The sequence below is a fragment of the Buchnera aphidicola (Meitanaphis elongallis) genome (assembly GCA_039830015.1).
Classification (GTDB): domain Bacteria; phylum Pseudomonadota; class Gammaproteobacteria; order Enterobacterales; family Enterobacteriaceae; genus Buchnera_B; species Buchnera_B aphidicola_AU.
In genome coordinates this window covers 403,700-625,615 of sequence record CP140033.1, presented here as the reverse complement: position 1 = coordinate 625,615, position 221,916 = coordinate 403,700, and the positions used below count along the sequence as shown (strand labels likewise).

At 25.8% G+C, this 221,916-nt stretch carries 194 protein-coding genes, 17 tRNA genes, 2 rRNA genes, 1 other RNA gene and 4 pseudogenes (1 of these 218 running past the window's edge); 129 read left to right on the top strand and 89 right to left on the bottom strand.

The window, feature by feature from the left end; genetic code table 11:
• The first annotated feature begins 332 nt into the window (after positions 1–332).
• The 3 genes from U0T58_02835 (at position 333) to der (ending at position 2,353) form a co-directional block, all read left to right on the top strand.
• Entirely contained in the window at positions 333–818 is a 486-nt protein-coding gene (locus U0T58_02835; protein ID XBC42301.1) for a tetratricopeptide repeat protein, read from the top strand.
• A 162-nt stretch (positions 819–980) separates the two neighbouring features.
• Entirely contained in the window at positions 981–1,196 is a 216-nt protein-coding gene (locus U0T58_02830; GenBank protein XBC42300.1) for a GTPase, read from the top strand.
• Positions 1,178–2,353 (top strand): ribosome biogenesis GTPase Der, encoded by a 1,176-nt coding sequence (gene der / locus U0T58_02825; protein XBC42567.1) that lies wholly within the window; start codon positions 1,178–1,180, stop codon positions 2,351–2,353. The genes U0T58_02830 and der overlap by 19 nt, the downstream gene beginning before the upstream one ends.
• 127 nt (positions 2,354–2,480) lie before the next feature.
• Here der and fdx read toward each other — a convergent pair whose 3' ends face one another.
• From fdx to U0T58_02800, 5 genes are all read right to left on the bottom strand, one after another.
• Entirely contained in the window at positions 2,481–2,807 is a 327-nt protein-coding gene (fdx, locus tag U0T58_02820) for an ISC system 2Fe-2S type ferredoxin (protein ID XBC42299.1), read from the bottom strand.
• 214 nt (positions 2,808–3,021) lie between these two features.
• On the bottom strand, positions 3,022–4,533 hold the full coding sequence (locus tag U0T58_02815; GenBank protein ID XBC42298.1) for an Hsp70 family protein: 1,512 nt from the start codon (positions 4,531–4,533) through the stop codon (positions 3,022–3,024).
• A 20-nt stretch (positions 4,534–4,553) separates the two neighbouring features.
• Positions 4,554–5,063, bottom strand: a complete 510-nt coding sequence (hscB, locus tag U0T58_02810) for a Fe-S protein assembly co-chaperone HscB (protein XBC42297.1) — start codon at positions 5,061–5,063, stop codon at positions 4,554–4,556.
• 131 nt (positions 5,064–5,194) lie between these two features.
• Positions 5,195–5,578 carry a Fe-S cluster assembly scaffold IscU gene (gene iscU, locus U0T58_02805; protein ID XBC42296.1) on the bottom strand — a complete coding sequence of 128 codons (384 nt, stop codon included), beginning with the start codon at positions 5,576–5,578 and terminating at the stop codon, positions 5,195–5,197.
• A 22-nt stretch (positions 5,579–5,600) separates the two neighbouring features.
• A complete protein-coding gene (locus U0T58_02800; protein XBC42295.1) occupies positions 5,601–6,821 on the bottom strand; it encodes an IscS subfamily cysteine desulfurase in 1,221 nt (406 codons plus the stop codon).
• Positions 6,822–7,085: 264 nt separating this feature from the next.
• Between U0T58_02800 and U0T58_02795 the strand changes: the two genes are divergently transcribed.
• The 9 genes from U0T58_02795 to U0T58_02755 all read left to right on the top strand — a co-directional run bounded on the left by U0T58_02795 (position 7,086) and on the right by U0T58_02755 (position 15,541).
• Positions 7,086–7,158: transfer RNA gene (locus U0T58_02795), tRNA-Trp, on the top strand.
• Positions 7,159–7,514: 356 nt separating this feature from the next.
• Positions 7,515–9,350 (top strand): dihydroxy-acid dehydratase, encoded by a 1,836-nt coding sequence (gene ilvD / locus U0T58_02790; protein XBC42294.1) that lies wholly within the window; start codon positions 7,515–7,517, stop codon positions 9,348–9,350.
• Between the two features lie 109 nt (positions 9,351–9,459).
• Positions 9,460–10,929 carry a ketol-acid reductoisomerase gene (ilvC, locus tag U0T58_02785; protein ID XBC42293.1) on the top strand — a complete coding sequence of 490 codons (1,470 nt, stop codon included), beginning with the start codon at positions 9,460–9,462 and terminating at the stop codon, positions 10,927–10,929.
• Between the two features lie 107 nt (positions 10,930–11,036).
• A complete protein-coding gene (locus U0T58_02780; protein ID XBC42292.1) occupies positions 11,037–12,998 on the top strand; it encodes a UvrD-helicase domain-containing protein in 1,962 nt (653 codons plus the stop codon).
• A gap of 135 nt (positions 12,999–13,133) precedes the next feature.
• Entirely contained in the window at positions 13,134–13,463 is a 330-nt protein-coding gene (gene trxA, locus U0T58_02775) for a thioredoxin TrxA (protein XBC42291.1), read from the top strand.
• A gap of 207 nt (positions 13,464–13,670) precedes the next feature.
• Complete coding sequence (gene rho, locus U0T58_02770) at positions 13,671–14,930, top strand: transcription termination factor Rho (protein ID XBC42290.1); 1,260 nt, start codon at positions 13,671–13,673, stop codon at positions 14,928–14,930.
• Between the two features lie 309 nt (positions 14,931–15,239).
• A tRNA-Arg gene (locus tag U0T58_02765) sits at positions 15,240–15,313 on the top strand.
• Positions 15,314–15,348: 35 nt separating this feature from the next.
• Positions 15,349–15,421: transfer RNA gene (locus U0T58_02760), tRNA-His, on the top strand.
• 46 nt (positions 15,422–15,467) lie between these two features.
• Positions 15,468–15,541: transfer RNA gene (locus U0T58_02755), tRNA-Pro, on the top strand.
• Positions 15,542–15,896: 355 nt separating this feature from the next.
• Here the strand turns inward: U0T58_02755 and cyaY are convergent.
• Positions 15,897–16,223 carry an iron donor protein CyaY gene (gene cyaY / locus U0T58_02750; GenBank protein ID XBC42566.1) on the bottom strand — a complete coding sequence of 109 codons (327 nt, stop codon included), beginning with the start codon at positions 16,221–16,223 and terminating at the stop codon, positions 15,897–15,899.
• Between the two features lie 260 nt (positions 16,224–16,483).
• Between cyaY and dapF the strand changes: the two genes are divergently transcribed.
• From dapF to U0T58_02730, 4 genes are all read left to right on the top strand, one after another.
• Positions 16,484–17,308 (top strand): diaminopimelate epimerase, encoded by an 825-nt coding sequence (dapF, locus tag U0T58_02745; GenBank protein XBC42565.1) that lies wholly within the window; start codon positions 16,484–16,486, stop codon positions 17,306–17,308.
• 80 nt (positions 17,309–17,388) lie between these two features.
• A complete protein-coding gene (locus tag U0T58_02740) occupies positions 17,389–18,675 on the top strand; it encodes an MFS transporter (GenBank protein ID XBC42289.1) in 1,287 nt (428 codons plus the stop codon).
• 217 nt (positions 18,676–18,892) lie between these two features.
• Entirely contained in the window at positions 18,893–20,383 is a 1,491-nt protein-coding gene (locus U0T58_02735; GenBank protein ID XBC42288.1) for an inorganic phosphate transporter, read from the top strand.
• 853 nt (positions 20,384–21,236) lie between these two features.
• Positions 21,237–22,424, top strand: a complete 1,188-nt coding sequence (locus tag U0T58_02730; protein ID XBC42287.1) for a hypothetical protein — start codon at positions 21,237–21,239, stop codon at positions 22,422–22,424.
• A gap of 215 nt (positions 22,425–22,639) precedes the next feature.
• Here the strand turns inward: U0T58_02730 and coaD are convergent.
• Together coaD and U0T58_02720 are read right to left on the bottom strand one after the other, a co-directional pair.
• Positions 22,640–23,124: pseudogene (gene coaD / locus U0T58_02725) on the bottom strand (pantetheine-phosphate adenylyltransferase).
• Positions 23,125–23,487: 363 nt separating this feature from the next.
• The gene (locus tag U0T58_02720) at positions 23,488–24,237 is read right to left on the bottom strand and encodes an FAD-binding oxidoreductase (GenBank protein XBC42286.1); all 750 of its coding nucleotides are present in this window, start codon (positions 24,235–24,237) and stop codon (positions 23,488–23,490) included.
• 402 nt (positions 24,238–24,639) lie between these two features.
• Between U0T58_02720 and U0T58_02715 the strand changes: the two genes are divergently transcribed.
• From U0T58_02715 to zapB, 3 genes and pseudogenes are all read left to right on the top strand, one after another.
• Complete coding sequence (locus U0T58_02715; protein XBC42285.1) at positions 24,640–26,199, top strand: anthranilate synthase component 1; 1,560 nt, start codon at positions 24,640–24,642, stop codon at positions 26,197–26,199.
• Between the two features lie 2 nt (positions 26,200–26,201).
• Positions 26,202–26,768: pseudogene (locus tag U0T58_02710) on the top strand (gamma-glutamyl-gamma-aminobutyrate hydrolase family protein).
• 534 nt (positions 26,769–27,302) lie between these two features.
• Positions 27,303–27,542, top strand: coding sequence for a cell division protein ZapB (zapB, locus tag U0T58_02705; protein XBC42284.1), 240 nt, complete (start codon positions 27,303–27,305; stop codon positions 27,540–27,542).
• Positions 27,543–27,761: 219 nt separating this feature from the next.
• Here zapB and hslU read toward each other — a convergent pair whose 3' ends face one another.
• Positions 27,762–29,096, bottom strand: a complete 1,335-nt coding sequence (gene hslU, locus U0T58_02700) for an HslU--HslV peptidase ATPase subunit (protein XBC42283.1) — start codon at positions 29,094–29,096, stop codon at positions 27,762–27,764.
• A 13-nt stretch (positions 29,097–29,109) separates the two neighbouring features.
• A complete protein-coding gene (gene hslV, locus U0T58_02695; protein XBC42282.1) occupies positions 29,110–29,640 on the bottom strand; it encodes an ATP-dependent protease subunit HslV in 531 nt (176 codons plus the stop codon).
• An 855-nt stretch (positions 29,641–30,495) separates the two neighbouring features.
• On the opposite strand from hslV, the gene rpmE reads away from it, so the two are divergent.
• Complete coding sequence (gene rpmE / locus U0T58_02690; protein XBC42281.1) at positions 30,496–30,702, top strand: 50S ribosomal protein L31; 207 nt, start codon at positions 30,496–30,498, stop codon at positions 30,700–30,702.
• Positions 30,703–30,804: 102 nt separating this feature from the next.
• On the opposite strand, the gene U0T58_02685 is transcribed toward rpmE, so the two are convergent.
• From U0T58_02685 to orn, 3 genes and pseudogenes are all read right to left on the bottom strand, one after another.
• A complete protein-coding gene (locus tag U0T58_02685) occupies positions 30,805–31,458 on the bottom strand; it encodes an N-acetylmuramoyl-L-alanine amidase (protein ID XBC42564.1) in 654 nt (217 codons plus the stop codon).
• A 553-nt stretch (positions 31,459–32,011) separates the two neighbouring features.
• Positions 32,012–32,084: transfer RNA gene (locus U0T58_02680), tRNA-Gly, on the bottom strand.
• Between the two features lie 106 nt (positions 32,085–32,190).
• A pseudogene (gene orn / locus U0T58_02675) lies at positions 32,191–32,735 on the bottom strand (oligoribonuclease).
• Positions 32,736–33,489: 754 nt separating this feature from the next.
• Here orn and pgi point away from each other — a divergent pair.
• The 11 genes from pgi to dut all read left to right on the top strand — a co-directional run bounded on the left by pgi (position 33,490) and on the right by dut (position 47,716).
• Positions 33,490–35,139 carry a glucose-6-phosphate isomerase gene (gene pgi, locus U0T58_02670; protein ID XBC42280.1) on the top strand — a complete coding sequence of 550 codons (1,650 nt, stop codon included), beginning with the start codon at positions 33,490–33,492 and terminating at the stop codon, positions 35,137–35,139.
• Positions 35,140–35,480: 341 nt separating this feature from the next.
• Positions 35,481–37,406, top strand: coding sequence for a PTS mannitol transporter subunit IICBA (locus U0T58_02665; GenBank protein XBC42279.1), 1,926 nt, complete (start codon positions 35,481–35,483; stop codon positions 37,404–37,406).
• Positions 37,407–37,498: 92 nt separating this feature from the next.
• Positions 37,499–38,662: a mannitol-1-phosphate 5-dehydrogenase gene (locus U0T58_02660; GenBank protein ID XBC42278.1), complete on the top strand. Its 1,164-nt coding sequence runs from the start codon at positions 37,499–37,501 to the stop codon at positions 38,660–38,662.
• Positions 38,663–40,623: 1,961 nt separating this feature from the next.
• The gene (gene miaA, locus U0T58_02655; protein XBC42277.1) at positions 40,624–41,571 is read left to right on the top strand and encodes a tRNA (adenosine(37)-N6)-dimethylallyltransferase MiaA; all 948 of its coding nucleotides are present in this window, start codon (positions 40,624–40,626) and stop codon (positions 41,569–41,571) included.
• Positions 41,572–41,867: 296 nt separating this feature from the next.
• Positions 41,868–43,064: an FtsH protease activity modulator HflK gene (hflK, locus tag U0T58_02650; GenBank protein ID XBC42276.1), complete on the top strand. Its 1,197-nt coding sequence runs from the start codon at positions 41,868–41,870 to the stop codon at positions 43,062–43,064.
• A gap of 3 nt (positions 43,065–43,067) precedes the next feature.
• The gene (gene hflC / locus U0T58_02645) at positions 43,068–44,048 is read left to right on the top strand and encodes a protease modulator HflC (GenBank protein XBC42275.1); all 981 of its coding nucleotides are present in this window, start codon (positions 43,068–43,070) and stop codon (positions 44,046–44,048) included.
• A gap of 51 nt (positions 44,049–44,099) precedes the next feature.
• A complete protein-coding gene (locus tag U0T58_02640; protein XBC42274.1) occupies positions 44,100–45,392 on the top strand; it encodes an adenylosuccinate synthase in 1,293 nt (430 codons plus the stop codon).
• Positions 45,393–45,626: 234 nt separating this feature from the next.
• Positions 45,627–45,977: a 30S ribosomal protein S6 gene (rpsF, locus tag U0T58_02635; GenBank protein XBC42273.1), complete on the top strand. Its 351-nt coding sequence runs from the start codon at positions 45,627–45,629 to the stop codon at positions 45,975–45,977.
• Positions 45,978–46,051: 74 nt separating this feature from the next.
• Positions 46,052–46,279, top strand: coding sequence for a 30S ribosomal protein S18 (gene rpsR / locus U0T58_02630; GenBank protein XBC42272.1), 228 nt, complete (start codon positions 46,052–46,054; stop codon positions 46,277–46,279).
• A 29-nt stretch (positions 46,280–46,308) separates the two neighbouring features.
• Complete coding sequence (gene rplI / locus U0T58_02625) at positions 46,309–46,773, top strand: 50S ribosomal protein L9 (protein ID XBC42271.1); 465 nt, start codon at positions 46,309–46,311, stop codon at positions 46,771–46,773.
• A gap of 475 nt (positions 46,774–47,248) precedes the next feature.
• Positions 47,249–47,716: a dUTP diphosphatase gene (dut, locus tag U0T58_02620; protein ID XBC42270.1), complete on the top strand. Its 468-nt coding sequence runs from the start codon at positions 47,249–47,251 to the stop codon at positions 47,714–47,716.
• A gap of 62 nt (positions 47,717–47,778) precedes the next feature.
• Here dut and pyrE read toward each other — a convergent pair whose 3' ends face one another.
• Both pyrE and U0T58_02610 read right to left on the bottom strand, forming a co-directional pair.
• Positions 47,779–48,420, bottom strand: a complete 642-nt coding sequence (pyrE, locus tag U0T58_02615) for an orotate phosphoribosyltransferase (protein XBC42269.1) — start codon at positions 48,418–48,420, stop codon at positions 47,779–47,781.
• A 28-nt stretch (positions 48,421–48,448) separates the two neighbouring features.
• Positions 48,449–48,521: transfer RNA gene (locus tag U0T58_02610), tRNA-Ile, on the bottom strand.
• A gap of 183 nt (positions 48,522–48,704) precedes the next feature.
• On the opposite strand from U0T58_02610, the gene U0T58_02605 reads away from it, so the two are divergent.
• Positions 48,705–48,777: transfer RNA gene (locus U0T58_02605), tRNA-Asn, on the top strand.
• Positions 48,778–48,874: 97 nt separating this feature from the next.
• Complete coding sequence (gene sbcB / locus U0T58_02600) at positions 48,875–50,308, top strand: exodeoxyribonuclease I (protein XBC42268.1); 1,434 nt, start codon at positions 48,875–48,877, stop codon at positions 50,306–50,308.
• Between the two features lie 96 nt (positions 50,309–50,404).
• On the opposite strand, the gene murI is transcribed toward sbcB, so the two are convergent.
• From murI to mutY, 3 genes are all read right to left on the bottom strand, one after another.
• Complete coding sequence (gene murI / locus U0T58_02595; protein XBC42267.1) at positions 50,405–51,217, bottom strand: glutamate racemase; 813 nt, start codon at positions 51,215–51,217, stop codon at positions 50,405–50,407.
• A 94-nt stretch (positions 51,218–51,311) separates the two neighbouring features.
• Positions 51,312–51,557: an oxidative damage protection protein gene (locus U0T58_02590; GenBank protein ID XBC42266.1), complete on the bottom strand. Its 246-nt coding sequence runs from the start codon at positions 51,555–51,557 to the stop codon at positions 51,312–51,314.
• Positions 51,558–51,577: 20 nt separating this feature from the next.
• Positions 51,578–52,630, bottom strand: a complete 1,053-nt coding sequence (mutY, locus tag U0T58_02585) for an A/G-specific adenine glycosylase (protein ID XBC42265.1) — start codon at positions 52,628–52,630, stop codon at positions 51,578–51,580.
• 115 nt (positions 52,631–52,745) lie between these two features.
• On the opposite strand from mutY, the gene trmB reads away from it, so the two are divergent.
• A complete protein-coding gene (gene trmB, locus U0T58_02580; GenBank protein XBC42264.1) occupies positions 52,746–53,462 on the top strand; it encodes a tRNA (guanosine(46)-N7)-methyltransferase TrmB in 717 nt (238 codons plus the stop codon).
• A gap of 880 nt (positions 53,463–54,342) precedes the next feature.
• Here the strand turns inward: trmB and U0T58_02575 are convergent.
• Positions 54,343–55,011, bottom strand: coding sequence for a YggS family pyridoxal phosphate-dependent enzyme (locus U0T58_02575; GenBank protein XBC42263.1), 669 nt, complete (start codon positions 55,009–55,011; stop codon positions 54,343–54,345).
• A 342-nt stretch (positions 55,012–55,353) separates the two neighbouring features.
• Between U0T58_02575 and leuB the strand changes: the two genes are divergently transcribed.
• The 4 genes from leuB (at position 55,354) to leuA (ending at position 60,509) form a co-directional block, all read left to right on the top strand.
• Positions 55,354–56,454 carry a 3-isopropylmalate dehydrogenase gene (gene leuB, locus U0T58_02570; GenBank protein XBC42262.1) on the top strand — a complete coding sequence of 367 codons (1,101 nt, stop codon included), beginning with the start codon at positions 55,354–55,356 and terminating at the stop codon, positions 56,452–56,454.
• A complete protein-coding gene (leuC, locus tag U0T58_02565; GenBank protein ID XBC42261.1) occupies positions 56,451–57,854 on the top strand; it encodes a 3-isopropylmalate dehydratase large subunit in 1,404 nt (467 codons plus the stop codon). The genes leuB and leuC overlap by 4 nt, the downstream gene beginning before the upstream one ends.
• A 34-nt stretch (positions 57,855–57,888) precedes the next feature.
• Complete coding sequence (leuD, locus tag U0T58_02560) at positions 57,889–58,497, top strand: 3-isopropylmalate dehydratase small subunit (protein XBC42260.1); 609 nt, start codon at positions 57,889–57,891, stop codon at positions 58,495–58,497.
• Positions 58,498–58,967: 470 nt separating this feature from the next.
• Complete coding sequence (leuA, locus tag U0T58_02555; protein ID XBC42259.1) at positions 58,968–60,509, top strand: 2-isopropylmalate synthase; 1,542 nt, start codon at positions 58,968–58,970, stop codon at positions 60,507–60,509.
• A gap of 180 nt (positions 60,510–60,689) precedes the next feature.
• On the opposite strand, the gene ruvX is transcribed toward leuA, so the two are convergent.
• The 4 genes from ruvX to dnaB form a co-directional block, all read right to left on the bottom strand.
• Positions 60,690–61,106: a Holliday junction resolvase RuvX gene (gene ruvX / locus U0T58_02550; protein ID XBC42258.1), complete on the bottom strand. Its 417-nt coding sequence runs from the start codon at positions 61,104–61,106 to the stop codon at positions 60,690–60,692.
• Positions 61,107–61,108: 2 nt separating this feature from the next.
• Positions 61,109–61,672, bottom strand: coding sequence for a YqgE/AlgH family protein (locus U0T58_02545; protein ID XBC42563.1), 564 nt, complete (start codon positions 61,670–61,672; stop codon positions 61,109–61,111).
• Between the two features lie 72 nt (positions 61,673–61,744).
• Positions 61,745–62,713, bottom strand: coding sequence for a glutathione synthase (gshB, locus tag U0T58_02540; GenBank protein ID XBC42257.1), 969 nt, complete (start codon positions 62,711–62,713; stop codon positions 61,745–61,747).
• A gap of 441 nt (positions 62,714–63,154) precedes the next feature.
• Entirely contained in the window at positions 63,155–64,540 is a 1,386-nt protein-coding gene (gene dnaB, locus U0T58_02535) for a replicative DNA helicase (GenBank protein ID XBC42256.1), read from the bottom strand.
• A 1,254-nt stretch (positions 64,541–65,794) separates the two neighbouring features.
• Here dnaB and ssb point away from each other — a divergent pair.
• A complete protein-coding gene (gene ssb / locus U0T58_02530) occupies positions 65,795–66,307 on the top strand; it encodes a single-stranded DNA-binding protein (protein ID XBC42255.1) in 513 nt (170 codons plus the stop codon).
• Positions 66,308–66,390: 83 nt separating this feature from the next.
• On the opposite strand, the gene bioH is transcribed toward ssb, so the two are convergent.
• Positions 66,391–67,170, bottom strand: coding sequence for a pimeloyl-ACP methyl ester esterase BioH (gene bioH / locus U0T58_02525; protein ID XBC42254.1), 780 nt, complete (start codon positions 67,168–67,170; stop codon positions 66,391–66,393).
• 281 nt (positions 67,171–67,451) lie between these two features.
• On the opposite strand from bioH, the gene U0T58_02520 reads away from it, so the two are divergent.
• On the top strand, positions 67,452–68,027 hold the full coding sequence (locus U0T58_02520; GenBank protein ID XBC42253.1) for an NfuA family Fe-S biogenesis protein: 576 nt from the start codon (positions 67,452–67,454) through the stop codon (positions 68,025–68,027).
• Between the two features lie 35 nt (positions 68,028–68,062).
• Here U0T58_02520 and ansA read toward each other — a convergent pair whose 3' ends face one another.
• Entirely contained in the window at positions 68,063–69,082 is a 1,020-nt protein-coding gene (gene ansA / locus U0T58_02515; protein XBC42252.1) for an asparaginase, read from the bottom strand.
• A gap of 1,709 nt (positions 69,083–70,791) precedes the next feature.
• On the opposite strand from ansA, the gene U0T58_02510 reads away from it, so the two are divergent.
• Entirely contained in the window at positions 70,792–72,024 is a 1,233-nt protein-coding gene (locus U0T58_02510) for a phosphopentomutase (protein ID XBC42251.1), read from the top strand.
• 51 nt (positions 72,025–72,075) lie between these two features.
• On the top strand, positions 72,076–72,786 hold the full coding sequence (gene deoD / locus U0T58_02505) for a purine-nucleoside phosphorylase (protein ID XBC42250.1): 711 nt from the start codon (positions 72,076–72,078) through the stop codon (positions 72,784–72,786).
• An 84-nt stretch (positions 72,787–72,870) separates the two neighbouring features.
• Here the strand turns inward: deoD and U0T58_02500 are convergent.
• Positions 72,871–72,957, bottom strand: a tRNA-Ser gene (locus tag U0T58_02500).
• An 832-nt stretch (positions 72,958–73,789) separates the two neighbouring features.
• Between U0T58_02500 and aroK the strand changes: the two genes are divergently transcribed.
• The 4 genes from aroK (at position 73,790) to trpS (ending at position 77,362) form a co-directional block, all read left to right on the top strand.
• Entirely contained in the window at positions 73,790–74,314 is a 525-nt protein-coding gene (gene aroK / locus U0T58_02495; GenBank protein ID XBC42249.1) for a shikimate kinase AroK, read from the top strand.
• 43 nt (positions 74,315–74,357) lie between these two features.
• Positions 74,358–75,440, top strand: a complete 1,083-nt coding sequence (gene aroB / locus U0T58_02490; protein ID XBC42248.1) for a 3-dehydroquinate synthase — start codon at positions 74,358–74,360, stop codon at positions 75,438–75,440.
• Between the two features lie 191 nt (positions 75,441–75,631).
• The gene (gene rpe / locus U0T58_02485; GenBank protein ID XBC42247.1) at positions 75,632–76,294 is read left to right on the top strand and encodes a ribulose-phosphate 3-epimerase; all 663 of its coding nucleotides are present in this window, start codon (positions 75,632–75,634) and stop codon (positions 76,292–76,294) included.
• Positions 76,295–76,360: 66 nt separating this feature from the next.
• Positions 76,361–77,362: a tryptophan--tRNA ligase gene (gene trpS, locus U0T58_02480; protein ID XBC42246.1), complete on the top strand. Its 1,002-nt coding sequence runs from the start codon at positions 76,361–76,363 to the stop codon at positions 77,360–77,362.
• Positions 77,363–77,367: 5 nt separating this feature from the next.
• On the opposite strand, the gene tsgA is transcribed toward trpS, so the two are convergent.
• Positions 77,368–78,513, bottom strand: coding sequence for an MFS transporter TsgA (gene tsgA / locus U0T58_02475; protein XBC42562.1), 1,146 nt, complete (start codon positions 78,511–78,513; stop codon positions 77,368–77,370).
• Positions 78,514–79,051: 538 nt separating this feature from the next.
• Here tsgA and fkpA point away from each other — a divergent pair.
• The 36 genes from fkpA to rplQ all read left to right on the top strand — a co-directional run bounded on the left by fkpA (position 79,052) and on the right by rplQ (position 99,691).
• Positions 79,052–79,819 carry an FKBP-type peptidyl-prolyl cis-trans isomerase gene (fkpA, locus tag U0T58_02470; GenBank protein ID XBC42245.1) on the top strand — a complete coding sequence of 256 codons (768 nt, stop codon included), beginning with the start codon at positions 79,052–79,054 and terminating at the stop codon, positions 79,817–79,819.
• A gap of 68 nt (positions 79,820–79,887) precedes the next feature.
• Complete coding sequence (gene tusD / locus U0T58_02465) at positions 79,888–80,274, top strand: sulfurtransferase complex subunit TusD (protein XBC42244.1); 387 nt, start codon at positions 79,888–79,890, stop codon at positions 80,272–80,274.
• An 11-nt stretch (positions 80,275–80,285) separates the two neighbouring features.
• The gene (tusC, locus tag U0T58_02460; GenBank protein ID XBC42243.1) at positions 80,286–80,645 is read left to right on the top strand and encodes a sulfurtransferase complex subunit TusC; all 360 of its coding nucleotides are present in this window, start codon (positions 80,286–80,288) and stop codon (positions 80,643–80,645) included.
• Between the two features lie 10 nt (positions 80,646–80,655).
• Positions 80,656–80,943 (top strand): sulfurtransferase complex subunit TusB, encoded by a 288-nt coding sequence (gene tusB / locus U0T58_02455; protein XBC42242.1) that lies wholly within the window; start codon positions 80,656–80,658, stop codon positions 80,941–80,943.
• 110 nt (positions 80,944–81,053) lie between these two features.
• The gene (rpsL, locus tag U0T58_02450) at positions 81,054–81,428 is read left to right on the top strand and encodes a 30S ribosomal protein S12 (protein XBC42241.1); all 375 of its coding nucleotides are present in this window, start codon (positions 81,054–81,056) and stop codon (positions 81,426–81,428) included.
• 104 nt (positions 81,429–81,532) lie between these two features.
• Positions 81,533–82,003, top strand: a complete 471-nt coding sequence (rpsG, locus tag U0T58_02445) for a 30S ribosomal protein S7 (GenBank protein ID XBC42240.1) — start codon at positions 81,533–81,535, stop codon at positions 82,001–82,003.
• A 94-nt stretch (positions 82,004–82,097) separates the two neighbouring features.
• Entirely contained in the window at positions 82,098–84,209 is a 2,112-nt protein-coding gene (gene fusA / locus U0T58_02440) for an elongation factor G (protein ID XBC42561.1), read from the top strand.
• A 46-nt stretch (positions 84,210–84,255) separates the two neighbouring features.
• Positions 84,256–85,440: an elongation factor Tu gene (gene tuf, locus U0T58_02435; protein ID XBC42239.1), complete on the top strand. Its 1,185-nt coding sequence runs from the start codon at positions 84,256–84,258 to the stop codon at positions 85,438–85,440.
• Positions 85,441–85,956: 516 nt separating this feature from the next.
• Positions 85,957–86,271, top strand: coding sequence for a 30S ribosomal protein S10 (rpsJ, locus tag U0T58_02430; protein ID XBC42238.1), 315 nt, complete (start codon positions 85,957–85,959; stop codon positions 86,269–86,271).
• 40 nt (positions 86,272–86,311) lie between these two features.
• Entirely contained in the window at positions 86,312–86,980 is a 669-nt protein-coding gene (rplC, locus tag U0T58_02425; GenBank protein ID XBC42237.1) for a 50S ribosomal protein L3, read from the top strand.
• A complete protein-coding gene (rplD, locus tag U0T58_02420; GenBank protein ID XBC42236.1) occupies positions 86,958–87,563 on the top strand; it encodes a 50S ribosomal protein L4 in 606 nt (201 codons plus the stop codon). Before rplC ends, rplD begins: the two co-directional genes overlap by 23 nt.
• Positions 87,560–87,862 carry a 50S ribosomal protein L23 gene (rplW, locus tag U0T58_02415; protein XBC42235.1) on the top strand — a complete coding sequence of 101 codons (303 nt, stop codon included), beginning with the start codon at positions 87,560–87,562 and terminating at the stop codon, positions 87,860–87,862. Before rplD ends, rplW begins: the two co-directional genes overlap by 4 nt.
• Before the next feature lie 36 nt (positions 87,863–87,898).
• On the top strand, positions 87,899–88,720 hold the full coding sequence (gene rplB / locus U0T58_02410; protein XBC42234.1) for a 50S ribosomal protein L2: 822 nt from the start codon (positions 87,899–87,901) through the stop codon (positions 88,718–88,720).
• Between the two features lie 18 nt (positions 88,721–88,738).
• Complete coding sequence (rpsS, locus tag U0T58_02405; protein ID XBC42233.1) at positions 88,739–89,017, top strand: 30S ribosomal protein S19; 279 nt, start codon at positions 88,739–88,741, stop codon at positions 89,015–89,017.
• A gap of 14 nt (positions 89,018–89,031) precedes the next feature.
• Positions 89,032–89,367, top strand: a complete 336-nt coding sequence (gene rplV, locus U0T58_02400) for a 50S ribosomal protein L22 (protein ID XBC42232.1) — start codon at positions 89,032–89,034, stop codon at positions 89,365–89,367.
• A 20-nt stretch (positions 89,368–89,387) separates the two neighbouring features.
• Positions 89,388–90,089 carry a 30S ribosomal protein S3 gene (rpsC, locus tag U0T58_02395; protein ID XBC42231.1) on the top strand — a complete coding sequence of 234 codons (702 nt, stop codon included), beginning with the start codon at positions 89,388–89,390 and terminating at the stop codon, positions 90,087–90,089.
• A gap of 12 nt (positions 90,090–90,101) precedes the next feature.
• Positions 90,102–90,512 (top strand): 50S ribosomal protein L16, encoded by a 411-nt coding sequence (gene rplP / locus U0T58_02390; protein ID XBC42230.1) that lies wholly within the window; start codon positions 90,102–90,104, stop codon positions 90,510–90,512.
• Between the two features lie 28 nt (positions 90,513–90,540).
• Positions 90,541–90,708, top strand: coding sequence for a 50S ribosomal protein L29 (gene rpmC, locus U0T58_02385; GenBank protein ID XBC42560.1), 168 nt, complete (start codon positions 90,541–90,543; stop codon positions 90,706–90,708).
• Positions 90,701–90,955, top strand: coding sequence for a 30S ribosomal protein S17 (rpsQ, locus tag U0T58_02380; protein ID XBC42229.1), 255 nt, complete (start codon positions 90,701–90,703; stop codon positions 90,953–90,955). The genes rpmC and rpsQ overlap by 8 nt, the downstream gene beginning before the upstream one ends.
• Before the next feature lie 148 nt (positions 90,956–91,103).
• On the top strand, positions 91,104–91,472 hold the full coding sequence (gene rplN, locus U0T58_02375) for a 50S ribosomal protein L14 (protein XBC42228.1): 369 nt from the start codon (positions 91,104–91,106) through the stop codon (positions 91,470–91,472).
• A gap of 15 nt (positions 91,473–91,487) precedes the next feature.
• Positions 91,488–91,802 (top strand): 50S ribosomal protein L24, encoded by a 315-nt coding sequence (gene rplX / locus U0T58_02370; GenBank protein ID XBC42227.1) that lies wholly within the window; start codon positions 91,488–91,490, stop codon positions 91,800–91,802.
• Between the two features lie 15 nt (positions 91,803–91,817).
• Entirely contained in the window at positions 91,818–92,357 is a 540-nt protein-coding gene (gene rplE / locus U0T58_02365; GenBank protein XBC42226.1) for a 50S ribosomal protein L5, read from the top strand.
• Between the two features lie 14 nt (positions 92,358–92,371).
• Positions 92,372–92,677 carry a 30S ribosomal protein S14 gene (rpsN, locus tag U0T58_02360; protein XBC42225.1) on the top strand — a complete coding sequence of 102 codons (306 nt, stop codon included), beginning with the start codon at positions 92,372–92,374 and terminating at the stop codon, positions 92,675–92,677.
• A 31-nt stretch (positions 92,678–92,708) separates the two neighbouring features.
• A complete protein-coding gene (rpsH, locus tag U0T58_02355; GenBank protein XBC42224.1) occupies positions 92,709–93,110 on the top strand; it encodes a 30S ribosomal protein S8 in 402 nt (133 codons plus the stop codon).
• Positions 93,111–93,122: 12 nt separating this feature from the next.
• A complete protein-coding gene (gene rplF / locus U0T58_02350; protein XBC42223.1) occupies positions 93,123–93,659 on the top strand; it encodes a 50S ribosomal protein L6 in 537 nt (178 codons plus the stop codon).
• 13 nt (positions 93,660–93,672) lie between these two features.
• Positions 93,673–94,026 carry a 50S ribosomal protein L18 gene (gene rplR / locus U0T58_02345; GenBank protein ID XBC42559.1) on the top strand — a complete coding sequence of 118 codons (354 nt, stop codon included), beginning with the start codon at positions 93,673–93,675 and terminating at the stop codon, positions 94,024–94,026.
• A 17-nt stretch (positions 94,027–94,043) separates the two neighbouring features.
• On the top strand, positions 94,044–94,562 hold the full coding sequence (rpsE, locus tag U0T58_02340) for a 30S ribosomal protein S5 (GenBank protein XBC42222.1): 519 nt from the start codon (positions 94,044–94,046) through the stop codon (positions 94,560–94,562).
• Positions 94,555–94,746 carry a 50S ribosomal protein L30 gene (gene rpmD / locus U0T58_02335; protein XBC42221.1) on the top strand — a complete coding sequence of 64 codons (192 nt, stop codon included), beginning with the start codon at positions 94,555–94,557 and terminating at the stop codon, positions 94,744–94,746. The genes rpsE and rpmD overlap by 8 nt, the downstream gene beginning before the upstream one ends.
• 12 nt (positions 94,747–94,758) lie before the next feature.
• Positions 94,759–95,193 (top strand): 50S ribosomal protein L15, encoded by a 435-nt coding sequence (gene rplO, locus U0T58_02330; GenBank protein ID XBC42220.1) that lies wholly within the window; start codon positions 94,759–94,761, stop codon positions 95,191–95,193.
• A gap of 12 nt (positions 95,194–95,205) precedes the next feature.
• Positions 95,206–96,531 carry a preprotein translocase subunit SecY gene (gene secY, locus U0T58_02325; GenBank protein XBC42219.1) on the top strand — a complete coding sequence of 442 codons (1,326 nt, stop codon included), beginning with the start codon at positions 95,206–95,208 and terminating at the stop codon, positions 96,529–96,531.
• 41 nt (positions 96,532–96,572) lie between these two features.
• Complete coding sequence (rpmJ, locus tag U0T58_02320; GenBank protein XBC42558.1) at positions 96,573–96,689, top strand: 50S ribosomal protein L36; 117 nt, start codon at positions 96,573–96,575, stop codon at positions 96,687–96,689.
• Between the two features lie 136 nt (positions 96,690–96,825).
• On the top strand, positions 96,826–97,188 hold the full coding sequence (gene rpsM / locus U0T58_02315) for a 30S ribosomal protein S13 (GenBank protein XBC42218.1): 363 nt from the start codon (positions 96,826–96,828) through the stop codon (positions 97,186–97,188).
• Positions 97,189–97,198: 10 nt separating this feature from the next.
• Positions 97,199–97,588: a 30S ribosomal protein S11 gene (gene rpsK, locus U0T58_02310; protein ID XBC42217.1), complete on the top strand. Its 390-nt coding sequence runs from the start codon at positions 97,199–97,201 to the stop codon at positions 97,586–97,588.
• A 28-nt stretch (positions 97,589–97,616) separates the two neighbouring features.
• Positions 97,617–98,237, top strand: coding sequence for a 30S ribosomal protein S4 (gene rpsD, locus U0T58_02305; protein ID XBC42216.1), 621 nt, complete (start codon positions 97,617–97,619; stop codon positions 98,235–98,237).
• 27 nt (positions 98,238–98,264) lie between these two features.
• Positions 98,265–99,254 carry a DNA-directed RNA polymerase subunit alpha gene (gene rpoA / locus U0T58_02300; GenBank protein XBC42215.1) on the top strand — a complete coding sequence of 330 codons (990 nt, stop codon included), beginning with the start codon at positions 98,265–98,267 and terminating at the stop codon, positions 99,252–99,254.
• A gap of 47 nt (positions 99,255–99,301) precedes the next feature.
• A complete protein-coding gene (gene rplQ, locus U0T58_02295) occupies positions 99,302–99,691 on the top strand; it encodes a 50S ribosomal protein L17 (GenBank protein ID XBC42214.1) in 390 nt (129 codons plus the stop codon).
• Positions 99,692–99,921: 230 nt separating this feature from the next.
• Here rplQ and fmt read toward each other — a convergent pair whose 3' ends face one another.
• Positions 99,922–100,884, bottom strand: coding sequence for a methionyl-tRNA formyltransferase (gene fmt, locus U0T58_02290; protein ID XBC42213.1), 963 nt, complete (start codon positions 100,882–100,884; stop codon positions 99,922–99,924).
• 14 nt (positions 100,885–100,898) lie between these two features.
• On the bottom strand, positions 100,899–101,378 hold the full coding sequence (gene def, locus U0T58_02285) for a peptide deformylase (protein ID XBC42212.1): 480 nt from the start codon (positions 101,376–101,378) through the stop codon (positions 100,899–100,901).
• A gap of 191 nt (positions 101,379–101,569) precedes the next feature.
• On the opposite strand from def, the gene U0T58_02280 reads away from it, so the two are divergent.
• The 6 genes from U0T58_02280 (at position 101,570) to cspE (ending at position 107,023) form a co-directional block, all read left to right on the top strand.
• Complete coding sequence (locus U0T58_02280; protein XBC42211.1) at positions 101,570–102,133, top strand: Sua5/YciO/YrdC/YwlC family protein; 564 nt, start codon at positions 101,570–101,572, stop codon at positions 102,131–102,133.
• Entirely contained in the window at positions 102,126–102,953 is an 828-nt protein-coding gene (gene aroE / locus U0T58_02275; protein XBC42210.1) for a shikimate dehydrogenase, read from the top strand. Before U0T58_02280 ends, aroE begins: the two co-directional genes overlap by 8 nt.
• Positions 102,954–103,135: 182 nt before the next feature.
• Positions 103,136–103,208 (top strand) — tRNA-Glu (locus U0T58_02270).
• Between the two features lie 169 nt (positions 103,209–103,377).
• A 23S ribosomal RNA gene (locus tag U0T58_02265) occupies positions 103,378–106,311 on the top strand.
• A gap of 104 nt (positions 106,312–106,415) precedes the next feature.
• Positions 106,416–106,531, top strand: a 5S ribosomal RNA gene (gene rrf / locus U0T58_02260).
• Positions 106,532–106,813: 282 nt separating this feature from the next.
• The gene (gene cspE / locus U0T58_02255; GenBank protein ID XBC42209.1) at positions 106,814–107,023 is read left to right on the top strand and encodes a transcription antiterminator/RNA stability regulator CspE; all 210 of its coding nucleotides are present in this window, start codon (positions 106,814–106,816) and stop codon (positions 107,021–107,023) included.
• Positions 107,024–107,172: 149 nt separating this feature from the next.
• Here the strand turns inward: cspE and ybeD are convergent, their stop codons facing one another.
• Complete coding sequence (gene ybeD, locus U0T58_02250) at positions 107,173–107,436, bottom strand: DUF493 family protein YbeD (protein XBC42208.1); 264 nt, start codon at positions 107,434–107,436, stop codon at positions 107,173–107,175.
• Between the two features lie 578 nt (positions 107,437–108,014).
• Between ybeD and cysS the strand changes: the two genes are divergently transcribed.
• Positions 108,015–109,421: a cysteine--tRNA ligase gene (gene cysS, locus U0T58_02245; protein ID XBC42207.1), complete on the top strand. Its 1,407-nt coding sequence runs from the start codon at positions 108,015–108,017 to the stop codon at positions 109,419–109,421.
• Positions 109,422–109,473: 52 nt separating this feature from the next.
• On the opposite strand, the gene folD is transcribed toward cysS, so the two are convergent.
• On the bottom strand, positions 109,474–110,325 hold the full coding sequence (gene folD / locus U0T58_02240) for a bifunctional methylenetetrahydrofolate dehydrogenase/methenyltetrahydrofolate cyclohydrolase FolD (protein ID XBC42206.1): 852 nt from the start codon (positions 110,323–110,325) through the stop codon (positions 109,474–109,476).
• Between the two features lie 198 nt (positions 110,326–110,523).
• Here folD and U0T58_02235 point away from each other — a divergent pair.
• Positions 110,524–110,597, top strand: a tRNA-Arg gene (locus U0T58_02235).
• 39 nt (positions 110,598–110,636) lie between these two features.
• Here U0T58_02235 and U0T58_02230 read toward each other — a convergent pair.
• The 4 genes from U0T58_02230 to dnaX all read right to left on the bottom strand — a co-directional run bounded on the left by U0T58_02230 (position 110,637) and on the right by dnaX (position 115,157).
• Positions 110,637–111,272, bottom strand: a complete 636-nt coding sequence (locus tag U0T58_02230) for a nucleoside monophosphate kinase (GenBank protein ID XBC42205.1) — start codon at positions 111,270–111,272, stop codon at positions 110,637–110,639.
• Between the two features lie 96 nt (positions 111,273–111,368).
• The gene (htpG, locus tag U0T58_02225) at positions 111,369–113,246 is read right to left on the bottom strand and encodes a molecular chaperone HtpG (protein XBC42204.1); all 1,878 of its coding nucleotides are present in this window, start codon (positions 113,244–113,246) and stop codon (positions 111,369–111,371) included.
• Positions 113,247–113,496: 250 nt separating this feature from the next.
• Entirely contained in the window at positions 113,497–113,829 is a 333-nt protein-coding gene (locus tag U0T58_02220) for a YbaB/EbfC family nucleoid-associated protein (GenBank protein XBC42557.1), read from the bottom strand.
• A gap of 188 nt (positions 113,830–114,017) precedes the next feature.
• A complete protein-coding gene (dnaX, locus tag U0T58_02215; GenBank protein XBC42203.1) occupies positions 114,018–115,157 on the bottom strand; it encodes a DNA polymerase III subunit gamma/tau in 1,140 nt (379 codons plus the stop codon).
• 184 nt (positions 115,158–115,341) lie between these two features.
• Here dnaX and ffs point away from each other — a divergent pair.
• Positions 115,342–115,440, top strand: an RNA gene (gene ffs / locus U0T58_02210) — signal recognition particle sRNA small type.
• Positions 115,441–115,468: 28 nt separating this feature from the next.
• Here the strand turns inward: ffs and U0T58_02205 are convergent.
• The 8 genes from U0T58_02205 to U0T58_02170 all read right to left on the bottom strand — a co-directional run bounded on the left by U0T58_02205 (position 115,469) and on the right by U0T58_02170 (position 126,906).
• A complete protein-coding gene (locus U0T58_02205; GenBank protein ID XBC42202.1) occupies positions 115,469–117,211 on the bottom strand; it encodes a SmdB family multidrug efflux ABC transporter permease/ATP-binding protein in 1,743 nt (580 codons plus the stop codon).
• A 40-nt stretch (positions 117,212–117,251) separates the two neighbouring features.
• A complete protein-coding gene (locus tag U0T58_02200) occupies positions 117,252–118,925 on the bottom strand; it encodes an ABC transporter transmembrane domain-containing protein (GenBank protein XBC42201.1) in 1,674 nt (557 codons plus the stop codon).
• 244 nt (positions 118,926–119,169) lie between these two features.
• Positions 119,170–120,192, bottom strand: coding sequence for a SurA N-terminal domain-containing protein (locus U0T58_02195; protein ID XBC42200.1), 1,023 nt, complete (start codon positions 120,190–120,192; stop codon positions 119,170–119,172).
• Between the two features lie 136 nt (positions 120,193–120,328).
• Complete coding sequence (gene lon, locus U0T58_02190) at positions 120,329–122,662, bottom strand: endopeptidase La (GenBank protein XBC42199.1); 2,334 nt, start codon at positions 122,660–122,662, stop codon at positions 120,329–120,331.
• Positions 122,663–122,816: 154 nt separating this feature from the next.
• A complete protein-coding gene (gene clpX, locus U0T58_02185) occupies positions 122,817–124,097 on the bottom strand; it encodes an ATP-dependent Clp protease ATP-binding subunit ClpX (GenBank protein ID XBC42198.1) in 1,281 nt (426 codons plus the stop codon).
• Between the two features lie 102 nt (positions 124,098–124,199).
• Positions 124,200–124,823: an ATP-dependent Clp endopeptidase proteolytic subunit ClpP gene (gene clpP / locus U0T58_02180; GenBank protein XBC42197.1), complete on the bottom strand. Its 624-nt coding sequence runs from the start codon at positions 124,821–124,823 to the stop codon at positions 124,200–124,202.
• Positions 124,824–125,053: 230 nt separating this feature from the next.
• Positions 125,054–126,349 carry a trigger factor gene (gene tig, locus U0T58_02175; protein ID XBC42196.1) on the bottom strand — a complete coding sequence of 432 codons (1,296 nt, stop codon included), beginning with the start codon at positions 126,347–126,349 and terminating at the stop codon, positions 125,054–125,056.
• 248 nt (positions 126,350–126,597) lie between these two features.
• The gene (locus U0T58_02170; protein XBC42195.1) at positions 126,598–126,906 is read right to left on the bottom strand and encodes a BolA/IbaG family iron-sulfur metabolism protein; all 309 of its coding nucleotides are present in this window, start codon (positions 126,904–126,906) and stop codon (positions 126,598–126,600) included.
• A 387-nt stretch (positions 126,907–127,293) separates the two neighbouring features.
• Here U0T58_02170 and cyoA point away from each other — a divergent pair, with 387 nt between their 5' ends.
• Genes cyoA through cyoE form a run of 5 tightly spaced genes read left to right on the top strand, consistent with a single transcriptional unit; the run spans position 127,294 to position 131,992 of the window.
• On the top strand, positions 127,294–128,154 hold the full coding sequence (gene cyoA / locus U0T58_02165) for a ubiquinol oxidase subunit II (protein XBC42194.1): 861 nt from the start codon (positions 127,294–127,296) through the stop codon (positions 128,152–128,154).
• 47 nt (positions 128,155–128,201) lie between these two features.
• Entirely contained in the window at positions 128,202–130,178 is a 1,977-nt protein-coding gene (cyoB, locus tag U0T58_02160; protein XBC42193.1) for a cytochrome o ubiquinol oxidase subunit I, read from the top strand.
• 13 nt (positions 130,179–130,191) lie between these two features.
• Entirely contained in the window at positions 130,192–130,803 is a 612-nt protein-coding gene (gene cyoC / locus U0T58_02155) for a cytochrome o ubiquinol oxidase subunit III (GenBank protein XBC42192.1), read from the top strand.
• Positions 130,800–131,138, top strand: coding sequence for a cytochrome C oxidase subunit IV family protein (locus tag U0T58_02150; GenBank protein ID XBC42191.1), 339 nt, complete (start codon positions 130,800–130,802; stop codon positions 131,136–131,138). Before cyoC ends, U0T58_02150 begins: the two co-directional genes overlap by 4 nt.
• Positions 131,135–131,992: a heme o synthase gene (gene cyoE, locus U0T58_02145; GenBank protein ID XBC42190.1), complete on the top strand. Its 858-nt coding sequence runs from the start codon at positions 131,135–131,137 to the stop codon at positions 131,990–131,992. The genes U0T58_02150 and cyoE overlap by 4 nt, the downstream gene beginning before the upstream one ends.
• A gap of 33 nt (positions 131,993–132,025) precedes the next feature.
• Here cyoE and U0T58_02140 read toward each other — a convergent pair whose 3' ends face one another.
• Complete coding sequence (locus U0T58_02140; GenBank protein ID XBC42189.1) at positions 132,026–132,319, bottom strand: TusE/DsrC/DsvC family sulfur relay protein; 294 nt, start codon at positions 132,317–132,319, stop codon at positions 132,026–132,028.
• A 128-nt stretch (positions 132,320–132,447) separates the two neighbouring features.
• Here U0T58_02140 and U0T58_02135 point away from each other — a divergent pair, with 128 nt between their 5' ends.
• The 3 genes from U0T58_02135 (at position 132,448) to dxs (ending at position 136,833) form a co-directional block, all read left to right on the top strand.
• A complete protein-coding gene (locus tag U0T58_02135; GenBank protein ID XBC42188.1) occupies positions 132,448–133,617 on the top strand; it encodes an MFS transporter in 1,170 nt (389 codons plus the stop codon).
• Between the two features lie 431 nt (positions 133,618–134,048).
• Positions 134,049–134,948: a polyprenyl synthetase family protein gene (locus U0T58_02130; GenBank protein ID XBC42187.1), complete on the top strand. Its 900-nt coding sequence runs from the start codon at positions 134,049–134,051 to the stop codon at positions 134,946–134,948.
• 19 nt (positions 134,949–134,967) lie between these two features.
• Complete coding sequence (dxs, locus tag U0T58_02125; GenBank protein ID XBC42556.1) at positions 134,968–136,833, top strand: 1-deoxy-D-xylulose-5-phosphate synthase; 1,866 nt, start codon at positions 134,968–134,970, stop codon at positions 136,831–136,833.
• A gap of 2 nt (positions 136,834–136,835) precedes the next feature.
• Here dxs and nusB read toward each other — a convergent pair whose 3' ends face one another.
• The 5 genes from nusB to mltA form a co-directional block, all read right to left on the bottom strand.
• On the bottom strand, positions 136,836–137,273 hold the full coding sequence (nusB, locus tag U0T58_02120) for a transcription antitermination factor NusB (protein ID XBC42555.1): 438 nt from the start codon (positions 137,271–137,273) through the stop codon (positions 136,836–136,838).
• 47 nt (positions 137,274–137,320) lie between these two features.
• Complete coding sequence (gene ribD, locus U0T58_02115) at positions 137,321–138,427, bottom strand: bifunctional diaminohydroxyphosphoribosylaminopyrimidine deaminase/5-amino-6-(5-phosphoribosylamino)uracil reductase RibD (GenBank protein XBC42186.1); 1,107 nt, start codon at positions 138,425–138,427, stop codon at positions 137,321–137,323.
• A gap of 100 nt (positions 138,428–138,527) precedes the next feature.
• On the bottom strand, positions 138,528–139,517 hold the full coding sequence (gene thiL / locus U0T58_02110; protein XBC42185.1) for a thiamine-phosphate kinase: 990 nt from the start codon (positions 139,515–139,517) through the stop codon (positions 138,528–138,530).
• A gap of 96 nt (positions 139,518–139,613) precedes the next feature.
• Positions 139,614–140,087 carry a 6,7-dimethyl-8-ribityllumazine synthase gene (gene ribE / locus U0T58_02105; GenBank protein XBC42184.1) on the bottom strand — a complete coding sequence of 158 codons (474 nt, stop codon included), beginning with the start codon at positions 140,085–140,087 and terminating at the stop codon, positions 139,614–139,616.
• Positions 140,088–140,143: 56 nt separating this feature from the next.
• Entirely contained in the window at positions 140,144–141,217 is a 1,074-nt protein-coding gene (gene mltA / locus U0T58_02100; protein XBC42183.1) for a murein transglycosylase A, read from the bottom strand.
• 77 nt (positions 141,218–141,294) lie between these two features.
• Here mltA and U0T58_02095 point away from each other — a divergent pair.
• Positions 141,295–141,368 (top strand) — tRNA-Met (locus U0T58_02095).
• Positions 141,369–141,460: 92 nt separating this feature from the next.
• Here U0T58_02095 and recD read toward each other — a convergent pair.
• The 7 genes from recD to U0T58_02060 all read right to left on the bottom strand — a co-directional run bounded on the left by recD (position 141,461) and on the right by U0T58_02060 (position 154,506).
• Positions 141,461–143,311 (bottom strand): exodeoxyribonuclease V subunit alpha, encoded by a 1,851-nt coding sequence (recD, locus tag U0T58_02090; protein ID XBC42182.1) that lies wholly within the window; start codon positions 143,309–143,311, stop codon positions 141,461–141,463.
• Positions 143,312–143,327: 16 nt separating this feature from the next.
• On the bottom strand, positions 143,328–146,822 hold the full coding sequence (gene recB, locus U0T58_02085) for an exodeoxyribonuclease V subunit beta (GenBank protein XBC42181.1): 3,495 nt from the start codon (positions 146,820–146,822) through the stop codon (positions 143,328–143,330).
• 45 nt (positions 146,823–146,867) lie between these two features.
• Complete coding sequence (locus U0T58_02080) at positions 146,868–150,203, bottom strand: exodeoxyribonuclease V subunit gamma (GenBank protein ID XBC42180.1); 3,336 nt, start codon at positions 150,201–150,203, stop codon at positions 146,868–146,870.
• 32 nt (positions 150,204–150,235) lie between these two features.
• On the bottom strand, positions 150,236–151,087 hold the full coding sequence (gene mscS / locus U0T58_02075) for a small-conductance mechanosensitive channel MscS (protein ID XBC42179.1): 852 nt from the start codon (positions 151,085–151,087) through the stop codon (positions 150,236–150,238).
• Positions 151,088–151,233: 146 nt separating this feature from the next.
• Positions 151,234–152,313, bottom strand: coding sequence for a class II fructose-bisphosphate aldolase (gene fbaA, locus U0T58_02070; GenBank protein ID XBC42178.1), 1,080 nt, complete (start codon positions 152,311–152,313; stop codon positions 151,234–151,236).
• A 46-nt stretch (positions 152,314–152,359) separates the two neighbouring features.
• Positions 152,360–153,523: a phosphoglycerate kinase gene (locus U0T58_02065; protein ID XBC42177.1), complete on the bottom strand. Its 1,164-nt coding sequence runs from the start codon at positions 153,521–153,523 to the stop codon at positions 152,360–152,362.
• 386 nt (positions 153,524–153,909) lie between these two features.
• On the bottom strand, positions 153,910–154,506 hold the full coding sequence (locus tag U0T58_02060) for a YhgN family NAAT transporter (GenBank protein ID XBC42176.1): 597 nt from the start codon (positions 154,504–154,506) through the stop codon (positions 153,910–153,912).
• Positions 154,507–154,914: 408 nt separating this feature from the next.
• Between U0T58_02060 and asd the strand changes: the two genes are divergently transcribed.
• Positions 154,915–156,033 (top strand): aspartate-semialdehyde dehydrogenase, encoded by a 1,119-nt coding sequence (asd, locus tag U0T58_02055; GenBank protein ID XBC42175.1) that lies wholly within the window; start codon positions 154,915–154,917, stop codon positions 156,031–156,033.
• 185 nt (positions 156,034–156,218) lie between these two features.
• Here the strand turns inward: asd and tusA are convergent, their stop codons facing one another.
• The 9 genes from tusA to ygfZ all read right to left on the bottom strand — a co-directional run bounded on the left by tusA (position 156,219) and on the right by ygfZ (position 165,730).
• Complete coding sequence (gene tusA / locus U0T58_02050) at positions 156,219–156,494, bottom strand: sulfurtransferase TusA (protein XBC42174.1); 276 nt, start codon at positions 156,492–156,494, stop codon at positions 156,219–156,221.
• A gap of 50 nt (positions 156,495–156,544) precedes the next feature.
• Positions 156,545–156,871 carry a hypothetical protein gene (locus tag U0T58_02045; protein XBC42554.1) on the bottom strand — a complete coding sequence of 109 codons (327 nt, stop codon included), beginning with the start codon at positions 156,869–156,871 and terminating at the stop codon, positions 156,545–156,547.
• A gap of 56 nt (positions 156,872–156,927) precedes the next feature.
• Positions 156,928–157,179, bottom strand: a complete 252-nt coding sequence (locus U0T58_02040; protein XBC42173.1) for a hypothetical protein — start codon at positions 157,177–157,179, stop codon at positions 156,928–156,930.
• Between the two features lie 34 nt (positions 157,180–157,213).
• Positions 157,214–157,957 carry a DNA polymerase III subunit delta gene (gene holA / locus U0T58_02035; protein XBC42553.1) on the bottom strand — a complete coding sequence of 248 codons (744 nt, stop codon included), beginning with the start codon at positions 157,955–157,957 and terminating at the stop codon, positions 157,214–157,216.
• 321 nt (positions 157,958–158,278) lie between these two features.
• Positions 158,279–160,867 (bottom strand): leucine--tRNA ligase, encoded by a 2,589-nt coding sequence (gene leuS, locus U0T58_02030; GenBank protein ID XBC42172.1) that lies wholly within the window; start codon positions 160,865–160,867, stop codon positions 158,279–158,281.
• An 832-nt stretch (positions 160,868–161,699) separates the two neighbouring features.
• Positions 161,700–162,569, bottom strand: coding sequence for a CNNM family magnesium/cobalt transport protein CorC (gene corC, locus U0T58_02025; protein XBC42171.1), 870 nt, complete (start codon positions 162,567–162,569; stop codon positions 161,700–161,702).
• Between the two features lie 74 nt (positions 162,570–162,643).
• On the bottom strand, positions 162,644–163,102 hold the full coding sequence (gene ybeY, locus U0T58_02020) for an rRNA maturation RNase YbeY (protein XBC42170.1): 459 nt from the start codon (positions 163,100–163,102) through the stop codon (positions 162,644–162,646).
• Between the two features lie 180 nt (positions 163,103–163,282).
• Positions 163,283–164,620, bottom strand: a complete 1,338-nt coding sequence (gene miaB / locus U0T58_02015) for a tRNA (N6-isopentenyl adenosine(37)-C2)-methylthiotransferase MiaB (GenBank protein XBC42552.1) — start codon at positions 164,618–164,620, stop codon at positions 163,283–163,285.
• Positions 164,621–164,767: 147 nt separating this feature from the next.
• Positions 164,768–165,730 carry a tRNA-modifying protein YgfZ gene (gene ygfZ, locus U0T58_02010; protein XBC42169.1) on the bottom strand — a complete coding sequence of 321 codons (963 nt, stop codon included), beginning with the start codon at positions 165,728–165,730 and terminating at the stop codon, positions 164,768–164,770.
• A gap of 275 nt (positions 165,731–166,005) precedes the next feature.
• Here ygfZ and prfB point away from each other — a divergent pair.
• The 6 genes from prfB to gmk all read left to right on the top strand — a co-directional run bounded on the left by prfB (position 166,006) and on the right by gmk (position 172,692).
• Positions 166,006–167,104 (top strand): peptide chain release factor 2 gene (prfB, locus tag U0T58_02005; protein ID XBC42168.1). Its coding sequence is split into 2 segments (ribosomal slippage): positions 166,006–166,080 and positions 166,082–167,104, totalling 1,098 coding nucleotides; the frame shifts between segments, so codons are not numbered across the junction.
• A 43-nt stretch (positions 167,105–167,147) separates the two neighbouring features.
• Positions 167,148–168,644 carry a lysine--tRNA ligase gene (lysS, locus tag U0T58_02000; GenBank protein XBC42167.1) on the top strand — a complete coding sequence of 499 codons (1,497 nt, stop codon included), beginning with the start codon at positions 167,148–167,150 and terminating at the stop codon, positions 168,642–168,644.
• A 235-nt stretch (positions 168,645–168,879) separates the two neighbouring features.
• Positions 168,880–170,139, top strand: a complete 1,260-nt coding sequence (gene lysA, locus U0T58_01995; protein XBC42166.1) for a diaminopimelate decarboxylase — start codon at positions 168,880–168,882, stop codon at positions 170,137–170,139.
• 191 nt (positions 170,140–170,330) lie between these two features.
• On the top strand, positions 170,331–171,191 hold the full coding sequence (gene lgt / locus U0T58_01990) for a prolipoprotein diacylglyceryl transferase (protein XBC42165.1): 861 nt from the start codon (positions 170,331–170,333) through the stop codon (positions 171,189–171,191).
• A 10-nt stretch (positions 171,192–171,201) separates the two neighbouring features.
• Positions 171,202–171,996, top strand: a complete 795-nt coding sequence (gene thyA / locus U0T58_01985) for a thymidylate synthase (GenBank protein ID XBC42164.1) — start codon at positions 171,202–171,204, stop codon at positions 171,994–171,996.
• A gap of 75 nt (positions 171,997–172,071) precedes the next feature.
• Positions 172,072–172,692, top strand: a complete 621-nt coding sequence (gene gmk, locus U0T58_01980) for a guanylate kinase (protein XBC42163.1) — start codon at positions 172,072–172,074, stop codon at positions 172,690–172,692.
• Between the two features lie 117 nt (positions 172,693–172,809).
• On the opposite strand, the gene typA is transcribed toward gmk, so the two are convergent.
• Complete coding sequence (gene typA / locus U0T58_01975) at positions 172,810–174,639, bottom strand: translational GTPase TypA (protein ID XBC42162.1); 1,830 nt, start codon at positions 174,637–174,639, stop codon at positions 172,810–172,812.
• A gap of 283 nt (positions 174,640–174,922) precedes the next feature.
• On the opposite strand from typA, the gene yihA reads away from it, so the two are divergent.
• Positions 174,923–175,528: a ribosome biogenesis GTP-binding protein YihA/YsxC gene (gene yihA, locus U0T58_01970; protein XBC42161.1), complete on the top strand. Its 606-nt coding sequence runs from the start codon at positions 174,923–174,925 to the stop codon at positions 175,526–175,528.
• An 843-nt stretch (positions 175,529–176,371) separates the two neighbouring features.
• Here yihA and U0T58_01965 read toward each other — a convergent pair.
• Both U0T58_01965 and U0T58_01960 read right to left on the bottom strand, forming a co-directional pair.
• Positions 176,372–177,292: a 5'-3' exonuclease H3TH domain-containing protein gene (locus U0T58_01965; GenBank protein ID XBC42160.1), complete on the bottom strand. Its 921-nt coding sequence runs from the start codon at positions 177,290–177,292 to the stop codon at positions 176,372–176,374.
• A 134-nt stretch (positions 177,293–177,426) separates the two neighbouring features.
• Complete coding sequence (locus tag U0T58_01960) at positions 177,427–178,056, bottom strand: DsbA family protein (GenBank protein XBC42159.1); 630 nt, start codon at positions 178,054–178,056, stop codon at positions 177,427–177,429.
• A gap of 3,756 nt (positions 178,057–181,812) precedes the next feature.
• Between U0T58_01960 and U0T58_01955 the strand changes: the two genes are divergently transcribed.
• From U0T58_01955 to ispF, 3 genes are read left to right on the top strand one after another with little or no spacing between them, the layout of a single operon-like run.
• Positions 181,813–182,106 (top strand): septum formation initiator family protein, encoded by a 294-nt coding sequence (locus tag U0T58_01955; GenBank protein XBC42158.1) that lies wholly within the window; start codon positions 181,813–181,815, stop codon positions 182,104–182,106.
• 32 nt (positions 182,107–182,138) lie between these two features.
• On the top strand, positions 182,139–182,858 hold the full coding sequence (gene ispD, locus U0T58_01950; protein XBC42157.1) for a 2-C-methyl-D-erythritol 4-phosphate cytidylyltransferase: 720 nt from the start codon (positions 182,139–182,141) through the stop codon (positions 182,856–182,858).
• Positions 182,855–183,337, top strand: coding sequence for a 2-C-methyl-D-erythritol 2,4-cyclodiphosphate synthase (ispF, locus tag U0T58_01945; protein XBC42156.1), 483 nt, complete (start codon positions 182,855–182,857; stop codon positions 183,335–183,337). The genes ispD and ispF overlap by 4 nt, the downstream gene beginning before the upstream one ends.
• 301 nt (positions 183,338–183,638) lie before the next feature.
• Here ispF and eno read toward each other — a convergent pair whose 3' ends face one another.
• From eno to glnS, 3 genes are all read right to left on the bottom strand, one after another.
• The gene (eno, locus tag U0T58_01940) at positions 183,639–184,916 is read right to left on the bottom strand and encodes a phosphopyruvate hydratase (protein XBC42155.1); all 1,278 of its coding nucleotides are present in this window, start codon (positions 184,914–184,916) and stop codon (positions 183,639–183,641) included.
• Between the two features lie 50 nt (positions 184,917–184,966).
• Positions 184,967–186,610 carry a CTP synthase gene (locus U0T58_01935; GenBank protein ID XBC42154.1) on the bottom strand — a complete coding sequence of 548 codons (1,644 nt, stop codon included), beginning with the start codon at positions 186,608–186,610 and terminating at the stop codon, positions 184,967–184,969.
• Positions 186,611–186,984: 374 nt separating this feature from the next.
• Entirely contained in the window at positions 186,985–188,664 is a 1,680-nt protein-coding gene (gene glnS / locus U0T58_01930; GenBank protein ID XBC42153.1) for a glutamine--tRNA ligase, read from the bottom strand.
• Positions 188,665–188,878: 214 nt separating this feature from the next.
• Between glnS and U0T58_01925 the strand changes: the two genes are divergently transcribed.
• From U0T58_01925 to U0T58_01900, 6 genes are all read left to right on the top strand, one after another.
• Positions 188,879–188,952, top strand: a tRNA-Met gene (locus tag U0T58_01925).
• Between the two features lie 29 nt (positions 188,953–188,981).
• Positions 188,982–189,063 (top strand) — tRNA-Leu (locus U0T58_01920).
• Positions 189,064–189,092: 29 nt separating this feature from the next.
• Positions 189,093–189,163: transfer RNA gene (locus U0T58_01915), tRNA-Gln, on the top strand.
• Between the two features lie 175 nt (positions 189,164–189,338).
• Positions 189,339–190,010 carry a ribose-5-phosphate isomerase RpiA gene (rpiA, locus tag U0T58_01910; protein XBC42152.1) on the top strand — a complete coding sequence of 224 codons (672 nt, stop codon included), beginning with the start codon at positions 189,339–189,341 and terminating at the stop codon, positions 190,008–190,010.
• Between the two features lie 237 nt (positions 190,011–190,247).
• A complete protein-coding gene (zapA, locus tag U0T58_01905) occupies positions 190,248–190,535 on the top strand; it encodes a cell division protein ZapA (GenBank protein ID XBC42151.1) in 288 nt (95 codons plus the stop codon).
• Positions 190,536–190,600: 65 nt separating this feature from the next.
• Positions 190,601–191,179, top strand: a complete 579-nt coding sequence (locus U0T58_01900; protein XBC42150.1) for a 5-formyltetrahydrofolate cyclo-ligase — start codon at positions 190,601–190,603, stop codon at positions 191,177–191,179.
• Between the two features lie 313 nt (positions 191,180–191,492).
• Here the strand turns inward: U0T58_01900 and U0T58_01895 are convergent.
• The 6 genes and pseudogenes from U0T58_01895 to alaS form a co-directional block, all read right to left on the bottom strand.
• Positions 191,493–192,128, bottom strand: a pseudogene (locus U0T58_01895) (endonuclease).
• A 201-nt stretch (positions 192,129–192,329) separates the two neighbouring features.
• Positions 192,330–193,865: a glutamate--cysteine ligase gene (gene gshA / locus U0T58_01890; protein XBC42149.1), complete on the bottom strand. Its 1,536-nt coding sequence runs from the start codon at positions 193,863–193,865 to the stop codon at positions 192,330–192,332.
• 142 nt (positions 193,866–194,007) lie between these two features.
• A tRNA-Arg gene (locus tag U0T58_01885) sits at positions 194,008–194,081 on the bottom strand.
• 14 nt (positions 194,082–194,095) lie between these two features.
• A tRNA-Ser gene (locus tag U0T58_01880) sits at positions 194,096–194,182 on the bottom strand.
• Between the two features lie 240 nt (positions 194,183–194,422).
• Positions 194,423–194,608: a carbon storage regulator CsrA gene (gene csrA, locus U0T58_01875; protein ID XBC42148.1), complete on the bottom strand. Its 186-nt coding sequence runs from the start codon at positions 194,606–194,608 to the stop codon at positions 194,423–194,425.
• A 134-nt stretch (positions 194,609–194,742) separates the two neighbouring features.
• Positions 194,743–197,382: an alanine--tRNA ligase gene (alaS, locus tag U0T58_01870; protein ID XBC42147.1), complete on the bottom strand. Its 2,640-nt coding sequence runs from the start codon at positions 197,380–197,382 to the stop codon at positions 194,743–194,745.
• Positions 197,383–197,759: 377 nt separating this feature from the next.
• Here alaS and rluD point away from each other — a divergent pair, with 377 nt between their 5' ends.
• Entirely contained in the window at positions 197,760–198,713 is a 954-nt protein-coding gene (rluD, locus tag U0T58_01865; GenBank protein ID XBC42551.1) for a 23S rRNA pseudouridine(1911/1915/1917) synthase RluD, read from the top strand.
• A 310-nt stretch (positions 198,714–199,023) separates the two neighbouring features.
• On the opposite strand, the gene aroQ is transcribed toward rluD, so the two are convergent.
• Positions 199,024–199,476, bottom strand: a complete 453-nt coding sequence (gene aroQ, locus U0T58_01860; protein XBC42146.1) for a type II 3-dehydroquinate dehydratase — start codon at positions 199,474–199,476, stop codon at positions 199,024–199,026.
• 410 nt (positions 199,477–199,886) lie between these two features.
• On the opposite strand from aroQ, the gene tldD reads away from it, so the two are divergent.
• Complete coding sequence (gene tldD / locus U0T58_01855; GenBank protein XBC42145.1) at positions 199,887–201,335, top strand: metalloprotease TldD; 1,449 nt, start codon at positions 199,887–199,889, stop codon at positions 201,333–201,335.
• A gap of 165 nt (positions 201,336–201,500) precedes the next feature.
• Here the strand turns inward: tldD and rplS are convergent, their stop codons facing one another.
• From rplS to U0T58_01825, 6 genes are all read right to left on the bottom strand, one after another.
• The gene (rplS, locus tag U0T58_01850) at positions 201,501–201,854 is read right to left on the bottom strand and encodes a 50S ribosomal protein L19 (protein XBC42550.1); all 354 of its coding nucleotides are present in this window, start codon (positions 201,852–201,854) and stop codon (positions 201,501–201,503) included.
• Between the two features lie 30 nt (positions 201,855–201,884).
• Positions 201,885–202,649: a tRNA (guanosine(37)-N1)-methyltransferase TrmD gene (gene trmD / locus U0T58_01845; GenBank protein ID XBC42144.1), complete on the bottom strand. Its 765-nt coding sequence runs from the start codon at positions 202,647–202,649 to the stop codon at positions 201,885–201,887.
• A gap of 17 nt (positions 202,650–202,666) precedes the next feature.
• Positions 202,667–203,239: a ribosome maturation factor RimM gene (gene rimM, locus U0T58_01840; protein ID XBC42143.1), complete on the bottom strand. Its 573-nt coding sequence runs from the start codon at positions 203,237–203,239 to the stop codon at positions 202,667–202,669.
• Positions 203,214–203,474: a 30S ribosomal protein S16 gene (gene rpsP / locus U0T58_01835; protein XBC42142.1), complete on the bottom strand. Its 261-nt coding sequence runs from the start codon at positions 203,472–203,474 to the stop codon at positions 203,214–203,216. The genes rimM and rpsP overlap by 26 nt, the downstream gene beginning before the upstream one ends.
• A 77-nt stretch (positions 203,475–203,551) precedes the next feature.
• Positions 203,552–204,910, bottom strand: coding sequence for a signal recognition particle protein (ffh, locus tag U0T58_01830; GenBank protein XBC42141.1), 1,359 nt, complete (start codon positions 204,908–204,910; stop codon positions 203,552–203,554).
• Positions 204,911–205,453: 543 nt separating this feature from the next.
• Positions 205,454–206,596 (bottom strand): chorismate mutase, encoded by a 1,143-nt coding sequence (locus U0T58_01825; GenBank protein XBC42140.1) that lies wholly within the window; start codon positions 206,594–206,596, stop codon positions 205,454–205,456.
• 419 nt (positions 206,597–207,015) lie between these two features.
• Between U0T58_01825 and rplM the strand changes: the two genes are divergently transcribed.
• Together rplM and rpsI are read left to right on the top strand one after the other, a co-directional pair.
• Complete coding sequence (gene rplM, locus U0T58_01820) at positions 207,016–207,444, top strand: 50S ribosomal protein L13 (GenBank protein XBC42139.1); 429 nt, start codon at positions 207,016–207,018, stop codon at positions 207,442–207,444.
• Between the two features lie 16 nt (positions 207,445–207,460).
• Complete coding sequence (gene rpsI / locus U0T58_01815; protein XBC42138.1) at positions 207,461–207,853, top strand: 30S ribosomal protein S9; 393 nt, start codon at positions 207,461–207,463, stop codon at positions 207,851–207,853.
• A gap of 257 nt (positions 207,854–208,110) precedes the next feature.
• Here the strand turns inward: rpsI and cgtA are convergent, their stop codons facing one another.
• The 5 genes from cgtA to U0T58_01790 all read right to left on the bottom strand — a co-directional run bounded on the left by cgtA (position 208,111) and on the right by U0T58_01790 (position 211,703).
• Complete coding sequence (cgtA, locus tag U0T58_01810; protein XBC42137.1) at positions 208,111–209,136, bottom strand: Obg family GTPase CgtA; 1,026 nt, start codon at positions 209,134–209,136, stop codon at positions 208,111–208,113.
• 184 nt (positions 209,137–209,320) lie between these two features.
• Positions 209,321–209,578, bottom strand: coding sequence for a 50S ribosomal protein L27 (rpmA, locus tag U0T58_01805; protein XBC42136.1), 258 nt, complete (start codon positions 209,576–209,578; stop codon positions 209,321–209,323).
• 11 nt (positions 209,579–209,589) lie between these two features.
• Complete coding sequence (rplU, locus tag U0T58_01800; GenBank protein ID XBC42135.1) at positions 209,590–209,904, bottom strand: 50S ribosomal protein L21; 315 nt, start codon at positions 209,902–209,904, stop codon at positions 209,590–209,592.
• Positions 209,905–210,204: 300 nt separating this feature from the next.
• Positions 210,205–211,455 (bottom strand): UDP-N-acetylglucosamine 1-carboxyvinyltransferase, encoded by a 1,251-nt coding sequence (gene murA / locus U0T58_01795; protein ID XBC42134.1) that lies wholly within the window; start codon positions 211,453–211,455, stop codon positions 210,205–210,207.
• Positions 211,452–211,703, bottom strand: coding sequence for a BolA/IbaG family iron-sulfur metabolism protein (locus U0T58_01790; GenBank protein XBC42133.1), 252 nt, complete (start codon positions 211,701–211,703; stop codon positions 211,452–211,454). The genes murA and U0T58_01790 overlap by 4 nt, the downstream gene beginning before the upstream one ends.
• A 517-nt stretch (positions 211,704–212,220) precedes the next feature.
• On the opposite strand from U0T58_01790, the gene greA reads away from it, so the two are divergent.
• The 8 genes from greA to infB form a co-directional block, all read left to right on the top strand.
• Entirely contained in the window at positions 212,221–212,700 is a 480-nt protein-coding gene (greA, locus tag U0T58_01785; GenBank protein XBC42132.1) for a transcription elongation factor GreA, read from the top strand.
• A gap of 331 nt (positions 212,701–213,031) precedes the next feature.
• A complete protein-coding gene (locus tag U0T58_01780; GenBank protein ID XBC42131.1) occupies positions 213,032–213,658 on the top strand; it encodes an SAM-dependent methyltransferase in 627 nt (208 codons plus the stop codon).
• 57 nt (positions 213,659–213,715) lie between these two features.
• The gene (ftsH, locus tag U0T58_01775) at positions 213,716–215,545 is read left to right on the top strand and encodes an ATP-dependent zinc metalloprotease FtsH (GenBank protein ID XBC42549.1); all 1,830 of its coding nucleotides are present in this window, start codon (positions 213,716–213,718) and stop codon (positions 215,543–215,545) included.
• A gap of 367 nt (positions 215,546–215,912) precedes the next feature.
• The gene (glmM, locus tag U0T58_01770) at positions 215,913–217,268 is read left to right on the top strand and encodes a phosphoglucosamine mutase (GenBank protein XBC42130.1); all 1,356 of its coding nucleotides are present in this window, start codon (positions 215,913–215,915) and stop codon (positions 217,266–217,268) included.
• Between the two features lie 114 nt (positions 217,269–217,382).
• Positions 217,383–217,622, top strand: a complete 240-nt coding sequence (gene secG / locus U0T58_01765; protein ID XBC42129.1) for a preprotein translocase subunit SecG — start codon at positions 217,383–217,385, stop codon at positions 217,620–217,622.
• Between the two features lie 43 nt (positions 217,623–217,665).
• Positions 217,666–217,748: transfer RNA gene (locus U0T58_01760), tRNA-Leu, on the top strand.
• A 318-nt stretch (positions 217,749–218,066) separates the two neighbouring features.
• Positions 218,067–219,554: a transcription termination factor NusA gene (gene nusA, locus U0T58_01755; GenBank protein XBC42128.1), complete on the top strand. Its 1,488-nt coding sequence runs from the start codon at positions 218,067–218,069 to the stop codon at positions 219,552–219,554.
• Between the two features lie 20 nt (positions 219,555–219,574).
• Positions 219,575–221,916, top strand: the 5' portion of a protein-coding gene (infB, locus tag U0T58_01750; GenBank protein ID XBC42127.1) for a translation initiation factor IF-2. 274 nt of this gene lie beyond the right edge of the window; only the first 2,342 of its 2,616 coding nucleotides appear in the window; it begins with the start codon at positions 219,575–219,577; its stop codon lies beyond the right edge, outside the window.

Below are 221,916 nucleotides of genomic sequence, written 5' to 3'. Positions count from 1 at the left end.
TAATGACCTCTTAGTTGATATATTTAATATATATATTGTTTTTATTATTTAAAATATATATATTTAATATATAATATATATATTTAATATATATATTGTATATATTTAATATATATATTGTTTTTATTATTTTAATTATGCATTTATGGTAGATGCATATATATATATATAATATATATATTTAATATATATATTGTTTTTATTATTTTAATTATGCATTTATGGTAGATTTAACCTTGACAAAAAATGCTTGCATTTATTTAAACATATAATACTATTGTTAAGATCGCTAAAATTTTATTTTTAAAAACATTTTAATATGTTGTAAATATATGAATATAAACTTTACTTTTCAAGATAAAAAAATAAATAATATATTTTTTTCTTTTTTAGGATTTACATTTTTCTTATTTTTATTTTATTTTTATTCATCAAATATAAATAATTTTACTTATATAGAAGATTATGAAAAAATTATCCAAAAAAATAATTCTAAAAATGTAAAATCAGTGAATGAAATTGTTCAATTTATTGAGAATAATAAAAATAACATTTATAGTTCTTTAGCGTCTTTGCAATTAGCTAAAATATACATAGATAGTGGTAATTTAAATGATGCTTTATTAATACTAAAAAAAAACTTAAAACATACTCCTGATGTAAATATTTTTAATTTAATAACATTAAATATTGCTAAAATACAATTTCAATTAAACGATAATCTGCAAGCTATAAAGACTATTGATCATATTAAAGACAATGCTTGGAACAGTGTCAAATATAAATTCAAAGATAATGTTTTTGCTTCATTAAAATGAAAAATTAAGAGCTACAATCTTAATATAGAAAAATTTATATTTTCAAGATAAATTAGAATTAAAAAATAATAAATATTAAGCTAACTAACTTAAAAAATTAAAATTAATAAAATATATGATTTAATAAATAAATACATAAGAATATTGAGAGATAATAATTATATGGTTCCTTTAATTGTATTGATTGGAAGAACTAATGTTGGGAAATCTACTTTATTTAATAAACTTACTAATTCTCATAATGCATTAGTTTCTAATTGTTTAGAATTGACTCGAGATAGAAAATATGGATGTTTAAATATCAAAAATAATATATTTACTATCATTGATACAGCTGGGATTAACAATAAAAAAAAAACATTAATAAAAAGATCCTAGATCAAGTATTTTTATCTATAGAAGAATCTGATTTAATTTGTTTTTTAGTTAGTGCTAGAGATGGATTAGTACATGAAGATTGGAGTATTGCAAAAAAAATTAGAACATATAAGAAAAGTATATTAGTTGTGGTCAATAAAGTGGATGGATTAAACATTAATTCAATAAAATCAGAATTTTATGCATTAGGATTCTCAAACGTTCATGCTATTTCAGCTACTAATGGAATAGGAATAACAGCTTTAATACAGAAATATTTCATAAGTTTATTAAAAAATATTTCATATAGTAATAAAAATAAACTTTTAAATGTCTCTCTTTTAGAACAAGAAAAAAATAAAGTACGATGGCATTTAAATAATAATTTTGTAAAAATAGCTGTTGTTGGAAAACCTAATGTAGGAAAATCAACTTTAATAAATAGTATTCTTAATGAAAACAAAATGATTGTTGATGATCAACCAGGAACCACTAGAGATAGTATTTGGAATATTGTTATACATAAAAATAATAATTATATTTTTATTGATACAGCGGGTGTAAGAAAAAAAAATAAGATTACTAATTATACAGAAAAGTTTTCAGTTAGAAAAACATTAGAATCTATTAAATTAGCTAATATAGTTATATTAGTTTTAGATGTTACAGACATTATATCAAGTCAAGATATAACGTTGTTCAATCGTATTGTTGAAAATGGTTGTGGGATTATGATAGTATTTAATAAATGTGATAAATTGTTGAAACATGATAAAAGAAAAATTTTAAAATCAGAAAAATTGAAGTATATGAATGTTGGAGTGATTCATTTTATTTCTGCTGTTAACAAGTTAGGTGTAAATAAAATATTTACATTTATTGATAAAATTTTTGAACATTCTGTAAAAACATTAAGTACTTCAAAATTAACAGAAATTATGAAATTAGCAGTAAATATGCATCAACCGCCTATTATTAAAAATATTAGAATAAAATTAAAATATGCTCATTTAGGTAAAAAAAATCCTTTAACTATTATTATTCATGGAAATAAATTAAATTATCTTTCAGATACTTATAAAAAATATCTTTCTAATTATTTTATAAAAGCATTAAATATTATAGGAAATCCTATACATTTTTATTTTAAAAATAGTAATAATCCTTTTTTGAAATAAATTTTATGAAATAAATTTAATTGAATACTAATAATTTATCTTTAGCACATTTATTATCTAAACGTTTTTTATATATTTTGACAATAAAATATATATTTTGTGAAAATAAGTAGTGGATATAAAAAAATTAAAATTGATTTACAGTATATGTAGGAATTTCAACTTCTATATCCTGTTCCATAATTTTTGCCTGGCAACTAAGTCGACTATCTAATTGTACTCCCCATGCCTTGTCAAGAACGTCTTCTTCTTTTTCTTGACAAACAGATAAAGAAAAGTATCCCTTTTTTATAAAACAATGACATGTAGTGCATACACAGGATCTATCACAAGCATGTTCAATATTTATATTATTTTTTAGTGCAACATTTAAAATTGTTTCCCCTTTTTCAGCAAGGAATGTTCCACCCTTCGGCAATAATATTTTATGAGGTAGAAATGTAATTTTTGGCATAATATATTTTATGTCCTCAAGTAGTATTATTAGTTATATTTATATACATTTATTGAAATACATATAAGCTATAGAAAATCACTAAAATAACTTAATATTTTAATATTAGGATTGTAATGTTAAATATATTGAAACAATTATATATTTATTTTTTAAAGTAAATAGCAGAGTTTCTTTTTCAGTATATTCATTGTATCAGAAATTTATAATTTATTTAGTTTATGATTGGATTGACCGTAATATTTTTTTTGATTTTTGTTGATTTTATTTTGGCTGTAACAGATAATAATCCATTCACATCTATTTGAAATTTTACGATAACAATTATTTTTCCAGCAGGTCTTTCTGGAATATCTTTTAATATAAATTTTGATAAAGATTTACATTCATTTACTAAATTTTTTTCGCCTTGTAAAATATGAATTAATATAGATTTTTGTTTATCTTTAAAAGTCGTAAATTCTCTTGTTTGTGAAATGGGAATTTTAGTATTTTTAAAAATAATTTTTTCGACTATATTTCCCATTATTTCAATTCCTAATGATTGAGATACTACATCTAATAATATTATGTTATTAATTTTATTCTTTTTAGTTAACATATGCGCCTGAATAGCAGCTCCTATAACTACAACTTGATCTGGGTTAATTGAATATAAAGGAAGTTGTTTAAAAAATTTTTTAACATAATGTCTTACTATAGGAATATATGTAGATCCTCCTACTAAAATAACATGATTAATGTTATTTATAGAAATTTTAGCTATATTTAGTGCATCTTTACAAATATTCAATGTTTTTAAAATGATCGGTCTAATTACATTATTAAATTCCATTCGAGTAATACAAAAATTATGCGATTTAAATGTAGCAGTAACATAATGTCTATAACTCAATTCAATTTTAATAGATCGAGAAAGATTTAGTAATTTTTTATCTGATGACAAGTTGTATATATCGAATGGTATTATTTTATTTTTAATATAGTTATATAATAGATGATCAATATCATCCCCCCCTAAATTAGTACTTCCAGATGTAGATAATACTTCAAAAATTCTTTTATCTAAATTAAGTATGGAGATATCAAATGTCCCTCCTCCGAAATCATATATTGCGATAGTTCCTTGGTTTTTTAGATGTAATCCATAAGCAATTGCTGCTGCTGTTGGTTCATTTAATAAACGTAATACATTTAAATCTACTAATTGCGCTGATTTTTTAATTTCTTGTCTTTGCATATCGTTAAAATTTGCTGGAACAGTAATTACTACTCCACCTATTTTTGTATTAAACAAAGAAATTACACGATCTTTTAATATATTAAAAATTTGACTAGATATATCAACAGTATTTATAATTTCATTATTTGTAATGAATGAAACGTTATTATTTTCATTATTTTTAAAATTATATGGTAAATGAGGATATAATTTTTTTATTTCTTCTAAAGAAAGTCCAATTAAACGTTTTATTGAAGTTATTGTGTTAATTGGATCATTTATGATCATATTTTGAGCAGCCCATCCAATAATAGGTTTAGAAGAACTATAATTTACTACCGAAGGTAAAAGTACACGATTTTTATCATCTGAAATAATAATTATTTCATTTAATATAACAGTAGCTATTAATGAATAAGTAGTACCAAAATCAATACCAAAAAACATAGTTTCATGATGTGTAGTTATTTTTGAATATTTATTAAATGTTTTGATTGTAATCATAGAATTTCTCAAACTAACGTTTAGTTTTTTATATTTTTTAATGTGTCTAGTTTTCTTTTAAACTTTTTATAAAATAATAGTTTATGCAGTATTATTGCTGCTAATTTCCATTCCTTTTGATTAAGCATTGATTCTAACTCTGATAAATAGTACTGTTTTTTATGCACAATTTCATTAATAAAGTGAGATAATTCCAGTTCTTTTTTGATAGTGTATTTAAGTGTGTCTAATTTTTCATACAACTTTAATTGTTTGTATAAAAAATTACTTTGAGGTAAATATTTTTGTTCTTTTTTAAAGTTGTATGAATTTAATAGCAATAAATGTTCAGCACGTCTACATGAACTTTTAAGAACATAATAACCTAAATTCACGTTTATAGATTGTTTTAAATTATTATTTTTAGATTTAGAGTTATTATTTATAGCATCAGGGTGATACTTTTGTTGTAATTCATAAAACTTTAATACAAGTTTTTTTTTATCAATTTTAAATTTTTTAGGTAAATTGAATAATTGAAAATAATCCATACATTCATTCCATTTTTAAATTATTTTAATAATTAACTATTATAAACGTGTTAAAAATTTAAATTTTATTTCAACACGTTTATTCATACACTTAAATTTTTAGGATAATATCAATACATAATAAAGTTTTGTTAGCTTTTATTTTTATTTCTGTAATCAGTAATAGCTGCTTTAATTGCATCTTCAGCTAAAATAGAACAATGTATTTTAACTGGAGGTAGATCAAGCTCTTCTGCTATATTAGTATTTTTAATATTTTCAGCTTCTAATAGTGATTTTCCTATAATCCATTCTGTAACTAAAGAACTGGAAGCTATTGCTGATCCACATCCATAGGTTTTAAAGCAAGCATCTTTTATAATTTCATTATCATCTACTTTTATTTGTAACTTCATTACATCCCCACATGCTGGAGCGCCTACTAAACCGCTTCCAATGTTAGATTCAGAACTTGAAAATGAACCTACATTACGTGGATTTTCGTAATGATCTAATACCTTTTTACTATAAGTCATATTATTTTCTCTACAAAAACAATTAAAATGAATTATGTGTCCATTTTACAGTATCTAAATCAATTCCACATTTAAACATGTCCCAAAGTGGTGATAAATTTCTTAATCGATTGACAGCTATATGTACTATTTTAATAGTATAATCTATTTCTGATTTAGTAGTAAAACGTCCAATTGAAAAACGAATAGAACTATGAGCTAATTCATCTTTTATACCTAAGGCTCGAAGTACATATGAAGCTTCTAAACTAGCAGACGTACAGGCTGAACCTGAAGATATTGCTATATTTTTTAATGCCATAATTAAAGATTCACCTTCTACATAATTAAAGCTAACATTCAGTATGTGTGGTGCTCCATTTTTAAGATTACTATTTAAATATATTTCTTCAATATTTTTTAAACCATTCCATAAATAGTTTCTAAGATCAGTAAGATATTTATAATCGCTTTCAATATTATTTTTAGCAAGATGATAAGCCATTCCCATGCCTACAATTTGATGTACAGGTAAAGTACCTGATCTTATACCTCGTTCATGGCCTCCTCCATGGATTTGTGAAGACAATCGTACACGAGGTTTTCTTCGTACATATAATCCTCCAATACCTTTAGGTCCATATATTTTATGTGCAGAAAATGACATTAGATCTATTTTTGTATCTTTTAAATTAATATGTAATTTTCCTATACTTTGAGTAGCATCAACATGAAATAAAATTCCATGATGAGTACAAATTTTAGATATGCTATTTATATCTTGTATTACACCAGTTTCGTTATTTACATGCATAATAGATATCAATATAGTATTTTGACAAATATTTGCTTTTAGTTCTTCTAAATCAATTATTCCATTTTTTAATGGTGTGAGGTAAGTTACATAAAATCCTTTGTTTTCTAAATATTTACAAGGATCTAATACTGCTTTATGTTCTGTTTTACTAGTAATGATGTGATTTCCTTTTCTTTTATAAAAATCAGCCACCCCTTTAATTGCTAAATTATTAGATTCAGTAGCTCCAGAAGTAAAAATTATTTCTCGGAAATCTGCATTAATTAGTTCAGCGATTTGATTTCTTGCAATATCAACTGCTTCTTCTGCTTTCCATCCAAATTGATGTGAACGAGAAGCTGGATTTCCGAACGTACCATCTAATGTTAAAAACTGTATCATTTTGTCCATAACTTGATGTTCCACTGGAGTGGTTGCTGCATAGTCTAAATAAATAGGAAATTTCATAACATTTTATCCATAATCATAAACTGTAAATTATATTTAAGTACGATTAATAATTGAAGTTGTAATTAAATTTTATTAATAAAAAATGTTTTTTAAGATTTCTTGTAAGTTATTTCATAAAATGAATAGATAGTAGTTAATAAGTTTAGTAGTAATAAATGTCAATCTTATGAATAGTTCGGTACTAGACTTATATTGTTTTTAATAGTATACTAAAAGATAGTAAATTACTTTTAATTATTAAAGTAACTTAAAAAAGCTTTTAGGGGTGTAGTTCAATTGGTAGAGCATCGGTCTCCAAAACCGAATGTTAGGGGTTCAACTCCCTTCACCCCTGAATAATATTTAAAACAACAACATAAAACAATTAAAATTTATTATACATTAAAATGTAAATACAATAAAAATTGTAAAATACTGATATGTTCTGTTAAAATATTTTTTAAAAAATTTTTATTTTAATATAGTAAGTAATATCTTCATTGCGTTTTACAGATATAAAAGCATTATTTTGTTGCTTACAAATGTTCTTATTTGTTTTTAGTTGTTCTTTTTTAAAATAATCATTAAATTCATATTTACTTCATATTTTTTCTTTTCAGCAAAAACATCTTTTAACATGATTTATAATAAATTATATGATAATAACTTTAAAGTTAAATAATGATCTTTTATCTTATCATAGGGAAAATTATGCCAAAATATCGTTCTTCCACAACTACTCAGGGACGTAATATGGCAGGAGCAAGAGCATTATGGAAAGCTACAGGAATGACAGATCTGGATTTTGATAAACCAATAATTGCTGTTGTTAATTCTTTTACTGAATTTGTTCCTGGTCATATTCATTTAAGGAAACTAGGAAAACTTGTATCTGACGAAATTAAATTATCAGGAGGAGTTGCTAAAGAATTTAATACTATAGCTATAGATGATGGGATTGCTATGGGGCATTCTGGAATGTTATATTCTCTCCCGTCTCGTGAATTAATAGCAGATTCTATAGAATATATGATTAATGCTCATTGTGCAGATGCTATGATATGTATTTCAAACTGTGATAAAATTACACCAGGAATGTTAATGGCTGCTTTACGTTTAAACGTTCCGTGTGTATTTGTTTCTGGTGGTCCTATGGAATCGGGTAAAATTACTATAGATGGTAAACAAAAAAAATTAGATTTAGTAGATGCAATTATATATAGTGCTAATTTAAATTACTCTAATGATTTAGTAAAAAAAGTTGAAAATTCTGCATGTCCTACTTGCGGTTCTTGTTCTGGTTTATTTACTGCAAATTCTATGAATTGCCTTACTGAAGTATTAGGTTTATCTTTGCCTGGAAATGGAACATTACTAGCAACTCATATAGACAGAAAAAAATTATTTATTGAATCAGGAAAACTAATAGTTAAAATTACAAAAAATTATTATGAAAACAACAATGTGAGATTTTTACCTCGAAATATAGCTTCACGAGAAGCATTTTTAAATGCTATGTCTTTAGATATTGCTATGGGTGGATCGACTAATACTATATTGCATTTATTAGCAGCTGCTCAAGAAGGTAACATTAATTTTTCAATGTTGGATATTGATATTTTGTCTAAAAAAGTACCTCATTTATGTAAATTAGCTCCTAGTAGCAATATATATCATATGGAAGATTTTCACCGAGCTGGTGGAGTTATGGGTTTATTGGCAGAATTAAATCGTATTAGTTTGTTAAATAAAAATACTTATAATGTACTTGGATTAAATTTAGAAGAAACATTAAATAAATATGATATTTTAACTACAAAAGATGAAAATGTAATTAGCATGTTTCATGCAGGCCCTCTGGGGAAAAAGACAATAAAACCATTTATGCAATCTTATAAGTGGCATTCATTAGACAAAAATCGCCAAAAAGGATGTATTCGGTCTCATCAATTTGCTTTTAGCAATGATGGAGGATTAGCTATATTGTACGGTAATATTGCAAAAAATGGTTGCGTTGTTAAAACTGCTGGAGTTGAAAAAAATAATTTAACATTTAGAGGTAATGCTATAGTATTTGAAAGTCAAGAGGATGCAGTAGCGGCTATTTTAGCAGGAAAAATTAAAAAAGGTAATGTAGTTGTAATACGTTATGAAGGTCCAAAAGGAGGTCCTGGTATGCAAGAGATGTTGTATCCTACTACTTATTTAAAATCAATGGGATTAGATAAACATTGTGCACTAATTACTGATGGTCGATTTTCTGGAGGAACTTCTGGTTTATCTATAGGACATATTTCTCCAGAAGCAGCGAATAAAGGAAATATTGCTTTAATTAATAATGGTGATTTTATCAATATTAATATACCTGATCGTATAATAAATTTAGAAGTTAGTCAAAATGAACTATTATTGAGAACTAGAAATGAAAATAAAAGAGGAACTTCATCTTATACTCCTAAATTTCGAAAACGTTATATATCTCCTGCACTAAAAATGTATGCATTATTTGCTACAAGCGCTGATCAAGGTGCAGTGAGAATGATTTAATCATAGATTTTTATTAAAAACATATTATTTTGCACATAATTAGACGTTCATTTATTATGGCATATAATTATTTTATTTATCTTTATTTTATTTTAATGCAGAGATATTTATGAAAAATTATTTTAATTCACTTAATTTTCGTGAAAAATTAATCAATTTACAGTGTTGTACATTAATGGAACAATGTTCTTTTTTTGGAGAACATAACATTTTGAAAGGAAAGAACATTGTTATTATTGGATGTGGATCACAAGGTTTAAATCAAGGATTAAATATGCGTGATTCAGGTTTACAAATTTCTTATGCATTACGTTCAAGTTCTATTTTAGAGAAAAATTCTTCTTGGATTAATGCTACGAAACATGACTTTTTCGTGGGTACATATGAAGATCTTGTTCCTACAGCAGATCTAGTTATAAATTTAACTCCAGATAAACAACATGGATATGTAGTAACATCGTTACAAAAATTTATGAAAAAAAACTCAGTTCTTGGTTTTTCTCATGGATTCAATATTGTTGAAATGGGGCAGAAAATACGAAATGATATTACAGTGATTATGGTTGCTCCAAAATGTCCAGGGACAGAAGTAAGAAAAGAATACTTACGAGGTTTTGGTGTTCCTGCTTTAATTTCTGTGCATTCTGAAAATGATCCTAATACAATTGGATTAAAAATGGCAAAATCTTGGGCTATCGCACTTGGTAGTCATCATGCAGGTATTTTATATTCTTCTTTTATAGCAGAAGTTAAATCAGATTTAATGGGTGAACAAACTATTTTATGTGGAATGTTACAAGCAAGTTCATTAGTATGTTATGAACAACTTATTTTTCAAGGAAGTGATCCAAATTATGCTGCAAAATTAATACAATCAGGATGGGAAGCTATTACTGAATCACTAAAACATGGTGGAATTACTTTAATGTTAGATAGATTATCTAATACTGCAAAAATTAGAGCATGCATTCTTTCTAAAGAATTAAAGCAAGTGTTTTCTTCTTTATTCAAAAAACATATGGATGATATAATTTCAGGTGAATTTTCTAAAAATATGATGTGTGATTGGAAAAATAATGATATGAAATTAAAACAATGGAGATCAGAATTAAGAGATACTAATTTTGAAAAATGTGATATATATCATGGTAAAATATTAGAACAAGAATATTTTGATAATGGATTATTTATGGTTGCAATAGTGAAAGCTGGTATTGAGTTATCATTTGAAACTATGATTGAATCAGGAATAAAAGAAGAATCTGCATATTATGAATCCTTACATGAACTACCTTTGATAGCAAATACTATCTCTCGAAAACGTCTTCATGAAATGAATTTGGTTATATCTGATACTGCAGAATATGGAAGTTATCTTTTTTCACAAGCTGCTATTCCTTTATTAAAAAAATTTGTAAATAAATTAAAACCAGGTGATCTTGGTAGTAAAATTTCTGATATAACATTAGATAATATAACTTTAAATAATGTCAATAGAGAAATTGAAGATCATCCTATAGAAATCATTGGAAAGAGATTAAGAAAATATATGACTAACATGAAATCTATAAAAATATAGGATAATATTTTATTCAACATCATATTTTAGTATAATGTTTAGATACATTAATGATATTGATATTTTAATATTAGATAACAACAATATATAGTATTTTACATTTTATCATGGATTTAAACGTAAATCAAAATAAAGCTGTTCGCTGTATTTCAGGACCTTGTTTAATATTGGCTGGAGCAGGATCAGGAAAAACACAAGTAATTATTAACAAAATTATTTATTTGATTAAAAAATGTAATTTTAATCCAAGTAGTATTTTTGCTGTTACTTTTACAAATCGAGCTGCAAATGAAATGAAAAATAGAATTTCTAATCGGTTATCTATAAGTGTTATGGAAAAAATTACTATCTCTACTTTTCATACATTAGGATTAGAAATTATTAAATCAGAACTTAGTCAATTAAAAATTCAACCTAATTTTTCTATCTTTGATGAACAAGACCAAACAACTGTATTAAAAAATATTACACAAAAAAAAGATAAAATATTTTTAAAAAACGTTCGTTTAGCAATTTCTAACTGGAAAAATAAATTAATAAATTCACATAACGCAAAAATAAATGCTAAATCTGATTTAGAAAAGAATCATGCTTATTATTACGAATTATATGAAAGATATCTTAAATCATGCAATATATTGGATTTTGATGATTTAGTTTTTATTCCAACATTGTTGTTAAAAAATGATGAACTATTAAGAAAAAAGTGGGATGAAAAAGTTCGGTATTTTTTAGTTGATGAATATCAAGATACTAATAACATTCAATATGAATTAATAAAATTATTAAATAAGCATGTTTCAGATTTTACTTTGGTAGGAGATGATGATCAATCTATTTACTCTTGGAGAGGTGCTAGAGTACGTAATTTTTCATTATTACAATCGGATTATCCTACGTTAAACATAATAAAATTAGAACATAACTACCGTTCTTCTGGTAGAATTTTAAAAGCTGCTAATTTGCTAATAACGAATAATCCTCATTTTTTAAAAAAAAAGCTATTTTCTAACTTAGAATATGGACCTATTATAAATGTAATATCTGCTAAAAATGAAGAAGAAGAAGCTAAATTAGTATTAAAAAAAATACTAATTCATAAATCTCTTAATTTAACTAAATTTCAAGATTATGCTATATTATATAGAAGTAATTATCAAGTAAAAATATTTGAAAAAATATTAATGAATTTTAAGGTTCCTTACTATATTTCTGCTCGTTCTTCTTTTTTTTCTTGTTCTGAAGTCAAAGATTTACTAGCATATTTAAAATTAATACTTAATCCAAATGATGATGTAGCTTTTTTGAAAATAATAAATAGACCTTCTAGAGGAATAGGAAATATTACTTTAAAAAAGCTAAAAGAATGGAGCAAAAAGAGAAGACAAAGTTTATTTTTTTCTAGTAATGATATGGGTTTACGATTTATTTTACCATCTCGTAATTTCAATGCATTAAAAAGTTTTGTTATTCTAATAAATAATCTAATAAAAGATATCTATATTCGTCCTGCAACAGTGCTGAACAACTTGATTTCTATTATAGAATATGATGTATGGTTGTCAAAAACTATAAAAAATGCAAAAATTTATGAAATTAGTATAAACAACATACGTATATTATTAAGTTGGATTTCTGAATTAATAGAAAAATATAAATATACAAATAGACCCAATTTTTTTTCAGAAATTGTTGTTCAGTTTATTATTCAAAACGAACTAAAAAACGAAAATTTTAATGATAATAAAATTCAATTGATGACGTTGCATGCATCTAAAGGACTAGAATTTTCTTATGTATTTATGATAGGTATGGAAGAAGGAATTTTGCCTCATTATAATTCTATTAGTAATAATATAGATGAAGAACGACGATTAACTTATGTTGGAATTACTAGAGCTAAAAAAGAATTGTGTTTCAGTTATTCTGAAACACGTTATCAATATGGAGAAATAATTCATACTATTCCTAGTAGGTTTTTGTTAGAATTACCAAAAAATGATTTATCTTGGAACAAAGATAATATTAAAAAAAAAAGTAGTAATTTTAATAAAGACATTTTATATTAAAATATATAGATATTTGAAAGAAACATATAAAAATGTAAAAAATATATGTTTTTATAAACTTTATATGTGTTATTTGTTAAATATAAATTATATTTGTTTATAAAGATGATTGTTGCTGTTAAGGAGAGAATGAATATGAAAGGAAATATAATTAATCTAACTGATGATAGTTTTAATGAAAATGTTGTAATGTCAAATGGCGTGATATTAGTTGATTTTTGGGCAGATTGGTGTAATCCTTGTAAAATGTTAGCTCCTATTTTAGAAGAGATATCTATAGAATATCATGATCGTTTAATAGTTGCAAAAATAAATATTGATTCTAATCCAAATACTGCACCGCAATATTCTGTTAGAGGTATTCCTGCATTATTATTGTTTAAAAGAGGTCAATTAATAGCAACTAGGATTGGTTCTATTTCTAAAATTCAATTGAAAGATTTTTTAGATGCTAATCTAAAATAAATTAAAATTTACATTTTTTATTTTAAATGTTAAAATTTCTAGAGTTTATAGATTTAATACTACCAAAGTGGTAGTATTAAATGTTTGTTAATTTTAAACTATTTTAAAAATTAATTAATTAATTTCATTCAGATTATCTTAACTATTTTGTTCCGTCTATTAAATATCATTTCGAGATCGATTCTGATTTACTAAGAACCTATCATTATGAATCTTACTGCATTAAAAAATATACCAGTATCTGAATTAATTGTCCTTGGAGATCATGCGGGACTAGAAAATTTAGCACGTATGAGAAAACAAGATATCATTTTTTCTATATTAAAACAACATGCGAAAAGTGGGGAAGATATATTTGGAGATGGTGTATTAGAAATTTTACAAGATGGGTTTGGTTTTTTGCGTTCTTCTGATAGTTCGTACTTAGCTGGTCCTGACGATATTTATGTTTCTCCTAGTCAAATTCGAAGATTTAATTTACGTACTGGGGATACTATTTCTGGTAAAATTCGCCCTCCAAAAGAAGGAGAAAGATATTTCGCGTTGTTGAAAGTAAATAAAGTAAATTATGATAAACCTGAAGATGCTAGAAGTAAAATTTTATTTGAAAATTTAACTCCTTTACATGCTAATTCTCGTTTAAGAATGGAAAGAGGCAATGGTTCTACTGAAGATTTAACAGCACGTGTATTAGATTTAGCATCTCCAATTGGTAGAGGACAAAGAGGTTTAATTGTTGCACCTCCTAAAGCTGGAAAGACAATGCTTTTACAAAATATAGCACAAAGTATTGCTTATAATCATTCTGATTGTGTATTAATGGTTTTACTCATAGATGAAAGACCAGAAGAAGTCACTGAAATGTGTAGATTAGTAAAAGGGGAAGTAATAGCTTCTACATTTGATGAACCGGCTTCTAGACATGTACAAGTAGCCGAAATGGTTATTGAAAAAGCAAAAAGATTAGTAGAACACAAAAAAGATGTTATTATATTATTAGATTCAATTACAAGATTAGCTAGAGCTTACAATACAGTAGTACCAGCATCAGGAAAAGTGTTAACAGGTGGGGTAGATGCTAATGCTTTGCATAGGCCTAAGCGTTTTTTTGGTGCTGCTCGTAATGTAGAAGAAGGGGGTAGTTTGACCATTATAGCAACAGCGTTAATTGATACAGGTTCAAAAATGGATGAAGTAATTTATGAAGAATTTAAGGGTACAGGAAATATGGAATTACCTTTGTCAAGAAAAATAGCAGAAAAACGTGTATTTCCAGCTATTGATTATAATAGGTCAGGGACACGAAAGGAAGAACTATTAACTCAACCTGATGAATTACAAAAGATGTGGATCTTAAGAAAAATAATTCATCCTATGAGTGAAATTGATGCTATGGAATTTTTAATCAATAAGTTAGCAATGACTAAAACTAATAGTGAATTTTTTGATATGATGAAACGTTCTTAATTTTTTATGAAGGTTATTTATTTTGATTATCTTAAATAGAGCTATATTAAATGTTATTATGATGTATTTTTAAGTGATTTTTAGTAGATTTTTATTTTCATAATAAGATGATTTTTTTAAGAAATTTAATATAAAAAATATTATTTTTATAGATGTTTCTTATAGTAAATTTTTAATAATTTTTAATAATCTAAGTTATTTCAAGAGAAATATTTTATGAAATATAGTTATTTTAGTGTTAATAATTTAAAAAAAGCTGGACATTGTGAGGAAATGCTCATAGTATTAAATAGAATGTATTTTATATAGGCGTTCGTAGCTCAGTTGGATAGAGCGCTACCCTCCGAAGGTAGAAGTCACAGGTTCAATTCCTGTCGAACGCGAAAGATATTAAATATATAAAAAAATTAAAATGATGGTGGCCATAGCTCAGTTGGTAGAGTCCTGGATTGTGGTTCCAGATGTCATGGGTTCGAACCCCATTGGTCACCCTTTTATATATTTTTTTAGTTTCTTAAGAAATGCAAAAAACTTTATCGGTGAGTAGCGCAGTTTGGTAGCGCAACTGGTTTGGGACCAGTAGGTCAGAGGTTCAAATCCTCTCTCACCGAGTATATATTTTAAATTGAAATTTTTTACAAAAGTGTATTTTCTAGTAGTGTTTCTCGCATTTTAAGATTGCTTTAGCATATATAGATTTATTTTATTTGTTTTTAAATTTGTAAATATATTTTTTAGTATTTAAGTAAATTTTATCATAGGAGAACATTTTTGTATTTTAAGAAATAGTTTTATTTTTATTTTTTAATATACATATTGACTAAAAATAAAATTTTTAACATTATTTATTCATTTATACAATATATAAATATTGTTGTATAACATCAATATTATATTTGTTTATGTAATATTGTTATATCTTAATTGTTTTATATTCAATCATCTTTTTAATAATAAAATTATGTTTTATATATGATAAAATGTTATTTTTTCGTTAGCTTGATTTGAACATGATTCTTCTAATACATTCCAAAAATTTTTATGAGTACGATTACATATCCATTGTTTTTTTATATATTTAAAGTGATATCCTAAATTTTTAGTAGCTAACCAAATTTGATGCAATGGTTCTTGTCTATTAATAATAATTTTACTTTTATTTTCAAAAGTTATTACTATCATATTAGTGTTTATTTCAAAGTCAATATCTGATTTTCCACAATAGTCATCGATGTTTTTTTCAACATTTTTGAATAATATATCAGCTAATTTATGAAAAATATGATTATTTATTGTAATTACTGCTTTTTTTTTCATTTTAATAGCTTAAAGTTTTTGTTGAAGTATAACAATAATACTGTTATGTAAAATATACAAGCGGTATTTTTAATATTAATGTTTTAGTATATATAATATTCGTTAAGATGATGTTTGAGTAATGAAAAATGAAGTAATTTCAAGTGCAATATAATTGAATTGTAATTTTAGAATAGTGCAATTATTATACTAATAATTTAAGTTAAGTATATAAAATGTTAATTAAAAAAAGAAAAATAAGTTTTTCTAAAATGCATGGTTTAGAAAATGATTTTATAGTTTTAAATAATATAAAAGGTGATTTTTTCCTTAAACCTGAAATGATACAAAAATTATCTCATCGGCATACAGGCATTGGTTTTGATCAGTTGTTATTATTAGAATCAACGAAAAAAGAAGATATTGATTTCAACTATCGTATTTTTAATGCGAGTGGTACTGAAGTATCACAATGTGGAAATGGTGCTCGATGTTTAGCTTTATTTTTAATGTTAAAAAAACTTACTAAAAAGAAAGTCATTTGTATTAGTACTAGAAATAGAACAATAGTATTGCACATATTAAGTGATAAAGAAGTTTGTGTAAATATGGGTGTTCCTTGTTTTGACCCACAATATGTTCCTTATTTAGATTATAGCATTCAAAGGTATTATTCTATGCTCATATCAGGAAAAGTTATAAAATATCATATTGTTTCAATGGGTAATCCTCATTGTATTGTAATAGAAAATAATATTAAATGTTATCCAGTAAAGGAAATAGGATCTATTTTAAGTATTCATAAATTATTTCCTGAAGGAGTTAATGTTGGATTTATGGAAATTATATCTACTACGCGTATTTTTCTTCGAGTTTATGAAAGAGGAGTGGGAGAGACTCGATCATGTGGAAGTGGTGCTTGTGCTGCTGTTGCAGTAGGTATTAAAGAAAATATATTATCTAATGAAGTTCAGGTTGATTTGTTAGGTGGACAATTAACAGTTCATTGGAATGGAAATGCAGAAAATTTGTATATGATAGGTTCAGCTACGCATATTTATGATGGATATTTTTATGTATAGTGTTTTAAAATATTTATAATGTTGAACATATTTTAATATTTTAATTAAAGATTGTTTCATTTTTGTAACAGGAGTATATTTTGAATTTTCTGAATAAAAAATTAGTTTTAAAAAATCAATGTCATATCCATTATCATAAAAATTTGTTAAAAGAAAAAAATAAAAATTGTAGTAAGTATATAGAAAAAGGTACAAGACAGTTCATAGCAGTAACAATTGCTTTATTTTTAGCAGGTTTTGCAACATTTTCTATTTTGTATTGTGTTCAACCTATTTTGTTATTATTATCAAAACATTTCTCTTTAAGTCCTGCAGAAAGTAGTTTATCTTTATCTTCTTCAACTGCTATGATGGCAATAGGAATGTTATTTACAGGTCCTTTGTCGGATAGAATAGGGAGAAAAAAAGTTATGTCTATTTCTTTAATATTAGCAGCTTTTTTTACTTTCTTTTGTTCAAAAATGAGTAGTTGGGAAAGTGTTATATTTATGAGAGCGCTTACAGGGTTAGCGTTAAGTGGTGTTGCAGCAGTAGCCATGACGTATCTTAGCGAAGAAATACATCCTGATACTCTATCATTTTCTATGGGATTATATATTAGTGGAAATACTATTGGTGGATTCTTTGGTAGATTTCTTAGCAGTATATTAGCAGAAAATTTTTCATGGCAATGGGCATTAGAATGGATTAGTATTTTAGCACTTATTTTTTCAATATTGTTTGTATTTTTGTTACCTCATTCAAGAAATTTTCGTTCTGTTTCTTTGCATCCTCGGAAGAATTTTGTTTATTTTTTGTCACAGTGGAAACATCCTGTTTTGTCTAAATTATTTGTAATGGGATTTTTATTAATGGGTAGTTTTGTTACGTTGTTTAATTATATTGGATATAGATTATTATTAGATCCATTTTTTTTGAGTCAAAAAATTATAGGTATATTGTCAATCGTTTATTTGATTGGTGTATATAGTTCTCCTAAAGCAGGTATGCTTATTGAGAAATATGGAAAAAGCATTATGCTAATATCGTCTTTAACTATAATGATTTTTGGTCTTTTCATTTCTCAATGTAATGAAATAGTTTTAATTTTTTTAGGTTTACTTTTATTTGCAGCTGGTTTTTTTGCAGCGCATTCAGTCACTAGTACATGGGTAGGTCAACAAGTTAAGAACAATCGAGGTTATACTTCATCTATCTATTTATTTTCATATTACTTAGGATCTAGTATTTTAGGTACAATAGGTGGTGTTGTTTGGACAGTGGGAAAATGGATGGGTATCTCTATTTTTGTTACTTTTATTTTATTTATTGGGATGATATTAGCATTACAATTAAACAATATGCATTATAAAACGAAAGTTAAATAAACTTCTAAAATTTATTTAATTTTCGTTTTATTTTATTTATAATTTTTACAATTCATTTTATAGAATTTTATGACGATTTGAATTAAATTGCTAATTAATAATTGAACTATCATAATAAATATGAATATTTATTATAATTTTATGTATTATATCTTTCTCTATCTAATTTTATCGCAGATAATAAATTAAATTTATATCTTTAAATGGTTTAAAGATTATGTCATATCTGTTTTCTTATTTTAGCTATAATAGTGTTTTATTAATTGTTCTTGCTTTTTCGATAGTTTTGTCATATGAAATAATCAATGGTTTTCATGATTCTGCAAATTCTATAGCTACTGTAATTTATACTCATGCTTTGAGTTCAGAATTAGCCGTTGTAACTTCTGGAATATTTAATTTTTTAGGAGTAGTATTTGGAGGATTAAGTGTAGCTTATGCAATTGTACATCTTATTTCAATTGATTTATTACTTAATATTAATTCGATTTATGGTCTAAAAGCTATTTTTTCTATATTATTTTCTGCTATATTATGGAATTTATGTACGTGGTTTTTTTATCTTCCTACTTCTAGTTCTCATACGTTAATTGGTGCTATTGTTGGAATTGATATTGCATATGCTATATGCAATCATTGTTCTATAATTGATGCGTTAAATTTTAATAAGCTATTGAACGTACTATTGTCTTTGATTATTTCTCCAATATTAGGTTTAATTATTGCAGGTATTTTGGTTTATGTATTAAAATGTTTTTGGAAAGTTAGTAAAGAAGGTTATTGTATTAATACCACTCCGAAGATTTATGAAAAATATAGTGAAAACATTTATCCTCCATATTTAGTAAGAATTATATTAATTTTGTCTTCTATAGGGGTTAGTTATTCACATGGTGCAAATGATGGTCAAAAAGGAATTGGATTGATTATGTTAGTTTTAGTGTGTATTTTCCCATCTGAATACTTTGTAAATTTAAATGCATCACAATATGACATTAATCAAACTAAACAGTCTATTTCTCATTTAGAAAAATATTATAAAAATAATAAATCAAATTTAAAAGATAGTATAAATATATTTGCAACTCATACAGTTAATACAAAATTAATGTTTTCTCCTAAATTTTTTGATAAAAGATTATTAAATATTTTTCATAGTATACAAGAATTATTAAAAAATGTATTTAGTTACAAAGATTTGAATGTTCATCAACGTTGTGAATTGCGTAGATCGTTATTGTATGTTACTGAATTTATAGAAATTATTAATCAGCATTCTATGATTACATCTAATGAAAAGCATTTTTTAAATAATTTAAAAAAGAACTTGTCATGTACTATTGAATATGCACCTATATGGATTATAATGTTGGTAGCATTGTCATTGTCTATTGGTTCTATGATAGGATGGAGAAGGATAGCAATAACGTTTGGAGAAAAGATTGGAAATAAAGATATAACGTATGCACAAGCTATATCTTCTCAATTAACAGCAGCTGCTTCTATAGGTACAGCTAGTTATACTGGAATTCCTGTATCAACAACTCATATTGTTTCCTCTTCTATTGCTGGTGCTATTTTAGTTAATGGAGATGGAATACAAACGCGTACTATAAAGAATATAGTTATTGCTTGGATATTAACTTTTCCTGTTTCTATTATATTGTCAGGTAGTTTATACTGGATTAGTTTGAAATTGATTTATTGATTTTTTAGTGAATTAGAAAGTTTTTAAGAACATATGTTGTTATTTAATGTTAAATGATTTTTTAAATTGTGTTCATATAAGAATGTATAATTATTAAACTTTAAAAAACACATATATATTATTTGATTACTATGATATTGTATAATAATGTATTATAAAATGTTTTATATTTTAAGAATTGATTTTTTAAAATTTTTAATTTAATGAAATCTATTTTTTAAATATTTATTTCATAGTATAAATAGCATTAATGATTTTATTTACATTACAACAATTACTTTGAGATAAAAGTTTAATAAATGTAATTAACAAAAATTTTTAAAATTATTATATCTTTTAATATTGCTATAAGCATAATAATATTAAATACATTATATTAAAGTAAATGTTTATATTATAAAATATTCTTAAATAAAATTAGATATTTTATGAATTAATGAAATGTTATTTTAATATAATCAATAAATGTTATGAATATTAATGTTATAGGTAAAGTTTTTAAAAATTTTTGTAAAAATGTTTAGATTAACATACAACTTATTATTTTGATAAAGTGTTATAAGTATTACTTAAGATAATTTTGTTCTTGATTAATAGTGTAAAAAGTTATTAATTAGGTTAATATAGATGTAGATGTAAAGCGTATTCATTATTTGAAAATGTAATTTTTAAATAATGATTAACTAGGTTAATTTAATTTTTTATTTTAAGTATATTTTTAAAAAGTGAGTATTTGTAAAGTAGTTGATTTATTCATATTTTTAAATATTTTAAATAAAATGTAATACAAAACTTGACTAAAAAATTAAATTGAAGTAAAAAGAACTAATAGAAAAATAGAGGACGTAATATTATGTCATCAATGTCAGTTGTAGATAATATACAACCTATAGATGTGAATAAAAACATAAACCCTCAAGATGTTTCAAAAAGTACAAACAAAAACACTATTGAAGTTTTTCCTAAATTAAATGATATGGTGCAGTTATCTTCTTACCAAGATCATCCAAGTGTTGCATATTCTGATTTTTCTAATGGTCAAATTATAGAGTTCCCAATGGATGCTTCTATGATAAATGATTATTCGTCAACAGAAGAAGATTCGAATAAAACAGATCGATTAAAAGGTTTTTCTACATATTTTATTCCTATGTACAGTTTTATAAAAGATATAACACCGGATTTTACTGTTCCAGAAATGTTGCAATTTAATTTTACTCCTATTGCGAACTTTTTTGATTCAATTTTATATACAACATCAGATACTTGTGCATCGATATATGATACTGGGGAACAAGCTTTTAATACAACGGTTAAATTTGTAAAAGATGTAGGGGGATCTATATTTGATTCTTCTATTGATGTTGGAAAAAGTGTAGTATCTACTGTGACTGATTGTTATAACAATTGGTTTGGTTCGAGTTCAAATAATAATGCTGAAATTCAATCTAATAGTATACCAGTAGTAGATAATTCTGTTCATACTGATGAACAAGTTCAAAATAAGGATTTAAAAAAACCTTATTGGTACGCTTTAAGTAAAATAGATACAGATAGTTCTAAAGTTCCTTCAGGTAAAAAATTTCAAGATCACTTTAATGAATTAAGACAAAGTTTAAAATTAGATAATAATTTTCTTTTTGAAGGTGAACATTCTGTATTGCAAGTTAATGGGGAACGAATTTCTAAAAATTCTCCAGAAGATATGTTAAATGATTTTGAACATGTATTACCAAATTTAGAATCACGACAATTAATTTCTTCATATTCGAATCAGAATTTGTTCGCTCAACCATATGTTGAATTATTTTCTAAACGTCCAGAATTAGCTAATTTAAAGTTGAAAGATGTTAATGCTTCTTATGTAGTAGATGAGTTAAATGATGGTAGATTTCAGCTTATTGCTACTAGTAAATCAAGATTAGATTCAAGTTATAAAGCAACAGATGGTAATACATACGATTTATTTGGAATACAAGCATCAATGATTTTATCTAAAGATAAAAATCCAACTATAGAATATGCATATTTTTTAATGTAAAATTAACGAATTTATTAAATAGTTTATAATAATTATTGTTAATATATATGGTTTGATGTTTTATTAATATGTTATGAAATATGTGAAGTATATAAATATTTTGTTTATATACTTCATTATTTATCTAGCTGATGTAATTGTTGTGTATTAATTTTGAACAATTAATGTAATGAGATGATTAACATAATAGAAATAAATTGCGTTCATAATAGTTTTTATTTTTTATATTTTTTTAGTAAAGTAAGTTGTACTAATTTTGGGACGTAATTATCTATATTTCCTCCATATTTTACTATTTCTTTTATTAAAGATGATGAAATATAAGAATATTTTGGAGATGAAAAAAATATAACATGTTCTAATATCGGGTATAACTTATTATTTATGTTAAACATATTCAATTCATATTGGCAATCTAAAGATGTTCTTATACCTCTAATTATATAGCTTATATTTTCGGATTTAGCGACATGAATTAATAAATCGTTAAAATGAATAATTTTTTTAATAGTTTTGAATGATTTAGTTGTTTCTTGTACTAATTTTATGCGTTCTTTAATATTTAATAATGGTTTTTTTTTTGGTTGTCAAAAATTGCAATTACAATAAAATTAAACACTTTTGTTGCTTTAGATATAACGCTTAAGTGACCATATGTAATAGGATCAAACGTTCCTGGATATATTGCTTTCACTATCATTTTTGTATGTACTCAATAAGTTAATTTAATAAAATTGATATATTACAATATTTTTGCATGAGATAAATACTATTATTATATAATATTTAACTATTGTAAGATGTTTATAAGTCAAGTACGATGAGATAATGTTTTTATAAAAAGTGTGTTAGTTTATTAAAATAATAAACTTTAAAAAAATAAATATATATAACAAATACAAACAGTATTAATTTTAAAAATTTAAAATAAAGTTTTTAATAAGAAAAATTTTCTTTCTTAAAATATTATTGAATTAAATTTTTTCTAAAATACTGATTGTATATAAAACAATATTGATAGAAATTTTATTTCATAGAACGTATTTTAAATTTTAAGTATATTTTACCAGTAATTTTCGCTAGTAATATGACCAGGTTTATTTCGAAAGTGTTTTTTCATGTTTTTATTATTTATAAGAAAGTATTTTGTATCTTTTATCATTTCTGGGTTTCCACATAGCATGATATGACATGTATCTTTATGAATATTAAAACCTAATTTTTTTTCTAATATATTGTTTTCTAATAATTTAGGAATTCTACCGTGTATAGAAGAATTAGTTATTTCTCTACTAACAATTGTTTGTATATGTAATTTTCCATTATATTGTTCTTGTAAATCTTTCATTAAAGGTAAATATGTCAGATCATTATAATATCGAACGGCATGTACAAGTATAATATTTTCGAATTTTTCAGTATGATCTTTGCTTTGTAATATGGAAAGATAAGGACCAATTCCTGTTCCAGTAGCAAACATCCATAGATTTTTGCAACATGGAATTTCATTTAAAGTAAAAAATCCTGATGCTGTTTTTTTGATCATAATTTTGTTTATATGTGATAAGTTATATAGTTTTGGAGTTAATTTTCCTTGTGGTATAAGTATTATGTAGAATTCTAAATTTTTGTTGTTTGGAGCATTAACATATGAGTATGCTCTTTGAATTGTTTTCCCGTTTTTTTTAGTATAGGATAATTTAGAAAATTGTCCTGGAATAAAAGAATTTATAGATGCATGCATGATTATACTAAATAAATTGTTTTTCCATTTTTTAATTTTTATTATTTTTGCTATGGTCCAATCGTTCATATTAGATGTCCTTTTAGTATTTTAATATGTTATTCTCAATAATTAGTATATTAATTTTAAAAATTATTATATTTTGAAGGAAAAATAAATATTATATAGTTTTTAATAAAGTAACATACTTTTTAGTTTTTTGATAATGTATTGACATTTGTATGTTTCATACTGGTTTAACGTTGTTATATAAATAATTAATTTTTTTAGTTTATAATTAAAGCATAAAATACATAGATTTTGAAGTTGGTACAATATTAAATTTATTGAATTTATTGTATGCAAATAATATGTATGATAATTTGTTATATGAATAACAAAAAACTACTATGTTAATACAATATAATCAAAATGTAATATTTTTATTTTTTGAATTTAATATGAATATAGTAAAATTTGGAATAAGATAAAATGAATGAATGTTTTAAAAAAATGGATATTTTGAAAGTTAACGCTTTCTATCAACCTAATCCAACAGTCATTTTTCATCATATTTGTCGTAATAAAAATAATACATTACTTTTAGAAACAGCCGAGATAGATAAAAGACGTAATTTAGAAAGTATGATGATTATAGATTCTGCATTACGAATTTCAGCACTAAATCGAACTGTTGTATTAGAAGCATTGACAAAAAATGGAAAAAGTTTATTGCCTATCTTTAAGTCTTTATTACCAAAAAACATAAAAATATTTTCTTATGAAAATTGTTTGAAAATTGAATTTCCTCCTATTCCTGTAAATATAGATGAAGATAAAAAATTGTACGTATTATCTATATTTGATTCAATACGATTACTAATAAAGAGTGTTAAAAATAATACTACTTCTAAATCTATGTTTTTTGGAGGTTTATTTGCATATGATTTAGTGTCTAGTTTCGAAAACTTGCCAAAACTTAAGACGACTCAATCTTGTCCTGATTTTTGTTTTTATTTAGCTGAAATATTATTGGTGTTAGATCATAAAAAACAATCTTGCTACATACAAGCTAGTTTATTTTCTTCAGATATATTTGAAAAAAATAGATTACAATCTAGATTATTAGATTTAAAGAAACAGTTATCTCGGTCTTTGAGTTCGCTAAATCCAATTATATTTGAGAAAATGATATTAACTTGTAATAAAACAGATCAAGAATATAGTAAAATTATTAAAAATATGCAGAAATTGATATTAATGGGAGAAATTTTTCAAGTTGTTCCTTCTAGACGATTTTATTTACCTTGTATTGATTCATTAGCAGCCTATGATGTTTTAAAAAAAAATAATCCTAGTCCTTATATGTTTTTTATGCAAGATGCATATTTTACTTTATTTGGAGCTTCTCCAGAAAGCGCTTTAAAATATGATGTTTCATCTAGACAAATTGAAATTTATCCTATTGCAGGAACAAGACCTAGAGGAAGAAGTATGGATGGATCATTAGATTTAGATTTAGATAGTAGAATAGAATTGGAAATGAGAATGAACCATAAAGAACTTGCTGAACATTTAATGTTAGTAGATTTAGCTCGTAATGATTTAGCAAAAATTTGCGATCCTGGCACTCGTTATGTAGCTGATTTGACGCGAGTAGATCGATATTCTCATGTTATGCATTTAGTTTCTAGAGTAGTAGGAAAATTAAAATCTAATTTAGATGTGTTTCATGCATATCAAGCATGTATGAACATGGGAACATTAAGTGGTGCTCCAAAAGTTCGAGCTATGGAGTTAATTGCTGATGTAGAAAAAGAAAAGAGAGGTAGTTATGGAGGATCCATAGGATATTTTACCGCTTCAGGTTTATTGGATATGTGTATTGTAATTCGATCTGCATATGTTGAACGTAATATTGCTACTATTCAAGTAGGAGCTGGAATAGTGTTAGATTCTGTACCACAATCAGAAGTAGATGAAAGTAAAAATAAAGCTAGAGCTGTATTACAAGCAATCGCTGAGTCACATTCTTGTAAAATAGAGTACTAATAATGAATGATATACTTTTGTTAGATAATGTTGATTCGTTTACTTATAATTTGGTTGATCAACTTCGCACTAATGATCATAACGTTTGTATTTATCGTAATACAACTTCAGTTGAAGTTATTTTAAAGAAAATTTTTCGAATGTATAATCCTATTTTAATATTATCTCCTGGTCCAGGAAATCCTGATTATGCAGGTTGTATGCCAAAATTGTTAAAAATAATGCGTGGTAAGATACCTATTATTGGTATTTGTTTGGGGCATCAAGCTATTGTAAAAATGTATGGTGGAGATGTAATATATGCTGAAGAAATATTGCACGGGAAATCTTCTTTGATTAAGCATGATGGAAAAGCCATGTTCTCTGGTGTTTCAAATCCTTTTTCTGTAGCACGGTATCATTCTCTTGTTTGTAGTAATATTCCTAATGTATTGACTGTAAATGCTTACTACAATGATATGGTTATGGCTGTACGTAATAATAATGAAAAAATTTGTGGTTTTCAGTTTCATCCTGAATCTATATTAACGACTCGAGGTACAGAACTTTTAAAAAAAACTATAGCGTGGATTTCAGAATAAATTTATTAAAATTTTTTTAAAAAATTTTAATACCAGTTAATTATAAAAAACTACATGTTTTAAATTTAATATTATGATTGATAATTAGTAATGTATCAAATTTTTTGTTCTTAAAGTTTTTATATGTGTTATGTATTTTAACATAAGTGAATTGATTTTATATCAAAAAATTTGAGTTTTGTGTAGTTAGAATACACTTATATAGAACTTTTAAACGATTGGTACAATATATATGTTAAATATTATTTAATTACATAGATTATTAACAATTATTTTTATTTTTTATGCAATAGTAATTTTTAATAGTTTTAGTAATAAAAATTTATAATTTTTTATATTTATGATTTTTATTTTGTTATATAATTTTTAATTTAGATAATTTTGAAGGTTATAGATATTTATAGCAATAATATTATATTGAAATGTAAAATATCTAGTGTTGTCATGTAATATTATAAAATGTAATAAAGTTTTCAATATAAGAAGTAAGTATTATAGAATTATCGATAAGGAAATAAGTAGATGATTTTTGAAACGTTTTCCAAGTTAGAGGAAAAGATACAACAAGCTATTGATACAATTTTATTATTACAAATAGAGCTAAAAGAGTTAAAAGAAAAATATGATGATCAAAAAAAGGAAATAGATTTAATTTTATCAAGTAAAATACAAATAGAAGAAGAAAATAAAAAACTAAAAGAAGAAAAAGATATATGGAAAGATATGTTAAATGGACTATTAATTAAAATAAACAATATATAGTTTGTTTTTATAATTTTAAAAATTATTTAAAGATGATATTTCTTATATGATTTATTATATACAAATGTTATGTTAAGTATTTTAGTACTTAGAACGAGTGGATTATTATAGTAATGTTTTAAATAAATTTTTTTATTTCTAGTTCAATATCTTTCCTATCTTTGTTTTGAAGATAGGAAAGTAATTAATTTTATATATAAAAATAATTTATTTAAGTTATTATAGAATAAATCGATTAAGATCATTGTTTGAAACTAAATTGTCTAAATGTTTGCTTACATATTCTTCGTCTATATTAACAACTTGTTCATCTTGGTTGTTGCTAGCATTAAATGAAATATCTTCCATTAAATGTTCTAATACAGTGTACAATCGACGAGCTCCAATATTTTCTATTGATTCGTTAACTTTCCATGCTGCTTCAGCAATATGACGAATACCTTCTTTAGTAAAATTAATTTGAACTTTTTCTGTTTGCATTAAAGCTTTATATTGTACAGTTATTGATGCTTTGGGTTCTGTTAAGATTAATTCAAAGTCGTCAATCGTTAATGCTTGTAATTCTACTTTTATAGGAAGACGTCCTTGTAGTTCTGGTATTAAGTCCGAAGGAGTAGAAATTTGAAATGCTCCTGATGCAATAAATAAAATATGATCTGTTCTCACCATTCCATGTTTAGTAGAAATTGTACAACCTTCAATTAATGGTAATAAGTCTCTTTGTACTCCTTCTCGTGATACATCAGGCCCAGTTGATCCTCTATTTCTGCATATTTTGTCAATTTCATCAATAAATACGATTCCATGTTGTTCTACTGCATAAATAGCTTCTTTTTTAAGTGCTTCTAAGTTAACTAATTTAGTTGATTCTTCTTCTATTAATAATTTCATTGCATCTTTAATTTTTAACTTTTTTATATTTTTTTTGCGTCCTCCTAAATTTTGAAATAGTGATTGTAATTGATTAGTTAGTTCTTCCATTCCTGGAGGAGCCATAATTTCTACTCCCATAGGTGTCGCAGAAACATTGATTTCAATTTCTTTTTCATCTAGTTGCCCTTCTCGTAATTTTTTTCTAAATAATTGAATAGCTGCAATGGGTTTATTGGAAATATCTGATTCTTTCCATTTTTTTTCTATAGTAGGAACTAAAACATTTAGGATTCTTTCTTCGGCCATTTCTTTTGCTTTGTTTTTATTTTTTTTAAAAGCCTGATTACGTATCATTTTTATAGCTAGGTCTGTTAAATCTCTAATGATTGAATCTACTTCTTTTCCTACATATCCTATTTCTGTAAATTTTGTTGCTTCTACTTTAATGAAAGGAGCATTAGCTAATGTAGCTAAGCGTCTAGCGATTTCTGTTTTTCCTACTCCTGTTGGACCTATCATAAGAATATTTTTTGGTGTTATTTCGGACCTTAGTTCTTTATTTAATTTCATACGACGCCAGCGATTTCGTAAAGCAATAGCTACAGCGCGTTTTGCTTTTTCTTGGCCGATTATAAATCGATTGAGCTCTTTGACTATTTCGCGAGGAGTCATGTCTGACATAAAGGTTAGTTCCTTACTTTTCTGAGTTTAGCTCTTTAATAGTGAAAATATTATTGGTGTATATACAAATACCAGCAGTAATTTTAAGTGCTATTTTTACAATTTGTATTGCAGTAAGAGACGTATTTTCTAACATTGCTTGTGCTGCTGCTTGTGCATAGGGTCCACCTGAACCAATGGCCATAAGATCATTTTCTGGTTGAATTACGTCCCCATTGCCTGTAATAATAAGTGATTTTTCTTTATCTGCTACTGCTAATAATGCTTCAAGTTTACGTAATATTTTATCGGTTCTCCAATCTTTCGCTAATTCAATTGCTGCTCTTTGTAGGTGTCCTTGATACATTAATAATTTTTTTTCAAATAATTCAAATAGTGTAAATGCATCTGCTGTTCCTCCAGCAAATCCTGCAATTACTTTGTTATGGTATAGTGTTCTTACTTTTCTAACGTTACTTTTAATAATAGTATTTCCGAATGTTGCTTGCCCATCTCCTCCAATAACTACTGTTTTTTTAAGACGTACACTAAGAATTGTCGTCATAAAATATAATTCCTTATGTGAATTTTAAAATATTTAAAATTTGAACAACTAATTTTGTTTTACATAGCGTACAAATAATTAATTTTTTAGTAGTTTGTTGTTTTTATAATTATATGTAGTAGAATATTTTTTGATTTTTAATATTTTAATCGATTATGTCCAAATTTATTAAATAATTTTTAAACATTAATAAATAGTTAACGTTTGATATAATGTTTCAGAAATATGTTGTGTTATACAAAAGAGCGTTACATATGAAAGTATTTCTATTATATTTTAAAAGAGATGGCATATTTATATTTCATTTTTTAGTTCATGTATATATTTCCATTTTTCTTTTGGTATTCTTAGAATTTTATTAATTGGTTCTGTTTTTAATGTCATAGATTTTAAACAATTAGTACGATCATAAGATTTTTTTTTTAGATAACGTGTTAATCGATATTGTAAGTGATAGTATTATAATAAATGTTAACATAACAATTATGATGATATTATTATATTTAGTATGTTTATTCCTACCAAGGGTATATTTGAAATTTTTGTAGAACAGAAAATTTTTATTAATCATGTGTAAATGTTCTTGTATGTAGTTTTAATTTTTTTATTTTTGATAATAATAGATATAAAATGAATCATATGTATAAAACAATGTTTTTCTGATTTTTTAGTGCAAAATATTATTAATTATTTTAATAATTTTAACATGTAGACAGTATATTTATTTGTTTAAAAAAAAACAATTTTTTACTTTCTATTTTTAATGTTATTGTAATGTTATTATAATTCTTAATTATTTTTAAAACGTTTATATAATTTTAATTATTAGTTAATATATTATGTTAGAAGGGACATATGAAAAAAAATATTCATCCTAATTATTCTGAAATATCGGTTATTTGTTCTTGTGGGAATTTAGTTAAAATTTTTTCTACTTTATGTAAAGATATAAGTATTGATGTGTGTTCTAAATGTCACCCCTTTTATACTGGAAAGCAGAGAATAGCGGATACAGGTGGTCGTATCGAAAAATTTAATAAAAAATTTGAAATGAAATTGTAAAGAGAAAATAAAATAGAGGTTATTTTATTTTAAATATAAACTTTATGTTAGAATGTTTTCATTTCTTTATTGATAATTTTTATATTGTGTGTTTTAAAATTATTATTTAGTTTTAGTATGGTGTTTAAAATAATATTTCTTTAATCCAAGATATATAGAGTTTACTAATTTTTTTTGATAAAGTGCATTATTTAATTTTTTTTCTTCTAATTTGTTACTAATAAATCCAGTTTCTATTAATATGGATGGAAAATAAGGTGATTTTAGTATTCCAAAGTTAGCACATTTAGGATTAATTTGATATATAGAGTTAGTATTTTTTAGTTCTTTTATGATGTTTTTTGCTAGTATGTATCCTGTTTTTTGAACACGTTTGAATCTTAATTTTAAAGTATCTAACTTTAGGTATAAATCAATCTTTTTTTTAAGTACATGTTTTTTGTTATTTTTTAATGCTTTTATATTATAGATGATATTATTACTTTTCGATAGATTATTGATTTCAGAATTAATTCTTTTTTTTGATATTACCCATGTGGATAATCCAAATATTTTTGAATTTTTTGACGAGTTAGCATGAATAGAAATTAGTACGTTTACATTATTTTTTTTTGCTATTTTAGTTCGTTTTGAAATAGATAAATAGTAGTTTCCATTTCTTATCATTATAACTTTAAATAATGTTGATTTATTTAATTTATGTTTTAGTCTTTTAGAAATTGAAAAAGTGATATTTTTTTCTTGGGTGTGACTAATTCCAATAGCTCCTGGATCTTTACCTCCATGTCCAGCATCTATGGCTACAACAATTTTTCTTACTTTTGTAATAGTATGTTTTGTGGGGACATTATTTTTTTTGTAATATTTATGGTTTAGATATGGATGAGTGAATATTAAATTTTTAAATTGAAAATAATTTTTTATGGTATTGTGTTTATTTTGGAAAGGTTTTTTGAAACATTTTAAAAAAGTTATAATTGTATAGTTTATTTTTGTTAATTTTTTTAAATTTATATATGTGACTATTATGTTTTATATGATTCGTTAATGCATTATTTGATGAAGCTAGTAAAACATTTGAATATATAAAGTTAGATAACAAAAATACTGTAAAAAAAATATAATTTAGCATATATTTTCCTAAATTTTAGTTAGAATTAAAAATTATAAAGTAACATAAATGAAATATGTATTTTAATAACGTAAATGATTAATAAGTAAAATGATATGTAAGGTTAAATAATTTATGGTTTTATTTTTTAATTATTTTTCCTATAAGTTAGAAGTCATTATATTTTATTTTAAAAAAAGCGGGAAACGAGATTCGAACTCGCGACTTCAACCTTGGCAAGGTTGCACTCTACCAACTGAGCTACTCCCGCATTAAACTGAATTATATTATATAGTTTAAGAAATTTCAAGTTTTAATTGAGAAGTTGTAATGTTTTTAATAATAAGAATTTTAAAAAATACTATTTTATATAGTAATTAAAATTTAAAGAAAAATTTTCGATAATATTTTAGTTCATATACTGATTCGTATAAATCGTTTAATGCTTGATGACAATTTTTTTTTTTAGTTTTTGATATAATTTGTAGTTCCAACGTATAGCTAGTTCTTTTATTGTACTAACATCTATTTGTCTATAGTGAAAGTATCTTTCTAAGGATGGCATGTATTTAAATAGGAATTGTCTATCTTTACTAATAGTATTTCCGCACATGGGGGATACATTTTTTGGAACCCAATGTTTTAAGAAAGAAATAGTTTCAGCTTCGGCTAGTTGTTCATTATATAGACTTTTTTTGATCCGTTGAATGAGTCCGTTTTTATTGTGAGTATTGTAATTCCATTTGTTCATCAAATTCAGTTGAGCATATTTTTGGTTAATAGCTATTACTGGCCCAGTAGACAGAATTTCTAAGTTAGTGTTAGTTATTAGTGTAGCAATTTCGATAATTTTATGTTTGTTTGGATTTAGTCCTGTCATTTCTAAATCGATCCATATTAAACGATTTTTGTTGGTATTCATTGTGCTTGCGTATGATAAGTAATAATTTATTTTAAACTTTTTAATATAATTTTGTTAACTAATTTAAAATATAAATATTTACTAATTGTGTTAGTTTTTTAGTTAAAATGATTTTAGTTATTTTTTACATGCTGTATAGAAAATAGTAGTTCTTTATTTGTAATAAACATAAATTTATAATTTGTGTTAGATTAAATATCGTAGTTAAGACTTGAGCTTTTTTTGAGCATTAAATTATATTTATTGGTATTTTATTTAATTTGTTAATATTTTATGGATTAGTAATTAGTTTTTTAACTTTATTTAAAATATTTTAGTGTTTTTTCAATAAAAGTAGGCAACTGCTATATATATTAGCTTAATATGTTTTAAAATAAACTTTTTAGTTTGAGTATTCGAATAATTTAAATTTAATGTAGTTATGTGTGATATGTGTTTGATGATATTTAATATTTTTATAATTAATATTTAAAAAGATTAATATATAATCATTTAAAGAGAACAGATAATGATATTACATATTTATATAGGATTATCACTTAGTGTATTTTAGTCAAAAATGAACTATTGACTCATTATAAATAAATAACGTTTATAATTATATAACTTATAAACATGATTTAAAAACTAATATGCAATATAAAATAATATATTGGGTTAATAAAAATTTTATAGTTTTCGTTAAAAATGTTTTTAATATAATACTATTTATAATATAAAAATATTTTTTAGTCTTAATATTATGGGAGTTTTTATGAAAAATATTAATCCTATTAATACAAATGCATGGAAAGATTTGGAACAACATTTTCGTGAAATAAAAGATGTGCATATGAGAGATTTATTTCATCAAGATGAAAATAGATTTAGTAAATTTTCTATAAATTTTAATAATAAAATATTAGTAGACTTTTCTAAAAATAGAATTACTAGCAATACTATTGCAAAGCTATTGATGTTAGCAAAAGAAGTTAACTTAATTGATGCAATTCAATCCATGTTTGATGGGAAAAATATTAATTGTACTGAAGATCGTCCTGTACTGCATACAGCATTAAGAAATATTAGTAATGTTCCCATTTTTTATAATAAAAAAAATATAATGGTTGACATAAGTTATATGTTGAATAAAATGAAGTTTTTTTCAACGTTAATTATTGATGGAACTTGGAAAGGATGTACAGGTAAGTCTATCACTGATGTAGTAAACATTGGTATTGGAGGATCGGATTTAGGTCCTTCTATGGTAGTTCAAGCATTAAGTGCCTATAAAAATCATTTAAAAGTACATTTTGTGTCTAACATGGATGGTTCACATATTACTAGTGTATTAAAAAAAGTTTGTCCAGAAACTACTCTATTTTTGATTGTATCCAAGACGTTTAGCACACAAGAAACAATTATGAATGCTAATACTGCCAAATTATGGATGAGTAAACATTTTAATACAAACAAATTTTTGGAACAACATTTTATTGCAATATCTACAAATTTAACGAATGTTATTAATTTTGGTATTAAATTGGATAATGTATTTACGTTTTGGGATTGGGTAGGTGGTCGTTATTCATTGTGGTCTTCTGTAGGATTTTCTATAGTGTTATCTATCGGTTTTGATAATTTTTTACTTCTTTTGAATGGCGCTTATGCTATGGATCAGCATTATTTAAATACAGATTTGGATAAAAATATACCTGTTATGTTAGCTTTAATTGGTATTTGGTATAATAATTTTTTTTTGTCAGAGACGGAAGCAATTTTGCCATATGATCAAAATATGTATCGTTTTCCCGCTTTTTTACAACAAACTAATATGGAGTCTAATGGAAAAAATATTGATAGAAATGGTCATCCTGTTCGTTGGCAAACAGGACCAATTGTTTGGGGAGAACCAGGAACTAATGGACAGCATGCGTTTTATCAGTTGTTACATCAGGGTACTAAGTTGATTCCTTGTGATTTTATCGCTTCTATACATCCTAATAATCATGTGTTAATAGATCATCACGTTCAATTGCTTTCTCATTTTTTTTCACAAACTCAAGCTTTAGCTTTTGGAAAACTTCGCCACAATTCAGAAAGAGAACTGAACGATGTTATTGTAAAATCGTGTAAATCATTCCGTATTTTTCCTTATAAAACATTTGAAGGTAATAGACCTAGTAATTCTATTTTGTTACATAAAATTGATCCTTATAATTTAGGTGCATTAATTGCGTTGTACGAACATAAAGTATTCACGCAAGGTGTAATATTTAATATTTTTTCTTTTGATCAATGGGGTGTTGAGTTAGGAAAAAATCTTGTCAAGTTTATTTCTTCTAGTTTAAATAATAATTTAAGAGAAACAAAGTATGATTCATCTACTAATGGTTTAATTAATTTTTATAAATCTTTTTTTTAATTATATACTTTTTTTATTTCATAAAAACTTGTAATTGTTTTCTATAGTTTGCTATTAATAGAAGAAATGGAAGTATTTTGGATATAAATATTTTATATATTTTTTTATAATAGTGTTTTTAGTGTAACATTTTAAAAGTTGTAGGATATTAAAATAATATATTAGAGATATTTGAAAATCATATTTAGCTTTTTAGTTTTTATATTTTAGTAGTTAGTATTTTGGTATTGTATTAAAGCAGTATAAATATATTATTTTTAATATTTTGTGTTTTATTTTTATTTTAAAAAAAGAAAAGAATAGTTATTGCGTGAATTTAATTGATAAAGTAAGGAAAAAGCATGTCAATGTTAATAAAAGTTAAAATTCAAAATATTGGTCGATTTTTAAGCAAAATGATCATGCCAAATATTAGTGCTTTTATTGCATGGGGGTTAATTAGTGGGTTGTTTTTTCGTTTTGGATGGATACCAAATACAAATTTAGAAAAAATAATAAATCCAATGATAATTTATTTGTTTCCTATTTTAATTGCTGGTACTGGTGGAGGATTAATAAGTGGGAAAAGAGGAGCAATTGTTGGAAGTATAGCTATTATGGGAGCTATAGTTAATACTACTTTACCGATGTTATTAGGAGCTATGATAATTGGTCCGTTGGGAGGGTGGTTTATTTATCAATTTGATAGTGTGTTTAAGCATAAGATTTCTAGCAGCTTTGAGATGTTAGTGAATAATTTTTCAGCTGGAATCATTGGAATATTATTGTCAGTGGTGTCGTTCTCTATTATAGGACCAATTATTGAAGCGTTCTCTAATATTTTAGAGTATGGTGTTAACGTAATAATTAAACATAATTTTTTGCCATTAATATCAATTTTTATTGAACCTGCAAAAATATTGTTCTTAAATAATGCTATTAATCATGGTATTTTTTCTTCTTTAGGTATGCAAGAAGTAGATGTGTCTAATAAATCTATCTTTTTTTTGATTGAATCTAATCCAGGACCTGGTGTTGGTGCACTCATGGCTTTATTTTTTTTAGAATATAAGAATAGAGATGCTAGATTTTCTTTAAGAAATGCTGCTATTATTCAGTTTTTTGGTGGAATACATGAAATATATTTTCCTTATATATTACTTAATCCAAAATTGATTATAGCTTTAATTTTAGGTGGTATGTCTAACATATTTATGTTGATGTTGTTCAATGGTGGATTAATGTCAACTGCTTCTCCAGGTTCTATTATATCAATTTTAGCTATGACTCCGAAAGGTTTGTATCTTGTTAATATTACTGCAGTTATATTTTCTTTTTTAGTTTCTTTTTTAGTTTCTTTAATAATATTAAAAATTTCTAATAAAAAATGTCAAAAGAATGTAGCAACAGTACCAATAGAATGTGAATATAAAAACTTAGAATTGAATGATAGTTTGCACGGGATTAATGATAATCATTTTAATTTTTCTACAGAAATAAAAAAAATTGTTGTTGCTTGTGACGCAGGTATGGGTTCTAGTGCAGTAGGAGCAGGAATGTTGAGAAATGTTTTAAAAAATTTAAATGCTAGTATAGTTGTTGTTAATTCTTCTATTGATTCTATTCCTGATAACGCTGATTTAGTTATTACTCATAAAAATCTTACTGAAAGAGCAAAAATGCAATGTCCTAAACTTAAACATTTATCTTTAAACAATTTTTTAGATAATAGTTTTTATGAAAAATTAGTAAAATATTTCATTAGACATGGTGTTAATAATAATTTTAAGATATCACGTAATGATGAAATGATACACGAAAAAGAAACTAAAACAATAAATAATTTATTTAGTTTTACTGAAAGAAATATATTTTTAAATCAAACTGCTGAAAATAAGGAAGAAGCTATTAAATTTATAGGTATGCAATTAGTTAAACAAGGTTATGTAAAAAAAGAATACATTAAAGCGATGTTAGAACGAGAAGAAATTATGTCTACGTGGTTAGGAGAATCTGTAGCTTTGCCTCATGGTACTATAACAGCGAAAGATTCTATATTAAAAACTGGAGCTATTTTTTGTCAGTTTCCAAAAGGCGTACATTTTGGAAATGATCCGAAAGACATTGCATTTTTAGTAATTGGTATTGCAGCTCGAAATAATGAACATGTTATGGTGGTAAGTAATATTACAAGAATTTTAGATGATAATAAAGTTATTAAAAATTTATCTAATACTAGTAACGTAAATGATGTTTTAAGATTATTTTCTTCAGATATTTCAAAATAGTAATTTAGATTATTTGTATAAATCTATAATATGGGAAATATTTTAATATTAACAGGTCGTGATTTATTTTAATATTAGCATTGGAAACAATAATGAAAGCGTTACATTTTGGTGCTGGAAATATAGGTCGTGGATTTATTGGACAAATATTAGTGCATTCTGGGTTTAACTTAACTTTTTCAGATATCAATAAAGAGATTATCGATTCTATTAATTTGTATCATGAATATGATATTGAATTGTTAGGTGAAAATTCTTATGTAGATAAGATTCAAGGAGTAAAAGCTATACATGTTAATCATCCTAATATTTTATCGGTTATAGCAGAAGCAGATATAATTACAACATCAGTAGGAGTAAATATCGTTAATTCTTTGGCTAGCTTAATTGTGCAAGGAATAAAACATAAAATAAAAATTAAAAGACACAATTTTTTAAACATTATTGCATGTGAAAATTTTTTTCGTTGTAGTTCGGTATTAAAAAAACATGTTATGAACTTATTACCTACTAAATATCATGAATATTTAGAAAATAATATTGGATTTGTAGACGCGGTAGTAGATAGAATTGTATCATTTAATAATAAAGAAAGTAGCAATATATTATTTGTAAAAGTGGAACAGTTTAAAGAATTGATATGTGATGTAAATCAATTTAAAGGTGATATTCCTAATATTATTGGTATGCAACTAAGTAATAATTTGAACGCTTATAGTGAAAGAAAATTGTTTACTTTAAATACTGGACACGCAATTACTGCATATTTGGGTTTATTGTATGGATACACGGATATATATAGTGCTATTTTAGATAAAAATATATACGATATTGTTCGTGGTGCAATGAATGAAAGTGGTAATGTATTGATATCGCGATATAATTTTGATAAATCAGTTCATGATTGTTACATTGATTCGGTGTTATCAAGATTTAAAAATTCTTATTTAGTTGATGATTTAATACGAGTAGGTCGTAATCCTTTAAGAAAGTTACATAAAAATGATCGTTTAATTAAACCTATTTTAGGTACTTTAGAATATCGATGCTCTAATGTTAATTTAATAAAGGGTGTTTCAGCTGCATTATGTTATGAAAATATCAATGATAGTGAAGCAGTGCAGTTAAATTGCTTAATTAAAGATAAAGGAATTAACTACATTTTGTCTAATATTAGTGGATTAGATTTAAAATTGTCTATTATTAATTCAATTAATGAGTATTTTAATTTTTTTAAAAAAGAATTATATAAATAGAAAAATGTTATACAGGTATATTAATTTTGTTTTAAATATATTGGATGTATTTACAATGTTGTCATAATTTTTTAAGTTTTAAGAAGCATAAATGTGTTCAAATTATCAATAGTACTTTTATTTGGTAAAAATATTACGATATATTAAATTTATAATGATAAGAATAAATTATTATTTAGAAAATATAGTTTATGTATGTTTATATATTTTTAAAATAGTAGTATTTTGATCATATTTGTTTTTAAAGAAATTCGTTGTCTTATTTTAGTATTTTTTTACAGAGATTAATTAAAATTATGGTATAGATTTTGGAATTATCTGTATGCGTATTGATATCGATATTAAGAATAGCAAACGAAATTTAATTAATATTAGAAATAATAAAAAAAGTTGTTCATAAATAAAATTTATTTTTTAGTTTATTATTCTGTGGGTAGATTTTTTTGTTTAAGATTAAAAAAATGTTATTATTTAGGTATTTTAGAAAAGGTATTAGTTTATATAGCTTTTTTGGTTTTATTTTTTTATTATTGTTTAGAACAGTGAGAATTTAAATATTTCTGTTGATAGAATATTTTAATAAGTTCTTTATATTTAGATGACATATTTTTAGGAATTATATTAATAATTTTAAATTTATTTTTTTTAGTAAGCTTTTTATTGAAAGTGTAGAATATTTGAATATGTTTTAAGTTAATGAAGTGCGATGAAATTGTTTCGTTATTTGTGGTTGTCTAATTATATAATTAGCTTGTATTTAAAATATAATAAGTTTACCGGAATAATTATTATATAGATTTGAATTACTATAAAATAGAATTAATATTTTTAGTAGACTTTTTTATGAATGATGTGATGTTTATTAATAATAATAGTTGTGATGATGTGCATGTTTTTGGATTGGGTTATTATGTTTATATGAAAGGTTGTATGATAAATAAGCTTAATACTGTTATATTAACATATGAGTATATTGCTGATAATAATATTTTTAGATGTATTATTTTTCAGTAGTTAGAGAAATAGCGTTATAAGAGTTGTATTTTACATAAAGTTTCTGTATGACATTATATTTTTAACTAATTTTTATGAATTAGATGTTAATATATTTTTTAAAAAAAGTAAGCGTTTTGTGTTTGAGTAGGATTAGTTCATAGTTTTGTATGTTAATTTATTTTATATTTCATAAAAAGAAATATATTTTTATTTGTTTTATTTTTTAAGTAAAATATTTGTTTGGATTGTATGCAAAACAAGATAGGTGTTGTAAAATATTTTTTCAAATGGAAATAATCAGTTGATACATTAATATCTATAACATTATAACATATTAAATAACAATTTAGTTAGTACATTAATATTAAATTGTTGTGATGGAATAAATTGTTGTAATATATTTTTTGTTAGTAAATATTGTATTTTATTAGATAGTTTTCTTAAAATTGTTAATTTTTACTATTAATCGTTAAAAGAACAGAACACTGTTTTCTACAGTTTTTTATGGAAGATATTTTTGTATAAGTCAAGATTAAAATTAAAAACAAAAGATTATAAAATCCATTTAATTGAAGTATTGTAATATGTTTTATTTTATTATTTTTTGATTAGGAAGTAGTGTAAGATTTTTTTATATAGAAAGTTGTCATTTTAGATCAAATTAAATGATTTTATTTTAGTATATTTAAATTTTGTTTTATGCTTTTTACATTTTTTTAAAATTTTAATAACATTATTTTATTTATGTTAAGTTTTAATTTTTAGAAATGGCACGAAGATATTTAAGTTGATTACAAACATTTTCAACAATATTAAAATTAATATTTTATATCAAGATTGATTATTTACAAATTATAAAATTATTATCAGAACGTAAAATATGTTTAATCAAACCTTTTTAAATTATCTTATTTTAAAGTTTTTACGGAAAATTGGTATTGGTTTTAAATTAAGTATATTAAAATATGATTATTAAGCGTGTAATATCAGATAATCCGTTAGTAATATTTTTAATGGGTCCTACTGCTTGTGGTAAAAGTGAACTTGCAATGCAATTGAGGAAATTAATTCCAGTGGAATTAATTAGTGTTGATTCGGCATTAATTTATCGAGAAATGAACATTGGAACAGCAAAACCTACAGATTTAGAGTTATTACATCACCCGCATTATTTAATCAATATTAAAGATCCTACAGAAAAATATTCAGTAGGTGAATTTCAAAAAGATGCTTTAGAAAAAATAGCATATATATTTTCTGTAGGGAAAATACCTTTATTAGTTGGAGGCACAATGTTTTATTTTAGAACATTGTTAGAAGGATTGCCACAATTACCTCCTGCTCATCGTAATATACGTTTATTTTTGTATTCGATGCATAAAAGAAATAAAAAGGTTTTATATAATATATTAAAAAAAATTGATTTTGAATCAGCTAAACGTGTTCATCCTAACGATTTACAGAGAATCTTAAGAGTACTAGAAGTTTTTTTGGTATCTGGAACTACTTTAACTGAGTTAACTAAACTTAAAAATTATAATTTTCCATATAAAGTTATACAATTTTCTATTATGCCAAAGAACCAAGAGTGGTTGATGAACAGTATACGTGCACGTTTTGAAAAGATGTTGTCGCTTGGTTTTCAAAATGAAGTTGAATATTTGTTGAATCGTGGAGATTTGAACATTAATTTATCTTCTATGCATTGTGTAGGATATCAACAGATGTGGAATTATCTTGTAAGAAATTTAAGTTATGATGATATGATACATCAATCTATAGTTGCTACTAAAAGATTAGCTAAAAATCAATTAACGTGGTTAAAACGTTGGAAAAATTTGCATAAATTTGTAAACAATAATAATTTAGATGATTTGTGTGAACAGATCATTAAGAGACTTGAATCTTTATAGTATGAATATTTTAACGTATATTGTATTTTATTATGCCTATATATAAATGTGTTTAAATATTTATTTAATTTTTATAAGTTATTTCTAATAACTTAGAGTTATCATATCGATAATGTTATTTTAAAAAAAATTATATACTTTTGATTTGCATTTCATTTACAAATAGAAATTTTAATAGTAGTCGAATATTATAAAATAAAATGAAGTTAACAATTAACTTTAAAAATTTGGTATTGTATATAATTTTATATAAAAGTTTTTAGATGTAAAATTAAAATAATAAGATGGAGATAAATATGGTCTGGAATCAGCCAAGTGATAACAAACCTGAATTAGATCCTTGGAGTGATAAAAATCGAACTTCAGATAATATTAAAAATAAAAATAATGGATTTTTTACTTTAACTGAATTAAGAAAGTTATTTTGTTCATTAAAAATGAAAACAAGATCGTTTTATCATAGCTCAGGACCATTAAAATATGTTAATAATCCTATAGTATCAATGATTTTAATGATTGCATTTATTTTGATAGCTAATGGTTTTTATACCATTAAAGAAGCAGAACGTGGTGTAATTACACATTTTGGAAAGTTTAGTCATTTAGTAGAACCTGGATTAAATTGGAGACCTGTGTTTATTGACCAAGTGATTCCTGTTAATATTAAATCGGTAAAAGAATTAGCAACATCTGGAATTATGTTAACGTCCGATGAAAACGTTGTTCGAGTAGAAATGAATGTACAATATCGTATTATTAATCCATCACAATATTTGTTTTCTACAATTAATCCTGATGATAGCTTAAGAGAAGCTACTGATAGTGCACTGCGTGGTGTTATAGGTCATTCTACTATGGATAGAGTGTTGACTGAAGGTCGAACAGTAGTTAGAAGTGATACGCAAAAAGAAATAGAGAAAACAATAAAGCCTTATAATATGGGTATAACTATATTAGATGTAAATTTTCAAGCAGCTCGCCCTCCCGAGGAAGTAAAATCTGCTTTTGATGATGCAATTGCTGCTAGAGAAAATAGGGAGCAATATATAAGAGAAGCAGAAGCTTACGTAAATGAAGTGCAGCCTAAAGCTAATGGTAAAGCACAACGTATTTTAGAAGAAGCAAGAGCTTATAAATCTCGTATAATATCAGAAGCACGAGGAGAAGTAGTTAGGTTTTCTAAAATATTACCTGCTTATAGAGCATCAAAATTAATTACTATAGAGAGATTGTATATTGAATCTATGGAAAAAATATTTAGTAACGTTAAAAAAATATTTGTTAGTAAAAATGTGTCATTATTGTCTTTAGATAATTTACTTTTAAAAAGATATTCTTTACCAGAGAATTCTAAACATCGTTTTATTCATAAAAATATTTTTAGTCAACAAAATCGTAATAATGTTATTTCTAATGTACCTCGTAAAAATATAGTTGATCAGAAAAAAGAACATTCTTGTAGAGTTGATATTTTAAGAAAAGGACGAGAATAAAATATGAATAAAGTTTTTGTAGTAGTTGGTAGTATGATATTTATTTTTTTATTTTTATGCTTGTTTATTGTTCAGGAAGGACAGAGAGGTATTATATTACGATTTGGTAAAGTATTACGTAATAGTCAAAGTCAACCTATAGTATATAATCCTGGTTTGTACGTTAAATTCCCTTTAATTGATACTGTAAAAATGTTGGATTCTAGAATTCAAACTATGGATAATCAAGCGGATCGTTTTGTTACAAGAGAAAAAAAAGATTTAATTGTAGATTCTTATATAAAATGGAATATTAGTGATTTTAGTCGTTATTATTTAGCAACTGGAGGAGGTGATATTGCTCAAGCAGAAATATTATTAAAACGTAAATTTAGTGATCGTTTGCGTTCGGAAATGGGGCGTCTTAATGTTAAAGAAATTGTTACTGATTCTAGAGGAAGATTAACTACTGATGTGAGAGATGCGTTAAATACTGGAAGTGTAGATTATGCTTCTGATAATACGAAGAAGCAAAATGAATATATGATGTTAGATATTAAAAAAAATAAATATAATAAAGTATTGATAAATACTAATAGTATGACTGAATTAGGTATTAAGGTTATTGATGTGCGCATTAAGCAAATTAGTTTGCCAATTGAAGTATCTGATGCAATATATAATAGAATGCGAGCAGAGCGTGAAGCTGTTGCTAGAAGTCAACGATCTAAAGGTCAAGAAGAAGCTGAAAAATTAAGGGCCTCTGCTGATTATGAAGTAACTAAAGTATTGTCAGAAGCGCAGAGACAAGCATTAATTATAAGAGGTGAAGGAGAAGCTACAGTTGCTCAATTGTTTTCTAGTTCTTTTAGTCAAGAACCGAGTTTTTATAGTTTTATTCGTAGTCTTCGTGCCTATGAAAATAGTTTTAAGAGTGGACGAGATATTTTAATAATAAATCCAGATAATAATTATTTTTTTAAATATATGAAAAAGTTTCGATAATGTTAGCATATTGTTTATGTTAAATGAGTGTGTAAAATAGGTGATTATTGAATGACAAAAGATAGCATTGTTATTTTGGGTACTCAGTGGGGAGATGAAGGAAAAGGAAAAATTGTAGATTTTTTAACTGAAACAGCAGATTATGTTGTTCGATATCAAGGAGGACATAACGCTGGACATACATTAGTTGTGGATGAAAAAAAAATTGTTTTGCATATTTTGCCTTCTGGAATTTTGCATAATAGTACTGTAGCTATAATAGCTAATGGTATGGTTTTATCACCTGTTCATTTTTTAAATGAAATTAATATGTTAAAACAGCATAATTATAATGTACAAGATCGTATTATTATATCAGAATCATGTCATTTAATTTTCAATTATCATATTGCTATGGATATAGCTAGAGAAAAAAAGCGCGGAAAATATTCTATTGGAACAACTCAATGTGGCATTGGACCTGCTTATGAAGATAAAGTAGCTAGAAGAGGGTTGCGTGTAGGTGATTTACAAGATTGGTCTTTTTTTTCTCGTCAGTTAAGAGATAATGTGGATTATTATAATCATCAATTAGTAAGTTTTTACCATGCTGATGGTATTGTTTATCAAGATATTGTTAATGACATATTTAAAATAAAGAATTTTCTTATAAAAATGACTGATGATGTTTCGAGAGTTTTAGAAAGTGCTAGGCTTAATAATAAATTAGTTGTGTTTGAGGGAGCTCAAGGAACCTTGTTAGATATAGATCATGGCATGTATCCATATGTTACTTCTTCAAATAGCATTTCTGGTGGTGTATGTATAGGTTCTGGAATAGGACCATCTAATATAAGAAATGTTTTGGGAGTTGTCAAATCATATTCTACTAGAGTTGGAAACGGTCCTTTTCCAACAGAAGTTTATGGTGATTTAGATACTCATTTTTGTATTAATGGAAATGAATTCGGTTCTACTACAGGTAGAAGACGTCGTACTGGTTGGTTAGATACCGTATTACTTCAAAGATCTATAAGTATTAATTCTATATCTAAATTGTGTTTAACTAAGTTGGATGTACTAGATAATTTAAAAAAAATTAAAATTTGTGTAGGTTATGAAGATAAAGAAAGTGGTTTTAAATATAGGAAAATTCCTTGTTGTTATAAAGATTGGAAAATGGTGAATCCTATATATGAAGTAATGGAAGGTTGGGATAATAAAACGTTGGGAATTACTAATTTTTATGATTTGCCTATTTTAGCTAAACAATTTATTTTTAGAATTGAAGAAATATTAGGTATTTCTATTGATATAATATCTACTGGTCCGAATAGACGTGATACTATTGTCAGAAATATATAATATTTAAAGCTAGAATTTGTATATTTTGATTCTAGCTTTAAATGCTGTTTAATATTTATTTTTATAATTGATTTTGTATATAATATTGCACTTATATTGACTGTTTATCTTTATATTGAATGTTTTTAATTATTAATGTATATTATAAATTTAGTTTTTGTGGTTTATTTAGTTCTTTATGACGATAATATTATTTTTCTCATAAGAATTAAACAAATTATGAGGGATCTTTCTGTGAGACATTATGAAATAATATTTCTTCTTCATCCTGATCATAGTGAACAACTTCCAAACATAATTGAACAATATAAGAAATTAATTTTTGATGATCAAGGTAAAGTTCATAGACTAGAAGATTGGGGAAGACGTCAGTTGGCATATGCTATTGGAAAATTACATAAAGCACATTATGTATTAATGAATATTGAAGTATCTCCACATTTAATTAAAGAGTTATCAGATAAATTTCGATTCAGTGATATTATAATACGAAACATTATCATATGTTTAAAAAAACCAATAACGGAAGCATCTCCAATGGTTCGTTGTAGAGATGATAAAAAGTTAAATAGTGAAGTTCATTAATTTTTCAATTATAATACGTTTTATAGTAATGTAAGTTTTATTTTTAATTTTATGATTACATAGGATATTTTATTATGGTACGTTATTTTCGTCGTCGTAAATTTTGTCGGTTTACTGCTGATGGAATTAAAGAAATAGATTATAAAGATATTTCTATATTAAAGAATTATATTACAGAAAGTGGAAAGATAGTTCCTAGTAGGATTACAGGTACTAAAGCAAAATATCAGCGTCAGTTGGCTCGTGCGATTAAGCGAGCGCGTTATCTTTCTTTAATTCCTTATACAGATCAACATCAATAACATTAAAATAATTAGAGGTTATTTCGTTAATGCAAGTTATTCTTCTTACTAAAGTAGAAAATTTAGGAAATTTAGGTGATATAGTGCGTGCAAAGCCTGGTTATGTGCGAAATTTTTTAGTTCCATTTGGAAAAGCGATGGTGGCTACTAAAATCAACATTGCACTAGTTTTAAAGAAAAAGGAAAAATTAGAACAAAAAATATTGGAGAAATTATCTTTAGCTAAGCTTCGTGCTGAAAAAGTTAAAATGGTAACTCAACCAGTTGTCATATTTTCTAAATCTAGAAAAGAAGGTAAACTATTTGGTTCTGTAGGATCTCGTGATATTGCTGAATTGTTATCTAGTTTGAGCGGAGTAGAGATAAAAAAAAGAGAAATTTTTCTTTTAAATGGAGTGTTTCGAAAAATTGGTGAGTATAATATAGTGTTTAAACCTCATCATGATGTTGCGGTAACTATTATGATTAATATTGTTTCTAAGGAGGAAACATAATTGTTTTAAATAAAACATAGATATATTATAAATATGTGTAATGGGTTGAGTAAATGATATTCTTTGTTTCACAAAATATTTAAGCTTGGAATATGTTTGCTAAAAGATTAAATAATATTATTGCTAATGTGTATGAAATAAGTACAATTAAACACAATTAGTAGTTTTTATGAAATAATTTTAATTATTTATTTTTTATTTGAATAATGAATTTTTATATGAAAAAAGAACTTAATTTTGTTTTGACCTTCATATTAGATAGGTTTTATATATTTTTGTAATTACGTAATGAATGAGACATTTATAGTTATATGGTTTATTTTGTGAATTTTATCTTTTATAGTTTTTTGATTTTGTAAAGAAAAATCAATTAAATTAAATATTATTAAAGGAAACTATTAACATTTTTTATTTCTATATTTTATAGATAAATGTTTATTTTATTAAAAAATTCAATGTACTAAAGTGTTGTAATATGAAAATTAATATTGATATTAAGATTTTAGATTCTCGTATAGGTGCTAAATTTTCCTTTCCAGATTATGTTACTACGGGATCGTCAGGTTTAGATTTAAGAGCATGTATTGTATCTCAAGAAGAACATGTATTACCTAATACTACTGTTTTATTACCTACTGGAATAGCTATACACATAAAAGATCCATTTATTGCTGCTTTAATCTTGCCAAGATCAGGTTTAGGACATAAAAATGGTATTGTATTGGGTAATTTGGTAGGGTTAATTGATTCTGATTATACAGGTCAGATTATGGTATCTATGTGGAATAGAAGTACTCAACCATTTGTAATAACTTCTGGTATGAGAATAGCTCAGATGGTTTTTGTGCCTATTATTAGACCTATTTTCAATATTGTAAACACATTTTCTATTGGAAATAATACTAGAAAGAGTAAAGGATTTGGTCATTCGGGATTAAAGTAATTTATAATTTTGTTATAAAAAATTGTATTTAAATAAGGTATGTTATTAACGATTTATTGTAATCATTTAGTGGGTAAAATAAGTATATCTTTTTTATTATCTATATAAGAACATAAGTTTTTATTGTTTTTTATGTAGTAAATGATATCTTGAATATTTATTATAGAAGTAATTTTTATATTGTGTTTTTTTTTCGTAGTTTTAAAATTAATGTTTTTATTTTTCCTTCTGTCTAAAGCAACTATAACATTTAATGTTAGATTGTTATCAGTTGAATAAGATTCAAGAATATTTGCTATGTTTTGTATAGATGATCCAGAAGTGATAACGTCATCTAATATAAGCATGTTTTTTTCTAGGAACTTTCCAACAAACATTCCTTGTTCTCCGTGATTTTTGATTTCTTTTCTATTAAAACAATATTTAACGTTAATATTAAAGTACTTATTTAATGCTATTACTGTAGATATAACAATGGGAATACCTTTGTATGCTATTCCAAATAGTGCGTCATAGTTAGTTTTGTTTTTAATGATAGTTTTAGCATAAAAAAAACCTAGTTTTTCAAGGTCATTTCCTGAATTGAATAAACTAAAGTTAAAGAAAAATGAACTTTTTTGCCCTGATTTAAGTACAAAATTGCCGAATTGCAATATTTTTTTTTCAAAACAAAATTGAATAAATTTTTGTTTCCAATTATTCATTCTGTTATTCCATTTTTTAAAGATTTTTTGGCCCTTGCCGGATTTGAACCAGCGACCAAGCGATTATGAGTCGCCTGCTCTTACCACTGAGCTAAAGGGCCTTATAAGGTTTTACGGACATTATTAAGTTATATATTTATATGTTTTACTCATATTTTTCAAACAAATTTTAGAAAAAATTTGTTTGAAAAATATGAGTATACATTATTTTTAGTTAAAAATATATGTTTTCTAAAATTTTAATTTTATTGACAAAAAAATTTTTTTTTGTTAAGATTTTGTTTTCCTCTGTAGTTCAGTTGGTAGAACGGCGGACTGTTAATCCGTATGTCACTGGTTCGAATCCAGTCGGGGGAGTTTTTAATTTTTTTATTTTAATTTTCTAAGTTTATGTTAATAATATTGTCATTTAGTATGTTGGACTTTTATTTTACATATATTAATATTATAAGATATGAGTAAAATTTTAAAATCAAATAATTGTACTTTCTTATTTTATGATTATGAAACTTTTGGGATTAGCCCTGCTTTAGACAAACCTGCTCAATTTGCGTGTATTCGTACCGATTTAAATTTTAATATTATTGAAGTTCCTATTGAATTTTTTTGTTATTCTTCTATAGATTATTTGCCAAATCCTCAATCTGTTTTAATTACTGGTATTTCTCCTTGTCACGTAAAACAATATGGCTTAAATGAATTTGAATTTGCATGTAAAGTTCATGAACAATTTAAGATTCCTAATACTTGTATTATTGGTTATAACAATATTTATTTTGACGACGAGATTACAAGAAATATTTTTTATCGTAATTTTATAGATCCTTATGAATGGAGTTGGAAAAATGGTAACTCTAGATGGGATATTTTAGATGTATTACGTGCTTGTTATGTATTACGCCCAGAAGGAATCAATTGGCCTGTTAACGTTTATAATAATTATCCAAGTTTTAAATTATCTGACATATCACAATCTAATAAAATTAATCATGATCATGCTCATAATGCTATTAGTGATGTATATGCTACTCTTCAAGTGACACAATTATTAAAAGAAAAACAACCTAAGTTATTTAGTTATTTTTTTAAACATCGAAAAAAAGCGCAGTTGTTAAAGATTATTGATATATGTAATATTAAACCTATGATTTATATATCTCGATTTTTTGGTTCATCAAAAAAAAATTTTGGTTTAATTGCTCCGCTTTTATGGTGTTCAGATAATTTAAATATATTAATTAGTTTTGATTTAACAAAAAATGTCGAGAGCTTTTTAACATATTTTTCTAATGTTACTGCTAAAACAGTAAAATATAGCGAAATGTTTGATAAAGGAATTATATTAGTTCATATTAATCGTTGTCCTATATTAGCTCCTGTTGACGTCGTTAATTCTGAAAATATGATATATTTAGGAATAGATTATGTAATGTGTAAAGAAAATTTGTTATTGATACGTAATAGTACTTTTTTAAAAAAGAAATTAGAAATAATTAATAGTGATATTTCAAAATCAAATTTTGAGAACGTTGATCTGCAAATGTATGATGCTTTTTTTGATAGTTCAGAGAAGAGATTAATACGAGTAATACATCAATTGTTAAAAAGACGTGTTTTTGATAGGAATTTATTTATTTCGAGCAAAAGAATTAGATCATTGCTAATACGTTGTATAGCTCGAAATTATCCTTGTATGTTAAATGAAAAAGAGAAATGTATATGGAAAAAACATTGTAATGCGATTATAAATAAGGAGAGTATATATGAATATACAAAAAATATTCTAAATTTATTAGAGTTACATAAAAATAATTTTAAAAATGTATTGTTGTTGAAGGATTTATTAAAATATGCATTTAGTATTGAAAAAAAAGTTTATAATATTTAAAGTTGTTAGATTTTTGGAAGCATATTAAATAACTTATTTTATTATTCATTTAAGTAAATAGTTTTTATGTATAACTTTTCATATTAAAATTTTTGTTTATATACAAAGTGTTTTGAACTTTAAAAAGTCATATTTATTGAATAAGCATGATAAAGGTATATGATGCGTAATAGGTTTTGAAAAAAAGGCAATATGTTGTTTTTTAATAGTGTTTGTTTTTAAAACATTATAAATGTTTTTTGGTATAATAGGACTGGAATCTACTATGTTAATTTTTTTTGAAAATAAACGCTTTATTTCTTTTTTTAAGAAATTAAAATGTGTACATCCTAATATAATCGTATCCGGAGTGCTGGATTCATAATGCCATGGTTTTAATATACTATTAATTGTTTCTATTTTTATAGAGTTATATTTCAATTTTTTTTCTACTATTCTCACTAATTTTTCATCATGTAATGTTTTTATAGTAAAATTTTCAGACATCGACAAAATTTTTTTTTGTATGTCATGATTATGAATAGTGATTTTAGTTGCGAGAAGACCAATAACTTTATTTTTAGTAATTTTAGTAGCTTCTGCTATATTTGGAATGATACCGATAATGGGAAAATTAAAATTATTTTTTAAAATTAATAAGCTTGTAACACTAATTGTATTACATGCGAGTATTACCATGGTAACGTTTATTCTGTTAGATATTAAATCAATTATTTTTAAGCATCTTTCAATAATGAAATGTTCTTCTTTTTCTCCATATGGAAAAGCTGCATTGTCACATGCATAAATATAATTTGCATTTGGGAAGTTTTTTTTCATTTTTTTATAAATAGATAACCCCCCTAAACCTGAATCAAATATTAACATGTTGCATGCTGCGTTTTTTTGAAATTTGATTTTAAAATTCATAATTTTTCACAATACTATTTTGATAAAAATTTATATATTTTGATGGATAAAAATTATTTGTATGTGTTTTAAAGAACGTTAGTATAATATTTTATTATACATTTTTTTTTTGATGAAAAAGGAAATCTATCATGTGTAATTCTAATGTTTTTCGATCGTTTACGTCAATCATATTTAATTTTTTTTCATTGATTATTTTTGTTTGTTGAGACATCCATTGTTTCCATGCTAATTCTGAAATATTTTTATAAATCTTTTCTCCTAATTTACCTGGATATGGTGGTTTTTTTAAACTAATAGCATATTTTTTTAAAAAATAGCAAAATACGTTTTTATTCATAAAAAGTTAGGTCCTTAAAATTAAGTATTAAAAAAGAAATGTGTTTTAAAAATTTTTTGTATAGGTGATGGAAATCCTATACATGAAGGTTTTAAAATGTTTAACCAAATATTACATTGAGATTTGGTATCAACTAAGAATGGTGTTTTTACTTCAATGCGTATAGGTATACACAATAGTTGAAGATGTAAAAGTTTGTGTAAAAATGATGGAAATATTTCTTGATTTTTAATTGTAATTTTTTTTCTTTTTATCCATCTTAAAACGTCTTTTTGACTATGAAATATTGGAAAACAATATAATCCTTTCCATATGTTATTAAATTTGTGTTTATTTAAGAAAATGAAATGTTGATGCTGAATGATTAAGAAAAATATGTTTCTTTTTGTTGTAACTATTTTTCTCTTAATTATTGGATATGTGGACCAATCGTTTTTTATATAAGATGTACATTTTTTATTTATAGGACATATATTACATTTTGGTTTGTGTTTTGAACAAATTAGAGATCCTATGTCTATCATAGCTTGATTAAATTTATTTGTATTATATATTGGTGTTATCAGTTCCACTTTAGACCATAACTTTTTTTCAATTTTTATTGATGTATTTGCATGTATACTAAAATATCTTAACAACACTCTTTTTATGTTTCCATCAAGAATACAAGCGTAAAAGTTGAATCCAAACGACAAAATAGCACCTGCTGTAGTTCGACCTATTCCTGGTAATCTAATGATATCAAAAAAATTATTTGGAAATTTTCCGTTATAATTTTTTATAACAATTTTAGCAGCACTATATAGGTTATGTGCTCTAGTATAGTATCCTAACCCGCTCCATATTTTTAGTATATCATTTATAGAAGAATTTGCCAAAACATGAATATTTGGAAAAGTTTTTACAAATTTTTTATAGTAAGGGATTACCGTTTTTATTTGTGTTTGTTGTAACATAATTTCAGATATCCAGGTATGATAAGGACTGTTTTCTATTTTCCAAGGTAAATCTTTTCTTCCATTTTTATGGTACCAATTTAATACTAATTGTGGAAAAGAAAGTAGTGAGTTCATAGTATATCCATATATTTTATACAACATTAAATGGTTATATTTAATGTTGTATAAAATAGTAGTGTATTATAATAATATTAAAATAAATTAAAAATGTTCTTTTGAATATTACGATATGATAGCAGATAATATAGTTACATCAAAATACAATGAAAATGGTACTTATTTACGAGGCGTACATAGTTTTGTATCTAGAAGTAGAAAATTGAGTGGTAGTAAATATAACTTTTTGAATAAATATTGGCCTAAATTTGGAGTGAATTTTCAATCAACATATTTGAAGATAAATAATATTTTTTACGCTAATTCTCCAATAGTTTTAGAAATTGGATTTGGAATGGGTGAGTCTTTATCAAATACTGCTTTAAAAAATTTATCTAAAAATTTTTTAGGTATTGAAGTTTATTTACCAGGTATTATATCATGTTTAAAACATATTCGTGCGTATCGTTTAAAAAATGTTCGGATTGTTTATCATGATGCAGTAGAAGTATTAACTAGTATGATTTATGATAAAAGCATATCTAAAATTCAAATGTTTTTTCCTGATCCGTGGCCTAAAAGACGTCATTGTAAAAGAAGAATTTTTACAAAAAATTTTGCTAAACTTATATTTAGAAAGTTAGTTCATAATGGAATATTACATATATCTACTGATTGTCAATCGTATGCAGAAGAAATTGTTTCTATAGTGCGTAGTTTGAATACATGCAACAATTTATTCAATAGAAATGATTATAATGTTGGGTATAATTTTCGTCCTATTACTAAATTTGAAAGAAGAGGGATGGATTTAGGACATACTATATTTGATTTAATATTTAAATTTTGAAATGTTTTAAATAATATTGATACTTATGTAAATATTTTATTTAAAAATATTTTTAAAAATAAATAAAACAATTTTTTAATGTTCTTGATTTTAAGTATTTATGTAAAACAAATTACAGTTATATAATATAATTATATATTGTAATTAATACATTCTTTGAGATTATATTATATTATTTTATTAATTTATATAATTTAAATAAATTTTTTAAGGATATTATATATCTTGATATGAGATGGTTGAATATTTATATGCTTGTATTTATAAAATTGTAATAATTTTATTTGTTGTTATATTTTATTTCTATTATGGTGTTTAGTATATATTCTAAAATATACATAGTGATGTTTTCAGAACATAAGTAGTGTTTTCATATTTAATTTTCAAAATAAAACAAGTTTTAATTTTGATATTAAATTAAGTATTTTAATATGTATTTGAATATTAAAGTGGTGATAAATATTTTAGTTTGATAAGTTCTATTCTAAGTATTTTAGATAATTAAGAATTAAATTAAAATTTATGTTGTGTATATTTTGTTGTACTGTGAATGATTGCAAATTTATTGTATTTGTTAGTGCATTTTGAATTGAAAACATGTGTTTATAGCGGGTAAATTTATGAAATTCAAAAATTTAAAAATATTTTAATGTTGCTTAATATTATTTTATAACAATTTTGTATGATTTTTTGAAACAAATATTATTTGTTTTGTAGTGTTTATTAAGATATTTGTATCAACATTTTATTTAAATGCATGTAACATATATATGTATGAATTTTAAAAACAATATATGTAGTTAATTATTACAATTAGGTTAAAATTAGTACATGATGGGTTTTATATAATTCATAAATGTACAATGTTAGAGAAGTCATATTAGTCAAAGATGTATGATCCTATTCTTATCAAAGTACTTCCAGATATTATAGCAGCTTGCATATCGTGACTGGTTCCTATGGATATAGTGTCTACGTCAGGATGTATATCTTTCATGATGGAAAAATATAATGGTACGTTTTGGTATGATTTTACTTGATCATTGTAATGAATAAATTTATAAGGCATACCCATTACACCACGTAAATTTAAATTTTTTAATAGTATTATTTTCTTTATTAAATTTTTAAAATTATTTATATTTATTTTTGATATAGAAAAGTTATCTCTAATGTCTATTTGTATTAAAATATTTAATTTTGGAGCAATGTTATATCGATGTTTATTTAATTTTTTAGCTATTTTTTCGTTTTTTACAGTATGACACCAATCGAAATTAGTAGAAATTATACGTGTTTTGTTGGATTGAATATGACCAATAAAGTGCCATTTAATGTTTTTAAAGGTTTTAATTTTAAATAAACTTTCTTGTATGTAATTTTCTCCAAATTCATATTGTTTGCATAAAATTGCTGTTTTTATTTCTTGAATAGATCGTGATTTGCTGACTACTAATAGTTTTATTTTTTTTTGAGGAACATAATATTTTTTTCTTATAGTAAGAATTTTTTCGTGTATTTTTTTTAGATTTTCTTGTATTTTTAACATAAATATTGTTACGTTGTGATGTTTTGTTTATGAATGTAGTATTTTAAAAATGTGTAAAATATTATATGTTAAATGTTAGTTATTTAACAATATTTGTTAGTAGGAATTGTATAAATTAATTATAAAAATATTTTTACTACAACTTTTAATATATTAGTATCATTTCATAGTAAATTTAAATACTAAAACGTAAAATAATATGATGGATTTCAATTTTTACATTTAAATACATTGAGAATGTATATATTTAATTCAATTTTTTAAATCTACTCTATAAAATATTTATGTACTAATTGTCATTAGTGTTAAAAACGTATTTAACATAAGGAATTATGATTATATATGACTCGAAAATATAAAATTGCTATTTTACCAGGTGATGGAATTGGACCTGAAATAATGAAGGAAGGATATAAAGTATTAAAAGTTATTAAGAACAATTTTTGCATGGATATTCAAACAAAAGAGTATGATGTTGGAGGGATCGCAATAGATAAATATGGTATTGCACTACCTAAAAGTACATTAGATGGATGTATATGTTCTGATGCTATTTTGTTTGGTGCCGTTGGAGGTCCAAAATGGAATGATTTACCGTCTCATTTACAACCGGAAAGAGGAGCTCTATTACCTTTGCGAAAACATTTTAATTTGTTTGCAAATTTGAGACCTGCTCAGTTATATCATGGATTGGAAGAATTATCTCCTCTTCGTTTTGATATAACTTCGAAAGGATTTAATGTTATATGTGTACGTGAATTAATAGGAGGTATTTATTTTGGAACTCCTAAAGGTGTGAAGCACATAAATTCTAAAAAGTATGCGTTTGATACAGAGATATATTATCAGTATGAAATTGAAAGAATTGCTCATATTGCATTTAAATTAGCTTTAACTAGAAAATGTGTTTTGACTTCTATTGATAAAGCTAATGTATTGGAAACCTCTGTGTTGTGGAGACAAGTAGTTAATAAAGTATCTTTAGAGTATCCTACAGTAAAATTATCTCATTTATATGTTGATAATGCTGCTATGAGGATAATTAGTCATCCTGAACAATTTGATATAATTTTATGCTCTAATTTATTTGGTGATATACTTTCAGATGAGTGTGCGATTATTACTGGTTCTATAGGATTATTACCTTCAGCTAGTTTGAATGAAAAGAATTTTGGTTTATATGAGCCAGCTGGTGGTTCAGCACCTGATATTCAAGGAAAAAATATAGCTAATCCTATCGCGTTAATTCTTTCAATAGGTATGTTGTTTAGATATAGTTTTCAATTAGATGCAATAGCAGATATTATTAACGAAGTAGTACATGAAGCTTTAAGTTTAGGTTATCGAACAAAAGATATATCGAATAGTAACAATTATTTTTCTAGTACTAGTGAAATGGGCGATATTATCTCTAATTTGTTATCTTGCAGAAGAATAAAATGAAAAGAACACTTTATCAAAAATTATATGATTCTCATATAGTGTGTGAAGAAAAAGGTCAATCTCCGATTTTATATATAGATTTGCATTTAATACATGAAGTTACTTCTCCACAAGCGTTTTATGAGATGCGCGTTAAGAATAGAACATTAAGACAACCTAAAAAAACATTTGCTATTATGGATCATAATGTTCCTACAATTAGCAGAGACATGGATTGTGCAACTAATTTAGCTAAAATACAGATGAATGCGTTAACAGAGAATTGTAAAGAATTCAATATTAAATTATTTGATTTAAATCATCCAAATCAAGGTATTGTCCATGTTGTTGGTCCCGAGCAAGGTATGACTTTACCTGGAATGACTATAGTATGTGGAGATTCACATACATCAACACATGGAGCTTTTGGTACATTGTCTTTTGGTATTGGAACATCTGAAGTGGAACATGTATTAGCTACACAGACATTGAAACAAAATCGTTCAAAAAATATGAATATAGAAATACGCGGGAATATTGGTTATGGAGTAACAGCAAAAGATATAATTTTGTTTATAATTAAAAGATTAGGTACATCTGGTGGATCTGGATATGTAATAGAATTTTCTGGAGATTTAATTCCACGTTTAAGCATGGAAAGTAGAATGACTATATGTAATATGGTTATAGAAATGGGTGCAAAATCTGGAATTATTGCTCCAGATAAGATTACTTTTAAATATTTAAAAAATTGTAGATATGCTCCAAAAGGTAAATATTGGGAAAATGCATTGTTATATTGGCGTTCTTTGTATTCTGATATAGGAGCAGTGTTTGATAAAACAATAGTATTAGATATTTCTGCTCTTTCTCCTCAAATTACTTGGGGGACTAATCCAAGTCAAGTTATTTCTATTCATGAAAAAATTCCATGTCTTGATTCTTATAATGATGTTCTTGAAAGAGATACTGCAGAACAATCATTGAAATATATGGGGTTAGAACCAGGAATGCATTTGATAGGTTTACCTGTTGATAAGGTTTTTATTGGATCATGTACTAATTCTAGAATAGAAGATTTACGTTGTATAGCAGAGATTATTCGATATAAACGCGTTTCTAAAACTGTTCATGCTATTATTGTTCCTGGATCTGGTATGGTAAAAAGACAAGCAGAAAAAGAAGGATTAGACAAAATTTTTATTCGTTCTGGATTTGAATGGCGTCATCCTGGATGTTCTATGTGTTTGGCTATGAATGGTGATTATTTGAATAATCAAGAGCGTTGTGCTTCAACTAGTAATAGAAATTTTGAAGGACGTCAGGGTAGAGGTGGAAGAACTCATTTGGTTAGTCCAATAATGGCTGCTGTTGCAGCAATCTCTGGCTGTTTTGTAGATGTTAGAAACTTTTCATATTAAAAATTTTTAAATTATTATTTTATAGGAAGTTAAAATGTCTAAATTTGTTTCTCATATTGGAACTGTAGTTCCTCTAGATATGTCTAATGTAGATACTGATGCAATTATTCCTAAACAGTTTTTACAAAAGATTACTAAGTTGGGATTTGGAAAACATTTATTTAACGATTGGAGATATTTAGATGATTTTGGTCGTACGTTAAATAAAGATTTTGTTTTAAATAGATCTTGTTATCAAGACGCAACTATTTTGCTTTCGAGAGAAAATTTTGGATGCGGTTCATCAAGAGAACATGCTGTGTGGGCTTTATTAGATTATGGATTTAAAGTAATTTTAGCATCTAGTTTTGCGGATATTTTTTATAGTAACAGTATTAAAAATGGTTTGTTACCTGTTGTATTGTCTAAAAGCATAGTAAATTATTTGTTTAATATGATATTAAAGTATTCTAAAACATCTGTAACAATAAATTTGATGAGTAATACAGTCTTAGTAAACGATCAATGTTATCAATTTGAGATTAATTATTTTTATAAGTACTGTATGTTAAATGGATTAGATGACATAGATTTGACAATAAAGAATGTCGAGCAAATAAAAAATTATGAAAATGGTATTCCTAAATTTTTTACATCTATTTAGTAAACCATGTTTTAGAACATTAACATTGTTAATATTTATAATAATTTATAAAAATTTTTATTTTTTATATTGTTAATACAATTTTTGTAAATCATATTTATTTTAGAATAAATTGTTTAAAAGCATATTATTAGCTTTATAAAAAGTATTTTATAACAGAAATAATAAAATTTTTTATTTTATATAACGTGGAATGATTAATAGTAATATTAAATTGTTAATAGTTGATTTGAAAAGTATTTATTTTCATGAATTATATATAGGTTAATATGTATTTTTAAAATTAATATTTAAAATGATTTAGATTATTTCTAAAAATAAATTTTTAGCAGTTTTCGTAAACATTTCATATCAATTGTTGTATATAAATAAGAATATAATTTTTTGTAAAAATTATAAATGATTATTTTTTTGTATTTATACACGTTCTAAACGAAATATTATTAGTATATTTAATTTTAGGAAAATAGATGACTCAACAATTAATTATTTTTGATACGACATTGCGTGATGGTGAACAGTCTTTGAAAGCTAGTTTAAGTTCGAAAAAAAAATTAGAAATAGCTTTTGCTCTGGAGCGATTAGGAGTTGATGTTATAGAAGTAGGGTTTCCTGTATCATCGCCTGGTGATTTTAAGTCTACTCTTCTTATATCTAAAAATATTAAAGATTCTAAAATTTGTGGTTTGGCTAGATGTGTATATAAAGATATAGATATAGCTGCTGAAGCTATGAAAGGCGCTAGTGCATTTCGTATTCATATATTTTTAGGTACATCTAATTTACATGTTAAATCTAAATTAAGGAAGACATTTGATGAAATTATAGAAATGGCAGTTTGTTCTATTAAGAGAGCGCGAAAATATACAGATGATGTTGAATTTTCTTGCGAAGATGCAGGAAGAACAAGTTTAGATAATTTATGTCGTATTGTAGAAATAGCAATCCAGTCTGGTGCTACAACTGTTAATATTCCGGATACAGTAGGTTATACTATTCCTAGTCAATTTGAAAATATTATTACTTCTTTGTATCATAGAGTGCCTAACATCGATAATGCTATTATATCTATACATTGTCATAATGACTTAGGTATGGCTGTTGCTAATTCAATTTCAGCTATACAAGCTGGGGCTAGACAAGTAGAAGGTACAATTAATGGGATAGGAGAACGTGCTGGGAATACAGCTTTAGAAGAAGTGATTATGGCTATTAAAATTAGAAAAGATATTTTTCATTTACATACTAACATTAAATATGAAGAAATTTATAATACTAGCAAAATAGTTAGCACAATATGTGGTATGATGATTTCTGCAAACAAAGCGATAGTAGGAAGTAATGCTTTTTCACATTCATCTGGTATTCATCAAGATGGAGTATTAAAAAATAGAAAAAATTATGAAATAATTATTCCTGAAACTATAGGTTTAAAACAAGTTACTTTAAATTTAACATCTCGATCGGGTAGAGCGGCTATTAAGCATTATATGTCTAAAATGGGATATAAGGAAGATATTGATTATGACCTTGGTAATTTGTATAGTTCTTTTCTAAAACTAGCTGATAAAAAAGGACAGGTATTTGATTATGATTTAGAAATATTGGCTTTTTCTAAGTCGTACGGTAAGTTATTTGAACATTTTCAGTTAAAAGATTTTACTATTATTTCAAATTTAGATGGTGTATCTCATTTTTCGATAAAATTGATGTGTGGGGTAAATTTATATACTGAGAGTATAATGACTAAAAATGGATTTATGTACGCAATACAAGAGGTGTTAAACAAAGTTACATCCTTTAACGTAAAAGTAAAGAACTTTTATTGTACAATGAAATATGAAACCTTTAGTACTGTTAGACAAGTTAATATTGAAGTACAACATGAATGTCGTAAATTTTATGGAGTAGGTTTAACTTCTGATATTATCAGATCTTTTTTACAGGCTATGATTGATATACTGAACAATATTTGGCATATAAAACAAATTAATAAAATGAGATTGAAATAAAAATTTGTATGGATTTAGTTATGATTTCTAGTAGTTGTTTTCAAATGTGTTAAAATATGGATGTAAAAATTTATTTCATTTTTACGTTCATACATTGTGCTTAGATGATTGAATCACGCTTTTAAATAATTCATTTTTAATATTATTTTATATTTAAAATGAACATTTTATTTAAATCTTTTAAACATGTGTATTATTTATTAACCAACTTTCTAGAATAATGGCAGCAGCAGTTGAGTCGGTTTTGTTTTTTATTAAAGATTTAAATCCGTTTTTTTCAAATAGTGTTGTTTTTGCTTCTATTGTTGTTAGTCTTTCATCATGTAAAAAAATAGGTATTTTGAAATTTTTAAATAATTTTTTTGAAAATTGTTTTGATTTTTTTGTAATATTTTGTTGAGTACCGTTCATATTTAGTGGTAGACCAATAATTATAGAGTGCGGTTTCCATTCTAAGAATAACGTTTTGAATTGGTTTAAGTTTATTTTTTCATTTTTTACTTTTATAAGAGGTAAAGTTTGTGCAGTATTGGTTATCTTCTGCCCTACTGCTACTCCAATTCTTTTGATTCCAAAATCAAATGCTAAAAAAATCATTGTTATGCATGTCCAAAATTTGTAGTTAACCTATTTATATCTATTCCGATATTACGAACTGATTTCATCCAACGTTCAGATAAGGGAGTATGAAAGAGAATGTTAGTGTTTGCTAATGATGTTAGCCAAATATTGTTTAGTATTTCTTTTTCTAGTTGGTTGTTTTTCCATACACAATGACCTAATATCATCAATATATTATCAATGTTTTGACAGTTAGCAACATATTCTAAGACATCTTGAGATGATGTAATAAAAATATTGTTTGATATAAGAATACTAGAAACAAATTTTTCTTTTAAAGAATGTAGAATAACACCACGATTTTCAGATATGGGTCCTCCTATTATTACAGATTTATTTAAATGATTAGGAAGATTTTTGAATGGTATTTGAATTTTAAGCTTATTTAATATTGTTTTTATTGTTAGGTTTGCAATAGGTTTATTTATCATAATTCCCATTGCTCCATCTTTATTATGTTTCCATATATATATGACAGATTTTTTAAAAAAAGGATGGTTTAAATTAGGCATAGCAATTAAGAAATGGTTTTGTAAGTTAATTTTCATTTTTAATTCCTATGATTATGTGGATTATGGCGTAGTTAGTAAGAGAATAATAGCTTTTATTTAGAATCAGTTATTTAAAACATTTCTACTAATTAAGTTATTTTCTATAGCATTTAAAATAATATTGCTGATGGATATTTTACATTTGAATTCAATTTCTTGTATGCATGTTGGACTAGTAATATTGATTTCTGTTAGTTTTGTTCCGATAATATCTAGTCCCACAAAACATAATCCTTTTCTTTTTAATACATTAGCTATGGAATTAGCTATATTCCAATCATATGAAGTAAGTTTTTGTACTTTTCCTGTCCCTCCTGCAGCTAAGTTGCCTCTATTCTCACCAGTTTTAGGAATTCTAGCTAAACACCATGGAAAAGGTTTACCATCAATAATTAATATTCTCTTATCTCCATGTTGGATGTCTGTTAAATATTTTTGAGATATACATAATTTTTTTCCATGATTAGTCATAGTTTCGATTATAACCATGGTATTAGAATCATGTTTTTTTACTCGAAAAATAGATAATCCACCCATCCCGTTTAAAGGTTTAATTATAATATCTTTATGTTGATGCAAAAAATTATAAATTTTGGATATGTCATTGGTAATTAGAGTACACGGTATAAATTCTGGAAACCATATAGTAAATAATTTTTCATTAAAATCTCTAAGGCTTTGAGGTTTGTTAATTACAAGTACACCTTGATGTTCAGCTTGTTCAAGAATATAGGTAATATATATGTATTGATCATTGATAGGAGGATCTTTTCGCATTAAAATTATATCTAAGTTTAATAATAAAATATCATTTGATTTTTTGAAAGAATACCATTTTTTTGGATTATTTTTAAGATACAATAATTTAGTTTTGGAGAAAGGTTGATTATTTCTTAGATATAGATCTGATATTTCCATATAATATATTGTATATTTTCTTTTCTGTGCTTCTAGTAGTATAGAAAAGCTAGAGTCTTTTTTTATATTAATAGAAGAAATAGGATCCATTATGATTCCTAATTTTATTTTCATGCTTTGTGTTTTGGGTTTCATTTATATTTATTAAAATTTATTAGATAATATTTAATTTTGTTGTTATTACTTTGAAACGAATGTTTTTAAATCTTAACAAATTTTTTTTGAATCCAATATCAATAAACAATATTGGATTGTAATGATATAGACATTTTTTGTCAACTTCATTTTAATGTTTGCATTTGGTAAACTATAATTACATTATGTTTGAATAGATAGAATGAATAATATTATGATTGATTTTAAATTTTGTTTTTAAGTGTTTGTTATAGAAACACAGGTTGCTCAAAATATTTAATAACAAATTAATATTCAACGTTCTATTAGTAATAAATAAAGTTATATGTTTATGTTTAATTTTTTAGAGATTGGTTTTATTTCTTTAAAGTTTAGAAGTTGTAAATATTATGTTGACTGATTTTATCATATTAAAAATGTTTATTCGTTGTTAAATTGTGATTCAGAGTAATTATCGAATCGTGACCAATGTCCGTTAAATGTCAATTTAATCGTTCCAATTGGCCCGTTTCTTTGTTTTCCTATAATTATTTCGGCAATACCTTTTAAATCTGTGTTTTTATGATATAATTCATCTCGATATATGAACATAATTAAGTCTGCATCTTGTTCTAAAGAACCCGATTCTCGTAAATCAGAATTAATTGGCCTTTTGTCTCCTCTTTGTTCTAGTAATCGATTTAATTGTGATAGTGCTATGATGGGAACTTGTAGTTCTTTTGCTAGTGCTTTTAATGTTCTAGAAACTTCAGCTATTTCCAATGTTCGGTTTCCTATTAGTGATGGTACTTTTATCAATTGTAAATAATCAACCATAATTAAACTTAACCCATTATTTTCTCGATAAATTTTACGCGATCTAGATCGCATTTCAGTAGGTGTTAGTGTTGATGAATCGTCAATATACATATTTTTTTTCTTTAGTAAAATATTTATAGTACTTGAGACGCGAGACCAATCTTCATCGTTTAGCTTTCCTGTTCTTAGCTGTTCTTGATTTACTCGAGATAGAGATGATAACATTCTCATCATTATTTGTTCTCCTGACATTTCTAAACTAAAAATCAAAACTGGTTTTTCATAGGTCATAGCAATATTTTCACAAATGTTCATGGCAAGCGTTGTTTTCCCCATAGAAGGACGAGCAGCAATAATGATTAAGTTGGATGGTTGTAATCCTGACGTTTTTTTATTGAGATCTTGGTATCCTGTGCTAATTCCTGTAATTCCTTTGTGGGATGTATTGAATAATATTTCTATATTTTTTAAAGTAGAATCTAGCATTTGTTCTATATTTTTAGGTCCATTCTTTTGTTTTAATCTATTTTCTGTAATATTGAATATTTTTGATTCAGCTAAATTTAATAGTTCTTTGCTAGTTTGACCTTTTAAGTTACAGCCAATTTTGATAATTTTACGTGCGATTTGAATAATTTCACGGACAATAGAGTGATCTCGAACTATTTCAGCATAAGTTAAAATGTTAGCGGTACTAGGAATGTTTTTAGATAATTCTGCTAAATAAGAAAATCTTCCTATGTTTTCTAACTCTCTTTTTTGTTCTAAAGATTCTGATAACGTAATAAGATCGATAGGACATCCGCGATCTAATAAATATTGCATTTCTTTAAAAATTAATCGATGAGGAAAACTAAAAAAATCATCTTCTGTAATTATTTCTGTTATACAATCCCATTGTTCGTTATCCAGCATTAAACCTCCTAAAATAGATTGTTCTGCTTCTAAGGAATATGGAAGTGTAATACGTTCTTCAATTTGATTATGAAACATTTTTTTTTCTGACATTTTTAATATGACACCAAAATTTAACTATAACATTTTTAAACTATATTCACGTTTTAAGATGAGAGATTGAACAGTAGCAATTGTGTTATTAAACCAATTATTTATATTATATTTTAAATGAATTTTTTGATAATACCGATTAATTTTAATAGTATAGTAAATAATAAAATATATATGAATTTTTTATTTTATATATTAATAATAAATTATACTTATTTATATTTTTAATAATAAATCGTAGTATTTTAATATTTTTATATTAGAAGTTTTATATGTTTTTAATTATATATTTTAAATTTATATGAATAGAGAAATTTTAAATTAATTTTAATACATAGATATAACATTTAGTTAGTATAATTTTTTAAATGTTTTAAGTTTTAACTATGAAGGTATGTTTTTCAATTTTATTTATATAAATCATTTTTGATATTATAATTCAACATTTATTTGATATGTACGAAGTGAATGTAATAAAATTTTTATGTGTAGAATATCAAGTTATTATTTTTCAATGTATTTATTGTTGTAAATATATTTAAATTTTTTATGAATTTAATATTACATTAGGTAATTAGTTTTAGTAAATGATGTGCATTACTATTTAATATAAGAATATTTTATTAAGATCTATTAATAAAAATTATTTTTAAGTAAAATAGAATGCGTTAGTATTTGATATGATAAAATATTTTTTGTATTTTTTAAAAGCAGTAGTTATTTTTGCATTGATTTTATGTTATATGACAATTGTTAAAATAGTAGAATAAAATTATTCTTATAATAACATTTATTTATGAGAAAATGTTATATTAGATATATAGTGATTTACTTTAGAAAATTATCTCGTTTGAAATTAGGTGTTGTTACGATTCTTCAACGTATATTTCAGTATACAACAATAATTTTGATGATCTTTTTTTTAATGTGTTATGATTTAGATTGAGATCAAGAATTTAGAAATTTCACGCATTTATTAACATGAATATAGTGTTAGAGTGGTGTTGAACTTGTATATTTTACGTAACTAAATAAAATTCTTTATATTATTGATAGAAAATGTATTTTATATTATTTTCATATCACAATATTATCATTAAAATGATATTCATGTTTTTGTTATTTTTAAGAGTTTGTTTAAAACTTTTTAATTCAGACGTTTTACTTGTTAATTAAACTATTATTTTTTCGAGTTATATATATATTTTAATATTACAAAGTTTATGGAAATTTTTTATAGTTGAGGATAATGTTATGGCTAGTAGAGGAGTAAATAAAGTTATTCTTATAGGATATTTAGGGCAAGATCCAGAAGTTAGGTATATGCAAAATGGAGGAGCAGTTGCTAATGTGACATTAGCTACATCTGATACTTGGAAAGATAAGAATACTGGAGAAATAAGAGAAAAAACAGAATGGCATAAAATTGTTTTTTTTAATAGATTGGCTGAAATTGCAGGAGAATATTTAAAAAAAGGTTCTCAAGTATATATTGAAGGATCATTACAGACTAAAAAATGGCAAGATCAAAATGGAATAGATCGTTATGTTACAGAGATTATTGTTAGCGTTGGTGGAACAATGCAAATGTTGAGTAATAATCGTAATATTAATAATCGTTCTTCTTCAATAGAACATTCGAAGAGTACTGTGAATGAAGTAAATAAAGAAACATCTAAGAATAGTCAAGAAAATTATGATTCTAATAAGATTATAGATAACAATTCTAGTAGTTTAGATTTTGATGATGAAGATATTCCTTTCTAAGTAATTTTTAATATCATTCATGTTTTATACTTTTTATCATATTTATGATATGGTGGATAATAAAAGCATATAATTTTTTATTTTTATAAAGTGTTTAAGTATTTAGAAAACTTTAATATTATGGAGCAAAATTTATATTTATCAGAAATAAACGGAGCGTGAGTACATCTGTTTATTATTACAGATTGACTATTAGGTAACTTTTTATCTAATATTTTAGCTATTGTTTTGGGGACCAATGCATCTAAAGAACCGTATATTCTCAAAAAAGGTATTTTTATCTTGGTTATTTCTTTTCTTAAGTCTGATGAATAAAGTAGTTCTAATCCTTTTTTTAATGTTGACATTCTAGGTTTAGGTTGAGATAGTACAATTTTTTTTAAAATATTAGTATCTTTATGTAGATATTTAGAATTTATTGTTTGTATTCTTATAAAATTTTCAATAGTTTTTTCGTAATTTTTAACTAGTTGACAGTAAAATTTAAGTAATGTATTTTTAGAGATTCCTGGCCAATTGGGGCGAATTAAAAAACATGGTGAAGAGGAAACACTAATGAGTCCTTTAATTTTTTCTGGATAAGATAACGCCATTTTACTAATAATTAAACCTCCCATTGACCACCCTAATAATATAGCATTTTGGGGTATATATTGCGCTAACAATTTAGCTGTATTTTTTAAATTCATAAATTGCAGTGCATTATTTTTTCCAAATCCAGGAAGATCTACTAGGTGAATGGTAAAGTTGGTATTTAATTCAGATAACAACGTATTCCAAATTTTTGAATTAAATCCCCATCCATGTATTAAAACTAGATGGACTTTTCCAGTACCTATAGTGTTCCAAAAAAATTTTTTCATAAAGTGTATAGTCGTTTTGCTTGTAATATAAATGTTTTAAGAAAATTAAAGTAATTTCTTAGCGGATGTAATAAACGATGTGTTAAAAAATATGTTATATATTTAATTTATAAATGTAAATAACTACATTTTTCATTAGTATTTAAAAGATTATATAGTTTTTATTGAAATAGTATTGTATATTTTATATAATGTATAGAAGCATGGTTTTTCTTAGTTATATAAGATAGTGTATTTTTGTTAAAGAACATCGATAAAATTAAATAATTGAGTTTGTTAATATGATTAATATATCTAAGTTGGCACAAGATCATTTTTTAAATTTACTTTTAAAACAAAAAAATAATACTCACATTAGAGTGTTTGTAAGTTATCCTGGAACGCCCATTGCAAAATGCGGAGTATCTTTTTGTTATTTAGAAGATGTAACAAAAAAAGACATAAAATTTAAATATGATAGTTTTAATGTGTACATTGATAAATTTAGTCTTCCATATTTGAAAGATGCAATAATAGATATTGTAATAGAAAATTGTAATTCTCAGTTAACTTTAATGGCACCTTACGCTAAAAAATATAATTTAAATGAAGACACTGTATTACAAGATAAAGTAAAATTTTTTTTAAATTCAAGAATTAATCCTCAATTATCTTCTCATGGAGGAAACGTACATTTAATAAATATTACTCAATCAGGATATGTTACTCTTAAATTTTTTGGAGGTTGTAATGGGTGTTCTATGATAGAACATACTCTTAAAGAAGGAATAGAAAAACAATTATTAATTGAATTTCCTGAGTTGAAAGGAGTTTATGATATCACTGATCATAATAGAAATAGTGCATCATATTATTAGTTTTTGATACATTTCAAGAATTGTAAATAATTTTTTTAACAATCAGGATTTGTGAGTTCACCTCTTAAGTTTTTTTGCATGTTTTTTCGGACTTCGGCACTGGTTAGATTTTTACTTAAAAGAAAATGTAATTTTGTTAATGCTGCTTCTATTGTTAAATCGTATCCACTGATTACGCCCACTTTAGCAAGAGAATTTCCTGTTGCATATCCATTCATATTTACAGTACCTGACATACATTGAGTTAAATTAACTACTATTACGTTTTTTTTGTAAGCATCATGAAGAGCTTGTAGAAATTCTTTATTTTGCGGTGCATTACCTATTCCATATGAACATAAGATGAGAGATTTAATAGGTTGTCTAAGAAAATTATATATAATATTTGCTGAAATACCTGGATATATAATTATTATTCCAATTGATTGTTGTATTATAGGGTTAATTTTAAGGTCTTTGTTTTTTTTTGTTTTCCAAGATTTTTTTACGTATTTAATAGATATTTCTATTTCTAATAATGTACTGAAATTAGGTGATGAAAAAGCATTTAGTCCATTTGCATGAGATTTCGTTGTTCTATTGCCTCGATAAAGTTTATTATTAAACAATAAAGTGACTTCAGGAATAGGATAATGTGCAGCTATGAATAGTGAATTTAATAAATTTTGTTGCCCGTCAGATCGCAATTCGGATAATGGAATTTGTGAACCAGTTACAATCACTGGTTTTCTTAAATTTTCTAGTATAAACGATAATGCTGATGCAGTATAGGCCATAGTATCTGTACCATGTAGAATAATGAACCCATCATATTTTTTATAATTTTTGTAGATATCTTCTGCTATTGTTCTCCATTCTATAGGAGTCATGTTTGAAGAATCAATTAATGGTTTATATTCATTAATAGTAAATAATGGCATTTCAGGTCTGTGAAAATCTGGAATATCAATTAATTGTTTTTGTAGATATCCTGAAACTGGAATATATCCGTAACGTGATTTTTTCATACCAATAGTCCCGCCGGTATAAGATATATATATAGATTTTTTACGCATTTAGTACCTCTTTTAACATGTTTTTAATTATAAAAATTTTTACAATAGTAAAGTTTTTATGTGAGTTTAAGTATATTTAAATTATGTTGAGGATAAGTTAATTTTTAAAGCATGTAACGTGTATATTGAAGTATATGTTTTTTATATTTTAATGTGTTTCTTGGAATTATGTAGTTTCTATTACTTATATATATAACTTATAGTACAAAATAATTTTTTATTATATAAATAATGTTGGTATTAATAATTTTAATATTAAAATGATATATTTTTAAAATTTTAATGAAGTATGATAAAAATGTTGATTATTTTTGAGTTAATGTCAAGTGTGTTTTCTTTTTTGGTTTGTTATGGTACGACAAGAATTTGCTTTTACTAAAATATTTCTATTAATTTGAGACGTGACTAGGACAATTGAAAAGTAATAAAGTAGGAAATTAAGTAAGTATGCTTAAATTAAATTAGATTCATGTTGAATAAAAAAATTTTATAAAAATTTATTATATGAAGTTTATATAATGTATATTTTGATGTGTTGATTAGATAAAATATTTTAGAATATAAATATATTATAAAATATATGATTTTATTTTTATAGTAGTAGTTTTTTGGATCATTATTGATTTAACAAAAAATACAGAATAAACGACAAAATAGTTAACTAACTTTTATAAAACATTATGATATTTTATTATAACATTTTATGAATTAAATAAAAATTATGAGATTTCATAGTTTTTAAAATGAATTTAAGTGAACATTAAATATATGTTGTTTATTGATGTTTAGAGGTATTGCTATTAATAATATGTATTACTTGGATCTGTATTAATATATGTTAGAAGGTATTTTTATTTTTTTTATTTCAACAATTTTAGCATTGTGTTCAAATTGAACGACATGTTATTAGGTAATGTTGTTAGTATAGTGGTATAAATTAAATAATTTTTATAAATAGAATTAATTCATATAATTTTAGTTATATTTTTTTAAAGATTGTTTTATTGTTTGTCTTTTTTAATACATTATAAGATGGTTGCAATTAGTAGAATTGATTTTAAATATATTATTGATTTTTTATAGTTATAAAAGCTTAGAAATTTATAATATATTTATTAAATTAAAAGAATATTTTTTTGTTCTTAAGTATTTCAACACTCTTTAATTGTACATTTATTGATTATTTTAAAGGCTAAGTTATCAATAGAATTTGATTTGACTATCGTAAAAAATTGTTTAAATTTTTACGTTTGTTTTAAATAGTAACTTTAATATTTAGAGACATTGGTGAATTATGATTGAATATTACAGCAAGATGATTGAAGTTAAATATGATATGCTTATTATTTTCGATAGAATTAGCACTTACACAAATTGTTCAAATAAATAGATTACAAGTTAAAATAAAGAAATGTTGTAGTTTATTTTTAAAAGGATGAATTTTATTTAATTTTTTTATCTTAATAATTATTTTAGTGTGTTTATTTCCTATTAGTGTTAGTTTGCATTTAATTTAAGTTGTTAAGTTATCCTAATTTTGTTTTAGTACTTGTGAACGTTAATTTTTTAAGAATAGGAAACGAACATATAGATATATAAATTAGAGTAGTATATAAGAACGTTTGTTATTAAATATATATATATTAAATTTTTTAATTTGGTATATATTTAATTTATAAAATTTGATTTAATATTAATACGAGAATTATATGAAACGCGCATTTATTATAGTTTTGGATTCTTTTGGAATTGGTTCAACAAGTGATGCGCATAAATTTAATGATGTTGGTGCTAATACTTTTGGGAATATAGTAAAATATTGTTATTTGGGAAAAGCTAATCATGGTAGATCTGGTCCATTGTGTGTACCTAATTTAGTTTCTCTTGGATTGTTACGTGCTGCCGAGAAATCAATAGGAAAAAATTTGTTTGGCATTGATAAGAATATAACTATTAAAGGAAGTTATGCTTATGCAAGTGAAATTTCATCAGGAAAAGATACATCTTCGGGTCATTGGGAAATAGCTGGAGTCCCAGTGTTGTACGACTGGGATTACTTTAGTAATGTACGTAATAGTTTTCCACAATACATATTAGATAAAATTGTTGATATGTGTGATTTGCCCGGATTTTTAGGAAATTGTCATTCTTCTGGTACTGTTATATTAAACGATTTTGGAGAAGAACATATAAATACAAAGAAACCTATTTTTTATACTTCTATTGATTCAGTATTTCAAGTAGCTTGTCATGAAACCATTTTTGGTTTAAAAAAATTATATGCATTGTGTAGAATTATTCGGAAAATATTAGACGAAGAAAAAATTAATATTGGTAGGGTTATTGCTAGACCTTTTGTTGGTAATAAAAGATTTTTTTTTAAAAGAACAGGTAATCGGAGGGATTTTTCAGTTAAACCTCATGATATGACTGTTATGAAAAAATTGATTAACGAAAAACTTGGACAGGTAGTTTCAATAGGTAAAATTTCGGATATTTATGCAGGAGAAGGAATTACAAAACAAGTTCATGCGACAGGATTATTAGAATTATTTAATTCCACTATATATGAGATAGAAAAATCACAACACAATACCATTGTTTTTGTTAACTTTGTAGATTTTGATGCTTTATGGGGACATAGACGTGATGTTTCGGGTTATGCTAAAGGATTAGAGTGGTTTGATAGTCGTATACCAAAATTATTACATTTAATAAAAAAAGATGATATTTTAATTATTACAGCTGATCATGGATGTGATCCTACTTGGATAGGTACTGATCATACAAGAGAAAATGTTCCAATATTAATTTATTGGCCAACTATTGAACCAAAATTTTTAGGTCATCGTAAAACATTTTCAGATATAGCTCAAACTTTAGCTAAATATTTTGGTTTATCTTCAATGAAGTTTGGAAAAGAAATGTTTTGTAAATTATAAGATTTTCATAATTATTATTATTATAACTTCATTAGAAAAGTAGGAAAAGTAATGACAACTCCTCATATTAATGCAAAAAAAGGGGATTTTTCTGATTTTGTTCTTATGCCTGGCGACCCTATTCGAGCAAAGTATATTGCAAAAAATTATTTAGATAACGTGATAGAAGTAACTAATGTTCGTTCTATGTTGGGATTTACTGGAAATTATAGGGGTAAACGAATTTCTGTAATGGGGCATGGTATTGGAATACCTTCATGTTTGATTTATGTACAAGAGTTAATTACAAAATATCATGTTCAAAAAATTATTCGTATTGGTACTTGTGGAACTGTTTGCAAAGATATAAATCTTAGTGATCTTATTGTTTGTTTAGGTGCTTCTACTGATTCTAAAACAAATAGGTTAAAGTTTAAAGATAATGATTTTGCAGCTGTTGCAAGTTTTGATTTAGTGTGTAATTTAGTTTTAGCTTCTAAAAATTTGGGTTTTCATATAAATGTAGGAAACTTATTTACGACAGATTTGTTTTATCATAATGACGACGATATTTTAAAAATTGTTAAACGATTTAATATTCTTGGGATAGATATGGAAACTGCAGGATTATATAGTATATCTGCAGAATTTGGAATAAAATCTGCATCAATTTGTACAGTATCTGATCATATTTTAAAAAAAAGTAGAATCAGTTCTAAAGATAGAGAGTCTAGTTTAGATAATATGATACGTATTTCCTTAGATTCAACTATGTTAGATTGACACTGAGATATGATCTTAGTTAGATATTAAAATATATATTATTGTTTTTAATTTAAATTCATTACTGTTATAGAGTAATCTTTGTGGTGAGAAAGGGATTCGAACCCTTGATACATGTTTTTGTATACACGCTTTCCAAGCGTGCTCCTTAATCCTCTCGGACATCTCACCAAAATATATAATTTTATACTATTTTAAAGTTATATATGAATTTTTTATAAATTGGTATAAGTATACGATAAATGTTATAAAAATAAAACGTTTTAAGTTGATTTTTTCATGCAATAACTTATAAAATTAGAGTATATATGTATGACATTTGTTAATTTATAAGATTTTAGAATGTGTGAATAAGTGTGATTAATGATGTTAATATTGTTATATATGTATTTACATATTTTTTATTTTTGTAATAAATATCGAAGTATAAAAGTAAGTATAAATTTTTTATATTATGTTAGTTTAAAAGTATTAAGTAAGAGTTTCAAATTTTTTATTAAAACAAAATTTTTTGTTTTATATTTAGGATATAATTACTTTAGTAGTATAATATTTAGGTTAAAATATCGTTGTCTTAGATATTTTTAAACTTTAGAATCATTAAATTATGTGTTATGTTTTACATATATAATGGATATAGCTTAATTTATGTAGTTAATATTTAAGTAGTATAAAGATTTTTAGTTTTATAAAAGTTTTCATGTAAATAATTGTTGATATCTATTTTGATAGACATTTATTTTATACGCTTAATTTGTGTAACTTTATATTATGTATAATGAATTACTTATTTTTTAGCATTATTTAAAGATAACTAGTAGAAATTTTATGAAGCATTAAGTTTAATTTGAATTAGTACTATTTTTCAAATAAATAGTATGTTTAGAATTTAATTTTAAGTTTTTTTAACTGTCAATTTATCTTAATGATTTTATCTCCTGCCAGTTTATGTGAAAACTGTGTATGATTATCGCTAACATATTAATTTTAATGATATAAAAAAATGGCAGAAAAACGAAACATCTTTTTAATTGGACCGATGGGTGCTGGAAAAAGTACTATTGGTCGTCAGTTAGCTCAACAATTAAACATGGAATTTTATGATTCTGATCAAGAAATTGAAAAAAGAACTGGTGTTGATATCAGCTGGGTGTTTGATGTAGAAGGTGAAGTAAAATTTAGAGAGCGCGAACAAAAAATAATTAGTGAGTTGACTAGTAGACATGGAATTGTATTAGCTACGGGTGGTGGTTCTATTAAGTTAAAAGAAACTAGAAATAAGTTGTCGTCTCGTGGAATTGTAGTATATTTAGAAACCACTATAGAAAAACAATTAATTAGGACTAAAAAGGATAAAAAAAGACCTTTATTACAAGTTAAAGATAAACCAACACAAGCTGTTTTAGAATCGTTAGCTATTGAAAGGAATCCTTTATATAGAGAAATAGCAGATATCGTTGTTTCAATGAATGAAAAAAGTATTAAGGCAGTAGTATTTCATATCATTCATTTATTGAATAAAAATTAGTTCTTAAATTTCATTATTTAAAATACTTTGGGATGTATTAATTTTGGATAAATTAGAAGTCTTTTTAGGAAGTAGAACGTATTGCATTAATATTGGATCGGCTATATTTGATACAGAAAATATTTTTTCTCCACTGCGTTCTGGTGATCAAGTTATGTTAGTTACTAATAATATAGTAGCTAATATTTGGAAGAATAGTGTTTATTTTCATTTAAAGAAACTTGGTATTAAAATAGATTGTGTTGTCTTACCTGATGGAGAAGCTACTAAAAATGTAGGTTCAATGGAATATATTATATCAGAATTGCTTAAAAATTTGCATGGAAGAGATACTACTGTAATAGCATTAGGTGGTGGAGTTATTGGTGATATATCAGGTTTTGTAGCTTCAATATATCAACGTGGAGTTAGATTTATACAAGTTCCTACTACATTGTTATCTCAAGTAGATGCTTCTATTGGTGGTAAAACGTCTATTAATCATGTTCTTGGAAAAAATATGATTGGTTCATTTTGGCAACCTACTTCGGTGATTATAAATTTAGATTGTTTATCTACATTGCCTAAAAATCAATTAATATCTGGTATGGCGGAAGTGATAAAGTATGCTATTATTTTTGATCATGCTTTTTTTGATTGGTTAGATGAAAATATTAATTATGTTTTAAAGTTAGATCCAATAGCAATGTCTTATTGTGTTCGAAAATGTTGTGAAATTAAAAAAATAATTGTAGAACAGGATGAGAGAGAAAATGGTTTCAGAGCTCTATTAAATCTTGGGCATACATATGGTCATGCAATTGAAGCTCATTTAGGATATGGGACATGGTTACATGGAGAAGCGGTATCAGTTGGAATAGTTATGGCTTCTGAAACTTCTGTATTATTAGGTTTGTTAAGTGTGTTTGAAAGAGATAGAATTATCAATTTGTTAAATAAGGTAGGTTTGCCTACGAAATGTCCTAAAAGTATGGTTGTTAGTTCTTATTACGAAAAATTTTTAAGAGATAAAAAAGTTATTTCGGGGATTATAAGGTTGGTATTACCTACGGCTATAGGAAAGGCCATGATTTATTCTAATGTAGAAAAAGATGTACTAATGTCTGTGATTAGTAGTTGTTTATAGGGTAGCAATGTTAGATCTAGTTATTTCATGTTAATGTACATAATAGATATATTTAAAAAAATTGTATGTATATCAATATAATTTTGAAATAGTATTTTGTTCTTTTATATTATTATTTTAGTTTTGTATGTTAAATTTAATGATATAACGATTATTTTGATCAGGTATGATAAGAACTAGTAGGAAAAATAATGAAATCTTTTTGGTTAGCACCTTCTATTTTATCTGCAAATTTTGCACGATTAGGAGAGGATATTAAAAATGTATTAGAAGCAGGAGGAGATATTATCCATTTTGATGTTATGGATAATCATTATGTTCCTAACTTAACTTTTGGACCTATGGTACTAAAATCTATTAGAAACTATGGTATTACTTCAGTGATTGATGTCCATCTTATGGTTGCTCCAGTAGATGATTTAATAGTTAAATTTTCTGAAGCAGGAGCTAATTTTATTACTATTCATCCTGAGTCAACTAATCATTTAGATCGTTCTTTAAATCTAATTAAAAATTGTGGTTGTAAAGTTGGATTAGGTATTAATCCTGCAACTACTTTAAACATTTTAGAACATGTAATGGACAAATTAGATATAATTTTATTAATGTCTGTTAATCCTGGATTTTCAGGACAGCAATTTATACCTACTATGTATAAAAAATTATTACAAGCACGAAAATTGATAGATGATAGTCGCTTAAATATTTTATTAGAAGTGGATGGAGGAATAAATTTAAAGAACTTTAAAAAAGTAGCATCTTGTGGAGTGGATATTTTTGTAATAGGTTCATCTATTTTTTTATCAAAAAACTATAAAAAGACTATTGAAGATATGCGTCGTATACTTAATTGAAAACAATATAAAATTAAAATATTTGGATTTATAAATTTCTAATGTTTTTATTTATGGAACGAAATAGTGAACAATATTAAAAAGATTTTGTTTAGCGCTATACAACCTTCTGGGCAGTTAACTATTGGAAATTATATTGGTGTAATACGTCAATGGAAAAAAATGCAAGATAGTTATGTATGTTTTTATTGTATTGCTGACTTGCATTCTATTACTGTGCGTCATTCATCTGTAGAACTGAAAAGGAATATATTAGATACAGTAGCTTTATATTTAGCTTGTGGTATTGATCCATATAAAAGTATTGTTTTTCTTCAATCACATGTTCATCATCATTCTCAGTTGTATTGGTTACTTACGTGTCATACTTATTATGGAGAATTGTCTAGAATGACACAATTTAAGAGTAAGTCTTTACAAAATGTTAAAAACATAAACGCTGGATTATTAAACTATCCTGTTTTAATGGCATCTGACATTTTGCTATATAATACTAATATTGTTCCTATTGGATGTGATCAAATTCAACATTTGGAATTGGTTTGTAAAATTGCATATCGATTTAATTCATGTTATGGTGATATATTTACTATTCCTGCTAAATATATAGTAAAAAATGGTTCTAACATTTTATCATTATTAGATCCAAATAGAAAAATGTCTAAATCTGATCTTAATAGTAATAATGTCATTTTTTTATTAGAAAATATTAAAAGTGTATCTAAAAAAATTAAGTTAGCTATTACTGATTCGAATAATCCTCCTAGTATTCATTATGACATAGTTAATAAAAAAGGAATATCAAATTTGTTAAACATTTTTTCTAGTTTGACAGACAAAAAAATTTCCGATTTAGAGAAAGAATTTTATGGAAAGTCATATATGTGTTTTAAATCAGATATAATTGAAGTTATATCTGATGTAATGAGTAAAATACAGTCTTCTTATTTTTATTATAGAAAACATGAAGATTATTTGAAAAAAATATTATATTATGGTGCATCTAGAGCGCGTACTAAAGCAAATAAATTGTTAAAAAAAGTAAAAGAGGTAATAGGATTTATTTAGTATTTTTATTTTTTAATATTGAGTAATATAGATATTATACATACTAGTCCATATAATATGTTAGATGTAATCAAAGCTGAGATAGATCCATAATTTTTAACGATGGGGCCAGTAACTATAAAGGTTAGTAATGTGCCTATTGTTCCGCTAGTTAAAATGAAATTAATTACTTTTGGAGAAGGTACTTTAGTTTGTTGAGATGCTAACGTAATTATAATAGTATAAATAGCACTAGAAAAGAAACCTATTAAGATTATAATTAGTCGTAATAATGTATAATTGTAAACATTGTTAAATATGTATATTAATAATGTGGATATTCCTGTTAGATATATAATTATATTTTTTGTATTAAAATATTTTAATACAAAACTGAAGATCCACATTCCTATCATATATGACATCCAAAAATTGCTTACTAATCTTCCAGCTTGGGTGATATTTAAGTTAATAGATTTTGTAACGTATTCTGGAATCCATGAAATAAAGCTTAGTTGTCCTAATATGTATAATAATGCCGACATTGATAAGTAAAAAATAGACATGTTCCATGGTTCTATTTTTTTATTTTTTATAGTTTGTAAATTTAAGATGGGAAACTTTAGGTTTAAAGTCAATACAAATATAATTAGGTAAAATATGCTTATTAAAGGATAGATCCAGTACCATGTAATATGATTGGAAAGTAGATATGTTGCAATTATTGGAAAAATAATACCTGACATGCTAAAACATGAATCGGTTAGTAATAATATAGAAGCTCTGTTGTTCTCTTTGTATAAATGAGTAATTAGAAAAGTACCTATAGACATAGTAACTCCGCTAACTATACCAAACATAAATATTCCTATGGAGAATGATGTAAGCGTATGATGGAATATTAGTATCCATATGGCTGTTATTGTGAGTATAAATCCGGCTATTAATTGTTTTTTTAATGTAATGACATTTATTAACCATGAATTTAAAAAAATAGAAATTAAAATTCCGGCATTTAGGAAAGTAAAAGTATTACTCATATTAGTGATAGGTACATCAAAATATTCAGATACATTGCCTAAAATTATGCCAGTAACAATGATTAATGCTCCTGTTAAGGCGTAGGAACAAAAACTAATACAAGTAAGTCCAATAAGATTTTTTTCCATTATTTTAGACCTTGTATAATGTAAAATTTATTAATAAGTTTTATATATAATTTAATGATAACAATGTTTGTTTTTGCACGTTAACAAGTATAGTAGCATGTATACATTTTTGACAACTTTTCATGTTGATTTATATCACTTAGTTGTTAATGAATAATGTTCTTAATATGAGTGTGTAATTTTCTTAAATATATTTATTAGGATAAGTTACTAAAATCAAATGTTAGATAAGTATTGAGTAGAATTTTAGTATTTTAAAACATATGTTATTACAAATATTTTATTTATTGTTTATAATTATTAGTTTTAATAAATTAATATTAATTTTATTATTGAAATTTTTTAAAAATTTAGATTATATATTTAGCTATTTAGGGATCACATAGCAATGATTTATCTATTAGTATTTAATATGTTATATTTTTGGAATATTAGTTCGTGATAAGTTGTGTTTTAAATTTTTTGTAGTAATTTTGTAAAATTGATTTTTAAAATAGTAATAAATTATTATTGAAACGACATTTTTTATTTTGGAGATATAATGCCCCTGTTTTTATTAAGAGGAATAGCAATAGTAATAATTATTTTTTGTTTACCTTCTATAGTGTTTTCAAAATCAGTAGATTCTAACTTAGTTTCGCCCCGCTCCAGTATATCTATTGATAAAAATTTTAAAAATGATAATGATCAGTCATCTTATGCATTAGGAGCGTCTTTAGGAAAGTATATAAATAATTTTTTTATAGATCAGAAAAGATTAGGAGTATTCTTGAATAAAAATATTTTATTGTTAGGTATTAAGGATGTAATTTTTTTTAATTCTAAATTGTCTACTAGTAAAATTTCTCAAATATTGAATCAATTAGAAAAAAGATTGTTAAAATTAGAAAAAGATATGGCAATTAAGGAAGTAAAAATAAATGCTATTCAGGGAGAAAAATATATTGAAAAAGTTTTAATGAAAAAAAACGTAAAGCGTTCGAGTACAGGTTTGGTTTTTTTTATAGAGAAAGAAGGTAAAGGATCATATCCAAAAAAAGATGATATTGTTACTGTAAATTATATTGGATCATTGGTTAATGGTAGTGAATTTGATAATTCTTATAAAAATAGAAAACCTTTATCGTTTCCTTTAAACAGTGTAATATTGGGTTGGCAAGAAGGATTAACATATATAAAAAAGGGAGGGAGAATTAGATTAGTAATTCCTCCGTCTTTGGCATATGGAGAGAAAGGAGTACCTGGAATACCAGGAAATTCTACTTTAATATTTGACATAGAATTAATTAATATAAAGCCTAATTTATAATAGAAAATAAGATGTTATATTGGTATATATAAGTTATTGTATTTTAAATTTTATAAATAAGAGATAGTATGAATTATACATTATTAGTAACTGGTCCTCCTTATGGTACTCAGAATGCTACTACTGCTTTTTTATTTTCTTGCGCTATTATAGCTAGTAAAAATAAGTTATTAAGTATTTTTTTTCATTTTGATGGGGTATTGAATGCTAACAAATTGATTTCATTTCCTTCTGGTGAATGTAATTTAACTGAAAAATGGGTAAGCTTACATTGTACATATTCTGTAAAGTTAAACGTATGTATCAGTGCGGCATTTAGAAGAGGTATTATTAAAAAAAATATAAACGATAAATTTTTTAAGGATATTGATAGTTTGAAATCATCTTTTTATTTAACTGGATTTAGTGAATTAGCAAGATATATAGAAAAAAGCGATCGTGTTATACAATTTTAATAATAAATTTTATGAAAAGTATAGCTTTTATTTTTTCTCATGTACCTTATGGAACTAGTTTAAGTCGTGAAGGATTAGATTCTGTTTTGTCGATTTCTATGATTAATCAAAATATTGCTATTTTTTTTATTGGTGATGGTGTGTTGCAATTAGTAAAAAACCAAAAACCGAATTATATTCTATCACACGACCATGTTTCTTCATTTGGAATATTGCCATTTTTTGGAATTAATAAGTTTTATTATTGTGAAGATTCATTGAAAGAAAGAGGTCTTTTTTGTAAACGTGATTTTTTTTTAGATATTTTTATTATTAATAGAATATGTATACGAAAAGAGTTAGAACAATATAATTTAATCATTAGTTTTTGAGGAATAGAATATGTTACATATTTTAATGCGTTCTCCTTTTGAAATTAATATGATACTATTAATAGATCTGTTAAAATCTAATGATGATATTGTTGCTTTGCAAGATGGTGTAATAATTTCGATAGATAATAATATTTTTCTTAATAGGTTGTTATCTGTTCCAATAGTTTTACATGTTTTAAAGCAAGATATTTGTGCACGTGGTATCCAAAATAAAATTTCTAATAAAGTGGTTGTTATAGATTATTTAAAGTTTGTATGTTTGACAATAAAACATGAAAAACAAATATCCTGGTAGATTTAAGCATTGTTATATTTTATTTATTAAAGCAAAATAGTTTTATTTAAGTTATATAAGATTTATTTTGTATAAATTTTTATTTTAATACGAAATAATTAGGATTTATAATGACTACGGTTAATCAATTAGTTAATAAACCTCGTTTAAGAAAAATTGTAAAAAGTAATGTTCCAGCTTTGAACAAGTGCCCTCAAAAAAGAGGCGTATGCATTAGAGTATATACTACTACTCCAAAAAAACCTAATTCTGCGTTACGAAAAGTTTGTAGAGTTCGTTTAACTAATGGATTTGAAGTTACTTCTTACATTGGAGGTGAAGGTCATAATTTGCAGGAGCATTCAGTGATTTTGATTAGAGGTGGTCGTGTGAAGGATTTGCCTGGAGTTCGTTATCATGTAGTAAGAGGAGCATTAGATTGTTCTGGTGTAAAAGATAGAAAGAAAAGTCGTTCTAAATATGGTGTTAAAAAACAAAAATCATAATGATGTTTATTTTTAATTACAGTAGACATTTAAAGTATATATTTATATTTCAAAAAAAATAAAAAATGAGTTCTGATTAGTATTTATGTGAATCGGAGAACGTTATGCCAAGACGTCGTATTATTGGACATCGAAAAATTTTATCAGATCCAAAGTTTTCTTCTGAAATTGTTGCAAAATTTATCAATATAATAATGGTAAATGGAAAAAAATCTATTGCTGAAGAGATAGTTTATAATGCGTTAAAAATTCTATCTAAACGTACGAAAAAGAATGAATTGGAGTCATTTGATTTAGCTTTAGATAATGTTCGTCCTACTGTTGAAGTCAAATCTCGTCGTGTTGGAGGTTCAACATATCAAGTACCGGTAGAAGTTCGTGCAGTTCGAAGACATGCTTTAGCTATGAGATGGATAGTAGATGCTGCTAGAAAACGCACTGATAAGTCTATGTTTTTAAGGTTAGCTAGTGAATTATCGGATGCAGTAGAAAATAAAGGATCTGCTGTAAAGAAACGTGAAGAAGTTCATCGAATGGCAGAAGCTAACAAAGCTTTTGCACATTATCGTTGGTAATTAAAAAATGTGTAAATTTTAATTTATTTATGGTTAATTTTAATTTATATATAAGGATTTTATTTATATAGAAATTCAAAATTAGAGGAACATGATGGGACGTACTACACCAATAATACGATATAGAAATATAGGAATTAGTGCTCATATAGATGCTGGAAAAACCACCACTACTGAGCGTATTTTATTTTATACTGGTGTGAATCATAAAATTGGTGAAGTGCATGATGGTGCAGCTACTATGGATTGGATGGAACAAGAACAGGAAAGAGGAATTACTATAACTTCAGCTGCAACTACTACATTTTGGTCTGGAATGGCTAAGCAATTTTTGTCACATAGAATTAATATTATCGATACTCCTGGACATGTAGATTTTACTATAGAAGTAGAAAGGTCTATGAGAGTATTAGATGGTGTTGTTATGGTTTATTGTGCTGTAGGTGGAGTTCAACCTCAGTCAGAAACAGTATGGAGGCAGGCAAACAAATATAATGTTCCTAGAATTGCTTTTGTGAATAAAATGGATCGTATGGGTGCAAACTTTTTTAATGTGATTAAACAAATAAGAGCCAAGCTTGGTGCTAATCCTGTTCCTATTCAATTAGCTATTGGATCGGAAGATAATTTCATTGGTGTTGTAGATTTGATAAAAATGAAGGCAATTCATTGGAATGAATTAGATCAAGGAATTACGTTTACTTATGAAGATATTCCTGATCATTTGAGAGAGTTATCTAAAGAGTGGAATCAAAATCTTATTGAAGCTGCAGTAGAAAATGATGAACGTTTAATGGATAAATATTTAACAGGACAAGCAATATCTGAACAAGAAATTAAAACGTCTCTTCGCGAACGTGCGTTAAATAATGAAATTATTCCTGTTACTTGTGGATCTGCGTTTAAAAATAAAGGCGTACAAGCATTGTTAGATGCAATAGTGGAATTTTTACCATCTCCTAATGATGTCGTTTCTATTAAAGGAGCATTAAAAGATGCAAATAATACTTCAGTCTTACGTTGTTTTAATGATCAAGAACCTTTTTCTGCATTAGCTTTTAAAATCGCTACAGATCCATTTGTAGGTAATTTAACTTTTTTTAGAGTTTATTCTGGTGTTGTCAGATCGGGAGATATGGTTTTTAATTCTGTAAAACATCAAAAAGAACGTTTTGGACGTATTGTTCAAATGCATGCAAATAAGAGAGAAGAAATAAAAGAAGTTCGAGCAGGTGATATAGCTGCTGCTATTGGTTTAAAGAGTGTAACTACAGGTGATACTTTATGTGATCCTAATCATGTAATTGTGTTAGAGAAAATGGATTTTCCAGATCCAGTTATCTCTATAGCAGTTGAACCAAAAACTAAGATAGATCAAGAAAAAATGGGTATTTCTTTAAGTAGATTAGCAAAAGAAGATCCTTCTTTTCGAGTGTGGACTGATAAAGAATCAAATCAAACAATTATTTCTGGTATGGGAGAATTGCATTTAGAAATAGTTGTCGAGAGAATGAAAAGAGAGTTTAGTGTCAGTGCTAATGTAGGAAAACCTCAAGTAGCTTATCGAGAAACTATTCGGAATAATGTAAGCAACGTGGAAGGTAAATACATAAAACAATCTGGTGGAAGAGGTCAATATGGACATGTTGTAATTGATTTGTTCCCTTTAGAATCCAGTCAAGAAAATTATAAATTTATAAATGATATTAAGGGAGGAGTTATTCCGGGAGAATATATTTCAGCTATTGATAAGGGAATACAAGAACAATTACATAGTGGACCCTTAGCTGGTTATCCTGTAGTTAACATTGGTGTTCGTTTACATTTTGGCTCTTATCATGACGTTGACTCTTCTGAAATTGCATTTAAGTTAGCTGCTTCACTAGCGTTTAAAGATGCTTTTAAGCATGCGCAACCAATACTCTTGGAACCTATTATGCAAGTTGAAGTAGAAACTCCAGAAGAATATATGGGTGATGTAATAGGCGATTTGAATAGAAGAAGAGGAATGATTGAAGGAATAAGAGATTTATTAATTGGAAAAATAATTTCTGCTCAGGTCCCATTGTCCGAAATGTTTGGTTATGCAACTGATTTGCGTTCGCAAACGCAAGGAAGAGCATCTTATTCAATGGAATTTTTAAGATATGTAGAAGCTCCGAATACTATAGCAGCTTGTATTATTGAAAAAAGAGAAAGTAGATAGTTTGAATTTTATATTATTTTTAATGTTTTTAAAAAGGGAAATTGTTGTGTCTAAAGAAAAATTTAAACGTTTAAAACCTCATATAAATGTAGGTACTATTGGTCATGTTGATCATGGAAAAACTACTTTAACAGCAGCTATAACTACTGTTTTAGCAAAAAAATACGGGGGATCTGCACGGGCTTTTGATCAAATAGATAATGCTCCAGAAGAGAAAGAACGAGGAATTACAATTAACACATCTCATGTAGAATATGATACTAGCACAAGACATTATGCACATGTAGATTGTCCTGGACATGCCGATTATATAAAAAATATGATCACTGGGGCAGCTCAAATGGATGGTGCAATTTTGGTAGTAGCAGCTACTGATGGTCCTATGCCCCAAACTCGTGAACATATCTTACTAGGTAGACAAGTAGGAGTACCTTATATTGTTGTTTTTTTAAATAAATGTGATATGGTTAATGACGAAGAATTGTTAGAACTGGTAGAAATGGAAGTACGTGATTTATTAACTCAATATGATTTTCCTGGTGAGAAAACTCCAATTATACGAGGTTCTGCTTTAAAGGCATTAGAAGGTGATCTTACATGGGAAGAGAAGATTTTGGATTTATCTAATGTATTAGATACATATATTCCTGAACCTAAAAGATCTATTGATCAACCTTTTTTGCTTCCTATTGAAGATGTTTTCTCTATATCAGGTCGTGGAACGGTAGTTACTGGTCGGGTAGAGAGAGGAATAATTAAAGTAGGGGAAGAAGTAGAAATTGTAGGTATTAAACCTACTTCGAAGACAATATGTACTGGTGTAGAAATGTTTCGTAAATTATTAGACGAAGGTCGAGCAGGAGAAAATATTGGAGTATTACTACGAGGTACTAAACGTGACGATATTGAAAGAGGTCAAGTATTGTCGAAACCAGGAACGATTACTCCTCATATAAAATTTGAATCTGAAGTGTATGTATTATCTAAAGAAGAAGGAGGACGTCATACACCTTTTTTTAAAGGATATCGACCTCAATTTTATTTTCGTACTACGGATGTTACTGGTTATGTTGAGCTTCCAGATGGAGTAGAGATGGTTATGCCAGGAGATAATATTAAAATGCTTGTTACGCTTATTCATCCTATTGCTATGGCCGATGGATTAAGATTTGCAATTCGTGAAGGTGGAAAAACTGTTGGTGCTGGGATTGTAGTTAAGGTTATTGATTAAAATGTAATGTGTATTTTATATATAGTAGATATTAAGTCAAGAAAAGAAATTGGAGTTTTAGCTCTTTTCTTGATTTTTTTATTTTTATGTTTTTAAATTAAAATTATATCATGTATTAATGAATATAAACTTTTAAGATAAATTATAAAAAGATAATGAATTTTATTACTTCATGCTTTATAATGATCTTAGGGAGAAGTTGTTTCATATATAATAGTATCTAAAATGTGTTAAAAATTTATGCACCATGTGCAGTAAATGTTAGTATAGTAATACTTATAGCTATAGAATTACTATTAATTTTAATTACATTTCATAATTTGTTCACATCTGAACGTTATATATGTTTCTGACTATTATATATCTTTTTTAATAGTTTACACTGTTTTTGGCGACGCTTATTAAATTTTTTAAGTATGTTCTTTTTACGAACTAGAAGTTTAATATTAACATATTCTTTTTAGAATTGAAAAGAAGAATGTTTTGTGATCTTTATATTAAGGGAGTTTTTGTTTTATGCAGCAGAACCAGAGAATACGTATTCGTCTTAAAGCTTTTGATCACAGATTGATTGATCAATCAACTTCAGAAATCGTGGAAACAGCAAAAAGAACTGGAGCACAGGTTCGTGGTCCTATTCCTCTTCCTACACATAAAGAACGATTCACTGTACTCATTTCTCCTCATGTAAATAAAGATGCTCGCGATCAATATGAGATTCGAACACATAAGCGGCTTATTGATATTGTTGAACCTACTGAAAAAACAGTTGATGCCTTGATGCGGTTGGATCTTGCTGCTGGTGTAGATGTACAAATCAGTTTAGGTTAATCGTATGAATAAATGATTAATTAAAGGGATTGAAGCAAACATGATTGGTTTAATTGGTAAAAAAATGGGAATGACTTGTATCTTTACAAAAGAAGGTACATCACTTTCAGTGACTGTGATTGAAGTTCGAAAAAATTGTATTATTCAAATTAAAACTACAGATATTGACAATTATGATGCTATTCAAGTGACTACTGGAGTTAAAAAGATTAAAAAATTAGTTAAACCGGAAATTGGTCATTTTTTAAAATCTGGAGTAAAGGTTGGTCGTGGTTTATGGGAATTTCGTATTAAAGAAAACATTATGGATTTCAAAGTAGGACAAATTTTAGATTTAAATTTGTTTTTAAATTTAAAGAAAGTTGATGTAGTAGGAACGTCTAAAGGAAAAGGATTTTGTGGTACAGTGAAACGATGGCATTTTCGTACTCAAGATGCTAGTCATGGAAATTCGTTATCTCATAGAGCTCCTGGTTCTATTGGGCAAAATCAGACACCTGGTAAAGTTTTTAAAGGTAAAAGTATGGCAGGTCGTTTAGGAAATAATCGAGTAACGGTGCAGAGTTTAGATATAATTAGAATTGATTTGAATCGAAATTTACTTTTAGTGAAAGGTTCAGTCCCTGGATCAAAAGGAAGTGATCTTATTATTAAACCTGCAATTAAAGTAAAAGGAGTAAAAAATAATGGAATTGGAACTCAGAGATAAACAAGATATTATAAATGTGTCTGATGCAATTTTTAATTGTAACTTTAACGAAGCATTAGTACATCAGGTTGTTGTTTCTTACTCATCTGGTACTCGACAGGGAACTAAAGCCCAAAAAAATCGTTCAGAGGTGTCTGGATCGGGGAAAAAACCATGGCGTCAAAAAGGAACGGGGCGTGCAAGAGCAGGTTCCTTAAGAAGTCCTATATGGAGATCTGGAGGTGTAACTTTTGCAGCTAAACCTAAAGATTTTTATCAAAAAATTAATAGAAAAATGTATCGAGGGGCTTTAAGAAGTATTTTTTCTGAATTGATTCGTAAAAATCGTCTTTTTATTTTTGAAAACTTTTCTATAGATATGCCTAAGACTAAGTTTTTGGTAAATAAATTAAAATCTATAGAAATTTTTGATGTGTTAATTATAACAATGGTTAGAGATAACAATTTGTTTTTAGCTTCACGAAATTTATATAAAGTTAATATTAAAACTGTTAGGATCATTGATCCGATTAGTCTGATTACTTTTAAAAACGTTATTATTACTTCTGAAGCTATTAAAAAAGTGGAGAAATTATTGCTGTGATTAATAAAAACAAATTTTTAAAGATGTTTTTTTCCCCATATGTTTCTGAAAAGTCTTCTATTTCTTCAGAAAAATTTAATACTATAGTGGTAAAAGTACCTATTTGTACAACTAAAGTTGAAATTAAGCAAGCTGTACAAACACTTTTTAAGGTAAAAGTGAATCGTGTTAATACATTAATAATTCAAGGTAAAAAAAAACGTAAGAATGGTCATATAGGTTGTTTAAGTAATTGGAAAAAAGCTTATATTTCTTTAGAAAAAGGACAAGATATTAACGTTATTGGACAGGTAGAATAAGATAAAATAGAAAAATGAGGGTAGTGTTAATACAAAATGACTATTGTTAAATGTAAACCAACATCTCCAGGGCGTCGTCATGTTGTAAAATTAGTTAATTATAATTTGTATAAAGGAAAACCTCGTTCTTCTTTAATAGAAAAAAAAGTAAAGAGTGGAGGTAGGAATAATCATGGACGTATCACGACTCGTCATATTGGAGGGGGCCATAAGAAATCTTATAGAATTATTGATTTCAAACGAAATAAAGACAATATCCCTGCTATTGTTGAACGCTTAGAGTATGATCCAAATCGATCTGCAAATCTTGCTTTAATTTTGTATAAAGATGGAGAAAGGGCATATATTTTATCTCCTAAAGGTTTAAAAATAGGTTCAAAAATAGTTTCAGGAACATCATCTGATATAAAGATAGGTAATGTATTACCTATGAAGAATATTCCTGTTGGAACAATAATACATAATATAGAGATGAAACCTGGAAAAGGTGCGCAAATAGCTAGATCTGCAGGAGTAGGTGTACAATTGGTATCTAAAGAAGATCAATATGTCACTTTGCGTTTACGTTCTGGTGAAATAAGACGACTAGAATCAAAATGTAGAGCTACTATTGGTGAAGTAGGCAATGAAGAACATATGTTAATAGTGTTAGGAAAAGCTGGCGCTTCTCGTTGGCGTGGAATTCGTCCTACTGTTAGAGGTACTGCAATGAATCCAGTAGATCATCCTCATGGAGGGGGTGAAGGAAGAAATTTTGGGAAGCACCCAGTTAGTCCATGGGGATTGCAAACTAAAGGAAAAAAAACTAGAAAAAATAAACGAACTGATAAGTTTATTATTAAGAGTCGTAGTAAATAATTTGAGGAGTAGCGCATAGTGCCCCGTTCTCTTAAAAAAGGTCCTTTTATTGACGTTTCATTATTAAGAAAAGTTGAAAAAGCTATTAAACATCGTGATAGAAAACCTGTGCGTACTTGGTCTCGTCGTTCAACTATTTTCCCAAATATGATTGGTTTAACGATATCGGTACATAATGGGCGTCAACATATTCCAATATTTATTACCGAGGATATGGTTGGACATAAATTAGGTGAATTTTCTGTAACTCGCATGTATCGTGGTCATGTTTCTGATAAAAAGATTAAAAAACGTTAGAGGGAATATTTGATATGGAAACTTTTGCTAAACATCTTCAAGCTAGATCTTCTGCTCAAAAAGTGCGATTAGTAGCTAATTTGATTAGAGGCCAAAAAGTTTCACATGCTTTAAATATTTTGATTCATAATAATAAAAAAGCATCAATATTAATTAAAAAGGTTTTAAAATCTGCTATCGCTAATGCGGAACATAATAATAATGTTGATGCAAATAATTTGATAATAACTAGAATTTTTGTTAATGAAGGTCCAACTATGAAGAGAATGATGCCGCGTGCTAAAGGTCGTGCAGATCGTATTTTAAAACGTACTAGTCATATCACTATAGTTGTTTCTGATCATTTATAATAAGTTAGGGATGAGTAAATATGGGTCAAAAAGTACATCCTAATGGTATGCGATTAGGTATTATTAAACATTGGAATTCTGTGTGGTTTTCTAGCACTAAGCATTTTGCAGATACTTTAAATAGTGATTTTAAAGTACGTGAATTTTTAAAAAAAAAGTTATGTAAAGCTTCTATTTCTCGTATTGTTATTGAGCGTCCTTCAAAAAGTGTTAGAATAACAATATATAGTGCACGTCCTGGAATTGTTATAGGAAAGAAAGGTGAAGATGTAGAAAAATTAAGATTAGCTATTACAAATATTACAGGAGTTCCTGCTCAAATTAATATTTCTGAAGTTAGAAAACCAGAATTGGACGCAAAATTAGTAGCAGACAATATTACCTCTCAGTTAGAACGAAGAGTTATGTTTAGACGTGCTATGAAGCGTTCCGTACAAAATGCAATGAGACAGGGAGCAAAAGGTATTAAAATAGAAATTAGTGGTCGTTTAGGTGGAGTAGAAATAGCTCGAAGAGAATGGTATCGAGAGGGTAGGGTACCTTTACATACTTTAAGAGCTGATATTGATTACAACTTGTCTGAAGCTTACACTACTTATGGAGTTATTGGTGTAAAAGTATGGATATTTAAGGGAGAAATTTTAGGTGGTATTATGTCTGTTCCAAAATTAGAAAAACCTCTTACTAAGTTTAAAAAACATCTGAGAAAGTATAAAAAGTAAGGAGATGTTCTAATGTTACAGCCGAAACGAACAAAATTTAGAAAAATGCATAAAGGTCGTAATCGAGGTTTAGCTATTGGTACAGATATTAGTTTTGGATCTTATGGTTTAAAAGCTATTGAAAGAGGGCGATTAAAGTCCAGTCAAATTGAAGCAGCTAGACGAGCTATTTCTAGATTTGTTAAAAGACAAGGTAAAATTTGGATTCGTATTTTTCCAGATAAGCCAATCACTCAAAAACCTTTAGAAGTGAGAATGGGAAAAGGGAAAGGTAATGTAGAATATTGGGTAGCATTAGTTCAACCAGGAAAAATGTTGTATGAAATTGATGGTGTATCTGAAGAACTTTCTAGAGAAGCGTTTAGATTAGCAGCTTCAAAATTACCTGTAAAAACTATATTTGTAGTTAAAAGGATAATATAATGATTTCAAGAGAAATAAAAAAAAAACTATTCAAGAATTGCACATCGAGTTAGTCAATTTATTACAAGAACAGTTTGGTCTTCGTTTACAGCTTTCTTCTAAAAAGTTACAGAAACCTCATTTATTACGATTGGTTCGGCGTAACATAGCTAGAGTTAATTTTTTATTAAGTAGAAAGGAAAAATACAGTGAGTGATAAGATTCGAACATTATTAGGTTGTGTTGTTAGCAATAGGATGCAAAAATCTTTAGTTGTTTCTATTGAACGTGTAATTAAGCATCCGTTATATAAAAAATTTATTAAGCGTACAACTAAATTGCATGTTCATGACGAAAAGAATGAATGTTCTTTAGGAGATGTAATAGAGGTTCGAGAATGTCGTCCAATATCTAAAACAAAATCTTGGACTTTAGTGCGTATAGTTAAGAAAGCTATTGTTTGATTATAAATAGTGTTAAATATCAACATGAATAGTGTCTTAATATTTTTGCTATTCATGTTTCATTTATAAAGTTTATTTTTTATGACATTGTTTAATAAAATAATTTTGTGTATTTATGCTGAACATTTTCATTTTATAGGAAAGTAACATGATTCAAGAACAAAGTGTGTTAAATGTAGCTGATAACTCTGGAGCACGTTTTGCTATGTGTATCAAAGTTCTTGGTGGTTCGCGTCGAAGATATGCAAACATAGGAGATATTATTAAAGTTGCGATTAAAGAAGCTATACCTAGGGGCAAGGTGAAAAAAGGAGAAGTTTATAGGGCAGTTGTAGTACGAACCAAGAAAGGAATAAAACGTATTGATGGTTCTGCTATTAGATTTGATTCTAATTCTTGTATTATATTAAATAATAATGATCAACCTGTGGGAACAAGAATTTTTGGTCCTGTTACTCGAGAACTGAGAAATGAAAAATTTATGAAAGTCATTTCATTAGCTCCAGAAGTCTTGTAAGGAGAATAAATAATTATGGCAGCAAAAATTAGAAAAGATGATAAAGTTATACTTATAACGGGGAAAGAAAAAGGAAAAATTGGAGTAGTTAAAAAAGTATTATCTAATGGAAAAGTTATTGTAGAAGGTATTAATGTAGTGAAAAAACATCAAAAATCTATTCCAGATCAAAATATAGTAGGAGGAATTATAACAAAAGAAGCTGGTATTGATATTTCTAATATAGCTATTTTAAATCCTATTACAGATAAATCAGATCGTATTGGCTTTAGAATAGAAAACAATAAAAAAGTAAGATTTTTTAAGTCGAATAATATTACTGTTAAGTGAAATGGGGTAATTCTGGTGTCATTTTTTTATAACTATTATACAACTGAAATATCAAAGAAGTTAATGTGTAAATTTAATTATTCTTCTGTTATGCAAGTACCAACAATAGATAAAATTACTTTAAATATTGGTGTAGGATTGGCTTCAATAGATAAAAAATATCTTGATAATGCTATTTCTGATTTGACAAAGATATCTGGTCAAAAGCCGTTAGTTACTAAAGCACGCAAATCAGTTTCTAGTTTTAAAATTCGTAAAGGATATCCTATTGGTTGTAAGGTTACTTTGCGAGGAAAAAGAAAGTGGGATTTTTTAGAACGATTAATTGTTGTAGCGATACCTAGAATTCGTGACTTTAGGGGATTTTCTGATAAAGCTTTTGATGGACGAGGAAACTATAGTATTGGAATTAGAGAGCAGATAATTTTTCCTGAAATTGATTATGATAAAATAGATCGCATTAGAGGTTTAAATATTACCATCACTACTACTGCTATGTCTGATCGAGAAGGCTATGCATTATTATCGTTTTTCAATTTTCCATTTTGTAAATAAGGTATAATAATAAAATGGCTAAACAATCAATGAAAGCACGCGAAGTAAAGCGCGTTAAGCTAGCTAATAAATTTTTTTTAAAGAGAGATCGTCTCAAAACTATTATATCTGATATAACGGTTTCTAAAGAAGATCGTTGGAACGCTGTATTGAAATTACAAGTGTTTCCTAGAGATTCTAGCCCTATTCGTCAACGTAATCGTTGTCGTCAAACCGGTCGTCCACATGCTTTTTTAAGAAAGTTTGGATTAAGTCGAATTAAAGTTCGAGAAGCGGCTATGAAGGGTGAGATTCCTGGATTAAAAAAGGCTAGCTGGTAAAATTGTTAATATTCTTCTCGGAGTTATACGTATGACTATGCAAGATCCTATAGCGGATATGTTGACTAGAATTCGAAATAGTCAATTAGCTAATAAAATATCAGTAATCATGCCTTCTTCAAAATTGAAAATAGCAATTAGTATTGTTTTGAAAGAGGAAGGATATATAAGAAATTATGTTATAGAACATCAAAAATATATTACTAAACCTCAATTAAAATTAGTTTTAAAGTATTTTAATGGAAAGCCTGTTATTGAAAATATACAAAGAATTAGTTCTCCTGGTCTACGAATATATAGTAGAAGAAATAAGTTACCGAAAATTATGTCTGGATTAGGTATAGCTATAATTTCTACTTCAAAAGGAGTTATGACTGATAAATCAGCACGTCGGATCGGTCTTGGTGGTGAAATTATTTGTCATGTAACTTAATTGGAGAAGAATATGTCTCGTATAGCAAAAAAGTTAATTTTTATTCCTTCTGATGTTATGATTTCAATAGTAGGGCAAAACGTTCAAGTTACGAGAGCAAGCAATACTCTTAGTTGTGTTGTAAATAATAGTGTTTCAGTAGTTTATATTAATAATAATTTAATATTTAAAAGTAGAGTTAATTCTTCTAAAGGTTGGGCGCAAGCTGGAACTTCTAGATCATTGGTTAATTCTATGATTATTGGAGTAACAACTGGATTTTTAAAGAAATTGCAGTTATTAGGTGTTGGTTATAGAGCATCGATAGTTGATACTAATGTTGTTCATATGTCTTTAGGTTATTCTCATATAATCAAATATTTAGTTCCGAATGGTATTACTGTAGAATGTCCATCTCAAATAGAAATTATTGTTAAAGGTACTGATAAGCAATTAGTTGGTCAGGTAGCAGCTAATATAAGGTCTTATAGAACTCCAGAATCATATAAAGGAAAAGGTATTCGTTATAATGATGAAGTAATACGCACGAAGGAGGCTAAAAAGAAATAATATGATGGCATTAATTAGTAAAAAAAAGGCTCGAATGCGTAGAGCAACTAAAATAAGATGTAAATTAAAGTCGTTACAATCTACTCGTTTAGTAGTGCATCGTACTTCTAAACATATTTATGCACAAATTATTTCTTCCAATAATTCTTCAGTTTTAGTAGTTGCTTCGACTCTTGAAAGAAGGTTATCACAATTAATTAAATATACGGGTAATATAGAAGCTGCTATTACTATTGGAAAAATTATTGCGGAAAGAGCTTTAAAGATAGGAATTATAAATGTTTCTTTCGATCGTTCTGGTTTTCAATATCACGGCAGAGTTAAAGCGTTAGCTGAATCAGCAAGACAGGTAGGATTAAAATTTTAGGATGGATGAAAAATTCAATGGTAATATATATAGATAAAAAAAATAATTTAGATTTAAAGGAAAAGTTGATTTCTGTTAATCGTGTTTCAAAGACGGTAAAGGGTGGCCGAATTTTTTCGTTCACTGCGTTAACGGTAGTAGGTAATGGTAATGGAAGGGTTGGCTTTGGATATGGAAAAGCTCGTGAAGTTCCTGCTGCTATTCAAAAAGCTATGGAAAAGGCGCGTCGAAATATGATTAGTATTACTTTAAACAAAAATACGTTACAACATGCTATTATTGGAACTTATACTAGTTCAAATGTATTTATGAAACCAGCTTCAGAAGGGACTGGTATTATTGCTGGTGGTGCTATGAGATCAGTATTAGAAGTGGCAGGTGTCCACAACGTATTAGCAAAAACTTATGGATCTACCAATCCTATAAATGTAGTACGAGCAACTATGTCTGGTTTAAAAAGTATGAAATCTCCAAAAATGATAGCAGCTAAGCGTAACAAATTAATTAGAGATATTATGGTAAATAGACATGGTTAAATATCTTATTATTACTCAAATTAAAAGTTCGATAGGACGTTTACCTAAACATAAAGCTACTTTAATTGGATTAGGGTTACGTTATATAGGTCATACTGTTAAACGTCAAGATACATCTTCTGTTCAGGGGATGATAAGAAAGTTATCTTACATGTTACAAGTTACTTCAAAGATTGTTGATTAGGAAACGATTAAGATGCATTTGAATAATATATCTCCAGCGATAGGTTCTCATAAAGCATGCAAAAGAAAAGGTCGAGGTATTGGGTCTTGTTTAGGAAAAACTGCAGGAAGGGGACATAAAGGACAAAAATCTCGTTCTGGCGGAAAAGTTAATAGGGGATTTGAAGGAGGTCAAACTCCTTTATATAGAAGGATTCCAAAATATGGATTTGTTTCTTTAAAAAAGAAAAATAAATGTGAGGTTAGGTCATCAGAATTGTTACAATTTTCAGACGAAATTATTAATTTAAAATTGTTAAAAAAATATAATATAATTAATAAAAATGCTAAATTTGTTAAAATAATGTTATCTGGAGTTATTACTACTCCGTTGAAAATTCATGGACTGCATATTACGAAAGGAGTGCGCAGTATGATTGAAGCTTCCGGTGGAAAAATTCAAAAATAATTAGTAGGTATTATGATAGACAAGAATTTTGGTAAGAATCCTAAAGTTGTTAATAATAAATTTAGTGAATTGAAAAGAAGAATTTTTTTTGTTTTAATCTCACTAATAGTTTTTAGAATAGGATCTTTTATTCCTGTTCCTGGGATTGATACTGCAGTTTTGTCGCAATTGTTGCAGTATCAGAAAGGTACTTTGATAGAAATGTTTAATATGTTTTCTGGTGGGTCTTTGAATCGAGCATCTATTTTTGCATTGGGTATTATGCCTTTTATATCAGCATCAATTGTTATTCAAATACTTACGTTAGTGTATCCAAAATTTATAGACATGAAAAAAAATGGAGAAGTTGGTCGAAAAAAGATTAATTTATATATAAGATATGCTACTTTAATATTAGCTGGACTGCAATCTTTTGGTGCTGCGATGAGTTTGACAAACATATCAGGATTTCACCATTTGGTTGTTAATCCCAATATTTATTTTTATTTTACAACTATTATAAGTTTAGTAACAGGTACTATGTTTTTAATGTGGTTGGGTGAACTTATTACTGAGAAAGGCATTGGGAATGGTATCTCCATAATAATATTTTCAGGAATTGTATCTAATTTACCTGTTGCTATTAAGCATACGTTGGAAACAGTTAAGCAAGGAAGTTTGCATGTGTTTTCAGTTTTTTTAATTGTAGTAGTTATTTTCTTAGTAGTATTTTTTGTTGTATTTGTTGAGAAAAGTTATAGAAAGATTAATGTAAATTATGCGAGAAATTATCAAAATCGTCGTATTTGTTTCGAACATAGTACACATCTTCCATTAAAGTTAAATATGGCAGGTGTTATTCCAGCAATTTTCGCGTCTAGTGTTATATTATTTCCTATTTCTGTAGCTTCTTGGTTTGGTGGTGGAGAGAATTGGAGATGGTTAATAAATATTTCTTTTTATTTGCAACCTACTCAACCGCTATATATATTTTTATATGCAATAACTATTACTTTTTTTTGTTTTTTTTATACTGGATTGATATTTAATCCTCGTGAAACAGCAGATAATTTAAAAAAGTCTGGAGCATTTATTCCTGGTATTCGACCTGGAATACAAACAGCTAAATATGTTAATAAAGTAACATTACGATTAACATTAATTGGTTCTATTTATATGATATTGATTTGTTTAGTACCGGAGTTCATGCGAATATCTATAGGAGTTCCATTTTATTTTGGAGGTACTTCATTATTAATTGTAGTAGTGGTGATTATAGATTTTATTTCTCAAATACAAACACATATTATGTCTGCTCAATATGAATCTGTGTTAAAAAAAGCTAATTTAAATTTTTAAAATAGAGTTTATAAAGATTTTTCTATTTATGGGTGTATATGATGAAAGTTCGTACTTCAGTAAAAAAGTTATGTAGAAATTGCAAGATTGTTCGTAGGAATAGGACTGTTCGTGTTATTTGTAGTACAGATCCTAAACATAAACAACGTCAAGGTTGAATATCATAAATAATTATTTATTAACATTATGTAGAAATATTTCATAAAAATTTATTTTCGAGAATATTTTTACATTTTAAATTAATAAAGTTTGTTAATTGATAACAACTAATTTGTAGAAGAGGTATATATCGTAGTGGCTCGCATAGCTGGTATTAATATTCCTGATAATAAACATATTATTATCGCATTAATGAGTATATATGGAATCGGTAAAAAACGATCTAAATTAATTTGTATTTCATCGGGTGTATCTGAAAATATTACTATACGAAGTTTAACTGAAAATCAGGTAGAATTACTAAGAAATGAAGTATCTAAATTTATTGTTGAAGGTGATCTTCGCAGAGAAGTAAATCTAAATATAAAACGTTTAGTAGATCTTAATTGTTATCGTGGTTTACGTCATCGTAAAAATCTTCCAGTTCGCGGTCAAAGAACTAAAACTAATGCTCGTACTAGGAAAGGTTCTCGAAAATTTGTAAAAAGAATAATATGAGGTTTATATTGTGGTAAAAGAATTAGTTCGCATTAAAAAGCGTGTTAGGCAGCAAATATTAGATGGTGTAGCGCATATTCACGCTTCTTTCAATAATACTATTGTATCTATTAGTGATAGACAGGGAAATGTTTTAGGATGGGCTACTTCAGGTGGATCTGGTTTTAGGGGATCTAGGAAATCTACTCCTTTTGCTGCTCAAGTTGCTGCTGAACGTTGTTCAGAAATGGTAAAAGATTATGGTATTAAAAATTTGGAAGTAATGGTTAAAGGTCCGGGACCAGGTAGAGAATCTACTATTAGAGCTTTAAATTCTGCTGGTTTTCGTATTACTAATATTACTGATATCACTCCTATCCCTCATAATGGTTGTCGTCCTTCCAAAAAACGGCGAGTTTAGGTTATTTTTTATATTGGGGCATGAAAAAATGGCAAAATATTTAGGACCAAAATTAAAATTATCTAGAAGAGAGGGAACGGATTTGTTTTTAAAATCTGGTATGCGGTCCATTGATTTTAAATGTAAATTAGAACAACTTCCAGGTCAACATGGTTCTAAAAAATCACGTTTGTCTGATTATGGTATTCAATTGCGAGAAAAACAAAAAGTACGTCGTTTATATGGTGTATTAGAGTCACAATTTCGTAACTATTATAAACGTGCTGTAAGACTTAAAGGAAATACAGGAGATAATTTATTAATTTTATTGGAGAGTCGTTTAGACAATGTGATTTATAGAATGGGATTTGGTGCTACGCGATCCGAAGCTCGTCAGTTAGTAAGTCATAAATCAGTTTTAGTAAATAACAACACAGTAAATATTCCTTCTTATCAGGTGTCTCCTGGTGATATTATTGGTATTTGTGAAAAATCGAAAAAGCAGGTTCGTATAAAAGCAGCTCTAGAGTTGTCTGAACAACGTGAAAAACCGTCTTGGATAGAAGTAAATACGTCTCATATGAAAGGTATATTTAAGCAAGTTCCTGAACGTTCTGATTTATCTTCAGAAATTAATGAACATTTGATTGTTGAACTTTATTCTAAATAAAAGATGTAGATTGGAAAAGGAGAGATAATGCAGGGTTCTGTAAATGAGTTTTTAAAACCAAGATTAGTAGATATCGAACATATTAGTATAACACATGCTAAAATTGTTCTTGAACCTTTAGAACGTGGTTTTGGTCATACTCTTGGAAATGCTTTGCGCCGAATTTTGTTATCTTCTATGCCTGGTTGTGCAGTAACAGAAGTAGAAATTGAAGGAGTACTTCATGAATATAGTACTAAAGAAGGAATAAAAGAAGATACTATTGAAATGTTGTTAAATTTAAAGGGATTAGCAGTAAAATTATATGGCAAGGATCAAGTGATTCTTACGTTGAACAAATTTGGTGTAGGTGTAGTAAAAGCATCTGATATTAATCATAATAGTGATGTAGAAATTGTTAACCCTGAACATGTAATTTGCAATTTAACGTATGACAATGCGTCGATAGTGATGAGAATTAAAATAGAAAGAGGTAGAGGTTACGTTACTGCTGCTTCTAGAATGAATTTAATAGATAGGGAACATGCTATAGGGAGGTTATTGATAGATGCATGCTATAGTCCTATAGAACGAATTGTATATAATGTAGAAGCAGCTCGAGTGGCTCAGAGAACTGATTTAGATAAATTAGTAATTGAAATGGAAACTAATGGTACTATTGATCCTGAAGAGGCTATTCGTCGTGCGGCTACAATTTTATCAGATCAATTAGAGGCATTTGTGGATCTAAAAGATATTCGTGAACCAGAGACGAAAGAAGAAAAACCAGAATTTGAACCTGTTTTACTTCGTTCGGTTGACGACTTAGAATTAACAGTTAGATCTGCTAATTGTTTAAAAGCAGAAACGATACATTATATTGGAGATCTAGTTCAAAAAACTGAGGTGGATTTACTAAAAACTCCTAATTTAGGTAAAAAATCTTTAACTGAGATTAAGGACGTATTAGCAGCAAGAGGTTTATCATTAGGTATGCGTTTAGAGAATTGGCCTCCGATAAGTATTATAGATGATTAAATTAACATTGTATTTTTGTAATGTTGTTATGTAAGGATTGCATATTTATGAGACATAGAAAAATTGGTCGTAAATTTAATAGAAATAGTTCCCATGTACGAGCTATGTTGAAAAACATGGCATGTGCATTACTACATTATGAAGTGATAAAAACTACGGTCTCTAAGGCTAAAGAGTTGCGTCGTATAGTAGAACCGTTAATAACTCGGTCTAAAATAAATTCAATTGCTAATAGACGTTTAGTTTTTTCTGAAATTCGGAGTAACAGCATAGTGTTTAAATTATTTAATGATTTAGGTCCGTATTTTTTGAGTACATCAGGTGGATATACTCGAGTATTAAAATGTGGTTATCGTTTAGGTGATAAAGCTCCTATGGCATATATTCAATTGACTAATAGATTAAAAGATAAAAGTAAAAGTTTGTCTAAAAGATAAAATAAATACATTTTATATGATTTTTTAATTTTGTGTTGGAACAAAGATTTTTTGTCTTTTTTACAACAAACGGCATTATATGCCGTTCTGTTTTTGTGATTAAAATAATATGAAAATGTTTTTATATATTAAACGTGTTAACACAAATATATGTTGTAGAGGGTATATTTATTTATTATATTTCATAATTAATATTTAAATTATATTGAAACTTATGTTTTAGTTTAATTTTATTTTTGGTATGAACTAATAATTTTTGAATTAATTAGATTGTATGCGTGCATTATTTTTTTTCCGGGAAGTTGAACTTTTGTAATATTAAGTATATTGTTTTTAGTTTGTATTTGTAGTCCATGTTTATTTATTAATATTATTTTTCCTAATTCATGTTTATTTTGGTTACATTGCATAATAACGGTAGCAGCCCAAACTTTAATTTGTACGTTTTGTATTTTAAAAAAACTAACTGGCCATGGATTAAATGCTCGTATGCATTTTTCTAGTTTTGTTGCATCTTGAGACCAATTTAGTTGTGCATCTTGTTTGTTTATCTTTTTAGAATATGTTGTTAATTTACTTTGAATTATAGAATTATATTTGTTGAATTTAAGATTATGTAGTACTAATAATATTGCTTTGCATCCTATTTTACTTAATTTTGTGTGTAGACTTTGGCTTGTATCAGTTTTTTCTATGTTACATGATATTGAGTACAGTATTTTTCCGGTATCAATACCTTCGTCCATTTGTATAATAGTTACTCCGGTGATCGAATCTCCATATAGAATTGCAGATTGTATTGGTGTAGCTCCTCTCCATCTAGGTAATAAAGAAGCATGCACATTGATACATCCCATTGAAAACATGTTTAGTATTTTTTTGGGAATAATGAGACCATATGCAACTACTATCATTATGTCAGCATTGAGTTCATACAATTGAGTATATATTTTTTTGTCTTCTAATGTTTTTGGTTGAAAAACAGGAATTATATGTTCTTTAGCAATTTTTTTGACTGGAGATTCAACTATTAATTTACCTCTTCCAGAAGGTAGATCTGGTTTAGTAAGTACTCCGACGATATTGTGTTTAGTATAAATTAATTGTTTTAAATGTTGTGCTGAAAAATTTTGTGTTCCTGAAAAGATGATTTTTAAAGATTTTTTTTTGATATTAATATGATTAGAAATCATAATGTTTAGTATTTTTAAAGTTGACTTTCAAATTTATTTTTTTCAGAATCAGATAAATAATCTATAAATAGTTTTCCTATTAAATGATCTATTTCGTGCTGAATACAAATTGCTAATAGTGAAGATGCATTTATTGTAATTTTTTTTCCAAAATAATTTATAGCAGTTACAACAATATCAGATGATCTAGGTGTTATAGCTTGATAATTTGGAATAGATAAACATCCTTCTTTTATACTTATGTTTCCATTTTTTTTAACAATTTTTGGATTAATTAGTGCCAATGGTTTTTTAAGTTCTGAAATTTTATCGACTACTATAATTTGTAGAGGAATATTTACTTGAGTAGCGGCCAGTCCAATACCATTTTTAATGTACATAGTTTCAAACATATCGTCAATGATTTTTTTAATTGATCTGTTTATTTTTTTGATTGGTTTTGCTATTATTCGAAGTTGGTTATTTGGATATTGTAAGATTTTAAGAATAGACATAGTTATTATTTTGAATATTTATATTATAATTGAGTAATAATGTTTTATTATAGATCATTTTTTTAATTAAATATTTTTAAGATAACATATTTGTTTAGAACTTTTTTTGACGAAATATGTTAAGAAAATATATTAACAAGAATATGCTTTGTAACATTGATGAGACATTTTTAATTTTGGAATATGAGATAATGATAAATAGTATACCATTATTTAAGTGTATTAATAAATTAAAAAATAATGATGTTATTGCTTACCCGACAGAATCTGTATTTGGTCTTGGATGTAATCCGAATAATAAATGTGCAGTTATAAAACTTCTTAAATTAAAAAATAGAAAATGGAATAAAGGATTAATATTAGTAGCATCTCATTATAGTCAAGTTAAGTCGTATGTTTCTGAATATAAATTGTCTTTTCGACACAAAATTATTATGTTAAAAAATTGGCCTGGACATGTTACTTTTTTGCTTCCAGCAAAGTCCTCAGTACCGTATTGGTTAACTGGAGGGTCTGAGTTTATAGCTGTTCGTGTTAGTTCTCATGTTCCTATTCAACAGCTATGTAATACATTTGGACATCCGATAACATCTACTAGTGCTAATCGTTCCGGTTTAGAACCATGTAAGACATATAGAGACGTTATAAATCAGTTTGGTAAACATTTTCCAATTTTTCGTGGGAAATTAGGTAAAAGTAAGCGTCCTTCTAAGATCATAAATCTTGTTAGCGGAGCATTAATACGTCGTGCTTAAAAAACATTCAAGTGAGTTTTCAGTTTTTGGTAATCCTATTAATCATACTAAATCTCCTTATATTCATTTATTGTTTGCTCAACAAACTAATATAGTTCATAAATATGATTATACTTTAGTGCCATTTAATCAATTCCGTAAATTTATAACTAATTTTTTTGCATATAAGGGAATCGGAGCTAATATAACTATTCCTTTTAAGGAAGAGGCATTTTTAATATCAGATGAATTAACTGATCATGCGAAGGCTTCGAGATCAGTGAATACTTTTAAAAAATTAAAAAATGGAAAAATTTTAGGAGATAACACTGATGGAAAAGGTATTTTATATGATTTAAAACGTTTAAAGTTTATAAAAAAATATGACGATGTTTTAGTGATAGGTGCTGGGGGTGCTGCTCGAGGAATAATTTTTTCATTATTGTCTTATGGTTGTAATATATTGATTTTAAATAGAACCATAGATCGAGCAATAAAATTAGTAAGCGATTTTAAAAGATTCGGATCTATTTCTATTTTATCGGAAAAAGAACTAGAACATAGTTCGTTTAACGTAATTATTAATGCTGCTGCAAACGTAGAAATAAATCGTTATTGGAGTTCTATTTCTTTTTCAAAAAATAAAACAGCTTATTTTTATGATATTAATTATTCTAATAATATGCACACTCCTTTTCTTTCTTGGTGTATTAGTTGCGGTGCGTTAATGTTTTCTGATGGAATAGGTATGTTAGTTAGTCAGGCAGCGTGTTCTTTTTATTTATGGCATGGTATATTACCTAATATTGAGCCAGTTATTTTTCAGTTACGACAGAACTAATTGAGAAAAGCTTTATTGTCTATAGTCTCGTTTGCTATCATCAAAAATTTTTAAAAAACTCTTGACTCTTTTTATTCATTATGTAACATAGATAAAAGATGTATAATTTAAAGCATTATAATACTTTAATATTATCTCTTATATATAAGAGATTTTATTAATTTTTTAAATAGTTATTTTAAGTCTCCTTCGTCTAGAGGATTAGGACACTGCCCTTTCACGGCAGTAACAGGGGTTCGAATCCCCTAGGGGACAGATATTAAAATATTGAAATTATTTGTATACTATATTATTTTAATGTGTTATTCTTTATTTTGTTTGAAAGATACTTATAAATTTTGGTAACAAATTAAGAGCTCTTTAAAAATTCGGAAACAAGAAAATTTTATATTAAATTACAAAGTTAGACATCTGTGGGTTGTAAGGTTAAGCATAAAAGCGTATATGGTGGATGCCTTGGCAGTCAGAGGCGAAGAAGGACGTGCTAATCTGCGAAAAGTATCGGTGAGTTGATATGACGCGTTATAATCCGATAATGTCCGAATGGGGAAACCCGGTGCTTTTTAAAATAAGCATCATTATCAATTGAATTCATAGATTGATAAAGCTAACCGAGGGAACTGAAACATCTAAGTACCTCGAGGAAAAGAAATCAAACGAGATTCCCTAAGTAGTGGCGAGCGAAAGGGGAACAGCCTAGAACATTGTTATATTTTAGTTTTTAGTAGAATGATTTGGAAAAATTTACAATATAAGGTGATAGTCCTGTATACGAAAATTACTAAAATTATAAGTTCAAAAAGTAGGGCGGAACACGAGAAATTCTGTCTGAATATGGGGGGACCATCCTCTAAGGCTAAATACTCCTGACTGACCGATAGTGAACTAGTACCGTGAGGGAAAGGCGAAAAGAACCCCGGTTAGGGGAGTGAAATAGAACCTGAAACCGTATACGTACAAGCAGTAGGAGCCTATTTTTTAGGGGTGACTGCGTACCTTTTGTATAATGGGTCAGCGACTTGTATTCTGTAGCAAGGTTAACCGATTTTGAAATAAGGGGAGCCGTAGGGAAACCGAGTCCTAAATAGGCGATTTAGTTTCAGGATACAGACCCGAAACCCGGTGATCTAGCCACGGGCAGGTTGAAGGTTAGGTAAAACTAACTGGAGGACCGAACCGACTGATGTTGAAAAATCAGCGGATGACCTATGGCTAGGGGTGAAAGGCCAATCAAACCGGGAGATAGCTGGTTCTCCCCGAAAGCTATTTAGGTAGCGCCTCGTGAATTCATCTTCGGGGGTAGAGCACTGTTTCGGTTAGGGGGTCATCCCGACTTACCAATCCGATGCAAACTCCGAATACCGTAGAATGTTATCACGGGAGACACACAGCGGGTGCTAACGTTCGTTGTGGAGAGGGAAACAACCCAGATCGCCAGCTAAGGTCCCAAAATCATAATTAAGTGGGAAACGATGTGGGAAGGCATAAACAGCCAGGATGTTGGCTTAGAAGCAGCCATCATTTAAAGAAAGCGTAATAGCTCACTGGTCGAGTCTGCCTGCGCGGAAGATGTAACGGGGCTAAAATTATGTACCGAAGCTGCGACAATAAAGTTTTTAAAGTTATTGGGTAGGGGAGCGTTCTGTAAGCCAATGAAGATATATTGTAAGGTATATTGGAGGTATCAGAAGTGCGAATGCTGACATGAGTAACGATAAAATAGGTGAAAAACCTATTCGCCGAAATACCAAGGTTTCCTGTCCAACGGTAATCGAGGCAGGGTAAGCCGATCCCTAAGGTGAGGCCGATAGGCGTAATCGATGGATAACAGGTTAATATTCCTGTGCTTAATATTATTGCGAAGGGGGGACGAAGTAGGTTAAGTTAACCAGGCGACGGTTGTCCTGGCTTAAGCGTGTAGGTATAAAAGCTAGGAAAATCCGGTTTTTTTTAATCTGAGGCGTGATGACGAGCTGCTATGTGTAGTGAAGTAACTAATACCAAACTTCCAAGAAAAGCCTCTAAGCGATAGATAATATTAAATCGTACCCAAAACCGACACAGGTGGTTAAGTAGAGCATACTAAGGCGCTTGAGAGAACTCGGGTGAAGGAACTAGGCAAAATGGTGCCGTAACTTCGGGAAAAGGCACACTGATATTAAGTACATAGGATTTACTTCTGTGAGCTGAAATCAGTCTAAGATAATAGCTGGCTGCAACTGTTTATTAAAAACACAGCACTGTGCAAACACGAAAGTGGACGTATACGGTGTGACGCCTGCCCGGTGCCGGAAGGTTAATCGAAGGAGTAAAAAGGGAAACCTATAGCTCTAGACTGAAGCCCCGGTAAACGGCGGCCGTAACTATAACGGTCCTAAGGTAGCGAAATTCCTTGTCGGGTAAGTTCCGACCTGCACGAATGGCGTAATGATGGCCAGACTGTCTCCACCCGAGACTCAGTGAAATTGAAATTGCTGTGAAGATGCAGTATACCCGCGGCAAGACGGAAAGACCCCGTGAACCTTTACTATAGCTTGACACTGGATATTGATTGTTGATGTGTAGGATAGGTGGGAGACTATGAATCTTATATGCTAATATAAGTGGAGTCGACCTTGAAATACCACCCTTTAATAGTTAATTTTCTAATCTAGTACCGTAATCCGGTATGGAGACACTGTCTGGTGGGTAGTTTGACTGGGGCGGTCTCCTCCCAAAGAGTAACGGAGGAGTACAAAGATTGGCTAATTACGGTTGGACATCGTAAGGTTAGTGCAAAGGCATAAGCCAGTTTAACTGCGAGCGTGATAACGCGAGCAGATGCGAAAGCAGGTCTTAGTGATCCGGTGGTTTCTGTATGGAAAGGCCATCGCTCAACAAATAAAAGGTACTCCGGGGATAACAGGCTGATACCGCCCAAGAGTTCATATCGACGGCGGTGTTTGGCACCTCGATGTCGGCTCATCACATCCTGGGGCTGAAGCAGGTCCCAAGGGTATGGCTGTTCGCCATTTAAAGTGGTACGCGAGCTGGGTTTAGAACGTCGTGAGACAGTTCGGTCCCTATCTGCCGTGGGCGTAGGAAGATTGAGGAGGTCTACTTCTAGTACGAGAGGACCGAGGTGGACGCATCACTGGTGTTCGGGTTGTCATGCCAATGGCATTGCCCGGTAGCTACATGCGGAAAAGATAAGTGCTGAAAGCATATAAGCACGAAACTTGCTCCAAGATGAGTCTTCCCTGAAACATGTTAATGTTTACTGAAGGGACGTTGAAGATTACGACGTTGATAGGCTAGATGTGTAAGCATAGCAATATGTTGAGCTAACTAGTACTAATGACCCGAGAGGCTTAATCTTACAACACCAGAGATGTTTAAGTAATTTTAATGTGAGATAGATATAGTTTTCTTGTAATCCGATTTTAGTTATTTAAATATTAATATATTCAAATGTTTAAGCAACCTGGTAAAAATAGTGTTATGGTACCACCTGAAACCATGTCGAACTCAGAAGTGAAACATTTCAACGCCAATGGTAGTACGGGGTTTCCCCGTGTGAGAGTAGGACATTGCCAGGTTGTAAAAAATCCGAATTGATTCGGATTTTTTTTTATATATGTAATGTTAGAAATGTAGATAATATAAATGTTAATTTTTAATTGATTAACATATCGTATTATAGTATGGAATAATATTTTATTTAAAATAATAAATTATGTTTATTTATACATTTTAATTTAATTGTTTATTTTTTATTAATGATGTTTTATTGAAGTTAAAAGATAAAATATTTAATAATCGTTGTACTAGCTTGTTAGTTAAGTTTAGTGTATATATTTTTTCATTTAAAGGTAATATAGATGTCTAAGATTAAAGGTAATGTGAAATGGTTTAATGAATCTAAAGGGTTTGGGTTTATTACTCCTGAAGATGGAAGCAAAGATGTTTTTGTTCATTTTTCAGCTATCCAAAGCAACGGGTTTAAAACTTTGTCAGAAGGTCAAAGTGTTGAATTCGAAATTACCGAAGGAGCAAAAGGACCGTCAGCAGCTAATGTTATTAGTTTGTAATATGTATTAAAGCAATTATAGATATTTTAAATTTTGTAATGCAGCTTATTGCTGCATTACAGGTTATTTCAAGTGGATATTAAAATTTGCGTGCATATTTTTTAAAATAGATTTTATTTTAGATGAGATATATTGTATTTTAGTAGTCTTTATAGTACCATTCGCACTATGTTGATATCGCTAAGTTCATGATATAAGCTTTCTATTTGCTCAAAATTATTGGCAACAATTGTAATAGAAATAGATAGATAATTACCTTTGTTGCTAGATTTTATTTGTGGAATATAATCTCCTGGTAATTTACATTGAATTACTCTTATTATTTGATCAATTAATTCAGGTTGTGCTAATCCAATAACTTTATAGGTAAATGAGCAAGGAAATTTTAACATTTTTTCAAGTTTGCTTTTCATATCCGTTCCTATTTATGTAGATTGTTCAAAATTAAATTTTTTACTAATATCTAGTAAACAATTTCTATTTTTAGAAACAGTTATGTTTACGTTTTATTGTTATGTTAAAAATTTTTTATTTATGTAGATAAAATATATGTTTTAATGCTTTAATGAATAATTAGATATATTTTAAAGTAGTAAAATTAAATATTTTATAGAAAATTAATATTAAAGTTGATTTTTTAATGTTTTTTATTTTCATAGTTAAAATTATTACATAAATATTACTATTTAAATAATTAATACTTTTATGAAATATAGATAAAAAATTTTATGTGTTTATGTATTTTAAAAACTTTACGAGATTTTATTCTAAAAATTTTTAAAATATATATTTCATATTGTAGATTACTATTTTGTTTCTTAATTTTAAAGTTTTTGGATTTTTAAGTATTGGATGTGTTGTAAGGTTATAACGTTAAAGTATTGATTTGTATTACTTATGGGTATTGTAGCATGGATATTATAATATAAGAACATTAATTATATGATTACAATTTTAATGTGTGTTATTTCAATTTTAGAAGACAATTGTTATGTTAAGTATATTTAATTCTTTTACACAACAACGCGAAACATTTAGAGCAAGTTTAGATAAAGTAATTAAAATGTATGTATGCGGAGTGACTTCTTATGATTTGTGCCATATTGGACATGGAAGAACTTTTGTTTTTTTTGATATAGTGTTACGTTATTTGCGTTATTGTGGTTATAATTTACAATATGTGCGTAATATTACAGATGTTGATGACAAAATTATTTCCAGATCTATTGAAAATAATGAAACTATTTTTAATTTATCTAATCGTATGATTAATCAAATGAACAAAGATTTTTTTGCTTTAAATATTTTGTGTCCAGATTATGAACCTCGCGCTACAGAAAACATAGATATTATTGTTAAATTTATTTTGAAATTATTAAATAGTCAACATGCGTATATATCAAATAATGGAGATGTAATGTTTTCTATTGAAAAATATTCAAATTATGGATTGTTGTCAAAACAGCTTATATCAAAATTAAAAATAGGAGTACGTATATCTGAGAATGTTAGTAAACGTCATCCATTAGATTTTATTTTATGGAAGCTTACAAAAGAAAATGAAAAATATGTTTGGAGTTCTCCTTGGGGTAAGGGGCGTCCAGGATGGCATATTGAATGTTCTGCTATGAGTATGTCTATTTTAAAAGATAGAATAGATATTCATGGTGGAGGAAAAGATTTGTTGTTTCCTCATCATGAGAATGAGTTAGCACAATCTTGTTGTATTAATAGTAATTTTTCAGTAGGCCATTGGATGCATACTGAGTTGGTAATTATTAAGAACAAAAAAATGTCTAAATCTTTTGGAAATGCTTTATTATTAAAGGATCTTTTGATGCGTTATGATTCAGAAGGTATTCGATTTTTTTTGTTGTCTACTCATTATCGCCATCCGTTGTATTTTTGCGAAGAAAATTTAAAGAGATCTGAAATATTATTGCAAAAGTTGTATTTGTCTTTGAGAGACGTTAATTTTACTGTGTTATGTGATAAGGATAATTGTTCTTCTTTTAAAATGCGTTTTTATGAAGCGTTGGATAATGATTTTAATACTCCTAAGGCTTTATCTATTTTAGTAAATATTTCTCATAAAATAAATGTTTTGAAATTAAAATATGATAGCAATAATTATGAAATAGTAGTGCTAGCTAATGCATTGAGAGAATTAGGTGGCATTTTAGGTATTTTATTACGAGATCCAGAATATTTTTTACAAAAAACTGATCGATTTTGTCTTGATGAGATAAGTAATATTAATTATTTGATACAAAAGAGAAACAATGCGCGTAAAATACAGGATTGGATTAAGGCGGACAAAATACGAAGCAATTTGTTAAATTTAGGAATTATTTTAGAAGATTCGAAATCCAATACTTTTTGGAGACGATTAAAATAATTTTTAAGATCATAAATATTTTATGCGTAAGTTATTTTAAGAACGTTTAAGTTTAATTATGTTCTATATATGCTTTTAAAGTATTTTGTAACAGCATAATTACGGTCATAGGGCCAACTCCTCCTGGAACAGGAGTTATATATGAGGCGTTTAAAATTGCTGATTTGAAATCTACGTCTCCTACTATTGTTCCATTTTTTAGTCTGTTAATTCCTACATCAATTATTATTGCTCCTGGTTTAATCCATTTTCCTTTTAAAAAATTTGCCTTTCCTATTGCGACTATTACTAAATCTGCTTGCTTGATGAAATATTCAACATTTTTAGTAAATCTATGAGTTGTTGTGGTAGTACAACCAGACAACAATAATTCTAGATTCATGGGTCTTCCAACTGTGTTAGAAGCTCCTATTATTACAGCATGTAATCCTTTTATATTAATATTATAATGTTCTAATATTGTAATAATTCCTAATGGAGTACAAGGGCGTAATTTAGGATTTTTTTGACATAAGCAACCTATATTATATGGATGAAATCCATCTACGTCTTTTGTAGGGATAATACTGTTAAATATGTTTATAATATTAATATGTTTAGGAATAGGCAACTGCACTAGTATTCCGTCAATTTTAGGATCTTTGTTTAATATTTTTATAAGATTTATTATTTTTTGTTCTTGAACATTTTCAGAAAAATGCCATACTTTTGAAATAATTCCAGATTTTTTACAAGCTATTCGTTTTTTTTTAACATAAATTTGTGATGCTAAATTATATCCAATTAATATTACTGCTAATCCTGGAGGACGTTTTCCTTCTATTAGCATTTTATGTATTTGTTTTTTTATTTTTATCTGTATTTTATCAGAAATTTTTTTTCCATTTAAAATTTTTTTAAACATTGAATTAGCTCAGTTAACTTGTTTTATGTCATCATATATTTATATTCTTAGGGAATAATAAAAAACATTTTTTTTAATGAAAGAATGATATATAATATATATATTATTTGTAAAGATATATATTTGAATATAAATATATATGTTTATTAATAATTTGTATTTGATGTTAATAAAATTTAAATTTTTAATAATAATCTTGCGCTCTTAGCTCAGTTGGATAGAGCAACGGCCTTCTAAGCCGTAGGTCATAGGTTCAAATCCTATAGAGCGCATAAAAATTTTTTAAATAATAAAACAGAAAATAATGCATGTTAATCTAAAATATTTTTAATTTCGTTGTTAATATTTAATATTGTTTTTGTTCCATCTATAGTATAAAATTTTATTTTTTCAGTAGTGGTACATGTATGAAAATAATTTATAAGTGGTATTGTGAATTTTTTATGTTCTTCTAATCTTTTTTTAATTATTTTTTTATTGTCATCATTTCTTTGAATTAGGTTCATGTGATCTTTATTTTTAAAATATTTATTGTCATCTAAATTATAAATTTTTCCTGAAATGGGATCGATTCTTCTACCTTGAGTACGTTTTAAAATTATTTTAGTGGGTATTTTAAATTCAAAAACATAATCGATGTGGATTTTATTTTTTTTTATTATTTTAGCTTGAGTAATTGTTCTTGGAAATCCATCGAGTACAAATCCTACATTGCAATCTGTTTTAGAAATGCGATTTTCTACTATTTTTGTAACGATAGTGTCTGAAATTAATTTTCCATTATGTATAGCATTTTTAATTCTTTTATGTAGTAGGGAATCGTCATTTTTTATAAATTGTCTTAATATATCTCCAGTAGATATTTTTGGAAGACAGTATCGTTGTGAAATGAATTGAGCTTGTGTTCCTTTTCCTGATCCAGGAACACCAAGTAGAATAATACGCATATTTTTCATGCCTTTTAAATATAAGCAAATAATATTTAATTGTTTAATTTATAAAAGTGTTATTCACTACAAATGTTTTGTTTTAATTTTTATGTATTATTTACAATTTATTAAGAAGTTATTTATTCTAGTTATAAATTCATTAGGATTTTCTAAAGTATTTTTTTCTGCGAGAAGTGATTGATCAAACAATATTTTTACCCAATTTTTAATTTTTTCTTCATTTGTTTCTTTACATATTTTTTTAATTAGTTCGTGATTTGGATTGATTTCAAAGATATATTTTATTTCAGGTATAGATTGTCCTGCTGCAGAAAATAATTTTGCCATTTGAGTGGTCATATCGTTGGAATCTGTAATAACCATAGCAGGAGTGTGTGTCAATTTATAAGTGAAACGAACATCTTTTATTTTGGTTTTTAATATATTTTTTATTTTACTTAACAAAGAATCCATATTAGAACTTATTTCTTTTGATGAGTTATTTAAATTTACATTTAATTTTTCAATAGATTCATCGTGTTTGCTAATTGATTGAAATAATTTTCCATCAAATTCAGTTAAATAATTCATCATCCATTCGTCTATTTTGTCAGTTAGTAGTAGTACGTCTATATCATTTTTTCTAAAGAATTCTAAATGAGGACTATTTATAGCAGAAGTATGATTATCTGATGTAATAAAATAAATTTTTTCTTGTTTATTTTTCATATTATTAACATAATCACGTAAAGATATCATATTTTCTTGTGAGTTATATTTCATTGAATAGAATCGTAGAAGATCGGCAATAACATTTTTATTTATTGGATCTTCTGCAGGGCCTTCTTTTAATACTGATCCGAATTGAGACCAAAATTGTTTATAAGAATCAATATTTTTAGAAAGATGATGTAACAATTTTAGTACTCGTGTAGTAAGTTTTGTTTTTAAATTTTTTATAATGTGATTATTTTGCAATATTTCTCTAGAAACATTTAATGGAAGGCTGTTTGAATCAATAATTCCTTTTACAAAACGCAGATAACTTGGCAAAAATTGTTCTGCATCATCCATAATATATACACGATTTACGTATAATTTTAAACCGTGTTTATTTTCTCTATTCCAAATATCCCAAGTAGATTTAGAAGGAATAAATAGTAAGATTATATATTCTTGAGTACCTTCTATTTTATTGTGAGTCCATATAATTGGATCATTGGAATCGTTAGTGAGTTGTTTATAAAAATTTTTATATTCTTCGTCTGTTATTTGAGATTTTTGTAGAGTCCATAATGCTTTAGCTTGATTAATTTGTTCCCATGTATTGATTTTTTTTTGTTCGTCGTATACGTTCATTTCTATCGGAACAGAAATATGATTAGAATATTTGCTAATAATATTTCTTATATTCCATGGTTCTAAAAAATTTGTTTCTTCTGGTTTTAAATATAAAGTTATTTTTGTTCCTCTGTTTTTTTTATTAATTTTACTTACTTCATATTGACCTTTTCCTTCAGATTCCCAGAGTACTCCTTCATTTTCATTTAAACCTCCAAATCTACTTTTTACTATTATTTTTTTGGACACAATAAATGCTGAATAAAATCCAACTCCAAATTGTCCAATTAAATTATTTTGTTTTTGCATAGATTTTTTATAAGATTTTAAAATTTCTTTTGTTCCAGATTTTGCTATTGTACCTAAATTATTAATTATTTCTTCATGTGTCATTCCTATTCCATTGTCACTAATAGTTAAACTATTATTTTTTTTATCTATATAAATTCTAATATGCATATTAGTATCTGCTTCATATAGTTCTGGGGAAGATATCGATTGAAATTTTAATTTGTCAATAGCATCTGAAGCATTAGAAATTAGTTCTCTTAAAAATATCTCTTTATTAGAATATAAAGAATGAATCATTAGATGTAATATTTTATTTGTTTCTGATTGAAATTCGTATGTTTTTTTGTTATTAGAATTCATAAGACATATTCTCGTGCATAATAAGTATGTTTGGCAATAACGTTTAAATACAAAAATGTATTTTGTATAAACTTGTGTATAAGTATTTACTAAATGTTAATACAAAATTATTTATATTATATAATAATAACATTTTTGATAAATTTGTGAAATCTTATATATATAAATATGTATTTTATATTATATAGTTTGTTTTAAATTCATACATGTTTTGAATAAAATAGAGAATTTTGGAATTAATGTAACACATTTACGATGGAATGTTTAACTCGTTAGAAAATGGAATATCTGGAGAAATAGAAGACATTTTTTGTTTTTGTAGTTCTAAAATACGTCGCGCTGCATCGTTGAATGCAGCTACTATTAAATCTTCTAATATTTCTTTATCATATTTTGTTATTAAAATGGGATCTATTTCTATTTTTTTACAATTATTTGTTCCAATTAATGTAACTTTTACAATTCCTGCTCCAGATTCTCCAATCACTTCTATAGAAGATACTTCTTTTTGTATTTTAGTCATTTTTTTTTGTATTTCTTGTGCTTGTTTCATTAAGGTATTTAAATTATTTTTAGAAAACATTTTCATTTCCTATTTTAGTGTAACTAGAAAAGTATACTATTGTTAATAGTGAATATTAAATAATGTGTATATATTCTCATTCGATAAGTTATTTAAAGTTAAATTAATAAAATATATTATTTCTCTAGCATGATATTATTTAGTTATATATTTTATTGTATCAATTTATAATGTGATTATTTTGTATTTTAATTATTTTTATTGTCATGAATGATATTAATTTTTATTGGAGTTGTATTGAGGTTTAATGCACGTAATAAAGTCATTTCTACTCCAATCTGATAATTAGGAGCAACTTTTAATTCTTTTCTTCCTATTAGTATAGTTTTATAGTATAACTGAATGTCTGAATGTTTAGAAATTTTTGAAATTTCATATATTATTTCATTTTCTTTTTGATCTTCATAAAATAAACAACTTGTTTGTATTTTTGAAAATTTTTTAAACATAGCTATTTTATATAATAATTTTAGAATTTCTATTAATATGTGTTCCCAATTGATGTTAACTTTATTTATATATTCTAATAAAGATAACATTTCTTTTTGATCTTTTTTTAATAATGCTAGAATTATTTTTAATATTTGATTGCTATCCAATCGTCCTAACATATTTTTTACGACTTTAGTTAAAACTTGTTCATTTCCCATAGAGATGGCTTGTTCTGTTAAATTTAATGCATTTCTTAGACTACCGTTAGATTCTATAGACAACAATTTTATTGCTTCATGTTCAAATAATATATTTTCTTTAGATAATATATGTTTGATTTGTGTGAATATTTCTATTGTATTAATTGGTTTTAATTGAAATTGCAAACAACGTGATAAAATTGTAGATGGTACTTTGTCTAAGTTGGTAGTTGCTAAAATAAATTTAACATGTTCTGGTGGTTCTTCAATTATTTTTAAGAGAGAATTAAAACTATGTTTCGAAAGCATGTGGATTTCGTCTATTAGATAAATTTTAAATCTTCCTTTAACCGGTAAATAGTTAATATTGCTTAATAGTTCTTTCATGTCTTCTATTTTAGTACGTGAAGCGGCATCAACTTCAAGTAAATCAATGAACTTTCCGTTTTCTATTTCTTTGCAATTTGGACATATTCTGCACGGAATATGCGTAATTCCTTTTTTGCAACTTAATCCTTTAGCTAGTATCCTGGAAATGGTTGTCTTTCCAGTACCTTGAGTACCATGAAATAACCATGTGTGGTGTATTCTTCCTAATTGCAATCCATTGCATATCGCAGTAATAATATATTTTTGTCCAATTATATTATTGAATTCTTTAGGTCTCCATTTGTTAGCTAGAATTTGATAATTCATTGTTATAAAATGAGTGCACTTAACAGTTTAATTAATAATTTTAGCATAAGTTATGCTTATAAAAAAGATGTTTGAATAAATAGTGTTTGTTAGATCATGAAAATAATAACATTTGTGCTAAATTATGTTAAAAAAGTTTGTAATTAGAAGGAGTTTTATGTATAATGAAAAAATTAGAATTCTCTGTTAGTATTCTAGTACTGTAATCTTAAAAAATTTGGTCAGGATTGGAAGATAGCAGCCATATTAAGCAATTCAGGTACTACGAGCATAGCTGGCAGAGATTCTAAATTTTTTAAAATTTTTTAAAATTACATTTTTTCGTTTTGATGTCTATACATTTCCCAGTAGTATTGTTTATTTTTTATTAGGTGATCGTGTTTTCCTTGTTCTACTATTTTCCCTTGATGAAAAACAATAATATTATCCGCGTTTTTTATTGTTGATAATTTATGAGTAATTACTATTAACGTAGTGTAAATTTTGATAGAAGATAATATAATTTGAATTTTTTTATCAGTTTCTGAATCTATATTAGCGGTAGCTTCATCTAGTATTAATATTTTTGGGTTTGATATTAATATTCTAGCAATTGATAGTAATTGTTTTTGACCTATAGATAGTATTTTACCGTTCTCTCCTAAAAACGAATGTAACCCATTTGGCATAGATTTTACTAATTTATATAAATGTACTTTTTTTAAAATATTCCAAATTTTGGATTCAGAAATTTTTGTCCCAAAAGTAATATTTTCTAGAATAGAGTCATCTAATATGATTGGATCTTGTTGTACAATAGATATTCCATGACGTAACACATCTTTATTTAACGATTGTATGTCTCTTTTGTCTAAATAAATATTACCGTTTTTGACTGGGTAGTGTCCCATTAATAATTGTGATAGGGTACTTTTTCCACTTCCTGTATGCCCTACTAGTGCTATAAATGTTTTTGAAGCGATATGTAAATTAATGTTATTTAGTATATTTTTACAATTTTTTTTGTAAGAAAAATTTACATTTTTAATGTATATTTCTCCTGTTTTTAGTTTTTTAGCATCGATTCCATATTTTTGTTTAGAAATGTTTATTAATTTAAATATTCTTTCTCCTGCTACGATTGATTGTTGTAAAATAGATTGTTGAGAAGCAATAGTGATTAATGGTTCATTAAGACGTCCTAGATAGGTAATGAAGGCATATAAAGTTCCAATTTTAAAAAATCCTTTAGGATATAGTCCAAATAGTAAGATTAGTCCGCATAATATGATAGATGAAAAAAGATTAAGTAATGGTCTTAGTAAAAATCCATCTAATTTTAATATTTTCATACGAGTTAAGTAGTGTAGATTACTAGTTTTTTCTATAGAATTTCTAAACTTTTTTTCTAATCCGAACTGTTGTATTACGTTAATTCCATTGATTATTTCGTTGAAAATATTGTATATCTTAGTCACATATGTTCGAATTCTTTTTAACATTGGTTTACTGTAATATTGGTATAACAATGTTATAATTAGTACTAATGGGAAAATAGTTATTGCTATACTAGCCATTCTCCATTCTAAAGAAAACATAGTTATTAACGTTACGATAATTAATACAGTACTACGGAATAATGTAGTAATAAAAGTATCGTATAGTTCTTTAACTGTTTCTGTATCATTAGTTACACATGATACTAATTTTCCGATTGGTTGTTGGTTGAATACGCTTATAGGTAACGCTAATATTGATGACATTAGATTAAAGCGTAATTTTTCAATAATTTTTATTGATATTTTGTTGAAAATTACATCTTGGAAATAATTTAACATAGTTGATATAGTTTGAAGCAACACATAGGCAATTATTGTTATGAGTAGTGTGCGAAAATGTATGTAATGTTGTATTAAACTAGTTTGTATGAAATGACTAACAAGTACAGGACCCAACACTTCAAATATAGAAGCTAATAATAAAAAAGTAAATCCTAACATTAAGTTCTTTTTATAGTTTGTTCCATAACGTAATAAATTTTTTAATATAGGCCAAAAATCTTTAAAATTTTTCATTTCATAACATTTCCTTATTATTTCTTTTGTTGTATTAATTTTATTTATTTTTTATTTTTTTTGTTATAGTTCCATTGTTTAAAGCTATAATTTGATCAAAATTAATTGATGAAGGTAATTTATGAGTGCAAATAATTATTATACGTTTTTGTTTTTTTAATATGTTTAAATTATTTAATATTTTTGAAGCAGTATTTCCATCTATTGCAGATAAAGCGTTATCAAATATTAATATTTTTGATTGTTTTAATAATGCGCGAGCAATGGATATACGTTGTTTTTGTCCGCCTGATAACATTATTCCCTTTTCTCCTACTTGAGTGTTATATCCGTGTGGAAAATTAATAATGTCATGGTGCAAATGTGCAAAGTAAATTACTTTTTTAATTTCTTTTTGAGAGGAATTTATTTTTCCTATTGCGATATTATTGTAAATTGTATCTGAAAATAAACAAGTTGTTTGGTCAACTATTGACACTATTGTTCTCCATTCTTGCAGTTTGAAATGAGAAATTGGAATAGAATTGTACAATATTTTTCCGTCAGATACTAAAAATTGTTGTTGAATAAGTTTTAATAGAGTACTTTTTCCTGATCCGGTTGGACCATAAATTCCTATTATTTGTCCTGGGTATAGTGAAAAATTTATATTTTTTAATGTTTTTATTTTACATTTACTATAATAGAAACTTTTTATATTAATATGTAATTTTTTGAAGCACATTGGAATTTTCTTATATTTCTTTTCTTTTAATGTATTTTTAGTAAGTATAGATTGTATTCTGTTCCATGCTGCACTTCCTCTTTCGACTATGTTGAACATCCATGCTAGAGCAAGCATGGGCCAAATCATTAATCCAAGATACATAATAAAACTAGTTAATTGCCCGATACTAATTGTTTTGTTCCAAAATAACCACCCCCCAATTATAATTGCTAACAAGTTAGACAAAGAAATGGATAGATGTATAATAGGATCGAACATAGCATCATTTTTAGCAACTTTGGTATTTTTGTTTCCTAGACATGTTAAGATTTTGCAAAACTTTTTTATTTGATATTCTTCTAATCCAAAAGATTTGATTAAATGAATACTATTTAAACTTTCTTGTGTATGGTTGCTTAGATATGAGAATGCTATTTGTGATTTTTGAAAACTGTGGTATATTTTTTTACCTATTTTATTTATCATTATAGCCATGATTGGCATGGGAAGTAGAGAGAATATAGTGAGTTTCCAATTAATTTGTATAATCATAGTAATTAGAACAGATAATCCCATTACTAAAGAATCGATTAATGTTAGTACTCCTTCTCCTGCTGCAAATACAACTTTGTCTACATCGTTGGTTATTCGCGTCATTAAATCGCCAGTTTTATATTTTAGGTAAAATTCTTGGTTTTCTTTGCTAATATAATCATAAATTTTTATTCTTAGTTCGATGGCAAGTTTATAAGCAGCTCCGAATAAGAAAATTCTCCACATATATCGAAGAATATAGACTACTATAGCAATGAACAAAATTATTGCAATCCAATATAGTAGTGTTCGAGTGTTATTAATTTTTTCTTTTATAATAGAATCTATTAAAAATCCTACTAGTTTTGGTGGAAATAATTGCAAAATAGAAATAAAAATTAATAGAAAAATAGCTATTAAGTATCGTTTCCATTCTCTTATGAAGTACCAACCTAGTTGTTTAAATAGATTCACAGAACAACCTTATTAGTTAAATAAATAGAATATTATTGTATATATACAATCATGAATATAGTTTATTTAGTGTTTCAAATCAATTTTTTGAATGCAGTGTAAAAGAGATGAAAAGACACATTTTTGTATCTGTTCTATTGTATGTTGTATTAAATATTCATATATGGTATTGAAGCAGTATTTATAATATTAGTTTTTAAAATATTGATATAAAATTTTAATATAAAATGCATTATTTGTAACATTAAAGATATTTTTTAAAGTTAATTAATTTTCCATATGAAATATTAGCTTGTGTGTATAGATTATGGAGGATAGAGTTTAATATCATTTTTGTATTGTGTTTAAGTAATTGTGATAGAAGAACTTTCTTTTGTTGTTTCGATATATTTATATGCATTATTTTATAAAATTGAACTAAAAATAAATCGTTATTGTTTTTGATGATATTAAAACAAATATTATTCTTTTTAAGACTTGGAAGACTAAATATTAGTTGTCCTAATTTATTAGTACTAAATTTATAAAAAAATTGAGGTTTTTCAAATTTTAGATTCATTTTTTTAAATAATGTTTCGGATCCATTATTGCATTCATTGGTTATTTCTTTAATCATTGCAAATGAATTAGTTTTTTGAACACGTACTAGAGAATAATAATTTTTTTTGTTTATGGGAGCTATTCTAATTACTCTAATTTGTGATAGTAATTTAATGAAATTGTTACTATCTTTTTTTAGAATAAATGTTGAGTTAGTGATAGAAGAAATAAATTTTTTTATTGCTAAGTTTGTTTTAATTGTTTCAATATATTCTTTAGTATTAATATTATGTGAATTGAGGAAAAAATAATATTTCTGGATATCAAAAACGTTGTTTTTTCTAAAAATTTGTTGATTATATACGTAATTTTGAATACTAGTGTTACTTACAAATACATTTAATTTTTTTAAATATTGTTTTAAAAGAGTTTCATAAATTATGTTTGATATTGTTTGTTTATATAATTTTTTTATATAACTGCGATTATATAATGTATTTAAACTACTTGTATTGAGACTTTTTTTATTTTGTAATAATACAGCTGTGTATGCTCTAGTAAATGTTTCTAAGCTAATTGTATCTTCATTAATTTTTATAACGTAATTTTTTTTGTATTTTAATGAATGATAGTTCATTTTTGTAATAATTAATGATAAAACAATTATTATTAAAAATGTTAATAGGATTATGTTAGAAAATATGAATTTTATTTTTTTCAGGATCATTATGAGTAATTTCGTATAATTATTGATATAGTATTATCTTTTATGATGTTTTTATGGACTGACAATAACTTTTTTTTTGTTTTGTCAGTCTATTTTTAAGTTTTAAAGATTTTTATGAACATGAAGTTTTGTGTTATCAATTATAAGGCATGCGTTCTAACGATAGATTTAATACCTCTTCGATGTATTTTACTGGATGAATATAGAGACCAGAAAGAATGTTTTTTGGTATTTCTTCTAGGTCTCGTTTATTTTCATGAGGAATTAATACTGTTTTGATACCTCCTCTATGAGCAGCTAGTAATTTTTCTTTTAATCCTCCTATTATTAGAATTTTTCCTCTTAGAGTAATTTCTCCAGTCATAGCAATGTCTGATCGCACTGGATTGTTTGTTAAGCAAGAAACTATTGCTGTACACATAGCAATCCCAGCACTTGGTCCGTCTTTTGGTGTAGCTCCTTCTGGAACATGAACGTGAATGTCGTGTTTTTCATGAAAATCGTGTTTTATTCCTAGTTTATGTGCTTGAGATCTCACTACAGTTAATGCAGCTTGAATAGATTCTTGCATAACTTCTCCTAAAGATCCTGTATAAATTAACTTTCCTTTTCCTGATATGCAAGCAGTTTCTATTGTTAATAATTCACCACCTACTTCAGTCCAAGCTAAACCTATTACTTGCCCGATTTGGTTTTTATCGATTATCTTTCCGTAGTCAAATTTTTGGATTCCAAGATAATAATGTAAATTTTTGTTATTTATTTGTATTTTTTTGAGAGTTTTGTCTAAAATTAAAGTTTTAACACATTTTCTACATATTTTTGATAGTTCTCTTTCAAGATTTCTTACTCCTGCTTCACGTGTGTAATATCGAATAATGTTAACAATAGCAGAATCATCTATTATTAGTTCATTTTTTTTTAAAGCGTTTCTTTCAATTTGTTTAGGTTTTAAATAAGATCTTGCTATATTTAATTTTTCATTTTCAGTATAACCAGAAATTCTGATAATTTCCATTCGATCAAGTAAAGGTGCGGGAATATTTGTAGAATTAGAAGTAGCAATAAACATTACTTCAGAAAGGTCATAATCTACTTCTAAATAATGATCATTAAAAGTAACGTTTTGTTCGGGATCAAGTACTTCTAATAAAGCAGATGCTGGATCAACCCGAACGTCATAAGACATTTTATCTATTTCGTCTAATAGGAAAAGTGGATTTTTTACTCCTGTTTTAGTAATTTTTTGAATTAATTTTCCAGGCATAGAACCGATGTATGTTCTTCTATGTCCGCGAATTTCTGCTTCGTCTCTAATTCCTCCTAAAGCCATTCTAATGTATTTTCTTCCAGTAGCTTTTGCTATAGATTGCCCTAGAGATGTTTTTCCTACCCCGGGTGGTCCTACTAAACACAATATTGGTCCTTTCATTTTGTTAATTCTACTTTGAACGGCTAAATACTCTAAAATTCGTTCTTTTACTTTTTCTAAACCAAAGTGATCTAAATCAAGGATAGTTTTTGCTTCTTGAAGATCTTTTTTTATTTTGCTTCTTTTATTCCAAGGAATTTGTATCATCCAATCTATATAACTTCGTACTACTGTTGCCTCGGCAGACATAGGTGACATCATTTTTAATTTATTAAATTCTAATTTTATTTTTTCTTTGGCTTCTTTTGGCATCTTTGATGAATAAATTTTTCTTTTTAATAGTTCGTTATCATCTAGAGTATCATCTATTTCTCCTAGTTCTCTTTGAATGGCTTTCATTTGTTCATTCAAATAATATTCTCTTTGGCTTTTTTCCATTTGTTTTTTGACTCGGTTTCGAATTCGTTTTTCTACATTTAATAAATCTATTTCAGATTCCATTATCTTCATTAAATGTTCTATTCTATCATTAACACGGTATATTTCTAAAATAGATTGTTTTTCGGATAATTTTAATGGCATGTGTGTAGCAATTGTATCTGATAATTGTTCTGCGTTATCTATACTTGATAAAGAATTTAACGTTTCTAATGGAATTTTTTTATTTAATTTAACATATGTTTCAAATTGATGTAATGCTGCTCTAATAAGTACAGTTTGTTCTTTTTTTGAAATATTAGGAGTAATAATTAGTTCAATTTGTGCAGTAAAGTAATCTCCATTATTTTTGAGTGTTTTTATATTGGCACGTTGTAGTCCTTCTACTAATACTTTTACTGTTCCATCAGGTAATTTTAACATCTGTAATATAGAAGCTGTCGTTCCAATAGTAAATAGATCACTATTAACAGGATCATCTATTTCTGCTTTTTTTTGTGCAACTAACATAATTTTTTTATCATTTATCATGGAAGCTTCAATGCATTTTATAGATTTTTCTCGTCCAACAAATAATGGAATAACCATGTATGGATAAACTACTACATCTCTTAATGGTAAAACAGGAATTTCAACATGTTCGGAACGTTTTAGATTCATAAAGTTCTCTCTTAGTTTCAATAGTATTTTAAAATTTTTCAATCGCTTTGAATGATCGATGTATAATTTAAAACTATGGATAAGCTTGAGTATTTTAGAATGAAAATTCGATATTCAATTCTAATAAGTTAAGATAATAAAATTAAACAATATTTTAAAATTTATTAGATATTTCTTTAGAATCGTATGTTGTATAAATTATTTTTGGTTTCGATTTTCCATTAACTACTAATTTATTAATCAGTATTTTTTTAACGTTTTTCATAGAAGGTAAGTTGTACATTGTGTCTAACAACATGGTTTCTATGATTGAACGCAATCCACGTGCACCTGTTTTTATAGATATAGCTTTTTTTGCTATGCATTTAATTGCTTCGTCGTAGAATTGTAATTTTACTCCTTCAATGTTAAATAGTTCTTGGTATTGTTTTATTAATGCGTTTTTAGGTTTACATAATATTTCTACTAATGCAGTTTCATCTAATTCATGTAACGTGGTAAGTATGGGTAATCTTCCAACAAATTCTGGAATCAATCCAAATTTTATTAAATCTTCGGGTTTTACGTGTTTTAATATTTTATATTGGTCGTATTGTTTTTTGTTTTTTTTAACTTTAGCATTAAATCCGATTCCTATTCCTATTTTTGTTCTTTTGGAAATAATTTTTTCTAATCCAGAAAATGTTCCTCCACATATGAATAAAATTTTAGAAGTATTTACCTTAAGAAATTCTTGTTGCGGATGTTTTCTTCCACCGTGAATTGGAACTGAAGCTATTGTCCCTTCTATTAATTTTAATAAAGCTTGTTGTACTCCTTCTCCAGAAACATCACGAGTTATAGATGGATTATCGGATTTTCGAGAGATTTTGTCTATTTCATCTATATAAATTATTCCCTTTTCTGCTTTTTGTATATTGTAGTCACATGTTCTTAACAATTTTTGAATAACGTTTTCTACATCTTCTCCTACATATCCTGCTTCTGTTAAAGTAGTAGCGTCAGTTATTGTAAATGGAACTTCAAGTAGTTTAGCTAATGTTTCTGCAAGCAAGGTTTTTCCACTTCCTGTTGGCCCAATAAGTAAAATGTTACTTTTTCCTAGTTCGATGTCACGTTTTAAGTTTATATGTTGAATACGTTTGTAATGATTGTATACCGCTACTGATAAAGTTTTTTTAGTTTTATTTTGTCCTATTATGTAGTCATCAAGATATGTTTTTATATTATTAGGAGTGGGTATATTATATTTTTCATTTTTTATATGTTCTTCATACTGGACTTCTTTATGAACAATGTTATTACACAATGTTATACATTCGTCACAAATATACACTGATGGTCCAGCTATTAATTTTTTAATTTCTTTTTGATTTTTACCACAAAAAGAACAATATAATGATTTTTTATTATTATCTTGAATATTGTCTGTCATTAATTTTCCTAATATAAATTTGTGATATACAATGAAAATATTTTAGATTTCTTATTTATAGCTTTAGTAATATAATAATATTATTGTTAGAATTGTTAAAAATTATTTTCGATGATGTAATATGCAATCTATTAATCCATATTCAATTGCTTCTAAGGCAGATAAAAAGTAGTCACGTTCAGTATCTTTTTCTATGACATGTACATCTTTTCCAGTATGCATAGACATTATTTTGTTGATCATTTTTTTTATCTTAATAATTTCTTGAGCATGAATTTCTATATCTGATGCTTGCCCATTACAACCTCCTAATGGTTGGTGTATCATCATTCTCGAATGCGGTAAACAAAATCGCTTACCCTTCTTTCCTGAAGCAAGAATTAAAGCAGCCATAGAGCATGCTTGTCCTATACAAATTGTGTTAATGTTTGGTTGCACGAACTGCATAGTGTCGTAGATGGACATGCCCGATGAAATTGTTCCTCCTGTGGAATTAATGTATATAAAAATGTCTTTTTCTGGATTTTCAGATTCTAGAAATAAAATTTGAGCTACTATAGAGTTAGCAATAGAGTCTTCAATCGTTCCAGTTAAGAAAATTATTCTTTCTTTTAATAATCTTGAATATATGTCATATGATTTTTCGCCATAAGGTGTCTTTTCTACTACTGTTGGAATTAATAAAATATCGCTTCTGTTTTTATTGTTAATTTTTTTATATAACACTATTATCTCCGATGTATATGAAAAATGTTGAAAGCGTTGTTTTGTTCGTATTAAAATAATACATTTTTATATTTTTTATAGTATTAATGGTATAACTCTATAGATATATGTACTTTATGATTGAGATATTTTTAGTATAGTTTTACTTTAAAAAATGCTTAAAATGACAACGTTTAAGTATATATTTTAATATAATTTTGTTGTTTAAAATAAATGATTATGAAATATCACTAGTTTATATGGTTTAGTTCATTTATTGCTTCATAAAAATTATATTTTTTTTCATTTTTTATAGATTTTTCCAAAATTTTATCAATAGCTTGTTTTTCTAAATTTGTGTTATTAAAATAATGTTTAATACTTTCATTATTATTATATAGTTGAATCAAATTGTTAGTATTATTGTGTAATGTTGCGCTTTTTTTTATTAGTGATTGTATTTCTTTTATGTTGGGTTTTAAAAAATTATCTTGGATATATTTTTGTAATATAATAGTAATAGCAACTTGGTTATGTGCTTTTATGGTTAAATTTTCTTGATAAATAGTTTTGAAAATGTTTTCATTATCTTTTATATACATGTTTTTTATTTTTTGTTGTAATATCAAGAAAACGTTTTGTATTAAGATAGATGGGACGTTTATAGGATTAGATTTTATTAGATTGTTTATTATTTGTGATTTTATATAATTTTTAGTTATTTTTTTTGCTTGAGCTTTCAACATAGTTTTGATAGTTTCATTTTCTTGTTTATTTAAATGTAATTTATTGTTGTTTTGTTCTTTTAATAATTTTTTTTCTAGTTCTTTAACTTTTTTTATAGTTATCTTTATTTCTAATGTTTTTCCTGCTATATGTTTGTCACAATGATGTTGTGAAAACGTAATATTAGTAAAGAAGGATTCGTTTACTTTGTGAATCAATAATTTTTTTTCAATTTCTGGTAGTATTTCATTATTTCCTATAATGAATTGAAAATCATATAATTTTTTTTTATATAAATTATTTTCTGAATTATTTGTTATATAACAAGAAATAGCTACTTTATCATGTAATTTAATAGTATGATTTGATTCTACCCAATTATGTTGCTGGAAGTAATTATGGATTGTTTTTAAAATGTCATTTTCAGTAACATCAATGACTGGTATATGTACAGTAAACGGTTTCGTATTAAGTATAAATTCTGGATATATTTCAAATTTTATCGAATAGCTGAGATCTTGATTTTTTTCATATTTATTTAAAATGAATGTGGGAGTTCCAGCTATACGAAGTTTTTCTTTATGTATTTTCTCTAGAAAATATTGTTTTGTTAGTTTTTTTAATGTATTTTCTAGGATTTTATCTTCATAGTTTTTTTTCAAAATATTTAATGGTATCTTCCCTTTTCTAAAGCCGTTAATTTGTATGGTGTTGTTTAGTTTAATGATTTCTGTTGTTATAGATTTTTGTATTATGTTATGAGGAATAGTAATATTAATACTTCGAAATAAATTCTTATTTTTTTTAATTTCTAGGTTCATTTTGCTGCCTTAAATAATTCTTAAAGTAGAATTTATAAATATTTCATTATTTTTAGGTATCTTCTTAATATATATATTAATTTTATTATTTTTATAATTATAAAATTGTATTGTATGGGCATGAGAAATAGTTAAAATGAATTATTAAAAACATAATAATTCTATATTATCATTAATGTGATCGCACAATTATGGAATAATTTGTGGTATTAGATATTTTATTTAACATTTCAATTATGATTTCAGCATTATTTATTGTTCATACATATAGGAGAAGTTAAGTTTTTTTGAAATTTTGAATTCCATTCATTGATAGTGTATGTATGTAATGCCAATCCATGAATGTTGTATTTCAAAATACATGTAGATAATAAATTATATATTTTTTGATGTCTGGTTAATAAATTGTATTTAGTAAAATCGTCACTTACTATAATAATTTTAAAATGTGAATGATTTGTCATAGATTTTTTATGTTTTTTACTTTCGTTATAAATTTCAAAAATTTTTGTATCAAACACTGATGTTAATATATTTTTTATTATTTTTGTAATCATTTTTTATATTTTATTTAATTTTTAGTTTTATATATATTAAATATATTAACTTAATGAATATATAGAGCAACTGTTTTAAATTTCTGGTATTACAAATTTTTTGTTTGAAATCGTAAAATTTTTGATACTTTTTTTAAATTAAAATAAGTGATGTTTTACGGTCATAATAATTAAATAGAGTTAGAGTTAAGGTACTATTTTGATTAAAGGCTTTAGCTAAATTTAAATATGATAGATTGTTTTGGTGTATTGTATTGAATAATATAATTGAAGATTATGGCATAGATTAGTGTATATTTTGTTTTTTTAAATTGTATTTGTATGATCAAACAGTTATTTAAATAGATATAATTTTTATGATTTAAGGTTGAATATTGAGGTCACTAAATGCAATTTTTAAAATGTCCTATATATATTTTAAAATTTTTTTTGATAATTTTTGTTATGTGTTTATGTGGATGCGATAGTGGAATTTTATTTCCAAAGGGTAATATTGCTTTAGAACAGCGATCTTTGATATTAACTTCATTTTTAGTAATGTTATTGATTATAATTCCGGTATTTTTTATGACATTTTTTTTTGCAATAAGATATAGAGAAACTAATATTAATGCTAATTATAGACCGAACTGGTCTCAGTCTAATATAGTTGAAATGTTTATATGGGGACTTCCAATTATTATTATTATTTTTCTCTCTACATTGTCTTGGAAATCTGCTCATGATTTGGATCCACATAGGAAAATTATTTCTAATGTTGAGCCTATAAAAATCAATGTTATATCGTTAGATTGGAAATGGTTGTTTATTTATCCAGGCGAAAAAATTGCTACTATTAATGAATTGGTATTCCCAGTTAATACTCCAATAGTTTTTGAACTTACATCTAGTTCTGTTATGAACTCTTTTTTCATTCCTTCTCTTGGTAGTCAGATATATACTATGGCGGGTATGAAGACTCATTTAAATTTAATAGCTAATACATCTGGGACTTATTCAGGTATATCTGCTAATTATAGTGGAGTAGGATTTTCTGATATGAAATTTAGAACAGTAGTTACTCCTAATTTTTTATTGTTTAAAGAGTGGATAAACAAAGTAAAACGTTCTCCATATCAGTTGAGTTCTATGTCTAGTTTTAAAAGAATAGCACATCCTAGTCAAAGAAATGCTATTGAATATTATTCCAACGTAAAAGATCATCTATTTAGTATAGTGATTAAGAAGAATAGAGACGTAAAGAAATAATTTTATTACATAATTATGTACAGTTAAAATGTAAGGAACTATATAACATGTTTGGTAAATTGAATTGGAATTCTATTCCATACAATGATTCTATTATAATGACTGTGTGCTTTATGATTATTTTGTGTATCATATCTGTTTTTATAATAATTATTTATTTAGGAAAATGGAATTATATATGGAATGAATGGTGTTGTTCTGTAGATCATAAAAAGATTGCTGTGATGTATATTTTTCTTGCTATTGTTATGTTATTGCGCGGTTTTTCTGATGCTATTATGATGCGAATTCAACAAGTTTTAGCTTCTTCTGAATCAGGAATAGGGTTTTTACCATCTTATCATTATGATCAAATATTTACTGCTCATGGTGTTATTATGATTTTTTTTGTAGCTATGCCTTTAGTAGTTGGATTGATGAATTTTGTGATACCTTTGCAAATTGGTGCTCGAGATGTTGCATTTCCATTTCTTAATAACTTGAGTCTTTGGTTGACTATTAGTGGAGCTATATTGATAAATCTTTCTCTTGGAATCGGTGAATTTTCGAAAGCTGGATGGTTAGGATATCCACCTTTATCAGAAATGGAATTTAGTCCTGGAGTTGGGGTTGATTATTGGATTTGGAGTCTACAATTATCTGGTATAGGAGCTACTTTAACAGCTATTAATTTTTTAGTTACTATCTTAAAGATGAGAGCTCCGGGAATGTCTTTATTTAAGATGCCTGTATTTACATGGACTACATTATGTACAAATGTTTTGATACTCGCTGCTTTTCCTGTTTTAACCGTTAGTTTGCTACTACTTACATTAGATAGATATATTGGGTTTCATTTTTTCACTAATGATTTTGGTGGAAATGTAATGATGTACGTTAACTTAATTTGGATTTGGGGCCATCCAGAGGTATATATTTTAGTTTTACCTGTTTTTGGAGTTTTTTCTGAAGTAGTAGCTACTTTTTCTAGAAAAGAGTTGTTTGGATACACGTCTTTAATTTGGGCAACAATTTCAATTACTATTTTATCTTTTGTAGTATGGTTACATCATTTTTTTACTATGGGTGCTGGGGCTGATGTTAATGCATTTTTTGGAATAGCAACTATGATTATAGCTATACCAACAGGAGTAAAAATTTTTAATTGGTTATTTACTATGTATCATGGACGTATTTATATGCATTCTTCTATGTTGTGGACAATGGGATTTTTAATTACTTTTTCAATAGGTGGTATGTCAGGTGTATTGTTGTCTTTACCTGCTGCTGATTTTGTATTACATAATAGTTTGTTTTTAGTAGCACATTTTCATAATGTAATTATAGGAGGTGTGGTGTTTGGATGTTTTGCTGGAATCACTTATTGGTTTCCTAAAATGTTTGGATTTACTTTGTCTGAAACATGGGGGAAACGTGCATTCTGGTTTTGGATTTCTGGTTTTTTCTGTGCTTTCATGCCACTGTATGTTTTGGGATTTATGGGAATGACTCGTCGTTTAAGTCAACATATAGATCATCAGTTTCATTTTATGTTATTGTTGGCTTCTTTTGGTACATTTTTGATTATTATAGGAATTTTATGTCAAATTATTCAGGTTTTAATATCTATTCGGGATCGAAATACTAATCGAGATTATACGGGTGATCCATGGAACGGTAGGACATTAGAGTGGTCAACTGTTTCTCCGCCGCCATTATATAATTTTGCTGTTGTACCTAAGATTTGTTCTCGCGATTATTTTTGGAAATTAAAAGAAAATACGAAAAAAGATAATATAGAATGTATTGTATATTCTGATATTCATATGCCAAAAAATACTAATTTAGGTATTTTTATTAGTTTTTTCTCTGTTATTTTCAGTTTTTCTTTAATTTGGCATATTTTTTGGTTATGTATTTTGTCATTTTTAGTAATCTTATTTTTGTTTATTCAGAATAGTTTTTCTAATGATAATGGTTATATAATTTCTAAAGAACAGATTTATAAAATTGAAAACAAACATATTAATAATCTTAAAAATTAGGATTGAAATAATAGTGAATAATGTAATAGAAAAAAAAATAAATGTATCTAAATTGAATGTTAGTATTGCACGTTCTAATAAGTTGTTTGGATTTTGGTTATATTTGATGAGTGATTGTATTGTTTTTGCTACATTGTTTTCTGTTTACATGGTTATGAAAAATAATATAGCTAATGGTCCATCTGGGCGAGAAATTTTTAATTTTTCTATAGTTGTTATGGAAAGTTTATTACTATTGTTTAGTTCTTTTTCTTATAGTTTTGTGCTTTTAGAGATAAAAAGATATAATAAAAATAGAGTTATATTTTGGTTTTTGATGACTTTTTTATTAGGTACAATGTTTTTGATGTTAGAAACATTTGAATTGGTTAATCTGATACAAAGAGGATATGGTCCAACTTGTAGTGGTTTTTTATCTGCTTTTTTTGTTTTGTTATCTACTCATGGCATACATGTTGTTTTTGCTCTTCTTTGGATTTTAGTAATAATAAAGCAAGTAGTAATGTTTGAAATTACTCATAAAACTTATACAAGAATTCTTTGTTTAAGTCTATTTTGGCATTTTTTAGATATAGTATGGATTTTTATTTTTTCTATAGTTTATTTGATTGGAGTAATACTATGAATTTTTCTTATCTAAAAAATATTTTAACTTTTAGGAATAAATATTTTTTTTATATTTTAAATCTTATAATATTGACTACGTTAACTATATTACCGTTTGTAGTAGTTATTCAAAAAATATATTCTAAAAAAATAATTAGTTTTATAGTAGTATTATGCTTAATTATTCAAGTTTGTATTCATATTAGATTATTTTTACATTTAAACGTTTCTGATAACTATAAATGGAATGTTGTATCGATGTTATTTTCTTTTTCGGTTATTTTAACTATTTTATTGGGTTCATATTGGGTAATGAACAATTTAAATCATAACATATATTATTCTACAATATGATGGTACTTTTTTTAGAACTTTTAAAACCAAAAATAATTTTTGGTAACTTGATATCTTGTTTAGGTGGATTTTTATTAGCTTCAAAGGGTAACATTCACTATAATTTTCTATTTTTAAATTTAATAGGCATATCATTAATTGTTGGATCTTCTTGTATATTAAATAATGTTATTGATTATAAATTAGATAAACAAATGAGTAGAACAAAAAATAGAATTTTAGTTACTAATGTTTGTTATTATAATTTAGCAATATATTTTGCAATATTTTTAGGAATATTAGGATTATTTACTTATGGATATTTCATAAATATATTATGCATGTTGTTCGCTTTATTAGGATTCATTATATATGTAATATTTTATAGTTTATATTTAAAGAAAAGATCAATATATTCAACAGTAATTGGTAGCATTTCTGGTGCTATTCCTCCTGTTTTGGGATATTGTTCTGTAACTAATTATATCGATTTGTGTGCTATTAATTTATTCATAGTTTTGATGTTTTGGCAAATTCCTCATTCTTATGCGATATTTTTAATGCATTTAAATGATTATAAGCATGCAAATATACCTATATTTCCTATTGTTAAATCATTTTTAGTCACTCAATATCATATCAAAATATGTATATTATTGTTTCTTATATTTTCTTGCTTTTTTACAGTAATGCATTTTACAGGATATAAATTTTTTTTTAGTATATTGGTTTTATCTATAGTATGGTTTTATCTTGCATTTAAAACGTATGATGATGACAAAAATCATATCATTTGGTCAAAAAATATTTTTTATCATTCTATTATAATTATGTTAGTAATGAATATTATGATGGCGATTGATTGTGTTAGTTAGAAGATTTTTTGTTGTTTATTTTAATTGAATTTTTTAAATGCAATGAGATGGTTCAGGTATTCCTGCTATTTTACTAGCTTGCTTAATTGGCCCGAGCGGAAATAATTTAAATAAATAACAGCTTGTTATTTTTTTTAGTTGTGTTTTTTCTAGTAGTTTTATTAACATTCTTATAGATGGAGTCAAGTTGAATTTTAAATAGAATGTGCGAATAGTATATATAATTTCCCAATGATCTCGAGTCATTTCTATAGATTCTTTTTTTGCAATTTTTTGTGCTATCTTTTTGTTCCAACTTATGTTTTGTTTTAAATTTTTGTTTTTCATATTTTTGTTGTTGATGTATTAAAATATATTATTATTTTATGTTTAAGATATAGAAGTATTGTGTTTACAGAAATAAATTGATAGTAATAGAAATCATTAATATTATAACAAAAAGTTTCAGTGAGTAAATGAATAAAATTAATATTGAAATAAAAGAATGGAAAGCTATTTTTGGAATATGTATTATTTTTTCTTCCCGTGTATTAGGAATGTTTATAGTTTTACCTGTTTTTAGCACTTATGGGATGTATTTAAAAGATAGTACTATTTTTCTCATAGGTATTGCTATTGGAGCATATGGTTTTTTTCAAGCTTTATTTCAAATTCCTTATGGGTGGTTATCAGACAAGATTGGAAGAAAATTTGTTATTATTTTAGGATTATTATTTTTTTTAGTAGGGAGTTGTATATGTTTTAGTAGTAGTTCTATTTGGGGAATTATATTAGGTCGTAGTTTACAAGGATCTGGAGCGATATCTTCGGTATGTATGGCGTTGTTATCTGATATAGTATTAGAAAAAAATAAGACCAAGGCCATGGGAATTTTAGGCATTAGTTTTGGAGCGAGTTTCATTATTTCTATGGTAATTAGTCCTATTATAGTACGTTTTTTTGGTTTTTATGGTTTATTTTTTATTAGTATTTTATTGTCGATAATATGTATTTTAGTAACTTTGTATGTTATTCCATTTCCAATTTGTAGTTATGGTTCTATTTTTGAAAAAAATGAGTATAGAAATTTTATAAGTGTATTCAAAAATTTTGATTTATTGCAGTTAAATTTAAATATTTTTTTTCTACATTTATTATTAATATTAAATTTTATTCAAATACCGGTACAGTTATATATATATGAAAATCTTTTAATTTCATCTTGGATGATATATTTAATTACTATTATTATTTCTTTTTTTGTTGTATTTCCAATTAGTAAGTATGTTGAATACAAGAAATGCGAAAAGTATATAATTGTATTATCAATTATTGTATTAATGCTTTCCGATTTTATTTTTTTATTATTAAGAAACAATTGTTTGCTTCTTATTTTAGGATTGCAAATGTTTTTTATAGTTTTTAGCTTTTTGGAAATGGTTCTTCCTGTTTTGGTTAGTAGAATTGCTCCTAAATGTTATAAAGGTACTGCTATGGCTATATATTCTATTAGTCAATTCTTAGGCTCTTCTATTGGAAGTGTAGCAGGAGGACTAATTTTAAATTGTTATGGTATTAATTTCTTATTTTTATTTGAGTTATTTATAACTTTTTTATGGTTTATTATCAATGTTCGTAATTTATAAACATAAATTTATTGTTCTAATTTTTGATATTACTTAAAAAAATAAATATTGGTTAGATTATTTTATGTTCTATTTTTATTAACTGTTTTGTATATTTATGTGTTTTGATGTGCATAATGTTATTAAGTTAATGACAATTTTAATAAAATTATTTTTAAGTTTAATAAGTATAGTATTAAATATAAATATATTGCAATAAAATAATGATGTATTAATTATATATGTAAATATAATGATTTTATGTATTTTATTAATTAATGTATAAATATGTTATGATATATTTTTTAGATTTTATTTTGGTTTGGCTTAACAAGAATTATAGTAATTTTGTTAATATCAAACAAATATTTTAAGTATTATTAATATGATAAGAAGATTTTAATGAGTATTATTGAAAATATTATTTTTAGTTAACTTTATAGGTATTCAAAATGGATTTGTCTAATTTTTTTAGTTCAAGACAAAAACGAATTGATTGCTATATGTCTGAATTATTAGAAGAGCTACCTTTTCAAAGTTCATCTCTTTTATCTGCGATGAAATATGGAGTATTGTTAGGTGGAAAAAGAATTCGTCCTATTTTAATGTATATCATAGGAGAAATTTTTAAGGTAGATCTCCATATTATAGATGTTCTTGCTTCATCTGTTGAATTTATTCATGCATATTCTTTAATTCATGATGATTTGCCTTCATTAGATGGTGATTTATTAAGAAGAGGTAAGGATGCTTGTCATGTAAAATTTGGAGAATCTACTGCTATATTAGCTGGTAATTCATTGCAGTGTTTAGCTTTTAATATTTTATCTAATTTAAATGTTACTGAAGTATCTGATAGTAAGAAAATAAGAATCATTTCAGAATTGTCTAAGGCGTCTGGAGTGACAGGTATGTGTATTGGTCAATTTCTTGACTTAGAGTCTAAAAATAAGACTATTAAATTACATGAATTAGAAAAAATATATTGGTATAAAACTGGATTTCTAATCAATTCTGCTATTCGATTAGTTTTAATTGTTAGTTGTAAATGTAAGAAAAGAATTTTTTTTGCTTTAGAAGAGTATTCTAAAAATATTAGTTTTGCTTTTCAGATTAAAGATGATATTCTTGACTTCAAAAGTGATATATGTCGCGTTCAACCTTGTTTAAGTTCTAATCAGTGCTTTAAAGGTAATACATTTCCATTGATAATAGGTTTAGAACACTCTAAAAAAAAGTTAATAAAATTGTATGAAGAAGCTTTGATGTATTTAAAAATTTTGTCTGATGAATGTGTAGATATAAAATTGTTAGAACAATTAGCATTCTACATAATTACACGTAATAAATAATTGCTGTAATGAGTTTATGATGAGTTTTAATTATAAAAAATATCCAATATTATATTTAGCTAATTCAGTCAAACAATTGAAATTGTTACCTTTTGATAAACTACCTCAGTTATGTTGTGAATTACGTCAATATTTATTAGAAACTATTAGTCAATCTAGTGGACATTTATCTTCTAGTTTGGGAGTAGTTGAAATAACTGTTGCTTTGCATTATGTTCTTGATACTCCTTTTGACAATTTGATATGGGATGTGGGTCATCAAACATATTCTCATAAAATTTTAACTGGAAGACGAGATGATTTTATAGATATTAGAAAAAAGAATAGAATACGTTCTTTTCCTTGCAGAGCAGAAAGCGAGTATGATACTTTAGGTGTAGGTCATGCATCTACTTCGATTAGTGCTGGAGTAGGTATGGCAATTGCTTCTAAAAAAGAAAGAAAGAATAGAAAAACTGTATGTGTAATTGGAGATGGTGCAATAACTTCTGGAATGGCATTTGAGGCAATAAATCATGCTGGTTTTAGTAGTATACACTTATTAGTAATATTAAATCATAATGATATGTCTATTTCTAGAAATGTTGGTGCGTTACATACATCCTTGTCTAAAATGGTGTTAAATCATGAGCTAATAAAAAAATATAAAGGTAAGAGTAATTTTTGTGTGAAATTTGATTTTTCAAATAATGATTCAGTATATCAAAAAAAATATTTAGAAGATATTAGATTATCTAATACTTTTTTCGAAAATTTAGGATTTCGTTATTTTGGTCCTGTAGATGGGCATGATGTATTTTTGTTGATTGATATTATAAGTAGATTAAATACTCAAAAATATACTAACTTATTACACATAATAACGAAAAAAGGAAAAGGATATTTACCTTCTGAATTGAATCCTACAGAATGGCATTCTGCTTCTAAATTTGATGTTGTTACTGGAAAAAGGTTTATATCGACTAAAAGTATTCCTACATATTCTGAAGTATTTGGGTTGTGGTTATGCACTATGGCGAAAATCGATGAAAAATTAATAGGAATTACACCTGCTATGATAGAAGGTTCAGGTATGATAAATTTTTCGAAACGTTTTCCCGATCGATGTTTTGATGTTGCGATAGCAGAACAACATGCTGTAACTTTTTCTGCTGGATTAGCTATTAGTGGTTATAAACCTGTTCTTTCAATGTATTCTACTTTTCTTCAGAGAGCTTATGATCAAGTTATACATGATGTAGCACTTCAAAAGCTACCAGTATTATTTGCAATTGATAGAGGAGGAATAGTTGGACAAGATGGAGAAACACATCAAGGAGTGTTTGATTTAACTTATTTGAGATGTATCCCGAATATAATAATAATGACTCCCAGCAATGAAAATGAATGTTTTCAAATGCTTTATACTGGATATTGTTATGAACAAGGACCTAGTGTAGTAAGATATCCAAGAGGTAGTGGAATTGGTGTAACTTTGCAATCTATGAGATTGATTCCAATAGGAAAAGGTGTCTTAAAACGATTAGGAAAAAAAATTGCTATTTTAAATTTTGGTTCGTTATATATTTTTGCTGAACAAGTGGCAAAAAAATTAGATTTTACTTTAGTGGATATGCGTTTTGTAAAACCATTAGATGTTAGTTTAATTTTAAATTTAACTAAACATCATGATTTTTTTGTTACTGTTGAAGAAGGTATGATTTCAGGTGGTGCTGGTAGTAGTATTAATGAATTATTTATGAAAAACAAAATTACTATTCCTATTCTAAATATTGGAATTCCAGATAAATTTATTCCTCAAGGAGATCAAGATGAAATGCGCAGTGAATATAAATTAGATACTGATGGTATTTTAAAAACGATTTTATTATGGTTAGATGCATAAATTTATTCTTTTTTAATATTTGAATTAATATAACTTCTTATTTTTAGTGCTGCTTTATCTAAAACTCCGTTTATAAACTTGTGACTTTCTTCTGCTCCAAACAATTTTGCTAGTTCAATGCCTTCATTTATTGTTACTTTATAAGGAATATCATGTCTTTTTTCTAGTTCATAAAATGAAATTCTTAGGATAGCTTTTTCAATTTGTCCTAACTCGTTAATTGTTCTAGATAGATAAGGCATCATTAAAGAATCTAAATGTTGTGGATCATTGGTTATTTCCATGATTAATTCGTGAAAATAAATGTAATCAATTTCTTTTAGATTATTTTTTTCATAAAATTGGTTTTCTATTTCATGAATGTTATTGTTTGATAACTGCCATGAATATAGTACTTGTACAGCACATTCTCGTGCTTTTCTTCTGGCTAGAGGTTTTATAAACATCATTTTATTTCCTTATTTTAAAATAGTTATTTTACGAGAATTTATTTTTTTACTAAAGTTAGTTTTATGTCTTTTCCTATTTTTATTATGTTTTTAAAATGAAATTTAGGTACTAAAGATAGTTTTTGATAGTTTTTTAGTATAAATAGCGGTTTTGCATAATGACCTAGTAGTTTTGGGGCTATATAAATTATGATTTCATTAATAACATTTAATTTTAAGAAAGCTCCAGATAATGATGCACCTGATTCCACTAGCACTGTGTTAATTTCACGTTTTCCTAAAAATTTTAAAAGTTCGATTAAGTTGATCTTTGATTGTGTATTGTTTAATACTATTTGTTCAACATTTTTTGGCCAATCTTTGTTATCATTTTGTAATCTTATTAGTAATGTTTTTCCAGGTTCTTTAATACATTTATGTGATGGTGTTATACGATTTTTACTATCAATAATGACACGTAAAGGTTGTTTAATATCATTTTGACTATGTAAAATCTTTTTTGAAAGTTTTTGTATTGGTTGTTTTCTCACAGTTAATAACGAATTGTCTGTAATAATAGAACTACTACTACTTATAATGGCGTCAGATTTTTTTCTATATGTTTGAACGTCTTGACGAGATTCATATGAAGTTATCCATTTGCTTAGTCCGTTGTTTAGAGCGGTTCTTCCATCAATTGAACTAGCTAATTTTAGTCGAATCCATGGAATGCCCGTTCGCATTCTTTGAAAAAATCCTTTATTTATATTTTCGGATTTTTTGGAGATTACTCCTACTGTTACTACAATTCCTTCTTTTTTTAGCCATTTTATTCCTTTTCCAGACACTCTAGGATTTGGATCTATTGTTGATATTACTACTCTAGAAACACCAGATTTTATTAGTTCGATACAGCAAGGAGGAGTTTTTCCAATATGACTGCACGGTTCTAAAGTGATATATGCTGTAGCTCCTTTTGCCTTTTTTCCTGCTTGTTTCAGAGCATATATTTCTGCGTGTGGTTTTCCAGATTTTTTGTGCCATCCAGTACCTATAATAGTATTGTTTTTAACTATAATACATCCTACATTGGGATTTGGTGATGTAGTTAGAATGCCTTGTCTTGCTATTTTTATTGCTTTTTTCATGTAAAAGATGTCTTTCATAATAATATATCTTTATAAATATTTTAAAACATATGTAATTTTTATTGCATCTATAATAACTTTTGCATATACAACTTGAATTTATGATATGTTTACAAATTTAATAGTTGTTGATTTTTTGATAAAAATGATCATAGCCTTTGTATAAAAAACGTGTTTTTCTTCCATAATGGAGTACGTTATATCCGTCTTTAATGTGATTGATTTCTCCAATACAATTGTAAGGTATGCCAAGATGATTAATAGTACTGTTTAAGATTTTTACATTTTTTTTTGGTATAGTAAAACAAAGTTCATAATCTTCTCCTGAACTTGTAGCAAAATTCAACCATTTCTTTTTTGTAAAGTTTGTTTTTAGTATTTTAGAAACAGGTAATTTTTCTAAATAAATATTCGCTCCGCATTGACTAGATTTTAAAATTTGTTTTAAATCAGTTAATAATCCATCTGATATATCGATAGCAGAATTGGCAATATCTCTTAATAATTGTCCATGTGTAATTCTTGGAATTGGATGCAAGTGTTTTTTGATCAAAAACTTGAAATCTTTTTTAATATTTTTTAATTTATTTTTTAATAAAAATAGTCCAGCTGCGCTATCTCCTAAAGTACCAGTGACATATATTAAATCTCCAATTTTTGCCCCTTTTCTTAACAAAGCTCGATTTTTTGGAACGAGTCCATAAACGCTTACTGTGATGCTTAATGGGCCTTTAGCAACATTTCCACCAATTAATTTCATATCATAAGTACGTAATGTGTTAAATAAGCTTTGACTAAAGTATTTTATCCAACGTATATTAATTTGGGGAAGGTTAAGTGATAATGTGATCCATTTTGGTTTTGATCCCATAGCTGCAAGATCACTAAGATTTATCGCAATAATTTTATATCCTAGATCAGTAGGATGAGTATTTTTATAGAAATGAATTCCTTCTATTAACGTATCAGTACTAATTGCAAGAGTATCATTTTTAGGTATTGTTATTAGTGCACAATCGTCACCAATATCTTGGATAACGTTTGCATCAATTTTTTTAAGCGTGTTACAAAAATAATTTTGTATTATTTGGAATTCATTTAAGTTCATATAGATTTTTTATTTTATAATATACTTATATTATTTGAGGACATGTATTTTAATTATTTAAGTATATTGAAAATTTTAGTAATTAAGAATTATATTTTAATTACTGTTAATTGCATGAATGATATTGATCATTTCTAATATTACTAGGGCTGATTCTGATCCTTTATTTCCTATTTTTGTACCTGAACGCTCTATAGCTTGTTCTATGTTATCAGCTACAATAACTCCAAAAGAAATAGGAATTTTATATTGAATACTAATTTCAGAAATTCTCGCATTAATTTCGTTTGATAAAAGCGAAAAGTGAGTAGTACTACCTTTAATAATTGTTCCTAATGTAATAATAGCATCATATTGTTTTTTGTTAGCTATAATATTGGTCACAATAGGTATTTCAAATGCTCCAGGGACATATATAACTGTTATATTTTCATTTTTTACTTGCCCAATGCGTTGAAGAATATCTAATGCTCCATTTAATAAGTGTTGATTAATAAAATAATTAAATCTACTTATAATTATAGCGATTTTTGCAGTTTTTGCTAAAGTGATTTCTTTTATAATTTTCATATTTTGATTTTGTATGTAATAGTTATATTATTTTGTAGTTTTAATTATAGAATTGTTTATTTTAAGATCCAGATGTATCCATAGTGGTTGTAAAATCCAGCCATAATTCCGGATTTTTCTCCAATTCCTTGGTAAAGATCTAGTTTTTGTCCTTTAATTGATCCACCTACGTCTAGTGCTACTAAAAGTCTAGTTTCATATGCATTAGTAAATTTTCCAATTTTATTTAGTATAGGAATTTTCGCCAATACAATGCTTCCTGGTTTAATTATATTTTTATCTGCAGCTATAGATGTTTTTGCAATTAAGGGAATAGAATTTGCTCCACAAATTAATTTATACTTCATTGGCTTAAAAAATACAAATGAATTATTATTTTCCAGTAATTTTTTGACTTCTAGTTGTGTATGTCGTTTGCTCCAATTTTTAATAGCTTGCATAGACATGTTTTCTTTTTTTATATCTCCATGGTTGATTAAGATTTTTCCGATGCTTGTATAGGGCCATCCATTTTCTCCTGCGTATTTAAATACAACTAAAGGTTTATGTGTGCCATAATTGATAATTCCACTACCTTGGATATCCATAATGAAATTATCAATAAGAGAATTACTATATGCTATGATATATTTTTTTTGTAACATGCCATTGTATATTTCTTTCCTACTAGGCAAACGTTTGCGTTTACTTAAATAGTCAGGAACAGTATAAATTGGATATCGAAATTCTTTTTCTAATTTTTTTCTAGCATGTATTATTGGTGTGTAGTAACTTGTAATTTTTATATTTCCATAATGGTTTAAATTTTTTAATCTATGTAAATGTATTCCAAACAATTTTAGTTTTGTAATGTTTCCGTCAGATTTTAACCAAACGTTAATTGATTGATATAATTTTTTATTTTTTTTATATAATTTTGGAGAAAATTGTTTTATTTTTTTTATTTGTATTAGCAGATCTTTTTTATTGACAATTTTATTATTGATATTAAGGAGTGAATACTTATTTAATAATTCATTGTTACTATTGTTTTTAGTATCTACATCATATGAAATTTCAAAATTATTTTTTTTAGACGAGCAGAAACTTAATATAGCAAGTAGTAATATTGTTACAAGTTTATTATTCATATCTTATTTTATTTAAAATTTAATTTGAAAAAAAGGTTGCATCTTTGTTATAATGGAGTATAGTTTTAAATATAAGACGCGGGATGGAGCAGTTCGGTAGCTCGTCGGGCTCATAACCCGAAGGTCGTCGGTTCAAATCCGGCTCCCGCAAGTTTATACTATTTAAATTTTTATTTATTGCGTTAAATTTTTTATTTTTCAGTTCATATTTTATCACATAAATTTTCAAAAAGTGTATATATTTTAACGTGTGTAGGTACATGTACGTTGTGATAAACCACTATATCTTATAGTTTTGTTTTTCGTTGCTTTTATAAACGTTTTTTTATTGCTATATATAGTTATTTTGGTTGTTGCTCTAGTAACTGCTGTGTAAATGAGTTCTTTAGTCAAAGCTCTTGAATAAATATTAGGTAATACTAAAATAGTATGAGAGAATTCTGATCCTTGAGATTTATGTATAGTCATAGCCCAATTTGTTTGAAATTTTGGTAGTAAATTAATTGGTATGGATTTTGTCTTTTTTTTGTTTTTTTCAAGAAAGAACGCTTTTAATTTTTTTTTATCGTCATACATAATAATTCCTGCATCTCCATTGTATAGTTTTATATTATAGTCGTTTTTTAAAATTAGTATGGGTTGTCCAAAATATATGGTTTGTTTATTAACGACTACTAAGTTGATTAATCCTTGTTTTTTCATTTCGTTTTCTAATGTTGAGTTTAGTTCTTTTACTCCAAACTTCCCATTTTTTAATGCGCATATGATTCTGTGATTGTTAAAAATTGACATTATATTTAGAGGAATTGTTTTTTTTAAATTTATCCAATAGTTTGTGTAATTTTTAATTAGATTTGAAATCATTTGTTTGTAGTCTCGATTTGTTTTCAAAGAAAAAAATTTGATGTTTTTATAACTATTACGAAATAGTTTTTTAAAATCGTTAAATTTATTTTTTTTGATTTCGATAGATAGTTTAGAAATACTAGATTGAGTTGTATAGCGATAATTTTTTTTTAGGATACATATCTTGTCATTGATATTAGAAAATTTATAATTTTTTATATTTTTAATATTGAAAATATTGAAGAAATTAATTTTTTTTATTATAGATTGACTGTATCCTTTACGATGATAACTATATACATCTTTTAAAATACATCCACAATGTATTGAAGGTAATTGATTGTGATCACCTAAAAATATAATTTTTGTTTTATCTGATATATTATCAATTAGTTTTTCCATAATAAAAATATCAATCATAGATGATTCGTCTATAATTAGTAAATCTATATCTACAAGGTGATCTATTGTTTTAAAATTTATATTGTTGTTTAGATTAATTTTTAAAAGACGATGCAAAGTAACTGCTGGTTTTATTACTATGTTATATTTTTCATACAAATGTTTGAAATTTGATATAGATTGTTGGATAGACTTGGTTAAATTATTAGCAGCTTTTCCTGTAGGAGCTGATAACTGAATGTTTAACCTTTTATTAGATAAAATAGAAATAGCAAGTAGTATTTTAGATACTATTGTAGTTTTTCCTGTTCCTGGACTTCCTAATACAAATGTTACTTTATTAATGATTGATAAAATTATTGCAACTTTTTGTAGATTTTCAGTATTTCTACATAGTAAAGGAGAAATTTTTTGTTTAATTTTAGTTATATCGTATGTGTCATAATTTTGCGGTTGTGATATAAAATAGAATATTTTTTTTTCTGCTTTCCACGCTCTATTAAGATATATCTTTTTATTTATTAAAATTAAAGGAGTAGAATAAGATTCTGTATTAATTATTTTTTTTACTAACAACTTTGACCTTAAGCATTTTGACAGTTCTGTTATTTTCCACATTTTATCAATTAATTTTTTATTTTCTTTAGAATAAAATATTTTTTTGTGTTCTAAAATTGAAATAGGAAGACATGTGTGTCCCATTCGGGTGGCATAACTAATGCATACGGCTAGCAGCATCATTGTTTTTGGTGATTGATTTTGGGTAATAGAAATAGAAAAGTAGAAATCTGATAAAGTGATGATTTTTTTTACGATAGCTTGTTCTAATAAAAGTATAATATTCATTTTTCTCTCATACAATTTATTTAAAGATGTTATTTAATTTCTTTATTGCATGTAATGTAGGCAATGTAAAAAATAATCCTTGTTTCGGGTAGTTAGTGTCTCTAGCTCTTAAAAATAGAATGTAAATTCCTCCAAAATGTTTATGAAAAGAATAATCTTTAATGCGTTGTTTTAGATATCTATGTAGTGCAATACAATATAATTGATATTGTATGTTGTAGTGATGCATAGTTATTGCATTATATATTGCTTGTGTTGAGTAGTTAGAACTTAAATTACCTAACCAATCAGACTTATAATCTACTAAATAGTATTTTTTGTTCCATTTAAATACTAGATCTATTGATCCTGTAAGTATTCCTTTTATAGGGTTAAAGAATATTTTGCATAATGACGTTACAGTTGGATTGAATATATGAAGAGTTTCATTTAATTTTTTATCTGTTAGTTGATTTTTTATAGGTAAAAAAAATTCTAGTTCTTTTATATAATTTTTTGGATTTAGTTGAGATAGTATAAGATCATATTGATTGAGTGGTGTGTTTAAAATCATGTAAATCCATTTTTCTAGTTCTTTGGTCCAATTTTTGTCGAAATTATTTTTGACAAGTTGATTGGATATCCAGTTTATATTTATATTTTTGTGAAAATTAATATTTTTTAAAACATTGTGGATAAATATTCCAAAAGTTTTTCCTCTTGGAAAGGTGTATGGAGTTATAAGTTTAATGGGGTATGTACAATATGTATTTTTATTTTCATTAATTGAAGTATTATAATGTTTTTGTAATGATTTTAATGAATTACAGTTTTTTTTTATTTTGGAGTAGCTAGTTATTTCGTAGTTATATTCTAATTTTCTTGTTAATTTATGACTTTCTAATTTTATGTGTTTTTTATTATTTTGTTCATTTTTAATATTTGTTTTAGGTATTTCAGAAGATACTTTTATACTGTTTTCATTACTCATATTTGAGAGTATTGCATGTAATTGTTGATAATTACATTTTTTTCCTGATTGGATAATGTATCCTAGAGCATTTTTATGAATATTAGAACAGTTATTTGTTTTTTTTCTTACGTTGTTGTATATAGATGCGATTCCTATACAACAATGAATAACTGCTCTGGTTAGTGCTACATATAAAAGTCGTATATTTTCTGATAATTTATTTTTTTCTATAATATTTAATTTGGAATTATTATTCGTATTTACGTTGTAATACATATTATGAGAAGCTATAAAATAAGGAATCCATACTATTGGATATTCAAGTCCTTTTGATTTGTGAATGGTAGCGATTGTTATATGGTTGTCATCTCGTTTTGATCGTATATAATCCGTATGAGGAATATCATGTTGTTGCATTATTTTATTTTCTAGCCATAATATTAGGATATGCTTTTTTTTGATTTTATTGTATTTTTTTTCTAGTAATTCTCCAAGATGTAAAATGTTTGATACATCAGGAATATATTTTGAAAAGTTGTTTTTTTTATCTTCTGTTTTGTGTTTTGTTAATATTTTGTGAATAACATTTGTAATACTAAAATTTTCCCAGATGGATAGATACTCATAAAATTCGTTTACTAAATTAGACCACAGCGCGTGTTTTTTTGTAAGTAGATCTATATTTTTACTTTTTTTAGCTATAATCGTAGTTGATATAGCACGTTTTAGCGTAAATTCATTCTTAGGATTTAAAATAGCTTGAAAAATCCATAATAGTTCTAATGCTTCTGGACTATGAAATACGCTATTTTTTTGAGAAAGATATGTTGTTTTAATATTTTTTTTATGTAAAGCTTGTTGTATAATGGATGCTTCTTTTTTGTTGTTTACTAATATACATATATCTTTTGGGGTGATATATTGAGTTTGTTTATTATATATAATGACAGCTTGCTCTTTTTTTCCTTTATTTAGCCAGAATAAAATAAAATTTACACAAGAACTAGTAATCCAGTGGTTATAATCATGTTGTTTGATTACTGGTTTTTTACATAATAAAAAACGTATCGCCGGTTGAAATATTTCATCTATTTTAAATGCTATTTGTTTCTTTTTATAAACAGTTTGTATTGGAATGAAATTAATATTAGGGATTAAAAAAGTATTTTTTTTTCTTGAAAATAATAAGTTTATACTTTTTATCATTTCTTTAGAAGATCGCCAATTGATATTTAGCTGATATTTATTTTTTATGTTTTTTTTTGCTTTTATATAAGATGAAATGTTAGCTCCTCTAAAATTGTAAATAGCTTGTTTAGGATCTCCAGCGAAAATGCATAAGTTTTTCTTTGATGTATAAATTTTTTTAAATATTTTATATTGCTGAAAATTTGTATCTTGAAATTCATCAATTAATAATACTGGATATTTTTTCCTGATAATATTTGAAACATTTTCATTTTTTTTAGTTAAAATTTTATATAGAAATGTTACTAAATCATCAAATTCAAATGTTCCTTGTTTTTTTTTTTCTTCTTCAAATTTTTTTTTTATTTTTTTAGTAGCTTCTGTTAGAAATAGAGTTTTTAATGAAAAGTTTGTATTTAAAAATTTTTCTATTATTTTAAAGATTTCATTTTTTGGAATATCTTCGATGGAAACATTTTTAGTTAAATAATTTGTTTTGAAATATTTTAGTTCTTTAGGAATATTAAAGTTTTTTGTATATTTATAAGACCATTCTGTGATGATCTTTATCCACCGAGACAAATTTGATTTGTTATAAGTTCTTTTATTTACTTTAGATTTGTTAATTAATATAGATATTTTTTTATAGTTATTTTTCCATTGATTTTTGAACGTTTCTATTTTTTGGATTAGCTCATTATATAGTTGAATTACATGTAACTTTTTTTTAGAAGATGTACTTTTTCTTATATTAGGTTGTGACATTAGTAATAATACATTATCCAATAAAATATTAGGATTGGGAAAATATTTTACAATAATTTCAGCAATATTTTTTGGTAAACAAGATAAGTATTGATCCCAAAACATACTACTTAGTTGGAGATATAAGTAATGTTTCTTTTTTATTATTTTGTTTTGAAAAAGTATGTTAGAACAAAATTTGTTAATTTGAAGGGATTGATAACAAAATTCGTGTATAGTATAAATTGCTAGTTCATTTATTGTATTTTCTGCTTTGTATAATAGTTGAATTGCTTCGTCTAAATTGTCGATTTGGTTTAATAAATGTTGCAATGTAAGGTTATCTGTTCTTTTTTTTTGACATGCTATTCTAAATTCATAAATATATTTTTGTATTCTATTTTTTAATTCTTCTTTTGAGTGTTTTGTAAATGTTACTACTAAAATTTCTTTTATTGATAACGTTTGGTGAATGTGATTTATTTTTCCAACTCCTAAGATCAATCTAAGATAAAAAATAATTATAGAAAACGTTTTTCCTGTTCCTGCTGATGCTTCAAGTAGTATTTTTCCTGACAAAGGTAAGTTGATTGTATCGTAAGTAGATATTGATGTTATATTTTTCATAAGTATATATCTCTTTTAATTAGATTGCTTTATTATATTAGCTTTTTATCTATTGTTTTGTATGTGTTTTAATATAGGTAGTATCCACTTTTCAGCTATTTTACACATTTTAGATATTTCTTCTTTACTCAAAATAGTAATGATTTTCTTGATGTATAAATCGTTTTTTTCTCCTTTTTTCCAATTGTTTCCTTCCCATGTTGTTAACATATTTTTAATTGATTTCTTAAAACATGTTTTATCTGTAGAAATAGTTTTATTTTTTTTGTCATATATAGTGTTTATCCAGTCAATACCTGAATTTGTAAGTAGTAGAAGCTTGTTCATTCCTTTTGAATACCCGTCTATATATTTTTTTAAGAAGTATATTGCTCTTTTTTTATGTAGTCTCATAAAATTTAAATGTTTATTATTTAATCCAAGTATTGTACTGTTTCCAGTTTTATATATAGAACAATATATCAAATGTTCTAGCCACAAAGAAATGATATCTTTATTTTTTATAATAGTGGGTGTCCAACGTAATAATCCTGTATGATTAATATTTTTTAATGTTCCTCGTAATATATATTCATTAATTTTTAAATAAAACATTTCATCTTTTAGTTTTGTTTTTATTAAATTAATTTTGTTATATAAAGGTTTTATAATAGAAAGTTGATTTTTCCAATATATTTCTCCTAAATTTCCATGTGGTATAATTCCTTTGTATTGATAATATGAAAATAATTGACTAATATTTTTTTGTTTTAATAAAACGTTAATTATATTGTTATTAATTATATAATTGTCAAGTTTTGTAATTAAGAAGTTTTCTTGGTTTAAATTTTTGGTTTTTATCGCATTTAATTTAATATGTAGTCGTTTGTTAAAAAAATATTGAATTGGGTTTTTCCAAAAAGAAATCAATTCAGATATATTAATATCTTTGTATTCAATTTTTTGGAGTGTATTTGTAAAGTGGTTTTTATATATTTTTTTTAACTTAAAGATTTTTGACCATGTTGTATTAAAGTTGTAATAATTAGATTTTTTAATAAAATTGTTGACATTATAGGACTCATTTTCATGAAAATAATATAAATGCGAAAATAATTCATGTTTGTTATTTTTTTGTTCTTTTTTATTTTTGTTAAATATATAAAAATTTTTATAAATGTATGAAAACAATTGATTGATGAGCGAGGATGGTTCATTGATTTTGTTATATTTTTCAGATTCTTTTTGATAACTAATTAACAATATTTTTTGTGCAGATAATAATGTTTCTAAAAATAAATATTCGTACTTATTTTTTTTATGTGGATCACATATTCTAGGATTTTTATATATTAGATTAAAATTGTCAGTATTTTTTTTTTGAAGAGTAAATGTTTCATTCATCCCAAGTATGCAAATTGTTTTAAATGGTATACTTCTTAATATAAATCCATTGCAAAACGTGACTTTTCCAGAAAAAAGATTATATACATTTATTTTTTTTGAAACGTTTTTTAATAGTTCATTTTTTAACAATTTTATAGGAATTTTTTTTTTATAATTTTCTTTTATTCCAGGATCGATTATTTTGTTCCATTGATTTTGAATAAATGTTATTTCTTTCTCCTCTACTGTATTTTTTTCAAAAAAATCGTTTAGTATGTGTTTAAACATTGATTTCCAAGATTTTAATGTTTTGGATATAGATAATTTTTGCTTCCATTTGTGTAATAAAAGTACAAATGTTGTCAATTTACTAAACATTTCATAATGTTTTTCATCTAAATGAGCACAAGGAACGATTTTGTTCCATATTGTGTAATTTTCGTCGTTTATTGCCTTTCCTAGAAATATTCTTTTTTCTCCATGACTTAAAATATATTTTTTATTACTTTTTGGCAAAGTATGTTTTATTGCAGTTCTTTCGGTTCCGAGTTCAATATGAAATTGTTGTATTATTTTAAACAAAACAATTATTTCTTTTTCTTGTATATTAAATTTTTTTAATATGTAAGAACTTTCTAAAAAATTGAAAATATTTTTATTGTTTAGTAGATTGTTAGGAAGATTTAATATTTTTTCAATTATTTTTAGAATGTTTTTTTGATTTTCATAGGATTTAGATACAATATAAAAAGGGATACGATGTTTAACATTAATTGGATTAAATATAGAATGAATAAATGGAATATATAGATTAATATTTTTACTAATTATAAGGATGTCATGAAATAGTATATCGTGATCATTGTTAAGTATATTTAATATGTTATTATGTAACACTTCTATTTCTCTTTTTAATGTAGTACATACATGTATAGAAATAGATTTATCATTGGCATATATTATATTTTTGTTATTTTTTTTTATATCTTTTTTATTATTTGAGTTTATATTAGCATATATTATATTTTTTTGTATTTTTTGCAACAAATATGTTGGTTTCATTATATTAAATAAATTTATTTCTTTTATATTAATCAGGTTTAGTAGTAAAGTGTGTTCAAATCCATATTTTCCCCATAGTAAGACATTTTCAGCATGTTTTTGTTTATCTAGAAAGCGTTCTATAGGTTCTTTGTAGTATGTCGTTGCTTTAAAAAAACATGATATCCTATTTTTAATAATGGTGAGTATACGTTTTTTTAATTTTATTTCATTTAATAGTATTTCTTTTCCATTTCTATATGGTGTTACATAAAAAACATATATTTTACATAATTTGCTTATTTTTTTTAAAATGATTACGTTAGATGGCGTCAAATAATTGTTTCCAAATAAAAAAATTCTAGATGGAAACTTATTTATGTTAATTTTGCTTTTTTTTATATTTTTATATATGAAAAAGAGCAAATCTGCATAGTTCCATATTGATTTATTTTTAGTTTTTATATATTTTATGAGTGTTTTCCATAACAATGCGTATTCATTATGATATAAGGAATGTATTCCAGTTAGACTTTGTGAAGGTTTTTCCCATTTTTTAATTAGATCTGGACGATATAATAAGTATTCTTTAAAATTTTTTGATAAGTAAGATACTATTTCAAATAATTGTGTTTGTGAACTACTTGTATGTATGAAACTAGTTAAACTTTTAATATTTTTAATATTCATCATTGTCCACATTAAATGATATTTTTTAAGTTCTAGTTTAGAATTATAATTAGTGTTCATATGTTTAAATATTTTCCATATGAATTTATTAAATCTTAAAAATGTAATATTGGACATTATTGAATGTTTTTGAGATATAAAGATCTTTATCCAGTGATCTATTACTTCATTTGGAGTAATAAATATTTCGCTTTGTAATGGATTAGATAATGGAATCGTAGTAAAAATAGAGCATGCTTTTTCTATAAGTGCATGAAAATTATGAGATTTATATAATGTAAGCATAATTTTTAATAGGTTGTTATAGTTTAAAGATTTTATTTATTTTTTTTATTTGAATAATGTATTTCAAGTTGAGGATAAGGAATATTAATATTATTTAAGTCTAAGGATTTTTTGAATTGTGCCATTAAATCCCAATATACTATGTTTAATTCATCAGTATTGCTCCAACAACGTACGATAAAATTTAAAGAAGATGGTGCTAATTCGCTTAATCCGATGATAATATCTTGGTCTTTTAATACTCTTGTTTCATTTTCTAAAACATTTTTCAATATTTTTATTACTAAATCAATATCAGAGTTATATGCAACACTAATAATAAATTCATTTCTTCTTATTTTTTCTCTAGAATAGTTAATTATGTTATCTGATATTATTTTTCCGTTAGGCATAACAACAATTTTTCCATCTAGAGTTCGAAGTGTAGTATAAAATATATGAATATTTAAGACTGTTCCAGATATATTTCCTATATTTACATATTCTCCAGTTCTTAGTGGACGTAATATTACTAATAGTACTCCTGCAGCAAAATTAGATAGTGATCCTTGTAAAGCTAATCCAATTGCCATTCCTGCTGCACCTAGTATAGCAATAACTGAAGTAGTTTGAATACCGATGCATCCTAGAGAAGCTATTAATGCGAATGTAATAACTATATATTTTACTAGTGCAGCTAGAAATCCGGAAATAGTAGAATCGATATTTCTAGTAATTAAAACTTTGTTAATGATGTTTGATACTATTTTTGCTGTAAAAAGTCCTACTATAAAAATTATAATAGCAGATATAAGATTAATAGTATAACTTAGTAGGAGTTCTTGATTAAGTATTAACCAACTTCCCGCATGATTAATGTCGTTAACTACGTTCAATTTTTTCATTGTTATGTTCTTTAAAGTATTTTGTTTGATATCAATATAACACTTGTATAATAATGAATATATTTTAAAATATGTGAACAAATTTAGGGAGAATAATGTTATTCTCCTCTAATTTACTTAAAAGATGTATTTGAATAAAATGATTGTTATAAGGTGTTGCAAGAATTTAATGTTTTGAATATTTTTTTTAGGTAACATGATGTTGATAGTTGAGAATAACGTATCCAAGCTCTTGGATCGTAGTACTTTTTATTTGGGTTATCTGTTCCATTAGGATTTCCTAATTGAGATTTTAAATAAATTTTATTTTTTTTATAATATTTTAATATTCCTTTCCAAGTAGCCCATTGAACATCAGTATCAATATTCATTTTTATCACTCCATATTTTATAGATTTTTTAATATCTTTTAGTAAAGATCCTGATCCTCCATGAAAAACAAAATTTAATGGATTAATAGATAAATTGTGTTTTTCTTTAACATAATGTTGTGATTTTTTTAAAATAATAGGTTTCAAATGAATGTTACCTGATTTATATACACCGTGAACGTTTCCAAAGGATGCTGCGATAATAAAACAAGGACTAATCACAGATAACCTTTCATATGCTGTGTTAACATCAATAGGTTTAGTATATAACAAAGAATTGTTCATTTTGGTGTTATCTATTCCATCTTCTTCTCCTCCTGTACATCCTAATTCTATTTCTAACATCATATTGATGCTATTTATTTTTTTTAAATATTTTTCACAGATGTCCAAATTCAGTTTTAATGGTTCATGAGACAAATCTATCATATGAGAAGTAAAAAGAGGTTGGTTGTTTTCCTTAAAATATTGTTTTCCTTTTTTTATTAGTTTATCAATCCATGGTAACATTTCTTTATTACAATGATCGGTGTGTAGAATAACTGGTATTTTATAATATTTTGCCATTAAATGTACATGTTGAGCTCCTGATATAGCACCTAATATTGCTTTTTGATGAAGAACACTAGTTTTTAATCCTTGTCCTGAAATAAATGTTGATCCTCCATAAGAAAATTGTATTATTACTGGACTATTAACTTTTCGTGCTGTTTCTAAAACGATGTTTATAGAGTCAGTTCCTATGCAATTTATTGCAGGAAGTGCAAAACAATTTTTTTTAGCTATATGGAATATTTTTAATGCGTCGTATCCGTTTACTACACCTGGTTTAACAAAATTTAAAATGTTACACATGATTGATGTCCTGTTTAAAAAATTTTAATATAGCTAAAATTATTTTTTATTTGTTGACAAAGCGTTTTAACAATTTTATTATGGGAAACTCTTTGTTTTCTAAAAATTTTAGAAAAGAACCTCCTCCAGTAGATATGTATGAAATTTTATTTTTTATTTTTAACATTTCTATTACGGATAAAGTATCTCCTCCTCCTGCTATAGAAAAAGAATTGCTATCTGCAATAGTTTCTGCTAATATTTTTGTTCCTCTTCTAAAATTTTTGAATTCAAATACTCCTATTGGTCCGTTCCACAAAATTGTTTTAGCTTTTTTCAATATTGGTATCATTCTTTCTATAGTTTTGTCTCCGAAATCCATAATTTCTTCATTTGCATGAATTTTAGAAATTTTTTTAGTAATTCCTATACTATTTTCATTAAATGTAGTACTTACGCGAGAGTCTATTGGTATAAAAATGTTATGATTATCACGTAATAATTTAGCTTGATTAACAAAATTTGGTTCATAAAGAGATTTTCCTACATTATTGTCAATAGCTATAAATGTATTAGCAATACCTCCTCCAACTATTAAAGTTTCTGATATTTTGGACAGTGATTTTAATAAATTAAATTTAGTAGATACTTTTGCGCCTCCAACAATAGTAACTAGAGGTTGAACAGGATTTTCTAGAAGTTTTTTTAACGTAGTTAGTTCATGTTCTAAAAGTAAACCTGAACATGCTATTTTTGAATATTTTGATAGACCATAAGTAGATGATTCATTTCTGTGTAATGAACCGAAAGCATCCATAACGAATATATCACATAAGTTAGCGTATGCTTTAGATAGAGAAACGCTGTTTGTTTTTTCTCCTTGATTGAATCGTACATTTTCTAATAAAGTTAATTCTCCTGGTTTAGTATCTAAACCATTTAAATAATTTTTACAAAAATGTACTTTAATAGTTTTTAACTTTTTTTCTAAGTATTTAAAAATTGGAAATAGTGATAGTTCTTCAGTATATTTTCCTTCTGTTGGGCGACCTAAATGAGAAGCAACAATGACTTTTGCATTTTTTTTTAATGCTAATTCGATTGTTGGTAGTGATGCATCAATTCTAGCGTAAGAAACAATTTTTTTATTTTTAATTGGCACGTTTAAATCTGATCTTATGAGTACTTTTTTGTTTGCAAGATTTAAATTATTGACTTGGATAATTGGCATTTTTTTTCCATAAATAACATTAAGTAAAATTCTAAAAATTAAATTAATCAAAAAGTTATTTTTAGAATTTGAGGTATTATTATGTAATGTAAATTTTGTTTATTATGAATTAATATATATTATTTATATTTTAGATATAAATGAAAAATAAATTTTAACGCATATCTTTTAATTTTATCGAACATTTTAATTATTTATAATAAGTACTGTGGATACAATTAAAAAGTATAGGTTATTTATTTTAATTGTGAACATGTTATAAAATTATAGTTTTAAATATTATTAATGTTTTAGAATTATTAAATATTTCAAAGCATATAATTTTTATTGTTAATATAAAATTAAAAATTATGTTTTATGTCTAATTTTTTTGTTTGTACTATTGTTTAAATTTGGAACCAAGATTTTATACCATCTAGAAACATTTGAGTAGATAACATAATTAGAATGAGTCCCATTAATCTTTCTAATGCATCAACTCCTTTAGAACCAAACAAACGTAGAAATACATTTGATAATAACAGAATTATTACTGTAAAAGTCCATGCTATTAAAAGCGATCCAGTTAGATACATTATTTTGTTTAAATATTCATGTGATAATAGTATTAGTGTAGCTAAAAGAGATGGACCTGCTACTAAAGGAATTGCTAAAGGTACTAAAAAAGGTTCTCCATTAATGCATGGTGGTATACTGTTGTCATAGTGATGAGATGGAAAAATCATTTTAATTGCTATCAAAAATAAAATTATTCCACCTGATATAGAAACTGTTTCAGTTTTTAGATTTAAAAAAGTAAGAATGTTTTCTCCTGCAAAGAGAAATAATAACATTATTAATAAAGCTACTATCATTTCTCGTAATAGTACAATACGTCGACGTTTTGGTTCTAAATTTTTTAATATAGACATGAATATAGGAAGATTTCCCAATGGATCCATAATTAAAATTAATAAAATAGTTGAAGAAATCATTTCGTTCATAATTCACTCTTATTAAAAATATTTTAATAGATTAAATAGTGTAAATAAGTTGTATTAGTAAGAAATATTAATTATACATGTTTTTGTGTAATTTTAAAAAGATATAATACAATGTTAAAATAAAATATTTGAATTAAAACATATATCTTGGTAGGAGTTGAGTTTTCTCTGAAAAAATAAATTTGTTTATAATGAAATAGGAATATTAAAATATTAATTGTAGTATGAGAAAAGAATATATGTATCTGATTTTTATGTTATTTAAATCAGATAATGTTGTGTTTTATAAAGCGTTAAAGTAGGATTTTATCTTTGTATAGTAAATAATGTTACTAGTTTTGTAATTAATTAGTTTTAAATTTTGACAAGTTGTTATTTGCAATGTTGTATCATTGAGTGAAATAAATAATGAAAAAATCTGTAGGTTTCATTGGATGGAGAGGTATGGTTGGATCGGTGTTAATGCAACGTATGAAAGAAGAAAATGATTTATGTTGTTTTCGTCCGATTTTTTTTTCTACCTCTCAGATTAATCATAAAGGTCCTATTATTGATGGAAAATATTATGGTAATTTGCAAAACGCTTATGATTTAGATGTATTAAAAGAATTAGACATTATTGTTACGTGTCAAGGTAGTGAATACACTAACAATATGTATTATAAATTAAGAAAAAGTGGTTGGAAGGGATATTGGATAGATGCTGCTTCGTGTCTTAGAATGGAAAATGAAGCAGTCATTGTATTAGATCCAGTAAATTTATCAATTATTAATAAATCTATTGATAATAATGTTAAGACCTTTGTAGGTGGAAATTGTACTGTTAGTTTAATGTTAATGTCTTTAGGAGGATTGTTTTTTCATAGTTTAGTAGATTGGATGACTGTTTCTACTTATCAAGCGGCTTCTGGAAGTGGGGCATCGCACATGATTGAATTGTTAAAACAAATGAATTTTATTTGTAAAGGAGTAAGAAACGATATAGAAAATCCTGCTAAATCTATTTTAAGCATAGAAAAGAAAATTAACGAAATTAGTTTATGTGAAGATTTTCCAGTTAATAATTTTCGTGTTCCATTAGCTGGTAGTCTTATTCCTTGGATTGACGTTAAAGCTAAATATGGGCAAAGTAAAGAAGAATGGAAAATTCAAGCTGAAGCCAATAAAATATTATCGTCTAAAAAAGATATTTTGATGGATGGTTTATGTGTTCGAATAGGATCTTTGAGATGTCATAGTCAGTCGTTCATGATTAAGTTGAAGAAGGATATTTCTTTATCAGAAATCGAATGTATTATATCTCAACATAATAGTTGGGTAAAAGTAATTCCAAATGAGATTGATACTACTATTAAGCATTTAACGCCATGTGCAGTAACTGGAACTTTGAGTACTCCTGTAGGAAGAATAAGAAAATTAAATATTGGACGAAAATATATATCTGCATTTACTGTGGGAGACCAACTATTGTGGGGTGCTTCAGAACCATTACGACGTATGTTAAAATTGTTAATTACATATAATTAAAGTGTTATTTTTTTATTTTTTAGTTAAATTTATAAATTTTAATATTTTCTATGGTCATGCTAACAATTATTAAGTATATAATTAATAATTGTTAGTTTTATCTTGATATTTAATCGTAAATTTTTGTTAAGTCATTTTAAATATTTTTTAATGCTTTTATAAAGGTTTATCATTATATGAATATATTATAATTTGTTTTTATAAATATATGAGGAAACATTTCCTTTTTTGATTAAAAATTGGTAAGGTAATTTATTGATGATCAGTTTTAATAATATATGTTTCATGAATCGACAAAAATTTGGAATGTCTCTTATGGTGGATGGATCATCTGCGAGTATTAATAAGATATTTCCAGTTTTAATTTCTCTGATTTTTTTTCGTAACAGCATAATAGGATCAGGACAACGTAAAGTTCTTAAATCTAACAATTGATAGTTTTTGTCTTGTTTAATGCTCATTGTTTGTGACATATTATTATATTTTAATATAATTGTTTTAAACGAATGTATTAAATGTATAACTTATATTTTTTAATATATTTGATTACAGAAGTAGGTAATAAATTTAAACAGGAAAAGTTATTTTTTAAAAATGTTCTAATTTTTGTAGAAGAAACATTAATGTGAGGTGTATTGGAAAAAAAAATGTATCCGGAAGGATGATTATGTAAAAAAAAATAATGTTTTGTAATATTTTCTTCAATCCAATTTTTTAATATTTTGTTGTTTATATATAATTTATACATAGAACGTTGTAATATTATTAAGTGACACCATTTTAGTAATTCTTTCCATTTATACCATTTATCCAAATGTATCAGATTATCTAATCCTATAATAAATCCTAATGATCTCTTATTTCCTATTTCTTTTCTTAGTTGTTTTAATGTGTTTATAGTATAAGGTATTTTTTTTTTATTTCAAGGTAATTTATTTGAAATAATGGTTTATCTTTTATTGCTAATTTTATCATATTAATTTTATGTTTTATTAAAATATTCGATGGTCTATATAGGTTGGTGTAATTAGGTAATAGTATAATTTTTTCTAAAAAGATTTTTTTTGCTAGTGCTTCTGACGTAATAATATGACCATAATGAATAGGATTAAATGTACCACCTAGAACAGCATATAATGAATTCATTGTTTTTTCCATTGAATTATAATTTTTTGATTTTTTAATTTATGATGTAAGGTAAAATTTTTAGTTGATTCCACATAGATTTTTCATGTCTTTTTTTTATATTAATTTCTATTTTTTTTAATAATTTAATTGATTTGTATATTTTTTCAAAACTGATACGATTTGAAAAGCTTACTAGTAATGATGTTCTATTTTTATGAACTTTTTGTTTTTCGAAGATGTAATTTATGTTATTTGATTTTTTGCGTTGTATCATTAATATTGTTATTAAATTGTGTTGTAAGCATCTCATTAATGCTATTTGATTATAATTGTTTATGCAAAAAGTATTTAGTATTCTCTGAGTTTTGTTGAAGTTACCAGAGAACATTGCATCAATCCAGTTTTCTGGTGTAAAAATAGCTTTATCGCTAATAATTTTTTGGATTTTTTTAACTGTTATTAAATTTTTTGGCCAAATCAGCGTTAGAATATTTAATATGTTGTATAAAGACAACGTATTTTTTTCATAGAATTGAAGAAGCAAGTTTTTTGCATGTTCGTGAATGTTTATTTTTAGATAGTTTATTCTGTTTTTTACCCAAACATTTAACGTTTTCGTATTAAGTGTGTAACAATATACGATTGTGCCATGTAATTTAAATATGTTAAGCCATATAGTTTGTTCTGTTTTTTCTTGCGTTTTTTTATAAATAATTAGGAGTAAATTAGGATTGATAAAAGTAGATAGATAAGACAATTGTTTTTGAGTTGCTTTAGTAAGTGTTTGTCTAGACAGATTTAGTATAACAATTTTTTTTTTGAAAAAAAATTGTTTAGCATAAAAATCGAAGATAATTTTTTAATGTCAATATCATATTTTATTGTTTTGATTAAACATTGAGAAAATCCATATTTTTTGGCTTTAGAAAATATAATTTTTTTGCTTTCTTGAATAAAAAAATTGTTGTTTCCAATAAGAATGTAATAAGGGCTTAAGTCCTTAAAAAAAATAGGGAATAATTGTTCTGTACGGATAATGTTCATAAATATAGTTTTAAATATTAATATAATAACATAATTTATAGGGAATCATTAATTTAAATCTTTAATTTTTTTGTTAACTAATAACTAAATTTATCAATTTATTTGGGATATATATTATTTTTTCAATTGTGCGTTTATTAGTATATTTAAATATTTTTGGTTCTATTAATATTTTTTTCAATATATCTTTTTTAGAACATGGTCGAGATATTTTAATTTTATGGCGAAGTTTTCCATTTATTTGAATTAATATTAAGTATAAAGTTTCGTTTACTTCAAAGTTGTTTTCAATCGTTGGCCATGAAATATTATTTATATCGTTCTTATTTTTTAATAAGTTTTGTAGTAAGACGTGACTAAAATGCGGTGTGAAAGGGTATAGGATTTTTAAAATAGATACTAAAGAATCTTGAATCAATTTTGAATCGTTGTTTTCATTTACAGAAAATTTAAAAAGTTCATTAGTGAGTTTCATTGTTGTAGCAATAGCTGTGTTAAATGATTGTTTGATTTTAATATCTTGTTCTACTATTTTTATGGTTTTACACAATAACAAGTACAACTTTTTTTGGTGATCATTGAGATTGTTGTAGTTTAATGGTACGTCTGAATGTTTATATTGTTTAATATGATTGTAACAAAATGTCCATAGTTTTTTTAAAAACCGATGCATTCCTTTTACTCCAGGTTCTTTCCATGCTAATGACATTTCTATTGGAGCTGCAAACATAATAAATAATCTTACTGTGTCTGCACCATATTTACTGATCATTATTTCTGGTTCTACCCCGTTTTTTTTTGATTTAGACATTTTAATCATACCTTCATGAAATATTTTTTTTTCGTTATATATAAAATTTTTTCTAATTTTTCCATGAGTATCGTATTTAATATTAGTAGACGGAACATTAATCCATTGTTGATGTCCATTATGATCGAAATAATAAAAAGCATCTGATAACACCATGCCTTGGCACAGTAGTTTTTTTACCGGTTCGTCTGATTTAACTAGTCCAAAATCTCTTAATAGTTTGTGAAAAAACCTAAAGTATATTAAGTGCATTGTGGCATGTTCTATTCCTCCAATGTACAAATCTATAGGCAACCAATAGTCAGCAGAATGTTTGTCTATCATTCCTTGATCAAATTGCGCACAAGTATATCTAGCGTAATACCATGATGATTCTACAAACGTATCTAATGTGTCAGATTCACATTTTGCTAGTTTTCCATTAATATATATTATTTTTTCTTTAACTGAATGCATAATATTTTTTTTAGTATGTATATTATGAGTTTTATGAGATAATGTTAGTGGGAGATGTGTTTCTGGTATGGGAACAATACTATTGTCTTCTAGAGTTGCCATCGGGATAGGGACTCCCCAACTACGTTGCCTTGATACTCCCCAATCTTGTAATTTATAATATGTTTTTTTTTTGCCTATTTTTTTGTTTTCTAACTCTGATATTATAGTTACATTTGCTTCTGTAGTGTGTAAATTGTTGTATTTTCCAGAATTATATAGTTTTCCTGGTTGTGTCATAGCAATATTTTTTATTTTTGGAATTTTATCGTCTTTTTGGAGTATTACTGGTATAACTTTTAAATTTTGAATTAGAGAAAAATTAAGATCATCTTGATTATGCGCGGGTATACCGAATATTGCTTTAGTTGTATGTTCTGATAGTACATAATTAGCTATCCATATAGGTATTTTTTTTTTAGTTAATGGATGGAAAGCGAATTTTCCGGTGTTAATACCTTTGTATTTATCGCAATTGTTATTGTTTGGATTAAAATAAGATATATTTTTAATAAATAAATAAATGTTTTTATTAGTATGTGACATTTTTTGGGCAAGTTTATGCAAAGGAGAAATGGCAATGTATGTTGCTCCCATTAACATTTCAGGTTTAGATATAAAGATACTTAACATTTCTGATGTATGAAATAGCTTTAGGTATATCTTGATTCCATATAAGCGCCCAATCCAATTTGATTGCATTTTTTTAACTTGGTTTGGCCATTCAGATAATTTTTTTAATCCATTCAATAATTCTTCAGCATAATTAGTGATTTTAATAAACCATTGAGAAATATTTTTTTTAATAATTTTAGTATTGCAACGCCAACATAAACCGTTAATAGTTTGTTCGTTTGCTAGAACTGTTTGATCGGTTTCACACCAATTTACCCAAGATTTTTTTTTATAAACTAATTTTTTTTTATACAACTCTATAAAAAACCATTGTTCCCATTTATAGTATTTAGGTTCACAAGTTGTAATTTCCCTTGCCCAATCATAACTAAACCCTAATGATTGTAATTGTTTTTTCATATATTTTATATTTTTATTAGTCCATTTGGAAGGATCTATATTGTTTTGTATAGCAGCTATTTCTGCAGGTAATCCAAATGCATCCCATCCTATGGGGTGTAGTACATTTTTTCCAATCATACGTTGGTATCGTGCTATAACATCGCCAATAGTGTAATTTCTAACATGACCCATATGTAGTTTTCCAGAAGGATATGGAATCATGGAGAGACAATAATATTTTTTTTTATTTACATTTTTAGTTACTGAAAATGAGTTTTTTTCTTTCCATATTTTTTGAACATTTTGTTCTATTTCTTGAGGTATGTATTGTTTTTTCATTTTTTTATTTTTAATTCAAACTATGGAGTGAGTAATATGGTATCGTTTTTTGATACAGATCGACTTTTATCTTGGTATAAAATATAATGTTTATAACAAGTGCATTGTGCTTTTCAAAATGGTTTAGATTATAAATTATAAAATGTTACATTGTTTGTTGTTCATGGTTAATTATCATATTATTATTGCAATGAAATACATGAACAAATAATTTTTTTATTTACTAAAAGTTTTTCTATTTGATATACTTAAAGCTTTGTTTTGATTTGATAAAATTTTCATGTTTAGACATGATTTAAAATACATGATAAATAAATAAGCGTATTTCAATGTAACTAATTATTTTTTATTAAAGAAGAGTTTTGTAATAAATTAATATAAATAAAAGTAAAATTTTTTAATTTTTGGTTTAATATTAACATCAAGATATTTAGTATATACTTCTAATATTATAGTTTAATGTTTGAAGAATGTAAATTGACATTATAGTAATTTTGTTATTTTAAATTTATTTTAGTACGTAAATTTTTTAGGTAGAAACTTGATAGGAAGTTAATATTATAAAATAGTCAAAATAAGCATAAACGTTTGTATAGTGGAAATTTTTGTATATATTTAGTAAAATAGTTATATTTTAATAATTAATATTTTTATAATATGATTTTAGATAGGTAATATTAACTTTCAATAACTTTTAATTTAATAAATATGATGTTTTCCAAGATAATATTCAGTTTTAATACAATATAAAACTAAATAATTTTATAAAGATTAAAAAGTATTTTAAGATGAAATTTAATACTTGTTATTTTATATAAAATTTATTAGTTATTTATGATATTGTTGGTAACTTTTCCAGTTTAGGGATAGTAACTTGTAATTGTATAATTCTCCTATTGTCAGCGATATTTACTTTAAATATATATTTATCCAGATTTACTAATTCACCTTGCGCAGGAAGATGTCCAATTTGTTTCATAATTAGTCCCCCGATAGTATCTACTTCTTCATCACTAAAATTAGTTTTAAAAATATCATTAAATTCTTTTATAGAAGTAAAAGATTTCACTATAAAAGTATGTTTATTTAGTTGTCGAATATTTAGTTCGCTTTCATCATATTCGTCATCAATGTTTCCTACAATTAATTCTAATATGTCTTCAATGGTTACCAATCCAGAAACAGCTCCAAACTCGTCTATTACAATTGCCATGTGGTTTTTTTTTAATTGAAATTCTTTTAACATGCAATCTACGTGTTTGCTTTCAGGAACAACAACAGCTGGACGCAATATATTATGTATGCAAAAAGTATTTGATTTGCTTGTTATGAAAGGTAAAAGATCCTTTGCCATTAAAAATCCTTCAACATAATTTTCATTATAGTTCATGACAGGAAATCGTGAATGAGCAGATTTAATAATTATATCTAAACATTTTTGTAGTGAATAAGCTGATTTTAGAGTTATCATTTGTGTACGAGGAATCATGATATCACGAATTTTTTGTTGTGTTATGTCAATAACTCCTTCTAGCATGTCACAAGTTTCTTGATCTATTAGTTTATTATTTTTTGAATATCGTATTAATTTCAATAATTCTTCTTTACTTTTTGGTTCTTCATGAAATATTTGGTTTAGTAAAATAGAAAAGAAGTTTTTTTTATTATTTTTAGTATTGCATTGTGAATGATTATCACTCATGGTTTATTAATATAAATCGTATATGTTAATTTAAGTTAGTATGTTGATGAATTTTTAAAATTTTTATGGGAAATTTATATTGTATATGGATTATTATGTCCTAAAGCCAACATGATTTTTATTTCCATTTCTTTCATTTTTTTAAAATCATAATAATTTTTATGATCATATCCCAACAAATGTAATGTACCATGTATTACTATATGTGCCCAATGTGATTCTATTTTTTTTTTATTTTTTTTTGCCTCTTCTTTTATGATATCACCGCAAATAACTAAATCTCCAATAAAAGAGGATTTAATTATTTTATGTATAGTAGACGGAAAAGATAATATGTTTGTAGTTTTATTTTTATATCTATATTTTTTATTTAAGAATTTTATTTCTGATTTTTTTACAATTCTTATTGTGATCTCAAAATTGGATTGTGTTTTTTTAAAACAAGCTTTTATCCATTTAAGATATTGTAATTTTTTTGGAAAATATGATTTTTTAGAACATGCTATTTGTAGATTAATAATAATTGACGTCATTAAAGTATGTAATATACGTTTTAAAAGTATATTATGTTTGATTTAGAATAAGATCAATGTTTTGTTTTTTATTTTACCAAATTTTGTTAATATCTACTATTTATTTAAGATCTTTTTATAATTATTTTTAAAATATATCATATTTTCTAATGTTATTATAATTAAGATTTTATTTCATATTTATTCGTTAAATTTTTTAGAATAATGACCTCTAAGAGAATTAGAGTTAATTTTTATAATTTTTAAATTTACGAATTGTCCTATCATATTAGGATTTCCTTCAAAATTAACAACGCGATTGTTTTCTGTGCGTCCTGACAATTCCATAGGATTTTTGCGAGATGGTCCTTCTACTAGTACTGATTGTATGCTGTCTAGCATTTTTTTATTCCATGATTGTGTATTTTTTCTAATAAGTTTTTGAAGTGTATAAAGTCTTTGTTTCTTTGTTTCTAAAGAAAGACAATCTAATAATTTTGATGCTGGTGTTCCTGGACGAGAAGAATAAATAAAACTGAAACTCATATCAAAATTTATTTCTTTAATTAATTTTAATGTTTGTTCAAAATCTTCTTGTGTTTCTCCTGGAAAACCAACAATAAAATCTGAGCTAATTTGAATATTTGGTCGATTTTTGACTATTTTAGCAATAATATTTTTATACTTTTTAATGTTATAGGTTCTTTTCATTAGCTTTAAAATACGATCAGATCCACTTTGTACAGGTAGATGTAGAAAACTAACTACTTTTTTTGTATCTAAATAAACATCTATAATATCGTCATTAAATTCAATAGGATGACTTGTTGTAAATCTAATTCTATCAATTCCATCTATTGATGCAACCAATCTTAACAATTCTGAAAACGTACAGATTTCCCCATTAAATTTTTTTCCTCTATATGCATTGACATTTTGTCCTAATAAGTTAACTTCTCGTACTCCTTTGTGAGCTAACATAGAAATTTCTAGTAAAATATCATCAACTGGACGACTAACTTCATGACCTCTAGTATAAGGTACAATACAAAACGAACAAAATTTATTGCATCCTTCTATTATAGTTATATATGCTGTTACTCCTGGAAATTTAGGATATTCAATGAAATCGAATTTTTCAATTAAAGTAAATTCGATGTCAATTATAAATCGATTAAATTTTTTTACTTCTTCTATCATATTTGGTAATCTGTGCAATGTTTGTGTTCCAAATATAATATCGATATAATTTGCACGTTTATAAATTTCTTTTCCTTCTTGTGTTGCTACACAACCACCTACCGCAATAATTATTTTGGGGTTTTTTGCTTTTAATTTTTTCCATCTTCCTAGTTGATGAAAAAGCTTCTCTTGTGCTTTTTCTCTGATAGAACAGGTGTTTAGAATTAAAATATCAGCTAATTCTGGTTTATGAATTTCTGTACATTGATATTTTTTTTGCAATAATTGAGTTATCATAGATGAGTCGTATTCGTTCATCTGGCAACCCCAGGTTTTTATGTATATGTTATATTTGATCATAATATTTTTATTTTATAGCAGTGAGTGTATGGAATAGATATCATATAAATGATTGTATGATATTAGTAATAATCAAAATTAATAAGTACAACTGTTATTAGTTAATGTGCATTAAAGTATTTTTCATAGAGAGAATGACATATTTTATGACTGTATATATAAATTACTATTGATATTATTTTTAATACGTATTTTATTATGTTTTTTGGTTTCTATTTTTAATACTGCTTGTATCCATTTTATTTTTTTATTGATTTTTGCGACAGCTAAAACATGTCCAATTCGGTACCATTTATTTTTATTTTCAGATTCTATGATTTCTCCTATATGTATAGTTTGGTCAGATGTCGCGATTAACCAATACAGATTGTATTGATTGAGTTTTTTAAAATGTATTTTGGCGATTGTTTCTTGACCATAATAACATCCTTTTTTGAAATCTAAACCATCAAGATTTTCTAAATTTAGCGACTGTGGAAAAAATTTTCCACTCATTTTTTTATCAATAATAGGATGCTTAGAAGAAATATCTAAAGCTAACCACATATTACTGTTATTTATTGTTTTTGTTAATGTCAGTAATTTTTGTAAAGTAAAATCAACATTTTTTATGATAAGCAGGAATCTTTCACATGGATCATTAAACCATAATATAATTGTATTATTTTGGCGATATATAGGAAAATTTTTGTTAGGAATAATACTAAAATATTGTTTTAGTTTTTCTTTTGCTCTTTTTCCAGTAATTCCCAATAGTTTTATTTTGGTTTCATTAAATATGTTTATGTTAGAGAAAATAGAATATTTTTTTAGTTCCTTAATTTGATGGTGAGCAACACTTTTTCTTTGAAGATACATATAATTATTTTCTTTGAATTTAAAGAGTCTTAAACTACTCCATACTTTTCCATTAACATTACAATGTGCGCATAGTCTATGATTGTCTTCTTTTAGTTCATTTATGTTAATAGTTATCTGATTTTGTAGGTAATTTTTACTGTCACTTCCTATTATTGTTGTTAATTTCCAATCATCTAAAGTCATAAGTATTATGTCTTTTTTAAATAAATATAATAGATCTTCATGTGTTGTTTTTAACGTTATCATACAATTTTCTTAATATTATAATTGGTGATAGTGTGTTTTATAAGTTTAAGATTAATATATTTTGTATTATCTCATTTTGTAGGGAAGTAATATAATATATTAGATTTAATAAATATTTGAGGTATATTTTAGTTTTTGGATTAGTTTTAATTTAAATATTATATATACGAATATTTTTTATTTTAAATAATTCACGAAATAGTTTTTATAAATGAATATAGTTTGTTTGTTAAAGCATAAAGATTTAAAAAACATAATCAGGAGATAATTAGATAATGTGTGAAATTATTTTAATACAACGTCGTTGTCAAACATATACTGATAAGATTAGTAGTTTAAAGGAGTTTCTTTGACTATGATAATAAGAAGGATAGATTACTAAAAATTAGTTCTTCTTTAGAATTATCCGAAACATGGAAAGATTCTAACTTGATGTCTAATTTAAATCAAGAAAAATGTATGTTGATTTCTTTTATTAATTCTATAGACAATATAGAATCAAATTTAAATACAATAATAGATATTTTAACATTATCAATTCAAGAAAATAACAAAAATTTGTTGCGTGATATTGTAAATGAATTGGATGTATTAGAAAAAATTATTAACGAGATAGAATTAAATTCTATTTTTTTAAAAAAATATGATCATCTAAATTGTTATTTAGACATACAATCTGGTTCTGGAGGAATAGAAGCACAAGATTGGGCTAATATACTTTTTAGGATGTATTTAAGATGGGCTGATAGTAAAGGTTTTAAAATAGATATTATTGAAAGAACATATGGTGAGTTAGTTGGAATAAAATCTACTACAGTAAAAATATTAGGAAAATATGCTTTTGGTTGGTTGCGTACTGAGACAGGCATTCATCGTTTGGTAAGAAAAAGTCCATTTAATTCTAATCATAGACGTCATACTTCTTTTTCTTCTGTTTTTATTTATCCTGATATTTATGATCCTGTAAAGATTAAAATAAATTCTTGTGATTTGAGAATTGATGTATACCGAGCATCTGGCGCTGGAGGTCAACATGTAAATAAAACTGAATCAGCTGTTAGAATTACGCATATTCCTTCTGGATTAGTAACTCAATCTCAAAGTAGTCGATCTCAGCATAAAAATAAAGAAAAAGCGTTAAATCAACTAAAAGCAAAATTATATGAGCTAACCTTAAACAGAAAAAAAAATGAAAAACAAATACTGGAAGATAAGAAATTGGATATAAGATGGGGTAATCAGATACGTTCGTATATATTAGATGATTCTAGAATTAAAGATTTGAGGACAGGAGTAGAAACAAGTAATGTACAATCTGTTTTAGATGGAAATTTAGATATTTTTATTAGATCTAATTTAATTCATGGTTTGTAACATACATGTAAATTTTTTATTTATGAGTTATTGAGAGATTAATATGAAAAAATTTAATAATGAAGAGAAACAAAGACGGAAGAAGTTACATATTTTAAAAAAAAATGGTTTTGATTTTCCTAATGATTTTAAACCTGATAAGTATTCTTTAGATATTAATAATAATTATAAATGTTATAGTAATAGCCAACTGAAAATTTTAAACATTTTTGTTAAGGTAGCGGGTAGAATTTTACAAAAACGAGTTATGGGGAAAAGTTCTTTTTTTGTATTGAAAGATTATAAAGGACAAATTCAATTATATACTATGCTTCAAAATTTTGAAGACAACTTTTATATAGATGTTATTAAAAAATTAGATTTAGGAGACATTATAGGAGTAAGAGGTAGTTTGTTTAGAACAAAAACAGGGGAATTATCTATTTGTTGTACAGAATTAAAATTATTAACTAAATCTTTGAGGCCTTTACCAAACAAATTTCATGGATTATACGATAAAGAAATGAGATATAGACAAAGATATTTAGATCTTATCAGTAATAAAGATTTGTATTCTATTTTCAAAGTTAGATCGAATATTTTTGTCAAAATTCGACAATTTATGTTAAAACATGAATTTTTAGAAGTTGAAACTCCTATGATACAAAATATTCCTGGTGGAGCTTCTGCACGACCCTTTATTACTTATCATAATTCTTTAAATTTGAATTTATATTTAAGAGTTTCTCCTGAATTATATTTAAAAAGATTAATTGTTGGAGGATTTGATCGAATTTTTGAAATTAATAAGAGTTTTCGTAATGAAGGAATCTCTACGCGTCATAATCCAGAATTTACAATGATGGAAGTATATATGGCGTATTCGGATTATAAAGATATGATGATTTTTACTGAAAATTTGTTAAAAAATGTAGTTTTGAATATAGTTGGTAATCTAAAATTTAAACATGGGGAACATGAATTAGATTTTGAACAAAGTTTTTGCAAATTAACTATGAAACAAGCAATATTAAATTTTAATCCAGACATTTCGTTGACTGATCTAGATAATTTGGAAATAACTAGAAATATAGTTAGTAATCTCGGAGCGAAAATAGAAAATGATTGGGGAATAGGCAGATTAACATTAGAAATATTTAATAAAACGGTAGAAAAAAAATTAATTCAACCGACGTTTGTTACTGACTATCCTGTAGAAATTTCCCCCCTATCTAGAAGAAATAGTATTGATTGTAATATTGCTGATCGATTCGAGTTATTTATTTCTGGTTATGAATTAGCAAATGGTTTTTCTGAACTAAATGATTCTGAAGATCAAAAAAATCGATTTTTAAATCAAAAACAAGAAAAATATTTAGGATCAGAACAAGATTTAACATATTACGATGAAGATTATATAACTTCTCTTGAACATGGATTACCTCCTACTTCTGGATTAGGAATAGGCATTGATCGACTAACTATGATTTTAACTAATCAGAAGAGTATTCGTGATGTTATTTTTTTTCCATTACTTAAACCTATTAGTTCTTTGACATAAGTTGACATATTTATTATTTAAATATTATGACTATTTATGCAGTATTTGTTTCATTGCGTGTTTTATTTTATATTTTATGAGTACTATCATTTGCTTTTTATTTTAAGTTACGTGTACACAATTTTATTATATGTTTTTTAAGATTTTGATTTTACTAAATTGTTTTAGTGTTATTATTGATTTTTTATGAAATATTTTCATATAAATATAATTTATTAATTTTGAGAAAACAATTATGCTTGGTTATTTAAATAAAAAATATACAGTTTTTAGTAATGACAACATATTAAGATTAATAAAAAAATATCATTCTCCTTTATGGGTATACGACGCTAATGTTATTTTAAAGAAAATTAAGGAATTACATCAATTTGATGTAATTAGATTTGCTCAAAAATCATGTTCTAACATTCATATTCTAAATTTGTTTTATAAACATGGAGTAAAGATTGATGCTGTATCATTAGGAGAAATTGAAAGAGGTTTAATTTCTGGATACGATTCTACTGATCAAGGAATGATATTTACAGCAGATGTTGTTGATCAGTTTACCTTGAAAAAAATAAAGGAATATAACATTCCAGTGAATGTAGGATCGCTTGATATGCTTGAGCAAATTGGAGCGGTGTCTCCAGGGCATTGTATTTGGTTGAGAATTAATCCTAAATTTGGTTATGGACATAGTAAAAAGACAAATACCGGAGGGGAAAACAGCAAACATGGTATCTGGGATATTAGTTTGGCTATACCATTTATTAAGAAATATAATTTTAAATTAATAGGTTTACACATACATATTGGATCTGGTGTCAACTATGAATATTTGGAACGTACATGTCAGGAAATGGTTAAACAGGTTTTAAGATTTAATCATGATATAAAAATGATATCAGCAGGAGGAGGTTTAACAGTTCCCTATAAATCTAACGAAAGTACTTTTAATATTAGTAAATATTTTACATCGTGGAATATAGCGCGAAAAAAAATTTCTAATTATTTAAATCATTCTATTCAGTTAGAAATAGAACCTGGAAGATTTTTAGTAGCAGAATCTGGAATATTAGTAGCTGAAGTAAGATCGGTGAAGCAAACTAGTTCTAAGTTATTTGTACTTGTTGATGCTGGATTTAATGATTTGATTAGGCCTGCTATGTACGGAAGCTATCATCATATTTCTGTTATTTCGGGTGATGGACGTTTAATAGATGAAAATGATGTACAGGAGACTACAGTAGGTGGCCCATTGTGTGAGTCAGGAGACATATTTACTCAAAATGAGCAAGGAGATATAGAAACTAGAATGCTCCCTAAAGTACAACCGGGTGATTATTTGGTTTTTCATGATACTGGAGCATATGGAGCTTCTATGTCTTCTAATTATAATAGTCGTTTTTTGATTCCAGAAATTTTATTTGAAGACGGAAATTTTCGTATGATTCGAAGACGTCAAACTATAAAAGAATTGCTGGAGCTGGAGATAAATTGTATTTCATGAACTAAAGAAGTGTTTGATTTATAAACTTTTTTGGTATTAATATTTATCAAGTGTTTAGTGTTGTATTTTTTAACAATAGCTATATTAATATAATGTTATAATTAATATAATTATCATTATTGTATTGAAATAAACTTACTTTTATCTATAATGAAATAAATAATAGTTCTAAAGTGGGGTAAGTAATATTCATGAATAATACTTATATATCGTTTCCTAATTTTGATCCTGTTATTTTTTCTATATCTAATGTTCCTATATATTGGTATGGGATAATGTATTTGTTGGGATTTATATTTGTGTTGCATAGAGGAAAAGTTTGTATAAAACAAATAGGATTAAAGACAGAAGAAATAGAAGACATGTTATATTTCATTTTTCTTAGTTTACTTATTGGAGGAAGAGTAGGATATATATTTTTTTATTATCCATCGTTTTTTTTTAATAATTATTTACATATATTTAAAATATGGGAAGGAGGAATGTCTTTTCATGGAGGATTATTAGGAGTTATTATAGCGATCTTTTATTTTTCAAAAAAATTAAAAAAGAATTTTTTTTTGATTTCCGATTTGATTGTTCCTTTAGTACCTGTTGGACTAGGAGCTGGAAGAATAGGAAATTTTATTAATGGAGAGTTATGGGGGCGTGTTGCTCCAAATTTTCCTTTTTCTGTTTTGTTCCCAACTTCTAAAATGATAGATTTAGAAATATCTAAAAATAATTTGCAATTACAATTATTAATGAGCAAATTTGGAGTTTTGCCTAGACATCCATCTCAAGTATATGAATTTCTTTTAGAAGGAATCGCTTTGTTTTTTTTATTACGTTTTTTTTCAAAAAAAGTAAAGATTTCTGGAATTGTTTCTAGTGTTTTTTTAATTTTTTATGGACTTTTTAGAATTATAGTTGAATTTTTTCGAGAACCAGATTATCAAATAGGATTATTTAAGAATTTTTTAACTATGGGGCAAATATTATCAATACCTATGACAATAGGTGGTTGTTTAATGATGATAACTATATGTTATCAAGTTAGAAAAACTAAATAAATAGGTTTATATGCAAATTTATTTATCTTTATTAAAAAAAATATTAAACGAAGGAAAAAGTAAAAATGATCGTACTGGAGTAGGAACGTTATCTATTTTTGGTCATCATATAAAGTTTAACTTGAGAATAGGATTTCCATTAGTTACTACTAAGAGATGTCATTTTTCTTCCATTCTTCATGAATTGTTATGGTTTCTTAAAGGTGATACAAATGTTAAATATTTAAATGATAATCAAGTTTCTATTTGGAATTCGTGGGCAGATAAGTTTGGAAATCTCGGTCCTATTTATGGACAACAATGGAGAAGGTGGAAAGCTATAGATGGTAAAGAAATTGATCAAATTAGTAATATTATTGAACAAATCAAAAAGAACCCAGATTCTAGAAGAATATTGGTTTCTAGTTGGAATGTAGGAGATTTGGAAAAAATGGCATTGTTTCCATGTCATGTGTTATTTCAATTTTATGTTATAGATAATACTTTAAGTTGTCATTTATATCAACGTTCTTGTGATGTATTTTTGGGTTTCCCGTTTAATATTGCTAGTTATGCTTTATTAACTCACATGATAGCTCAACAATGTTGTTTAAAAATTGGCAATTTTTTATGGACAGGAGGTGATGTACATTTGTATAAAAATCATATTAAACAAGCAAAAATACAATTATTACGTAAACCTTATTATCTTCCTATGTTGACGATTAAAAATAAACCTAAAACAATATTTGATTATTGTTTTCAAGACTTTAATTTATCAGGATATCGTTCTTATTCTTCTATTAAAGCAAAAATAGCAGTATGAGTTGCTTTGAGTAATTTTTGATTTATACTTGTTTTTAAGTTCTCATGAATATTTAAACTTTTAACTTTCAAAATTATGGTAAAAGGCATATTATTTATAATCTCTGCTCCAAGTGGGACAGGAAAATCTAGTTTAATTAGAGAAATATTAAATACTAATTTTTTATTTAGAGTACAAGTATCTATATCTCATACTACTCGTATGATTAGACCAGGAGAATATGATAGAAAGCATTATCATTTTATTTCTTTTCATCAATTTAAAGTAATGATTAAACAAGAACAATTTTTAGAATATGCACAAGTTTTTAATAATTATTATGGAACGTCTCGAAAAGAGGTTTATAGTAAGTTGCATACCGGAGTAGATATTTTTTTAGATATTGATTGGCAAGGGGCAAGACAAGTGCGTCGTAAAATTCCAAGTTCTAAAAGTATCTTTGTATTGCCTCCATCTAGATATGAACTTTATAGAAGATTACGAAAAAGAGCTCAAGATAGTGATTATGTTATACAAAAAAGAATGAAACAAGCTATATCTGAAATGAAGCATTATGTTGAATATGATTATTTAATTATAAATGATGACTTTAAGCTTGCTGTATCAAATCTAAACAAAATTATTCAAGTAGAGCATTTTTCAAGACAGTATCAAATGAAAAAAAATAGAGCGTTAATTCAAGAACTATTAAAATAACAATATTTTTTAGGAAAATTTTTTTTAGTTTTAAAAAGAAGTTGGTGGTGTTATTTCAGTTTTTAAAAATAAATATTATTTCTTATTGCTTTAAATATTAAATTTTTATATGAGATTTTATGGTGATAGTTTTTTGTTTCTTGCGATTATTTTTCTTTCGTTTTCTTTTAAAATTGCTTTTCTTAATCTAATGGATGATGGTGTTATTTCTACTAGTTCGTCGTTATTAATAAAACTAATAGCATATTCTAAACTAATTTTTATAGGTGTAATTAATGCTATTGCTTCGTCAGATCCTGATGCTCTCATATTTGTTAATTTTTTTCCTGATAGGCAATTTACAGTTAAATCGTTCATTTTATTGTGAATTCCAATAATTTGTCCTTCATACACTTTTGTTTTATGTCCTATAAATAACTTTCCTCGATTTTGTAAATTAAATAAAGAAAATCCTACTGAATTTCCTGTTTTATTTGAAATTAATACTCCATTTTTTCTTGGCCCAATACTATTGGACTGTATTTTTCCATAATGACTAAAAGAGGAGTAAAATGTTCCAGATCCTGAAGTAGTAGTTATGAATTCTGATTTAAACCCAATTAATGCATTGCTACTTAAAATACAATCTATTCTAGTTCTATTTACTTTATCTGAAGTAATATTAGTAATTTCTCCTTTGCGCTCACCTATTAGTTTTATAATCGCCCCTTGACTTTTTTTATCGACATCTAGTATGACAATTTCAAATGGCTCATGTTTTATGCCTTCGAAGTTTCGGATAATAACTTTTGGACGAGATACTTCTAATTCAAATCCTTCTCTTCTCATATTTTCGATTAGTATTGATAAATGTAATTCACCACGTCCAGATACTGAGAAAGTGTTAGAATTTTTTGTTTCTTGGACTTTTAAGGCAATATTATAAGTTGTTTCTTTTTGTAATCGATTTAATATTTGTCTTGATGTAATATATTTCCCTTCTGTGCCTGAAAAGGGAGAAGTATTAACAGAAAACATCATTTTTACTGTTGGTTCATCAATTTGCAATGCAGGTAATGGATTTATGTGATTAGGATCGCATATAGTGTCAGAAATATTTAGTTTTTCTATTCCTGTAATGGCTACTATATCTCCTGATTGTGCTAGATCTGTACTTATTTTTTCTAATCCAAAATAGTTTAATACTTTTCCTATTTTACCATTGATCTTTAATCCCTGATTATTAACGACTATCACGTTTTGATTAGGTTTTATAGATCCTTTGTTAATTCGTCCAATTCCAATTGTTCCTAAATAATTATCGTAATCTAATTGTGAAATTTGCATTTGTAGTGTATGACTATGATTAATTGTAGGTGGCGATGGTGCATATTTTATGATCATGTTATATAGTGATGACATGTCATTACCCATATTATTGTAGTCTATTCCAGATGTTCCAAGTAGTGCAGAAGTATATATAATAGGGAAGTCAAGTTGTTCATCAGTGGCATTAAGATTAACAAATAGATCAAAAATTTGGTCAACTACCCAATCTGGTCTAGCATATTTTCGATCAATTTTATTTACTACCACAATAGGTTTTATTCCATAATTAAATGATTTTTGAGTAACAAATTTTGTTTGTGGCATGGGTCCATCTAATGCATCTACTACTAATAATACAGAATCTACCATTGATAGTACACGTTCTACTTCTCCGCCAAAATCGGAATGTCCAGGGGTATCAATGATGTTAATACGATGGTTTTTCCATATAATTGCGGCGTTTTTTGCTAGAATGGTAATGCCTCTTTCTTTTTCTAAGTCGTTTGAGTCCATAATCCGTTCTGAATGTTTTTTATGACCTTCAAAATTTTCTGATTGTTGTAATAATTTGTCAACTAAAGTAGTTTTCCCATGATCTACATGAGCAATAATAGCTATGTTGCGTAGGTTTTTTTTCATTTTTTATTTATATTCATAAAAATAGAGAATAGTTATAAGTCGAGAATTATTAGATTGTATCTTTGAATTTTTATTTTAACATGTTTATGTTAAAATAGTAATGATTTTACTACATAATTTTTAATAAAAGTTTTTAAATAAAATGTAAATTTTGGTATAAATATAGAACTATTAATATTTATGTAAATTATTTTTCAATTTATTGTGATATAAAAAGATAATATTTTATATAGTCATTGATAAAGTAGTAAACATATTTGTGATATATTGTTGGGAATTTATTTTGAACAAAAATAATTATAATCTTGCTATTTTTGAAAAAAGTATAATTGATATAAAAAAAGAAAAATCTGATTTCGGATCTGAAATTGCTTTTGTAGGGTATTCTAATTCTGGAAAATCTACATTAATTAATGTTTTAACTAATCAAAAAAAATTAGCTAGAATTAGTAAGGTTCCAGGAAGAACACAATCAATTAATATTTTTAAAGTTTCCTCTAAAGTTCGATTAGTAGATTTACCTGGTTACGGTTATGCACGAGTTCCTGAAAGTATTAGGTTGCAGTTAAAGCACATAGTATTTCAATATTTAAAGCTTCGAAAATGTTTAAAAGGGTTAGTTATGCTAATAGACATTCGATGTTCTATTAAGAATTTAGATGAAACAGTAATTAATTTAGCAAAGTTACGTCACATCCCAATGTTCATTTTGTTGAATAAATCTGATAAAGTAAGTTTTGAAAAACGAAAAGAGCAATTGCATATTATGAAAAATAATCAATTAGTTTTATCTCATAATATACAGGTAGAATTATTTTCTTCATTAAAATCGATAGAAATGAATAGTTTAAGAGATAAAATAGGGAATTGGATATGTAAAATAGTATAATTATTTAGAGTTCTAATTCAATTTATTTCAATTAATTTTTAAATGGTATTTTTAGAAAAATTTCAAATTTTTTGATATTTTTTCATATATTTTTATTTTTAAGCGTAAATTTTATTGATTTATTTTTTATTTTAATATTATTTTTTATAAGTTTGAAAAATTTTTTGAATTTACATTAAAATTTTAATTGAAATATTAATTTATATTATAATTTTGTATAATATTTGAATACTTTTTGAAGCTTGTCTATAGATTTTTTTGTATTTTTTAACATATGTGTAAAACTTAGTATGGACACTACATGTTTGATATGAATTAGTGTTTATGAACATTTTATGTTTATCTTGTATGTTTATCACAATGTTATCTTTTTATATAAGTAAAATTTTTAATTTGTTTGTTCTTGATATTTTATAATAACATCAATTTTTTAACATATTATTTAAAATATAATATACAAACATATAATTATATTTTTATTTTAATAAGTAATATTATTGCATGTATCTAAAAAGAAATTGTGTAATTAGTTTTAAGTACTAAAATAGTTTTTATTAATATTGTTATTTTTCAAAATCTTTTAAATAAAATAATGTTATAGTATTAATAGAAGTTGTATTAATTATTTTATTGTATATATTGTATAATCTTAATGATAATTAAATAGAATATTATTGGAGTTTTTTAGAAGGCTTATTTCTGAGATCGACATAGAATTTTTTAAATTATTTTATTTATAGAGTAAAAGAAATAAATGGATATTGGATGTGTATTTTGAATACATTTTTTTTATTTACTTTCAACAATTTTGTTTATACTATATGAGCAAAATATATATGAAATTTATACTTTAGAATGATTTGTATTTATTAGCCATGTTCCTGATTTTAGTAATTCAAGCCAGTGATAAAATCCATAGTATTTAAAAAAACATGATAATTTTTTTATGGATGGTTTAGACATTGTTAAATCATTTATAGATTTTTCCATTGGAATATTAGTTATTATTGTAGCAAGATCTTTTGAAAGAAACGCTAAATCTTGGTTGATTAACAGTGTTTTAGCTATATTTTTAGCATTTCTAAATGAACACTTAGATATTTTATCAATATTTTTATATATTTTTTTTAGAGATCCAAAATTTTCTAATAACAGTAGTGCCGTTTTTTTTCCTATTTTTGGTACGCCTGGAATATTGTCTGATGTGTCTCCCATTAATCCAAATAGATCAGGAATTAGTTTTGGTATTACTCCATATTTTTTTTTTATTTCCATTTTTCCTAAGATTTTGTGAGATTTTTTTTCTAATATATTAGTATTGATGTTAACTAATTGTGCTAGATCTTTATCATTAGTACAAATTAATGTAAATTTGTTATTTTTATGAGCTTCGTATGCTAATGTTCCTATAACATCATCTGCTTCAAAGAGGGGTATTGTTACGATTGGAAAACCCATCATATTTATAGCTTTGTATAATGGTTTGATTTGCATTTGTAAATTTTTTGGCATAATTGGTCTATTAGCTTTATAGGATTGAAACAACGTATGTCTAAAAGTTTTGTTTGGAGTATCAAATATAATAATTATTTGTGTATTAGGATATTTTAAAAACAACATTTTTAGCATGTTTATTACACCATATATAGCTCCTGATGGTATACCATCTTTATTACTGAATGATGAAAAAGAATAATATGATTGATAGAGGTATGATGTTCCATCGATTAACAGGTAATTGATAGTTTTTTTATTAAAATTCATATAAGAGTGGAAATAAATTATAAAGTATATTTTTATAAGATACATTATGGTTCTTTTAATATCAACGTAATATGTTAAATTAAGTTTAAGTAATAAAAAATTTGTGATTAACTATTTAATTTAAAGTTGTTATGTTAATTTTTTTTCAGTAAGAATTTTATGATACATATGTATTCTTTAATGAGAATTTCTGGTGATTTATGATTCATATTTTCACTATTTATAGAATATTTTCCATTAATAAATATAGAAGGTACATATTTTAGATTTATAGTATTTTGAACAATATTTTGATTATATAACATAGATTTTGTGACGAAGGAATTCCAAAGAAAATTAAATTCTTTTCTGTTCATTTTTGTTAGTTTTAAAAATTCATTTTTTAAAGTATAAAAGTTAGTAATAGATTTCGTTTGTTGTACTTTTTCAAAGATTGGCATTAAAATTTTTTTTTCCAATTTTACTATTTTTGACATTTCCCATATATGGGTTAACAAACTTCCTAGTTCTCCCCCTAAAAAATTGACGTGATATTTTATAATTTTAATAGAACTAGATATTTGTTTTTTTATATGCTTGTCAAGATTATATTTTTTTTCTAATGCATAACAGTGTGGACATAAGAAAGAAAAAAATTCTATTATTTGAGGAGCGTTGGTGATTTTTTTATTTAGAATGCTATATTTTTTTTCTTGTATCATTTGTGCATCGACATTATGAAATCCAAATAATATCAGCATAAAAATGATTAAAATTTTTTTCATATTTTTATTTAATTTTTGCTATTTAGTACATCTTACATGATTCTATCATAACGTATTCTTTAGAAAAAATGATATGTTTTTGGAAATTTTGTAATAATGAGAAATTATTATGTATTATTAAGAATAAATGAATAATACAATATGTTTTATGTATAAATGATTTTTTTATTGTATGGATCTATTTTTTAACTAAATAGATTGTTTAGATTAAAAAAGTTAATATTGAGTGATACTTAAAACAATAAAATAGTATTTTATCAATATAGTCAAATTATTTTAAAATATTTTTTTTATAGTATAAATGATTTTTATGGACTTTTTTATGACAATGCTAAATGAATTTCTAAGTTTTCAAATATTATTGTTGCTAAAATAGAATAGTTTTTGAATTAGGTATTCTAATAGTTATGGTATTTCATAATAGCTTTTAAATGATTGTTTAAAAAAGATGATAAATTTTATGGGATCTACAATAACATGTGAACAAATAGATATAAAAATGTGTTACTATAAATTAATTAATTTAGCAATTAAGAACGTTTTTCACAGCAATTGTCTTAGATAAAATACATTGAATTTGTATCAGAAAAAAGTAGAAAATAGTATATTAGAATTGATTTATTATATAAATAGAAGATCTAGATATGTTATTTTAAATTTTTATTTTAGAAAGATAGTAATTAGATGTAGAGTATGCTGGAATTCAATTTTTAAAATTTTATTTATAATTTACAATATAGTTTATATGTATGGGTAAATGATGTTATATTGTGAATTAAATTTGTGTGATTATAACATAGTACAAGCTATGTAAGGTTCTTTTATTACATTAAGATACTGGTTTTTTGGTTTCTTAGGAAAATAATTAAAAAAAGATTTTAATAGAATATGGTTCTAAATTAAGTTTAATAGATTTTAAAATTTTAGTGTATTGTAAATAACGTGTAGTAGTAGTAATCTTAAAAAAATGAACAGGACATATCGTTTAAACGTGTTAAAGATTAGTTAGATTTAATTATCAATTCATATAAAATAATTGAATTTTTATTCCTATTAAGTGATAGAATAGTCATTATGTAGACTTGTATGTGAGTAATGGTTTTAATTTTTTAAAATTTTCATATTTTATTTTAAGTATTTTAGTTCATTATGAATTATTTTAAAGTTAGTTTAATTAGAACAAATTTACATGTAAATATATGATGTTTATATAATTTTATTTAAATTTAAATGATTTGCATAAAGTTTATGCGTTTTAAAATTTGAAAAGCATTTATTTTAAATGGTTTTGATATAGTGTACATTAAATTAATAAAGATAAAATTAATAAAATATTAGTAATATTTTATTAATGAAAAAATTTTTTATTAAATTTATTTAATTAAAATAATGCATAAGGTGATTTATTTAGTTTTTCATTAAAATTAGATGATATAACATTGAAGTATTATCATTATGGTATATATGATAAAGATACAGTAATTTGGTGTTTTCTTGTTTTGTTAAGTTTTATACTTTATTTTAGTAAAAATGAAAATTGATGTAATTATTTTAGTGTGCACATAACATGTTCAGAGATTGTTTTAGTACAAATTACAATTAATAATTAATGTACAATAGTTATATAAATAATGAGTTTTTGAGCTTTAATGCAACATTTGTTAGTTTTTAAAAATTTGATAAAATATGGATATTTTTTACTTTTAACTAATGTACGAGTACAAAAATTTTGTTGTTATCGTTTTTAATACTAAACAATATTTTTATAAAATTGTTATAGCAATGTTTAAATGTTTTATAGTAACAAATTTTATATAGTTGATTCATTAATAAAGAACAAGTAGAAAATATTTTATTAATTTTAGATATTGTGGTTCTATTAAGAAAACATTTTAATATTACTGTATACTATCTTACAATTTGAAATGTATTAAAAAATGATAGTAATATGTTTCATAGAAATAGTTAAATTTTAAATTTATTTTTTCTATATTTTAGAGTTATCTAATATGCAATGAGATTAGAGTTTTTAATTGATTTTTAATTTATAAGAGGTTATTTTTAGAGATATCTTATGAATTATTTTTAAAAAAGACATGTAAACTTATAAAAATAAAAACATTATTATTGAAAAATATTTTTTATAATTTATGTATCAAGATTTATAAGCGTTTTAAAGAATACTATATGTATTTTAAAGGTAATTTTTGGTTATTTTACATGTATTATTTTCTTGGAAGACACCATGTTTTTCTTTCAATAAAAAAATATTTTGTTTTTAAAAAAATGATGAATTTATATAATTAATTTTAAATGAACAAATAATAACATGATTTTAAAAAATTAAAATAGTTAGTTAAATAATATTTTTAAAGATATAATCATATATTTTTAATAGAAAGAAGTGGAAACGTTATATTGAGATAATGTTTTGTGTTTAGTATCATTAGTTTAGATAGCAAAACATATATATGGAGAGACATCGTAGGATATATGAGAAAAATATATAGAGACTAATTGTTTTATTTGATATTTAATATTGTTAATTATAGTTAACGTAGATTTTTAAGATTAATGCATAAGTTTTTACGATTTGTTAACAGTAAAAGGTTTTGTTTTTTTAATTTAACAATGACAATATTTTTGATAAAATGAATACAAATCATGTTATTTAAGGTATTTATTGTTTTAATGTAGTGATTTGAAGAATATTTTAAAATTTTAATAAAAAATGTAGTATTAAATAAAAGTAATGTAATCAATATAATTTGAAAATATTAGTGTCATTTAAATTTGTTTTATATTTATGTAACGTTTCGAGCTTTATAAATTAAAAATAGTTGTTAATATAAAAATAAATATCTAAAAATTGTTATAATAAATTCTTATATTGTAAGATTTAGTGATGGTATAGCAAGATTTCATATTTAAAATATTATTTAAAATTAGCATTTATTTAAATATGTTTTACTTGTTAAGTGTTATAAAATAGTTGTACATATTAATTAAAATTTTATAAAATTTAAAGTAACATGTAAACATTTTGCAATTAAATTAGTAGTTTTAAATTTCTCAAGCTATTGATTTTAATTATTATATGTTTAAATATTATACAAATGATAAAATATTTTATCATTTGTATAATATTTAGTGTTAATTAAATAATAAATTAGTATGAAATTAGTAACGTTTTAATTTTGGATTATTGAAAAATATAAATGATTTAGTTTATATATCGTGTATTAACATCACTTTTGTTATCTTTATACTATGATATTAATCATATATAGCAAATAAATTGTATGCTATAATATTTTATAGCTGGCTTTATACTTTTTTTTATTGTATTGATATGGGTGAATATCATAGATAATTTTATAAAGTCTATTTTTAATGAACACGTATCAAACACGCGCTTATTGCATATTTTCAAAAAGTTTTTATGGATATGATAAATGTTTTATAATTTAACTAGTATTTTAAGCATTTAGTTTGTATATTAAAATGCGTATGAAATGACAAGAAAAAATAATTTTAATGTTTTATTTTATTAACATATTAGTTGAAGAATTTAAAATTTCGTTTATTCATTTAGCTATATAAAACTGTTTTAATAATTTTAACCTATGATAATTAATAAAATAGATTTTAATAGTTTATAGGATGTATTATTTATTTTTAATATAAGTTGTAAAGTAGATAATTTAGTAAAAATAATTTATGTTTTTTGTTTTTAATAATATGTTTAGAACATATATGATATTTGTTAAAATAGGATTATTAGTATTATTACTCTTACTACAAGTTAATTTGTTTTTAGGAAGAGATGGTTTATTTAAGTATATAACATTGCATAAGAGAGTGTCTCAGATAAAATTGGATATTTTTTATCTTACAGAGCGTAATATAAAACTATCATCAGAAATTAAACTTTGGAATACTAGTAATGAATTAATAGAAGAATACGCAAGAAGTAATTTAGGAATGATTAAAACAAACGAAATTTTTTATAGAATTATAATTAATCATGACTTTAATAATATTAAATAAATATATTAGGAATGATTTATAAGTGATATTTTATGAATACTTTTAGTTGTGTATATTCTAAAATTGTTGCTATTGTTCCTGCTGCTGGAATCGGTAGTAGGATGTTATCTAATATACCTAAACAATATATAAAAATAAGAGGATGTACTATTCTTGAACATAGCATAAAGTTTTTATTAGCGCATTCTAGTATAAAAAGAATAATTATTGTTTTGAATAAAAAGGATATTTTTTTTCATAAATTATCTATCTCATCTCATCCTCGAATATTTTATGTTATTGGAGGAAATCTTCGTGTTCGTTCTGTATTATCCGGTTTATTAGTAATTAATGATGTAAAATGGGTAATAATTCATGATGCTGTGAGACCATGTTTAAATTATAATGATTTGAATAAGATCATATCTTTAACAAATACTAGTAAAATTGGTGGAATATTAGCTACTCCAGTAAACAATACTATTAAATATAGTAAAGATAATCATAATGTAATTAGTACTATTAATCGTTATCAGTTATGGAATGCTTTGACTCCTCAATGTTTTCCTATAAAGTTGTTATTAGCTTGTTTAAGAAAGGCGATGAATGAAGGGATAAATGTAACTGACGAAGCATCAGCTATGGAGCATTGTGGATATTATCCACAGTTGATAAGAGGTAGTAGCAGTAATATTAAAGTCACTTATCCAGAAGACATTTCTTTTGTTAGTTTTTATTTAGGAAAAAATTTTTGTAAGAGAAAAAATTCATGAAAATTGGACATGGTTTTGATGTTCATGCATTTGGTGGGAAAAAACCATTGGTTATCGGAGGAGTAATTATTCCTCATACGTGTGGTGTAATTGCATATTCTGATGGTGATGTTTTAATACATGCTGTTATTGATGCATTAATGGGAGCTACTGCGATGGGGGATATCGGATCAATATTTTCTGATGCTAATAAAAAATATGAAAATATTAGTAGTAGGATTTTACTAAGAAAAATATGGAGAATAATTACGATAGAAGAATATATTATATCTAATATTGATATGACAGTTATTGCACAAAGTCCAAAGATGGCAATTTATAGAAACAAAATGAGGGAAAATATTGCTATGGATCTTACTTGTTCAATAGACGATGTAAGTATTAAGTTTACTACTACTGAACGATTGGGATTTATTGGAAGGAAAGAAGGTATAGCATGCGAATCTATTGTTATGTTAGATTGTTTTAAAAAATTGTGATTCATGTTTAGATTAATTCTAAAGTTGTATTTTATATATTTTATTTTTATAAAAATTTAGATAAAATTAAATGATATTCTTAATATTATAATAAAAAAGTATTTTAAAAAAATATAAACTTAAGTAATATATTTTAAGAACTAAAATAATAACGACGTTTTTTAGAATTTGGATAGAAATGATTATTCAGATATATGGTTAATATATAGCAAATAGCAGGCATAAATTTATATCTTGGCATAAGTTGTTCCTGCTATTTGTTAAAATAAAACAATTATTAGATAGAAATAATTTTCATTTATTATTTTTTAAATGCATCTTTATTTTTTAAATTTTCTTCTATTCTTATTAATTGATTGTATTTAGACGTACGTTCAGATCTACTCATAGATCCAGTTTTAATTTGATTAGCGGCAGTTCCTACCGATAAATCAGATATAAAAGTATCTTCTGTTTCTCCTGAGCGATGCGAAATTATTGTAGAGTAGTTGGCTTTTTTTGCCATGTTTATAGTTTTTAATGTTTCACTTAAAGTACCAATCTGATTTAATTTAATCAAAATAGAATTTGCTATTCCTTGTTTTATTCCTTTTTCCAATAGTTTGGTATTAGTTACAAATAAATCGTCACCAACTAATTGAATTTTCTTACCTAATATTTTTGTTTGGTAAAAAAAACCATTCCAATCTGATTCATCTTGCCCATCTTCTATAGAAGTAATAGGATATTTTTCTGTTAAACGTTCTAAATAATGGGTAAATTCTTGTGATGTAAAACTTGTATTTTCTCCAATTAATGTATATTTTTTTGTGTTTTTATTATAAAGTTCAGAGGCTGCACAATCTAAAGCAAAAGTAATATCTTTTCCTAGTTTATATCCTGAAGCTTCAACAGCTTTTTTAATGATTATTAATGCTGATTCGTTAGATTTTAAATTAGGAGCATATCCACCTTCGTCTCCAACAGCTGTACTTAGATTGTTTTTTTTTAAAATGATTCCTAACATATGAAATATTTCTGATCCCATTCGAATTGCTTCTTTGATTGTATGAGCACTGATTGGTTGTATCATAAATTCTTGTATGTCTATATTATTATTTGCATGTTTCCCCCCATTAATGACATTTATCATTGGAATAGGCATAGTAAACGGTTCTAAAGTTCTGTTTAATTCAGAAATGTATTGATATAATGGTATACCTTTATAAACTGCTACAGCTTTTGCTGTTGCTAATGAAACAGACAAAATAGTATTTGATCCTAATTTAGATTTGTTACTTGTTCCGTCTAACTGGATCATAATATTGTCAATGGCTGTTTGGTCGCTAGCATCTTTATGTATTAGTTCTTTAGATATGACTTTATTAATTAATTTAACAGATTTAGTGACTCCTTTTCCGAAAAAACGTGATTTGTCGTTGTCGCGTAGTTCTAATGCTTCTTTAGAACCTGTTGAAGATCCAGAAGGTGATGATGCCAATCCAATGAATCCTCCTTCTAAATGCACTTCAGCTTCAACAGTTGGATATCCTCTAGAATCTATTATTTCTCTTGCAATTATTTTCTTAATTTTAGACATAATTTTCCTATTATATTAATATTTTTTAAATTTGTGATATATTTTTTAGTTTAAAGATCAATATTATATTTTTTTTTGTGTTTTAAAGCTGCTTTAATAAAACTAGAAAATAATGGATGTCCATCTCTGGGTGTTGACGTAAATTCTGGATGAAATTGACAAGCAAGAAACCATGAGTGTTTGGAAAGTTCAATTATTTCTACTAATTTATTATTTTCGGAAAATCCTGTGACAGATAATCCATGTTGTTCTATTTTTTTTAAAAAATAATTATTTACTTCATATCGATGTCTATGTCGTTCTGATATGGTATTAGTTCCGTACAATTTTTGTGATAAACTATTTTTTTTTAAATAACATATTTGGCTTCCTAGTCTCATTGTTCCTCCTAAATATTTTATATTTCTTTTTTTTATACTACTTTCTAATTTTCTTTTTTGTTCTTGTATCAGAGAAATTACAGGATATTTACATTGTGGTGTAAATTCTGTAGAATCGGCTTCTTTTAGACCTACCACGTTTCTAGCAAATTCTATTAATGCAATTTGCATTCCTAGACAAATTCCGAAGAATGGGACATTATTTTCTCTGGCATATTTTGCAGATATTATTTTTCCGTTTATTCCTGTTTTTCCAAATCCACCAGGTATTAGAATTCCATGAAGATGATCTAACATATTAATATTTGATTTGTTAACTCTTTTAGCATTGATCAATTTTATGTTAATAATTGTTTTATTTTTTATTCCGCCATGTTTTAATGCTTCCATAACAGATTTATAAGCATCTGGCAATTCAACGTATTTTCCAATAATTCCAATGGTTACTGTTGTTTTAGAATTAAATTCATTATGTACGACTTGGTCCCATTCTGATAGGTCAGCTCGAGGAGCTTGTAGTTTAAAATATTTACAAATTAAGTTGTCTACTTTTTGAATGTTGAGTAGTTTTGGAATGGTATAAATAGATTTAACGTCTTGTAATGAAATTACTGATTTTTTTGACACGTTACAGAAGAGAGCAATTTTTTTGCGTTCATTAATTGAAATTGTTTTTTTTGAACGACAAATTAGTATGTCTGGTTGTATTCCAATTGATAGTAGTTCTTTAACTGAATGTTGAGTAGGTTTAGTTTTTATTTCTCCTGTAGTAGATATATAAGGTACTAAAGTTAGATGAATGTATATGGTATTTTCTTTTCCTACGTCTACTGCCATTTGACGAATAGCTTCTAAAAAAGGTAAAGATTCTATATCTCCTACTGTTCCTCCAATTTCAACGAAAATAATGTCTTTGTTTTTAGAACATGAAAGAATTCTATTTTTGATAGTATTAGTAATATGAGGAATAACTTGAATAGTAGCACCTAGATATTCTCCTTTTCTTTCTTTTTTTAGTACTTCAGAGTAAATGCTTCCCGTAGTAAAATTGTTATAACGAGTCATTTTATTTCGAATGAATCTTTCATAATGTCCTAAATCTAAGTCTGTTTCTGCACCGTCTTCGGTTACAAATACTTCTCCATGTTGTGTTGGACTTATGGTACCTGGATCTACGTTGATGTATGGGTCTAATTTTATAACAGTTACATTAAGATTTCGTGCTTCAAGAATTGCAGCTAAAGATGCTGTTGTGATACCTTTTCCAAGAGATGATACTACACCCCCGGTTATAAAAACATAATGTGTTGTCATATCTAACCAAAATTTGAATGAAATGTTAAATAAGATTATTAAAAATCAAATAATGATATAGCTATTTTAAGGCTACCATTAAGTTTTGTTATTTGAGTGGGATTGTATTTAGAATTCACTTCTTAAAACAAATTTTATTGATTTTTAACAATTAATAATATTAATTATTTTGCGAGTAATATTTACTTAAAATATGTAAATTTAATGTATAAGTTTTATTTAACATTTTATTAATAAAAATTAGTTAAATTGATTAAATAATGTTTAGATATGTTTTGAAACTAAATTTTATTTGTAAATGCAAAATAATTTAATTTATAACATGATTTATTACTTTTTATTCAATGATTTAGAATTTTAAAAATATAAAGTTGTTAAATAATTTGTGTTATATTAGTGTTCTTTTTTTTGTCTTTTAAGGGCACAATTCTATTGAATATTAAATTATTAGTCACATGGTAACTCTTATCAATACAAAAATATCCCTCCCTTTCAAATTGATATGTATGTTTGGAAATATTGTTTAATATATCTGCTTCTACAAATCCTTGTTTAATAATTAATGAGTTATTATTAACATGTTTTAAAAGATCTGTTTCTGATTCAGGATCTTTTAATAAGAATAATTTGTCATATAAATTAAATTGTGCTGGTATTATATTTTTTTCAGAAATCCAATGGATGACTCCTGATATTTTTTTATTAATAGGATTTTTTCCAAGTGTATTTTTGTCATAAGTACAAATAATTTTAATGACATTATTATTAATGTCTTTTACAATTTTTTTAGCACAAATAGTATAAGCGTGTCGTAATCTAATTTCATTTCCAATTATTAATTTTTTAATTGGCATAACAGTGTTATTTTCGCAGAAATCAAAACGATCTATGTATATTTTGTTACTAAAAACTGATTTGTGTGTTCCTAGTTTATCGATGCTTGGATGATTAGGAATTGTTAAAATTTCGTAATGATCATCAGATAAATTTTGAATATATATTTGTATTGGATTAATGATTGCCATATATCGGAAAGCATTTAAATTTAGTTCACTACGAATACAAGATTCTAGTAGTGATAGTTCTATTATATTTTCTTGTTTTGTGACCCCAATTTTTTTACAAAATTCTTTTATAGAAGAAGGTGTATATCCTCGTCTTTTTAATCCAGAAATTGTAGGCATTCTTGGATCATCCCATCCGTTCACGATGTTATGAGTTATTAAGAGTTGTAATTTTCTTTTAGATAATACAGAATATTCTAGTTTTAATCTGGAAAATTCATATTGACGAGCACGAAAAGTAACATTGATGTTATTCAAAATCCATTCGTATAGCTTTCTATTATCTTGAAATTCTAATGTGCATATAGAATGTGTTATTTTTTCTATAGAGTCAGAAATGCAGTGGGCGAAGTCATATGTAGGATATATGCACCATTTTTTTTTAGTTTGATGATGTTCAACAAACAGAACTCGATATAATACAGGATCTCTCATAATAATTGATGATGATTTCATATCAATTTTTGCTCTAAGACATGCGTTTCCTTCAGAAAAATATCCATTTTTCATTTTTTCAAACAAAAACAAGTTTTCTTCAATAGTTTGTGTTCGATATGGACTATCAACTCCAGGAGAGGTCAGCGTGCCTCTATACGTTCGTATTTCTGTTTTATTTAATTGATCAACATAAGCTAGTCCTTTCATGATTAGTTCTTTAGCGTATTTATACATGATTGTAAAATAAGAAGATGTGTAAAAAATTTTTTTGTTCCATGTGCATTTTAACCATTTTATATCTTTTACAATATTTTCAATATACTTTATGTTTTCTTTATTAGGATTAGTATCGTCAAAACGTAGATTAAATGTTCCTTTAAATTTTTGAGCTAAGTAGAAGTTTAAAAATATAGATTTTGCATGTCCTATGTGAAGATACCCATTTGGCTCAGGAGGAAATCGTGTTTTAACATTTTTTATCTTTTTGTTAATTAAATCGTTATAAATTATTTTTTGGATAAAATTATATGTTTTTTTATTTTTATTGCTCATTTTATTTCTTATAGATATTTATATAAAGTGATTAAGAAAGCTGTCAAAAATATAACAGATAAGCTTTCCATTACGTATGATTTCATTATAATGGACATTAATAATTTTTTTATTTCGAAATGTTCTGTTTTATGGTTATAATTTTTCAAGAATCACTGTTGACATTGTCAGTATAACACAGCATAATTTAAAATATAAGTCAATTTTGCATTTTGGCTACGTAGCTCAGTTGGATAGAGCACAGCACTCATAACGCTGAGGTCACAGGTTCAATTCCTGTCGTAGCTAATTTTTATGGAACTAAGATTTTTAAAAATGCGGAAGTGGCGAAATTGGTAGACGCACCAGATTTAGGATCTGGCACCTTTAGGTTTACGAGTTCGAGTCTCGTCTTCCGTATTATTTTAGAATAAAAAGCATTTATATTTTGGGGTATAGCCAAGTGGTAAGGCACCGGTTTTTGATACCGGCATCCCTGGTTCAAATCCAGGTACCCCAGACAAGTAATGAAAAATTTAATTTTTATGTATTTTTTATCATCAAAAGATAGTACAAAAATATATTTATTTAGTTGTATATCTCATTTTAATTGATATAGCATAAAAGTTATAAAAATTTAAAGTAAATAAATTAATTATAAAGTATAAGGTTTTTGGTATAGGTTTTATTTTATTATGAACTCCAATGAATTAAAAAAATCTGTTGCAACGGCTGTTTTAGACTATATTCGTCCTGGTACTATTATTGGTGTTGGTACAGGTTCTACTGTATCATATTTCATTGAAGCGTTAAGTTTTACTAAGCATCTAGTTCTTGGAGTGGTATCTAGTTCTGTTTCATCTACATTATTTTTACAAAAATATGGGATTCCTGTTTATAATTTAAGTGATGTACAGTCATTAATGCTATATATAGATAGCGCAGATGAGATTAATTCTAAATTACAGATGATCAAAGGAGGAGGTGCTGCATTAACGAAAGAAAAAATTATAGCTTCTGTAGCAAAAACTTTTATTTGTATTGCAGATGAATCAAAGTTAGTAAAAGTATTAGGAACATTCCCCTTGCCTGTTGAAATTATACCTATGGCTGTTTCTTATATATTTAATGAATTAGTAAAATTAGGAGGCAGTCCGAAAGTTAGGAAAAATGTTATTACAGATAATGGGAATATAATTGTAGACGTTTATGACTTCAAAATATTAAATCCAGTTAAAATGGAAACAAAAATAAATTCTTTTCCTGGAGTAGTGAGTGTAGGATTATTTGCAACTCGTACAGCAGATATTGCTTTAATTAGTAAACAATCAGGTGTAATAGAAATGAGAAAAGAAACTAGTATATAATAAGATTGATTAAGTTACATGATTTTCAGTATAAAATATTAAAACGTTTATTTATATTTTAGTTTTTATGTAATATATTCATTATAAAATATTATTATATGTTTTTGAAATTAATTTTTTACTAAATTAATATGTGCATTATTAGGACTATTTTATATGTATTATTTATGAATATATAAGCATATAAAATTTATCGTAATGTTTTAATTATTTGTTGTATTGGGTAATATAAATAAAATGTCGGTTCAATATATAGATATAAAACTTTTTGGTAGATTATTAAAGGTTAATTGTCCTAATGAGTTAAGTAAAGATTTGAAACATGCAGCTAATTGTTTGAACAAGAGATTACAAGATTTGAAAATTAAAACTGGAGTTTCTAATACAGAGCAGCTAGTATTTGTGACAGCATTAAATATGTCTTATGAATTAGAAAATGAAAAATTAAAAGTTCAAGAAATTATTTTGAGATCAAATAAAATGATTGCATGTTTAAAAAAATTAAAAATGACTAAAACATTTTGATGTTATATCATGTTTCTTAAAATATATAAAGTAGTTTTATTGATTTATTGCAAGAATGTATAAATATGTTATTTATAAATCGTTATATTCAAAGAATGTATTTTAGGAAATTAAGAAAAAAAGTAAAATTACAAGAGAAACAAATTTTAGCAACAAGTATGACTAATCTTGTTTTTAGTTGTAATTTTCTTCGTTTTGCTAAAAATATTGCTGTTTTTTATTCTTTTGATGGAGAAATTGATACTCGTACATTAATTTTAAAATTATGGGAAAGAAAATATAATGTTTTTTTACCTATAATTGATTCTTATTTTTATAAATTGTTATTATTCGCTCAGTATCTTCCTACTACGTGTTTAAAATTAAATATATTCAATATTTTTGAACCAATAATTGTTAAAGAAGCTGTTTTTTATTGTAATAACATGGATATTATTTTTGTTCCACTGGTATCTTTTGACAAGTATCTTTATCGTTTAGGAATGGGTGGAGGATTTTATGATAGAATTTTAACCAATTGGAAAAAAAAAGGTTTTCTTCCAATTGGTTTAGCTTATGATTTTCAATTAGTAGATAATATTTTTCCCTTTTCTTGGGAAAATCCTCTTCCTTTGATTATTACTCCTAATAAATTATGGAAATGATGATTGTTTTGAATTTTTTTAGTAGAACAATTTATATTTCAATTATGTTGATAGAGTTATTTAGTACAAATTTTTTAATGTTTTATTTCGTTAAAAATAATTATGGTAATTGTGTATTTTAGATTTAATTAGGATGTTGTATTTAAATATTATATTTTTATATATATTATTTAGTATTAAGTATAATAAATGAATTTTATTTTCTATGATAGTATAAAAATTTCATATAATTAAAATAAAATTTTTATATAATATAATGTTTTATATTACAATACGTATTAATGATTATTTTGTGAAACATAAATATAGTTTGTTATTTTTTTATTTGTTTACTACAATAAAAATGTACATAAGGATTATGATTTCCTTGAATTTTAAAAATTAGTTCGTCTCTTTTACATTCCCATTTACTAATAGGATATTTTTTATCCCACGATTTAAATAAATTCATTTGTTGTTTGGATATATTTAGCTTATAGGTCGCATTCATATAAAAGTAGGTTCTGGCAATGCTTCCTTTAGATATATTAGGTGGTTCAGCTATTTTGTTTTTGAAATCTATTTTCATTGAACAATCTCCGTATTGACTCTTTATTTTTTTATTTAGTTGTCCATACATAAAATTGCTGCGATCTGCATTAATTTCTCCAATAACAGGTTGTAAGTTGTGTAGATCTGTTTCTATTTTTATATAATTAACGTCATGAGTACAATTTTTCCTTCCTCCTGCTTTCCAACAGTATTTTAAATGTCCAAATTGCCATGCTGGAACTACATGTTCCCATTCTATTCGTGTGGCTCGATTCATATTTTTTCTAATTTTATAACCGCATGATTTTAATTGTGGAATACCTTTTTTTTTCGTCCATAATATTTTACACCCACAGTAAAAAGAACTCGGTATATTAGCATTAATTTTTTGTGCAATTAATTTGGTTTGATAGAAATTTCTATAATTATCTTTATATATTTTATGTTCTTCTGAAGATAACGTAATTAAAAAAGAAACTAATATAAGTAATGTTTTAATTAACATTGTATGAGTTTTAACAATAATAGTATATTTTATCTTATTTTATTAGACATATTGTTTTAATAAATTTATTTCAATTTATATTGATAAATACGATTTTTAAAAAATAAAATGCTTTTATTTTTTATAGCGTAATTGTTCATCAATTTCTATTTTTTTTTGCATTAGATGAGAGCGATACGTTTCGTTAATAAAGTCGTTATTATTTAATATTTTTGGTCTTGTTTTTTGTAGTTTTATTTTGTTTTGTATAGCTAGTTTCATGCCAACATTTTTTATATTATCGTTTATACATTCGTTTAAAATCCTTGCAGAGTAAGTTAAATTCGTGTAATTAAAATATGTAAATATTTTTTGGCATGTATTTTGATATTGATTGTCTGTTGATGTATAATCTAAAATTTCTGCTATATAAAAAAGATTTTCTATTAAGTATTTTCCTACTGATTCTATTGTTTCTTTTTGGTTATGTACATTAATGTATATTTTTTGTTTGGGCTTTCTACCTTTTAGGCTGATTATCTCCCAATTCTTAGAGTAATGTTGAAGCTCTTTATTTGTCATTTTAGGAGAGTCAGCAATAATGCACCAAATTAAAAATAGATCTAACAATAATATTTGATTTTGTTCAATTCCTATACATGAAAAAGGATTAATATCTAGTGATCGTATTTCTACATATTGGATTCCTTTATTTTTTAAAGAATTTAATATAGTATTGTTAGACATTAATGTTATTTTAGGGCGTATATAAGTATATAATTCATTTTCTGTTTGCAATATGTTAGCATTGATTTGTTTTAAATTTCCATGATGATCTATTAATCCTAATTTTTCAAATTTTTTAGATGGTGTGTAGATTCCGTACTTAAGTGATGATATATAATCATTTAAAGAATTGAATGTAAGATTTAAATTTTTTATTGATTCGTTGGTATGACCTAAACTGCTAGTCCTAAAGGAAGTAGACCATGGCAGATATAAAATTCCGTTTTTACTACTAAATTTTAGATTAGTTTTTTTATTTTTAATAAAGCATGGTTCTATAGCTGGAGACGAACCAAATAGATAAGGAATAATCCATCCAAATCGATAAAAATTTCTAATTAAGCATAAGTATCCATCAGAAATAAAGTTTTTTGTAGTGATATTATTATGTTTTTTCCATTGTTTCCAAAATGTAATAGGTAATGAAAAATTATAGTGAATTCCAGAGATAATATTCATTAATATGCCATATCTGTTTTTTAATCCTGTTCTATAAAGTGTTTTTAGTTTTCCAATGTTAGAAGTTCCATATTTTGCTAAAACTATAGAATTTTTAGAATTAATACATGGTGGAATACTAAATGGCCATAAATATTCTTCATATATGTTTTTGCTAACAAATATATGAATGTCTCGTAAGATTTTTAATAAATAATTTGAGTTTTTAGTGGGAGGGGTAACAAATTCTAATAATGATTCAGAAAAATCAGTTGTAATCCATTTGTGAGTTAAAGCTGATCCTATAGAATGGGGATGATCATTTTCAGAAATTTCTCCATTTAAATTTACCCGTAAAGTTTCACGTTCGATACCTCTCAATATGTTTTTAATAATATTTGGATTAGATTTTATCCAATTAATTTTATGTAATATTTTCGGAATCAAATTGACCTCTTTATAATAAATATAAATGTTTTCAAGGATAAATTATAAAAATTTTTAATAAGTATTTTACGAATTGGTTTTTATGCAACTTAAAATAGATAGATTTAATTTTAATAGATAGGCTTAAATTTTTTATTTTAAATGCATCCGGGAGGATTTGAACCTCCGACCTCTCGGTTCGTAGCCGAGTACTCTATCCAACTGAGCTACGGATGCTAATATAAAAAAAACGGTGAGAGAGGGATTCGAACCCTCGATGCATATTATTACATACTCCCTTAGCAGGGGAGTGCCTTCAACCGCTCGGCCATCTCACCTAAGGTTTTACGTTAAGTTTTGAAAATATTTTTAAAATAATATTTCATAATTTATAATATTATTTAATTTAGGTTATCATATTGATTTTATATTGTATAGTAATTTTAAAAAAATGTCTTAGTATTGTTATATAGCAGTATTTTAATGACATTTAATTGAGTTCAAGATATATAATGTAAGATCACTGATTTTGTAGCATCTTGCTTTAGCAAAAAGATAGCAAGATGCTGATTTATGTGCTAGCAACTAGGTTTTTTGTTTTTTTCAGCTTGAATTCTTTGATATATTTCTTCACGATGTACTGAAATTGTTTTAGGAGCATTTATACCAATACGTACTTGATTTCCTTTTACACCTAATACTGTTACAGATATCTCATCACCGATTATGAGTGTTTCTCCCACTCGACGAGTTAAAATAAGCATGTATTTTCCTTAAAAAACTTTTAAAAAAGTTTTGATCTATCTAAAATGTTGGCATTGTGCCTAATACTAGGCTAAATACAAGTTTTATAATATTATACTAGTAAATGAGTGTATATATTTAATATTTATATATTTTATAAGTTTAATTTAATCCATTTTTTTATATTAATTAGTTCGTTTTCTAAAGAAATCAAATTTTTTGCTCCTCCTTCAGCTATACAAGCTTTTCCTCCTCCTTTTCCTTCTAAATTTTTTAAAAGGACACTTAATAGTTTATCAGCAGCAATTTTTTTTGATAAAGTAGATGTGATTCCTATAACAATTGTTGCATGATTATTAACAATGTTTATTAGTATAATAATAACTGATCCTAACTTATTTTTTAGTTTATCTATAATATTTTTTAATTTTTTAGAATTATTTTTTTTAAATATATGTATAATGACTTTGACATTTTGGATTAAGAAAAAATTTTTACTTAGTTGATTGACTATTTCGTTTATTTCTTTTTCATGCATCTTGTTTACTTCTTTTTTTAGCTCTTTATTACTTAGTAATAAATTTTGAATACTATTTTTAATATTTTTGTTTTTTATTTTTAGTATAGTAGAAATTTCGTTTAGTTCTTGTTCTTTTTTATGAATGCTAGATAAAGCTATTTTCCCAGTTACAGCTTCTATTCTTCTAATTCCAGATGATATGCTTTTTTCAGAAATTATTTTGAATAGTCCGATATCGCCTGTTCTTTTAGTATGAGTGCCTCCACATAGTTCGATTGAAAATGCATCGATTGAAAGAACACGAACGGTTTTATCATATTTTTCTTGAAATAGAGCAGTGATGTTCTGTTTTTCTGCCTCCTTTAGCTCCATGATATTTGTTGTAATTAAAATATTGTTACTGATTTGTGTATTAATCATATGCTCAATTTTTTTTATATCATCAAAATTTATAGGAGAATAATGAGAAAAGTCAAATCTTAAAAAACTATTTGTAATATATGAGCCTTTTTGAAAGACATGATTTCCTAAAATTTTTCTTAAAGACGAATGTAACAAATGAGTAGCAGAATGATTAATTTGAATTAGTGATCTTCGATCATAGTCAATTTTTGCAGTGACTATATCATTTATTTTAAGTTGTCCTGATATCACTTTTCCTAAATGTCCAATATGACTTCCATATTTTTTAGTATCGTATACTATAAATTTTCCATTGGTATGATTAATTATCCCGGTGTCACCGATTTGACCTCCCGATTCTGCATAGAAGGGAGTGTTTTTTAATACTAATATTCCTAATTCATTTTGTAAAATGTGTTTACAACGCATATTATTGCAGATAATGTTAGTAATAGACGATTGTGCTTCTGTAGTATTATATCCTATAAAATTAGATGGTATGGCACTATTTATTTGTATATCAATTTTTATGTTATGTTTTTTATAAAATTTTTGGTTTTTTGCTTGTTTCTTTTGGTGTTCTATACTTTTTTTGAATTCTTCGAGATTGATAGTAATATTTTTTTCGCGACAGATATCTGCAGTTAAATCTACAGGAAATCCAAATGTATCATATAGTTTAAAAACTATTTTTCCACTTAAAATGTTGTTTTCAAGTTTTTGAATTTCTATTTCGAGTAGTTTTAGTCCTTTTTCAAGAGTGTTAATAAATTTTTTTTCTTCTAGTTTTAATACGATTTCGATTTGTTGTTGTTTTTTCTTTAAGATATGTGCGTGTGTCCCCATAGATTGTATTAAAGTAGGAACAAGCTTATATAAAAATGGTTCTTTTATTCCAATGTAATACCCATGTCGTATAGCTCGTCTGATGATTCTTCTAAGTACGTAACCATGTTTTTCATTAGAAGGTACAATGTTTTCAGATATAATAAAAGAGCTAGATCGAATGTGATCTGCAATGACATATATATGTTTATTGTTTGAATTATGAGCATTACTCATTTTGACAATTAAATTTACTAGTGGTTGAAATAAATCAATTTCATAATTAGATGTTACGTTTTGTATAATTGCTGAGATACGTTCTAATCCCATACCTGTATCTACGGAAAATTGAGATAGCTTTATCATATTTCTACTATTTATTTTATTGAATTGCATGAATACAATATTCCAAATTTCAACAAATCGTTCTCCACAATTTGCATTAATTCCAGGAGGTTCTCCGAATAATTTATTTCCTTTATCATAAAAAATTTCTGTAGAAGGCCCACATGGACCTGTATTACCCATTTGCCAAAAATTATCTGAAATATGTTTACTATTTTGTTTGTTTCCTATTTTTATGATTCTTGTTTCTTGTATATTAGTGATGTTTTTCCATATATTGTATGATTCTAAATCATATTCATAAACTGTAATCCATAATTTTTCTTTAGATAAATGTAACCATTTTTTTGATGTTAGAAATTCCCATGCATATGCAATCGCTTCTGTTTTAAAATAATCTCCGAAACTAAAGTTTCCTAGCATTTCGAAGAATGTATGATGTTTTGATGTATATCCTACATTTTCAAAATCGTTGTGCTTTCCACCTGTACGTAGACAATTTTGAATAGTGACTACTCGAGTATGTTTGAAGTTACAATTTTTCTCTAAGAATATGTCTTTAAATTGATTCATTCCAGCATTAGTAAATAACAGTGAAGAATTTTGTGATGTAACTAAAGAGCTTCCTGGAAGAACAATGTGTTTTTTTTCTTTAAAAAAATCTAAAAACATTTGTTTTATTTCTTGAGTGGTTCTTTTCATTTTTATTTGAATATAAGTTGAGAATGTTAAGAGTGATGAAAATAATTTGTATATTGAAACGTTTTATTATTTTAAAAATTTAATTTATTATAGAAGTATCTTATTGTCGACGTTAATTAAAGGTATTGATTTAAATAGTATTTCATAATATGTAAATTAATGTTATAAAAACAATTATCTTTTTATATGCAAAATAAAAAATAAATATTTATATTGTTATTGATACGAATTACTACTTTTAATTATAGGGTAATCAAGAATTTAAAGTTAATAATTTTAATTTTATTACAATGAATTATTTTCAAAAAATTTGTTATAATGCAAAAGTTAGTTATTTTGTTTTATACAGTTTTTCAAAAGAATATTTTATGATCAGTATGGATGATGTTATTACTATTATTGTTCCAAATACGTTTTTTTCTAATATACGACTAGACAAAGTATTGTCTCAGTTGTATTGCAATTATTCTCGAACTTGTTTTAAAAAATGGATTTTGAATTGTCAAGTTAGTGTTAATGATAGAATGTGTGATAATCCTAATATGAAAGTGTCATGTGGAGATAAAATTACTGTTAATATAATTAATTGTGAAAATGGTTTTGAAAATCCTCAAAATATTCCTTTAAATGTTGTCTATGAAGACAATGATATTTTAGTTATTGATAAACAAGTAAATTTAGTTGTTCACCCCGGAGCTGGTCATAAAGATGGAACTTTACTGAATGCCTTATTATATAAAAGCAATACTTTCTTAAACGTTCCTCGTGCTGGTATTATACATAGATTAGATAAGAATACTACTGGATTGATGGTTATTGCGAAGAATTTGATATCTTATAATAATTTAGTTGAATTAATGAAATGCAGAAAAATTGTTCGACAATACGAAGCATTAGTTTATGGTCGAATGATTTCAGGAGGTACTATTTGTCGATCTATTAAGCGACATCCTGTGCAACGTACTATTATGACTACTAATGTTTTAGGAAGAAAAGCTATTACGCACTATAGAATCATAAAACGTTTATCTTGTTGCACACATATAAGAATCAAATTAGAAACAGGAAGAACTCATCAAATAAGAGTACATATGTTAAGTATTAATCATCCGTTAATAGGCGATAGCGTGTATAGAAATAAACATAAGTTCTGTAAGAGTATTACTTTAGGAGTATATAATATAATTAAAAAATTTCCTAGACCAGCATTACATGCGAGTAAATTATGTTTAAAACATCCAATAACAGGACAATGGATGGAATGGGATAGTGTTTTTCCGAATGATATTGCAAATTTGTTAAATGAGTTAAATGTTAATGAAAGTAAATGATTATAATTTAAAATTTTATAATTTTTATAGAATATATTTTATATTTAAAACATTGAATTTTTGATTATCTTGTTTTAGCAAAATAGATCATTTTATGATTAACACAAAATGATTTATTTTATAAATTATTTGTGTGTATATTCAATTTATTAGTTTTGTTTTATTTATGAATGTAATTATGTTTTTATTTTGTAATTTAAAATAAATTGATCTATATTATATTTATTTTATTAATTATATTTTAAGTATATTACAAATTTTAAAAATAACTAGAAATTGTATTATGTACTATGTTTTTTAAAAAGACATTTTATTTTTTTTGTTTTATTCTTTTTATTGCTGTTTTTAAAGCCCAAAAATATCCATCTAATCCAAATCCGCAAATAACTCCAGATGAAACATCAGATAACCAAGAATGTGATCGAAAACTTTCACGTGCATAAATATTAGAAATATGTACTTCTATAAATGGGATGTTAACACTGATTAATGCATCACGTAATGCTATACTAGTATGTGTAAAAGCACCTGCGTTTATTATAATGTAATCTATTTTTTTACTGGAATTATGAATTTTTTTAATTAAAGTACTTTCTGAATTAGATTGTACGTGGTGTATTTTTGTGTTTAATAGTTTACCTTTTTCGTTTAGTTTATAAATTAATTGAATTAATGTAGTATTTCCGTAGATATGTGGCTCTCTTTCTCCTAAAAGATTGAGATTAGGACCATTGATTACTAAAATATTAGAAGCATGTTTCATTTAATGTTCTCTAAGATGGCATATATAAAATATTAAATTTTTAAATGTGTATTTATTATATATATTTAATTTGCTAATTTTTCAACAGAAGTTTATTAAATTATATTATAATCTATTGAAAAATAATATGTGTATTTTAATTAAATTCTGGAAATGTATTGAAAGTTATACTGTTGTAATGATAATACTTTCTTTTAAAATAAGATATTAATAATATAAATTATTATTTAATTTTTAAGTATTTATTTTTGTTATAAGATCTCAGATTTTATTAATTATATGTTTATTAGGAATACATTGTTTTTCATGTACGCAAATTAATAAAATTTTTATTAATAACATAATATGATTTGTACAAGATAATTTTTTAATTTTATGAGTGATATTATATTTAAAATAAGTGAGTTATAATGGTTATGGATTTAGTTACTGAGCGTTTGTTGACTTCAAATAAAATTGGTCATCAAGACCTTTTCGAAGTTTTAAGTGATATTTCGAACAATAAAATAGACTATTCTGATGTTTATTTTCAATCTATTAATAATGAATCATGGATATTAGAAGATAATATTGTCAAAGAAGGGGCATTTCATCTTAATCAAGGTATTGGAGTTAGAGTTATTTCCGGAGAAAGCACTGGTTTTTCTTACTCAAACAATATTACACTACATACATTAAAGGAGAGTGCAAAATTGGCAAGTGAGATTTTAGAAAGAAATTGTCTTACTCGGATTCAACCTTTTTTGATAATTAAACGAAAATCTTTATATACTTCAAGTAATCCATTAATAGATTTTGATTCCGCAGAAAAAGTGGACATTCTTCATAAAATAAATTGTATTGCTCGAGATATTGATCGTCGTGTAGTTAAAGTGAACGCTGCTTTAAATAGTGAATATAATCAGATATTAATTGCTGCTACAGATGGTAGTTTGGCAGCTGATATTCGCCCTTTAGTGCGTCTTTCAATTAATGTTGTAGTAGAGAGTAAAGGGAGACGTGAATATGGTTTTAGTGGAGGAGGTGGTCGTGATGGATATACATTTTTTCTAAAAAATTATATTTCTGGTGTGTCCTTAATAGAACATTATGCTAGAGAAGCAGTAAGGATTGCTTTAGTTAATTTATTTGCTAAGGAAGCTCCTTCTGGTACATTTCCTGTAGTGTTGGGTCCAGGTTGGCCAGGAATTTTATTGCATGAAGCGGTTGGTCATGGATTAGAAGGAGATTTTAATCGTCAAGGCACATCAGTTTTTTCTAATCGAATTGGACATCAAGTTGCTTCGACTTTATGTACTATAGTAGACAATGGAACTATCAAAGACAAAAGAGGATCGTTAACTATTGATGATGAAGGTATCCCGAGTCAACATAACGTATTGATACAAAATGGAATTTTGAAAAATTATATTCAAGATAAATTTAATGCTCGTTTAATGGGCGTGAATTCTACAGGAAACGGTAGAAGAGAATCATATGCTCATTTACCTTATCCTAGAATGACAAATACGTATATGTTATCAGGAAGTTCTAGTCCTCAAGACATTATTGATAGTATAGAGTATGGAGTATATGCGTTAAATTTTAGTGGTGGACAAGTTGATATTACTTCAGGTAATTTTGTTTTTTCTGCTTCTGAAGCGTATTTAGTAAAAAAAGGAAAAATTGTTAATTCTATAAAAAATGCAATGTTAATTGGATCAGGAAGTCATGTAATGCAAGAAATTTCCATGGTAGGTAATGATTTATCAATGGATGCAGGAATTGGAACATGTGTTAAAAATGGGCAAAGCATTCCAGTTGGTGTAGGCCAGCCTACCATTAAGTTAAATAATATTACAGTAGGAGGTACTGCTTAAACAATATAAATGTTAATAAATAGAATTATGCAATATATTAAGATTATTTGAAAGTTGATAAATGAGCAATTTTTTAAATTATGCAGTCAAATTTTATTAAGCATGACTGCATGATAGTTTTATTTTTTGGCAATATAAAGATAAATATATTTTATAAAGTAAACATTATTTTTTTGTTAGTAGCTCTTTTATTTTAGCTGCTTTTCCTGTTCGATTTCGTAAATAATATAATTTTGCTTTTCTAACGTTACCATATCTTTTAATATGAATTGTTTCGATATTAGGAGAATGAGAATGAAATACGCGTTCTATAGCATTCCCGCCGGACATTTTTCGTACACAAAACGAAAATCTGAAATGTTTATTTCTTTTGGCTATAACTATACCTTCAAATGATTGTATTCTTTTTTTTGATCCTTCTACTATCCACAATTTAACGTCTATAGTGTCTCCTGTTTTAAAAGTAGGAATAAATGTTTTTTCTTGTTCTTTTTCTATTATTTGAATAATATTCACAATAATATTTTCCTAATTTATTGTATATTTAAATTATTTTATCGTGTTTTGATGTGAGTATTTTTTTTTAAATTGTTCTAATAAAATTGTTTCTTCTTTTGTAAGTACCATATTATTTAACAAGTCTGGTCTTTTAATCCAGGTATATCCTAATGATTGTTTTAATCTCCAAATTTTTATTTTTTGGTGATTACCTGACAATAAGATTTTGGGAACTTTTATATTATTAAAAATTTTAGGTCTAGTATAATGAGGACAATCTAATAATCCATGATAAAATGAATCGTCCTTTTTAGATTGTTGTCGTCCTAATGATCCAGGAATAAGACGACATAATGTGTCAATTAAAACCATAGCAGGAAGTTCTCCTCCACTTAAGATGTAATCTCCAATGGATATTTCTTCATCTATGATTTTGCTATGTATAAGTCGTTCGTCTATGCCTTTATATCGTCCACATAGTAAGATTATGTGTTGCATTTTAGATAATGTTATAATTTTTTTTTGATTTAGCTTAGATCCTTTTGGCGATAAATAGAATACTTTTGTATTATGTTTGAGTATAGATTTTGTATATTCAATAGCTGATTTTAATGGTTCTGCTGTCATTAGCATACCAGACCCTCCTCCATAAGGACGATCATCAATATTTCGATGTTTATTATTGGTATGATCTCTTGGATTTATGATATCTAATTTCATAATTCCTTTTTGAATTGCTTTTCTAGTAATTCCGTAGTTAGTAATAGTACAAAACATTTCTGGAAAAATGCTGATTATTCCTATGTGTAAAGACATATTATTATTTTTTAAAGTTATCTTGATTTAAATGTGTAATTCCAATCTACTATGATTATTTTTTTATCAATTTCAATTTTTTTAATAATTTTTTTATTTACTAAAGGTATTAAAATGTCTTGTTTTATTTTGTTTTCTTTTTTTTCATTTATAATGAGAATATCATTGGAGGATGTTTTAATTAAACTAATTACTATTCCTAACTTTTTGTTTTCTAAATTAAAAACAATGCAACCTATGATATCTTTCCAGTAATAATCATTATTTTTTAACGGTGGTAATATATTTTCATTAATAGTTATATAGCAATTGGTAAACGTTTTAGCTATAGATCGATTAGTGATATCTTTCATTTTTACTATAAAATGTTTTTTTTTTCTTTTCCAATGTTGAACGTGAATGATGATTTTTATTTTTTCTTTTCTGGTATTCCAAGGATAGTAATTGAAGATATTTATCTTTTTTTCTGTAAAAGAAAATACTCGAGTCCATCCTAAAATTCCATGCGGTGCTCCGAATTGAGCAATAATTAAGTCGTTATGACATTTTTTTTTGGTATCTATATTAATCGTTTCTTTGTAGTTTTGCATCTGTTGAAAGATTTTTAATTAAGTTTTTTATTCGATCGGATATCATGGCTCCATTTTTTATCCAGTATTGTAATCTTTTCATATCTATAGAAATGTTATTATTAGACGATATTGGATTAAAAAATCCTATTTTTTCTATAAATTTTCCATTTCTAGGACATCGGTTATCAGCAATAACTACTTGATAAAAAGGACGTTTTTTTGTTCCTAGTCGTGACAAACGAATTTTTACCATAGTATTTGTACCTTTAAATGATTATGATTATTTTAAATAGTATAATCATAAAAAATAGTTTTATAAACAATATTTTGTTATTTTAAAAATTTATTATTAACTATGTTGTTCATTTGTTTCATTATTTTATTTATTCCACCACTTTTAATTGTATGCATGATATTTTTTATACTATTGAATTGTTTTAGTAATGAATTTATTTTTTGAATTGATAAACCTGATCCTTTTGCAATTCGACGTTTTCTTGATCCTTTGATCAGTTCTGGTTGTTGTCTTTCTTGTGGTGTCATGGAATTAATCATTATTTCCATATGTAATAATAATTTTTCGTTAATATTATTATGAACATTATTAAGTATTTTTGATGTTTTGGGTAGTTTTCCTAAAATTGAAGTAATATTTCCAATTTTTTTAATTTGTTTTATTTGTGTTAACAAGTCGCTATAATTAAATCTTTTTTTACTTTTTATGGTGTTTGTTAGTTTTTTAATATTTCTTTTATCAACTTTTTTTTCGATGTTTTCTATGAGTGATAGTACATCTCCCATTCCAAGGATTCGAGTGATCATTCTATCTGGATGAAATGTTTCGAATTCGTTCAATTTTTCTCCGGTACTGATGAATTTAATTGGTTTTTTTGTTAAATATTTCATTGAAAGTATAATGCCTGCTCTAGCATCGCTATCTGTTTTTGTAATGATAAATCCGGTTATAGGTAGATTGTTGCTGAATTTGTGTGCAATGTTTATTGCATCTTGGCCTATCATTGCATCAATTGTTAATAGAATTTCAATAGGTTTAATTTCTTTATATATATTTATTACTTCATTCATCATATATTCATCAATATGAAGACGTCCAGCAGTGTCGACTAATAAAACATCATAAAATTTAGATTTAGAAAACTCTAATGCGAGATTTGCTATTTTTATTGGGTTTTGATTAATATGAGAAGGGTAAAAATCGATTTTTGCTTGTTTAGATAATATTTCTAATTGTTTGATTGCTGCAGGTCGATATATATCTGTAGATACTACTAATATTTTTTTATTTTTAGTTGTTTTTATCATTTTCCCTAACTTTGCTATACTTGTTGTTTTTCCTTGTCCTTGCAATCCTACTATCATGATTACTGCTGGAGATTGAATTTGTAAATTTAAATTGCTATTATTTTCTCCTAATATTTTTGTTAGTTCTTGTTTAATTATTTTTATTAATTCTTGTTTTGGAGTAAAATTTTTACTTATATTATGTCCAATAGAACTTTTTGATATAGAGTGTATAAGACTTTTTACTACTGATAACGCAACGTCTGCTTCTAATAAAGTGTTTTTTATTTCTTTTAACGTTTCTTTGATATTATTTTCAGTTAATCTTCCTTTGTTAGAAAGATTGTTAAATATTTCTAAAAATTTGTTAGTTAAATTATTAAACATGATTTTACTCTACAATTGATTTAAAAAAGTTTTAAAAAATATTTTTAGGTATTTGGTACATTTTAATATTTTATACATATGACTTGTTAGACGTAGTAACTGAAAGAAGATTGTAATGTTTTTAATAACAATGATAAATTTGTATGATGTAGAATACTATTATAAAAATTTAGTGAGTTTTTTTAAGTAATAGTAGTGAATTTCTTGATTAATATTTTTAATTATATAAAGTTTTTTAATTTAATTTTATTAAATAAAAGAAAATACATTTTAGAGTCTTTAATACATTTATGTAATATAGTATATATTGTATACAATAATTAAAATTTTTAAATATTTTAATAAAAATCATATTTAATTATGTCAACAAGTAAATATTATTAAATATTGATTTTTTAATATTTTAATTTATATTTATGTAGTTTTAAGATATTCGTTGTTATTTTTAGAAATTAAAATATGTGTATATTGTTTGCTCTATTTTTTCCTATTATGGATTAAATAGAGCTTGTATCAAGTGTTTAAAATTTTTAGTAAATGAGATTATAAAGAACATTTATCTATCGGATAACGTCCCAATATTTTAACTGAAGTAATACCGTTTAATTTATTTATAGCTTGTTTTATTTGATCAGTATGAATATTGTTTTTTATATCAATAAAAATTGTTGTATCTGATGATGTTTTAGAGAGCGTATAGGGTATTAATTGTCTTATTTTTAGGTTATATTTTTTTAGTATTTGAATTGTTTCTTCAGTTAAGTTTTTTTTATTATTTATAGACATCATAATTGTTGTTATAGTTGGTGTGTGGTTAGGTATATGTACACTTTTTTTTCTTAATATTATGAATCGAGTTACATTATTTTCTAGATTGGAAATATTTCTAGATAAAACTTTAAGTTGATATTTCTTTTTACATGTTTCATTTCCTAATGCAGCAGACATAAAGTTGGTATCATTACGTGTTTTTTCCATTGCGTCTGTTGTGCTATTGGTATGTTTTAATTTCCAATTAGGAAAATGTTTAATGAATTTGCTACATTGCATAAATGGTTGTTTATGGCTATAAATTTTTTTAATATTTATTAATTGAGTATTTTTTTGAGATAATAAACAGTGATTAATAGGAATATTAATTTCACCAACAATTGATAATGTTGTATGTATTAAAAGAGCATATATTTCATGAATTGATCCTGAGGTATTGTTTTCAATTGGTAATACTGCGTAATCAGATTTATTATCTTCAACGTTATTTATAATTTCTTCAAAATTATTGCAAGAATTTTTAATAAAGAATTGAAAGTGTTTATTAGCATATTTTTTAGTAGCATCATAAGAGTATGATCCAGCGTCACCTAAAAAAGAAAAGCTTTTCAATTTTTTATTTTGACAGTAGTTTTGTCTTATCCAATTATTTTGAGTGAAAATTGAATCTTTTATAATGATATTAAATAGATCGTAGATATATTTATCATCAAGATTGTTTTTCTTTCCAAAGATAGTAAGATTTTTTAATAATAATTGTTCTCTTTCTATGTCTCTTATTGGATAGTTTTGTTCAACTTTTGTTTCTGCTATTTGTATCACTGTTGTTTTTCTTTTAGCGAGTAGAGTAATTAGGTCTTTATCTAAAGTATTAATAATATTTCTTAGTTTCAGTAGAGTACTTGTAGACTTCATGTTGTATTGCCTTTCAAGCTAATTTTAATATATAATTTTAAGAAAACTGTTTTATATTTTAATTTTATCACTTCTAACAACGTTTGTTTTAGAATAAAATTTTTTATTAAAAACAATAATATTTTAAACAGAAATTGTATAGGTATTTATTAATTTGAAGTTTTTTATTATATAGTTCTTAGTTATATTTTGTGATCTATTCATATGTTTTAAATGCAATGTTGTTGATATTTTAAATATTTATTTTAAATGTTTCATGTTTTTAAGTATGTTAACAATATTAATTTATGTTGTAATTACGTTAAATCAATTCATAAATTATAAAAGCATTTTGTTAGTATCATAATACTATTAAATTGTTTTTAATTAAGATAGTATTTGTTTTATAAATTATTTTAATCTTTTACGGATAACTTAATATGAAGAATTTTTCTGCTATAGTTAAAAATGTTAAAAAATCATGGTATTGTATCGATGCTACGGGGCAAACTTTAGGTAGATTAGCCTCTGCTCTCGCTGTTCGACTTCGTGGGAAACATAAAGTTGAATATACTCCTTATATTGATGTTGGTGATTATATAATTGTAATTAATGCTAGTAAAATATTAGTGACAGGTAAGAAATACACTGATAAAGTTTATTATCATCATACCGGATATGTAGGTGGTATTAAAAAAATAGTATTTAAGGACATGATATCTGATTTTCCTACTAGAGTCATTGAAATTGCAGTTAAAGGTATGCTTCCAAAAGGTTCTTTGGGTCGTAAGATGTTTAGAAAACTCAAAGTATATTCTGATGATAGTCATATTCATATGGCACAAAATCCAAAAATGTTAACTATCTAATTAGGAATTTAAATAAATGAATCAAATACATAATTATGGAACTGGTCGTAGAAAAAGTTCTTCTGCTCGAGTGTTTCTAAAACTTGGAACAGGGAAGATCATGATAAATAATCGTATTTTAGAAAATTATTTTGGTTGTAAAACTACTTATATATTAATAAAACAACCTTTAGAATTAGTGAATATGTTAAACAAATGTGATTTATATATCACTGTTAAAGGCGGTGGTATTTCTGGACAAGCTGGGGCAATTCGTCATGGAATTACTCGTGCATTGATAGATTATGATATATCTTTTCAAAATAAATTGAGAAAATTTGGTTTTGTTACTCGAGATTCTCGTCGAGTTGAAAGAAAGAAAGTAGGTTTTCGAAAATCAAGAAAGCGTCCTCAATTTTCTAAGCGTTAATAATTTTTGATGGCGTAATTTTTATATTTAAATATAGTATTTGAAATAAACTGAGTATATTTTAATGCATAATAATGTGTATGAAATAAGAACATTTTTTATTTTGATTTTTTAAAGAATTTAAAGTAACAAGTGCCAAGTTTTAGTATATAAAATGTTTCGTTGATTATTTAAAGACATTTATTTTTTATTTTAAATTATTTGAAATATTTAAATTATTTAAAGTTATATGTATCTAAATTTTTTAACAGAATCTTTTAAGTATTAGAGATAAACGTGTTATTTTTTATAAAGTATAAAATATCTTGACATATTTTTTTGATTCCGATTTTTTTAATTGATGAAACTAAATAGTATGGTTTTATATGTTTTAAGTTGATTTTAATAAATTTAACAATGTTTTTTATTTCATTTTCATTAACTAAATCTATTTTATTGAATACAATCCATATTGGTTTTGTACATAGTGTTTTATTGTAGTTTTTTAGTTCTTCTAATATAATGTTTATGTTGTTTAAGATAATGAATTTGTTTTTAATAGAGATGTCGACTATATGTAATAGTAAATGGCATCTTTCTAAATGTTTTAAAAATTGAATTCCAAGTCCATGACCATGTGATGCTCCTTTAATTAAACCTGGTATATCGGCAATAATAAAATGTTCATCTTTATTTATTTTTACGGTACCTAATATTGGTGCAAGTGTTGTAAAAGGATAGTCTGCTATCTTAGTTTTTGCTCGAGATATATAACTGACTAAAGTAGATTTTCCAGAGTTAGGTAAACCTAATGTTCCAACGTCAGCTAACAAGATTAATTCTAATTTTATTTCTCTTTGTTCTCCTTTAGTTCCTAAAGTGTGTTGTTGGGGCGTTCTGTTTACTGAAGATTTAAATCTAGTATTTCCTAACCCATGCCATCCGCCTTTGGCAATTAGAATTAATTTTTTATTACATGTAATGTCGTCTATTATTTCATTAGTGTTGTTATCAATAATTCTTGTTCCAATAGGTATTTGAATTATAATGTCTTTTCCTTTTTTTCCTGATTTTTTTTTATTTTTTCCATTTTCTCCGTTTTGTGCTTTGAACGTTTTTTTAAAATTAAAATCAATTAGAGTATTTAAATTTCTATTAGTTTGTAGCCAAATGCTACCTCCATTTCCTCCGTTTCCTCCATCTGGACCTCCTTTTGGTATATATTTTTCTCTTCTAAAACTGATACATCCATTTCCTCCATTTCCAGCGATAACATGGATAATTATTTGATCTAGAAATTTCATTTTATATCCTTGAAAACTATATATAAAATATATACATAATTTTATATAAGTAATATAAATTTTAAAATGTTATATTATTTATGATCTTTTAAATGATTGATATGAAATTTTATTTTGTGTATAAATAAAAAATGTTCGATAGATAAGGGCATTCTTTATTTATACACAAAATAAAATATTAAAACTATTGTGTAATAACATTTACATATTTTTTGTTTTTTGTTCCTCTTGTTCTAAATTTTACTTTTCCTTTAGCAATAGCAAATAATGTATGATCTTTTCCACATTTTACATTTATTCCTGCATGGAATTTTGTACCTCTTTGACGAACAATTATACTTCCAGAGAGCACTAGTTCTCCATCAAAATGTTTGATGCCTAGTCTTTTAGCGTGTGAGTCTCTTCCATTTCTAGTTGATCCACCTGCTTTTTTATGAGCCATTAATTTGTTCCTTAGTTTTTGTAAATTCCCGTAATTAAAACTTTAGTAAAGTTTTGGCGATGACCTTGACTTTTTTTATAGTGTTTTCTGCGATTAAATTTAATTATGTTAATTTTTTTGTTACGTCCGTGACTGATAATGTCGGCTGATATAAAACTTTCTGGTAATGTTGGTTGTCCGATTTTTATTTCTTTTTGATCTACAATCATTAAAACTGTTGTAAGTTTTATTTTCTCTCCGACAATATGATTAAGTTTTTCTAGTTTAATGATTTGACCTTTTTCAACTTTATGTTGTTTTCCGCCATTTATAAAAATTGCATACATAAAAATTAATTCCATGTTTTAGTTTGTTGAAAGCATTATTAGATGTTTTCTTAGACTTATGATCTAATTATTTGTTAATATGTTTATGTGTGCGTTATAATGCGCAAACATTTTTGAATGTATTATATTAATAAGTAATGTTAGTATACTTATAATATTATTTTTGATAATATTTCATAGAAAACAATATAATTTAATAGATCTAATATTATAAAAGTCTATATTGCACATTTTAATTTTAAATAAGAATGTGATGAATAATATTTTAATTTTAAAGTGTTAAACATATTTATATAAAGCTTATTTATTTTTTATCTTTGCTCCTAATGTTTTGAGTTTTTTATAAAAGTTTTCATATCCTCTTCCAATAAAATTAGAATTTTTAACGATTGTATTGCCGTTAGCAATGCATCCTGCTAATATTAAACTAGCAGATCCACGTAAGTCTAATGCAGTTGTTTTAGCTGAAGTTAGCTTTTTAACTCCATAACATAATACTGAATTATTTTTTATTATCGCTATTGCACCCATTTTTTTTAGTTCTGGTATATGTATGAAACGATTTTCAAATATAGTTTCAGTTATTTTGCTTATCCCTTTTGATATTAAATTTAATAATGTAAATTGTGCTTGCATATCAGTAGGGAATCCAGGATATGGAGAAGTTTTTATATCAATAGCTTTTGGAATAACATTAGTCATGTTTAGACTGATCCAGTCATTTCCAGTTTTTATTTTAGCTCCTGTTTGTATTAATTTTTTTAATACGTATGTTAACATATCTGGTTTAGTATCGTAGCAAACAATATTTCCTTTAGAGATTGCTGCTGCAATTAAGAAAGTTCCTGTTTCAATTCTATCGGGTATGATTTTATGTATACCTCCGTGTAACTTATTAACCCCTTTGATAACAATTTTTTTACTTCCTGCTCCAGTTATATTAGCTCCTATTGTATTAAGAAAATTTGCAACATCAATAATTTCTGGTTCACGTGCAGCATTAAAAATTATAGTTGTTCCTATAGCTAGAGAAGCTGCACTCATGATAGTAATGGTTGCCCCAACACTTGTTTGAGATAATGTTATATTAGTACCTTTTAATTTTCCTATTACTGATCCAGTAATGTAATTGTTTCGTATGGAAATTTTAGCTCCTAATTGTGTTAGTCCAAATATATGTAAGTCAATTTTTCTATTTCCTATTTTGCACCCCCCTGGAAAAGATATTCTTGCATATCCAAATTTTGTCAGTAGAGGCCCTAATATTAAAATAGAGGCACGTATTTTTTTTGTTATACAATTAGGTATTGTACAATTTTTTGTTTTGTTGAGATCAAGATATATTTCTTTTTTAATTGTTATTTTTGCTCCTAGTTTGGTTAATATTTTTATTGCATTTTTGGTATCCTGAAGTATCGGGACATTATGCAATTCTATTAGTTCTTCTGATAATATTGATATTAGTAGTATAGGTAAAGCAGCATTTTTTGAACCTGATATTTTTACTTCTCCAGAAAGGTTAGTAGGTCCAGTTATATAACATGTTTTCATTTGTTAGTTAGTTGTTTGTTTTTCCATTCTTTTAGAGAGTATGTTTTTATTGAGATAGAATGAATTGTTTTATTTATAATATAGTTCATTAATTGCGTATAAATTATTTTTTGTCTTTCTACTTCGTTTTTGTCGTGAAAAATATTATCAATAGCTATTATTTCGATATAATTATTATCTCCAGTTACTTGAATTGTATCTAAAGATAAAGATTGTTGTAATATTTTTTTGATTTCTTCTGTAATCATTGCTTTAGATTCCTATGGAAATTATATCACATGTATGATATCAGAATATCGTTTTTAAATATATTTATAATCATGAGTATGAAAAAATTATATTCATCTAATTAACATTTTATATATGATTTTTAGTTTTAATAAATATTAATATTTTTAGTGGTTTGAATTATTTTTCTAGAAATATTTATTAAAAATATAGTTTTATTTTACAATGTAGTAATTTTATATGTTGGTGTTTATTTTTAATATAATAAAAGACTTTTAACAATAGTCATATTTTGAAATATTGTATTTGTAGTGATCATTTAAATCATAGTTTAAAAGTAATATTTTTCTAATTGTTTTAGATTAATATTTGATGTAGATGTAGTATTTTAATAAGTATTTAGATAATTTTTTTTGGAAATACATTTTTTAAAAATAGAACAGTTTTTCAAGATTATTTTATAATTGAAATTTGTTTTAAAAACATTTTTAAACTGTTTTTTATTATATTTAAAATATGTTTATAAGGGAATGAAATATGAATAATCAAATTCCAATGACATTGTTAGGTGCTGAAAAATTACGTAAAGAACTTGAAATACTTAAAAAGATCAAAAGACCCAAAATTATAGCTTCTATAGTAGAAGCTAGACAGCATGGTGATCTAAAAGAGAACGCAGAATATCATATGGCAAGAGAAGAACAAAGTTTTTGTGAAGGAAAAATTAAAGAAATTGAATTAAAGTTATCTAAAGCTCAAATAATAGACGTTACTAAAATTAAAAATTATGGAACAATTGTTTTTGGTTCTACAGTAACTATACGCAATTTTAGTACTAATAAAGTTTTCGTTTATCGTATTGTAGGAGATGATGAATCAGATTTTAAATTAAATTTAATTTCTATAAATTCTCCTATGTCTAGAGGACTAATTGGAAAAAGAATTGGTAATATTGCTATAATTAAAACCCCATCTGGAGATATAAAATATGAAATTTTAAATATAGAATATATATAACAAGTGATCATTTCATATAAATACAAATATAGTAATTTATTGTCGTGAATAATTTGAAATCATTAAATTGTATAGTAGAGTTCTTGTTTGAAGTAGTGGTTTTATTAAATGTGATATTGTTATAAATAGAATGTCATAAATTCATATTATTAGCAAATTTTATGATGCTATAAAGTTTTCATATATAATCTTGTTTATTTTAGCACATTTAATTAGATTTATATCTACTTTATATATAGAAAATGTTCTAAAAGCATACTATATTGTGTAATCATTTTTACTACTCTAGATTAACATTTTCATAATTATAGTTTTAAAAAATGGTATCTCAGTGTCTAAAATTCGTTCTTTAAGTTCTAGAAGATGGTTAAAAAGACATGTTAAAGATCAATATGTTAATTTAGCTTATAAAAATAATATTCGTTCTAGATCGTATTTTAAATTAAAACAAATACATAAAGTTAATAGATTGTTTAAAAAAGGAATGACTGTAATTGATTTAGGTTCTTCTCCTGGTAGTTGGTCTGAATATGCTAGTAAAAAAATAGGAAAAAGAGGGTGTATAATAGCATGTGATATGTTATCTATGTTACCAATCAAAGGTGTATTTTTTATGCAAGGAGATATTAGAGAATTAAATTTTTTTAATTCATTATTAACTTTTATGAAACATAGAAAAATAGATTTAATTATGTCTGATATGTCTCCGAATATGAGTGGATCTTCTTGTATTGATCATCCTCGTTCGATAGAGTTAAGTAAATTAGCTTTAAAGATATCTGAAAAAACGTTGTTAGATAATGGAAAGCTAGTAATAAAATCGTTTTATGGGAATCAATTTCATGCATTAATTAAAGAAATAAATACTCTATTTGTTAAGGTAAAGATTTTTAAACCGCATGCTTCTCGGGTTCGTTCTAAGGAAGTATATATTATAGCATCTGAACGAAAAAGATAATTGTTTTATTTTTTTTATTTAATAATTTTAAATTGTGAGGTTAATCTCTTGAGTGATATGGCTAAGAACCTGATTTTTTGGTTAATAATTGCAATTGGATTGATGTCTATCTTTCAGAATTTTAATTCTAATAATATAAATTATCGGAAAATTGATTATTCTACTTTTTTATCAGAAGTAAATCAAGATCAAATTCGTGAAACCTATATTAATGGGCGCGAAATTCATGTAACGAGAAAGGATAATAGTAGGTATAAAACATATATTCCTATGAATGATCCTAAATTGCTTGATACTTTATTAGTGAATAACGTTAAGATAACAGGAGAAATGCAAAACGAGCCTAGCTTGTTTACTTCTATTTTTATTTCATGGTTTCCTATGCTGTTGTTGATTGGAGTTTGGATTTTCTTTATGCGTCAAATGCAAATTGGTGGTGGAAAAGGTGCTATGTCGTTTGGAAAAAGTAAAGCAAGAATGTTGTCTGAAGATCAAATTATGATCACTTTTTCTGATGTAGCTGGTTGTGATGAAGCCAAAGCTGAGGTAAAAGAACTAGTAGATTATCTTAAAGAACCTAGTAGATTTCAAAAATTAGGGGGAAAAATTCCTAAAGGAATTTTGATGGTAGGTCCACCAGGAACTGGAAAAACTCTTTTAGCAAAGGCTATTGCTGGTGAAGCTAGAGTTCCTTTTTTTACTATTTCTGGTTCTGATTTTGTGGAGATGTTTGTGGGAGTAGGAGCTTCTAGAGTTCGTGATATGTTTGAGAATTCAAGAAAATCTGCCCCATGTATTATTTTTATTGATGAAATTGATGCTGTAGGTCGTCAAAGAGGAGCTGGACTTGGAGGTGGTCATGATGAGCGTGAACAAACATTAAATCAAATGTTAGTAGAAATGGATGGTTTTGATGGAAATGAGGGAATTATTCTTATTGCTGCTACTAATCGTCCTGATGTTTTAGATCCAGCTTTATTGAGACCTGGTAGGTTTGATCGTCAAATTTTCGTAGCGTTACCTGATATTAAAGGTCGTGCACAAATTCTTAAAGTTCATATGAAGAAAGTTCCTTTAGGAAAAGATGTAGATTCTATGATTATAGCTCGTGGAACTCCAGGGTTTTCTGGGGCAGATTTGGCGAACTTAGTTAATGAAGCAGCATTATTTGCGGCTCGTACTAATAATCAAGTTGTATCAATGTTTGATTTTGAAAGAGCTAAAGATAAAATTATTATGGGTACTGAACGACGGTCAATGGTAATAACAGATAAGCAAAAGGAATCTACAGCATATCATGAAGCCGGGCATGTAATTGTAGGTCGCTTAGTTCCAGAACATGATCCTGCTCATAAAGTAACAATTATACCAAGAGGTATGGCATTGGGGGTAACTTTTTTCTTACCGGAAGATGATGTATTAAGCATTAGTAAAAATAAGTTAGAAAGTCAGATATCTACATTATATGGAGGTAGATTAGCAGAAGAAATAATTTATGGTGAGAACAACGTATCTACAGGTGCATTTAATGATATAAAAATTGCGACTAGTTTAGCTCGAAATATGGTAACACAATGGGGTTTTTCTAAAAAGTTAGGTCCTCTTTTATACGCAGAAGAAGAAGGTGAGGTTTTTTTGGGAAGAACAGTAGCAAAATCGAAGCATATGTCAGATGAAACAGCAAGAATCATTGATGAAGAAGTAAAATTGTTAATAGAAAAAAATTATAAAAGAGCACAGAAGATATTAAATGAAAATTTAGATATTCTTCATGCGATGAAGGATGCATTGATAAAATATGAAACCATTGATTCTTTTCAAATAAATGATTTAATGAATAGAAGATCTGTTCGGAAACCTGATGGATGGAATGAAGATAAAGGTTAAACGATGATATTTGAATAATATTATGCTTTTTGATAAATAAGGTTTTAATAAATTTAGTGATATAATTAATTATATTGTTATATTAAGTAGAATTCATGTTGAATATATAATTATATGGTGTGATTTTTTCGAAATTGCTATCTCTTAAATTGTAATATTAAGAGATAGCTTAGGGATTAGCATAAGTATTTTATAAGAAATTGATTTTGCGTAATGAATGAGTGATTATATCGATTTTTTATAACATTTATATGAAAAATAATATGGTTCGAATTTTTATATATAGTGTGATGGAGTTATTTATAAATGTAGTTTAAAATTGTATTATTATAATGTAAAATTTTTATATAATTGTAAGGATCATAAGTTGAATTTTGAAAAGTGTTTTGGAACTGATGGAATTCGTGGAAGAGTTGGTAAATTTCCTATAACTCCTGAGTTTTTTTTAAAGTTTGGAGTTATTATTGGGCAATTGTTGTTTAAAAGTAGCTGTAAGAAAGTAGTAGTTGGCATAGATACTCGAATTTCTAGTTGTATGTTGGAATCAGCATTAAATTCTGGTTTTTCTTCCGCTGGAGTTATTGTAATTTCAGTAGGTATAATTCCTACCCCAGCTATTGGATATTTAATAAAGTTATTAAAATTAGAAGTAGGGATAATGATATCAGCATCTCATAATTTATTTAGAGACAATGGTATAAAATTGTTTTTAAAAGATGGTATTAAAGCATCTGTTATTTTAGAGAAAAAACTTGAAAAAGAGCTTAAAAAGCCTATTTCTTATTTAAATATGGTTCATGTAGCTTCTAAAGAAATCATTTATTGTGCTCATGATGCTAAATATATTAAATTTTGTAAGTCAACCTTATCTAGGAATTTTAGTTTAAAAAGATTCAAAATTGTATTGGATTGCGCTAATGGTTCTACTTATAAAGTGGCTCCAAGGATTTTTAGAGATTTAAAAGCAAATTTGATTGTTATTTTTGCATCTCCTAATGGATATAATATTAATAAGCGTTGTGGATCAACGGACATAAGCAATTTAAAAAAAATGGTGTTATTTGAGCAAGCGGATATAGGTTTAGCTTTTGATGGTGATGGGGATCGTGTTATAATGGTTGATCATCTGGGAAATAAAGTAGATGGCGACCAAATTTTGTATATTTTAGCAAAATTTAATTTATGTCATGAAGCTAGTAAAAAAGAAGGTGTAGTGGGAACTGTAATGAGTAATAATGGATTGCTAATAGCGTTAAAAGAGTTAAATGTTCCTTTTATTAAAGTGGATGTAGGAGATAAAAATATAATAAAAAAATTAAAAGAGAAAAAATGGAGATTTGGAGCGGAAAGTTCTGGTCATGTTATTATATTAAATAAATCGTCTGTTTGTGATGGTATTATTACTAGTTTGCAAGTTATTGAAATTATGATTAAAACTAATATGAATCTTTATCAGTTGTGTTCTGGAATAATATTGCTTCCTCAAAAAATAGTAAATATATGTTTTGATAAAGCGAATAGTTCTATTAAATATAAAAAAATAAAAGTTGAAATCTCTAAGTATAAAAATATGTTGGGACGATTTGGAAGAATGTTTATTAGAAGATCTGGTACGGAGTTATGTTTTAGAATCATGATAGAAGATAGAAATTACAGTATTGTACAGTTTATTTTTTCTAAACTTACGATGATATTTAATTGTAAGTCAAGTGTTCTCGAGTAGAGAATAGTTTATTTTAATGTTATTGTTTAAAATAATTATATATTTATTAAGTATGTTTAACATGTTTTTCATTTTTTATCTTAATTTTAAGTATTTTGTATTTGGAAAAGATTTATGTATAATTTTTTTTTAGGTGTTTTTATTTTTATTTCTGTGCTTCTTATTTTCTTAATTATGATACAAAATGGAAAAGATAATGATACAAGTTCTAATTTCAATTTAGGGAAATCTAAAAGAGAAATCATGACACATTATCATGATAATATATTAACTAAAATTATTGGTATTTTTGCTTTTTTGTTTTTTTTAGTTAGTTTAATAATATGTAATATTAGTTATAATAACATATTTTAATTGTAGTATTTATATATTTTATGTTGTAATTTTTATTAGTTAAACCGAGGTGGTGAAATTGGTAGACACGCTATCTTGAGGGGATAGTACTTTATTAGTGTGCGGGTTCAAATCCCGTCCTCGGTAGTTCTAATATTATTTTCAATTTTATTTAAATTAATTTAACATAATAAAATCCCTGAGTCGTACTCAGGGATTTTATTATGTTAAATTAATTTAAATAAAATTGAAAATAATATTAGAACTACCGGAAAGATTTTAAGATATAATATAAATTATAAGTTGTAAAAGTTTATTTAGTTAAAAAGTTGAAAGTAAATATTTAACTACATTTTTACTTTGCGTAAATGTTTTAATAAATGCGTGTATTTCTATTCTACGAATACCTATAATAAAATAATTTCAATTCTACGATGTGGTTTTTGAAAATTGAGGTAAACTAAAATGAATAAAGAAATTTTAGCTGTTGTGGAAGCTGTTTCTAATGAAAAATCTTTACCGCGAGAAAAAATTTTTGAAGCATTAGAAAGTGCGTTAGCAATAGCAACTAAAAAAAAACACGACCAAGAAATTGATGTACGAGTTAAAATTAATAAAAAAAATGGAAGTTTTGAAACATTTCGTCGTTGGTTAGTCGTACGTGAAGTATCATATCCTACAAAGGAAATTACATTTGAAGCTGCTCAATTAGAAAATAGTTCAATAAAAGTTAATGATTACATAGAAGATAAAATAAAATCGGTAACATTTGATAGAATAACTACTCAAACAGCAAAACAAGTAATCATTCAAAAGGTGAGAGAAGCTGAAAGAGCAATGATTGTAGATCAGTTTCGCAATCATTCTGGAGAAATTGTAACAGGAATAGTAAAAAAAATTAATAGAGATAGTATTTCTTTAGATTTAGGAAATAATGCTGAAGCATTAATTCTAAAAGAAGATATGTTACCTAGAGAAAATTTTAGATTAGGTGATCGTATAAGAGGTGTACTTTATGCTGTCCGTCCTGAAGTACGGGGTATACAATTATTTGTCAGTAGATCTAAATCTGAAATGTTAATTGAATTATTCAAAATTGAAGTTCCGGAAATAGCAGAAGAAATAATTGAAATAAAAGCAGCAGCTCGTGATCCAGGATCTCGTGCTAAAATTGCAGTAAAAAGTAATGATAAAAGAACTGATCCAGTTGGTGCTTGCGTAGGTATGAGGGGAGCACGTGTACAAGCAGTCTCTAGTGAATTATGTGGTGAACGAATTGATATTGTGTTATGGGATGATAATGCTGCACAATTTGTTATTAATTCTATGGCCCCAGCTGATGTTTCCTCTATTGTAGTTGATGAAGAAACTCATACAATGGATATTGCTGTAGATTCTATAAATTTAGCACAAGCTATTGGAAGAAATGGTCAAAATGTTCGTTTAGCTTCTCAATTAAGTGGATGGGAAATTAATGTTATGACAATCGAAGATCTAAAAATAAAACATCAAAAAGAAGCTGATAAAATTTTTAATATATTCAAAAAATATTTAAAAATAGACGAATGTTTTTTAAAAATTTTAGTGAAAGAAGGTTTTTCATCAATAGAAGAATTAGTATATGTTCCATTCGAAGAATTACTTAATATTAGTAACATCGATGAAAACATAGCTTTGTTAATTCGAAAAAAGGCTAAAGAAGCATTAATTTTGATTGAACAAGAGAATGAACGAAAATTCCAAGAAAAACAGCCTAAGCAAGAGCTATTAAACTTAAATGGAATGACTCAATTGATAGCTTTAAAATTAGCAAAAAAAAATATTTACAATTTAGAAGAACTAGCTGATCAAAGTATAGATGATCTAGTTGATATCAAAGAACTTAATGTTAATACAGCAGGTGTTTTAATTATGGCAGCACGCAATATATGCTGGTTTGGTGAAAAAACTTAAAAATAGGAGTAAACATAGTTATGGAAATAAATATAAAAACATTAGCAAATGAGATGAAGATTTCAGTAGAAAAATTAGTAAAAAAATGTATAAGTGCCGGTATTTTAAAGAATAAATATGATTGCATTACTTATCATGAAAAAAAAATTTTAGATAAATATTTAAAAAATACTAGTACTATTTTAAAAAATACATTAACTTTAAAAAGAAAAACTCGTAGCACTTTAAGTATACCTAATATAGGAGGAAAAAACAAATGTGTACAAGTTGAAATCAGAAAACGAAAAACATATGTAAAACACAATGTATATACAAAACGTAACGTATTACAAAATATTAATTATGTCTCAACTAACAACAAAAACGAAAATAATATAAAATCTGTTATAGGAAAAGAAAATGATAGCACAATTTATTCTATCCAAAATACTACTAAAGGTAGTAGTGTTCTTAATAATTTAAAGCAAAACAGACAATATAATAATATTGAAAAAAAGCAACATAATTTGTTTCAAAAAATAGAAAATAAAAACAATTTTTCTAAAAAAGTAAAATTAAAAAACAAACTCGTTACGAACAAATCACATTTTGAAGAAAAAAATACAAATAAAGTAAAAAAAAGTAATCGTGTTCAGTCAAATACTAATCATAAAAATTATAGTATAGTTCATGCTCGTCGTTCTTCTTATGATAATAATAATGCAGAAATCAGCCATCGGTTAAATCATAATAAGAACGTAAAAAATGTACGTAACAAAAAAAATAAAACTTATTTTGAAAGAAAGATAAATCGAGAATATATCAAGCGATCTGTTCATAAAGAAAGCAATAGTAAAGATTATAGTAACAGTATTTTACAGCAAGCGTTTAAAAAACCATTATGTGCAATTAATCGCGATATAATAATTGGAAGTGTTATTACAGTATCTGAATTAGCAAACAAAATGGCAGTAAAAAGTTCTGAATTAATTAAAGTTATGACAAAACTAGGTTATATAACTACTATTAATCAAAATTTAGATATAGATGTAGCACAGTTAGTTGCAGAAGAAATGGGACATAAAGTCACTATATATTTTGAAAATGAATTAGAAACAAAAATTATGAAAGATCTTAATATTAAAAATAGATCTTTAAAAATTCGTCCTCCTATAGTGACTATTATGGGCCATGTAGATCATGGAAAGACTTCATTATTAGATTATATTAGGCTAACCAAGATTGCTTCTCAAGAAGCAGGTGGAATTACACAACATATAGGTGCTTATTATATTACAGTCAATAATAAAATTATTACATTTTTAGATACTCCAGGGCATGCAGCATTTACCGCAATGAGAGCTCGAGGAGCAAAAATTACTGACATAGTAATATTAGTTATAGCTGCTGATGACGGGATAAAACCTCAAACAATAGAAGCTATACAACATGCTCAAGCAGCATCAGTACCTATTTTGGTTGTAATTAACAAAATTGATAAATTAAATTTAGAACTAGATAAAATTAAAAATGAATTAGTAAAATATAATATTATTCCTGAAGAATGGGGAGGCAACAACATTTTTGTAAATGTTTCAGCTAAATCAGGAGAAGGTATAGATGATTTATTAAAATCTATTTTATTACAAGCTGAAATATTAGAACTAAAAGCTATTCCTACTGGAATGGCCACAGGTTTAGTTATTGAATCATTTTTAGATAAAGGACAGGGACCGATTGCTACAATGTTAGTTCAAGAAGGTACATTAAAAAAGGGAGATGTAGTTGTGTGTGGGCTGGAATATGGAAAAGTTCGTGCAATAAAAAATTCTTCAGGAGAGGATATTAAATCTGCCGGTCCTTCTATTCCAATAAAGATATTAGGTTTATCAGGAATTCCTATAGTTGGAGACAAAATCGTTGTTGTTCACAATGAAAAAGAAGCACGAGAAGTAGCATTATATCGTCAAAAGAAATTTAGAGAACAAAAATTATCTAAAAAAGTAGCGTTTAAGTTGTCTAATGTTTTTGAGAAAATAAAAAAAGATAATGTCGTAATACTCAATATTGTTTTGAAATCTGATGTTCAAGGTTCATTAGAAGCCATTTCTAGTTCTTTAAAACAATTATCTAATAATGATGTAAAAGTTAACATTATAGGAAAAGGAGTAGGTAGTATTACAGAAACGGATGTATCTCTAGCTATGGCTTCAAACGCTATTATTATAGGATTTAATGTAAAAGCAGATTTTTCCGCAAAACGTATTATTGAGCTGGAAAATTTAGATTTACGTTATTATTCAGTAATATATCATATTATCGACGAAGTAAAAGATGCTATATGTGGTATGACTGCACCTAAATATAAACAGGAAACAGTAGG

Coding starts and splice junctions, on each gene's coding strand:
- ftsH (XBC42549.1), top strand. CDS start 213,716: ATGGCTAAGAACCTGATTTTTTGGTTAATAATTGCAATTGGATTGATG.
- fdx (XBC42299.1), bottom strand. CDS start 2,807: ATGCCAAAAATTACATTTCTACCTCATAAAATATTATTGCCGAAGGGT.
- cyoE (XBC42190.1), top strand. CDS start 131,135: ATGATGGTACTTTTTTTAGAACTTTTAAAACCAAAAATAATTTTTGGT.
- cysS (XBC42207.1), top strand. CDS start 108,015: ATGTTAAGTATATTTAATTCTTTTACACAACAACGCGAAACATTTAGA.
- aroQ (XBC42146.1), bottom strand. CDS start 199,476: ATGAAACATGCTTCTAATATTTTAGTAATCAATGGTCCTAATCTCAAT.
- U0T58_02510 (XBC42251.1), top strand. CDS start 70,792: ATGAAACGCGCATTTATTATAGTTTTGGATTCTTTTGGAATTGGTTCA.
- U0T58_02230 (XBC42205.1), bottom strand. CDS start 111,272: ATGCGTATTATTCTACTTGGTGTTCCTGGATCAGGAAAAGGAACACAA.
- ansA (XBC42252.1), bottom strand. CDS start 69,082: ATGCGTAAAAAATCTATATATATATCTTATACCGGCGGGACTATTGGT.
- U0T58_01965 (XBC42160.1), bottom strand. CDS start 177,292: ATGAATTTTAATAAAAAAACTATCAATTACCTGTTAATCGATGGAACA.
- rplN (XBC42228.1), top strand. CDS start 91,104: ATGATTCAAGAACAAAGTGTGTTAAATGTAGCTGATAACTCTGGAGCA.
- fkpA (XBC42245.1), top strand. CDS start 79,052: ATGCCCCTGTTTTTATTAAGAGGAATAGCAATAGTAATAATTATTTTT.
- rpsH (XBC42224.1), top strand. CDS start 92,709: ATGACTATGCAAGATCCTATAGCGGATATGTTGACTAGAATTCGAAAT.
- lgt (XBC42165.1), top strand. CDS start 170,331: ATGAATAATACTTATATATCGTTTCCTAATTTTGATCCTGTTATTTTT.
- hflK (XBC42276.1), top strand. CDS start 41,868: ATGGTCTGGAATCAGCCAAGTGATAACAAACCTGAATTAGATCCTTGG.
- U0T58_02575 (XBC42263.1), bottom strand. CDS start 55,011: ATGTTAAAAATACAAGAAAATCTAAAAAAAATACACGAAAAAATTCTT.
- secY (XBC42219.1), top strand. CDS start 95,206: ATGATAGACAAGAATTTTGGTAAGAATCCTAAAGTTGTTAATAATAAA.
- dxs (XBC42556.1), top strand. CDS start 134,968: ATGAGTTTTAATTATAAAAAATATCCAATATTATATTTAGCTAATTCA.
- ygfZ (XBC42169.1), bottom strand. CDS start 165,730: ATGATAACGTTAAAAACAACACATGAAGATCTATTATATTTATTTAAA.
- eno (XBC42155.1), bottom strand. CDS start 184,916: ATGTCTAAAATTAAGAAAATAATTGCAAGAGAAATAATAGATTCTAGA.
- U0T58_02060 (XBC42176.1), bottom strand. CDS start 154,506: ATGAACGAAATGATTTCTTCAACTATTTTATTAATTTTAATTATGGAT.
- rpsL (XBC42241.1), top strand. CDS start 81,054: ATGACTACGGTTAATCAATTAGTTAATAAACCTCGTTTAAGAAAAATT.
- csrA (XBC42148.1), bottom strand. CDS start 194,608: ATGCTTATTTTAACTCGTCGAGTGGGAGAAACACTCATAATCGGTGAT.
- ybeY (XBC42170.1), bottom strand. CDS start 163,102: ATGACGTCAATTATTATTAATCTACAAATAGCATGTTCTAAAAAATCA.
- trmD (XBC42144.1), bottom strand. CDS start 202,649: ATGTCTTTACACATAGGAATAATCAGCATTTTTCCAGAAATGTTTTGT.
- hflC (XBC42275.1), top strand. CDS start 43,068: ATGAATAAAGTTTTTGTAGTAGTTGGTAGTATGATATTTATTTTTTTA.
- lon (XBC42199.1), bottom strand. CDS start 122,662: ATGAATCTAAAACGTTCCGAACATGTTGAAATTCCTGTTTTACCATTA.
- asd (XBC42175.1), top strand. CDS start 154,915: ATGAAAAAATCTGTAGGTTTCATTGGATGGAGAGGTATGGTTGGATCG.
- rpmA (XBC42136.1), bottom strand. CDS start 209,578: ATGGCTCATAAAAAAGCAGGTGGATCAACTAGAAATGGAAGAGACTCA.
- greA (XBC42132.1), top strand. CDS start 212,221: ATGAATAATCAAATTCCAATGACATTGTTAGGTGCTGAAAAATTACGT.
- lysA (XBC42166.1), top strand. CDS start 168,880: ATGCTTGGTTATTTAAATAAAAAATATACAGTTTTTAGTAATGACAAC.
- U0T58_02140 (XBC42189.1), bottom strand. CDS start 132,319: ATGAAAAACAAAAATTTAAAACAAAACATAAGTTGGAACAAAAAGATA.
- alaS (XBC42147.1), bottom strand. CDS start 197,382: ATGAAAAGAACCACTCAAGAAATAAAACAAATGTTTTTAGATTTTTTT.
- U0T58_02720 (XBC42286.1), bottom strand. CDS start 24,237: ATGAACGATTGGACCATAGCAAAAATAATAAAAATTAAAAAATGGAAA.
- dnaB (XBC42256.1), bottom strand. CDS start 64,540: ATGTCAGAAAAAAAAATGTTTCATAATCAAATTGAAGAACGTATTACA.
- U0T58_02800 (XBC42295.1), bottom strand. CDS start 6,821: ATGAAATTTCCTATTTATTTAGACTATGCAGCAACCACTCCAGTGGAA.
- U0T58_02590 (XBC42266.1), bottom strand. CDS start 51,557: ATGAATAAAAACGTATTTTGCTATTTTTTAAAAAAATATGCTATTAGT.
- zapA (XBC42151.1), top strand. CDS start 190,248: ATGTCGGTTCAATATATAGATATAAAACTTTTTGGTAGATTATTAAAG.
- mutY (XBC42265.1), bottom strand. CDS start 52,630: ATGAACTCACTACTTTCTTTTCCACAATTAGTATTAAATTGGTACCAT.
- rpsR (XBC42272.1), top strand. CDS start 46,052: ATGGTACGTTATTTTCGTCGTCGTAAATTTTGTCGGTTTACTGCTGAT.
- hslV (XBC42282.1), bottom strand. CDS start 29,640: ATGACGACAATTCTTAGTGTACGTCTTAAAAAAACAGTAGTTATTGGA.
- U0T58_01790 (XBC42133.1), bottom strand. CDS start 211,703: ATGATTACAGAAGAAATCAAAAAAATATTACAACAATCTTTATCTTTA.
- rpsG (XBC42240.1), top strand. CDS start 81,533: ATGCCAAGACGTCGTATTATTGGACATCGAAAAATTTTATCAGATCCA.
- leuD (XBC42260.1), top strand. CDS start 57,889: ATGTCTAAATTTGTTTCTCATATTGGAACTGTAGTTCCTCTAGATATG.
- fmt (XBC42213.1), bottom strand. CDS start 100,884: ATGATTTCTAATCATATTAATATCAAAAAAAAATCTTTAAAAATCATC.
- cyoA (XBC42194.1), top strand. CDS start 127,294: ATGCAATTTTTAAAATGTCCTATATATATTTTAAAATTTTTTTTGATA.
- rpsJ (XBC42238.1), top strand. CDS start 85,957: ATGCAGCAGAACCAGAGAATACGTATTCGTCTTAAAGCTTTTGATCAC.
- ybeD (XBC42208.1), bottom strand. CDS start 107,436: ATGAAAAGCAAACTTGAAAAAATGTTAAAATTTCCTTGCTCATTTACC.
- nusA (XBC42128.1), top strand. CDS start 218,067: ATGAATAAAGAAATTTTAGCTGTTGTGGAAGCTGTTTCTAATGAAAAA.
- U0T58_01960 (XBC42159.1), bottom strand. CDS start 178,056: ATGAAAAAAATTTTAATCATTTTTATGCTGATATTATTTGGATTTCAT.
- rpmE (XBC42281.1), top strand. CDS start 30,496: ATGAAAAAAAATATTCATCCTAATTATTCTGAAATATCGGTTATTTGT.
- ffh (XBC42141.1), bottom strand. CDS start 204,910: ATGTTTAATAATTTAACTAACAAATTTTTAGAAATATTTAACAATCTT.
- U0T58_01825 (XBC42140.1), bottom strand. CDS start 206,596: ATGAAGTCTACAAGTACTCTACTGAAACTAAGAAATATTATTAATACT.
- U0T58_02195 (XBC42200.1), bottom strand. CDS start 120,192: ATGATCCTGAAAAAAATAAAATTCATATTTTCTAACATAATCCTATTA.
- U0T58_02640 (XBC42274.1), top strand. CDS start 44,100: ATGACAAAAGATAGCATTGTTATTTTGGGTACTCAGTGGGGAGATGAA.
- U0T58_02815 (XBC42298.1), bottom strand. CDS start 4,533: ATGATTACAATCAAAACATTTAATAAATATTCAAAAATAACTACACAT.
- trmB (XBC42264.1), top strand. CDS start 52,746: ATGATAGCAGATAATATAGTTACATCAAAATACAATGAAAATGGTACT.
- rplC (XBC42237.1), top strand. CDS start 86,312: ATGATTGGTTTAATTGGTAAAAAAATGGGAATGACTTGTATCTTTACA.
- rpiA (XBC42152.1), top strand. CDS start 189,339: ATGAACTCCAATGAATTAAAAAAATCTGTTGCAACGGCTGTTTTAGAC.
- def (XBC42212.1), bottom strand. CDS start 101,378: ATGTCTATTCTTAAAATCTTACAATATCCAAATAACCAACTTCGAATA.
- iscU (XBC42296.1), bottom strand. CDS start 5,578: ATGACTTATAGTAAAAAGGTATTAGATCATTACGAAAATCCACGTAAT.
- rpe (XBC42247.1), top strand. CDS start 75,632: ATGAAATCTTTTTGGTTAGCACCTTCTATTTTATCTGCAAATTTTGCA.
- rpsP (XBC42142.1), bottom strand. CDS start 203,474: ATGGTAAAAATTCGTTTGTCACGACTAGGAACAAAAAAACGTCCTTTT.
- U0T58_02135 (XBC42188.1), top strand. CDS start 132,448: ATGAATAAAATTAATATTGAAATAAAAGAATGGAAAGCTATTTTTGGA.
- U0T58_02780 (XBC42292.1), top strand. CDS start 11,037: ATGGATTTAAACGTAAATCAAAATAAAGCTGTTCGCTGTATTTCAGGA.
- ilvD (XBC42294.1), top strand. CDS start 7,515: ATGCCAAAATATCGTTCTTCCACAACTACTCAGGGACGTAATATGGCA.
- gshB (XBC42257.1), bottom strand. CDS start 62,713: ATGAAAATAAAATTAGGAATCATAATGGATCCTATTTCTTCTATTAAT.
- tusA (XBC42174.1), bottom strand. CDS start 156,494: ATGAGCATTAAACAAGACAAAAACTATCAATTGTTAGATTTAAGAACT.
- U0T58_02830 (XBC42300.1), top strand. CDS start 981: ATGGTTCCTTTAATTGTATTGATTGGAAGAACTAATGTTGGGAAATCT.
- mltA (XBC42183.1), bottom strand. CDS start 141,217: ATGAATAATAAACTTGTAACAATATTACTACTTGCTATATTAAGTTTC.
- U0T58_02065 (XBC42177.1), bottom strand. CDS start 153,523: ATGCCAATTATCCAAGTCAATAATTTAAATCTTGCAAACAAAAAAGTA.
- deoD (XBC42250.1), top strand. CDS start 72,076: ATGACAACTCCTCATATTAATGCAAAAAAAGGGGATTTTTCTGATTTT.
- rplI (XBC42271.1), top strand. CDS start 46,309: ATGCAAGTTATTCTTCTTACTAAAGTAGAAAATTTAGGAAATTTAGGT.
- hscB (XBC42297.1), bottom strand. CDS start 5,063: ATGGATTATTTTCAATTATTCAATTTACCTAAAAAATTTAAAATTGAT.
- ribE (XBC42184.1), bottom strand. CDS start 140,087: ATGAAAATTATAAAAGAAATCACTTTAGCAAAAACTGCAAAAATCGCT.
- sbcB (XBC42268.1), top strand. CDS start 48,875: ATGAGTAAAATTTTAAAATCAAATAATTGTACTTTCTTATTTTATGAT.
- rplU (XBC42135.1), bottom strand. CDS start 209,904: ATGTATGCAATTTTTATAAATGGCGGAAAACAACATAAAGTTGAAAAA.
- rpsI (XBC42138.1), top strand. CDS start 207,461: ATGAATCAAATACATAATTATGGAACTGGTCGTAGAAAAAGTTCTTCT.
- murA (XBC42134.1), bottom strand. CDS start 211,455: ATGAAAACATGTTATATAACTGGACCTACTAACCTTTCTGGAGAAGTA.
- U0T58_02080 (XBC42180.1), bottom strand. CDS start 150,203: ATGCTTACATTATATAAATCTCATAATTTTCATGCACTTATAGAAAAA.
- U0T58_02170 (XBC42195.1), bottom strand. CDS start 126,906: ATGATTACAAAAATAATAAAAAATATATTAACATCAGTGTTTGATACA.
- U0T58_02205 (XBC42202.1), bottom strand. CDS start 117,211: ATGAAAAATTTTAAAGATTTTTGGCCTATATTAAAAAATTTATTACGT.
- rpsE (XBC42222.1), top strand. CDS start 94,044: ATGGTAATATATATAGATAAAAAAAATAATTTAGATTTAAAGGAAAAG.
- miaA (XBC42277.1), top strand. CDS start 40,624: ATGATTATTAAGCGTGTAATATCAGATAATCCGTTAGTAATATTTTTA.
- fbaA (XBC42178.1), bottom strand. CDS start 152,313: ATGTGTAACATTTTAAATTTTGTTAAACCAGGTGTAGTAAACGGATAC.
- U0T58_02835 (XBC42301.1), top strand. CDS start 333: ATGAATATAAACTTTACTTTTCAAGATAAAAAAATAAATAATATATTT.
- ruvX (XBC42258.1), bottom strand. CDS start 61,106: ATGATTTTTTTAGCATTTGATTTTGGAATCAAAAGAATTGGAGTAGCA.
- U0T58_01900 (XBC42150.1), top strand. CDS start 190,601: ATGTTATTTATAAATCGTTATATTCAAAGAATGTATTTTAGGAAATTA.
- ispD (XBC42157.1), top strand. CDS start 182,139: ATGAATACTTTTAGTTGTGTATATTCTAAAATTGTTGCTATTGTTCCT.
- rpsN (XBC42225.1), top strand. CDS start 92,372: ATGGCTAAACAATCAATGAAAGCACGCGAAGTAAAGCGCGTTAAGCTA.
- dnaX (XBC42203.1), bottom strand. CDS start 115,157: ATGAATTATCAAATTCTAGCTAACAAATGGAGACCTAAAGAATTCAAT.
- rplP (XBC42230.1), top strand. CDS start 90,102: ATGTTACAGCCGAAACGAACAAAATTTAGAAAAATGCATAAAGGTCGT.
- clpX (XBC42198.1), bottom strand. CDS start 124,097: ATGACAGACAATATTCAAGATAATAATAAAAAATCATTATATTGTTCT.
- leuB (XBC42262.1), top strand. CDS start 55,354: ATGACTCGAAAATATAAAATTGCTATTTTACCAGGTGATGGAATTGGA.
- dut (XBC42270.1), top strand. CDS start 47,249: ATGAAAATTAATATTGATATTAAGATTTTAGATTCTCGTATAGGTGCT.
- rluD (XBC42551.1), top strand. CDS start 197,760: ATGGATGATGTTATTACTATTATTGTTCCAAATACGTTTTTTTCTAAT.
- U0T58_02665 (XBC42279.1), top strand. CDS start 35,481: ATGTCAATGTTAATAAAAGTTAAAATTCAAAATATTGGTCGATTTTTA.
- tusB (XBC42242.1), top strand. CDS start 80,656: ATGTTACATATTTTAATGCGTTCTCCTTTTGAAATTAATATGATACTA.
- U0T58_01955 (XBC42158.1), top strand. CDS start 181,813: ATGATATTTGTTAAAATAGGATTATTAGTATTATTACTCTTACTACAA.
- U0T58_02040 (XBC42173.1), bottom strand. CDS start 157,179: ATGAATTCATTATATGCTGTTCTAGGTGGTACATTTAATCCTATTCAT.
- ispF (XBC42156.1), top strand. CDS start 182,855: ATGAAAATTGGACATGGTTTTGATGTTCATGCATTTGGTGGGAAAAAA.
- cgtA (XBC42137.1), bottom strand. CDS start 209,136: ATGAAATTTCTAGATCAAATAATTATCCATGTTATCGCTGGAAATGGA.
- pgi (XBC42280.1), top strand. CDS start 33,490: ATGAAAAATATTAATCCTATTAATACAAATGCATGGAAAGATTTGGAA.
- recD (XBC42182.1), bottom strand. CDS start 143,311: ATGAATATTATACTTTTATTAGAACAAGCTATCGTAAAAAAAATCATC.
- U0T58_02715 (XBC42285.1), top strand. CDS start 24,640: ATGAATGAATGTTTTAAAAAAATGGATATTTTGAAAGTTAACGCTTTC.
- U0T58_01935 (XBC42154.1), bottom strand. CDS start 186,610: ATGACAACACATTATGTTTTTATAACCGGGGGTGTAGTATCATCTCTT.
- U0T58_02735 (XBC42288.1), top strand. CDS start 18,893: ATGTCATATCTGTTTTCTTATTTTAGCTATAATAGTGTTTTATTAATT.
- rpmJ (XBC42558.1), top strand. CDS start 96,573: ATGAAAGTTCGTACTTCAGTAAAAAAGTTATGTAGAAATTGCAAGATT.
- rplO (XBC42220.1), top strand. CDS start 94,759: ATGCATTTGAATAATATATCTCCAGCGATAGGTTCTCATAAAGCATGC.
- leuA (XBC42259.1), top strand. CDS start 58,968: ATGACTCAACAATTAATTATTTTTGATACGACATTGCGTGATGGTGAA.
- U0T58_02730 (XBC42287.1), top strand. CDS start 21,237: ATGTCATCAATGTCAGTTGTAGATAATATACAACCTATAGATGTGAAT.
- recB (XBC42181.1), bottom strand. CDS start 146,822: ATGAAAAATATAACATCAATATCTACTTACGATACAATCAACTTACCT.
- U0T58_02130 (XBC42187.1), top strand. CDS start 134,049: ATGGATTTGTCTAATTTTTTTAGTTCAAGACAAAAACGAATTGATTGC.
- rpsC (XBC42231.1), top strand. CDS start 89,388: ATGGGTCAAAAAGTACATCCTAATGGTATGCGATTAGGTATTATTAAA.
- thiL (XBC42185.1), bottom strand. CDS start 139,517: ATGAACTTAAATGAATTCCAAATAATACAAAATTATTTTTGTAACACG.
- gmk (XBC42163.1), top strand. CDS start 172,072: ATGGTAAAAGGCATATTATTTATAATCTCTGCTCCAAGTGGGACAGGA.
- rplB (XBC42234.1), top strand. CDS start 87,899: ATGACTATTGTTAAATGTAAACCAACATCTCCAGGGCGTCGTCATGTT.
- cyoB (XBC42193.1), top strand. CDS start 128,202: ATGTTTGGTAAATTGAATTGGAATTCTATTCCATACAATGATTCTATT.
- rplX (XBC42227.1), top strand. CDS start 91,488: ATGGCAGCAAAAATTAGAAAAGATGATAAAGTTATACTTATAACGGGG.
- rplM (XBC42139.1), top strand. CDS start 207,016: ATGAAGAATTTTTCTGCTATAGTTAAAAATGTTAAAAAATCATGGTAT.
- rho (XBC42290.1), top strand. CDS start 13,671: ATGAATCTTACTGCATTAAAAAATATACCAGTATCTGAATTAATTGTC.
- rplV (XBC42232.1), top strand. CDS start 89,032: ATGGAAACTTTTGCTAAACATCTTCAAGCTAGATCTTCTGCTCAAAAA.
- htpG (XBC42204.1), bottom strand. CDS start 113,246: ATGAATTCTAATAACAAAAAAACATACGAATTTCAATCAGAAACAAAT.
- rpoA (XBC42215.1), top strand. CDS start 98,265: ATGCAGGGTTCTGTAAATGAGTTTTTAAAACCAAGATTAGTAGATATC.
- U0T58_02150 (XBC42191.1), top strand. CDS start 130,800: ATGAATTTTTCTTATCTAAAAAATATTTTAACTTTTAGGAATAAATAT.
- trxA (XBC42291.1), top strand. CDS start 13,134: ATGAAAGGAAATATAATTAATCTAACTGATGATAGTTTTAATGAAAAT.
- tusC (XBC42243.1), top strand. CDS start 80,286: ATGAAAAGTATAGCTTTTATTTTTTCTCATGTACCTTATGGAACTAGT.
- leuS (XBC42172.1), bottom strand. CDS start 160,867: ATGAAAAAACAATACATACCTCAAGAAATAGAACAAAATGTTCAAAAA.
- folD (XBC42206.1), bottom strand. CDS start 110,325: ATGTTTAAAAAAATTTTAAATGGAAAAAAAATTTCTGATAAAATACAG.
- murI (XBC42267.1), bottom strand. CDS start 51,217: ATGAATTTTAAAATCAAATTTCAAAAAAACGCAGCATGCAACATGTTA.
- mscS (XBC42179.1), bottom strand. CDS start 151,087: ATGAAAAAATTGAACGTAGTTAACGACATTAATCATGCGGGAAGTTGG.
- rimM (XBC42143.1), bottom strand. CDS start 203,239: ATGCAAAACTACAAAGAAACGATTAATATAGATACCAAAAAAAAATGT.
- typA (XBC42162.1), bottom strand. CDS start 174,639: ATGAAAAAAAACCTACGCAACATAGCTATTATTGCTCATGTAGATCAT.
- rplD (XBC42236.1), top strand. CDS start 86,958: ATGGAATTGGAACTCAGAGATAAACAAGATATTATAAATGTGTCTGAT.
- tldD (XBC42145.1), top strand. CDS start 199,887: ATGGTTATGGATTTAGTTACTGAGCGTTTGTTGACTTCAAATAAAATT.
- hslU (XBC42283.1), bottom strand. CDS start 29,096: ATGTCAGACATGACTCCTCGCGAAATAGTCAAAGAGCTCAATCGATTT.
- rpmD (XBC42221.1), top strand. CDS start 94,555: ATGGTTAAATATCTTATTATTACTCAAATTAAAAGTTCGATAGGACGT.
- fusA (XBC42561.1), top strand. CDS start 82,098: ATGGGACGTACTACACCAATAATACGATATAGAAATATAGGAATTAGT.
- zapB (XBC42284.1), top strand. CDS start 27,303: ATGATTTTTGAAACGTTTTCCAAGTTAGAGGAAAAGATACAACAAGCT.
- ribD (XBC42186.1), bottom strand. CDS start 138,427: ATGAAAGACATCTTTTACATGAAAAAAGCAATAAAAATAGCAAGACAA.
- rplQ (XBC42214.1), top strand. CDS start 99,302: ATGAGACATAGAAAAATTGGTCGTAAATTTAATAGAAATAGTTCCCAT.
- U0T58_02660 (XBC42278.1), top strand. CDS start 37,499: ATGAAAGCGTTACATTTTGGTGCTGGAAATATAGGTCGTGGATTTATT.
- leuC (XBC42261.1), top strand. CDS start 56,451: ATGAAAAGAACACTTTATCAAAAATTATATGATTCTCATATAGTGTGT.
- ilvC (XBC42293.1), top strand. CDS start 9,460: ATGAAAAATTATTTTAATTCACTTAATTTTCGTGAAAAATTAATCAAT.
- U0T58_02220 (XBC42557.1), bottom strand. CDS start 113,829: ATGTTTTCTAAAAATAATTTAAATACCTTAATGAAACAAGCACAAGAA.
- tusD (XBC42244.1), top strand. CDS start 79,888: ATGAATTATACATTATTAGTAACTGGTCCTCCTTATGGTACTCAGAAT.
- thyA (XBC42164.1), top strand. CDS start 171,202: ATGCAAATTTATTTATCTTTATTAAAAAAAATATTAAACGAAGGAAAA.
- pyrE (XBC42269.1), bottom strand. CDS start 48,420: ATGAATAATTGGAAACAAAAATTTATTCAATTTTGTTTTGAAAAAAAA.
- corC (XBC42171.1), bottom strand. CDS start 162,569: ATGAGTGATAATCATTCACAATGCAATACTAAAAATAATAAAAAAAAC.
- aroK (XBC42249.1), top strand. CDS start 73,790: ATGGCAGAAAAACGAAACATCTTTTTAATTGGACCGATGGGTGCTGGA.
- bioH (XBC42254.1), bottom strand. CDS start 67,170: ATGAAAAAATTTTTTTGGAACACTATAGGTACTGGAAAAGTCCATCTA.
- U0T58_02280 (XBC42211.1), top strand. CDS start 101,570: ATGATAAATAGTATACCATTATTTAAGTGTATTAATAAATTAAAAAAT.
- rpsD (XBC42216.1), top strand. CDS start 97,617: ATGGCAAAATATTTAGGACCAAAATTAAAATTATCTAGAAGAGAGGGA.
- cspE (XBC42209.1), top strand. CDS start 106,814: ATGTCTAAGATTAAAGGTAATGTGAAATGGTTTAATGAATCTAAAGGG.
- secG (XBC42129.1), top strand. CDS start 217,383: ATGTATAATTTTTTTTTAGGTGTTTTTATTTTTATTTCTGTGCTTCTT.
- glnS (XBC42153.1), bottom strand. CDS start 188,664: ATGAGCAATAAAAATAAAAAAACATATAATTTTATCCAAAAAATAATT.
- tig (XBC42196.1), bottom strand. CDS start 126,349: ATGAACCTAGAAATTAAAAAAAATAAGAATTTATTTCGAAGTATTAAT.
- ssb (XBC42255.1), top strand. CDS start 65,795: ATGGCTAGTAGAGGAGTAAATAAAGTTATTCTTATAGGATATTTAGGG.
- rplF (XBC42223.1), top strand. CDS start 93,123: ATGTCTCGTATAGCAAAAAAGTTAATTTTTATTCCTTCTGATGTTATG.
- U0T58_02520 (XBC42253.1), top strand. CDS start 67,452: ATGATTAATATATCTAAGTTGGCACAAGATCATTTTTTAAATTTACTT.
- lysS (XBC42167.1), top strand. CDS start 167,148: ATGAAAAAATTTAATAATGAAGAGAAACAAAGACGGAAGAAGTTACAT.